Raw genomic sequence first — 230,686 nt, forward strand, 5'->3', positions numbered from 1 at the left:
ACTACCAAGGCCTGGAAGAATGCCTGAATCAAAATATCCAGCAATGACGATTAAAAGTAATGCATTGACGAAAATACTTACGATCCATCTAAGCATTTAGTTAGTGCCTTCTTCCGGAACAACAAAATACCAGATGAAGTAGATCAAGAATATCGGCATAAATGCTGTCATAAATCCGATGATCACCGTTAAAATACGAAGCAGGGATGCATCGACACTTAAGTATTCAGCAAGTCCACCGACAACACCCGCTATTTTTTTATCTGTCGCTGAACGATAAAGCTTCTTCATGTAGAATCACTCCTTGTCTGATTGGTGCTTTACTTGGATTGAGCCTGTTTTTGTTTCTGCAAAAATGGATATATTGTGCTCCGCCTGTTGATTGGCTTTGATCATTTTCTCTTTTTGCAGCGTTTCATTTTTCTCTTTAATCATATTTGCATCAAGCAGCTCATGAGAGATCGACCCGAGATTGCTTTTCAGCTCCGCAGTCACTGCACAAGCACGCGGAATCTGAACGTCCACACTGCCTGTTGTCGTTTTTGCATAGATCGAACGGCATTTCTCATCTGACAGCTGAACAGCAATGTTCCCATTGAAGCTCTGTGCATCAATTGATTCACTTTTCCCGCGCAGGTCAATGAGCCCATTAATGGTTTCTACTTCAATCATACCACACTCGTGATCAGCCAGTTTGATTTGTCCATTTGCTGTTTCAATTCCGACTTTTTCTGCTTGTAAAGAGGCAAAAGAGACGACGCCATTTGTTGTTTTTGCAGCCAGTTCTTTTGTCTTTAGCTTTTCCCCGCGAATCGGTCCATTAAACAGTTTGACTTTGATCTTATCGTATTGGATACGTGGTACATACAGGGTGACATTGACCTTCATGGTCTTCTTTTCAGTTCGGATAAAAAATTTGTCCCCTTCAAGCCCGCAATCCAGATGTTGAAGAAATTGCTGTCTGGCCTGCTCTCCATCCTCTGCACGGTAAATTTTCGCATGACACTCTGCCCGAACATCCCCATCATCCCAAGGCATCAAATTGAGACTGCCGTTTGCCAATTGAATATCTAAATGAGATAGTGCCGCGTCTTTGAATTGAAAAATGTGTTCAACGTCGACGGACTGTCCAAAGTTCAAATCAAGATCGACATCTTTGACCTTTTTCACCGCCGAATCTAACCATCCAAACAGCTTTGCACCGAGGTTTTCAGTACCAGTTCCTTTATTCTCTGTGCCAGCTTTTTCTTCATGAAAGGTATGATCAGCCGTTGATTTTTCTAGTGAAATGGACTGATTTTCTTCTAATTTTTCAAGTAGCGTAATTGCTTCTTTTGCAGATAATGTCCCGTCTTCTACTAATTTTAAAATGCGTTCTTTTTCATTCATACAAAGCCCTCCTACGATTTGATGGATTGAAGCACTTTAATACCTTGAATGATATTCCAAATGACAGAGATCAAAAAGCCAATGGCGACTAAAAAGGACAAGATAAGTACGGTGAACACTGGAACGAGTGAGTCGCTTGCCTGTGTCGTCAATAAAAAGGGGATAGCTCCAAAAACCAGCAGCACACACGCTGCGACTGGCAAAACATGTGACCACAATGCACGCAGCGAATGCCGTTTCGTTTCCTTTTGATCCACTACAAAATATGCCACGATCGGCACAATAAACGGCATGAAAAATACACTAAAATAACAAATAGATGCAATGATCGACTGATCTCTGTTCATATATATTCGCTCCTTCATGATGAAAATTCCTTTCTAACTCATACGTTTATGGCGTATAAAAAGTTTCAAACTCATTCGATTTACATATGACCTTAGACACAAATTATTTCTTTTTGCACCTAAGTGTAGATTCTTCATGGATTACCCTTTAAAATATGTTGAAAAGATGGTGATTATCATTATAGGGGGTAATTATTTTGACAGATCATCATAATGCTAACCACACGGCACAAACGCTTTTAGACCTTATACAGAAACAGAAAAGCATGAACAGCGATATGATCAAGGAGCTAGAGGCCATTCATCCGTCTCATCCGAAGTATGGTGATATCCGTTATTTAAAAGTACTGCTCGATAGTAGCAGCACTCATATTTTAAAGGATTTAACGCACCTCAGTAACTTAATGCCAAAGGAAGATGTGCAATAAAAGGAAAACCCCTCTTTCCGAGGGGTTTTTCTTTATGAGGATGTCACACTTTCTGTTTCTTTGACTAACTGTTTCATTCGCTCACGATCACGCTCTAAAATCGGTTTTAAGTATCGACCGGTGTAAGAAGCTTCTTCTTTAGCAATGTGTTCAGGTGTTCCTGAAGCAATAATCGTTCCTCCACCAGCACCGCCTTCTGGTCCTAGATCAACAAGGTAATCGGCAGCCTTAATAATATCAAGGTTGTGCTCAATGACCAATACCGTATCCCCGTTTTCGACCAAGCGCTGGAGCACTTTTAACAACCTAGCAATATCATCCACATGAAGACCGGTTGTCGGTTCGTCTAAAATATACAAAGATCTTCCGTTTGAACGGCGGTGAAGCTCAGATGCCAATTTCACACGCTGCGCCTCTCCACCAGACAATGTCGTGGCAGGCTGCCCAAGTGTAATGTATCCTAATCCAACATCAAAGATTGTTTGCAGCTTCCGCTTAATTTTCGGGATATTCTCGAAAAATTGAAGTGCGTCCTCTACCGTCATTTCAAGAACATCGGAAATATTTTTCCCTTTATACGTGACCTCTAACGTCTCGCGGTTATAACGTTTCCCGTGACACACTTCACAAGGCACATATACATCAGGTAAAAAGTGCATTTCAATTTTAATAATGCCATCTCCACGACACGCTTCGCAGCGTCCACCTTTCACGTTAAAGCTGAATCGCCCTTTTTTATAGCCTCGTACCTTCGCTTCATTGGTTTGCGCAAACACATCCCGCACGTCATCAAATACACCTGTATACGTAGCAGGATTGGATCTTGGTGTACGGCCAATTGGAGATTGATCAATATCAATGACTTTGTCTAAGTGATCCATTCCTTTGATTTCTTTGTGCTGTCCTGGCTTAGCTTTTGCTCTGTGCAGTTTTTGGGCAAGGGATTTCAATAAAATTTCATTCACAAGTGTACTTTTCCCTGATCCTGACACACCCGTCACAGCGGTAAAGACACCTAAAGGAAACTTCGCATTCACGTTTTTAAGGTTGTTTTCTTTTGCCCCTTTAATTTCAATGAAGCGGCCGTCAGGCTTTCGTCTCTCAATCGGAAGCGGGATGAATTTCTCACCAGATAAATATTGTCCAGTCAACGATTTTGGGTCTTTCATGACTTCTTCTGGCGTTCCAGCTGAAATCACTTCTCCTCCATGAACCCCTGCTCCTGGTCCAATATCAATGAGATAATCAGCGGCAAGCATCGTATCTTCATCATGTTCTACAACAATCAGTGTGTTTCCGATATCACGCATGTTTTTCAATGTTCCAATCAACCGGTCATTATCCCGTTGATGCAGACCAATCGATGGTTCATCTAAAATATAAAGAACGCCTGTCAGTCTTGATCCGATTTGTGTCGCCAAACGAATCCGCTGCGCCTCCCCGCCTGATAATGTGCCAGCAGACCGGCTTAATGTCAGATAATCTAATCCGACATTATTTAAGAAGGATAAGCGCTCTTTGATTTCACGTAAAATGAGCTGGGCAATCTGCAAATCTTTCTCAGACAACTCAATTTTCTCATAGAAATCAAGGGCATCAGATACAGACAAATCGGTCATTTCTCCGATATGTTTGCCATTGATGAGAACCGCAAGCGTTTCTTTTTTCAGGCGATATCCTTTACAGGTCGGGCATGGCTGATTGGCCATATATTTTTCCATTTGCTCCCGAATATAATCGGAGCTCGTTTCCTTGTAGCGTCGTTCAATGTTACGAAGCACACCTTCAAACTCGATTTCATTTTCACGGACCTGGCCAAAATCATTTTCATATTTAAAATAAATCAGCTCAGAGCCGCTACCATATAAAATTTTATCAAATAAATGCGGCGGGATATCTTTTACCGGAATATCCATGTCAATTCCATAATGTGTACATACCGCCTCAAGAAGCTGCGGGTAATATTGTGAGCTTTGAGGCTCCCATGGGGCAATGGCATGCTGACGTAAAGTCAAATCCTTATTCGGAATCACAAGCTCTGGATCTACTTCTAGTTTAGAACCAAGCCCATCACAGCTTGGACAGGCACCGAAAGGGCTATTAAACGAGAACATTCTTGGCTCAAGTTCCCCAATAGAGAATCCGCAGTGCGGACAAGCATGATGCTCACTAAATAACAGCTCCTCTTGTCCAATCACATCAATCATCACACGACCTTCACCAAGTCGGAGTGCCGTTTCAAGAGAATCAGACAACCGTGCAGCCACGCCTTCTTTCACGACAATTCGATCAATCACCACTTCAATGGAATGCTTTTTATTCTTTTCAAGCTCGATCTCTTCTGACAGGTCCTCCATCTCGCCATCAACTCTGACTCGAACGTAGCCCTGCTTCCGAATTTGATCAAGTACTTTCACGTGAGTTCCCTTACGTCCAGATACAACCGGAGCAAGCACTTGTAGTTTCGTTCGTTCTGGATACTCTAAAATGCGGTCTGTCATTTGCTCAATCGTCTGTGATGTAATTTCGATCCCATGAATAGGACAAATCGGTTTTCCGACTCGAGCATATAATAGACGCAAGTAATCATAAATTTCTGTAACAGTCCCAACGGTTGATCGAGGGTTCCTACTTGTCGTTTTCTGGTCAATACTAATCGCTGGAGAAAGCCCTTCAATCGCATCTACATCTGGTTTGTCCATTTGACCGAGAAATTGACGTGCATAGGCTGACAGTGATTCAACATACCTACGCTGACCCTCTGCATAAATGGTATCGAAGGCAAGCGACGATTTTCCCGAACCAGATAAACCCGTAATGACCACTAGCTGATCGCGCGGGATATTGACATCAATATTTTTAAGGTTGTGGGCTCTTGCCCCTTTCACCTCTATTCGTTCCATAGCCATCAGGCATTCATCCTTCCGCTTTTAGCTCTAGCAATAGATCTCTTAATTCTGCTGCTTTTTCAAAATCAAGCGCTTTTGCTGCATCTTTCATTTCCATCTCGACGTTTTCGATCACTTTTTCTCGTTCTTTTTTGCTCATTTTTGACAACTTTGGTGCTGCTTTTGTTTCGTATTCTTCTGAATCCTCATGTACTTTTGTTGCCTTGATCACATCTCGAATCTTCTTATGGATCGTTTGCGGAGTGATACCAAATTTCTCATTATACGCTTCTTGCTGCTCACGTCTCCGCTTTGTTTCTTGTATGGCAATGTCCATTGATTTCGTCATATTGTCTGCATACATAATAACCCGGCCTTCTGCATTTCTTGCAGCACGGCCAATCGTCTGGATGAGGGATCTTTCTGAACGTAAAAAGCCTTCTTTATCCGCATCTAAAATCGCCACGAGCGACACCTCTGGAATATCCAAACCTTCTCGAAGAAGGTTGATCCCAACAAGCACATCATATTTTCCGAGACGTAAATCACGAATAATCTCAATCCGCTCTAGTGTCTTAATTTCTGAGTGCAGATAATTGACCTTGATTCCGATTTCTTTCAGATAATCTGTCAGATCCTCAGACATTTTCTTCGTTAAAGTCGTCACAAGCACACGCTCATTTTTCTCAACTCTTGCATGAATTTCCCCAATTAAGTCATCGATTTGTCCTTCAATCGGACGAACTTCAATGATTGGATCAAGCAAACCGGTTGGACGAATAATTTGTTCCACGACCTCTGGCGTTTTATCAAGCTCGTATGGGCCCGGTGTTGCGGATACATGCACAATATGGTTAATGTGCTTTTCAAACTCATCAAATGTGAGTGGTCTATTATCAAGTGCTGACGGCAGACGGAATCCGTGATCAACAAGCACTTGTTTTCTTGCCTGGTCCCCATTGTACATGGCGCGAATTTGCGGGATGGTCACGTGTGACTCATCGACAACAATCATAAAATCATCCGGAAAATAATCAAGCAATGTATAAGGTGTTGAACCAGGCGGACGTAAGGTGAGATGTCTTGAGTAGTTCTCAATCCCTGAACAAAAGCCCATCTCTCTCATCATCTCAAGGTCATACCTTGTCCGCTGCTCAAGACGCTGTGCTTCAAGCAGTTTCCCGTTTTCACGAAGCTTTTCCAACTGTTCCTCAAGCTCTTTTTCAATATTAATAATCGCTTTTTCCATCTTTTCTTCTCTTGTGACGAAGTGAGATGCTGGGAAAATAGCAACGTGGTCACGATCACCGAGAATTTCTCCAGTGAGAGCATCTACTTCACGAATACGTTCAATTTCATCACCGAAAAACTCCACTCTGATACAATGCTCATCTCGTGAAGCAGGAAAAATTTCAACGACGTCTCCTCGAACTCTGAAGGTTCCGCGCTGAAAATCTATATCATTACGAGAATACTGAATATCCACAAGCTTACGCAGCAGCTGATTGCGTTCAATTTCCATTTCAGTTCGTAAAGACAGCACAAGCTCTCTGTATTCTTCAGGAGAACCTAAGCCATAAATACAGGACACACTGGCAATGATGATGACATCTCTCCGCTCAAATAATGAGGATGTGGCGGAGTGCCTTAGCTTATCGATCTCATCATTAATGCTGGCATCCTTTTCAATAAATGTATCAGTTTGAGGAACATACGCCTCAGGCTGGTAATAATCATAATAACTCACAAAATATTCAACAGCATTATTTGGAAAAAATTCCTTGAACTCGCTGTATAATTGTCCGGCAAGTGTCTTGTTATGCGCAATGACAAGTGTTGGTTTGTTCACTTCTTTGATCAGGTTGGATACAGTAAAGGTCTTTCCCGTACCTGTAGCACCTAACAGCGTTTGATGCTGTTTCCCCTGATGGATGCCCTCCACAAGCTTTTCAATGGCTTTTGGCTGATCTCCTTGGGGCTGATAGTTAGAAACTAATTCAAAGCGGTCACTCACATCAAAGCCTCCGTTTCGTTACGAAATCTATCTAATGAATATATTATCATAAAAGAACACAAAAATACGAACTAAAGTTCGTGTCTGACTTGATTTTTATTTCCAATACAACCATACCCTCTCTGCCGTGGCTCATAACCCTCTAAAGAAACCTTCCTTTCAGTATGGAACATTTTGGAGCGAGATATTCGATCAGCAGAAAAACCACAAAAAAGAAAGCTGCACTCACTAGAATCGTAAGCACAGCTCCTGCAATCAAAAACATTTTCTTTTCATCAAGAGGGATCACATCAATGATGTTTTTCAGCCTTCTCTCTTTTTTCGACTTCTTTCTTGGCCATAAACAATGCCCCGGCCACTAAAGAAATAATATCTAATCCTACGATAAAGTAGGTTTCTGTATAGCCTTTCATATACGAAGCAAATAAAAGCGCTGCTGTTAATGCAATGCCAACGTAATGATTATAAGTAACCTTTGAAAATAAAATAACGAGCAAGAAAGGAAAAACAAGTGCAAATATGGCTTTTGTAATCACAAAAACCCTCCCTCTACATGGTCTACTCCCTTGATTATAGTAAAGTTTGGCATAATGAACAATTCACAGTTTTCGATTTCTCCTTTTTTCTTCATGTTCGGAGACTTTTGTTTTAGAAATAGAAGAAAATTAGTGAGATTGTCCCCTTTATAAAGATAGGTCTTTCCGACTTTGACAATAACATCCAATCAATCCTATGATTAAAATGATAGTGCGCACTATCATTTTGAAAAATAGAGAAACATACAAACCATTGGCTATTTGGATAAGGGGGCATTCCCATGTATTCAGTATTATTTCATGCGGCTGAAGAATCCGCATCACTCGCAGGGGCAAAAGGCGTGAATTTAATTAAATTAAACAATCACGGACTGCCAGTTCCAGATGGATTTATTATTAAAACCAACAGCTTTGAAAGCTTTCTTTCATATCACAATTTCCATCCAACTGATCAAAACCTTGCCCGAAAAATCACAGAAGCTTCGTTTCCTTCACAAATGGAGACAGAATTACTTTCATCCTTTCAATCATTGTTGAAAACATATCCATCCGTTGCAGTGCGATCCTCTTCTGTTGCGGAAGATCTCGAAGGCGCCTCCTTTGCAGGTCAATACGAGACCTATTTAAATATCAAAACAAATGAAGAATTCTTGCAAGCCGTCAAAGAATGTTGGTCGTCTTACTTCGCAGCAAGAGTCACAGAATATAAGGAAGAGATGATTGAGAACGAGGAAGAGATGCCGCTCATGGCTGTTGTTGTACAAGGATTGATCCATTCTGACATCTCTGGTGTCATCTTTAGTGAGAATCCTGTATCAGGAAAAACAAACGAAGTCATGATGACTGCAAGCTATGGACTAGGAGAAGCCATCGTCTCCGGCCTTGTGACGCCAGATACATTTATTGTAAACAAAGAAACGTACTCTATTGAAAAATCACTAGGAACAAAAGAAGTGCAAATTGTTCCCTGTCAAGAGGGCGTCATTGAACAACCCGTAAGTGAGGAGATGGCTGGCCAATTTTGTCTTCGAGATGATCAATTGATCCAAATCACGAAAATGACAAAACAAGTAGAAGAACTTTATGGACATGGAGTAGATATCGAATTCGGCATGTCAAACGGTACTTTTTATTTACTTCAAGCAAGACCGATTACTGCTTCTTTTTCCAATACAGCAAATGGCTCCTCAGGTGCAGCCTTTCAAATGAAACCTGAAGAGCTGCAAGACTTCTGGATCTCAATGGACGATCATATGCCTGGACCCACAAGTCCTCTTTTTTCAAGTTTGATCATACCTGCTTTAAAAAACGGGATGAAGAAAAACGGAGAGAAGTATCAAGTGCCAGACCTTAATATTAAAGATATCAAGCTTTATAGAGGACATCTGTATTCTTCACCGTCTATGCCAGAAGCGTCAGCTGAACCAGTTTTTGACGAGAGTCTATTCGAATTGTTTCCTCGTTTAAGCGAAAGAATGTATCGCATTTTAGAGCAAAACTTGTTCCCATTATACGAAAAGCTTGATCGGCAAATCACTCAATCGCTGACAATTGATGAAGCCATTAATGGCTTTCAAGAATTAAAGGAGATTTATCTAAGAGCGTATGACGACCATTTTGACATTGTCATACCTCAAGTCATTCTATCAGCGATCATTGAAGACATGCTTGTCTCATATGCTGGCGATCAAACACAAGTCGTCCTGTTGCATGAAATGATGATAGGTGTGATGAACAAGTCTCTTGAAACAGATCAAAAGCTATTTCACTTGGCAAAAGACGTCCTTCAAGATTCGGAGCTTCTTCAGGCATTTACAGATCATTCAGCGAATGCTGAACTATTATATGCACTCAATCATACAGAAAAAGGGAAAAACTTCATTTCCAAAGTAGAAGATTTTCTCCAAGTCTATGGTTGGCGGTCTGTTAAAAGCCATGATTTCACAGAGGAAACATGGGTGGAAAATCCTGAATTTGTCTTGGACATCATTAGAAACAACATTCGGTACCAATCTGATTTTGATGAAGAATTTGCACAAGCCGTGATCAAAAGGCAAGAAACGTATGAACAGTTTATCAGTCAAGTGACAGATGAAGCGTTTAAAACAAAATTTGAAGAACTTTATCATTTTGCACTCCATGCAGCCAATATTCGAGATGATCATCACTTTTACATTGATGCCATGTTAGATGCAAAAGCGAGACTCTATCTCTTAAAAATTGGTGAACTTCTTGTTCAAAAAGGAGCGATCCCTCATCAAGAAGACCTTTGGTATCTTTACGATGATGAAGTACTCAATGCGCTCACAACTTTGACCACATACGATTCGATCATTCAGCAAAGAAAAATTGAAATGAAGGAAAATGAATCCATCCAACCACCAGCTTATACAGGAACGCCTTCTGAAGCTGAATTACAGCAAGTAGAAAGAATGCTCGGTTCGCTAAGGGAAAATGAAAACAACACAGACGATGCAATCTATGGAATTGGTGCATCTAGCGGCATTACTTCTGGAAGAGTCAGAGTCATTACATCTGCTGATGAATTTTCACAATTTGAAAAAGATGACATTTTAGTTTGTAAAACAACGACACCTTTATGGACCAGCTTATTTAGAGACGCAAAAGCAGTCATCACCGATTCTGGCGGCATTTTGTCCCATTCCGCTATTATCGCTAGAGAATATATGATACCGGCTGTCCTAGGTACACGGATCGCAACTGAAAAACTAAAATCCGGTGACCTCGTGACAGTAGATGGAGCCAATGGGCGTATCCAGTTATTAAATCAGCATTCACGGGCATAGTCGTCACTGTTTGAATCATATTGGCGGTCACAGATTTTATCGGTATACTTACTTTGTTGCAAACACATTCATAACCTGAGGTGAGTATGCTTGTTAAAATCAACAAATCAACGGATCATTCGCGCAACAATGGAATTATTGTCTGAAAAGGGCTATCAAAAAACAACGACAAAAGAAATTGCGACAAAAGCGAATGTAAGTGAAGCGACAATTTTTCGTAACTTTAAAAACAAACGCGGCGTGATTGCTGCCATTATGAAAATGAAATCAACACCGACCAAAACCCTTGAAGCAGAATTTAAAGACGATTTATACACCGATTTAAAATTTCTCGGTAGCTATTTCCTTGAAGATTTGACTTCAAAAAAAGAATTTATCTATATCAGCATGAGAGAACCCGCTATGTTTAAAGATTTAACAGACCATGAAAAAATTTATCCTCAAGAATTGAGAGACATGCTGATTCATTATTTCAAAAAAATGAGTGCTCAGCATCGTGTATTAGAAGGAAAAGAAGACATCTATGCAGATATATTTATTAGCACGTATTTTGGCTTTTTCATTCAACAGCTAGAGCAAGACATTCAGCTTGTTTTAACAAAAAAAGAAGACTTTATTGAGACATGCACACACATTTTCATGAGAGGAATTTCCCCCACTTAATTGGGTGAAATTCTTCTTTTTTACAAAGGTGGTAAACACATTGAATCTTAAAAAAGAGAACTTGATCATTTATTCTTTGCTGCTTGGAGCTATTTTAGTTCCAGTCAATTCAACCATGATCGCAGTCGCTCTATCATCTATATCAACTTATTACGATCAATCCATATCAAACATTACTTGGGTGGTCACGATTTATCTAATTGTCATGGCAGTCACTCAACCTATTGCGGGTAAGCTGGGAGATATATACGGCCACCGCAGCATGTATTTAGCTGGTGTGATACTCTTTTTGATTGGCTCCATTGGATGTGCTTTCGCACCTAATCTTGCTTTTCTTATTAGCTTCCGATCAATTCAAGCGGCAGGCGGAGCTATATTAACGCCGAACAGCATTGCTTTAATTCGTGCAACAGTATCACATGAAAAGCTTTCTAAAACTATGGGTTTTTTCGGTTTTGGAGCGGGAATTGGTGCCGCACTTGGACCTTTTATCGGCTCTATTCTCATTCAGAGCTTTGACTGGCATTCCATTTTCCTAGTGAATATACCATTTTTGATTCTCACACTTGTGACAGGCGTTTTTATGATTCCGAAGATGAAACATACACGTTTACAAGCCAATGTAGATATCATCGGTTCGTTATACTTAACAATCGGGATCGCCACACTCATTTTGTTTACTAAAAGCCAAGTATTAAACGAATACATGATCTATGGCGTTCTAGCGGTCATTTCCATTCCTTTATTTTTCAAACACGTACGGAAAGTTACAAATCCCATCATTGATTTGACACTATTTAAAAACAGTACTTTTACGAACGCTAACCTTTCTATCATGCTTAGTAATTTTGTGATGTACGCGATTCTTCTCATCATGCCGCTGTTTATGGAGCAAAAACTCGCGCTTTCTCATACACAAAGTGGGATTTTCCTTTCGATCTTTTCACTCTGTATGTCTATTAGTGGATTACTCGGAGCAAAGCTCCATCCAATAAAAGGTGCCAAAAAAATGATTCGATTTTCATTTCTATGCCTTACTTTATCCGGTGTTATGCTGATCACACTAAGCAGCTACCCAAATTTACCACTCCTTATCATCACATTAGTCGCTGGGGGGATCTCATCAGGTATTGGCATGACTAGCATGCAGATGGCTTCTTTAACATCTGTTGATCAGAGTTTATCCGGCTCTGCATCTGGGATTTTTTCTACCTTTCGTTATTTCGGAAGTATCATTTCATCTACTTTAATTGGTATATTAAGTGGTTTTCAATCTTTATTTATCGTATTAATGGGCGCAGGTATTCTTGGTTTCCTCCTCTCTCATCGTCTAAAAACGAAACCCACTTCTCATTCATCTGAACACTCTGCTTAATGACTTCCTTCGCTCTATTTAGGGCGGGGGAGCTATGATTATTTGTTACTGTAACCGATTATGGATACAATGATCAAACTGTGAAAACGAGCTTTTACTCATGAAAAAATGTCATATGAATAAACGAAAATGAAATTTCAGCTTTCATTTACCTCTACTTCCCCACCTAAAAACTTCTTTTCATATCTTCCAGCATTCATAACTTCGATTTTTTTTCACAATTTTTATGTTATGCTTTTTGAAAATAGAGCACCAAAGGAGCAGAAGGATGAAACGAGTGAAATATTTTTTAATATGCTTGTCAGCTCTACTATTTTTCCTAGCAGGCTGCGGAAAAGACCAGCAATTTACGCCACCTGGCAGCTCTCAATCAATTGCTGTCATTTCTCAACTAAAAAAAGCCTCCTTTTCAATCGTTGATTTACAAAAAAATAAAATTGTCTCTTCCGTTGATTTAAAACATCCTCTCACTGATCTTGTTCACATCAACAAAGATGTGATCATTGCATCAAGTAAGGAAGGACAATCTCTTATAGAAATCAATTTAAAAAAAGGAACAGCAGCGGACTATATGGATGTGAATAAAGGTCTGACTTCACTTGCGTATGATGCGGAGACCAACACTTTACTTGTGACCGATTCAGAGAAAAATGTCGTTTATTTTATCGATACAGTGCACAAGAAAATAAAAGCAACTGTGAAGACCGGGACATTACCCTCTTCTATGGCGTTGTCTTCTTCAGGAACGTTGTTTGTTTTAAATGCAAAAAGTCATTCTGTTTCAGTCATTGATATTGAAAAGAAAAAAAAGATACGAACGATTTCCGTCCTAGAACGGCCATCTGGCATTCATTTTGATGGGCATTCCATTTGGGTTGGAGGACACGGTAAACCGGGCACATTAAATAAGAGCATTTTTGCTTACGACCCTAAAACAGGTAAAAAACAGCGAGAAATCAAACTAGGTGTTATGCCAGTCGCATTTTTTCCAGAAAAAAACTCTTCTACTTTATATGTATTATGTCATGGAGACCATACACTATATAAAGTAAATACCGAGAAAAACAAACTGCTTTCCTCTGTTGAGACCGGTCAAAATCCGAATTATATCACTGCTGATTCCTCATCTATATATGTCAGTAACTTAGATGACAATTCAGTATCCGTCATCGACAAACATACATTCATGTTGAAGAACCGACTGAACATCCCAGCAGGACCTTATGCTATCATGTTGGAGGAAAAGAAATGAAAGAACAGATGAATATTTTAATAGTAGATGATGAATTAGATATGCTTGAGTTAATCAGATCCTTTTTGCAGAGACAAGGCTTTCACGTGATAACTGCAAATAATGGCACGGGCGCCTTACATCAGCTTGAAAAAGAGGCCATTGACCTTGTTGTATTGGATATTATGATGCCAGATATGGATGGATTCGAAGTCTGCCAGCGCATCAGGCAAACCTCTCAAATCCCCATTTTATTTTTAACAGCTAGAAGTTATGAAGAGGATCGCATTAAGGGGCTGGAAATTGGAGCAGACGACTACATCATGAAGCCTTTTAGTCTACGTGAGCTTGCAGCTAGAATTGAAACGACATTAAGACGAATTAGAGGTCTTTCTTTAAAGCGCAGTCGAATCATGATTGGTGACTTGGAGATCGATCAAGATGGCAGACAAGTCTATCTCAAGCAAGAGCCCATCAATTTAACAAGAAGAGAATTTGATTTACTTATGTTTCTTCTGCTCAATCAAGGCCAAGTCTTTTCCCGTGAACAGCTCTATCAAAAATTGTGGGAATCACACTCATCTAGTGGCTCTTTAAGAACAGTCGATACACATATTAAAACACTAAGACTGAAATTAAAGGAAGCGGAACGGTATATTAAAACCGTTTGGGGTGTCGGCTATAAGTTTGAGGAGGACAAATGAAGCCATTATCTATTAAAAGGAAAGTGCTTTTCTTAATCCTTTCCGTTATAGGCATCGTTGCTGCCTCAGCTCTTGCCCTGACTTATTACTTATACCAGCACTTATATATAGATAAACAGATTGACTCTTTAAGTTTACAAGGAAAGAAGCTGGCAGAAATCTATCACAAACACGGGAAAGACACGTATTTTACTGACAGAATGAAGTGGGCAAATGACTCAAGTCAGGCAAGTGTTATTTTTACTGATGATCCTATGGAGCTTTCAAGCGGTATTCCTTTCGATACGAATACAAACGATAACCTCATTACGTTTAAAGAACGCCAAAAGCTTCTTCAGGGGAAAACAGTTGTGTTAATTAGAGAACACCCCCAGTTTCATCAAGATATTCTCGGGATTGCCATCCCTGTGTTCTCAAACAAAAATGATTTATCAGGAACCATTTTCCTCTCTATGCCTTTATCTGATGTGTATGAACCGTTTGTTCAAATTCGATTAACGCTTGGCATCTCTATTTTAATTATCCTGCTTTTGATTTTCTTTATTGGATATAAAAGTTCTAATAAAGTCGTAAGGACGATCAATCAAATGAAAGAAATTGCAATGGAAATGGAATCTGGTGATTTTTCAAAACGCATGGCTGTAACCAAAAAAGGGGATGAGCTAAATCAGCTGAGCCGTTCCTTTAATAAACTGTCCTCTACGTTAGAAAAAATTGAACAGCATCGCAGAGAGTTCCTTGCTAATGTCTCTCACGAACTGAGAACGCCTTTAAGTTATATGAAAGGCTATGCCGAAGGAATTGAAGAAGGCATTATTGATCAAAAGAAAGGCATGCAGATTATTCAAGACGAATCCACACGATTAAGCAGGCTCGTACATGACCTTCTTGATCTCGCGCAATTAGAGGGGGAATCTTATCCACTAACGATGGAACCAATCGTCTTTGCGCAGCTTATTCATGATGTTCTTGATCAAATGACATTCATTACTAGTCAAAAGGGAATCTCGTTCAACCGAGAACTCGAAGAAGAATGTATTATTTATGGTGATAACGATCGACTTGAGCAAGTCGTTCGTAATTTATTGGACAATGCCATCCATTACACGCCATCAGGAAAATCGATTTCGATTGAATTATTCGTTCACCAACAAACTGCTGAATTGAGAATCACAGATGAAGGCAGCGGAATTCCAAAAGGAGATCTCCCTCATGTTTCTGAGCGTTTTTATCGAGTGAATAAAGCCCGCACAAGAAAAGATGGCGGCTCTGGTCTTGGACTAGCCATTGTTTATCAAATTATAAAAAAACATCGTGGCACGTTCGTTCTTCAATCTGAACAAGGCCTAGGTACGACCGCTATTATACAATTACCAAGTGCAGAGAGCACTGAAACTCCTCCTGTCTCCTCATAAAATAAGATGACATCTTAAACCAAACAGCTCTTTTCTAGAGCTGTTTTTATTCAACAGAAAAATAAAGAATTGGCCTTTTTTTATTAACAATTTATTCATATTTGCTTGTTACACTTTTTTCAAGTTAAGAAAAAGGAGTGACAAGCTTTTGATTAGACGCTTTCAGAAATTTGATCTTTATTTATTTTTCATATTGATTTTATCTGCCATTTTAAACATTTATAACATTTGGAACGACGATACGGTGAACGCTTATTATACAGCGGCGGTCACAAGTATGATGCAAAGCTGGCATAATTTCTTCTTTGCTTCGTTCGATCCCTCAGGTTATGTCACGGTGGATAAACCACCGCTCGCCTTCTGGCTGCAAACGATCAGTGCCAAAATTTTCGGCCTGCATGGCTGGAGTGTGATCTTACCCCAAGCTTTAGCTGGCATTGGATCTGTTTATTTAATCTACCGCCTAGTCAAACCTACATTTGGCCAGGCTGCAGCAAGACTGTCAGCACTCATTATGGCGTGTACACCAATCGCAGTTGCTGTATCTCGTACAAATAACATTGACAGCTTACTCGTCTTTATTCTTTTACTCGCAACAGCCATGATGTTCAAGGCTGTGAAACAGCAGAAAGTGCTTTGGGCGATTGCTTCTTTTGCAATGATCGGTGTCGGTTTTAATACAAAAATGCTACAAGCGTATATGATTGTACCGGCTCTCGTTCTGTTTTACATCATTGCCTATCGAACGACATGGAAGAAAAAGTTGTTATCGCTGATGATTTCAATGATTGTTCTTTTAGGTGTATCTGCTTCATGGTCTATAGCGGTTGATCTCACTTCCAAAGACAATCGTCCTTATATGGGATCAAGTCAATCGAACTCAGCACTAGAATTAGCCTTTGGTTACAATGGTCTGCAGCGGTTGACTGGTCAACAGTCTGGCGGAGGCGGCACAAATCAAGGTGAGGGACAGCCACCTTCACAGCAGGGTGATCAGCAAAATGACAATGATTCATCCACCATGCCTCAGCCGCCATCAAATGGAACTCAAAACAACTCAGACAATTCAAACCAATCATCCAGTCAGGAACAGCCTTCAATGCAAGGACCACCAAGCAATGCAAACGGCACAACACCACCTGATATGCCTTCAGGCGGTAATGGTGATGGACCGCCAAATGGCGGGGGCGGAAAAATGGGAAATGGTTCTGGCATGTTTGGAACAGGAACAAAAGGGCCATTACGTCTGTTCCAATCTGAACTGTCCGATCAAATCAGCTGGCTGCTTCCATTTGCGCTCTTCGGTGCGATTGGTATCTTCTTCTCGACAGCCTTTGAAAGAAGACGCCTCAATACAAAACAAAAAGAAACACTATTTTGGTTAGCTTGGCTTATACCTGTTGCTGCATTCTTCAGTGTAGCTGGATTTTTCCATCACTATTATTTAATCATGCTGGCACCGCCAATTGCTGTCTTAGCAGGAGCCGGATGGGTTTCTATGACTCAATTGTTTCAAACGGGAACTGGCTTTAAAAAATGGCTACTGCCAATTGCGATATTCGTCACAACCGCATTTGAAATCTTTATCCTATCCACTTTTACAAGCACGATCGGTCTTGGACTAAGCATTGCAGTCGGTATCATTGGTGTTGGAACCACCCTTTCTCTACTCTTGATAAAAGGGAAAGAAAAACTAAAACAATTCATGTCTCTCATTGCCATCCTTGGGATGCTGATCGCACCACTATACTGGGCAAGCACACCTCTTCTTTACGGAGGAAACAGTATGCTGCCAGAGGCTGGTCCTCAGCTTGCAACTTCAAGTGGCAGCATGAGTTCACAAGTCAATGAAAAGCTGATCAGCTATCTTGAGAAAAACAATACGGGAGAAGAATTCCTATTCGGGACAACAGATGCAACCACTGCTTCGCCTTACATTATTAAAACAGGAAAAGCTGTTATGGCATTAGGTGGATTTAGTGGATCTGATAACATTCTCACGCTTAATGAATTCAAACAGCTCGTTAAAGACGGCAAAATCAAATACTTCTATCTTTCTGGTATGAGAGGCGGCAGCTCTGACATTCTTACTTGGATTCAAAAAAATGGCAAAGAAGTAACTGCTTCTAAATGGCAGAATAGCTCTACATCCAAAACGAACCAGCAAACAGGCAGCCAACAATCCGAACAAAATGATCAGTCAAATGGACGAATGGGCGGAATGGAGAGCGGTACTCTTTATGAACTATCCGTTGATTAATTCATCTATTAAAAGGGAGGAACGATGACTGATGGAAAAGAACATACAATACTCTGTTGTAGTCCCAGTGTATAATGAAGAACTTGTGATCCATGAATCGTATCAGCGCCTCAAGACCGTCATGGATTCGACGGGAGAAGCATATGAGCTTCTCTTCGTCAATGACGGCAGTATGGATCGAACAGCTGAACTGATTAAAGGGTACTGCCAGACTGATCCGCATGTGAGACTTATTGATTTTTCTCGTAACTTTGGGCATCAAATTGCCATTACAGCGGGAATGGATTATGCAAAGGGAGAAGCTGTCGTAGTGATTGATGCGGATTTACAAGATCCACCTGAATTGATTTTAGACATGATTGAAAAATGGAAGGAAGGCTATGAGGTCGTATACGCGGTCCGCACGCAACGAAAAGGCGAAACAGCTTTCAAAAAGTACACGGCTTCCCTTTTCTACCGAGTGCTACGTCAAATCACCGAAGTAGATATTCCTATTGACACCGGCGACTTTAGATTGATGGATCGTAAAGTGTGTCATGAAATGAGAAAAATACGCGAGAAAAACCCATTTGTCCGCGGATTAGTGAGCTGGGTTGGCTTCAAACAGATTGCGGTAGAATATGTTCGGGATGAGCGGTTGGCAGGAGAAACAAAGTACCCTCTCAAAAAGATGCTCAAGCTCTCGATGGATGGGATCACATCTTTTTCTTACAAACCTTTAAAGCTAGCCAGCGTGGCAGGTATTACCCTTTCAGCTATTGGCTTCATTTCGATGTTTCTAGTTTTATATTTAAAGCTTTTTACAAACAGCACCATCACCGGCTGGAGTTCATTAATTGTCATTCAGCTATTCTTTAGCGGGATCACCCTCTTTATGTTAGGCATGATCGGAGAGTATATCGGCCGAATCTACGATGAAGCCAAGGACCGGCCGCTTTATATCGTCAGGGAGAGCTATGGCCTTCAGGCAAAGCCACATCCCGTTCAATCCCCTGTCCATTTCAAGCAATATAAACAGTATTAAAAAAAGCGTGCGAGACCCTTCAGAAGGTCCTGCACGCTTTTTAATAAATTAGACGGCTGTTTCAAACCGTTTTCTGTTAATAAAGAAAGAAAGTGTAATGATTAAATAAATGCCCATTGTGACCAGCGTTTGAACAATTGGTGTATTGAATACAACGCCGACAAAAATGGCCATGATCGCAATAACGGAAAACCACGTTGTGAAAGGATACAGCTTCACGCGATATCCGCCTGGCTGTGCGATGCTTCGAGATTTCAAATGACCGACGGCAATGATAAACCAGATGAATAGAACTGTGTAACTTAAAGAGCCCATCAAGTAATTAAACGTTTGACTTCCTACAAAAAGAGAAATCAATACAGCTGCATACAAAGTAGATGTACATACAAGGATGGCTCGAACAGGCACCTGCTGTTTTGACAGCTTGGAGAATCCTTTCCATACACGGCCATCCATTGCCTGTGTATAAAGCACCCGTGATGAAGCATACAAGCCAGAGTTCATAGAAGACAAAATCGCTAGTAAGATAATGCCGTTCATGATGTCACTGGCATACGGTACTCCGATCGTTGCAAACACTGTCACAAATGGACTTACTTGCTCATTGTTTACTTGATTCCAAGGGATTAAGCTGACAATGATAAAGAACGGCAGTACATAAAAACCGATGATGCGTACAAACGTACTTTGAATGGCCTTTGGGATGACTTTTTCAGGGTTTTTTGTTTCTGCTAAAGTGACCCCAATCATCTCCGTCCCACCATATGAATACACGACAACCAGCATTGCTGCAATTAATCCGCCAGTACCATTTGGGAAAAATCCACCGTGATCCGTTAAGTTAGACAATCCAGGTGCTGCATGCTGTCCGAATGAGACAAATAGCATGGTGAATCCAATGATAATAAATAAGATGATGACAGCAATTTTAATAGAAGCTAACCAATACTCTGTCTCAGCAAACATTTTGACTGAGCAAACATTAATGATTGTGACTACAAGTGAAATGATTAACACAAGCATCCAGATTGGCACTTGTGGGAACCAGTACTGAATAAAAATGGCCGACACAATCGCTTCTGCTGCAATGTTCAGCACCCACATCTTCCAATAGATCCAGTCTAAGAAATAGGCCGGATATTTTCCTAACACAGGTTCAATCAAGTCACGGAATGTTCTTGCTCCAGGTCGTGCAACGGTCATTTCGGCAAGTCCTTGCATAATAAATAATAAAATAAGACCACCAATCATGTATGCCAAAATGACAGCAGGACCCGCAATATCAATGGCAGAACTGCTTCCTTTAAACAGACCAGCACCGATGGCACCGCCAAGCGCAAGCATCATAATATGCCTTGATGTCATTGTTCGTTTTAACTGCACATGTTCCTTTTCCATTTTCTATAGCTCCTTTAAATTTGAATCTTCAGACAAATATGAGATAAAAGCATATAAAAAGGCCAGCCATCTCCTGGAAGAGACGACTGACCTTGCAACCGCGTTACCACTCTTATTGATTCAGCCATGGCTGAATCCAACTTAAAACCCGATAACGGAGGTCACACGTAAAGACTTACTATTCATTCAGTCTTACCGCTCTTTGAGCGAGTTCAATGATTCGTTTTACTACGTTGCACCGACCCGCAGCTCTCTTAAAAAACGGATGTTCATTTACTATTCTCAAGTCAAAGCGTTTATAGTCAAATTTGTATATTCGTCAAAGATTTTATTTTTTAAATATACTGACTAACCACGTAATTGTCAACAGCCTTTTTCAGACAAACAGCGATTAACGAATCCAAACAGCTACTTCATCCATCGGGCGACGTGTTTTGCCGCGTTTTGGCTCAATGACACGATAACCAAAGGCTGCCATGACAGAGATATCGTATTGACCATCCTCCAGTAACCCTTCTTCTTCTAAGATACGATGGATGTGATCGTAGCTAAATCCTTCAACTGGGCATGAATCAATGCCGATCTGTGCCGCAGCTGTCATCATGTTACCTAAGGCAATATACGTTTGTTTTGAAGCCCAATCAAATAATGTACGGTCATTTTCTAGCAGATGAAGATCGTTCTCTTGGAATTCTCTGTAGCGCCCCTTGACCATTTCAAACGTTTCGTCTGTCATTTCTTTGATTTGCTTGTTGATGTATTCTGCATATGCTGAATCATAGCGGGCATCTGTTCTTGCCAAGATGATTACAAAATGGCTGGCAGTTGGAAGCTGCTTTTGCGCCCCCCATGTATACTCTTTTAATTTTTCTCTAAATGCTTCATTTTGGACAACGAGGAACTTCCAAGGCTCAAATCCTACAGAGCTTGGAGAAAGTCTTCCTGTTTCTAAAATAAATGCAAAATCATCCTCTGGAATCTTTTTCGCTGGGTCAAACTCTTTTGTCGCATGACGGAATTCATACGCCTCAATGATTTCTTTTTTTAACTGCTCTTTGTCTAGCATGTTATTCATCCTTTCTAAATCTAATGAACAGGTGTGTTCCCACAATCCAATTTCTTTCCATTCCCTCATAGAAATTGTTATGATAGGAAAACAAACAACCCGAATGTGTGATGTCTATCTCTATGGTAAAAGAAAAGCTTCCATTGATTCAAGTACGCACATTTTTGTTCGTTAGGTACAAACATGTGCGTTTATGACCATTTTCGTTTAAGAAAGGAATGTTGAGATGAGTGCACCATCCAATCCAGTCAGTATTGTGAATCATGGCTGTCCCGTGTCTATCACTACAAATGTCATCGGAGGGAAATGGAAAGGCGTCATCCTTTATCATTTGACTTGCGGTCCAAAGCGTTACAACGAAATACGCCGGCTTCTGCCAAGAATTTCGCAGCGTGTCCTGACGTTGCAATTACGAGAACTTGAACAAGACGGGATTGTTCACCGTGAAGTCTATGAGGAAGTCCCTCCTCGTGTCGAGTATTCACTGACTTCTCTTGGAAATACGTTAAAGCCCATTATCTTTGCCATGCGTGAATGGGGCGAATCCTATGGGAGAGAAACGCGCCCAAAAGAAAAAAGCTGCCATCTTTAGCAGCTTTTTTTAAGATGAAATCGCCGTTGGCTCTTGCTGTGGATCGTCCTTCACAAACAGGATACCAAGCTGGTGATGCTCCCCTTCGTAAGAGGCGCGTTTCTCAAATCTTGTCTGACCATTGAGACCAATGATCTCAAGCTTTGTCAGAGCACGATTGGTTTGTAGTGCTTCATAAAATTCTGAAACGGTTTTGATCTCGATTCCATTGACCTTTGTAATCATTTCTCCGATCTCAAGCTTTAAATCAGCCGCAGGGGTATTCGGAATGATACCAAGCACCATAAGCCCTTGATTCCGCTTAGAGAAAAAGAATGGTGCAGCGTTGTCATTCACCCTCTGCTTCCATGATAAAAAGGCTCTTCCTGCAATCGCTAGAACAACAGCTCCCCACGCAATCGGCTCAAACCAAATACTTGCCGCACCTACTGCAGCAACAGCTAGACCGAGCATCATAATTCGGCGTGACGTAATTTGAATACTGACAATTGGCAGCGATCCTTGAATACGCTGGCCAAAGCCGATGATGTACGGGATCACAATAAATGAAAAGCTTTGATCGTGCACTTGAAGCACAGGCCACCATGGCAGAGAAGAAGTCCATTCACCTGCCGGCATCAGCAAAACAAGTGGTAGAAGCCACAGACGGTTTGCTCGCTGCTGGCCGATCAAAAGTCCTCTCGCACTCATCACCATTGCAGGCGATGTACGTAAATGCGCCGTTCGATAGGCTAACATGCCTTCAGTCATTAACAGTAGCCCTAACAGGATCACAACGGCTGATGCATTCATCATTGAAAGCTGCGGCAGCCAAGAATGGCTCACTTGAACAGACATCAATCCAAATGCCGCAATAAAACTGAAACCGAGTGTGTATGCAGACGAAAGCGCACTCGCCTTAAAGAATAAAGAGAAAACGATGGTCATCACTGCAATCAGCACAATGAATCCAGGCGGAAGGGAAATCCCTAAGCCTACAGATATGATCGATAGACAAATTCCTGGAACCCATCCCTTTGAATATGTAAATTTCAGTTCATCGTAAACATCTTCTATTCTTGTTTGAAACGCTTTTCTCTCCCGCTTTACGCGGATGTAGCCATATAATAGGCTGATTAATACCATAAAATAAAAAAGAGGATGGATTAAAAACAGACCGACCGCTTTTAATCCGGCTCCCATCCACTCCGAGCTCATTATCGTTCACCGCCCAAGTCAAGCATTTTCTCTTATTCTATCAAATAAATCGATGCTTGACATCAGGTTTATTTCTCCTGATTCATCCAAAGTGTGACATTCGACAGTGAAAAATCTTTTAAATAGTGATTCACATCTACATCTAGTATGCCGCCGAGAAGCTGCATGGACCTCTTGATGTCGGTTAAGTTTATACCAAGTCTCTTATGATTATCCATTAAATAATTGAAGTATATCTCAGCACAGTCTTCATCGATCTCGTCGACTGATTCTACCGTTGTGTAATTGACCAAGTACCTGCTTAACAGCATGAGTAGACTTAATGCCTTTGTAGCCGAAAACGTCACATCTTTCGTACGACTCTTAAGCTCCTCTACCAACTCGTAATATTTTTTCTCTCTCACAATACTTGCCCTTTTCAATTGTGTACCCCCATTTACTAGTTCTTTTAAGAAAAGCGCAAACCTCGGTACAGCTCAATGCTTAAGCTGAATATCCGCAAAAAATAAAATATTTAAAATGAGTGCTACTTTTTATTGTAAGAATTATTTATGTAACATACAACTTTCAAAAGTTTCATTTTCATGACATGTTTAAATCAACAGAAAGTCTCTTATATAAATATGTTATCGGGTAAATTCGAAGGAATGTTATGTTTTTTGTAAAATAAATGAATATATTTCTCGATATAATATATTTTTAAGAATAAATTATTACATGTTCGTAACACTTATGAACCAAAAAAAAGAGGCATTTATTCGCCTCTTTATTTTTTGAGATATAGTGCTTTTAGTGCAGTTTGCAGCTGAAGATCATTCTTTTCATAAGATTTCACTTCATCTACCATCTTGTTCATCATTTTCGCTGTCTTTAAATCAATCACACCTGATTTATCGAGATTGTATGTGCTTTGAAATGCGAGTACAGCTTTTTTCGTTTCTTCGTCAAAATATCCATCTACTCTGCCAGGGTCAAATGATAACCCTTTTAACAATGTCTGTGCTTGTCTGACTTCTTCATTGTTCATATCAAGCTGAAGCGGTTCTTTCAGCTGGAGCGGGCCAACGGTGAAGTAATCTGGTTGATGAATCGCAATGGTCGGCACAACGCCTTTTTTGTGAATCCAATTCCCTTTCGGTGTCAGCCACTTATACAGCGTTAATTTAATGTTACTTCCATCTCCCATTGGTACCGCCTGCTGCACAGTTCCTTTACCAAAGGAAACATCACCTACCACTTCATACTTCCCTGCTTCTTTCATGGCACCAGCCAGAATTTCAGAAGCGGATGCACTTCCTTTATCAATTAAGACATTGACCGGGTATGGTTTTTGTTCTTTTCGTTTTGAAAAATATCGTTTTCGATCGCCATTCCGTTCTGCAATTTGAATATATGGCTGATCCTTTGTGATAAAATGTTTCAAAATGTCTTCCACACTTTGTAGATAGCCGCCAGGATTTCCTCTCACGTCCAGCACAAGGCCTTCCATGCCCTTTTTCTCGAGCTTATTCAAGCTTGCCGTGAAATCCTTCGCCGTATCTTCAGAGAAGCTAGAGATCGCAATATAGCCTGTTTTATGACCATTGACCTCTTTCATTGAAGCCGTTACGGTTTCAAGCGGGATTTCTTCTCGTTTGATATGGAATGTTAGCTCTTTTTCAATTCCATTTCGTCTGATTTTCAAGGCGACAGACGTTCCTTTTTTTCCTCTTATTTTCAGTACAGCATCGTTTAGGCTTTTTTCTTTCATCGACTCACCGTCAATGCTGATGATTTCATCTTTCGGTTTCAGACCCGCCTTTGCCGCAGGGGATTTTTTAAAGGCAGAGACAATGATAATCTTTCCTTCATCCATTCCAACTTCTGCCCCAATTCCTTCAAATGAGGAATCAAGTGAATCCGAAAATTGCTTTGCGGTTTGCTTGTCCATGTATACTGAATACGGATCATTTAAGGTTGAAAGCATTCCTTGAATGGCACCTTCAAGCAGCTTTTGACGATCCACTTCCTCTACATATTCATTCGAAATGAGGTCATAGGCTTTCTCAATTTTCTCCATTCCGTTTTCCTTCGCTCGATCACTTGATTGAGCTTGTCCAGCCACTGCAGCAGCCGCTTTCGGTGACTCCGCTTGAGTCGCCTCTTTATGCGTCATAACCCCTGCACTGATAATGAGAATGACACTTGCCATGATGGATGCGATTTGTTTTTTCATATTTGGCCTCCTTCTTCAACTCTTCCTGATGACCTGAGTTATTATATGCCAGAAGAAGGGATTTCATGTAAAGACATTCTCCTAAGGAGGCTTGACTAATCATTTCATTAGGTGTAATTTTTATTTTGTTACGATCGAGAAGGAGTCTTCGCTATGTATATTATATTGACGATGCTTTTATTAGGAATTTTACTAGGGTTTGTAGGAGCTGGCGGGGCTGGTTTTGTCATCGCATTGCTGACGTTAATCTTTGATGTACCAATCCATACTGCACTTGGGACATCTTTAGCTGCTATGGCATTTACGACTTTATCTGGTGCATACAGCCACTACCGAGAAGGAAATATCCAGCTCAAATCAGGTTTGATTGTCGGTGCACTAGCTTGTATTGCTTCATTTGCCGGAGCAAAAGTGGCTCCTTTTATTCCAGAGGATAGCCTGCACTATTTAACAGCTGGTATGCTCTTTTTATCTGCTGTTTTTATGATGATCAAATTGTTTGTCCTAAAAGAAGATGCTGAACAGCAGCCGCTTTCTTCACGCCAATTGCTGATCAGGGGCATTATATTAGGCCTTGTATCAGGGATGCTTTCAGGGATGTTCGGTATCGGATCAGCACCATTTATTCAAGTGGGGCTTTTGATTTTGCTGAAGCTGTCTATTAGACAAGCTGTTGGCACAACGATGCTAGTGATTATTCCAATCTCTATTGGCGGTGGGATTGGTTATATTTCAGAAGGCTATGTTGACTTTATCCTGCTCGTTCAGATCTTAATCGGTACCGTATTAGGGGCTTTTATTGGGGCAAAATTTACACGCCTTGCGCCGAAACCTCTCTTAAAATCCGCTGTGCTTTTAACACCAATTATTGCCGGATTACTGCTGTTATTTTAATTTCATCTACATGAAAACAGCCGATAACATGCTGTTATCGGCTGTTTGTCAGCGGATATATTGCGCTGGATTGACTGCATTTGATTTCGCGCCATTCCATAATCCTTTATGAATTTCAAAATGAAGATGCTGGCCATCTGATTGACCTGTGTTCCCCATATATCCAAGGAATTGACCTTGCTCGACTCTTTGACCTGTTGACACACTTCTTGTTGAAAGATGGGCGTACACCGTTTGATACGTTTGGCCATTGATATTATGTGTAATGAACACCACATTCCCATAGCTCGTCGAATAGCTTGAGTTCGTGACTGTTCCAGATGCGGCTGCAACGACAGATACTGTGCCTCTAGCTGCAATATCTAATCCGTAATGCTGTCCGCCAGAACGTCCGCCAAAGCCTGATGAGAAACGGCCTGCAGCTGGCTTAATGAAACCTGAGCTACTTGCTGGTGTATCTGACACTTGATCAGATCCTCCACTTGGTGCAGGTGCACTTTTTTCAGCAGCTGCTTGTTCTGCTTTCTTCGCTTCTTCTTTTTGACGGCGTGCCTCTTCAGACTTTACCGCCGCTTTTTGATTTGCTAAAATTTCTTGTTCATTTTCGAGATTGCCCAGCTCATCATGTGCATGTTTCTTTTTATCTGTCACATCACCTAGGATTTTCTCTTTTTCCTTATACTTCTTAGATAGGTCCTTTTTCAACGTTTCAAGCTCTTTCAAAGATGTTTCAAGTCCACTTAGCTGTTTATTTAGCTCTGCTTCTTTTTGCTCTACTAGCTCCAAATCATTTTCGTGTTCTGTAATCATGTCTTTATCTGCTTCGACGATGGTTGTGACAGCTCCCACACGACTGACAAAATCACTAAAGCTACGAGCACCTAGCAGCACATCTAAATAGTTGATTGTACCGCCACTTTTTTGCATAGAACGAATTCGATCTTTGAAAATCGCTTTTCTCTTTTCAATTCGCTCGTTGATGACTTCAATCTCTTTTTTTAGTTTTTTGATCTCTTGTTTCGTCTGTTTGACCTCTTTTTCTTTTTCAGCGACTTTTTCAGTTGCGGCACTTACTTTTTGGTCAATTTTTTCAATTTCTTGCTTTAGCTTTGATTCTTTCTTTTCAAGCTTTGCCAGTTCTGATTTCTTTTTCTTCAAGGTTGATTCAGTCTTCGATGTTTTCTCTTCAATTTGTTGACGTTTTTGATCTAGGTCTTCGTATGCGAATGCACGATTTTCGTTCCCTGGAATGTATAGCCACGTTGTTCCAATAAACGCTGCCATTCCAGCCATCATCAGCTTTCTTTTCAAAACGATATTCCCCTCCCATGACAACTGCCTGCATGAAGAGTCGACCGGATGATTTGGATCAACCGGTCACATCTTCTATAGAATCCTCGAGTGCTGCCATCAATATAAATAGATTTATACTTTCAAGAATTTACGGATGGACGTTAAACTTCCCCACACACCGATAATGGCACCGATCAATAGAAGGACCAGTGATACTTGATAGACAAACGGATTGTATGGAAGCATTGAAATAAATGAACCTTGTACCCTTGGCGCCACCCAGCCGACAGCATATTGATACGTGCCAAGCAATACAGCGATTGGTATAATCGAGCCAAATACACCAAGTAGTAATCCTTCGATGAAGAACGGCCAGCGGATAAACCAGTTCGTTGCACCTACTAGTTTCATAATCTCAATTTCTTTACGTCTAGCAAAAATCGTAATTTTGATCGTATTGGAAATCAAGAACATCGCTGTAAATAAAAGCCCAATAATAAGTGCGATGCCGACATTACGTGCCACTCCGACAACATTAAAGAGTCGGCTGACCTCTTCTTTTCCATAAGTGACTTTATACGTCCCTTTTAGGTTTTCTAATTTCTTCGCTACTTTTGGTGTATCGTGGGGATCTGTTGTTTTCACAATAAACGCATCATTTAATGGGTTTTCTTGATCAACCAGTCCCATAGATTGTCCATTTTCACCAAAGCTTTTAATCAGTGCTTTTAGTTCATCATCCTTGGATGAATATTTCACATCACTGATTTCAGGAATCTTCTCAATTTCTGCTTTTAATTCATCCTGCTGCTTTTGATTCGCAGTTAAATCGATGAGAACTTTTACTTCTACTTCTTTCTCAGCGTTCGATGCCATGTTATTCAAGTTGAGCATAATAACAAGAAAAACCCCAACTAAAATCAATGTGACAGTGACCGCACTAATTGATGCAAATGTCATCCACGTGTTTCTTCCAAGTGAACGGAAGCTCTCACGTAAATGCCGCGAGAGAGTTTTAATCATAAATTCCGTACTCCCCTCTTGCTTCGTCACGCACAATCATTCCATCTTCGATTGCGATGACGCGTTTCTTCATGCTGTTTACAATCTCTTTGTTGTGTGTCGCCATGACGACTGTTGTTCCGCGGTTATTAATCTCTTCCAGTGTCTTCATGATTTCCCATGAAGTATCTGGATCAAGGTTTCCTGTCGGTTCGTCTGCAATGACAACCTCAGGATGATTGACGATCGAACGAGCGATCGATACACGCTGCTGTTCACCGCCGGAAAGCTGATCTGGAAATTGACGAGCTTTGTGCTTTAATTGCACCAAATCAAGTACTTCAAGCACTTTTTTCTTAATAATACTTGGCTGTTCACCAATGACTTCAAGAGCAAATGCCACGTTCTCAAAGACCGTAAGACTTGGAAGCAGTTTGAAATCTTGGAATACTACGCCAATTTCTCTTCTCACATAAGGAATTTCTTTTTCCTTCATCGAGCCTAAATCTTTGTTATTAATTAAGATTTTCCCTTTTGTTGGTTTCTCTTCACGATACATCATTTTAATGAACGTGGATTTACCAGCACCACTGGGACCAACAACATACACAAACTCTCCTGGATGGATAGAGACATTGATTCCATTGATCGCCTTTACACCATTAGGATAGATCTTATAGACTTCCTTCATTTCAATCATGTAATCACCTAATCTTTTCTTATTCGCTGTCAAACAGCTTATCATGATGTTCTGACACTTCTCGTCAAAAAACGTTATGTATGGTCACGCACATACCCTTCGATACGCACAAGCAATTTATGTCCTTTTCATCCAAAAAGATGAAAAAATTGAATCGTCTAAATTTCAACAACTCCAATTATACGTCATGAATCGACGCAATGGTATTACATTTATATTTCAAAACTTATAAATAAAAGGTAAATAGAGCAACCAAAACCGAAAAACATGTCTTTTTACCCTTATTTTTTAAATAAAATTTAATATAATACGTTTTCATACTATCCAAAAGTCTTTTTCTACAAATAGAAAATAAAAAAACCTTGTCGATTAGACAAAGGTTTTATTTTTTCTCTGCAAGCCATTTGGCGACTTCTTTTGCTTGTTTTTCATCTACCATTCCGCTTGGCATAGATCCTTTACCGTTCTGGGCAATATCTGCAATTTGGCTTTCATTATATTTCTTCCCGACTTCTTTCAGGCTTGGGCCGCCTCCGCCAGATAAGTCTTTTCCATGACAGCCAATACAGTTTTGCTGATAAATCTCTTCACCACTGCTCACACTTGAAGCACTTTTACTGCCTTCTTTGTCACTGCTACTTGAATTTCCTCCACAGGCCGCAAGTACAAAAAGCATAGCGACAAAAAGAAGCGTTAATCCGCTCTTTTTCATGTATTTCCCTCCCCTACAATCATTTGGTCAACGTTATTATATCCTTGTTTACGCCCTTTTAAAACCCTCACCAAGCACCTCTTTTGCATCCATGACGATGACAAACGCTGATGCATCGATCGCTTTTACCACTTGTTTCAACTTTGTGAATTGTGACTGCCCTACAACACACATTAAAATAGGCCGGTCATGGTCGGTGTACCCACCTACTGCTGAAATCTTCGTTACACCACGATCAATTTGATCAAACACCGCCTGTCTGACCTCATCCTCATGGCCCGTAATAATCATGGCCATCTTCGAGTGACTAAAGCCAGCCTGTACGACATCAATCGTCTTGCTAGAAATGAACACACCGATCACAGCGTACAGTCCTTCTTCAATCCCAAAAACAGTCATGGCCGCCAAAACAATCAAACCGTCCATCATCGCTAAACAAGTACCTAACGTCAGCCCTGTATATTTATTGATGATTTTGGCCGCAAGTGCCGTTCCTCCCGTTGAACCATTGCCGAGGAAAACGAGCCCAATTCCGATCCCAATCACTACACCGCCAAATATTGCGGCGAGCAGTGCTTCATGGGTGACAGGAGCAATGTGTCTTGTTAAGAACACCATTAAAGGTAAAAAGACAGAACCAACGAGCGTTTTTATCCCAAATGTTCCACCTAATAAATAAAAGCCTGCGATAAAGAGCGGAATATTGAGACCCCATTGTACATATGCAGCTTCAAAACCGAATGACTGCATAATGGTACTGATTCCACTCACACCGCCAGCAGCAATCTGATTTGGTAATAATAACGTATTAAAGCCAACCGCCACGATGGCTGATCCTATTAAAATAAGCACATAATTTTTCACTTCAATCCAAAGTTGAGAATGTTCCTGCTTCATGTCTTTCTTCCTCCGTTACTTCTGAATGCACACCTATTTTAAGCCCTCTCATTCAGATTGTAAATAACAGCCAAATGCAGTGCTAATGGATTAATACTTTATCACACAGCCGGATCAGCGTACTTGCCGTTTGGCAGAAGAGTAAATGATGGTATATTTAATATGTACATGAGAAAGAAGGGACATACGATGAAGAAAATACTGAAGATCACCGGTATTACATTACTTGCACTCATCATCTTAGCTTTTGGTGCTTTCTATACATGGAGCCGCTTTACATATGGACCATCGGAAGCGTTAAAAAAGCAGATGAAGATTGAGCAAGTCGATCATAAAAATGGGGTATATTCATTTGAAGCATCAAAAAGCGATACTGGCATCATTCTATATCCTGGGGCAAAAGTTGAACCTCTTGCTTATGCCTATCTAGGGAATGCGCTGATGAAGAAAGGCTATTCGGTCTTTATCCCAGACATGCCATTTTCCTTCGCGATTTTTAATACGAAGAAGGCAGAGGATATCCTCAAAAGTCATCCAGCCATCAAGCATTGGTACATTGGCGGACATTCGCTAGGCGGGACAGCTGCCGCTATGTATGCAGAGAAAAATCAAAGCAAGCTGGACGGCCTCTTTTTCCTTGCCTCCTATCCTGCATCAGATGATTTGAAACAGGCTTCCTTGCAAGTATTATCTATTTCAGGCGAAAAAGATGGGCTGGCGACACAAGAAAAAATCAAAAAATCGAAAAAGCAGCTACCTTCTCAAACGGTGTACCATGAGATAAAAGGCGGTAATCATGCTCAATTTGGCATGTATGGCAAACAAAAAGGGGATCAGCCTGCAGACATTCCAGTCCTCACGCAACAAAAAGACATCGTTCAGACGATGCTGGAATGGTTAAAACCAGCAAAAAAGCTCCCGTAATGGGAGCTGCAGGATTGTTGACAAAGGGCTAAAATGAACTTGATTTTAGCCCTTTGTCTTCTTTTCAGCGTGATAGAAAATCTTTGCAGCCCTAGGAAGGACGAGCATCGGTGCGGAGCGAATCTGACATTCGTGAGCACCGAAGCGCAGGACTGACACCGAATGCGAGGGTTTGTCTACACGCTGAAGCTCCCGTAATGGGAGCTTTTCATTTTTTATGCCTTCGTCGCTTCTAAAAACTCTTCAGCATCTGCCACAGCCAGTGAAATGGCCTCTTCCCAAAATGCTTTTTGAGTCAGGTCGACACCTAGGTGCTTATATGCCAAATCTTCTACAGTCATTGACGCTGTATCTTTTAATAGCGCAATATATTTCTCTTCAAATGATGCCCCAGCCTGCAATGCTTTCGCGTAAATACCTAGAGAGAACATGTACCCGAAGGTGTAAGGGAAGTTATAAAACGGGACCCCTGTAATATGGAAATGCAGTTTAGACGCCCAGAAATGCGGATGGTATTCATCTAAAGAGTCACCAAAGGCTTCCTTCTGTGCTTCTACCATCAACTCATTCAAGCGGTCAGCTGGCACTTCTCCTTGTTTGCGCTCTTCATAAAAGCGTTGTTCAAATAAGAAGCGTGATTGAATATTCATAAAGAATGCCACACTGCGCTGCAGCTTATCCTCTAGCAAACTGAGACGCTCTTCTTCATTGGCCGCCTCTTTTAATGAAGCATCTGCCACAATCATTTCTGCGAATGTAGACGCAGTTTCAGCTACATTCATCGCATATTTACGATTCAACATCCGAACATCCTGCATGACTTCCTGATGGAACGAATGACCAAGCTCATGTGCTAGTGTCGCTACATTGGATGGAGTCCCTGAGAAGGTCATAAAAATACGTGATTCTCCGCTATCAGGGAAATTCGTACAGAAACCGCCCACTCGTTTGTTTGGGCGATTCTCAGCTTCTACCCAGCGTTCATTAAAAGCTTTTTCAGTAAAAGCAGCAAGCTCTTTTCCAAACCCTGCGAAATGCTTGATAATAAAAGCGGCTGCGTCTTGATAAGAATAGGTTTTTGTCTCACTTCCAATAGGCGCTCCCACATCAAACCAGCTTAGTTTATCAACCCCAAGCATGTCAGCTTTACGTTGTAAATAATCAATGAATGGCTGCTTACGTTCATCAATGACAGACCACATTGTATCGAGCGTCTCTTGTTTCATCCGGCAAATATCAAGGGGCTCTTTTAATATATGATCCCATCCTCTTGCTTCATATACTTGTAGACGAAAACCAGCGAGATGATTGAGTGTGCTTGCAAACAAATGTTCATCCTGTGTCCATGCATGTTCTAAATTATGATAGACGGCTTTTCTCACTTCACGGTCTGAATCATCCATCGCATTTTCTGCTTGGCCTACAGAAATCATTTGTGTTTCACCATTTTGCTCAAATGGAATGGTAATTTTGTTCACCAAGCTAGAATAAAGTTCATCCCACGCATGATACCCATCTACTGCTAGTTTTTGAATGAGTGTTTCCTGTTCAACAGGCAGTTGATCTTTTACATGTTCTCTTCGTTCATTTAATATGTAACAAACATCTGAAAAAGCGGCTGAATCCATTAGTTCTTCCCACTGGCTAGTAGGAATCTCAGCAAGTGATTGATCAAACCCGGCTAGAATGGTTCCTAATTCAGCTTCCAGCTTGGCAATGGACCCCCGGAGGCTGCCCGCCTTCATATCCTTTGTATTTTGAGATTGTAGACAAGATACAAATGAACCTGCTTGTGCTAATTTTTTATATGTGATTTCATACGTTTCAAGGACAGCTGTTAACTTTTTTTCAATTTGTGTATCTTCTTTTGAAAAGGCATCTACCTTTTGTCGTAACTCATCTAATAGCTGCTGTATATGCTCTAAGTATGTGATAAATTCTGATGAAGAACTGCCTCCTTTAAAAAAGGCATCTAAATCCCACGTCTCTTGTAATGGTTTTAATCCCAAATTATTTCCCCCTTTAATTGCTAATTTCATCATACAAAGGATATAGAGTCAGTATGGTATATGTATTCCTTTATATTCATTATATTTTCTCACAATTAAAAAAACCCGGCAAGAAGCCGAGTTTTTATGATAATTTTGAACGTAAATACGCATCGATAAAGGAATCTAAATCTCCATCCATCACCGCTTGAACATTTCCCATCTCCGTGTTGGTACGATGGTCTTTCACAAGAGAATATGGGTGGAAAACATACGAGCGAATTTGGCTTCCCCAGCCAATTTCTTTCTGTTCTCCTCTGATTTCATCCAATTCCGCCTGTTGTTCTTCGATCCGTTTTTGATAAAGCTTAGACTTCAGCATTTTCATTGCACGTTCTCTGTTTTTGATTTGGGATCTTTCCGTTTGGCACGTCACGACGACATTTGTTGGGATGTGTGTGATACGAACCGCAGAGTCCGTCGTATTGACGTGCTGCCCCCCTGCACCACTTGCACGATACGTATCCACCTTAATATCCTCTGTACGAATATCGATATCAATTTCTTCATTAAATTCTGGCATGACATCACAGGAAACGAAAGATGTATGTCTACGGCCAGATGAATCAAATGGAGAAATACGGACTAAACGATGGACACCTTTTTCTGCTTTTAAGTAACCGTAAGCGTTATGTCCTTTAATCAGTAATGTCACAGACTTAATTCCTGCTTCATCACCAGGAAGATAATCAAGTGTTTCGACCTTAAAGCCTCTGCGCTCTGCCCAGCGGGTATACATTCTGAGGAGCATCGATCCCCAGTCCTGTGATTCCGTTCCACCTGCACCCGGGTGAAGCTCAAGAATGGCATTGTTTTTGTCATACGGTTCACTTAAAAGAAGCTGCAATTCAAACTCGTTAAATTGTTTTGTTAAGTTCTTCAGTTCTTTTTCAAGTTCTGCATGAAGATCCTCATCGTAGTCTTCTTTTAATAAATCATGCGTCATTTGCAGCTCATCATGAGATTCACTGAGCTCATGATATGTATTCACATAATCCTTCAGTGCATTGGCTTCATTAATGACACCTTGCGCTTTTTGCTGGTCATTCCAAAAGTCAGCCTCTGACATCGTGGCCTCAAGCTCTGCAATTTTCGCTTCTTTTGTATCGAGGTCAAAGAGACCCCCTAAAATCAGCTAGCCTGCTAGCCATATTTTCAAGCTCTTGTCTAATTTCTACTAATTCCATATCCTTCACCTCATAGATGTATGGGGGCTGACATGAATAGAAAGAGGTTTTCACCTCTTTCCATTACTTATTCTGTCTTCCCATGACAATTTTTATATTTCTTGCCGCTTCCGCAGTGACATGGTGAGTTTCTTCCGATATCCACTACTTTACGCACCGGCTTTTTCTTCACTGTTTTCTCCTCATCGCCTTCTTGAGGCTGATGAGCAGTTGTTTGTCCTTGAACGACTTCTTCACGTTCTAGGTTGTTTTGGATTTCTGATTTTAGCACATATTTAGCGACGTCATCTTCAATTGAAGCGACCATATGCTCAAACATCGCAAATCCTTCCATTTGATACTCACGAAGCGGATTGGTTTGTGCATATGCACGTAAATGGATTCCTTGACGCAGCTGATCCATTGCATCGATATGATCCATCCACTTCGAATCTACTGCACGAAGAACGATGACTTTTTCAAATTCACGCATTTGTTCATCGCCAAATGTCTCTTCTTTTGCATCATATTTCTCTTTAATCCGCTCCATGATGAATTCGGTGATCTCATCTGCTTCTTTACCGAAGATATCTTTGACCGAAATGGCACCTTCATCTAAATAGTTCGTGTTAATTAATTCAACAAGACCATCTAGTTTCCATTCTTCTGGAAGTTCTTCTTTCGGCGTGTAAGATCCAACAGCCCGCTCAATAGACGATTGAATCATATTGATCACAATCGATTTCAAGTTATCAGAATCGATGACTTCAAAACGCTGTTTGTAAATGACTTCACGCTGTTGACGAAGAACATCATCATATTGCAGAAGCTGCTTACGGGAATCAAAGTTATTCCCCTCAACACGTTTTTGAGAAGATTCAACAGCTTTTGAAACCATTTTACTTTGAATTGGAGTAGAGTCATCCATACCGAAGCGATCAAGCATCGCCATTGTCCGCTCTGCACCAAATCGGCGCATCAATTCATCTTCCATCGAGAGATAGAATTGAGTAATCCCTGGGTCTCCTTGACGACCAGAACGACCACGGAGCTGGTTATCAATACGGCGTGATTCATGACGCTCTGTCCCAATAACAGCAAGACCGCCTAGTTCTTTCACACCTTCGCCAAGCTTGATGTCTGTTCCACGTCCCGCCATGTTTGTCGCAATTGTGACGGCACCTTTTTGTCCAGCTTCCTCAATAATTTGTGCTTCACGCTCATGGTTTTTCGCGTTTAACACTTGATGTGGGATGCCTTTATTTTTAAGCAGTTTTGAAATTAATTCAGATGTCTCAACCGCAACAGTTCCGACAAGGACCGGCTGTCCTGTCATATAACGCTGTGCGACGTCTTCAGCTACTGCTTTAAATTTGCCATCCATCGTGCGGTAAATTAAATCAGGTCTGTCATCACGCACAACCGGTTTATTGGTTGGGATTGTGACAACCTGCATATTGTAAATGTTACGGAATTCCTCTTCTTCCGTTTTCGCTGTACCTGTCATACCAGATAGCTTTTCATACATACGGAAGTAGTTCTGGAACGTAATGGTTGCAAGTGTCATGCTTTCATTCTGCACTTCAAGACCTTCTTTTGCTTCAATGGCTTGGTGCAGACCTTCACTATAGCGACGTCCTTTCATTAAACGTCCTGTGAAGGAGTCAACGATGACGACTTGACCATCTTCCACAACATAATCAACGTCTTTTTGCATCGCAACATGTGCCTTAAGAGCCTGCGCGATATGGTGGTTAAGAGCGACATGTTTGACATCAAACAAGTTCTCAATGCCGAATGCTTTTTCCGCCTTCGTCATTCCGCTTTCAGTCAGCTGTACACTTTTTGTTTTAATATCATAAGTGAAATCGTCTTCTATTTTTAACGTACGAACAAAGGCATTTGCTTGTACGTAAAGTTTCGTCGATTTTGCAGCTTGTCCAGAAATAATAAGAGGTGTTCTCGCTTCATCAATTAAGATGGAGTCAACTTCATCGATGACGGCATAATGAAGTGGTCTTTGAACCATTTGCTCTTTATACAGCACCATGTTATCTCGTAAATAATCAAAGCCAAGCTCATTGTTTGTTGAATACGTGATATCAGCAGCGTACGCTTCTCTTTTTTCATCTTTGTCTAAACTGTTTAAGTTCAAGCCAACCGTTAATCCAAGAAATTCGAAAATCTTGCCCATTTCCTCTGCATCACGGCTTGCCAAATATTCGTTGACTGTCACAATGTGGACGCCTTTTCCAGAAAGAGCATTCAAATAAACAGGCATCGTTGATGTCAACGTTTTCCCTTCACCTGTTTTCATCTCAGAGATATTCCCTTCATGTAGGGCGATCCCCCCCATGAGCTGCACCTTAAATGGGAACATTCCTGTCACGCGGCGGGAAGCCTCACGAACCGTTGCAAATGCTTCAACCAAAAGGTCGTCTACAGATTGTCCTTTTTCAAGTTTTTCTTTAAATTCGATCGTTTTATTTCGTAAAGCCTCGTCAGATAATTTCTCGAAATCTTGAGCGAGAGCTTCGATTTCATTTGCCTTTTTTTCATATCGGCTGATCGTACGTTTCGTAGGATCAAACACTTTGTTTAAGATTCCAAGCATATAATAACGCTCCTCTATTTCATGCAATTTTTCGGCATGTCCAAAAGTTTGACAGGTCCATATTTACCTGCATTTATCATACCATACCTTCCTTGATTTCCAAAGAATTTGCAATGATTTAGCACAAAAAACCCGCCCCTTATGAAGGGAACGGGTTTACTTTTTTTTAGGTCATTTTCGGATCAAAAGGAACGAATGATTAAGCGTTCGGCTCAATGAGTCCGTATTTACCGTCATTTCGGCGGTATACCACATTGGTCAAATTTGTCTCAGCATTTGTGAAGACAAAGAAACTGTGACCTAACATGTTCATTTGGAGAATGGCCTCTTCGCTATCCATTGGTTTTAGATTGAAGCGTTTTTGTCTGACGATTTCTGTTTCATCAATTTCTTCGTCATCTTGAACTGCTACTTCGGAAGCACCGTTTCCTCCAGCAAATAAATGCTTTTTCGCACCTTGCTCACGGAATTTACGGTTCACTTTCGTTTTATGTTTTCTAATTTGACGTTCTAATTTACTGGTTGCTAGGTCTACTGCATTGTACATATCCTCATTATGCACCTCTGCTCGAAGTGCTAGATCAGTCATTGGAATGGTAACCTCAACTTTAGATTCTTGATCGTTGTAAAATTTCAAGTTCACGTTGACTGAAGCATCAACATCTGACTCAAAATAACGCTCCAACTTTCCAATTTTTTTCTCGACATGATCTCTTAGTGCAGGTGTTACTTCGATGTTTTCTCCTCGGACATTGTAATTCATGTAAAGAACGCCTCCTTTAAAATTAAGGATATGTAAACTTATTTCTACTTTTCCCTCCTTTTCTCCTGCTCAAACGTAAAAAAAATGTGAATTTTTATTGAAATTTGTCGAATCCTGCGGTGCTTCAGCTTTTACTTGATAGGTGATGAATATATATTCGATTGATTCTTGAAAAAGACCATGGCGCTGTTAAATCTTGAAAGATGAAATAGATGTTTTCAGTGATTGAGACAAAGATTTTAAATCTTCCGCAGCTGCTTTCATTTCCTCATTCGCCGCTAGTGATTCTTCAACAGCCGCCGACATGTACTCTGTTTCCTCAGAATTTCGCTTGGCTCCTTCTTCTATCACACCAACTGTTTGAGAAATTTCTTCTGTACTAGCTGAGATTTGCTCTGTCGTGGCAGAAAGCTCCTCTGCTTTCATCGAGATATCACGGATGGATTCCAGAATTTCTTGAAAGCTCTGTTCAGACAATTGCGATACTTTCACACCTTCTGCTACATCTCGTTCCACTTTCGTCATAGATTGAGACGATCTTTCAGTATCTTTGTTCACGTTGGCGAGTAACTGACTAATTTGATCAGTCAGCTGACTTGATTCTTCCGCCAGCTTTCTGACTTCATCTGCAACAACCGCAAAACCTCGTCCATGTTCCCCAGCCCTTGCTGCTTCAATGGCTGCGTTTAAAGCAAGTAAATTTGTCTGATCTGCAATGGCATGAATATTCCCCAGCAGGCCTTGAATACCGGTAAACTGTACTTGTACATTGGCCATTGTAGAATGATGTTCATTCACAGATTCCTTAATAGAACTCATTTGTTTCACAAATTGTTGAATGAGGGATGCGCCCTCTTCAGCCTTTTCAGTCACTGAAATTGAGTGACCCGAAACATCAGACGTATGTTCAGCCGCATTATGCATACCAGTCGAAACTTCTTGAATCGCCGAAGCTACTTTTCCTACTGCATCAGATTGTTCACGTGAAGCTTCACTGACCTGTTCAATCGAGCTAGACGTCTGTTCACTAGCCGAAATGGTTTGACTGATGGTTTCTTCAAATTGAGCAGCAGAATCAGCTAATTGCCTTGACCCGTTTTGCACCTGTAAGATGAGCTGACGCAAATGAGCTGTCATTTGGTTAAAAGCCGTACCGAGCTGGCCAATTTCATTTTTAGAGGTTACTTCAATCTCTTCAAGTGTGAGGTCACCATCTGCCATTCTTCTTGCTGCATGTGTGACAGAGACAATCGGTTTTGTCATACGATGAACAAACCTTGTGCCAATGACTAAAAAGCCGACTATAATCGCTGCGCTAACGAGAATGAGCGTCAGCAATAATTGGTTACTTTCTTCATTGAGCTGACTGATTTTTTGATCACGCTGTTTCAATTGTGTTTGAGCAAATTCTTTTGTAAAGGTATGTATTTCTTGTTCGATAGGTTGTAATTCTTGACTGAGGCGGGTGTTGAATTCTTTTTGATTGTTAGTATTCAATGAGATAAATAGCCTTTTCGTGGATTCATAATAAAGCTCATTCTTCTGAGAAATCTTTTCTAACAATTTTTTTGCTTGTTTGACTGTACTCAGTTTTAAAGCATCACCTGTTTTTTTATTAATATCAACATAGGTATCTTCAATATTTTGTGAGACTTTCCTATCCTGAACAACCACATACGTTTTAATTTGTGCTTCCTGCTTTTGCAGCAGTGCCTCTAATTCCAGTGAGGTCTGGTACAGCTTTACTTCTTTGGTGAGGAGTGCTTTATATGATTGATCTGTTTTGTAATAGATAAAGCTAGAAAATCCTAAAATACTGACAAACAATACACATATGACAATAAGCCCAAATAAAAATTGATTTTTTAGTCTCATAAATTCCTCCGAATGGTCTGAATTGAACAAAAATTAATGAATGACATACGGCCTCATACAGGCATGTATTTCATCCATCCACTTTCTATATTCAGGTATAAAATATGATGTAAGGAATGACTGGAAGTGATTTGAAGGGAATGTATAGAAAGCTAGTATATCGAAACTTAAAAAAATTTGGTCAAACGATCGAATCGTCTTGGCAAAGTGCTCACTTTCAATAATTGAAAGCAGAAGCGGGTGTGTTGTCTCTAAATGAAAGAAGGCATGGATCAGATCATTAAAGATCCGATCCCCTTCTGTTTTAGCGAAATCCTTCTCAATTTCATCTAAATATTTTAGACTCTCTTCTATCGTATATAGAAGGTCATAATATGTGGTTAATAAAATATAGTCATCTGAACGATACGCCACAGGTCTCACCTATTTATTTCCGTTTATCGTAGTATACGCCGTCACTTGTCATGGGCTGATACGGATTTTGATAATTCAGCTGTTTTGTTTTCTTACGTTGAATGGCTTGAATATCTGCCTTAATCCCATTTTGAATCTCCGTTAATTGCTTGGCCATCAGTTGATCTGTTTGAATGATTTCTTTGATTTTCTCTTTTTCTTGAACGGAAAGCTCATGTTGAATGTCTCTCATTAGTTCGTCTCTCTCAACTAAAAAAGCATCAAAGTCTTCAACGAGTGTTTCGCTTTGCGGATTGGTCTCTATTTCCGCTGCCATTTTTAACGTTTGGTCGTGCAGTTGGTCCACAATACTCATAGAGATCCCCCAATAGAGTGGTGACGCCCTTTTCGATCGGTTTGAATGACTTCCTTCCAAGCATCTCGGAAATCAGTCACATATTGCTCTACTTCATTCAGAATCTCTTCGTCATTTTGCAGATTGGCTTCAATCAGTCTTCGATAGATGTAGTCATACATACTTGCCATGCTCTTTGATACATCATACGTACGATTTAAGGTGACATTTAATTCTTGGATGATGTTTTGAGCCTTTTTCAGGTTCAAGTTTCTCATTTCAGCATCTTCTTTTTGAATGCCATGCTTTGCTAGTCTAATAAACTTTAAGCATCCTTCATAAAGCATAAGCGTTAACTCGGCCGGTGTTGCGGTCTCAATAGAATTTTTCTGATAGGCGGCATAAGGGTTCTGAATTGCCATATGTTATAAACCTCCAATTATTGTCCAAGCAGTTGAGAAAGATAGCCAGATTGGTTGTTTAGCTTTTGAATCGCACTATCCATGGCGTTAAACTTTTTGTAGTAACGAGCTTCCACCATTTTTAAACGATCTTGGAATGTACTCATTCGTTCGGTCAAAGAATCAAGGTCCTTACCAAGTCCGTATTCTTTTGATGCCATCGTTGTGCTACCAGCCTTTGTCTGAATGCTCTTCGAGAAGGCTGATAAGGAATTTTTGATACGATGAATGATTCCTTGTTCTTTATATTGCTGCTGCGCTTTATCTTTATCTTTTGAATCTACATTTAGCGAACCTGACATAAATATTTGACTAATCTTTTGTGGGTCTTCTTGAATAGCTTTTCTTAGCTTCGGTTCATCAATGACAAGCTTTCCGCCATCTTTATATTTATCTGAAGTGGCAATTCCGATTTGTGTCATGTGAATTTTATTCCCATCACTTGTCGTAATATCAACATAAAAATCACTTCTTAATTTAGATGCACCAGATCGTAAAATTGAATCACTTCTCAACAAGCCTGACTTCGCAGTCGTTTCCCATAGCTCGACTTCTTTGTCAGACATGGCTTTTTTCTCTTCAGCTGTTAATGGATAGTAGTCTCTATTTCTTTTTTCATTGACTTTACCATTGATCTCTTCAACAAGTTCATTGTATTTATCAACGAATTGTTTGATTTTATCAAAGATGGCATCGACATCTGTTGAAACGTTCAAACTGACAGGCTTATCTGTTGTTCCTTTAAGTTCATATGTGATACCAGCCTGCGTGAAGGTATTATTGTTATTTTCCATTTTGAGACCATTAATTTCGTATTGCGCTTTCTGCCCTTGAGTAGTCGCAACTAATTTATTATCTCCATCCACTTGGAATCCTAATTGCGTTAAAAATGAAGCAGAATTGCCATCTGCTGCCTTAATACTGACACCTTCACCAGTCGTACGCGAAGTCAGAGCGATCGTATCTACGTAGTTGGTTCCATCAAAGATCTGGCCTTTATAAGCCGTGACACCTAGTTGAGCGTTGTTCAATTTTGACACGATTGAATCAAGGGTATCTGTATCAGTTGTATTAATGGTAACTGTTTTAGGTGTTGTAGAATCTGGTGTCGTCACCTCAAACGTAAACGTACCGTTTGAAGCAGTAAATCCAGATGGACTAGAAGATTTGAATACGGATGCTGTCGCTAGTTGGGTCACATTAATCGAGCCAGAGGTAGCATTTGTTGAGCCAGTTGCTGTGACAGCAGATTCATTGGAGCTAGTGACCTTTTTTGCGCCATAAGTACTCGGATATGTTAAATTTAGTTTGGCAATGAGATCATCTAATTCTTTGACCTTTGAATTGACCTCGCGATAGCTGTCTCTTTGCCATTCAAGTGTTTGTTTCTGACGTGTCATTTTATCAAGAGGTGCTTGCTCAGTTTTCATTAACTTTGAGACGATTTCATCAATATCAAATACATTAGAAAATCCAGTAATTCGATTAACCATGGTTTATGTTCTCCCTTCAATTACATTCTTTTATCGACAAATAAACCGACAATCTCTGTCATTGCCGCATAGAAATCAAGCCATTCTTTGGAAGGAATCTCTCTAATGACTTCTTCGGTTTGGTTATCTACGACTTTGACATAATATTCATTGAGTTTTTCATGCAATTCAAATTGAAGATGAAATTGAGTAGGTTCAATCAGCTTATTTGCTCCTTGAAGCGTTTTCTCAATTTCTTCTTTTGAAACGACTTTTCCATTTGCTTGTAAATCAGTGTTTGCATTGTCATTTTGATGATTCGTAACACGGGTTTGAAATGCATCAATCAGTGGCTCTAGCGAAGTCAACTTACCAACAGACATAGTTATTCAGCTCCTGTGCTTTGATCTATCTTTTATATCGGCTTTGAATTATTAAATTAAATATAGATGGCCCGATTTGTTAAAGTTTCATATAGATGATGTACTTCTACGGTTTCACACGGAGGAGGATAGACAAATAGGATAAAAAAATCCTCACTTTTTTTGTGAGGATAATTGAGAAAGTAGATCAAAGGACAAGCTAGCAGCACGGCTGTTTTCTTCTTGAATAGACAGGTATACTTCCTTCCTGTGAATATCAATATGCTTAGGAGCCTCAATTCCGACTTTTACTTGGTCGCCTTCAATCGCAATAATTTTAACTTCAATATCGTCGCCTATTTGAATCGATTGATTTAATTTACGAGATAGAACTAACATGAGGAAGCCACCTCTAGCAAATGTTTTGTATGATAGGCTGAATCATGCAAAATGACCTGCTTGGCTTTCATGTTTTTCCGATTCACAATAATAGGCGCTCTTAAATTGGCTGTCGTTTTTTCAATAGAAGATCCCATTGTTAAAATAACCATGACTTCCACATCATTGGCATCTTCTACCCCAAGAATGTCTACAACCGATTCTTCTAAGTCAAATTCATATTGATTGAAGAACAAAAATGGGCTGCTGACAATAAAGCCTAGTTCTGTATTTTCCAAAGATTGGAGAACTAAAAATGGGGATTCTTCTGATAAAGGTAAAATGACAAATTGTTTTTGATCCAGAAATCCTGGTATCCCATTAGAGAAGTGAATGATTTGCTCCTCTTTAATCGTCACTTCGCCATGGTATTTTGTTTGAATGATCATAATTCACGACCTTTTTCATTTTTCTTAACTATACCTTATCACCATTTTGACCTGTTTCGTCAACTTCTATTTTTAATTCTGGGTATTGTAACATATCAATATGAACTTTACCTGGCTGGTAGTTAACAATTGGTTTATGAGGTGTTGCCTCTATAATAGCTTTTTGCGGCTCCACATCAATTTTAAGTTCAGATGGCTCATAATGAATTTTCACACTAAAAAATGAAGGAATCACACCGATGTTGAATTGTTTTGCTGGAGGACTGCCGTTGATTTTCGCAAACTCAGCAATCGCATTCCCACCATTCTCGATCTTGATGAGTTCACTTCCTTCTTCCGCTCTACGCCCCATTCCTTCTCCAATCGCACGTTTCCCCTCAGCCGCCCATTCCTCTGAACGCCTAAAAATCGACTTAATATCCATATCGGCAAATGCCTCGGTTTGATCTATGGTTAATTTCGACGGTGTCCTTGTGATATTCATGACAGCTCTTGGCTGCTGAATGTCAAGATCCGCTCTTGGCTGCTCTACTTCTTGCTTGGAAGGGGTTGTCGACATTTGCAGCTTTGCATAAGTTTGCTCCATTAACAATCTAGGGATTTGCATAGGTTCACCTCCATGATGCAAAAAAGCACCCAACGGATGCTCTTTCTTATCTTAAGAAATCGACAAGGGATGGCTGAATCACTTTAGCTGTCGTCGCTAAAGCAGCTCTATTCACAGTCTCTTGTTGAAGAAGATCAAGAATGGCTTTTTCACTTTCTACATCTTCGGCATCTGATTTAGCCTTTTTCAGCACTTCAAATTGCGAAGTCAAACGGCTCCCGACTAAGTCGATACGATTGGATCTAGCCCCAAGATCTGAACGCTCAGCACTCATCACTTCTTTAAACTGATCGATATTTCCTAATGCATCATCTGAATTTGTAAACGTTCCATTTTTTAATGAGTTTTCTAAATCAGTCAGCATTTCAATGACATTTTGACCACTGGCAGATTGCCCACCAAAAGCTGAAAGAGGATTTGAATTCACATTTAATGTGATTCCATCAGAAATGTTCGACTGAACCACGTTTGCATCTGTATAGTTTTCAAAGTTAAATGTAAACGTACCATCTGCATTCTCTACAACTGGTTTAACATTGGTATTCGTCCCATTAAAAACAAACTTACCTAACATCTGCGTGTTCATTGCATCAATGATTTGATTCTTCATCTGACCAATTTCCACTCCGATAGCAGCTAAATCTTCTGGCTGTTTTGTTCCATTGGCCGCATCGAGTACTTTATCTCGTATATTTGACATGATATCAATTATTTCAGTGACACTTGTTTCAGATGTATCAATCCAGTTTCGTGCCTCATTTAAATTAGTTTGGTATTGCTCATTTCGAAACATGGCTGTACTATATTGAAGACTTTTCACTGCTGCCACAGGATCATCAGACGTTTTTGTGAAACGTTTTCCAGATTGTGCCTGCTCATTAATTTTAGAGAGTTTTTCATAACTTTTACTAATATTTCGAAGTGAATTTTGAGAAATCATACTTTGCGTGACTCGCATCAGTTACCCTACCTTCCTACGACTCCCATGCCGTTTATTATTTTATCTAATACTTCGTCTTGCATCGTCATAATTCTTGCTGCTGCATTATACGCATGCTGGAATTGGATCATGTTCGTCATTTCTTCATCAATAGATACAGCACTAGTTGACATCCTGCGTTCATTGGCTGAATTCACAAGAGCTGCTGAACTGCTTTCAAGGGTCATGTTCTTTTTAGCTTGTATCCCCATTTCAGCAATGACATTCTGATAGTAATCCTGAATCGTTGTGGTATTGCCGCCGATTGCAAGCTTTAAATTTTGAATATTGGCTAATTTCGTAGCATTCGAACCATCACCTTGCGTTTGATTAAGAGATGCAGCAATGTTATCTGTCGATGCTAAAATCACGTCACTCACTTTGATACGGGCTGCCAAGCCTTTATTCAAATCATTGTTATTCTCAATATCGAAAAAGTCTTGTCCACTTGTGCCATTTAACGTGTACCCTTGCTTATGGACATCGTTAAAAGCATCCATAAATACTTTTGCTACTTCATCCAGCTCAGCAAGCATATCCGGGTACATGCCTTTTTCATCTCCATTAGACATGTAGCCATACGCCTCAACAAGTGCTTTTACTTTACCATTCACTTGTAATTGATCAGCTGCGATGGTTGTCGTTCCAAATTGGAGTGAGTTAACAAGTCCTGTCGTATTATCATAGGAAAGTTGCAATTCAGATTTTTCATTAGTAATGCCATTTAAAATCGTTCCAGCAGATTGTCCATTAGCACCGATAATGTCGATGTTAACGGTTCCTTCAGCAATTTCCAGAGCATTTCCTCCAGAAGGGTTGTAGCTCACTTTAATATCAACAAGTGAGGAAAGCTGATCTATAAGAGCGTCGCGCGTATCATAAAGATCATTGGGAAGATAACCATTTGGCTCAACGGTTGCAATCTGTTTATTCACTTCATCAATTTGAGTTAATAGGGTGTTCACATTTTTTGCCGTTGAATCGAGTTCAGTTTTTAAATTCTTTTGTATCGTTGTTAAAGAAGAATTTAGCAGGCGGAATTGATCTACTAAAGCCTGAGCACTTGTCTTAACAACTGTACGGGCTGAAGCAGTATCAGCATTTTTCGATTCTGATAAGACTTGTAATGATTTCCAGAGATTATCAAAGGCTCTATTCAAGCCTTCATCTGTTAAATCATTCATCACTCCTTCCATTTGTGAAAGAGCATCAGACTTCGTCGCATAATAAGACAAGTTATTGTTATGATCTCTATACTGAAGATCTAAAAAGCTGTCTCGAATTCTTTCAACAGTTCCAACTTGGACACCTGTCCCCATTTGGCCATATGTCTTGCCATCATAAACAGAAATCACTGGGTAAGGATTCTCTGCTTTAAAGGTAACTCTCTGTCTTGAATAGCCATCAGTATTTGCATTGGATACGTTGTTTGATGTGACATAAAGCCCTGCACGCTGGGCTGTGATTCCTCTTTTTGCCGTTTCTAGTCCCATGAATGTAGAACCCATAGATATCCTCCTTGTTTACGCCTTTGAATCAAACAAAGCCCTATGCTGTTTAGGCTTTGAACTCTCAAGACCATTTTGTCCGTAATTCATATTTTCTTTGTTAGGATTCACAAGATCGAATGTCAGTGAAATAAATTGAAGTGACTGCTGAATAAGCTGTTTGTTCAGTTCGTTTACATCTTTCAGTTCCACCATGATGTCATTCAGCTTCTCATATAACGAAATAAGCTCTTCTTGATCCGTTCCTGTAGCTTTTTCGATACATGCGGTGATTGTCGGCGATTGATCACTTTGTAAAAATTGAACTGCTGCTTCAATCCGCTTTTCTTCTAATTGTGAAATGGCCTGAATATATTTTTGCTCAAGGTTCAGAACCTCTGAAAGAGCATCGATCTCATTATTTTTCAGCATTTCTGTTTTATTCTTAGACAGCTTTAGAAGCTGTTCATGTAATCCGTAGAGACGGTGCAGTTCTTCAATCATTATTTTTACTGACATTCACGCTACTCCCTTTTGTTATTGTTGTTTATAAAAATTCAACATTTTATCTGCAATGCCTTTGGTATCTACTTGATATGTTCCGGCTTCAATGCTTTTTTTAATTTGGTCTATTTTATCTTGACGTTCTTTCATGATATTCGGCACCTTTTGCATTTCGATTGCCTTTTTAGAAATTTCGACTTTGTCAGTTGATTTTGCTTGATTCGATTGCAACGTTTGTTTCTCATATGTTTTCTTGTAAGGATTTACTGGTTGTGTTCCATATCGATTAATTTTCACGGGATTCCTCTCGCTTTCCGTTACAGTCTGTCTTGATTCTATCCATTTTATCGACCAAACTGCAACTTAGTTTAGGGAATCAGTCGTTTTTAGGATTAATGGCATAATAGGTGTCTTTTTTCCTAGATTCAATCTCCCTTTTACGCTCTTCTTCTTGGTCCATTTGGCTGATTTGCGTCTTTATATCCTTTTCACAATGGCTACACAGCTTGTTTTTCCTGATCGGTTGGCCGCATCTTTCACAAGGATAATTGATATTAGGGAATTGACTAATTTGAAGTCTTTTCAAACGGATAAATTTCAGGATTAATTCTTCATCAACTTCTGTTGCGTCTACTATTTCAGCAATGGTTGATTGTCTATTACTTTGCTTACGCAAGAATTTATAAACGATATCAAAAGAACGTTCTTCTTCTTCAAAGCATTTGTTACAAACCGTTTGGATGGTGGTTTTTAAAAATAACTGATTACATTGTGGACAGTTTGCCAATTGATTCATAACCAAAACCCCTTACGTTATTTTCTTTTCTTAATATCGGTTGATTGTCATGATTTTTAACTACGAATCAACGTAAAAGAGGAAACACTTTTGGCGCCTGCGTCTTTTAAAATTTTTGCTGCATGATAGACTGTCGCCCCAGTTGTATAAATATCATCGATTAATATGATATCCTTTAGAACGATCGGGTTTGCCTGCCTTAATTGGAACAAATTCTGTTGATGTAAACGTTCATTTTTTCTTTTCTTAGACTGCTTACTTTGATGTACTTTTATAAGTGGCTCCAATATAGGTCCGCCAATCATGGAAGCAAGCATCATTGACTGATTGAATCCTCTTTCCTTTAATCTCTCTTTACTCAAAGGAATTGGGACAAGGACCGGTTCTTTGATTGAAAAAGAACGTTTAAACGCTGACTGTACATCTTTTTTAAATAGATCAGCTAAAGCCGTATCACCTCGAAATTTAAATCGAGCTAGAATATCTTTCATAAAGTCGTTGTAAGCATAAACAGATCGATTCATCACAAGAATCTCAGCAAAATCCCGTCGTTTATTCCACCTTGAACAATCCTGACACAATTGATCATTTGATTGGGCTCTTCCGCATTTAGGACAAGTAGGACCTTGAATCTTCATCAGGTGGTTCTTACATGCTACACATAAACGATCTTCATTTAATAGTAGGAATGATTTCCATGTAAAAGTAGCCACAAAATGGCTCTCACAAATTAGACAAATCAACGATTTTCTTTGTTCAACGGCAAATGATTTTCGCACCTTGGATATGTAGTGACCGTTGAAGCAGCTTCTGTCAGAATGACGAGCATCGCCGTATTTTTCTGTTTATCCACCATCTCGGATTTACTGTAGGATATTTTATCGATATCTGTTATATATTGCGGTTTCACTTGATTTAGAGAAATGGCCAATACATCTTCTATACATTTTTCACAATGACAAATCATGTTTAATTGGTTGAGATATTGATAGAGAATTTCTTTAAGTAGTATTTCTTTTGCGTTGAGTAGCATATTTTGTCTCTCCTGCCATTTGTGTTTTGTGAATATAATGTACCATGATTTAGTTGAACCCACACTATTTTTCAGAAAACTCTTTTTCAGCTGTATTATTCATTTTTACGATATGTTTCTTTGCTTGTTTCATACTTCTCGTTAAACCAAAATGAAAAAAGTACACGTCTCCATTAAAAAAATCTGGATGTCTCCCTGCTCTACCAGAAATTTGGACAAGTGCACTTTCTGTAAAAATAGGAGATTCCGCACCTAATACGCCCACTTGAACATCTTGAATGGTAACGCCTCTTTCTAGAATAGTTGTTGTAACCAATACATCGTACCTATGATCTCTGAAATGCTGGACTTTTTGCTTCCTTTCTTGATCATCCGCAGAAACACCCTGTACATTAACATCTTGAACTTGAAGAATATGAGTTACCTTCTTCATAGTAGAAATAGAAGGAACAAAGAGTAACACTCTTTTTTTCTTTGTGATATGTTCATGCAGCCAGTTCATTGTAGATGCTGGAAGCCGATTTCTTTTTAATTTCTTTTTCCAATCTCCAACCCATTGAAATGTTGGGACAGGCAACGGTTTTTGGTGGAAGCGCAGAGGAATTTTGATCGCTTCTAATTGTCTACGAGCAACATCCTTTTGCATTTTTTTAGATGGTGTGGCACTTAAGTAAATTCTAACTCCTGTTTTTTTCATTGATTTTGAAACAGCAAACTGAAGCCGTTCATCCATTGAATAAGGAAATGCATCGACTTCGTCTACAATGAGGACATCAAAGGCGTTTTTATATCTCATTAGCTGATGGGTTGTAGCGATCATAAGCGGTGCCATTTGAAATCTTTGAGAACTCCCGCCATAAAGTGCAGCTATATTCAGTCCTTGAAATGCCTTTCTCATTCGAGGTTCAAGCTCAAGTACAACATCGGTTCTAGGCGTCGCAATACAAACACTCATTCCGTTATTTAGCGCATATTTTATTCCCTGAAAAAGCACCTCCGTTTTCCCCGCACCACAAACAGCCCAAACGAGCAGATCAAATTTGTTTTGGATTGCTTCTACTAGCCTATCGGACGCTCTCTTTTGCCCTTTAGAAAGCTCTCCCTGCCATGTTAATTCAACTTGTCTTGTTTCTTTCTTTTGTGGACCCGTCCATTCGTAGAGAAAGCCACATTCGCTTACTTTTCCCAGCATGATGCAGGATCTACAGTATACACAGTCTTTTTTACATGTTTCACACGGAGAGAGGGCAAAGTAGCGCTTGTTTGATACACCGCACCGGCAGCAGATCAAACCACTCGCCAACCTATCGACAGCAGGTGTTCTATGGATAAATCCTTGATTCTCCAGCCACTCCAATTCGGACTGTGTACATTGACATTCAACAGGAAGAAGGTGCCTTGATTGTAGCTTGTGACTGAGTTCCATTGCTTTTTCCAGATTCAATTTCACGCACTACCTTTCCATTCATGTTGACCCATTATGTACAAAGAGAAGGCCTTTCGTCTAATTGTAAAAATAGAAAAACAAATCCCCTTTTCCATGAGAAAAGGGGATTTTGATATCTATCTGATGATCCAGCCAAGTGCTAAAGAGCCTTCGCCTAGATGAGTGCCAATCACGGCACCAAAGTAGCTTTTATAAAATTCAACATGAGGATACTTTTCTAATAAGTGCGCAATTAATTCATCTGCTTCTTCTTCTCTATTACCATGTATCAGAGTTGCTCTCATTGGAACACCACGTGATGCATCTTCATCAAATAATTCAAAAATACGTGAAATGGCTTTTTTGCGTGTACGAATCTTCTCAAAAGGGACAATTAGCTTGTTGTCAAAATGCAAGATAGGCTTTACCTTTAAGAGGCTTCCAATAAAAGCCTGAGCACCATTTAATCTGCCGCCACGTTGTAAATGAGTTAAATCGTCTACCATAAAATAAGCTCTTTGATTTTCTTTCAGATAATTGAGATGGGAAATCACTTCTTCTGGAGAAGCACCATCTTGGATTTTTTCAGCAGCTTCTAACACATAAAAACCTTGCGCCATACAGCTAGTCTCTGTATCAAACGGATAAATGTCGATTCCGTCAACTAGTTCATTCGCTGAGGCCGCACTATTGTATGTTCCACTAATTCCGCTTGACAGATGTATACTAATCACAGCATCATATGTTTCGCTAAGTTTTTCATATAATTCTATAAGTTCACCGAAAGCAGGCTGAGAGGTTGTTGGAAGATCTTTATGTTTCTTGACTTCTTCATAATATGTCTTCCAATCCATTTCTACTTCTTCACGGTATGATTCAGTACCAAAGATGACATTCAGAGGGATCATATGAATATGATGTTTATCACGTAGTTCTTGTGGTATATAAGCAGTACTGTCTGTTACAACGGCTATTTTCATTCTTAAATACCTTCCTTATCCGTTAAGTTGCTTTTTAAAAAGAATGATCATTGTTTTTCACTAGATTTATAATACTAATCAAAAAAGCTTGCCTAATCAATAGGCAAGCCCGCTATATCCGAAAAAGACTCCTTACCTGCCTATCATTGCTCTCTAACTTGAATGTGAGAGAACTAAAAACAGGCGAAAAAGGAGTACTTGTCCGGAACATTATCTCATTTCTACCCAGCCGTTTTTAATTGCTACAACAACAGCTTGAGTACGGTCATTTACATTCATTTTTTGCAAAATGTTACTCACGTGGTTTTTGACTGTTTTCTCACTTATAAAGAGCGACTCACCAATACCTCTGTTGCTCTTTCCGTCAGCTAACATTTGAAGAACTTCACATTCACGTCTTGTTAAGATATGAAGTGGTCTGCGAATTTCAGGATATACCTCGTGCTGTGGATGTGCTGAAACGCCGCTTGTTGCTAAGCGTCGGAATTCATTTACTAAGTTATGAGTGACTTTCGGATGTAAATAAGAGCCTCCGTCAGCTACTACTTTTACTGCTTCAATGAGAGTATCTGCATCCATTTCTTTTAACAAGTAGCCTCTTGCTCCTGTTTTTAATGCATGTGTCACATAGTTTTCATCGTCATGAATAGATAGGATAATGACTTTTGATTCGGGATAAAGCTCTACTAGCTGTTTTGTAGCCTCCACACCATTTACATTCGGCATATTAATGTCCATAATGACAACATCCGGATGATAGTGTTCTACGATACGTGCAGCTTCGTCACCGTCGTCTCCTTCTGCAACTACTTCAAAAGTAGGTTCAAAATCTAAAATCCGTTTGACACCTTCACGGAATAATTGGTGGTCATCGATAATTACAATATTTACTTTAGTCACAAGCTACGCCTCCCCATGTTTATTGTTCTACACCTGAACTTTATGGTCAATATGTCTTTTGTCTCTATTTTACAATTTTATTTTGTAATGTTAACGGTACTCTAATCATGATGAATGTCCCTAGACCTATTTTTGAGTCTATGGTCATTTTACCTTCTAGTAAGTCTACGCGCTCTTTCATACCAAGTAACCCAAAGGATTTGTTTTTATTTGTTTTAACATCCTTCATATCAAAGCCTTTTCCATCGTCTTTGATAATTAAGGTGACAAAGTCTTTCGTCACTTCAACCTTCACAGAGATTTCTTCAGCTTCAGAATGCTTTAAAGAATTTGTGACAGCTTCTTGAGCTAGTCTAAATAGTGCCACTTCAAATTGAGAAGCAATTCTTTCGCTTTCAGTATCACCTAAGCACTGGAACGTAATTTTGGTTTTTCCATCATATTCTTCAATTGTGTTTAAGTATTTTCGCAGTGTCGGAATGAGACCCAAATCATCTAAAGCCATCGGTCTTAAATCATAAATGATTCTTCTCACTTCGTACAGTGCATTTCGCACATTCTGTCTTAGACTTCTAATTTCTTTAAATCCTTCTTCTGTTCCACGGTCTCTAAAAATTCGTTCAATTAGTTCTGAACGCATCATCACGTTTGCCAGCATCTGAGCAGGTCCATCATGGATTTCTCGTGATACCCTTTTGCGCTCTTCTTCCTGGGCTTCAATAATTCTTAGTCCAAAATCTTGTTTTGCCTGAGCATCTTCAAGTAAAACACCGACCTGACGTAAATCTTGGTTCAAGTAGTTGAGGACGACCGTGATCTGGCTCACAAGCGTTTCTGAACGTTCAATGACATCTTGTAAGCTTAACAATCGTCTTTCGAGATCATCTCTTCTTTCCCTCAGCTGTTTTTCGCGCTGCTGGATCATGGTCAATTCTACTTGCAGGTTATGTGCTTTTTCATAGGCTTCTCGTATTTCTTCTTCGCTGAATTTGTTGAAGTTTCTGCTGACCTCAGATAATCGATTTCTAGCATGTCTCGTATGTACTTCTAGTTTATCCCCAAAATCAATTACTTCGTTGACTTGCTGTTTAATTTGCTTAAGCTCTTCTACTAGGCTTTCATATTGTTGACGGGACTGTTCGCCGATTCTAAATACTTCGTCCTTACTGCCATCAACTGTACTTAGCATTTTCATGATGATTGAATCCAATAACTTCGGATCCATTTTAGGTGTTGTCATGGCTTTTCCCTCCCGTAACAGTGATGTCATCTTTTTTTATTATAAATGTCATTGATCTGCATTTTATGTCGAATTATAATGAAAGAATGCGTATAAATCATGAAATTTTTATGACGACCCTTTTTCCGCTCCTATCATCATAACAAAATACGCTGTAAAATTCTAAAACCAATGCAAATTTTCTCTAGCCTTACAATTTGCTTGTCAGGAGGGTATGTCTTTTGCTGAACCGCTATCTCACAGTAAAAAGCCGTGGCGAGCATGAGATCGTCATTGAAAAATCACGTTTTATTTGTCATATACAACGTGCTGTCTCAGAAGAAGAAGCACAAGCCTTTATACAATCCATAAAAAAACAACATTGGAACGCCACTCATAATTGTTCCGCCTATTTGATCGGTGAACATGATCTGATTCAAAAAGCAAATGATGATGGTGAACCAAGTGGTACGGCAGGGGTACCCATGCTTGAAGTGCTAAAAAAACGCAAGCTGAAAGATACAGTTGTTGTCGTCACTCGTTATTTCGGCGGTATTAAGCTAGGTGCCGGTGGATTAATTCGTGCGTACGGAAAATCTGTGTCTGAAGCAATCAATCATGTTGGTATGGTAGAACGCTGTTTAATGCGTACGATGCACACAACAATAGATTATACATGGCTTGGAAAGGTAGAGAATGAGCTTAGAGCCTCATCTTTTCAGCTAAAAGACATCCATTATGCAGAAGATGTGATTTTTGAAACGTATGTAGAAGAAACACAAACAGAGCAGTTCATTGAATGGATGACTGAGTTGACTAATGGAAAGAGTGTTACTAAAGAAGGCGAATTGATTTATTTAGAAAAGGACGTTGGTCCGATAAAGGAGACAGATGAATGGCACAACGAGTAAAAGTGCGTGTACGAAAGAAAAAGAGTAAGAAGAAAAAGATTTTCAAACGGATTCTGGTCTTATTTTTGCTTCTCTTCATCTGCATGGGCGGATTTGCAGTTTATAAGATTGTGAATACACTCCAAGCTGCTGACAAAACTTATGATGAATTAGAGCGCGGGGAGAAATCGAAACTCCGTGATGCTGTCATTGATATCAAGAAAAAACCTTTCTCTGTCCTATTTGTTGGCATAGAGGATTACGCCACAAATGGTGATCACGGCCGTTCAGATTCACTCATCGTCGCAACGATTAATCCTCAGGATAAAACGATGAAAATGGTCAGTATCCCCCGTGACACACGAGTACAGCTTGCTAGTGACACAACGGGAAATAAAGTAAAGATCAATGCGGCATTTGCTAAAGGCGGTAAAGACGAAACGATTGAAACTGTCGAACAATTCTTGCATATCCCAATTGACAAATATGCAACAGTGGACTTTGACGGTTTTAAGGATGTCATTGATGAAGTTGGGGGAATCGATATAGACGTTCCATTTGACTTCAATGAAAAAAGTGACGTCAAAAAATCGAAAAAGATTTACTTTAAAAAAGGGAATATGCATTTAAACGGGGAAGAGGCACTTGCTTACGCGCGAATGAGAAAACAAGATCCACGTGGTGATTTCGGGCGTAACGATCGTCAGAAACAAATCTTACGTGCCATGATTGATCAAATGGCGAAACCTCATAACATTGCAAACGTGGATAATATCGCAAAAGAAGTAAGTGATCATATAACAACCAACTTCCGCATCACAGAAGGACTTGCTCTACAGCAAATTTACAGTGGTTTCAAAGGAGACGATACTGAAACATTATCTATTAAAGGATCAGACCTTTATCTAGGACCAAATCGAACATACTTCTTTGAGCCAGATCAAACCAACTTGGCTGAGGTGCAAAATGAGTTAAGGACACATTTAAAGCTTCCTGCTGAGTCATCGTCCTCAACTGAAACAAATACACAAACCGATTCATCTTCTGATGCAACAGGGTCAGCCGATACCCAGGCCCCTTCGACCAGCACATCAGGACAATAATAGGAAAACAGCCCGTTCCTTGGAAGCGGGCTGTTTTTTATTGTCTTTTGACCATACGTTTGTAGAATTTCGTAAATGGTTTAAACTCTTCGTTCACCAAACCAGTGACTTCAGCGATAACTTGCATAAACATGACCAGTAAAAAGATGATGATCAATGACAGCCAAATGGTGGCACTTGTCAGCAAAATCGCGCTTAAGCTGAAGACTAAACCAATCATGTAAATCACAATCACTGCCATTCGATGTGATAAGCCAAAGGCCATCAGTCGATGATGGATGTGTGATTTGTCAGGTGCTGAGATAGGCTGTTTATTCAATATTCGTCTTATGATCGCAAAGGTCGTATCAAAAATAGGCACACCTAAAATAATTACAGGGACAACAACACTAAACAAAGTAACACTTTTGTACAATCCTAAAAGTGACAGGACCGAGATCATATAGCCTAAAAATAACGACCCTGTATCACCCATAAATATTTTTGCTGGATGGAAGTTATAAAAAAGAAAACCGATGGTACTGCCAATGACGACAAGAGATAACGAAAGAATCAGGATCTTGTCCGCAGAAAATGCCATGACGGCAATCGTGGTTAAACCGATAACCGAAATTCCGGCAGCCAGTCCATCTAATCCGTCAATTAAATTGATCGCATTTGTAATCCCAACAATCCATAGTACAGTCAGGGGATATGCCATCCATCCTAACTCCAGTCGATCTGTTAAGAAAGGAACAGAGAAAAAGTCCATTTTTAAGCCCGTGCTCACGATTAAGCAAGCAACGAGAACTTGCACAAGAAATTTAAATTTTGCACTTAAATTATATTTATCATCAAATATACCTAAAATGACGATGAGTACAGCGCCAACTGATATAGCTGTAATTTTATTATGTAGAAACAGCCCGCCTGCTAGTGCTCCAGCCGCTACCCCAATAAAAATCGCCAAACCGCCCATTCGAGGCATTACTCTATCATGAACTTTTCGTTTATTCGGCTGGTCCACTGCACCAATCTTAATTGCAAACTTTTTGACGATTGGTGTCACAATTAAAACTGTAGCCAGAGAGACAAAAAACGCTAATAAGGCGCGTTCGTAATCCATAGGTCAGTCTCCTTCTAAATTGAAATCTGTATTTTGTATATTGGCCGCTCTTTCCATTATACAATTGAATATAGGATGATCACAAGCTCCCCCTAAGAAGAAGAAACAAATAAAAACGCACAATCCTGAATGAATTATGCGTTTTCTTTAATATTCGTTAATTCCACCATGTTTGTGAACAGTGCGTGCCAATCTTTTTTCTTTGCCCGGCTTTGTCTTAGATGTCTGCATTTCATGTCATCTTTTTTACTGATCACTTTCTGGCAGGCTTCTACGAAGAGAGCTGGATCTTCGCCCTCTACATATTCATACACATCATTCTCTTTTAGCCTTTCCGTTGATGGAAGATTTAAACCAACAACAGGGATTCCGGCAGCTAAAAATTCATACAGCTTGAGCGGAAAAACCGCTTGATTGTAAGGAGACTGTTTGTATGGCATCATCCCTACATCAATTAATTTCATATAAGCAGGCACTTCTTCTGGTGCGACTGCTCCTGTCCATATGACATTGGGCAGTTTGAGTGCATGCTGAAAAGATGGATCTCCATTCGTTCCATCCGGACCGACAAATAAAAATGTCCAATCTGGCTGCATGCGAGCAGCTTGAGCGATCATGTCAAAATCGAGCTTCGGCTTGATCCCACCTATAAAGCCAAGAACCGTTCCCTCTCTTCCCTCTAGCACGTCTTCTCTGCTAGGGAGGTTGCTTTTTGCAAACACATCATACTCGACGCCATTTTCGACTGTAAAGACATCTTTCGGTTCACCCATGAGCCTTTTTTTGATTTGATCATGTAAGTATTGTGAAGAGCACGTAATGCTGTGTGCATATTTAATAATGCGGTTTTCAGCTTTTACAATGACTCGCTGTCTCATATAAGAGAGAATGTTGTTTTTTCCGCTGATGGGCTCTCCCCACAGGTCACTGCAATCATACACAATATGTTTCCATTCAAATAAAGAAGATAAGAGCGGAAATCCCGGAAACGTATACCATAAACAGACGGCTATGCCCTGCTTTTCTTCTTGACGCAAATGCTCAAGAAGAGGAGATAATTTATGAAAATAAAACATATCTTTATAACGGCCAAAGCGAAAAAACTTGCTCTTGAGAACATCAGGAATGGTCATTTGCTTCATTCGATCCGTTATAGGCTGAAAGGGAGCTGAATGACGAGTGGCAGATGGGCATATCCAGATGACCTCTTTCGTTTCTGGGTCAGATGCAAGAAATTCCGCCAGTCGATGCCGTCTGTACCTTAAGCCATCGTGGCCCCATTCTCCCGTTGCGACAATCACATGTATGATCGAGTCTGCTTTCACCTTTATCACCTTTTTTCCCTTCTGTTTATAAGCGCTTTTTGACAGCATTTGTGGCATAGTGCATAAAACACCAAGATGCTTTCACAAAATGAAGCTGCTCAATTTCTCTGTAGACAAACCATGTTTTTTTCGCTGCTTTCCACTTGTTACTAGAAATCGAGTTTCCCACGATGCGATATTCACTGAGCGGCTCATTCATTCCATAGGCAGTAAATCCTTTTTTTAAAATAGAAAGCCATGTGGCTAAGTCCTGCCTTGTTCGAATGTTTGGCATTTCAACGTGTCCTACTTGCTGAAGATCGAGCATCACCGTCAAACAGCCGATAATCGTATTTTTTAAAGCTTCATTGTAGTTCAACTGAGCCGGCGCTGTGACGGTTTTTTGTAACGGCTCTCCATTTTCTGAAATGATGTCATATGCCGTGAAAGTAAAGGCATGATCATTTTCTAACATAAACTTGACCTGCTTTTCGAGCTTTGTCTGTTTCCACATATCATCGCTATCTAAAAAAGCGATAAAGCGGCCTTTCGCCTGTTTGATGGCTGTGTTTCTAGCAATAGCGGCTCCCCCGTTTTCCTCTAAATAAATGACGTTGATTCTGTCGTCCGTCTGACTTAATTCCCCTAACAACTTCCTTGTGCCATCTGTTGAGCAATCATCTGCAATGATCAGCTCCCAGTTGGAATAGGTTTGGGCAAGGACGGAATGAACTGTATCCGTTAAATAACGTTCCGCATTATACGCCGGTGTAATAATTGATACTAACGGTTGTTTGTTCACCTAAGACTCATCTCCAGTTCATCATTAAGATTCTTTGAACACTTCAGGTAACACCACAAACATAAGCGAGATGCTAAGGCCAATGACAAGTCCAAGCAATGCCCGTTTTTTCGCTGACATACCTTTGTTCCCTTCATCAAGCACTTGGGCAGGATCGACAATCTTTGCCTGCTTCATACCCAGCTTTGTCGATTCCAATTCATATAAAAATCGTTCTTTATCGACCTTGGAGTCATTGCTGACAGATTCACCTTCAAGAGCGGATAGTCTTCTTTCAATGACTTGCTGTCTTTTCGTAAATAAGGCTTTGTCCTGCTTTAAAAATGTATCTGACACTTGTTTCACTACCGCCAAAGCTCGAGCTTGATCAGCATCTGTAAACGACAACTGCAATTGTGTATCGGACTGGTTCGTGAGAATCAAACGATTTTTCACATCCTGCCTTTCTTCTTCCTTTACATCACGGAGTGCTTGATTCAGAAATGCATCACTTTTTAATAGAGATGTCACTTCTTCCATATTGTTATACACACCGTCGTCATATTTCCCAAGCGTCAAGGTCACAGCAGCTGTGTAACTAGACTGTTCTACTGTCCCCTTGGCAAAAAAGAAACCAAAAGCAGCTAATGCGACAGGCAGCAGCACAAGCCAGACGATATATTTTTTCATTCGCTTCCCTATTCTTAACATAAAACCAGACATGCTCATTCTCCCAACATTGACGTATTTGCTTTTTCACTAGTGTAGCCATACAACTCAGCATCACACGTTTGCCCACGGCTTGAAGCGCTGTTTATTTTTCATGATATTGACCGCTGCGATCACTAGACCTAGAAACACCCAGTGGAAATATAAATTCGAGACCGAACTCGGACTGATACTTGAGACGAGAAAGCTCAGCATGGCAGCAAATAGACCTTCAATGATCATCTTGGCTGATCTCGTGTCAGCCAATTGGTATTGTTTGTACAGTGAGAACATGAGATAGGCATACACTGAGATATAACCTAGCATGACGGCAAACCCAAAATTCGTCATCACCTCTAGCAGCCAATTGTGAACTTCCACGACCTGATCTGTATCAAAGATAGAAAAGTGAGCTAAGTAATAAGACACATTGCCCGCTCCGACTCCGAAACCGTATGAATTCGTAAAGAAATGCCAGGCGTTTTTGATTAAATTCGCACGGGCAATGTTGGACGGAAGTGGTTCGCTAAAAGAATGAGCGACCTGAGAAGCGAGAAACAAGTCATAAAAGACAGAATAGATTTTGGCTGAAAAAATGGCGATACAGATGAATCCAAGCCCGCCTGCTGCCATGATAGACCACTTTTTTAAAAAGCGAGGCATCAGTAGCCATACATAGATTGCCGCTCCAGCTAATATGCCAAGCAAGCTGGCGCGCGATTCTGTTAACAAAATAAGATACAGCGCTAAGATGGCTCCTAGTAATCCGAACGCTTTGATATAACCATTTTTCATTTGGCGCATGCACGCCACATATAAGAAAAAGCTAATAGATAAAAACGTCGCAAAGTCATTTTGGTTAAAGAAGACAGCCGTAGGATAGTGCTGTTTGTACGCTGGTCCAAGATATAATGAGGTATTCGGTAAATGATTCAAGGTCAAGTGATTATAGAACCCGATTCCCATCACAAATACAGTCATGACTAGCCAAATACTATAAAAAGTCACGATCTGATCCATTCGCTGAATGTACATGACCACAAGAAAGACAAAACCCATTCCCATCGCAAGAAGAGACATATATTTCAGGCCGTCTGTGACCGAATGAGCCCAAAGCAGTGAGATGAGTCCGTAAAGAAACCATGCAGCGAAAAAACCAAGAATGCCTTTAACACGAATTTGCTGCCACTGGGATATGTACGTTCCTTTGTCTCTCATCCGCCATATGAATAAAGCAAAGACAGCCAAGAGCATGATGCGGTAGAGAAAGAGACTAAAGAACCCAACACTAATAGAGAAAAAAGCATTATTGAGAAATGTTAATGCAATTAAAAGGTAAATGGCTGACATGAATATGTGTTCACCATTCATGTAGAGCTTCATACATATAGCAGCCGCCATGAGCACCACAAGTAAAACCGGAATGACCACCATCTTCTTTAACCCGATAGGCTGTGCGGATGCCATTTGTACAAGCCCTATACCCGCTGCTAATAACATACATCCGATCATGATTTGCCATGCTGTTTGTTTCACACTCATACCTATTTTCCTCCTAAGCAACCCATCCGATTTGAGGGATTAAGCCTTTACTTCCTGTTCATAGTAGGAAATGGTACGAGCCAAACCTTCTTGTAAAGTCACAACAGGCTCCCATGCTAAGACTTGTTTCGTTTCCTCATTTGCCAATGTACTATGCACAATATCTCCTGCACGCTGCGGCTTATAAATCGGTTCAAGATCTGATCTCGTGACTCGCTTCATCGTTTGAAACAGCTCATTCACCGTGATGGAATGACCACATGAGATATTTAAACAAACGTTTGATTGAGCGGTTAAAGCTGCAACATTCGCTGCGGCTAGATCGCCTACATAGATGAAATCTCTTGTTTGTTCCCCGTTTCCGAAGATGAAAGGTGCCTCATGCTTTGCAAACTTATCAGAAAAAATTGAGACAACACCGCCTTCACCACGTGCGTCTTGGCGCGGACCATATACATTGCTGTACCGCATAATACAATAGTCCACATCATAGAGTGATTTTGCCATGTGTAAGTATCGTTCAACTGTCAGTTTTGACAAGCCATAAGGTGAACCAGGCTGCAGTGGATGAGCTGTGTCGACCGGCAGATAGACTGGGTCTCCATAAACTGCTGCCGATGAGGCAAACACCACTTTCTCCACCCCGGCTTCAGCCGCTGCTTTAATCACATGCAGCGAACCTTTAATATTGACCTCTTCGTCGTAGACGAAATGTTGAACCGAAACGGCTACACTCACTTGGGCTGCAAGATGAATGATATAATCTGGTGCAATGTGTTTGATCAAATCGACCGTTTCTGATTTTGTGACATCTGCTTCAATGCATTGTACGGAAAGATGAGCAATATTTTCCTTCGATCCAGTTGAAAAGTTATCAAGAACGATGGGCTCATAACCTTTCTCTAATAAAGCCTCTACCGTATGAGACCCTATAAATCCACTTCCCCCAGTTACCAATACTTTCTTCATCCAAGTTCCCCCTATTATTGTGCCTTCGATACCAATTCTGTTTCCCATACGCCTGGGCGGCCGATGGACTGGTAAATAAATCCTCTCTCTTTCATTTCTGCTGGATCAAACAAATTCCTTCCATCAATTAAAATGGGAGAACGAAGTAGCTGCTTGATCTGATCCTTATCCATCTTCTGTACGTCATCCCATTCCGTTAAGATGAGACAAGCATCTGTATCTTTCACTGTTTCATAGAGATCATTGCTGAAGACCGCCTGCGGGCCAAGCTCTCTTTCTGCTTCTACATAAGCAATTGGATCATAGGCTTTGACAAAAGCTCCGAGCTCTCTCAGCATTGGGATAATATCTAGTGCTGGCGCTGAACGCATATCGTTTGTATTTGGTTTAAATGCGAGCCCTAAAACGGAAATCGTTTTTCCTTTAATATCACCGAACACACTCATCAGTTTGTTGACAAGATGGGCTCTTTGGTGGTTGTTTGTTTCAATGACAGATTCGATCAGCTTGAACCGGTAGCCAGCTGTTTCGGCCATTTTGAGAAGAGCCATCGTATCTTTTGGGAAACAAGAACCACCAAATCCAATGCCTGCTTTTAAAAATTTATGCCCGATCCGGCTGTCTAACCCAACGCCTTCGCTGACTTTTTCCACATCAGCACCAACTCTCTCGCAAATGTTCGCAATGTCATTGATGAATGAGATTTTTGTGGCGAGCATGGCATTTGCCGCATACTTAATCATTTCTGCACTTTCTAGATTGGTCTCAACCACTTCTGTTTGAAACGGATCATGCAATTTTTTAATGATCGTGGATGCATGTGCACTTGTAGAGCCAATCACCGCTCTCTCCATATTCATCGTATCTTGAATAGCTGAACCTTCCCGCAGAAACTCTGGATTGGAGACGACGTCAAATGGATATTTACTGCGTGAAGCCTTTTGAACAATGGCTTGAACAAGACGTCCTGTTCCAACTGGCACTGTGCTCTTATTCACGATGATTTTGTAGCCATTCAGGTGTTCCCCAACCGTTTGAGCCACAGCTTTCACGAATGTTAAATCCGCTTCCCCCTGAGGTGTCATTGGTGTTCCTACCGCAATATAAATAATCTCTGATTCTCGAATTGCAGCGGGAATATTGGTTGTAAAACACAATCTTCCCTCTTCTGTATTCTTCTCAATCAATTCCTTTAAGCCCGGTTCATAAATTGGAACGAGACCGCTTTTTAAGCTGTTGATTTTTGATTCGTCGATGTCACAACAAATGACGCGATTTCCGATATCAGCAAAACAAGTACCCGATACTAACCCGACATATCCTGTTCCAATCACAGCAATTTTCTTCAACATGTTTCATCCTCTCAGTAAAAGCATATTGGTCGTTCCAAACTGTTTATCTATCAGTCTTTGCACATTTCATCCTGTTTAAACGGTGGATGTTGATTGATTCAGCACCTTTTCATATTGCTGAATCAGGAGCGTAGCATTATGTGATGATGAATAATCTGTATGGACGATGTGGTGAAGATCGTTCTTCACTTGCTCGTTCCATCTGTTTTCATAAAGATAAGCGTGAATCGCTTCTTTTAGCTGACTCGTTGAACGCGGTTCAATGAGCAGATGTTGATAGGTAGAAAATAGTGATGGGAGACCACCAACCCGTGTTGCGATGACAGGCAGTTTTAAAGCGAGCGACTCAAGAACGACAGTCGGCATTCCTTCACTGTAGGATGGAAGGGCAAACAGGTCAGCTGCCATTAAATAATGTTTGACTTGTTTATTCGGCACCTGCCCCGGGAGTATAATGGATTCTCCCGCCCGTTCGGCCAGCTCCTTTGCGAGGGGGCCTTTTCCGACAAAGACGGCTTTTACACCCTCCATCCCGCTGACAGCTTCCGCTAATTCAAGCAAACCTTTCTCTTTGACTAAACGGCCGACAAAAACGACGAGCTTGTCGTGAAGCGGTAAACCAATCTGCTTTCTGATGGCTGTTTGATCCTCTGGTGTTCTAGAAAATGACTTGAGCGGAATTCCAAGCGGAAGACATTGTGCATCCACCTCTGTCATGTCATGTGTTTTCTTTGCCAGCTCCTCACTCACTGTGAGAACAGCAGACGCCTGTTTTACTGCTGCTTCGAAGGCTGCAAGCGCCCCTTGGCTATAGGTTGGATAGACGTTCACATCACTGCCGTGTAAGGTCAGAAGATAAGGGATGTTTGCTTCCTTTTTGATCACAGCTGCTGCGCCGCCAGACGGCATGGCAAAGTGCGCATGGATGAAATCCGGTGACAGTTCATAACGCTCCATTGCGCGCAGGACAGAAGCTGCGATTCGTTTACTCGGCTGAGCCCATTTTAGCTGTCCAGGCAGCGCTGTATAGAGCGGTCTGTAAACCGGCACGCCGCACCTCACTTCCTGCTCGGGAAGATCTTTTCTCTGACGATAGGAAGCTTTAAGCATCCGTAAGATAGGCGGATTGACAGGAGTAGGACAAATCACGCTCACTTCTACGCCTTTTTTGACCAGCTCCTGCACTTGCGTTTCATGGAAGACGCCTTCACTTGGATGTTTTTCACTAGGATATACACTTGTCAGCCATAGCACCTTCATGACGAACGACCTCTTCTCCATAATTTCCCTGCCATCTGCGGATACATTTTGACAAGTAGCAAGCTATATAAAACCGCACTTAAACCAATCGTGAGTAGTAATTGAAGCAGTATATCCGCTGATGTCAGCTTCATCCCTTGATGAACAGTCACTGCGCAGGCGGCCATTAACAGCGTCATGACAGCAGGCTTTACGAGTGATTTTACATACACCTTCATATCTAGCTGAATGACATAAGCCATCAGCCACCTGCCGACAATGAAGTTCAGCAGGCTGACCCCTGAGTAGACCCAAGCTACAGTCAATAGACTGCCAGTATGGACTCCTGCATATAAGGCGCATCCATATACGATGAGCATGCCTGTATCCCAATAAAAAGCTAAGTCAGCTCTTCCTTTTGCAAGAAGGATGGAACCATTTGGATTCATCAGCACACGGAGTAGACCAACAATGCACAAAATATTCAAAACCGGGACCGCCACTAGCCATTTCTCTCCAAACACCACTTCTATAAAGCTTTCTGATACGGCAGCAAGACCGATGAGGAGTGGAAAACTAATGAGTGCAAGCATATTCGTCATGCTTAGGAAGCCCTCACGCAGCCTAGAATGATCACGCTGACTTTTTGCGAAAACTGGGAAAGCCACTCTCGTCACAATCGGGTTAATTTTCAGCACCGGGATTGTGACGATTTGATAAGCCAGGCTGTAAATCCCTAAAGCTTCTGCTCCAAGAAACCGTCCTATTAAAATCATGTCGATATTTGAGCCTGCCCGATTGACGAGTCTTGACGCAAGCTGGAAAGCCCCGAAGGAGAAAAACTCTTTCACTTCCCCTAATGCGAAAACGGGTGCTGGGCGCCACTTCTTCCAATAAGCCGCTGCATACATGAGACCTTTTCCTGATTGAAGCAGCACTTGAGAGACCACATAGGCCACAATTGGATTGATAAAAAAGGCTAGAATCAGTAGAACAATCAGCGAAATGATCGTCGCTATCGTCTCAATCGTACTTAAGGTTTTAAAGGCTAAATCTTTCTGCATCATATATTGGTATTGCTGACCCATTGGTGCAATGAGAAACATGATTGATAATAACTTGAGCAAGCCTTCCAGCTCAGGTCTGGCATAAAAGGCGGCAATCAAGGGACTTACGAGGATCAATACACAAAACAAGAGAATTCCCGTCAGCAAGTTGATCCAATATAATGTAGATAATTGACGTTCCGTCGTTTGTTCCTTTTGAATGATCGCAGCACCGATGCCTAGATCAAGTAAAATCTGTGTAAATATTGTGACCGTTGTGATCATGCCAACGAGTCCAAATTCTTTCAGTGACATTACGTTTCCTAAAAAGGCGAACTGTGCAATTTGGATGATGGTAATGATCAATGCGGACAAGCTTGTCCATTTTGCTCCGCCCAGCAGGCGATTTTTCATACTTGCCATTTCTCTTCCCTACTTTACTTATCTGGCTCCGTCACCAGTCACGATGACTTTTAACGTTTTTACCATAATCTTCGTGTCGAGAGAAAATGTCAAGTTTTGAATATACTGTAAGTCGTGTGATAATTTTTCACTTGGACTCATTTCATATCCCCCATTTACTTGAGCAAGACCTGTCAACCCTGGCTTCACTGTCAGTCTTTTTGTAAAGCCTGGAATCGTCCGATTAAATTCGGCAGTAAACATTGGTCTTTCAGGACGTGGACCTACAATACTCATTTCTCCTTTTAACACGTTGATAAATTGCGGCAGTTCATCAATTCTTGTTTTTCTGATGAATGCACCCACTTTGGTGATACGAGGGTCATTTTTTTGCGCCCATTTCGCTCCTCCGCTTTCTGCGTTGGTTCTCATCGATCTGAGCTTCCATAATTTAAAGTAGACACCGTCTTTTCCGACCCTTTCCTGCATATAAAAGGCTGGCCCTGGTGTTTCTAGCTTAATTAAAAGGGCAAACAGTAAAATGATTGGCGTACTCAACATCAATCCGATGAACGAGAACACGACATCTATGAAACGTTTTGCAAATAAATATCGAACCATATGTTCTGTTAAAGCAAAAGAGTGGTTTCGTCTCACTTCATATTCTCTGTAAAGGTTCATCGCTTTCTCTGCGCTCACTGACCTGCACCTCACCATTCAAAGTAGTTGTTGTGTAAAGAGATGTTCTATGAAAGTCAGTTTAGCAGAGCAACATTAAGCAAATGTAAATAGGCTGTTAAGTCTTGTAAAAGTGTGTTAAGAATGTGCCCTTATATCAAGTTATGCCCTTTTAAACGTAAAAAAGACCCGCATTTCTGCGGGTCTACGTGTCTTTTTTTATTTTGCCTTTACGGATTCGATCGTCTTCAGTCTAAGCGTTCCGTTTGCATCTTTTGTATACGTTACTTTCACTTTTGATTCTTCTTTTAGGCTGTTCACTTGTTTAGAAAATGTATTTCCGAATTGAATGGCTACTTCTTTTCCATCAATGTTGACAGCAATTGTATGTCCATCAGCCAAACCGACATATGTGCCTTCTTTGGTGACTTCATTTTTCTTCGTTGTAGATTCTTTTTTTGTTTTAGATTCAGCTTTTGACTGATCATTTGTCGTTTCTTCTTTTGTGATTTCCTTACTTGAACTTTCTTTTGCATCTTCATCAGATTGACCTGCTTGGTCTTCTGTTTGAGCAGCTGTTTCTTTGCTTTCATCATCTGCTTTTTCACTTGCAGACTTGTCTTCCGTCTTTTCGTCTGTTGCATTTTCTTTCTTTTGATCTGCTGCTTCAGTTGTTTCTTTTTTGCTGTTATCCGTATTGTTATCGTTTGACTGATTTGATGTGCCGCATGCTGTGAGCATTACTCCTAGAAGTAAGACTAAAAACGGCATTGTGATTAATTTTTTCAAGATCGTCACCTCTTCATGATTTGTCGATTTGCTGTCATTGGAAGGCAAATACGTGAAAAATCCACCCTCTATGTTTCAATTATAACAAAAATAACCTGAAATGAAATGTATTTTTAACTTGACATATCATTCATCCGATCTATTTTATTCAAAATATTGAGATACACCTGCTGCGATTCCTGAAGCCAGCCGCTCCTTGGCAGTCGTTGATTTTAATATACTGGCATCAATCGGACTAGTTACGAACCCCGTTTCAAGCAAGATGCTGGGCATTTTTGAATACTTGATCACGTAGAATCCTGCTGTCTTCACACCGCGATCTCTTGTGCCAAGGGCTTTCACCATCTGGGGCTGTACCTTTTGTGCCAGCCTTAAACTATTGGCCGAAGCATACGTCGCATCATAATACGTTTCTGTTCCATTTGCACCGCTATGATCATTTGCATTGGCATGGATGCTGATGAACACATCCGCACCAGCCTGTGATCCTTTGCTTACACGTGTTTGCAAGGAATCAAATGTATCAGATGTTCTAGACATGACCGTCAGCGCACCCGCTTGTTTGAGCCTTGCTTGCAGTTTTAACGCGACATCCAGATTAACGTTTTTTTCAAACAGCCCATTTCCTACCGCTCCAGCATCCTGTGCACCATGACCTGGATCAATAAAGATGGTTTCACCTAACACATGATTTTTCAGCTGTGTGATCACACTGGTTCGTATGGTTGATGTTCCGCCCAACACTGTAAATGTTGAAATCTTTTTAGACCCAATGACACGACGAATCGCATCTGGCACAGATTGAGCATCTGTAAGAAGAAGGGTTTGCCCTTGCTTGGCTGCCGTACTTGCCGCAGCTGCCGCATCGGCATATGCATAGCCGTTACTCATATACGTTTGGGTTGTCTTCATCGGGTATGTTTTCGCAATTCGGGCTGCCACTTCATACCGATTAGCTCCACTGATTCTCACGGGTGATGGCAGCTTTTGATAGGCTGCTTGATTGACACTTGTTTCCCCGCCAATCACAATCGTCCGTTTCACCGCTTTGCTTTTTAATAGATTGGCTGTTTCCTGCCGCAGCCCTTTTGCATCGGTTAATAAAATAGGAAAGCCCTGTTTTGCAGCATACGGAGCAATCGCCACAGCATCTGCATAAGCAGAACCATTCACAATCACAGCTGTATCAACACGCTTCATTTGTTTAGCAACGTTTGCCGCCAATTCATATCGATTCTTTCCTTGTATTCGCGATACGGATAGATTCATTGCTTTTAGCTGCGCTACGACTTTTTGCGAAATGCTTGCGGTTCCGCCAAGAATGATAACACGCTTCGTTTTCAACTGCTGAAGACCTGACTTAGTTGCACCTGAAAGACTGCTAGTATTCGTTAACAGCACTGGGGCTCCTTGCTGAAAGGCATACGGCACAGCACTTAGCGCATCTGCATAAGCCTCACCGCCTACTAAAACAACTGTAGGTGCTGTCGACCAGCCACGTTTTGCAGCGTTAACTGCCACTTCATATCGATTACTCCCCTCAATCTTTGATACATTGTGCTGCGCAAATGCTGATGGTGCATATAAACATAGTGAAACCACAATTAAAACAAAACATTTGATATAAGAATGCATGAAGTCAACCTCCTTGGTTTTGAACCCTTCATCCTGGAAACACTTCATGTACTTTTGAAAAAAGGCTGCCGAGAGTCGTTTCTCGAGCAGCCTAAGAGGTGTATCTTAGGCACCCCTCATCTGTATGTTTTCTTATCTAAAATAGCCTGAAACACCGCTTGAAATACCTGACGCTAATCGATCTTTATAAGTAGCAGATTTCAAAATATTTGAATCAACTGGACTGGAAACAAAACCAGTTTCTAAGAGAACACTTGGCATCTTAGAATATTTAATCACATAGAAACCAGCTGTCTTCACGCCACGGTCTCTTGTGCCTAATGCACTGACCATTTTAGGCTGAATATTTTGCGCGAGCTTCAAGCTGTTTGTTGCCGCATATGTTTTGTCATAATACGTTTCAGTTCCATTTGCACTGCTGTTATCATTTGAGTTCGCATGGACACTGATGAAGATATCTGCATTTGCTGACGCACCTTTGCTCACCCGTGTTTGAAGACTGTCGAATGTGTCTGATGTTCTTGACATCGTCACAAGTGCACCTGCGTTGTTTAACTTTGTATTTAGACGTTTGGCTACATCTAAGTTTAAGTTCTTCTCATATAATCCGTAGCCTACCGCTCCTGAATCATGAGCGCCATGACCTGGGTCAATGAATACTTTTTTGCCAACGACAGGATTTTTCAATTGATTCACGACAGTTGGTGTCACTGTATTTGTACTGCCAACGACAGTAAATTTGGTGATTTTTTTGCTGCTAATCGTCGCTCTTGTTACCTTTGGCAGCGTCTTTTCATTCGTTAGGAGCAATGCTTTGTTTTGCTTTGCTGCAATTCCTGCCGCAGAAGATGAAGTGGCATAGCCAAACCCTCTTCCTACATAGGTATTATTTGTGCTCATATTGTATTTTTTCACAATATTCGCAGCCACGTCATAACGAGTAGAGCCTTTGATTCGCGTTGGAGATTTTAATTGATTATAAGCTGCTTTTGTGACGTAATTCTCTCCGCCTACGACAATGGTTTGTTTCACATTGCTTGCTTTTGCAACAGAAGCGATTTCAGAACGAAGGCCCTTTTTATCTGTATATAGAATTGGGAACCCTTTTTGTGCCGCTACAGGTGCAATGGCAATTCCATGTGCATAGAATGACCCTTCAACCACAACGACGCCAGCTGGCGTTTTCATTTTTTTCGCGATATTTGCCGATAGCTCATATCGGTTTTTTCCTGAAATACGTTGTGTAGAGATGCCCATTTTCTTTACTTGATTGACCACGTTGTTTGACACACTTGATGTGCTGCCTAAAACAATAACTGTCTTCGTTTTTAAAGCCGTTAAGGCTTTTTTTGTATCTCCAGAAAGGCTTGTACTATTTGTGTAAAGAACTGGTCCATTTTTTTGATGTGCCAGTGGAATTCCTGCTGTTGCATCTGCATATGCAGTTTTCCCCACTAAAACAACTGTACTTGCTGTTCCCCATCCTTTTTTCGCTACGTTTGCTGCTACAGCATACCGGCTCCCACCATCAATTCGGGAGACCGAGTTATCTGCTGAAGCTGTTGGAACAATAACGAAAATGGCGATGAGGCTGAGGATGGCTGTTTTGATCATTGAGCGCATCTTCTAAGTCCTCCTTTTATTCTTAATAGTTTGTTAGTTTTGTACCTGGATAGTAGAACGAAAGTATGGAAGAATACGAGTTTCCAGATTCAGCTCTAGCTTTGGCGCCGTATTGACTCATACCAATGCCGTGACCATAGCCTTTTCCTGAAATCGTGAAATCATTTGTATTATTCTTTACTGACGCAAACGTACTTTTCACCTTTGTTGCGCCCATGACTGTTCTAAACTCTGTCATTTTCATACTTGCCGTTGTACTTTTGTTCACTGTATACGTACCTGTTTTGTTTTTCAGATGGTAATTCAGCTTGATTGAAACGGTCTTCGCACGCTGACCTTTTGTTTTTCCTGAGAATGTCAGGCTTGAAATAGATGCAATTCTCATGTCAGATGCAGCTGTTTCTTTATTTTTCAACAGCCATGATTTTAGACCAGCAAGGTCGGCAGCATTGGCTTCTTTTGCCTTAGACCACTCAGAAGCTGCTGTACTTGCAGTCAACGTAGTGCCTAATTGCTTTTTAGACAACTTCAGTGTCCACGCATTGACAGGATCTTTTGTGTCTTTTTTGGCGACTAAGTATGGCAGTGCATTCCCCCATACTTCTTCACTCGCCTCAGTGTATCCGCCATTACTAGAATAATAGGTGGCTGAAATAAGTTGATTGTTGTATTTCAGAACCTTGCCTTTTGTGGCATCCACAGCTTTTGTCGAATTTGTGTACCAGTTATATCCTCCATATACTTGGAAGGCTGTTGTATCAGGTACGACTTTTCCAATACTTTTCACTGAATACGTTCTAGCGGCAACAGCTTGTGCTTTTAATGCCTCAACATGCCAGCTCGCAGGCATTTCGTTTGGCACAACACCTTTTAGATAGTCTTCAAATGGAATATTTTCATTAGTCGGCCTGATATATCCTGATTCAATGGCAAAGTTGACGTTACCTAAGTAAGGCTTCCCTGCGATTTGAAGGACATTTTTGGTTGAATATTTCTCAGGAACAACTCTTAATGTGTTATACGTCTTAATGCCTTTTAATGAAATTTTTCCGTTAGAAATATTCAATTGGTAGTTTTGATTTTTTTTCAGATAGACTTGTTTGGCTAAAGAATTTTTTAAACTATCTGTAATCGCACTTGTGCTACCAGCAAGATGGTAAGCATATGTACCTTTTTCTTTCAGCAATGCTTTTAATGACGCTGTGACAGAATCCGGCTTCACATACACAACGGTACTGTTAGATTTTGCAGCCAATTGCGACAAAGGCATTGCATAAATATAGCTAGAGGCTTTTGCCAAGTACACTTTATCTGCATTAATGTTTAATTTTTTAATGATATTCACAGATAATTCATAGCGATTGGCACCGCTGATTCGTGTCACCTGTGAGGTTTTCTTGATTTGATTTTCTACTTTTTGTCCCGTACTTTTTGTACTGCCGATGATAATGACTTTACTTGGCATTTTATAAGACGGAATGGAATCTTTTTTTGTTAATAGGATTGGGTATCCTTTTCTCGATGCATAGGATGCAATTGCAATCCCATTCATGAATGAGTTCCCGCCGACAACAATTGCTTGCTTATAGTTACCCATTTCTTTGGCGATTTTTTGGGAAATTTCAAATTTGTCTTTCCCACTAATGCGTCTCACTTTTCCATACTTTTTGATTGATTTCTCAGCAGCTGTTGAAATACTTTTCGTATTCCCGACAATTAAGATGTTATCAGGATTCATCTTTTTCAACTGATTTTCGGTTGTCTTCGTTAGCTTTTCAATGTTCGTGTACAAAATTGGGGCGCCTAATTTGTATGCTAACGGCGATACAGAAATGGCATGATCAAAAGCATCTCGGCTCACAATCACAACGGTTGAAGGATTTTTCCATCCTGCAGAAGCAATACTATTGGCTACTTCGTAACGATTTTTGCCGTCGTATCTTTTCGTCACAGCGACATTTGATCCTGATAGTTTGTATTCCCCCGTTGTTGAGAAATCCATGCTGTTTTTGTTTCCGATATAGTTAGACAGTTTTACTGAAATTGTCGAGCTGGCCATGGCAGACTGAAAAGGTGCAATTAGTAGTGTCAGTGTCATGAGAACGATAAGTGTAATGCCTGTTTTCTTCAATTTTGTTCATCCCGCCCATCTTTTTTTACTTCTGTTTTTCAATCTTTTGAATTTCTTTTTGACCATTGTCATTGATAAAGTAAAAGATTTCTACTTTGTCACCTGGTTTAAATTCATTTAATACATCTTTAAAATTATCCGTAAATTCATAGCTTAAGGTCGTATTCACTTTTTTTACTTCGACTGTATGTGCATCAGCCATTCCAATAAATTCAGCTTTTTCTTCCAGCACCTGAGGAGTTGAACTGCTTGTCTTGTTTTCTCCTGAGGATTGCTCAGCCGTTCCACATGCTGTGAGCACGATACCTAGTAGTAGTATTAAGAACGGTAAAACGACGATTTTCTTCATTTTTTTCACCTCATGTCTTTGTATCGTCTTATAACTTAATATTTTAAGGTAAATTTAAGGTTTTTTGAAACCTTTTTTTTGTTACAACGTCTATATCTAGGTTCAGAGTAAAAAAATACTTGTTTATCAAGATTCGTAAACCTATAATCATGGAAGAATGATAGAAAAGGTGAGGGACATTATGAGAGCTGAGAGAAAAAGAAAGAAAAAGAAGGTTCTTTGGATTGTTTTATCGATTATTGGCTTATTCGTATTAGCCACTGGCGGATACGCGTATCATCTTTGGAATACAGCCGCATCCACTGTCGCAGGCATTCAAGAGAACTTAAAGAAGTCAGATAAGCGTGACAAAGATGTCGATTTAAGTAAAAAAGACCCGATCTCCATTTTAGTCATGGGTGTCGATGAAAGAAAGAATGACCGAGGCCGTGCAGATACATTAATATACATGACAGTGAATCCGAAAACGAAAACAACTGAAATGGTGAGTATCCCCCGTGATACGTATACAAAAATTGTCGGAAAAGGCACAATGGATAAAATCAACCACTCTTATGCTTTCGGTGGTACACAAATGGCTGCAGATACAGTAGAGGAACTGCTTGATGTACCTGTGGATTACTTTGTGAAAGTGAATATGGAAAGTTTCAAAGACATTGTCGATACACTTGGCGGCATTACAGTGAACAGCACGTTTGCTTTCAGCTATGATGGCCATTCATTTGGTACAGGAGAAATTAACCTGAACGGCGATCAAGCCCTTGCCTATACAAGAATGAGAAAGCAAGATCCTAAAGGTGATTTCGGCCGTCAGCAAAGACAGCGTCAAGTCATTGAAGGCATCATTGCAAAAGGCGCTAACATTTCATCTATTACGAAATTCGGCGATATGTTTAAAGTCGTTGAAAACAACATGAAAACGAATATGTCCTTTGACGACATGTGGACGATGATGAATGATTATCGTGATGCAAGACAAAATGTGAAACAGCACGAGCTGAAAGGTACAGGCGCACGAATCAATAATATTTATTACTATCAACTTGATGACAGCAGTTTAGTGAAAGTGAAGAAGGAATTGAAGGATAGTTTGGAAGCTTCGTAAATAAAAAACACCTTTCTTATAGAAAGGTGTTTTTTTCATTATAAAAGAAGTTATCCTTGTTTTTCATCGCCTTCTTTTTGTTCTAAGAAGATCGCATCCACTACTCTTTTACTCGATTGACCATCCAATTCATCGAAGAAATACTGTACAAATGAATCTAACTTTTCGAATTCATACTGATTGTTCTTAACAATTGAAACGAGTTCACGACAAGTTCTAGCTAGTGGGCCTGGGATAAATGAGAAGTACTCATAATAAAAATCACGTGTTCGAATATACTCGTCCACATCATAACTAAAAAAGATCATTGGCTTTTGTAGCAAAGCAAATTCAAAACAAACAGATGAATAGTCAGTTATCAGAACGTCTGCAATTAACAACAGTTCATTGATCTCTCTAAAATCTGAAAAATCATAGAAAAATTCACTATATTGATATGGAATATTAATTTGATTTTTAACAAATGGATGAATTTTAAACAAGAAAATATATTCGTTATTCAGCTCTTGATAAAGCTGATCATAATTTAATACTTCGAACGGATAATGAGCAGACTGCTGGCCATTTCCTCTAAAAGTCGGGGCAAATAAAATCACCTTTTTCCCTTTTAGAAAAGGATATTCTTCATATAAACTTGATCTAACTTCAGCTTTTTTCGCTTCATTGAAAAAGAAGTCTGTTCTAGGAATTCCTGTGGCAATGACATTTTCAATATCTACACCAAATCCCTCTGCATAATGCTTACGGATATGATCAGAACTGACAATGACCTTCGTATAGTTCCTATGATTTTTAGATGTCGGCGATGGGCCTCCTGGTAAACCTATACGACTATAACCAAATGTCTTAAATGCCCCCACAGCATGCCATAATTGAACAAGATCAGCATTTTTTCGGATCTTTAATGGATAGATGATTGGATAAAAATCATCTATTAAAATTTGTCGGCTTGTAGCAAAATGATAGGCCATTTGCACATATTCTGCGATACTTTTTTTCGTATTAATACTCTCTTTTAAGAAAAACTGAAAATCAAACGTTTCGTCTCTATTAAGAAGCTCTTGATAGACAAATTCAAAGTTTCCTGATAAATCAGTACGACTGTCTGATGCGAAAGTGATTTTATTCTGTTTTACTGGCAGGATACAAAATAGTTGATATAGAATTTGAAACATAACACGCTTCATTTTACGAATTATACGATTTTCATTTTTCATAGTCGTCTCTATTAACCCTTGGTCAATTTCTTGGAGTTTGTGTGATGATACATAAGCTGTTTTTTCCTCTTCATCGTATGTAACAATGAAATTATACTTCAATCTTTTCTTTCCTGAAAAATGTTCCATTTTGGTTGCATAGATATCCTGCTTCAGGAATTGATTTATATTTCCTAACGTATGAGTCTCATGGTATTTTATATTTTGTTCATCTAGTACTTCTAACTCTAAATATAAATGAAAATTCCCGTGCGGTAACGGCTTGCCTCCATTTACCTTTGAAAAGTTAATTTCTTGATAAAAACCAGCCCATTCGTACTCTTCAGAAAACCCCAGCCGCTGTCTTTCTGATTCGTCCAAACGTTGATTTTTCAGAGGAATGGATTGTACGACATCCCCTTTTTGAACGATTAACAACTTTTTTCTTACAGTGTCTTCTCTCAGCAAGGGAATACCATCAATATACATATACCCCTCAATTGTTAAGAATGATTCATACCAGTTAAATTTTGTTATCACTCTTATAGGTATATTCTTATTGGTGATGACATCTTCTGCTTTATCGAATAGTGAGAATAACTTTTCTTCACTTATTTCATCTACATGATTAAGATTTTTTTGAACACTCCTTTTCCTGAATAGTGTCCCTAGTTTAAATTTCAAAAACTCTCTCTCCTTCATTCAGTAAGCTTAGTATAAGTGAAACAACACGTTCTGTAGAATGTCCATCACAACGATTCATGAACCGCTTTGAAAATGAACGAAAGTCTGTTTGTGTTTTATCCAAACTTACATTTTTCAAATCCTCTATTAAAGGCTCCATTTTCGTTCTAATAGGTCCTGGTGCAAACTCATGAAATGGATAATAAAAGTCTCTCTCTTGCACATAGTTCTCTAGATCGGGACAATAGAAAAACATTGGCTTATTTAATAGACTATATTCAAATATAACTGATGAGTAATCTGTCACCAACACATCAGAAACAATCATCAACTCATATAAAGTAAACTTCTCAGATATATCTGCTTCTCCAAATGAACTTTTTCGCATATAAGGGTGCACATTAATGAGCAGTTCATAATGCTGTGGATCTAAATGTCTAAAAAGAGTTTCCTGATTCAAAAGAAGTTGCTCCCCATGCTGCTTATTAACTCCTCCTCTATAAGTTGGAGCATATAGCACTTTCACTTTATTCTTCAATTCTGGGTATTCCTCATGAAACCTCTTTTTCACTTCATGAATATGCTCTTCTGAATAAAAAAAGTCTGTTCTTGGAACTCCTGTCGCTAATATTTTTTGCTTAGGCATATTAAACGCTTCAGAAAACGGACCAATTGCTTCTTCTGAACTCACTATTGCAACATCATAATTTGAATGAACAGGCACAACTTTTAAATAAGCAGAAGAAGGTCCTCCCTGCTTATCCTTAATACTGTGACCAAATTTTTTAAAAGCACCACAAGCATGCCAAATTTGAACAACCTTTGTTTCTGAGCGCTTTTTAATTAAATAAAGTGGATAATAGTAATCATCTAATAAGAGCACCTTACAAGTAGCAATATGATACAACGTTCTTAATAAATAATTAATATAGAAAAACTTCCCTAGGAACCCGCTTTCTGACTTTCTGAATAATAGAACAATTTTTAAATGGGGTTGTTTTATCAATTCATCATATACGTTCTTGAAATTTTCATTTATATTATTATCTCTATAGGAAGCAATCACAATTTTTTGCTGATTTACCGGAATTAATTTAGAAAAGACTGTGTAGACTATTTGAAAAAAAACTTTCACAATTTTTGTCATATACATTGTGTTAGATTTCCCATTTCATGATAGTTTTCCCCCATGAAGAAGTCAAATCTTCTTCAAATGCCTTTCCAATATCCTCTATACTTCTCACAGTATGGACTGCTCCAATTAATGTCTCCAAATAATCTACAATCTCAGGAAATTCATTTAGTAGATTAACAGTATTAACAAAGTCTTTGCTGCCACTTCTACTGCTTCCAATGAAAATAACCCCTTTTTCGAGAATCATTCTTGTTGCTACCTTCACAGGGTATTCTGACACACCTAATAAAGCCACAGATGCCTCTGGCTGAGTATAATCAATGATTTGTTCTATTGCACTTTCACTGCCACGTCCACCGACACATTCAAATGCATGATCGACTCGAAGGTCTTTTGGTATATCATTAATTTGATAAACTTCATCGACAAAAGAGAAATGTTCTAATTTATATTGGTTCTTTCCAAAAACGTATACTTTACAAGAAGGATAACGTTTTTTGAGTATTAAGGAGGTGATAAATCCGAGATTCCCATCCCCCCAAACACCAAATGTATCTCGTTTTTGGTGAGCCACTCTTTCAAACCTACTCATTGCATGAACAGCAATTGTAATTAATTCAATAAAAGCGGCTACATGAAGGTTCATTTGCTCTGGAAGGGCAACAAGGCGATCCGGATTCATGAACATATAATCTTGCATGAACCCATCATATCCACTTGACCTGAAATAGCTTGAGCGCAGGTAGTTCTCCGCAATAAATTCATTTTCTTCATTTGGAATATTTGGGACCATCACCACATGTGTCCCTACTTTGAACGTTCCTGTAGGATCATACATCACTTTCCCTACACCCTCATGAATAAGCGCCATAGGAAGCTTTTTATCCATTGCTTCCTTACCTCTAGTACCTGTAAAGTAACGCTGATCAGCCGCACATATTGACAAGTGGGTTGGTCTAACAACGACTTGACCAGAAGTAAATTCCTTATCCTTATAAGTCACTTCAAATTGTCTAGCAGAAACCAATCGATATGTTTGATTAATCATTTTTTATGTTCTCCTGTAAAATAGCATTCGCAACTTTTAGATCGTATGGTGTCGTTACTTTTATATTAAATACCTCGCCTCGGACTAAATTCACTTTTTGTCCTGCTAAAATACAAATTTTACACGCATCTGACAACACCTTTTTCTGTTCTTCTGTTAGTTCGCCATAAAGTCTTTTTAAGAGAGAGATCTTAAAACTTTGAGGTGTTTGGCCTTGATACATGTTGTCACGTACAGGAATATCAGTAATATTTGCTCCATCTTCTGATGTCACAATTGTATCTATAGCAGGGATAACAGTATCGACAGCATCATGTTCTAAAACGGCATTAATATTTTCTTCAATAATTCTATGAGTTAAAAAAGGTCTTACTGAATCATGTGTAACAATGACATCATCATCATTTAGCCCATATTCTTTTTCAATAAAACGAACTCCACTCATGATCGATTCGTTCCGATCTGTTCCGCCCTCAATTACTACTAATCTATCATCAGCATGTATGTATTTTTCTAGTATATTCTTCGTATGGTTGATCCATTCTTTAGGAGTTACAATGATAATCTTCTCAAAACGATCATTTAATAGAAATTTTTCAACAGTGTGAATAATGATAGGGCGATTATTTAACGGTAAGAACTGTTTTGGCATATTAACATTACCCATTCTAGAACCTTTCCCACCAGCTAATATTTCTGCATAAATCATACTTAATACCCCTCTCAATCATATCAAATAAAAAATGGCAATATTTCAACACGAATAGATTGTAAAATATATTACAAAAAAACCATTCATATCTTAATATATGCCATTATAATACCACATTTTTATATTTTTTTAATTATTGATTTAGAATTTGTAACATGTATCGACAAATTTTTCTAACATATGAATGGTCATTTTCAAAATGACTGCGGCTTGACATCCGTTAATCCATAGTGATAAAGAAGCATTTCAACAATTCGTTTCGACGCTTGTCCATCACCATAAGGGTTAGAAGCCTTCGACATGTTATCGTACTCTTCCCGGTCTTCTAACAGCTCTTTTGCCATCTGATAAATGGTTTCTTCATCCGTTCCTGCAAGCTTAAGCGTACCAGCTTTCACGCCTTCAGGACGTTCTGTTGTATCACGCAGCACTAATACTGGCTTTCCTAAAGAGGGAGCTTCCTCCTGCACACCGCCTGAATCCGTTAAAATAAAGTGCGACGCAGCAGCAAAGTTATGGAAATCAACCACTTCAAGCGGCTCAATTAAGTGCACACGATCAAGATCACTGAATTCCGTCTGTGCCGCATCACGAACAGCAGGATTTAAATGGACAGGGTATACGACTTGAACATCTTTAAATTCTTCTACAACACGGCGAATCGCTCTAAACATGTTCTTCATCGGCTGACCAAGATTTTCTCTGCGATGAGCCGTTAACAAGATCATTTTATCTGTGCCTATTTTCTCTAAAATAGGGTGTTGATACTGCTCTGTAACCGTTGTTTGCAATGCATCAATTGCTGTATTTCCTGTTACAAAGATGGTCTCTTCTTTTTTATTTTCAACTAAAAGATTCTGCTTTGCCTCATGTGTCGGCGCAAAATGAATATCGGCTATATTTCCTGTCATTTGACGGTTCAATTCTTCTGGAAACGGTGAGTATTTATTATGTGTTCTTAACCCCGCTTCAACATGACCTACTGAAATTTGGTGATAAAACGCAGCCAAACTTCCTGCAAAGGTTGTTGTTGTGTCTCCATGCACAAGCACAATATCAGGTTTTTCCTGTTGGAATAATTGATCTAATTTCAACAGTGCATTTGATGTGATTTCAGATAATGTTTGACGTTCTTTCATAATATTTAAATCATGATTGGGCGTAATATCAAAAGCTTTCAGCACTTGATCAAGCATTTGTCGATGTTGAGCCGTCACAGTAACTGAAGATTTAATTTGTGGATGTTTTTTTAGCTCAAGGACAAGGGGTGCCATTTTAATCGCTTCAGGCCTCGTCCCGAATACAGTCATTACATGTAATGTTCTCAATAGTCGATGCCTCTTTTCTTCTCAATTATTGTATGTTGTTCATTATACAAAAGAATAAGAACGAATCCTAATCATTCTATTCTTAATCTTTACATCACCTTTACTCTTTTCAACATGAATATTTACACAAGTTCTTTACAATTGGTTTTAAATCTTACTCGTAAATCATTTGTCATTTCTATCATTTGTAAGTTACACTTTATGAAGGATGAAAAATGAAGGTCATGTCACATCATTTTTTCTATATGTAAGGAAGGTGCAAAGTTCATTGAAAAAAGTACGTAAAGCCATAATACCAGCAGCAGGTCTCGGAACACGTTTCCTCCCTGCCACAAAGGCTATGCCTAAAGAAATGCTACCAATCGTTGATAAACCAACCATTCAATATATTATTGAAGAAGCCGTTGAGTCAGGAATTGAAGACATTATTATTGTCACTGGAAAAGGGAAAAGAGCCATTGAGGATCATTTCGATTTTGCGCCAGAGCTTGAGCGCAATCTAGAGGAAAAAGGAAAGAGTGAGCTTTTAGAAAAGGTGAGAAAATCCTCTAATATTGCTGATATTCATTATATTCGCCAAAAGGAACCTAAAGGACTCGGACATGCCGTTTGGTGCGCACGCAACTTTATCGGTGATGAACCCTTTGCTGTTTTATTAGGTGATGATATCGTCCAAGCCGAAACACCTGGACTTCGCCAGCTGATGGATGAATATGAAAAAACCCTTTCGTCCGTGATCGGCGTTCAGCAGGTAGCGGACAGCGATACGCATCGCTACGGGATCATTGACCCTCTTACCCAAGAAGGGCGCCGCTACCAAGTGAAAAACTTTGTTGAAAAGCCGCCGCAAGGAACCGCACCATCCAATTTAGCCATTTTAGGGCGCTACATTTTCACGCCGGAGATCTTTATGTACCTTGATCAACAAGAAATTGGTGCAGGAGGAGAAATTCAGCTGACAGATGCCATTCAAAAGCTCAATGACATCCAGCGTGTATTTGCCTATGATTTTGAAGGAAAACGATATGATGTCGGAGAGAAGCAAGGTTTCATTGAAACGACGCTAGAGTTTGCCCTTCAAGATGAAGAGCTCAAGAAAAAACTCATTCCATTTATGAAACAACTTCTTGAAAAAGAAGAAGTGAATTAAAAAAAGCTGCCGGCATCGGCAGCTTTTTTATTTGGTCGCTGAAACGGTCAGCGTATGCTGTTCATTATCAATGACAAACAGGTTATGTTCGCCCTTTACTGCGAACTTCGTTTGTTTCTCATTCATCCAGACATTCTGTTCTGTCAGTCCAAGTGTTGAAGGAGAGATAGGCATGATCTCGCGGAACACCATCGTATTTGCCTGGCCATTTTGAATCACATAATCGGTTTTCTCAGTGGTCAGCCGCTCAACGGTATCACCTTGCTCACTTTTGACCGAGCTAAGTGTTTGCATTCTTTGCTTCAGCACAGACTCTTCTTTTCCAAGGAAAGAAAGTAAGTACTCATACGAACCTGCAGATGCGGGTGATACGTAGGAATTGAACTGTGCTGGTCCTATGGATAACGGCTTCAATTCATCTGCGTTTTGTAGCGCATCAGGTTTCACATAATACGTCTCTGATGCTGTTTCGATTTGAATGGCTTTTTTATTTTTAGCCACAGCCTTTACTTCTTGTCCAAACGATAATGTGACGTCTGCCTTTTTTTTCATGGCCCTGTCTGTATAAACCGTCATTGGATCTGCCTTAACTATGGCCTGTTGGTCAATCTTTTTCATATCATCAGGGGCACCTTTCGTCTCATAGTTCGTTGACTGGGGCGCCTCTGTTTTACCTGAAGGAATTGCACCAAATGTCGCAAGTGTACGAAGCGGACGATCCGAAAACATTGAAAGGGCAAGTAAGATGGTTAAAACAGCTATTATAGTGACTTGAAACGCCGGTCCGAAAAAGGAACGTCGTTTTCCAGTGTCATTATACCTCGTGACCTTCTCTGTCGTTTGTAGGCCTTTTCGACCTTCCTTCTGTTCTGATTGATATTTTTGTTTCTCTTTCTTGGAAAGCTTGTTAAACCAATCAACAAACTCCTTATACTCTTTCACAACCTTTTTCGTATCATCAAACATACGAAGTTCACCATAATGCATCCAAGCAACCCGATCACAGATTTTTTGGATTTGACTAATGGAGTGACTCACGAAAAAGATCGTCTTTCCTTGTTCTTTGAATTCGGTGATGCGATCCACACATTTTTGATAGAAGGTTTGGTCTCCTACAGACAGTGCCTCATCAATAATGAGGATATCTGGATCTATATGTGCTGAAATAGCAAAACCAAGACGGGATTTCATTCCGCTTGAATAGCTCTTTACAGGCTGGTCTATAAAGTCTCCAATATCCGCAAACTCTACGATTTTTTCATAAAGATCGTCAATTTCCTTATTTGTCAGACCCATCATTAAGCATTTTAAACGAATGTTGTCTTTACCGCTTAACTGATTGTTCAGCCCTGCCGCAATGGCAATTAACGATGGCTGGCCGTCCATATCAATCTCACCACTTGTCGGTGGAATGATTTTCGCTAGAAGGTTCGACATCGTGGATTTCCCAGAACCGTTGATCCCTACAAAACCAATCGTCTCTCCTTCATAGACATCAAACGACACATCACGAACGGCAAAGAAACCTTTTTCATTTTTATTAGGAAAAAACAGCCCTTTAATCTTGTCAGACTGCTTTTTATATAAGACGTATTGCTTGGATACGTTTCGAAACGAAACCTTTAGTTTCATCGTATAATCTCCTTACTTTTTAAAGAAAATCGACAAATTTATCCCTAAATTTCATATGAAGCAATGAACCGACTGTTAAAAGAAGAAGCGTAATCAGCCAGAAATAAAGCGTATATTTCACATCATGGAAGAACCATTCTCCCTTTAACAAGCTATTTCTGAAACCATCAATAATGTAGAAAAGAGGATTTAATCTTAAAATATCTCCTATCCATGCTTTGTCTCCAGTGAGCTTTTCTGAGATATTCCAAAAAATCGGCAGCAAAAAGAAAAGTAAACGTGTCACAGATTGTAAAAGAAATTGATAGTCTCTTACGAGTACACTAATTGTTGAATTAAATAAACTAAACGAAAACATAAACGCGATCATACATATAAGGTAGTAAATATATTGTAGCCAATGTGCGTCAGGATATATGCCATAAGAAATCAACACAATGAGATAGACACCCATCATGACAAAATAGCTGAATAAGTTGGACATAATGACCACAGACGGCAGCGCACTAATCGGAAAATTCATTTTCGATACCATATTAATGCGTTTAAACACACTGTTTGATCCATCAAGGATCGTCGGACTAATGAAGAACCACGGTATTAATCCGGCAAGCATCCAGATGATAAATGGAATCTCCATGCCTCCAATGACAATTGGCTGTCCTCCGCGAATGCCTAAACCAAAAACAAACCAGTAAGCCAGCATTTGAATCAATGGATTTAAAAACTGCCATAAAACACCTAAATAATTCATCTGATATTTTGATTTTGTTTCATAAACAGCAAGTCGCATAATCAGCGGAAATGAGCTGATTTGCTCCTTTAATATCGTCAACATTGCGTTCATTCTAATCTTCCTTAGATATAAGTTTTTGGAATTACTTTTTTTAAAAGCACCGCTCATAATTGTACCAGAAGTTGAGGAAGATTTCACTGATTAACAAACCCTTGAAACGTTTTTTCCTAAATGTATAAGTAATAAAGTTCCCTGATTTAAATCCTACAATACTAATGATCTGTTCTTTTATTCTAATTTGTTGTAATCTATTTATAGGATATTCATCACTTTTAAGATAATATCTACTCAAAATTCAATTAAATTGATTTGTCCATTTATTAATTCAAAAGTGAGGAAGAAAATGAACTTTAACTACGATATGACTATTATTATTCCTTTGTTTAATTCAGAGGATTATGTAGAAGATACCATTAAATCAATTATGAAACAGACACATGATTTCACAAAAATACAGGTCATTTTTGTGGATGATGGTTCAACTGACGGCAGCTTTGAAATTTGCAGCGAATATGTTAAACAATACAAGAACATGGAAATTTATTCACAAGAAAATCTTGGCGTTTCAGCAGCTAGAAACTTTGGATTAAAACAAGCAACAGGCAAATATATTCTTTTCTTAGATTCAGACGATTTAATTGGACGTAATACAATTCATGAATTATTTAACTACTTTAATCAAGTTGAAGGTGAAGTTTCCATTGTTGCATACCCTCTCTATTCTTTAGTCAACGGAAAAGTAAAAGATCATCCTAGGACCAAGAACTATTCAACAACCGGCGTTTATGATGTATCTGTTTATCCAAATATAAATCAAACAACAATCAACGTTTGTGTGAAGAATTTACCCGCTAATGAACGTATTTATTTTGACACAGATCTCGCGTATGCTGAAGATGCAACTTTTAATACAGCCTACATCATGAGAACAGGAAGAATTGGAATTTGTTCAAACGGAAAATATATATACCGAACTCACCAATCTTCAACAGTTATGAAGTATAGAAGTCCCGTACACTCATACAATATGCTTCTCTTGTACTTTGAAAAAATGATGGATTCATACTCTTATCATAATAATGTCCATCCCTATGTCCAAAGTATGATTTTATACGAATTGAATTGGAGATTTAAGTCAAAATCTTTAATACCATTTCATCTCGATCAAGATGAATTTTCAAGTTGGAAAAAACGCATGTTTAATATCATAGAAAAACTTGAGGATAAAATCATTTTAAATCACGATTTTATTGATATATATCATAAAGCATCTTTACTAAGTTTGAAACAACCTAAACCTACGATAAAATACGATTCACAAGGTATCTATATTTATCGCAATAATGAACTGCTGTTTAAACAGCAACGAATTGAAATAGTCATGACCCAATTTACTATTAAAGGTAATCAATTATTAGTAGCTGGTTTTATTAAAAGTCCACTTAATGAGTTCTTAGATTTAAATTTACAGATTGATGTTAACGGACAATCTTTTGCACCTAGACTCTCTTTGTCTAATCATAGCTATTACAAAACAAGAATGAAAACAAATAACTTTTATAGATTTAGTTGGAAAAAGGAACTTGATGAGCAAACATTACATTTGAAGTTCAATATCAATTATAAAAACTACGATTATCCCGTTTCTTTCTATTTTATCAATGATGTTGTATTTCAGAGCTTTATGAAACATAAGGCATTCAAAAATGGCTATGGTTTAAAATTTTTGCCTAAACAACAAAAAATCATTGTCGAAAAAGCTACTAAAGGTGAGGCAGATTCATATACAAAAGAATTTGATAAAATAGTCAGAAAGCATGACAAAAAGCTATTTTTAGCTAGAAAGCTAATAAACAAAAAAAGAAAAGACATTTGGCTATATAATGATAGAAAGAACATTATAGATAATGGATATTATCAGTTTAAACATGATTTCCACAAAAAAGACGGTGTAAAAAGATACTATATTTACGATGGTGATAGCATTGATCTAGAAAACATGTTTAATCAAGAAGAAAGGAAACATGTGATTAAATTCAGGTCTCGACAGCATAAATATCTATTTCTAAATGCTACTAAGATTTTGACCTCATTTAGAACTGTTCAAGAATATAGTGCATTTTCTGAAAAAAGAATGAAATTTATTAATGACCGTTTAGACTTTGAGTTAATTTACTTACAGCATGGGATCCTACATGCGCACACGCCTTGGATATACTCTAGTGAAAAGAATAAAATAGATAAATTTGTAGTCTCCAGTAATTTCGAAAAACAGAATTTAATTGAGAATTACAACTACAGACCAGAAAACATAATTGAAACTGGAATGGCACGCTTTGATTTTGTCAAAAGTCATACACCTACCAGCAATAAAATTATTTTTGCACCTTCTTGGAGAGTCTCACTAGTTAATTCCTCTAAAGGTGGAGAGTGGGCTATAAAAGAAGAAGCTTTTAAAAATTCTTCTTATTATAACGAAATAAACCATTTGATTTCTTCAAAAAAATTTACTGATTTACTTGAAAAAGAGGATTTATATTTTGAATTAAAGTTACATCCTATTTTTAATTCTGTTATAAATGAATTCAAAGCAGATCATCCAAGAATTAATTTTGTTACCAAAGATATAAATCTTAGTGATTATAAATTATTCATTACTGACTTCTCATCATTTGTATTTGATTTTGCATTTTTGAATAGAGCCGTTTTGTTCTTTATACCCGATTATGCAGAGTTTATTTGTGGAAACCACTTATATAACAAATTAGATATGGATCTAAAAGACAGCTTCGGTAAGCTTGTTACAAATAGCTCTTCAGTTATTAAAGAAATCTCTAACATAGTGAAAAACGATTTCCAAATGGAAGATACTCACAAAGAAAGAATGAATGATTTCTTCTACCAACATAAAAGCTATCGCGAAGCATTGTACCAAAAATTAACAAATGAAGAAAATTAAAAAAGCTGTCGAGCTATAGGAATGATCCTATAATCTCGACAGCTTTTCATGTTATTGCTCTTTCTTGATAAAGACTTCCACCACACGCTTCGATGACTCTCCGCTCTCTAGGTAGCAGAATTTTTCATAAAACGGCGTAAATGAAGGTGGTAATGTAAATGTCGGCTGTTCTGTTTCTCTTACCCATTCAATCACGCGTGATGTTTCTTTTACAAGTGGTCCTGGTGCTTCTTGTTCAAAGTCGAAGTAGAATCCTCTGAGCTTGTCACGATATGTTTCGATGTCTGGTACATAGAACAGCATCGGACGTTTAAGGTTTGCATAATCAAAGAACACGGAAGAGTAATCTGTAATGAGTAGGTCGGAAATCATATAAAGGTCTCGAATGTCTTCGTAATGAGAGAAGTCATAGGCAAAGCCTTCATATGGTCCGAGATCAAAGTTTTCCGCTACTAAATAGTGCATACGAAGGATGATGATATATTCTTCTCCGATAGATGCTCGTAGCTCATGCAGATCAAGGTCTAAATCAAATTTGTACTGCCCTTTTTTATAAAATTGATCGTCTCTCCATGTCGGTGCATATAAAATCAATTTTTTATCAAGCGGCAAGTTCATTTTTTGTTTGAGCGCTCTCATTGTTTCTTCATTGTTTTGATTGTGAAGGAAATCATTTCTCGGATATCCTGACTCAATCATGGTCTTTTGGAATTGGAACGCACGGGTAAAAATTTCGGTCGAGTATGCATTAGGAGAAATCAGATAATCCCAATTCGATGCTTCTTTCGTGAAATTCTTTTTGTACTTCTTCGTGTTTGTTCCAGGCATATGCACTTCGTCCATGTCCATCGCCAGTCGTTTTAATGGCGTGCCGTGCCATGTTTGTAAGTATTGGGTGTGTTCTGGTTTTGGAACCCATAGCGGCAAACGACTGTTTACGACCCAATACTCAGCTCTTGCCATTGCAAAAATCCATTTCAATGACAGACGATTGATATAGTAGATGCCTTTTTCTTTAAATGGTGCTTCATGACCTTTTTTAACACTCCAGATCAGCGTATATTCAGGGTGATTTTCTTTCATATATTCATAAATAGCACGCGGGTTACAGCTGAATTGTTTCCCATTAAAGCTTTCAAACACAACAGTTTTCTTTTTGACGGACAGCTTACTCGCCAGCTTAAAGGTTGTTTTAAAGGTTCTTGTTACAAGACGATTTCGAATTTTTTTGATTTTCCCAAATTGCTTTTTGAATTTCTTCCACTTGCTTTTCACGTAGTACTTAGCACGTGTCTTCATGGTGTAATCATTAATTCGAATACCAAGGGTTTGTCTTTTTTTCTTTCTGTACACTTCATAACGAATTGGTACGTCGTCTCTTTTATGAATTTGAACAAGCCCTTTGAGTTTGTTTGAACGATCTCCAAGTACCAAAGAAGCAGTTGTTAATGTTTCTTCCACTCCGTTAACATCGCAAATAAACTCAAAATAGAAGCGATAGACAAACCGTTTGTTTAAGGAATAGGTTAACTCCTCTAAAGGAACTTCTGCTGAAAATTGATACAGTTGTGGTGTTTGATGGTCGTCACGATATTGAATGACTTCATCTTTTTTATGTGTCATCTTGACAGGAAAACGATGCTCAACTGGTTCCTCACCATTTTTCTTCAATAGAAGCTTTACTTCTTTGATCTGATAAGGATGCTCTGCACTTAGAACGCCTGCATATCCAGATAAAGATAGCGTGCATTCTTTGTTGAGCTCGATGTGATGGAATTTCACAACTTTGAGCTCCCGTTTGATTTTCAATGAAGCATTGCCTTTGTCTGTACGATATGGAATAACATACAACAGCGCTGCTTTGTTTTCTAAAAATGTCAGCTCTGGCGTTTCAATTTCCATTTTCAAACGACGTTTATAATATGGTGTTTTTTCTTCTATTTCGGAAGTCGCGCTGGTATCCGCTTCTTTTGCGTCTTCATCCTCTTCTTCCGAATCAGAATCATAGGCTGAGTCTTCAAGCTCGTCTTCGTCCTCTTCTTTGTTTGTGCTCAGATAGTCCGTGACATACAAGTTGTATGTCTGGCCTTGCTCTAACGCAAGCGGAAGCGATGCTTCACTCAGTACCAATTTGAATAGATTCTCTTCTTGATGAACAAGCGGGAGGAATAGTTCTTGTTTTGAGACCCTTTCCCTCATAAACAGATAAAACTCTCTATCTGCTAATGGCATGTCATCGTAGATGCGAACGAGCATTTCCAATTTTTCATGATGATTTTTTAAACCTTCAACGACACTCTTCTTATGGATTCCCTCTTCAATCATTAATCGTTAATCTCCTCTGTTCAAAAATCTTACCGTTATTTGTATCATTATTTTACTTTCCAAGAATAGTTCCCCTGTTTCGTTTGATACGACCAACCATCAATTGAAGATGGTTTATTGGTAAGGAGCTCTCCCTCTACTTCTAGACGTTGCAAAACTTCTTGAAGTTCTTCTGTTTTAAAGCGGATGTAAAAATCCACAAATTTTGTTTGGTTGGTTTCGATGTTTTTCTTTGTTTGAAAATGACCAATTGGGAAACTGACTTGATCATTCTCATCAATTGTTTGAGAAATGATTTTAGCTCCATTCACTCGATCATATCCTGCAAAATCAATTTCCACATGATCCGCTTGGCTCATTTCGTCTGTCATCTTAAGCTGAAGATGAAGAACATGGTGTTCAGAGCTAAGATCATGCAGCACCCATTTCGTGCGATCCACGATCTTTCTCAGCTCATCTTTACGTATACGGTTTTCCAGCATCTGATGAAGTACTGTTTTCCAAGCTGACATTTCATCAGAAGGCACATGGTAGAAATAAGTTTGTTCTCCTAAAACCTTCTCAACATCTTCTTTATGCTTAGTATCGCCAAAGAAGACGGCATCCACTTGCTGTTTTCTTATTTGTTTAAATAATTCTCCATATTGAGAATAGATATGGTGCGGATTTTCCTCATAATGGGCTTCATGCACAAAGGCAGCATAATAAGTTGATTCCGGTTGATCTATTTTAAACAAGTGGCGGTCCTGGTCCCGGTCCTCTGTGACCATCAGTTTTAACCGGTCATTTTGTAATTGAATGCTGGATAGCCATTGTTGTTTTATATCCGTCTTCTTTGTAAATGTTTGAATTCCTGTTTTTTTATACCAATTAATGTGACGGACTGGATTCTTTTTTGTATCACCAGCATAGATGATCTCCATAAAAATGCTGCCATCATCCTTGATCAATTCTTCTAAATAGAGAGCACCTGTATGAGGAACAAAACTTTGAACTCTGCGTAAAGCTCCCTGCCAATTGTATTCTTCTCTCTTCACTAATTGCTGCTCTTCATTATATTGATCAATCATACAGATTGGGGAAGAAGGCAGTTCATATCTCGTCACCTGAATGGTCGATGTATCTGCCGGGATAACTGCTTCATTGATTGATTGAGGTACTTCACCCGCAATAAACTCCGAATAATACCTTTTACTTCCGCTCTCTGGCATAATGTAATGTTCAAATACATTCAGGATGTCAATTTGAGGATGAAAGGTCTCCTCCAAGCGGCGAATACGTTCCTTCACATTTACATCGAAATTCAAAGTTAACATCGCAGTACGTTTATGTTTCTCAGCCAATGGCTCTATTCTTGCTTTTAAAGACTTCGTTAAGCCGTCTTCCTCGTTTGGTACGTCACCTACAATAAAGTAGTAGTCCATGTCAGGAATTTCAACTAATGTCATCGTTTCATTTTGTTCAGGTTGATCCAATGAATCTTCAACTTTTTTCTTCATCCAATTTTGAAACAAAGGAAGCTCTCCTTAAAAATCATGATAACTTGCTCATTGTATTTTACATGAAAAAGCACTTCTCACCAAAAGATAAGAAGTACTTTTTTTCGATCTATTAAAGTCCCGCAATTTCTTCCTTAATTTGAGTTGTCGAGATACCTTCTGTTCTCTTCAAGTAAACGACTTCGCAATGCTCTTTCAAGAAATCGAATTTACCTTCCCAGTCATCTCCCATAACAAAGACATCAATGTCATGCTCTTGTACATCGCGGACTTTTTGATCCCAGCTGTTCTCTGGAATGACTTCATCTACATAACGAATGGTTTCTAAAATCAGCTTTCGATGCTCGTAGCTATGATAAGCCTTTTTTGATTTTTGTAAATTAAACTCATCTGTAGAGATGGCCACTACTAAGTAATCTCCAAGCTGTTTTGCACGCTCTAGCAGCTTGATGTGCCCCCAGTGTAATAAATCAAATGTACCGTAAGTAATAACTTTCTTCATTGCAAACATAAACTCCTTTCTTCATTCCTTATTCGACTGCTTCAAGCAGTAATGTTTATCCGTAATCCTATTATCTTCGATCGTGTTTTTCGCTCTTCGGAACCTCATTATATCACAGCGCCTAACAAACGTTAAGCAGATGTAAAGACAAACTATTTCCAATTTAATGGGCACGGAACGGAAAGTCCGAAAAATCAATGTTTTATGAAGCACCTTCCATATGAAGTTATCAAAATGTCACGAAATTTAAAGGATTGTAAAGTTATTGTTAATATTTCATGGAGCAACTGTGATAAAATGATGAGTAGGCGAAGAATGAATTTACAATGAACGTTTCATAGATAACAAAATGAAAAAGGAGGTCTGAACAATGCAAACAGAAGTGGTCTCTAACCTTTCTTATGTTAATGGTGACTTAGATGAATTTATTAACTATATCAACCAGCATCATATTTCCCAGAAAAGAGGCGCCATGATTGCGACAGTGAACCCAGAGATCGGCTATGCTGTCATGAAGGATGATGCATATCATCAAGTCGTTTCTTCCGCGGATTATGTACTGCCGGATGGTGTAGGTGTTGTGTTGATGTCACGCATGACGCAAAGTCCATTGAAATCAAGAATTGCAGGTTTTGATGTGTTTATGTCTATGCTCGATCTCGCAAACAAGCAATCTAAAAGTATTTTTTTATATGGCGCGAAAAAAGAAGTGCTTGAGGCTGTCAAACAGCGAATTGATACGGAATATCCGAATGTGGTGATTGCAGGCAGCTGTGATGGTTATCAAGCGGATAAACGGTTTGTCGCAAAACAAATTGCTCGTTCAAAAGCAGATATGGTATTTGTTGCTTTAGGTTATCCAAACCAAGAGAACTTTATTTATGAATACCGTCATTTGTTCCCGCAAGCTGTTTGCATCGGTTTAGGCGGAAGCTTTGATGTATTTAGCGGAACGGTGAAGCGTGCACCACGCTGGATGATTAAAACAAATACGGAATGGCTGTACAGACTCATTGTCAATCCGTGGAGATGGAAACGAATGCTGAATATCCCAAAGTACGCTTTTGCCGTATTAAAAGAAAACAAAGGGAAAAAGCGCTACTATCCTGAGCAAGTAAAAGATCAGACGAAGCAGCTGTGAGAGACTGATACATGATGAATATACGCTCAATGATCATCTCATGCTATGCAGCTTTTGTTTCTTTTGCTGGATGGCTCATGAGCGGCGTGAAACCTCGTGACAATCAGGTGACGCTGCTTGTTTCATTCCAAGAGAATGCAGCTGCTCTCATCGATACTTATCAACAACAGGCGAATATGACAATGAAGCTCACTGTCCTCTATACGAAGCATGCTTCCGTGATAGAAAAGGACGTGCCTCATGTGTCATTTCGCTATTTTCATGAAAAAAATCCCATCCATCTCATTCAATGTATCTATACAATTCTAAAAAGCAAAGTCGTCGTCACAGATAATTATTTTCTGATGACAAGTGTGCTAAGAAATAGACCTTCTACCACTTGTATTCAAGTGTGGCACGCCAATGGTGCTTTGAAAAAGTTCGGTCTTGAAGATGCTTCAAATCATTACCGTAGTTCTCGTGATCTGCAGCGTTTCAAGCGGGTCTATGCGTCTTTCGATTATATCGTTACTGGCTCAGATCACATGCGCGAGATTTTCAAAACTTCATTTGGCGTCAACGACGATCGTTTTTTGCCAACAGGTGTCCCCTTCACAGATGCATACTATGATGAGCGCCCTATTTCCTTTCAGACGGATATTTTTCCAAAAGGCAAAAAAGTGCTGCTGTATGCGCCGACCTACCGGGACTTTGCAATGGACGGTCTTGTCTTACCTTTTTCTAAAGAACAATTGCAGAGTGAGCTGAATGGCGACTATATTCTGCTCGTCAAACTTCATCCTGCGGTGAAACATTTAGCCAAAGCAGAAACAGATGGTGAGTGGATCTTTGATGTGTCCGATCAGCCGCTCTTTCCATTGCTCTCTGTATGCGATGTCCTGATTACAGATTATTCGTCCATTGTGTTTGAATATGCGCTGCTCCAAAAGCCTGTGTTGTTCTTCACTTACGATCTAGAGACTTATCGCACAAAACGCGGCTTAGTCGAACGTTATGAAGACATCATTCCAGGAAAGGCTTGCGTCACTCAAGATATGCTCTTAGAGGAGCTTAAGCAGCTAAACGAATCAGCCAATCAAGACTTATTGAAAACCTTTGCTGAGGAATGGAATCAATATTCAAAAGGGGAATCAAGTCAGCAACTTCTTTCCTTTATTGAACATCAGCTCTTACACAAAAAACGTCCGGCTTCTCATTAAGAAGCACGGACGTTTTTTTATTTGTTATACACGGGGATATCATAATACAGCGTATAGTTATCAAGTAAGTTATACAAACTATACATACGAGTGACCTGTTTAGAAGCCCAGCCAATATCTGTTGCATATTGGTGAGTGGCTGTCGCAGACCAGCGCATTTTATAAATGGTATCTTGTTTGTATGTGGCATTATTGATGTAGCTGTTGCCAATGAATTTTGCCCCGCCAATAATGGCTGCCTCTGGTGTGAACCATTGCTGTTCATACGCATACTTTGCACCGAGATAATTCGGGTTGCTGTCATATGCACCAATGCCATACATGTTGTACACGATTTTATCATTAAACTTCGTACCGTTCGCTAAAATGGAACTGCCGTTGCCTGTTTCAAGCAATGCATGTGAAATGAGATAGATTTCGTTAATATGATACGTTTTCGCTGCTGTGATAAAGGCTTGTCCTTTTCCGGCAAGAATGCCTTTCCCTGCTAAAATCTTCGTATTCACTTCAGTCGGGTTGAGATTTGCAGCTTCAGAGAGTTTGAGAAATTGAAAATAAGATTGAGTGCCCTCTGTGATATTCGCTGGGTCTACATATTTTAATACTTCTGCTGAACTCGCATTTCTCCAGCCGAGGCTGATTTTGATCCAGTTGCCTTCTTTTCCAAGCTGCTTCACTTTTGTCCCTTTGTTCAGCTGTGCAACGATGTTGCTTGCCGAACTTGAATCAGGCGTAGAACGGACATTTAGCCCGTCTGTATTCACTGTGGACGTCGCTGGGTCTACATATGTCGCATAGACATAGGCTGCACCATCTGTCTGCGGCGACACCTTCATTTGTTTGTTTACCATCTCATTGACTGTGAGGTTATAATTCGTCTGCATCACCATTGGACCGTTTTTGATTTTGGTCGCTGTGGCTGTCCAGCCGTATTGGCTTTTCACAAAAGCAATGGCCGCATTCGCATTTGGTAACCCTGTAAACTGCTGTGTGATGTTGATTTTATATGCCGGTTTTGTCGTTGTTGTATAAGCAGCTGGTTCATTTCGCTTTTTGAAGAATGTCATGCCTTGATCTCTTAACGTAGCAGTCGAAATGACCCCTGTTTTGATCTGATATTGACCATAATCAGTTGCTCCCGTTTTTTGAGCGGCTGCTTTCATTTTTTGTTTGGTTAAATAACTTAAGGCTTGATTCAGTTTTGTCTGATTCACAGTCGCCTCTGTCGTAATACGGTATTGCTTAACAGCTTCTGTTAATGTTTTTGTACTGCTGGCAACTCCATTTTTCTTGATGATCTCTTGCGCTTGCTTTACTTTGCTTTGATCATATACAGGGGTTGTCATTAGGCTGTATGCTTTACTGACGGCTTGTCCCTTACCTGTTGTGATGCTGCTTGTCACCTTTTGTGCCTTTAAGTATGCAGCACCTTTATTTACTTTTGTCTGATCCGTTGCTTGATTCACAACAAGTCGATACGTGCTGTCAGATGCTTTGCCTGTTTTTTTCGTTGTGGCGGATACTTTTTTCTTTTGGAAAAATGCCGTTGCTTTTTTCGCTTGATCATCGCCCAAAAGATTCCCAGTCACTACTTGATATGGCTGTGTAGAGGAGATCTTTTTAGACGTATAGCGCCATTTCTTTTTCTTGAAAAAGGCAACTGTTTTTGCGTAAGTTGTGTCATTTAATTGATTGAGCTTTACGATATAATTTTTCGTTTTTCCTACTCGCTGCACAGTACCTGACGCACCAGCTTGTTTCTTAATCTGAGCCGCCGCTGAGGCTGCTTGCTTACTGTCTTTGAAATAGCCTGATTCCATGCTATATACATTTTTAACAGCTCCAGCCTTCTGAATCTTTCCGCTAATTTTCGCTTCTTTTTGCAGCTGGGTCAGAAGGGTTTGCGCTTTAGACTGATTCGTTTGTGCAGCAGATGTGACGATGTAATACGGTTTGCCTGCTGCTACCGTTTGGAGTACTGCTTTTAAACCAGATTCCTTTTGAAAACCTTGCAGGATGGTATTTGCCTTACTCTGTCCAACCAAATTGCCTGAGATCAGCTGATACACAGTGCCCGCTTTGTTTTCGGTTTGATATGTACTCGTGACTCCGGCCTGTTTTTGTAGTTCGGTTTGAATATTTTTGACTTTCGTTTCAGAATCAATGGCTCCTGAAATGACCTGATAAGATGGTCTGCTTTGATTGATAGCTTCATACGTGCTATTGAGTCCTGATGTTTTCGTCAGCTCGAGCGTCAGTTTTTTCGCCTGACTTTCATCGTTGATTGGATCAGATACGATTTTCTGTAAAGGAAGGCGGTCACCTACTGGAGACACCGTACCGCTCATGCCTAACTCTTTTTTTAATGCAGCGGCACTTGCATTAGCTGCTACTTGTGAGTCATATCCTGAGGCAGTTAGCTGATAGGTCGATGTATTTCCTGACGTTTGATAAGTGGCTGTCCATTTCTTATCCTTTTTCAACGTGTCAACTGCTTTTTTCACTTCTGCTTCTGTTGTAAATACTTTTGAGGTGCTAATCGTATAAATGGATTGATCGACATAGGAGGCTGCTTGCACTTCTTTGCCTGTGTGTAATGTCATACCAAAGGCAGCTGCGAGTAACATAATCTTGATGGTTTTTTTCACGGTCCCTGTCCCTCTCTTAACTTTGCATAATAGTCTACTAATCTCTTTATCGACAAAAACAAGTCTCTTTCAAGTCCTTTATGCAATAGAAAAAAAGAGGACTCCCTCGAAGTCCTCTTTACCTTTATATATGTGACACAATCAGTTCACAAGATCCTTCAATGGTGAAGTTCCCTGTTTCAGCCGGCAGGATAAAATGGGCTCCTTTTGGCAGCGGATATGTATGTCCATTATGCTCTAAGGACCCTTCCCCATTAATAACGCTGCACAGCAAAAACGGATAATCTTGCGACAGCTCTACTTTTTGATCAATTTCCCATTTATACACAGAGAAATATTCTGCTTCTACGAATGTTCTAATGGTCACCCCTGGACGAGTTTCTACTGATTCATCTGCATAACCGTCTACATGAGGAACCGTTGTGACATCAATGGCCTGCGTGAAGTGAAGTTCACGTTCATGGCCATTTTGGTCTTTTCGTTCATAATCATACACCCGATAGGTCGTATCTGAACTTTGCTGCGTTTCGAGAACCAGTGTGCCTTCACATAGTGCATGAATGGTACCGCTAGGCACATAATAAAAATCGCCCGGCTTAATTTTCACTCGCCGCAAAAGGCCTTCCCAATCTCCGCTGTTCATCATGGTCACAAGCTCAGTTCTCGTCCGTGCATTATGACCGTAGATCATTTCTGCGCCTTCTTTGCAGTCAATGATATACCAGCACTCTGTTTTCCCAAGCTCGCCATTTTCATGTCTTTCCGCATAATCATCATCTGGATGAACTTGAACGGATAAATCTTGGTTTGCATCTAAAATTTTGGTTAAGAGCGGGAAGCGATCGCCTTCTATTCCCCCAAACAATTCTCTGTGATTGTCCCATAGTTCGATCAGCGTTTTCCCTTTATATGGACCGTCTTGCACGACACTTGGTCCGTTTGGATGAGCAGAAATTGCCCAGCATTCTCCCGTTTGATCAGAAGGAATATCATAGCCAAATTGATCCCTTAAGGCTGTACCTCCCCATATTCTCTCCTTCAATTCAGGCAGTAAAAAAATTGGTGACTGCTTCATTCAGGATGACTCCTCCCTTTGCTACCCTTTGATAATCCTTGCCTAGCATGATGAAAACTAGCAAGTCTCAACTTTTATTATGACGCTATCTAAAGAGAAGTCAATCCTTTCAGTACACCGAATGAAAACGATAACAAGAAAATCAATTTACCCTTTGACAGAGCCTGCAAGAAGCCCTTTCACAAAGTATTTTCCGAGTAGAATATAGACCAAAAGTGTTGGCAGCGCAGCCAAGATGGCCCCTGCCATTTGAACATTCCATTGCACAATTTGACTGCCTGATAAATTGTGCAACGCAACCATGACCGGCTGATTCTCTGCCGTGGTCATAGTAACCGCAAATAGAAACTCATTCCACACATTTGTGAACTGCCAAATGGCAACCACGACAAACCCTGTGATGGAAAGCGGCAGAATCATATGTCTGAAGATCCCGATAAATCCGGCCCCATCCATCTTCGCTGATTCAATCATTTCATCAGGAATGCTTACATAAAAGTTGCGGAACATGAGTGTTGTGATTGGCAGGCCATATACGACATGAACAAGCACAAGTCCCGGAATGGAGTTATACAAGCCGATTTCACGTAAAAATTGAATAAGTGGAATGAGGATACTTTGATATGGAATAAACATACCAAACAACATGAAGGTAAACACCACTTCTGATCCTTTAAAGCGCCATTTAGACAGCACATAGCCATTCATCGCACCTAATACAGCTGACAATAAGGTAGCAGGAATGACTAGATAAAGAGAGTTCATTAAATTGGGTGATAACTTTTCAAAAGCGATTTTGTAGCTTGAGAAATCTAGTGTAGATGGAAGCGACCACATTCGCTCAAGGGTCACTTCACCTAATGGCTTTAAGCTTGTGACGAGCATGACATAAACAGGCATGAGAAAAAACAAACTGCACAGTATTAATAAAGCATAAAGAACTGGACGGACAAACCCTCTTGCGGTCATGATGAAGCCCCCTTCCGGCTAGACAGGAGATACGGCACGATAAAGATCGCAACAGAAATCAGCATAACGATCGCAATGGCGGCACCACCTGCATAATGGTTTCCTCTAAAGGTCATTTCAAACATATAAACACCTGGCACATCGGTGACAAAGTTTGCACCTGGTCCTGTCATCGAGTAAATCAAATCGAAGATCTTTAAAGAAATATGTGCCATGATAATGACGACACTCGCTGTGATTGGTTTTAACAGCGGGAAAATGATTTTCCAGTAGATTTGCCACTCGGTTGCGCCATCCATTCTAGCAGCCTCTCTCACTTCCTCTGGAATACCTCTAAGACCAGCCAAATACATCGCAAGTGAGAACCCTGTCATCTGCCACACAGCAGCGATGACAACTGCAATCATTGCTGCCGGTACACCAAACTCAATTTTCCCCCAGACAAATCCAGCTAAAATGTTCGTATCCGTGTACCACTTGGGCTGGATGCCGAGAGTTTTTAAAAACAGATTCACCCCAGTTGATGGATTTAGGATCCATTGCCACACAACACCTGTGACCACAAAGGAAAGGGCCATCGGAAAGAAGAAGAGATTCCGAAAAAGTGATTCCCCCTTGATCTTCTGATCTAGTAAAATGGCCAGTACAAGCCCAGAAGCAATGACTGCTCCAATAAAGAATAAAGTAAAAAAGACCGTGTTTCGAAGATCTGACTGAAAGCGAAAATCTTGAAACAGCATGACATAATTTTTCATACCTGCGAAAGAAAAATCAGGAACAAGCGAGGTCCAGTTCGATAATGAAACATATCCTGTCCAGCCAATAAATCCGTAAACAAAAATGAATAATAAAACAGCTGACGGTGCTAAAAATAGCAGGGCAAGCAGCTGGTCTCCATTCCATTTTTTCCGAACACGTTTCACTTTTGCTGCTGGTGTTTTTGTGATCGGCGATGTGTCCATGCGCATGAAGCTACACTCCTTTTTTTAAAAAAGAGGCGGTGCCTAACGGCCGCCTCTTTCATCTTTATTTCATTGAATCTTTTAAAGAAGAAACGAACTGACTGCTGTCTTTTTGTGTCACGAAAATATTGACGGCTTGGTTCGCCTTCGTGACAAAACCTTCTTCAGCAGCTGAGCCATGCGCAAGAGACGGTGCCAGCTTTGACTCTTTAAACGCCTTCATTGCCGATTTTCCGTATTCATCATATTTTGATACATCTGCATCCACACGAGCCGGTATGGACCCTTTCAGCGGATTAAACGCATCCTGTCCTTCCACAGATCCTAAGACAGATAAGAATTTTTTCACGTTTTCTGGTTGTTTGACACCCTTCGGCAGTCCGAATGTATCCGTGATGACCATAAAGCTGCCCTCCGTACCAGGAGTTGCCACGTATCCAAAGTCTTTATTCACCTTCAAATCTAGATCATTCACAAAATATCCTTTTGCCCAATCGCCCATGACATTCATTGCAGCTTCCCCTTTTGCCACGAGTTGTGAGGCATCCTGCCAGTTACGCGAGCTATGATCGTCGTTGACGTATTCGAGCATACGTCCAAAGATGTCTGCCGCTTCCTTCACTTTTGCATCATCCATTTTTAAGTCGCCCGCCCAAAGTTTTTGATAGTCATCTGCACCTAGTACTCCTAGAAGAACGCTCTCAAACAAATGAGTCGCTGCCCAAGGTTCTTTATCCCCAAGCGCAAGTGGTGTAATCCCTTTTTTCTTTAAGGCATCGGCTGTTTTGAAAAATTCATCAAACGTCGTTGGTGGCTGTAAGCCCTGTTCTTCAAATACTTTTTTGTTATACCAAAGCACATTGCCTCTATGAATATTCACTGGAACGGAATAGATTTTCCCGTCTTTGCTCACAAGGTCAATCAGTGATTCTGGAAATTTATCCTTCCAGCCTTCTTTCTCATAAAGGTCATCCAGCGGCTCCATTTTACCTGCGGCTACCCAGCTCTCATTCAGCTCTGCTCCCCCGTGTACTTGGAAAGTAGCTGGCGGATCATCTCCTTGCATCCGGCTTGTTAGAACAGCCTTTGCATTCGTACCAGCGCCACCAGCGACAGCTGCATTTTCAATTGGAATGTCTTTATTTTTCTCTTCAAACAATTGAATGAGTGCCTTCAGCCCGTCTTCCTCACCTGCACCAGTCCACCAAGAGAAAATTTCTAGTTTCTCCGCTCCGCCCTCTTTTTTTGCATCTGAGTTCGTCGATGAACTGCAAGCAGAGACGACCAGCATACTGAGTGCCAATAAAGTAAAGCCTAATTTAAACTTCATCATGGATCCCCCATCCCTATTTTGTAAGCGTTATCAAAATAAGTATACTGGCAGATCCTTGCCTTTTTTCAGGCAAACTTCTTCACTTTTTTATGAAATTCTTCATTTTTTTACGACCTGTTTTCGATATTCCTTCGGCGAACAGCCAACCATTTTTTTAAACACACGACTGACGTAATTCGGATCAGTATATCCTGCTTGATAGGTGATTTCTTTTAAACTAAGCGAACTCTCTTTCAGTAGCTTCTTCATTTTATCCATCCTACAGGTCGTCACATATTCTTTAAACGTCAGACCTGTCTCATCCTTAAAGCGTTTGGTGAAATACGTCGGGCTTAAATCAACATAGGCGGCCGTTTGCTCCAGCGTAATATGTTCGCAAAAATGTGTTTGAATGTATCGTTTCGCCCGTTCTATATCATTCACCGTCTGGGTTCTTGCTTCATACAGATCAAATAAATGTTCACAGCATTGGCGGCATCCTGTTTCTGTGGTAATAGCTAGAATCGGCACATCTGCACGAAGTCGTGATTTGAGTAAAATGAGCAGCTCTTTCACATGAGAAATGGTTGCCCCTTCTAATTGGAAGGCATCATAGTAAGCAAGAGCATCATCTCTTCTCCCTTCTTCTAGTGCCAGCATCATGTCATCGGCAAGCTCAGGCAAGTTGATCAATACGTAAGATTGTCTATCTGTATAGTAAAAGCCATAACGAACCGCACCGTCATCTTTTTTTCGCTGATAATAGGAAAGCTTCGCTTCTGCCGCACTTTTCTGAAGTTGAAGTGGATTTGAGACAGGATGACCCATGCCAACAATGACAGGGGAATGCTGCTCGCTTGTCATGGCAGCGCGAATGGCTTGCAGTACATTCGCCTTTAGATGACCAGGTGATTGACGGCAGTAAATCAAGCATGTGAACAGCTCACCGCTCACTTTGATAGGCACTGCTTGAAAAAGAGCAGACTCCTGCAAATGATTCAGGAGTTGATCCCCGCCTGTCCGCTGAACAGCGATCACTAGACCTGCTTGAAAATCCTGAAACAGCCGCTCAAACGCTGTGGAGGAATAAGATTGACCGTTCAACACATGAGCTTCCAGCCATTTTGACTGCTGATTGACTTTCTCCGCCTGCCGCAGGGAGACCTCCTGCTGAATTTCTGCCGCAACAGAACGAATCGCTGTAATGGTTTCGTCTTTATCAGCTGGTTTGACAAGGTATTGTTTGACCCCTTCCTGCATGGCTTGCTTGGCATAATCAAACGTATCGTAGGCTGTCAGCATAATAAATTTAGTATGAGGACAGCTTGCTTTGATCTGTTTGATCGCTGTGAGTCCATCCATGCCTGGCATCTGAATATCCATGAGCACAAGGTCAATTGGCTTAGACCGCGCCAATTCCACCGCCTTTTTTCCATTCGCAGCTTCCCCTGCAATATGACAGTCTGGCAGCCATTCGGTCATGAACTTACGCATCGCCATTCGTTCAATTTTTTCATCATCCACAATCAGCACGTTCAGCATGCTCGTTCCTCCTTGATTGGTATTGTCAATTGAATGGTGGTCCCTTCGTTTGGCTTTGAATCAATTTGAAGGGCATCCTGCACTCCATAAAACAAACACAGCCTCGACATCACATTTCGAAGACCAATTCCTGTCGAGTGACCTTTACTATGTGTGTCTTGATGATCTTCTTCCTCTTGCGATAGCAATCTCTTTTTCTCTTGATCACTGATGCCAAGTCCATTATCCCGAATCCGAATCATGACAAAGCCATCATCTCGATCAATAGAGAGCTCTACAAGCCCCCCCTCCTCTTTTGGTTCTACCCCATGAATAAAGGCATTTTCGACAAGCGGCTGCAATGTGAGGCTCGGAATGTGAACAGATAGACACGACTCATCTATGGTCGTTTTGCATGTAATACGATCAGAAAATCTTGTTTCTTGTATATGAAAATATTCTTTTACCACTTTCACTTCTTGTTCTAACGTAACAGATGCGCTGAGAGGAGATAGCGAATACCGCATCAGCGTAGAAACGGATTGTATCAATCTCGATGTCGCATCAGCTGATTCTAAGTACGCCATACGTGAAACGATGTTTAATGTATTAAATAAAAAATGTGGATTCATTTGATTTTGCAGTGTTTTCAGCTTCATGTCTTTAATTTTCTGATCTAAAGCGGCCTTTTGTTTCATCTCTTCAATCATGACCTTCATCTCTCGCCGCATTCGCTCAAAGGCATGATTTAACACAGAGATTTCGTCCTTAGATGACACATGCAAATTCGGACCGTCAAAATTTCCTTCTGATACTTCTTTGGCACTTCGAGACAGATGAACGATCGGTCTTGAAATTCCACCCGCAATGATATAGGCCATCCATAAAGCGATGCCTATCGATAATGTAAACAGACATAGAGTAAAAAGCGCATACGTTTGATGTCTTTTTTGAAGGGATTGGTAGAGTACTTGATACTCAGATAATTCATCATCCAAAAGAGTCATTGTCTGCTCTTGGATATAAGAGGACACGGTTCTTACTTCTTTCACACTTGCAGCATATTCTTTGATTTTCCCTTCTTTGACATGATTCATTGTGGCATCACTTTCGTTTATGAGCGTCCGCATCATATATTGATATTTTTCAATGGAGGGGATGGCGGCATGAAGCCCTGCATTTTTGAGTAATGCTTGGTCATATGATGTCATTTTCTGTTTTGATTTTGCATACCCCTTGGCAAACGCCTGATCCTTTTCGATGGCAAAGGCGTTGACCTTTTCATACATCGTTTTTGCCTCTGTCGAAATATCATTCAGCAGGAGAAAGGAACGAAAGCTCTTGCTATATTCTGATGTGATTTTTGAACTGCTCCAATACACAAAAAAAGCGGCCACATTACCAAGGAGCACCAGAATTAAAAATGCCAATAATAATTTACTTCGTATTTTTCTCATGGCTGAACCCCCTGTGGTCTTTCCATTTGATGAAGGGGCAGGTCTCCTCGCCGAATCACACTCGTCCCTGTGTACTGAAGCGGTTCTTGTTTATCCCCTTGCTGCAAACGAACAAGAGATTCAACCGCTTGATAGCCCATTTCATAAGGGTGCTGTACAACCACTGCATCAATTTTCCCATCATCCAGCGCTTGAATCGTGTCAGGCAGAGTATCAAATGCGAGCACATAAACATCTTTAGACGAATGATATTGCTCTGTTGCTTGAATAATGCCGACACCATCTAATGCACTTGTTCCATAAAATGCGGTGAGCTGCGTATGATCATTTAACAATTTATACGCAGCACCGGAAGCACCTGATTTCGTAATCGCCGACTCTTCTATTCCAGCAATATGAATGCGTTTCTCACCAGAAACGGCATCTCGAAACCCCTTCACGCGAAGCTTCTGGTGAATCGCATCAAGCCGTCCCGTCACAATGCCCACATACTGCTCGCCTTTTGTATCGGCGATGAGTGCCTGTCCGGCGATAAAGCCAGAATAATAGTTATCTGTTCCGACATACACTTGACGCTTGCTCCCCTCTGCATCGGTATCGACTGTGACGACATCTATACCTTTCTCTCTTGCTTTTTGAAAGAGCGGTTTATATTTCTTTGCATCAAGACCTTGCGTCATAATGCCATCCACATGACCAGCAATCGCCATATCAATGGTTTTCAGGTGATCATCCAAATCAGCCTGCTTTGGACCTAGGTATTCAAGATACACCCGATGAACTTCTGCCGCATCAGCAGCTCCCTTTTGCACCAATTGCCAATATTCATTATCAAGTTCCTCCGGTACAAGAACAAAGTGATATTGGTAAGTTGATACTGTCTCATCGAAAGCGCTTTCAATTTTAACTAAATCTTGACCTAATACAGATAAAAAAAGAACAGATACGACACAAAATGTGAGAAATGCGCCCATTCCGAACAACTTCGACCATTTCATTCACATTCCCCTCCTTCCATTGTTGCCGCATAAAAAAAGAGCTGCTTATAAAAGCATACTCTCTCGACCGCTATAATTCCTTTGTCATAAATAAACTGTTTGGATCTTCTTGGTATGAACCAAAAGGCGGACAATATTGAAAGCCAAAGCTCTCATATAATCTTCTTGCCGGTTCAAAGAAAGCAATCGCACCTGTTTCAAGGCTGACTCTTTTATAACCCCGCCGCTTCGCCTCTTGGAGAAGGTGAGTCAACAGATACTTCGCCACGCCTTTTCGCATATGGGCTGCTGCCGTCCTCATCGATTTGAGTTCACCATGTTCACTTGATAGCTCCTTGATGGCTCCGCAGCCAAGAAGCGCCTCTCCATCCCTTGCACTCCATACTGTGACATCTTGTTTTTTCAGATCGTCTAACGGAAGGGCATGAATGCTTTCTGGCGGTGAATGTTTTTTCATCTCTTCTAAATGAGCTTGAATCAATTGTTCTATTTGACCATCTTTTAGTTCATCTTGTTGAATGTACATATCGACCTCTCCTTTATGCTCATTTTACGTGAAAAGATGCGTCTTCTGAGCTTTTTTGTCAGATAAACGAACAAACAACCAGCAGTCATCCGCCGGTTGTTTATGTGAACTACATGATGGTGGAAGAAAGAACAGCTTGTAATTCTTCTGCTGTACTGCTTTCAAGCTGGCTGCCGACACCTACTGCCACGGCTCCTGCTTCAAGCCACTTTGGCACATCGACTGGATGAATGCCTCCTGTTGGGATGAACTCAATCTCTGGAAACGGACCTTGCAAATTTTTCATATAGGACAAACCGAAGGAGCCGCTCGGAAAAAGCTTTAACACGCTGTATCCATTTGCTTTTGCCTGCATAATTTCACTCGGGGTCAAAACACCTGGAACGTAAAGTGTATCGTGAAAAGATAGGTGCTCTCCGATGACAGGAAGATATCCCGGGCTGACGATAAATTGAGAGCCGGCTTCAATGGCTGATTGTGCCTGCTCAAGCGTTGTAATCGTTCCGGCTCCGACAATCAAGTCGTGGTCATGCTGGTAAGATGCAATGATCCGCTCTGCATTGGGCGTGGTATATGTCACTTCGATGGCCCGCACCCCTTTTTTCTTTAAACGAGCAATCATCTCTATCCCCTCTGCTTCACTACCTGCTCTGACCACCGCAATGAGTTTACAAGCTGCGAGCTTCTCTTTAACGCTCATACTTGCTGACTTTCCCATACCTCTCATCTCCCTTCATATCGTGTCGCCTTTGATATCGTTTGGCTTCTTTTATAAATGCCTGAAGCTCTTTTCGAGTCGGCAGTCCCTCGTGATCTCCTGGGGACATGACTGCAAGTGCTCCAATGGCATTGCCTCTTGCTACCGATTTTTCATATGATAAACCGTCCAGCAGACCGCTCATCACTCCCACTGCAAATCCATCACCAGCTCCGACTGTATCCACGACATGAGACACATGGAAACCATCCACTACACCTTGGCCGGATGCACTTTTGAAATAGGCTCCTTCCGCTCCCAGTTTAATGACCACAAACTTGACGCCTTTTTGTAAATAAACATCCGCAATCGCTTCCGGCTCATGACACCCCGTGAGTCTTTGACCTTCTGCAAGCCCAGGGAAAAACCAATCTACTTGAGCAGCCATCTGATTCACCGTATGAATCATGTCTTCTTCCTCTTCCCATAGTTGAAGTCTCAGGTTCGGGTCAAAGGAAATGGTTTTTCCTGCTTCTTTCATTTCTTTAAGGGCATGAAAAGAAAACGCTCTCATTTCACTAGACACAGCAGGCGGGATTCCGGTCATATGAAGATGTCCTGCCTGCTGAAAATAAGTGGACGGGAAATCGCTTGGGTTCAATGTACTCGCAGCAGAGCCTTTTCGGTAGTACGTCACATCAGGGTCTCCATCGATGACTTTTGATTTAAGCAATATCCCTGTTTTGGCTCCATCATTTGAACGGAGTACTGCCTTCGTATCGACCCCTTCTTTTTGAAGCTCTTCTAAAATAAATGTACCAAGTGAGTCCGCCCCGACCTTGCTCATCCAGCCAACGCTAAAGCCTAATCTTGCCAAGCCGACCGCAACATTACTCTCTGCACCAGCAAGTGCTTTTTGAAACGTATGCACTTGGTGAAGCTCGCCAATTTCTTTTGCATAAAACATCGCCATTGATTCCCCAAAAGTGATCACATCCAATGCTTTCACTGATTTCTCCCCTTTCTTGGTACCGGTTTCAAAACAGTTGAAAAAGAGAGAGCATGCACGTATGTATACTCTTCTCTGCCTGACGTTTATAAAGATTTTCTCACAATGATTTCTCCATCAAGTTGAATGGTCTGGGGTGCACTCTTATCTCCTTCAAGACGCGTCTTGATTTTTTGCATCGCCGCTTTCCCCATCTCATGAGATGGCTGCGCCACCGTAGTGATGCCTGGCCCGATCAGCTTATACCATTCTGTATCATCAAATCCGGCAATGCCTATCTCTTCAGGAATCTTCACCCCAAGATCGACGAGTTCACTGATGAGTTTCAGCATGAGTAATCCATTGCCTGCTAAAATCGCTTTTTTCTGATGGTTTGATTGTAAAAAACGACAAATCTCATCTCGCATTTGTTCCTTTTGCTTCAAATTGATTTCTGCAATCATAGGTGTCTTATGTTGACTCATGGCCGTCTGTTCATAGGCTTCTTTTCGTTCTTCACGAGGACTAATCCCATCGACAGGCTCAGTAAAGAAAGCGATATGTTCGTAGCCTTTTTCATACATCTGATGAAGTAGACGAGCCGTGATGTCACGGTTATTCGTTGTGACGGTATCGACCTTGAGTTCAGGTAACTTACGGTCAACAAGAACAATCGGTACACCATTTTGCTTAAAGTCTTGCAAAATGTCATTGTTTTGACCGGTCGTATTGATGATCAGCCCTTCAATATAATGAGCATGCAGCTTCAGAAGCATTTCTCGTTCTTTTTCTGGACGATTATCTGTGTTGCACACCATGATGCTGTATCCATATTCATCACAAATCTCTTCCACACCACGAAGTGTCGCAACAGAGAACGGGTTCGTAATATCAGCCACAATAAAACCAATGACCTTGCTCTTTCTTACTTTCAATCCTTGGGCAAGCTGACTCGGACGGTAATGGAGCTCCTCAATGGCTTTTTTTATCTTTTTTACCTTTTCAGGAGAAATTTCATTTGTTCTGCCATTGATGTATCTGGATACCGTTGATTTTGAGACACCTGCATATGCTGCAACTTCGTTAATGGTGACTTTCGTTTGCTTTTTCTCTTTCATACAAAAAACTCCCAAGATCGATCTTCTCATTTGTTTCGAAACCGATTTCAAATAAACTTAAAAAAAGCATACCACAAGTTGAGCTGTATCAGAAGATTTTTTTCATGAACATGAAGAAAAAAAGCTTTTATACAAATAAAGAAAGCGATTACAAATTAACGGTTGACGCCGCTCTCTTTTTCCTCTAGAATTTTCCTTGAAACCGATACCAAATAAAATAATCATATGTTTCAGATGGAAAGGGAGGCTTATCTCAAATGGAAAATCGTTATGCTGTACATCCTGAGCAGGTCAAGCGTTTTACAACAGAGGAACTTCGTCGTCATTTTCATATTCCGATACTTTTTGTCAGTGGTGAATTGAAGCTGTATTATTCGCATGAGGACCGTGTGGTGATTGGCGGTGTTATGCCGACATCAGAACCGATCAAGCTAGATGCCGGCGACTTTTTACGTACAGAATATTTCCTTGAAAGACGGGAAATTGGCATTGTGAATGTCGGCGGCCAAGGTACGGTTACAGTCGATGGTGAGTCATTTATGCTGGAGCATAAAGATTTCTTATATATTGGACTTGGACACGAACATGTACAGTTTGCTAGTTCATCAGGTGAGCAGGCCAAATTTTATCTTGTGTCAGCCACCGCTCATAGAGCGTATCCGACACAAAAGGCTGCGATCGCTGAATTAACACCGAATCATTTAGGGGAAGCATCCGCCTCGAACGTACGGAATCTGTATCAGGTCATTCATGCAGACGGCATCCAAAGCTGCCAGCTTATGATGGGCATCACTCAGCTTGAAACCAATAACACATGGAACACGATGCCTGCTCATATACATGACCGGCGGATGGAAGTGTACTTATATCTTGATATAGAGGAAGACGCACGTGTCTTTCATTTTATGGGGGAGCCATCTGAAACGAGACATCTCGTTGTGGCAAATGAAGAAGCCGTCATCTCACCTGCCTGGTCCATTCATTCAGGCTCAGGTACAGCAAATTATTCATTTATTTGGGCAATGGCGGGAGAAAACTATACGTTTAAAGATATGGACTTTGTCCCGATGGACCAGCTGAGGTAATGAGATGACGTCGACATCATATGTAGCGTCCCTCTTTTCCCTCGAAGGCAAAACAGCTCTTGTCACAGGTCCTGGAACTGGAATTGGGCAAGGGATTGCCGTAGCGCTTGCCCGTTCAGGTGCAGATATCATCGGCACCTACCACCATACGCCGCTTGATGAAACAAAAGAACTTGTCGAACAGACCGGCAGATCATTTCATGCGATTCAAGTAGACTTTTCAGATCCTAAGTCCGCAAAGCGGGATGTTGATGCCCTTTTAAAGCAGCATTCAATTGATATTTTGATTAATAATGCTGGGACCATTAAAAGAGAAGAGGCCGCTCAATATTCAGAGGAAAACTGGCATACTGTGATGGATGTGAATATCAACAGTCTCTTTTTCCTCACGCAAAAGGTCGGACAGCAGATGCTGCAAAAAGGGCAAGGGAAAATTGTCAATATCGCTTCCCTTCTATCATTTCAAGGTGGTGTCTTTGTTCCCGCTTATACAGCAAGTAAGCATGCTGTCGCAGGTTTGACGAAAGCTTTTGCAAATGAATGGGCAAGTCAGCATATTCAGGTCAATGCGATCGCGCCTGGTTATATTGCAACCAATAACACGCAAGCCATTCGTGACGATGCGAACCGGAATGAAGAGATTCTGAAACGAATCCCCGCTGGACGCTGGGGACGACCTGAAGATCTAGCAGGTGCCGCCGTCTTTCTCAGCTCCCCTGCCTCTGATTATATGAACGGTCATATTTTAGCCGTAGATGGCGGCTGGCTGGCGAGATAAACATGTGAAGAGAATTCCTATTTTAGGGGATTCTCTTTTTTCTATTTGCATAATTCTTCTCCTTCCGAGTCACTCTATAAAAAAAGACATGAGGGTGAGGTATTATGAAAAGTCGTATTGAACAAGATATAGAGTCCGTCATTCAGCGTGTCAAAAGCTTTGCCGGCAAAAGTGATGATATCGTGTTCCACTCTTTTTCATTTGGTCCTTCCGCTGTCTCTGCATGTCTCGTGTACGTTGAAGGACTCACAGAATTTGAGATGCTTTCCAAACAAATCATTTCACCTATGCAAAAGGAACTGACCATCACTGAGGTCGACCACACCACACTTTCTTCCCTTTCTAAAACGTTCTTTGGCATTCAAAATGATGTGCTGGAAGATATGAACCTTGCCATCGAGCAGTTATACAGCGGCAGGGCTATTTTATTTGTGGATAGGGCCACTCAAGCGCTTGCGCTCCATACGAATCTTTTTCAATTTAGAGAAGTAGAGGAGCCGCAATCAGAAGTCCTTGTTAGAGGACCCCGGATTGGATTTATTGAAAATCTTGAAAAAAACACGGCATTGCTTCGTGAAAGAGCAAACGATCCGAACCTTGTCATTCAAAAGGTAAACATAGGTACTCGTAACAAGAAATCTGCTGCTCTTGTGTATGTTCGTGATATCGCAGACCCCAAACTAGTAGATGATGTATTCTCTCGTATGAAGCAAATCAAAATGGATGATATTCCTGAGTCCGGCTATATTGAACAGTTGATTGAAGACAGTCATGTCTCTATTTTTCCACAGATTCAAAATACAGAACGTCCTGATCGGGTGATTGCCTCTGTGCTCGAAGGAAAGGTGTCTATTTTGCTCGATGGGACGCCCTTTGCCCTCATTATGCCGATGACTCTCACTGCCTTGATGCAATCACCGGAGGATTATTATCAAAGATGGACAAGTGCGACTCTTTTGCGTTTGCTCCGTTATATTGCCGTGCTTTTGACGATCTTTTTACCGGGACTCTATATCGCCCTTGTTTCCTATCATCCTGGTTTATTACCAACACGAATGGCACTGACCATCGCAGGCAGCCGGCAAAATGTGCCCTTTCCTCCTGTAGTGGAAGCCATTTTGATGTCGTTTACGATTGAACTGCTGCGGGAAGCTGGACTTCGTCTTCCTAGGGCGATTGGGCAGACGATTGGACTGATTGGCGGCGTCATTATTGGACAGGCGGCTGTCCAAGCCAATATTGTCAGTGCTTTAATGGTGATTATTGTGTCTCTGACGGCACTAGCCGATTTTACTGCTCCATCATATGATTTCAGCTTTCCCTTACGCATCCTGCGGTTTATGGCGATCTTCAGTTCAGCCATGTTTGGATTATACGGCCTCATCATGTGTTATTTATTTGTACTTTGTCACTTGATGCAGCTAAAGACCTTTGGTTTTGACTATTTCACACCTGTTTTGTCTTCACCGTTTTCAGATTTAAAAGATACGTACGTTCGTTTACCAATAGGGCTATTTAAATCGAGACCGAAAACAGCCAAGACAAAAAATCTCAAAAGACAAGGAGAGTAAACGATGTACAGAGCTGAGAAGCTATCATTGTTACAAGTCACCATTCTGTGCAGTTCTACAATGATAGGCGCTGGAATTTTAACCATTCCTCGCAGTTCTGCCAATTCAGGATTCCCTGATGGCTGGATCATTGTATTAATACAGGGAGTCATCTTTGCTTTCGTTGCTTTTTTGCTAGGTTGGATTGCGGAGAAGAATGCACCGGATACCATTTTTGAATCGAATACAAAAGGAGCCGGTGCCTTCTTTGGTACGATCTTTAACCTAATGCTGATCGGTTATTTACTAGCCATTGTTGGCTTTGAGGCGCGTGTACTGGGGGAAGTGGTTCAATTTTTCCTGTTGCAATCGACCCCGATGACAGTGATTGTGATGATTTTTTTACTGGTGGCGATCTATCATTTAAAAAGCGGCATTTTTCCGGTAGTGAAAATGGTGACATATATTTATCCGATGACCATGATCATTTACATTGGGCTCATGCTGTTTAGTTTGAAAATATTTGATTTTGATTACTTACGCCCGGTAATGGCTCACGGGTTTAAAGATTTTAGTAATTTGTTCTCTCAAACATTTATTCAATTTACAGGCTTTGAAGTCATTTTGTTTGTCGTACCGCTTATCTATAAAGACAAATGGTCAAAAGCGAAATGGGCCGCAGCGATCGGTGTAGGGATCACCACACTTATTTACTCCCTCACGCTCTTTATTGTGATTGGTTCCATGACGGTTGGAGAAACGAAATCACTCACCTGGCCCACTGTCTCACTCATTCAAGCGCTAGAACTAGAAGGGGTCTTCATTGAACGCTTTGATATTTTCTTACTGACGATCTGGACGTGCCAGCAGTTTATTTGTATGCTTGGCTTTTTCCAATTTGCGATTAAAGGATGTCAAACGGTGTTTAAGACAACCAATTTAACGAGACTGCTATGGTTGCTGTTTTTGCTGACCTCAGCTCTCTCTCTTTTTCCGAGAAATATCAATGAAGTCTTTTACTACTCGACTTTACTCGGCTATGCATTATTCGCTGTTTTGGCGATTCCTTTTATAACAGCTATTCTGCTCATGATACGTAAAAAATGGGGAGGTCGATCTGCATGAAAGGGCGGCGTTTATGGCTCACCTTTCTGTCTTGCTGTCTTTTGCTTTTATCGACAGGTTGCTGGGACTTAAAAGATATTGAGAAATTATCGTTTGTGCGCGGTGTTGGCATTGACGAGGAAGATGATAACGGAGTCAAACTCACCTATCAAAACCTTGTCCCTAAAATGGGCGGAACACAAGAAGCAGATTCCCCTGGCTATGTGAATGTCGTCTCAAAGGGGAAAAATGTACTGGAAGCAGTCAGCAATGTCGCTTTGAAGGACCCGCCGATTTACAGTGATCACCTCAAAATCTTTTTGTTTGGCAAAAATCAAGCCGAGCATCATGATATTCAAGGAACACTCAACCACTTTATACGAGATGATGAGGTTCGAAGAAGCAGCTACCTCTTAGTGTCACGCCATGAGGCATCAAAAGTCATCAATCAAAAATTAAAATCACAACAAAGGGTTCCAGTCGAGCATATTTTTGAAACATCAAAAAACCGGAGCTTTAACGGGAAGATTTTACTGCCAACACGTATTGGCCGAGCGTCGGATTACTTTCAGATGGGTACAAGCTTTCTTGTCCAAAGTGTGGATGTCGTAAACGGAGAACTCACCTATGATGGTGCAGGCATTATCCATGGGAAAACGCGAAAGCTGATAGGATTCATACCAGCAAAAGATGTCCAATCTTTAAACTGGGTCATGAATCGCATCTCAGGCGGAGTCGTACCTGCCACCTACAAAGGCTTTCCGATTACGTATGAAATCAAGAAAGCAAAGTCCAAGATTGAACCCTATCTGAAGAACGGAAAGATCTCCTTTAAAATTAGTGTACAAACAAACGGGAAACTATCAGAAGATCAATATCCCCCTGAAAACTCATACGATGAGCAATACATCAAACGATTTGAGCGCATTTTTGAACGCAAAATCAAAGAGCGCATTCAAAAAGCTGTCAATCACATGCAAAAAGATGTGGGTGTTGACCCGATTTTTTTAAACCGGCAGGTGCGCATCAAGTATCCAGACTTTTGGGATCAGCACCGCAACGAATGGGATACACTATTTCAAGAAGTAGACATTGCATATGACGTAAAAGTGAGCATTTTGAACTTTGGTGCAGAAGGCGCAACGAAAAACTTTAAATGGTAGCACAAAAGGCGGATGACCGCCTTAGATGGTTGACAAAGGGCTAAAATGAACTTTGCTTTAGCCCTTTGTCTTCTTTTCAGCGTGATAGAAAACCTTTGCAGTCTAGGAAGGACGAGTACCGGAGCAGAGCGAATGAAGGATTCGCGAGCACTGGCGCAGAGGACTGACAAAGAATGCGAGGGTTTGCCTACACGCTGAGGCGGATTACCCGGAGGGGGAACCGCCTTTTTTACGTGCAACGATCAAAAGCTGATAGAGCGTCACTTGATCAGATAATGCTTTTGTTTGAAAGCCAAGTGACTCTCCTACTCTCGCCACTTCGTCAAAAAACAATTGAACGTTTTGATCAATTGGCACATTGATGGGCTGTTCAATCACGCGATGAAACAAATGGTCTGGAAAGAGCGCCCGCATTGTATTTGGTGTGAAAAATCTCATATGTGTTCGATCTAAAATCCCCACATCTTGATACGTAAAATCACCTGCCATTAAAGGCAGCAGTACTTCCGCATGCATCATATTAGGTAAGCAGCAAATGATCACGCCACCTGGTTTTAAAGACGCATGCGCTTGAGCAATCATCTGCCATGGATCTGACACATGCTCTAACACATCAGAAAAGATCACAGCATCAAAAAAAGCTTCTTTCTCTGACCAAGGATACGCCTCCGCTTTTGTCTCAATCACTTCTTTGTAATACGCCTTTGCCATCTCTGCTTTTAATGCATCCGCCTCTACTCCGTACATGTCAACGGACTGCCGGTTGATCAGTTCAAGCCCTGTCGCCCCAGCACCGCAGCCAACATCCAGCACACATACGGCATCCTCAGGGAGCAGTGCTGCAAAATATGGATGGGGGGAGATCAGGTTTAAATCAATACCCCATTTATCTAAAAATCGAAGCCTGTTCTCCGCAAACAATGTAGAGATATTCGTTTCTTCATTGGCATTGAATGTGGCATGACCGTGATGATGTACAAATGAATCATGGACGATTTGCAGCTGGTATCCCTTTAGCAAAGAACGCAGACAAAGGTCATCATCCTCAAATGATCCATATACAAACCGCTCATCAAATAACCCTACATCCTCGATCAGCTCTCTTTTGACCAGCAAACAAAAACCAACAAGTCTATGCACATATGTTCTTTGACCTTTTCTCGAAGCCGTATATGCCTTTGCAAAGGCAGGAAGCTCCTTCACATCTGTGTAAGATGGCTGAACGAGCTGAGGACCACTTACATAATTGGAGACAGGCCCTACCATGCCAATACGCTCTGATGCAAAAAGGGCTTCTCTTAAAGGCAAAAGCCAGTTTTCGGTCACAATCGTGTCGTTATTTAAAAAAAGAATACTATCTCCTGTTGCCTTTTTCGCCCCTTGGTTACAGCCCTTGGCAAAGCCTTGATTCTTCTCGTTGTCAATCAACACGACATCTTCCAGTTGTCTCACATATTCCTTTGTTCCGTCTGATGAAGCATTATCCACGATAATGAGTTCATATTCATCACGCCGAGTATGCTTCTTGATACTGTCGATACATTTTTTCGTTAGGTGCAGTTCATTGTACGTCAGCATCACAATGCTCGTTTTTCCTTTCATCTCATTTCCACCTTTCGCCCGCCTGTTCCATATGTATGTCATAGGCAGCACGTTCAGAAGATGAGTGATTGTCCTTTCTTGATTAAACGTTTGTTTAACAAAGGAAGACCAGCGGCCTCATGCAGCTGGTCTTTTTTCATACCGTTTCCCCTTCGTCATTCACGACGGCACGGTTTCTCTTTTTTAAATCTTCTTCAATCTCTTCAAGACTTTTCCCTTTCGTTTCTGTGACTAAATATTTCACAAATAAGAAGGCACCTATGCCGATGGCTGCATAAATAAGGAAAAGGTTACTGATGCCAATTGCACTTAACAAGGCTGGGAATGTGAGCGAGATGATCAAATTCCCTGTATGCAGTAGGAAGGTCGATACCCCCGTACCGATTCCCCGGACATGTACTGGGAACAGCTCCGGCAGCATCACCCATACGACCGGGCCCCAGCTGACAGCAAAAATGACGATGAAAAGTCCTAAACATATAATTGTCGTCCACCCTGCAGCTGTTGATCCCTCGAAAAAACGATTGACCACTGCTAGAACAATCAAACTAAGAACCATCCCTACATTTCCAAATAGGAGTAACGCTTTCCGCCCGACACGATCAATGATTTTAATCGCAACAAACGTCATGACAACATTGACTGCACCAATTCCTACAGTTCCTAAAATGGCTGCTGAATCGCCAAAGCCGACACTTGTAAATGTTTTTGGTGCATAATAAATGATCGTATTTGTCCCAATAAACTGCTGTAAAAAGGCTAAACCGACACCAGCAATTAAAGCGGGGCGCACCCATGGTTCGAGTAATTCCTTAAGACCGCCTTTTTCTTCACTTTCTGCTTTTTGAATATCCGCAATTTCGTCTTCAACTTCTTGCTTACTTTGTCTAAGTTTGGACAATATTTCTTTCGCCCGGTCCGCCTGTCCTTGGACAAACAGCCAGCGAGGACTTTCTGGCATAAACAAAATACCACATAACAAGAGAACAGAAGGAACAACGGCAATTCCAAGCATCAGACGCCATGCCTCTGCATCTGCTAAAACGTAGTTCACAATATAGGCAAGAAGAATACCAAATGTGATCATGAGTTGGTTTAATGAGGAAAGTGCCCCTCTTGATTCCTTTGGCGCAAGTTCAGATAAATATAATGGAACAATCGTCGTCGAGCATCCGACAGCAAGTCCTAGCACGATTCGGAATAAGACCATGACCTCCGTATTCGGTGCAAGGGCTGTTCCAAATCCGCCGATAATAAATAAAATGGCTGCGGCAATAATCGCTTTTTTCCGTCCGAATTGATCTGTCAGTTTTCCAGAAAGAGAAGACCCGAGCATCGCCCCAATTAAAATCGAGCTGACCACAAGTCCCTCTGTAAATGCATTTAAACCTAAATCCTCTTTCATAAATAAGATTGCGCCAGAAATGACACCTGTATCGTAACCATATAAGGCGCCGCCAAGTGCGCCGAAGAAATAAAGCCACCCATTCCGATTTTTCATGATCATAACCCCTCTTTTATCTATGTAATGACTGGATGTTTCTCTATGAAAAATCATTTTCCTCACTTCCTGTCATTTCAAACATTTCGATGTTTTATGACAAATATATTTCATTTGCGTATCATTGAAACTTTTTTAGATAAGGAAACGTCAATTAAGCGTTAGTGAAAAAAATGTCGCACTATATCCCGTTTTAAGGTATATTTGTTTTAGTTTGTAAGCATGAAGAAGGACATCTTTACTATAAAATCATAGCGAGGGTTTAAATATATGGATCAAACAAGAAGTAAACGCAAAGGCAAAAAGCGTTTAAAACCATGGGTGAAAGTCACTCTTTTTATTTTTGGTATTCTTTTACTGACAACCGCTTCTGTCACCGGCTATGCCTACTATAAAGTGACATCGGCTGCGAAAAAAGCACAAGTCTCTCTAGACCGCGGTGCACAATCTGTCAAACGGATTGAAGCATTTGATCCTGGGAAAGACAGCTTTTCTGTCTTGCTGCTTGGCATTGACAGCAGACCAGGCGAAACCGTCAAACAAGCACGAAGCGATGCAATGGTATTAGCGACAGTAAATCGTACGAATAAAACCGTGAAATTATTAAGTATTCCAAGGGACTCATATGTTAATATTCCAGGTCATGGTTATGACAAAATTACACATGCACACGCATTTGGTGATGCAGACCTCACGGTGAGTACAGTTGAGAATTTACTAGATATCCCTGTCGACTTTGTGATTGAAAGTAATTTCAAAGCATTTAAGGAAATTGTGAATGAATTGAATGGTGTTTCCGTTAACATTAAAGATGAATATGTTGTGAAACAAATTCTTAAAGATACAAAGGGCAAAGTTCAGCTGCAAACGGGTACTCACACACTAGATGGTAATCAAGCTCTCGCTTATGTGAGAACAAGAAAAGCAGACAGTGATCTCATGCGCGGACAGCGTCAAATGGAAGTTTTAAAAGCCATTTTCGATAAATCAAAATCAGTAACGTCCATTCCGTCTTATGACAATATCATAGATACTCTAGGTGATAACGTCTCAACTAACCTGTCAATGAAAGAACTAGTCGGTCTTTTCCCACTACTCACTTCATTGAAATCTGTTGATACGATTCAACTAAAAGGATCTGATTACCAGCCAAATGGCGTTTATTATTACCAATTGGATCAAAACCAACTGAACGAAGTCAAAACAGAATTGAAGAAACAGCTTGAATTATCATAAACACAGAAAGCGTCCTTTTGGGCGCTTTTTATGTGTTGAAAAAGGTGTTTGCCCTTTTTCTTCTTTTCAGCGTGATAGAAAACCTTTGCAGTCTAGGAAGAACGAGCACCGGAGCAGAGCGAATTTGATATTCGTGAGCACCGGAGCGCAGGACTGACAAAGAATGCGAGGGTTTGTCTACACGCTGAAAGCGTCCTTTGGGCGCTTTTTCTTATATCCTTGATCAATTGACCATTTTTGTTTAGCCTTAAAGAGAGGAATCCACGATCCGACTCTTTCATGAGAATGAAGGAAATCGTACATACTTTGAAGAGGCTATTGCATGAATGAAGGAGGATATAACAGCAATGAAAAAAATGATTGCGATTGATTTAGACGGTACACTCTTAAATACAAAAAGTGAAATATCCGCTCAAAACCGGCAAGCATTGATTCGTGCGAAGGAAGCTGGATATATTGTGACCATTTGTACAGGGCGCGCGACTTTTGATGTAAAAGAGCTTCTTGGGGATTTGGACATTCCCATTATTGCGGCAAACGGAGGAACTGTCCATACAGAAGGGTACAAGCTCTTCAGCAGAATCACCCTTGATCAAGAAGCTGGAAGACGTGCTGCAAAGGAATTGGTGGAACGAAACATTTATTTCGAGGTCTATACAGACGATGCCCTCCTTTCCCCATTTGATGGAAAAGAAAAGCTCAAAGCTGAATTTGATATGATCAAAAGCGCCAATCCTAACGAGGATGTAGCTGATTTATGGGAAGGGGCGATGACTCAATTTAAACAGTTTGGCATCAAACCTGTCGATGACATCCGTCAAATTTTTGAGTCGAATGAACCAACCTATAAATTACTATGCTTCTCATTTGATATGAATAAGCTGCAAGAAGCACGAGATCTTCTTTCTAAGATGCCTGAGCTCTCACTGACCTCATCTGGAGAACATATCATTGAGGTATTGCCAAAAGAGTCAGGCAAAGGACATGCCCTCAAGAAACTTGCAGCCCATTATGGCGTAGACCGATCCAATATTTATGCGATCGGTGACAGCCCTAATGATCTATCCATGTTCGATGAAGCAGGACACAGGATAGCGATGGGGAATGCGGTGGATGTCATTAAAGAAAAAAGCACCTATATCACAAAAGGCAACCATGAAGATGGCGTCGCCTATTTTATTGATCTGCTTTTGCAGAATCAATTTCAAGAAAAAAAGACGCTTGTCTGATCAGCGCCTAGTGAGAAGTCGAGAAGTCCGATCTGAGCATTGATCGGGCTTTTTCTTTATTTTTTAATTCTAACAGCCGTCTCATATTTATCCTTCCAATACGTACTTGTTTTCATATTGGTAATGACAACGCCATTTGAAACCGTCACATGAATGACTTGATTTGAACCAGCATAAATGGCTGGCATCAACGAAGTCCCTTTAAAAAAGACAAGATCTCCTGGCTTTAGTTCCGATCGTTTCACAGGTGTACCTGCTTTAACTTGTCCCGGCGCATAGCGAGGCATCTCCATTCCAAGCACTTCTTGATAGATATACTGCGTGAATCCTGCTGTATCAAAGCCTTGCTTTGGGCTCGCACCACCTTTTACATAGGGTACTTCTCCAATATACGTGGCAGCTTTTGATACGATTGGGTCTTCTTTCGCTAGTTTCAGCTCAGTGAATCGTTTCGCACCTGTCCATTTCTCACGCCAATACGATTCAGACAAATAAGAAATCGTCACACTTTCCGAACGGCTCGCATGAATAAAGCGGTCTCCTCCGATGTACATGCCTACATGTGAAATTCCTTTTTTATACGTGTTGCTAAAAAAAACAAAGTCTCCAGGGCGAATATCGTCTCGTGCTACTTTCTCTCCAACCATCCATTGCTGCTCAGCACTTCTTGGTAAATAAATCCCAAGTGATTTTTCAAATAAATATTGTAAAAAACCTGAACAATCGAATCCTACTTTTGGATCTGATGCCCCGAATACATAAGGGGTTCCTAAATATTTCATCGCATCTTTCACCAGTTGATCATCCGACATCTCTTGGGAGACAGGCAGCCGTTTGACCGCATAGAACCCATCGGTCCAATATTTACTTTTGCTGACATCTGTTTTCACCACCCCTTGACTGAGTGTGATGTGGATCACTTGATCATTTCCAGCGTACAAAGCAACGTGTGTCGGGATGTCTTTTGTTTCTTCAAGACTGCGAAAATAGACAAGGTCTCCGGGCTTTGCTTTTTCCCATGATACATTTTCACCGATTTGGTATTGATCGATCACCTTTCGCGGCAAATCAAATGCACCTGTTGTTTTGTATACATATTGTATAAAACCAGACGCATCAAAGCCCGTTTTCGGATCGATTCCTCCTTTATGATAAGGCGTGCCTATCAGCGTTTCCGCTTGTTTTAAAGGAGATGTTGTTTGAGCAGACACCTCTGTTTGGGACATAAACATGAGTCCTACAATGGCACATCCTCCAAGCAGTATTCCTTTCCATTTCATCCTCTATTCCCCCTTTCTTTTATAGTTTCGACATGACCCCTTTCATTTTACACCTTTTTCCGTCAAAAAAGAGCACGCCTCGCGTGCTCTTTTCATCATCATTTCTTTATTTACTCGCTTCCGCTTTTGACTGCTTTTGCTGTTCGATTTTCTGCATTTCAACCGAGATCTTTTGTTTCTCATGATCTGTGAGGCTGTCACTAAATTTAAAAGCAGACATAAAGACAAAGACTAAAATTAACGCAACAAACGGCCAGCTTGCTTTAAGGAATTTCATTTTTTATCCTTCCCCTCGTTTTCTTTTAATGTTTGAACTTTATCAGAATGATCGACTTCAAAGAAAATATGTCCGTCTTTTTCTTTCCAATCCGCATTCGTGCCATTTGTCAGCATACGGATAATCGATTTTGATTCAAGAGATCCTGCTTTGACTGGAGCAGGTGTCGCTTCTTTGATGTACATTGGAACCACTTCAAATGTCGCTTTTCCATCTTCATTCAGATGATACTGAACAATGGCAGAATCACGTGTTCTTGACCAGCCTTGGTCAAAAATAAAGTTCCCCAAGCTATAGAAGATCGCTGTTCCGTTATAGACTTCCATCGGCTCAAGAACGTGCGGGTGTGCACCGATAATGATATCAGCACCAGCCTTTGACATCGCTCTTGCCAGCTCTCTTTGTCTGTCGTTTACTTCATTGTTATATTCCTGTCCCCAGTGCGCATGAACAACAACGATATCTGCCTTTTCAGCAGCTTGTGAAATCATCGGAATAAAGATAGATGGATCAGCTGGTAGAATACCTGCCTTGCGATTTGTTGCTTTAAAATCTTTTCCATATACATCTGTAAAACCAAGGGTAGCGATTTTAACGCCATTCACTTCTTTGTATGAAATGTTCTGCTTCGCATCATTGACGTTGCGCCCTGCCCCTGTATAATCCATGTCAGCTTTTTCAAAGGCATCAATCGTGTTATTTAAGCCTTTTTCACCGTAGTCTGCTGCATGGTTATTCGCAAAGTTTAGTACAGAGAAATTCAAATCCTTTAACGCTTGTACAGAATCTTCATCTGTTTTCAAATGAATATTCTTTTGTGCTGCCTGTTCCTTATCTGAAGCCACTGGATGCTCAAAATTCCCAGTTACATAATCTGATACATCAAAATACGGCTTCGCATAGCGGAACAGATGCTGCTTTCCATAGCGGTCTGTTACTTTCTCTACATTTCTTCCAAACATAATATCTCCGACAAACGAAGCGGTCAGGATGTTTTCTGGATTCTTTTCTACAGTTGGTACTTGTGCTTTCCCGATAAATGTAAATAGAAATGTACAAGCAATGACAATCGGTAAAGCAATCAGTACGTGTTTATTCGTCTTTTTCTTTTGGTTCTTTGTGATTTTCAGCAGCTTTTCCTGAAAGCTCAATTTTTTATTCATCATTGGACACACCTTATCTTAAAATAGATAGTAAACATACATGATGGCAAATGTTGCACCACTTAGAAGTAATGTGCTTCCAAGGGTAATCGTAAGACCTTGCTTTTGAATCGTATTCGCAATCAATCCAGGCACGATGATTCCGATTCCGCGGAATTCTGCTATTTCAAACGGAACCACTGGATAGAAGAAATCAAATATGAGCTTTAAGGCAATCCCTGTAATCAGCATCGCCGCAAACTTTCTACGTCCGTACAAAATCATAAATTTCGATAGACCAAAACGAACGATCACATATGTCAGCAAGCTGACAGATAAAACAACTAAAATGAAGACTGGCTGGTTAAAGACGAGCGCCAGATAACCTGGAACAACCAACCCAGCTGGTACGATTCCTGTTTTTTCTGCAAAGATTAAACTGAGTAGAACACCTAAAATTAACGAGATATAAAGATCTGATCCGAACATTTTCTATATTTCCTCCTAGCTGACAAGCTGCTTAATTTTGTATTCTTGAATTTTTTCGATTAAAGGTTCAGCGGCGCCGTGAATATTGCCGACTCCATAAACCACTCGATTATGAAGCTTTTTCTCAAGCATGTTCATAATTTGTTCTGTAGATTGATATTCAAGGTTGTGTAAGTGGTCAGCCGGAATTTTTCCATCCTCAAATGCCTTCACAATTGGATCTGTCGTTTCACCAATTAAGACAAGATCACTTGCTTCAATATAAGGAAGTACATCCTCCGCAAACTGGATCGTTCTATCTACACGATCCGCACGACAGTTCATGATAATAATCGGTTCATCTGTTGGATACCCAATTTCCTTTACACGCTTCCAAATGTTCAATGTAGATGCTGCGTCATTAGCCGCAAATCCATTTACAAAATGTCCAGGTGTTTTTGCGTCCATTAATGGAAGAATTCTCATCGCTCCTGGATCAGGCGGCGCATTTAACATGCCTCTGAATGCCGTATCTTCATCAATTCCCAATGCTTGTGCGACACCAAGTGCAAGTGAAGCATTATCCGGGAACACCATATACTCAAATTTCCGTAAATACTCATCGGTAATCTTGGAATTATCTGCAACAATCACTTCAGTATTGCGTTTTTTCGCAATCTCTTTAAAGAAATCTGTATATTCACTATCCGTAATAACCAAGTGCCCATTGTAAGGAATTGTCGCTGTAAAGGCTTCAGCTATTTCATCAAGAGTTGGCCCCATCACATCCATATGATCTTCAAGAACGTTTACGATCACGCCAATATTCGCTTGAAGCAGCTCTTCCTGAAAGATAATTTGGTAATCTGGATTCACCGCCATACATTCACTGACGATGGCATTTGCTCCTCTTTCAACGGTTTCTCTCATAACTTCTTTCTGCTCTCCGATATTTGGTCCTTGCGGTTTCCTTTTAATCGGTTTCTCTTCTGGCGTATCCCAATAAATCATTCTTGCATCCGTTCCTGTTGTTTTGCCGACAGTTTTATAACCTGCCTCCATTAAGATACCGGTTGTCAATCTTGTAACGGTAGACTTTCCGCGTATACCATTAATATTGACGCGTACCGGCAGGGCATCGATATTTTTCTGATGACGCTTCTTTTCAATAAAGCCAATCCCTAACATGATGACACAGGCTATAACGATTAACCACATCGCTTATCTACATCTCCTTTTTTTATGAGTGTGATATGTAAATTCAATCAACAGTATATAGGTTCAGCATAAAATCACAATCGGTATTATGTAACATAATCTTTCACTTCCTCGTATGCCAAATTCCTCTAATCAGAAGGCGTATTTGCCTACCTCACGCTCAAATGAAAAGGCCAAAAGACGGACAAAATGACGGCTGAATTTCTGCTTCAAACAAGAGAAAGCGTTACCATCAAACAGTGAAAAATCTTTTGTCCTTTTCTCCCTAAATTTTTCGACAATTATTAAGATGTATTTTGAATCAATGTTTTAAAGTCCTTTCATCTCTACGAAATCAGTCATATCAGTGCTTTAAATGAATAGTGCGTGTTTTAGAATATTTTATATTTTTAAATGAACAGGTTAGAAAGTCATCCTCATTGGTCAGAACGCTATGTGTTGACCTATGACAAAGGTCACCTGTCAAAAAATCAAGTCATCTGCTTATTTCCAGGTCACAAAAAATTGGGATAAGATGTCAAATATTAATCATTTTGTTATAGCCTCTCTTTACGATATTCACTCCTTATGACCTAAACAATGAAACATTATTCATTTCTTTTTATCAAGATTCATCATTTCTTAACATTTTTAATGTGATTTTAGTTGAAAGTTGTCGGTGCATGTCATGCTTTCCCCAAAGATGACGCATAAAATCATCTTCTCGGCTTACACTATGGTTAAAAAATCTGTGAGAGGAGGCTAAAGATGCCAAATACGAATGAGCAAACACGCTTACACTTTTTATCAGGCGGTTTTGAGGAAAAGATTCGGATTCTGAAAAAAGCATTTCAACAAAGCGCTGATTTTGAATACCGGGAATTGATGGTGAATGAAACGAAATCAGTGCTGTTTTTTATTAAAACAAGAGTGGATGAAAGTAAATTAAACAACTTCATTATTGGCAACTTGCTTGGCCCTCCTGGAAAACAGGACTATGCAAAATCTCTTAGTTCACTCGAAACAGGTGACTTGACGCTGATTGTCGACAGCATTATTGCCGGAAGTATTGCCTTCCTTGATGAAAAATCCGCACAGATCAAAATATTTGCTGTTGGGCAGCCGCCTCTGCGTTCCATTTCTGAACCTTCTTCTGAAAGTATTATTGCAGGCGCACATGATGGGTTTGTTGAGAGCTTAGATACCAATTTATATTTGCTGCGTTCACACTTAAATGATCGAAAACTTGCAATCCAGTATCATAAGGTCGGTACAAAATCTGAAACAAAGGTTGCGACGGTTTATATTTCTGATATTGCCAATCAAGAAAAGATAGATGAGGTTAACAAACGAATTTCTTCTATTAAAGTAGACACGCTGCTTAGCCCAGGTTCTATTGTAGAGGCGATTGAGGATGATTCGTATTCCATCTTCCCGCAGCTTATTGACACAGAACGACCTGACAAAGTGAGATCCGCCATTCTTGAAGGAAGAATTGTCGTCTTAATGGACGGCAGCCCAATGGCTATCATTCTGCCTATTACGTTCTTTAGTTTCTTTCAATCACCAGATGACTATAATAGCCGCTGGATTCCGGCTACATTTATTCGTATTCTTCGCTATGTTGCCTGTATCATCGCAGTGATTTTGCCTTCTTTTTATATTGCGGTCATTGGTTTTCATTATGAGGTGGTCCCGGATGAATTAGCGATTACGATGAAAAATTCCATCATCGGCATTCCTTTCCCGCCGTTAATTGAAGCAATGCTGATGGAAATTACGATTGAGCTCATACGAGAAGCAGGGGTGCGACTGCCAAAGCCAATTGGTCAGACGATTGGGATTGTAGGCGGTTTGGTGATTGGAGACGCTGTGGTAAAAGCTGGACTCATTTCGAATGTCCTTGTCATTGTTGTTGCCGTGACAGCTGTTGCATCCTTTGTCCTCCCATCCTTTGAAATGACGTCCACCATTCGTATGCTTCGTTTCCCTCTCATGTTTATGGCATCGATGTTTGGGTTTATTGGCATTTCATTCGGCCTGTCGATCGTATTGATGAATTTATGCCGCCTCGAATCACTAGGTGTCCCGTACTTATCACCAGTGGCTCCATTTAACTGGCAGGACTTAAAAGATACTGTGATCCGATTACCGATGTGGATGTACAAAAAGCGCCCTGTTTACTTAAATCCAAAAAAGAAAGAGCAAATTGAAAATTTGAGAGGATGGAAAAATAAAGATGAAAAATAAAATATCTCCACCTCAAGCTGTCTTTTTTATCATTCAATCTCAAATTGGTGTCGGTATTTTAGCTCTCCCCCATTTGCTGATGAAAGACATGGGACACGATGGGTGGATGGCGATTATCTTAGCCTGTTTTTTCATTCAAATCATTAACACCATTTTTATTTACATCATTCAGAAGTATCCTGATACATCATTTTTCCAAGCCTTAATTGAAGTGTTCGGAAAATGGATCGGCCGGACATTGGTGGCACTATATACGTTATACTTCGCCTCCGTCTGCATTGTTGTTTTATCCATTTTCACAAGAATTCTTGGCATTTGGGTGCTGCCGCTCACACCAAATTGGGTCATTAATCTATTACTGATGATCTCCATCATTTACATTGCAAAGGAGCAAATTACGGCGATTGTCAGGTTTAACTTCATTTTGACGCCCTTTTTGCTCATGCTGTCTCTCTTAATGCTCTATTCATTAAAAGGAACCAATATCGACTACCTCATGCCCTTTTTCCAAGTGGACGTTTCTCAAGTTTCACTCGGATTAAAGGACGTCGTTCTATCTATGAATGGGTTCGAGATGATCCTCATTATCTCTCCATTGATGAAAGGAACCATTAAGGAACGATATAAAGTCATGACCATTGCCAATATATGCACGACGCTTTACTACCTATTTATTACATTGATTTGTTTTATGTTCTTCAGTCCGATTGAGCTCAATATCATTCCCAACCCTGTTCTTTATTTGTTAAAAACCATTTCGTTCGGTGTGATTGAGCGAACAGACTTGATCTTTCTCAGTTTCTGGGTATTTATCATTCTTGCCACACTCAGCAATTACCTTTACTTTTGTGCGAATGGCGTGGCAAGTATTCTTAAGAAAAAAGAACACAAAAAATATGTCTTTTATTTTGCCATTTTGATCTATGCGGCTAGCTGTTACCTTGCAACCGATAATTTTAGAATTCAGCGTTTTAATGATTTTACCACCATCGCTCAATATTCATTTATTTACACACTCCCAATCTTTATGGCCATTATCATCTTTATCAAACATCGCAAAGGGAAGGTGAAATCACATGCGTCATAAGTACATACTGACGTTGCTCATGTGTGTTTCTCTCATATTCATGCCTGGCTGCTGGGATCAAAATTTATTAAAGAACATCTCTCTTGTGTTAACCTCCGCTGTTGATCAAGGAGAGGATGACAATGCGAAGTACTCGATTACTTATCGAAAGGTGCAGCAGTCTCAAAGTATGGAGCAAGGAAATACAGGTAGCTTTTTAACCACTCTTCTCACAACTGAAGCCCCTACTTTAAGAAAAGCGAGAACCAACTTCAGCCGGATTGTGGATCAAAAAATAGACATGTCGAAAATGCGGGTGATGCTGATCGGTGATGAATTTGCCCAAAATCGTCTTCTGCCCTACTTAGATATGTTTTATCGTGATCCAAAAAGTCCCCTCCTCGCAAATCTTGCCGTTGTTCAAGGGGGGACCTGTGAAGAAGTGATTAACTCGCTGCTGAAGGAAAAACTCATCGTGAGTGACTATTTAAATAACTTGATCACAACCGCATCACGCTCCTCCCAAGTAGCACCTAAAAACATTCAAAGTATTCGATCTAAAATGCTCCAAACTGGAGAGGACTTCACACTGCCGTTAATCTATTTTGATCAATCGAAGAAATTAATCAGTGTAAAAGGGGTTGCTCTATTTGACAATGAGAAGAAGAAAGGCGAGTTGTACGGTCAAGATGCGATCCTACTCACCGTCATGGACGGAAAAATGGGCAAGTATGCCAACTTCACAAAAAAAGTGAGAAGCGACATGAAGTCAAAAGAAAACAATTACATCACCATCCAAGTCACTGATGTGAAGAGAGACATCGAGATTCTGAATCCCGATCATCGAAACTTAACATACTCACTCAAATTTGAATTTAATACTTCTGTCCTTGAGTACCCAAAAGATAATCTAGATACAGACAAAAAAATTGAAATGCTGAACAAAAGACTTTCAACCATCTTGACAAAAGAAGCAGAAAAAATTGTTGCTACATTACAAGAAGCAAATTCTGACGTCTTAAGCCTTGGCAGAAAATACAGAGTCAGACATTATGATGAGTATATGAAAATGAATTGGGTCACTGATTATCCAAAAGTGAAGATCATCCCAAAAATCAAAGTGAACATTACCCAAACGGGCATTATTAGTTAAGAAAAGGAAGACGTCCTCTTTCTTTTCTTTTTTTATTTTTTTAAGATTGTCTTTTTAATGCTTTCGTGATAATCTATCTGTGTAAACGGTTACACATCAAAGAAGGGAGGCACTCCATTGGCTACAATTAAAGATGTTGCAAAAGCTGCTCAAGTGTCTGTTGCGACTGTTTCACGCGTGCTCAACGATACTGGATACGTCCATATTGATACGAAAACCCGTGTGACACAAGCGATGCAGGAGCTAAATTACTTCCCCAATGAAGTGGCACGATCCCTTTTTAAAAGAGAATCAAGATTAGTTGGTCTCATCTTACCTGATATCACAAACCCCTTCTTCCCTCAGCTGGCTAGAGGCGTTGAGGATGAGATTCATGCACACGGTTTTCGCTTATTATTCGGAAACAGTGATGAAGATCGGGAGAAGGAAATGGCCTATTTACAAACCTTTAAGCAAAACCAGGTGGTCGGTGTCATCGCTGTCACAAACGAACCTGAATCGGATTTGTACAATGATGATGAACTGCCTGTTGTCTTCTTAGATCGTACCGTTCCAAATGCGCCTTCTGTGTTTGCAGATGCTACGGCTGGCGGGAAAATGGCTGCAATGGAATTAATCAAACGCGGCAGTCAGCAGATTACATTGCTAAAAGGGCCCGCTCATCTTCAAACGGCGCGGCAAAGATTCAAAGGCGCACTTGATGTTCTGACTGAAGAAGGTGCTAACTTTCATGTGATGTCTAACGCTTCTTTTTCTTTTCAGGAAGCCCGAAAAAGCGCCAAGGCTCTTTTCAAGCTGTACCCTGAAACAGATGGCATCATTGCCAGCAATGACATCGTCGCAGCAGCCGTCGTACACGAAGCGCTTCGTATTGGAAAAGCCATTCCAGAAGACGTCCAAATCATTGGATTTGATGATATTCCGCAAAGTGAACTGCTCTTCCCTTCTCTATCAACGATCCGGCAGCCTGCCTATGATATGGGGAAAGAAGCCGCAAAGCTGATCATTAAAGCCATTCAAAAACAGCCTATAGATCAAGCAGTTATTCAAATGCCCGTCTCTTTTATTGAACGAGAGACCACAAGAAAGGTGGATTCACAATGAGTCAAATAGTTGTCGTAGGAAGTTGTTCCATGGATCTAGTTGTCACATCGAATAAACGTCCTAGTGCCGGAGAAACCGTCCTAGGCGAATCATTTAAAACGGTTCCTGGGGGAAAAGGAGCCAATCAAGCAGTAGCAAGCGCAAGGCTCGGTGCAGATGTATATATGATCGGCCGAGTTGGTGATGACACGTATGGTCAGGACATTATGAGCAATTTGCAAGCACAAGGTGTTCGCACCACCTATATGAAACCGGTTACCGAAATGGAAAGCGGAACAGCTCATATCATTTTAGCTGAAGGAGATAACAGCATTGTTGTCGTCAAAGGAGCAAACAATGAGGTAAAACCTCATTATGTAAAAGATGCTCTTTCTTCTATTGAAAATATCGGAATCGTCCTCATCCAGCAGGAAATTCCTGAAGAAACAGTCGAAGCCGTCTGCGCCATTTGCAGCGAAAAAGGGATTCCAGTCATCTTAAATCCCGCACCAGCTCGCAAAGTCTCTCAGCAAATATTAGATCAAGCTGCCTATATCACGCCAAACGAACACGAAGCAGCTCTTATGTTTGATGGACTCACCATAGCAGAAGCTTTGCGCCAATATCCAAACAAATTACTCATTACAGAAGGAAAAAATGGTGTTCGTTACTTTGATGGATCAAAAGAAGTGTTGGTACCGGGCTATCCTGTGAAAGCCGTCGACACTACAGGCGCTGGTGATACTTTTAACGGCGCTCTAGCTGTAGCACTGACAGAAGGAAAATCCCTATTCGACGCACTTGCCTTTGCCAACTTAGCCGCATCTATCTCAGTCACAAAATTTGGTGCCCAAGGCGGCATGCCAGCAAGAGAAGAATTGGAGAATAAGAAATGAAGAAAAATGGTATTTTAAATAGTCATATCGCCAAGGTGCTTGCTGACCTTGGTCATACAGATACGATTGTCATCGCAGACTGCGGCCTGCCCATTCCAGAAGGCCCGGTCAAGATCGACCTTGCATTATCCATCGGCACACCATCCTTTCAGGAGGTTACTTCCCTCCTTCTTGAGGAAATGGCCGTTGAACACATCACAATCGCCAGTGAAATCAAAGAAGCCAATGAGAGAGATCATTTATTTCTAAAGAAAGCGTTCTCACATCCGTTAAATGAAGTCGATCACGAGACGTTCAAAGACATGACCAAACAGGCAAAAGCAGTGATTCGCACGGGTGAAGCCACCCCATACGCAAACTGCATTCTTCATGCCGGTGTCATCTTTTAAAAGGAGGAGCCACTTATGAACATTGAAATGCATAACATCCATAAGGCCTTTGGAAAAAACACCGTTCTCGCCGGGGTCTCCTTTGACCTCGTCACAGGTGAAGTCCATGCACTTATGGGTGAAAACGGGGCAGGAAAATCAACGTTAATGAATCTGCTGACAGGACTCTATTCCCTGGATCAAGGAACGATTCAAATCGACGGAAAAGAAACCGCTTTCAATAATCCGAAAGAAGCCGAGCAGAACGGGATTGCCTTCATTCATCAGGAGCTGAATATATGGCCTGATATGACGGTACTCGAGAATTTATTTATCGGGAAAGAAATCTATACAAAACTTGGTCTCCTAGACACCAAGAAAATGAAAACCCTCGCCCAAGCGCAGCTCGACCGATTGTCTGTCAACCTCTCGCTCGATCAAGAGGCAGTAAGCTGTTCTGTCGGACAAAAGCAGATGATTGAGATTGCGAAAGCGTTAATGACCGATGCGAAGGTCATCATTATGGATGAACCAACGGCCGCTCTCACAGACCGTGAGATTGAAAAGCTATTTCAGGTCATTGAATCACTCAAAAAAGAAGGCGTTTCCATCGTCTACATTTCTCACCGGATGGAAGAAATCTTTGCCATCTGTGACCGGATTACCATCATGCGTGACGGAAAAACGGTCGATACGAAAGCGATACCAGACACGAATTTCCATGAAGTCGTCAAAAAAATGGTCGGCCGCGAATTAACCGATCGTTACCCTGAGCGCACACCTTCTACTGGTGATATCGTCCTAGAGGTGAAACAAGCAACAAGGAAAGGCCGCTTTCAAGATGTCAGTTTTTCCGTCAAAGCTGGGGAAATTGTCGGTGTTGCAGGCTTAATGGGCGCTGGCCGGACGGAAATGATGCGGTCGCTCTTTGGACTTGATCCCCTGGATCAAGGAGAAATTTGGGTTCATGGGAAAAAGGCTGTCATTAAAAAACCAAGTGATGCGGTCAAGCTTGGCATCGGTTTTATTACGGAGGATCGCAAAGATGAAGGACTGATGCTGGATGCATCCATTCGGGAAAACATCGGCTTGCCTAACTTAGACAGCTTCTCACCAAAGGGGCTGATCGATAAGAAAAACGAGCAGGACTTTGTTGACCTTCTCATCAAACGACTCACGATCAAAACCGCTTCATCTGAAATCTCTGCACGCAGCCTGTCCGGTGGAAATCAGCAAAAGGTCGTCATCGCCAAATGGATCGGCATTCAGCCGAAGGTACTCATTCTAGATGAACCGACAAGAGGTGTCGACGTCGGGGCGAAACGAGAAATTTATCAGCTTATGAACGAGCTGACGGATCGAGGCGTTGCGATTTTGATGGTTTCCTCTGAACTCCCAGAAGTTCTTGGGATGAGCGATCGAGTGCTTGTCATCCATGAAGGAACCATCAGCGGCGAATTAAGTAAAACAGAAGCTACACAAGAACGAATTATGACATTAGCTACAGGAGGGAAGTAACATGAAACCACTTACTTCAAATGGACGATTTGACAACATCATGCAAAAGCTTGGGCCATTCTTAGGACTCATCATCCTTGTTGCCATTGTTTCTATTTTAAATCCGGCCTTTTTAGAACCATTAAACATTTTAAACTTACTCAGACAAATCTCCATTAACGCCCTCATTGCCTTTGGCATGACGTTTGTTATTTTAACCGGAGGAATTGATTTGTCTGTCGGTGCCATTCTAGCGCTGTCTAGTGCTCTGACTGCCGGCTTTATTGTATCTGGTTTGGACCCGATTCTTGCCATCATCGTTGGATGTATCATCGGTGCCATCCTTGGAATGATCAACGGTCTTTTAATCACAAAAGGAAAAATGGCTCCTTTTATCGCAACACTTGCGACGATGACGATTTTCAGAGGATTGACGCTTGTTTATACAGACGGAAACCCAATTACAGGGCTTGGCTCTAACTATGCATTTCAGCTATTTGGCCGTGGATATTTCTTAGGCATTCCTGTTCCAGCGATCACCATGCTTCTCACCTTTATCGTACTTTGGGTCTTGCTTCATAAAACACCTTTTGGCAGAAGAACGTATGCCATTGGCGGAAATGAAAAAGCAGCCCTCATCTCAGGCATTAAAGTACCACGCGTCAAAATCATGATTTACTCATTAGCAGGCTTTATGTCTGCTTTAGCAGGTGCGATCTTAACATCTCGTCTCAACTCAGCCCAGCCAACAGCTGGTACGTCGTATGAACTTGATGCAATTGCTGCCGTTGTACTTGGCGGGACAAGCCTATCCGGCGGAAGAGGACGAATTGTCGGCACACTCATCGGGGTACTCATTATCGGGGTCTTGAACAATGGTATGAACTTACTTGGTGTTTCATCATTCTATCAGTCTGTTGTGAAAGGGATTGTCATCTTGATTGCAGTCCTACTCGACAGAAAGAAATCTGCTTAAGGAGGCAGCTGCTATGAAAAAATATGTAATCCTGATCGTGACTCTCTCATTATTCATGCTCTCTGCCTGCTCGCTTGAACCGCCAGAGTGGGCCAAATCAACAAAGGATGGCAAGAAAAAAGACATTAAAATCGGACTGTCGATCTCGACTTTAAATAACCCATTCTTCGTTTCTCTTAAAAACGGCGTGACAAAAGAAGCGAAAAAGCTTGGCATCGAAGTTGTCATTGCCGATGCACAAAATGATTCAGCGAAACAAACGAGTGATGTAGAAGATTTAATTCAACAAGGGGTTGATGCATTACTCATTAACCCAGCCGATTCCTCTGCCATATCAACGGCTGTCGAATCTGCGAATGCTTCAGACATACCGGTCATCACATTAGACCGCTCCGCAGAAAGCGGAAAGGTTGAAGCGCTCGTTGCTTCCGATAACATCAAAGGCGGCGAAATGGCCGCTAACTTTATCATCGACAAGGTTGGTAAAGGCGCAAAAGTGGCTGAACTAGAAGGTGTACCAGGTGCTTCTGCGACACGTGAACGAGGAAAAGGTTTCCATCAAATTGCAGACAAAAAGTTAGATGTCACAGCAAAACAAGCCGCTGACTTCGACCGGACAAAAGGGCTCAACGTGATGGAAAACCTTCTTCAAGGAAACCCTGACATCAAAGCCGTTTTTGCCCACAATGATGAAATGGCGCTTGGCGCACTAGAGGCCATCCAAAGCTCTGGAAAAGACATTCTTGTCGTCGGTTTCGACGGTAACGAAGATGCACTCAACTCGATCAAAGCAGGAAAACTATCTGCAACAGTCGCGCAGCAGCCAGAGCTGATCGGTCAACTGGCAGTCGGCGCTGCTGACGATGTATTAAAAGGCAAAAAGGTAGAAAAAAATATCGCCGCACCATTGAAACTAGAACAAAAGAAATAAACACTAAACCCCCGATAGCCTCGGGGGTTTTAGATGTTATTCCGGTCTCTTCAGTACAAATGGCGTGCCTAAATGGGCATAATCATTCCCTGCTAGGCGCGCAACTGGCTTTAATTCATTCGTAAAAATATATCCTTTTTCCGCATCATAGACGGATTCATCTAAATGCGCACACACCACCCGGCCAATGATATGATCGACTGTGATCTCCCCTTCATCATTTTGAAAGGTCAGATGTTTTTCCAGCTGACATTCAAAGCGAATGCGTGCTTCCTTGATTCCTGGCACTGACACCACGCTGCTCTTCACTTGATGAAGACCGGTACGAGTCAGCTCACTCTCTTCCTCTGGCAAAGTAGCAGCTGTTTCATTAATATCTTCAATCATCGCTTCATCACTCACATGGACAACAAATTCTTCCCTGTCGATGATATGTTTTGCTGTATCTTTCATCTCTCCTTGACGACGTCCAATAGAAACAGCGATCAGCGGAGGATGGCCGCTGATGACATTAAAGAAACTAAATGGTGCAGCATTGACGACTTCTTCTTTAGAAAGGCTTGTAATAAATGCAATGGGTCTTGGAACGACGGAACCAGATAATACTTTATATGCTTCTTTTCGTGACAACTGATCCATTTGTAATGTAATCACTTCAGACATGCCTCCTCTTGTATGTAACGACATCATACCATACCCCGTTCTCTCTTCCCTGATTCCGGCTCAGCACGATGGAGAATATGATGGACAAGATGAAACAATGCCGGATTATGATTTTCTCGTCTATAAGAAATGGTCCATTCCGCGAGTAGCTGCTCACCTTCAATTGACCGATACACCACATCTAAATTAAATAAACGCCGGGCCGATGTTGGAATGATAGCAATTCCGATTCCCGCTGTGACAAGCCCAATGACCATTTGATATTCTGCTGCTTCCTGCACGATATTAGGTGAAAATCCATACTTTTCACAAAGTAGGACAAAATGCTGATAAAGGGACGGCCATGATTCCTTTGATAAAGAAATAATCGGCTCATCACGAATATCTTCAATCGTGACCGCTTCTTTTTCCGCCAGCGGATGGTTTTTCGGAATCGCAAAAATACATTCACTTTGCTTCATTAAACGACTGACCAATTCTTCTTGCGGTGATGTAGGATGCAAAAAACCAATATCAATCTCACCATTCAAAAGCGCCTCAAGCTGCTGCGGGACAGAGAGCTGTTGCAGCTCAATACTGACAGAGGGGTACAGCTCTCTGAATTCACGGACAACTGGCGGCAGAATATCATATGTCGCTGTACCAACGAAACCGATGATAATCTTCCCAAGCTCCCCTCTTGCCGTATGCCGGGCATGATCAACGGCTTTATCAAGCTGATGCAGCACCCCCCGGACCTCATGTAAAAAAACCTTTCCAGCAGCTGTTAACTCCACCACCCGTTTAGACCGGTGAAACAAAGGAAATCCCAATTCTTCCTCAAACTGCTTAATTTGCTGACTAAGTGGAGGCTGTGTCATGTTCAATCGTGCGGCCGCTCTACCGAAATGCAGCTCCTCCGCGACTGTGACAAAATACTGCAAATGTCTCAGTTCCATCCTTTCACTCCTCAAACACTTATTCGTGAAACATATTAAAACTACGTTAAACATATATTGGAAAATTTATTTTGTGAAATGTATAGTAAATCATATCATGAAAATATATTTTCATAAAAAATTTTACTTGCCGAAAGGAGTGCGGGGTAAATGAATTCTCAAACACAACCCCTAACAAAACGAGGAGCAGAGTTGATTGTCGATACGCTCATTGCCCAAGGTGTGACCCATGTTTTTGCGATTCCAGGTGCAAAAATTGATGCAGTATTTGATGTATTAAAAGACAGAGGTCCAGAGCTTGTGCTATGCAGACACGAACAAAATGCGGCATTCATGGCAGCAGCTGTCGGTCGTTTAACTGGCAAACCAGGCGTTTGTCTCGTCACATCAGGTCCTGGCGCATCCAATTTAGCGACAGGTCTATTAACAGCCAATACAGAAGGTGACCCTGTTGTTGCAATTGCTGGAAACGTCATCCGTGCGGATCGACTCAAACGAACACATCAATCACTCGACAATGCGGCATTATTCAAACCAGTGACAAAATATAGCGTTGAAGTACAAGACGTAAACAATATACCAGAAGCATTAACAAATGCTTTTCGCGCGGCACAAAGAGGTCAAGCTGGAGCAGCATTTATCAGCTTTCCACAAGATGTCGTGACCGAACACACCACACAAACACCAGTGTCTGCTCACCCTTCTCCAGAACTAGGTCCTGCACCGGATGCTCTCATCAGTTCGGCCATCGCCAAAATTCAAAATGCGCACTTACCTGTTGCAATTGTGGGAATGAAAGCTAGCCGTCCAGCTGCGGCAAATGCGACAAGAACATTATTAAAAACACTTGGTATCCCATTTGTCGAAACGTACCAAGGAGCCGGCGTTCTCTCAAGAGAGCTTGAGCCTCAATATGTGGGCAGAATCGGCTTATTCCGTAATCAGCCAGGGGACCTTCTCATTGAGAAAGCGGATGTGATTTTAACTATTGGCTTTGATCCAATCGAATACGATCCGAAGCATTGGAATTTGAAACCGCAGCAGCGTCACATCATCCATGTAGATGACATGCAGGCAGATATTGACCATTTCTATGAACCGACGCTTGAGCTTGTGGGCAATATATCTGAAACGGTGCAACATCTAGCCCACGACAGCGTTCCACTTTCATTATGCAAAAAGAACGTAGATCTCGTCACAGAATTACAAGAGCTGTTAAGTGATATCGAAAAAGCACCAGAAAGAGAAAGTCATTTATCACACCCGTTGGATGTCATTCATACGTTGAGACGTATCATCCCAGATGACACGAAAGTGACATGTGATATCGGATCGCACGCCATTTGGATGTCCCGCCACTTCCGTGTTTATGAACCGAACACGTTCCTAGTGAGTAACGGAATGCAAACACTTGGCGTGGCATTACCATGGGCGATTGCAGCCTCCATATTGAATCCAGATGAAAAGATCATTTCAGTCTCAGGTGATGGCGGTTTTCTCTTCTCCGCCATGGAATTAGAAACAGCCGTGCGCATGAAAACAAATCTCGTTCATCTCGTTTGGAACGACAGCACATACGATATGGTGGCATTCCAGCAGGAAATGAAGTATGACCGTACGTCTTGTGTTGAGTTCGGTCAGATCGACTTAGTGAAATATGCAGAAAGCTTTGGAGCAACTGGATTACGTGTCAACTCACCTGAAGAGCTTTCAACTGTCCTTCAAAAGGGTATAAACATAGAAGGACCCGTTATTATTGATATTCCGATAGACTATCAAGACAACCCAGACCTCGCCAGTCAAAAATGGCCAGAAGTCTTTCGTGAAAAACACACAACGAACGTCAGATAAGACTTCGATACATTACGTTAAAGGAGTGAGCGGATATGGGTATGATGCACCCAATGAATCAACAAAATAACACAATACCGCAGGACAAAAAGCAAGAGGTCTATCAAGTATCAACCATGACCTCCTTGCTGGAAGCCGTATACGATGGAGATTTCTCCCTATCACATATTCCCGAGCACGGTGATTTTGGCATTGGCACATTCAATCAATTAGATGGGGAACTAATCGGCTTTGATGGCGCTTTTTATCGACTGCGCTCTGATGGAACAGCCACACCAGTAACCGATCAAGATTATTCACCATTCTGCTCTCTAGCATTCTTTGAAACGGACATCGTTCATCGAATTGATGCACCGATGACGTCCAAAGAGCTAGAGGAAGAAATCGATCGAATCTTACCGAGCAAAAATGTCTTTTATGCGATCCGCATCGATGGGTCATTCAAAAAGGTTCAAACCCGTACGGTTGAAAAACAGGAAAAACCTTACGTTCCGATGGTGGAAGCAGTCAAGTCACAGCCTATTTTCGATTTTGAAAATATTCGCGGGACGATCGCAGGCTTTCGTACACCACAGTACGCACATGGCATTGCGGTAAGCGGATATCACCTCCACTTTATTGATGATGATCGCAGCGTAGGCGGGCATGTATTTGATTACACTGTGGATCAAGTGACCATCCGAATTTCCCAAAAACGTCACATGAACTTACACCTTCCAAATACGCAGGAGTTCTTCCAAGCAGACATTGATCGTGCTGACCTTGCACAGCAAATTGCCAGTGCGGAAAGCAGCCCAGAAAAATAAAATGAACACACCCCGGTGATGTCGGGGTGTTTTTTTATGCAAAAAGATATGTTATCTTCTTTTATTATTTCATTTCGTCGCTCAATTAAAAATCAAACATTCTATTCGTAATAAAATATGATAGAATATCAACAGAAGAAAGGTGGTTATACGGTGGCACATGAATATCGCATTCCAAACTTAACATTAGATGAAAGAGATAAACAAATTCTTTCCTTATTACACGAGGACGGGCGTATGTCCTACACGGATCTAGGGAAACAAGTCGGCCTTTCCCGTGTTGCTGTACAAGCCCGTATTCAGCAGCTCATTGAAGCAGGTGTCATTGAACGATTCACCGCTGTCATTAATCCAGCAAAGATCGGCATTCATGTCTCTGTCTTTTTTAACGTAGAGGTTGAGCCGAAATGTTTAGAAACAGTCGCCCTTCAGCTTGAGCAGGAAACAGCCGTCACAAGCCTTTATCATATGACAGGACCAAGCAAGCTGCATATGCATGGCATTTTTCAAAATGAACAGGAAATGGAGACGTTCCTGACAAAGAAGCTGTACCCGCTTGAAGGCGTCGTCAGTGTTGACTGTCAAATGCTCATTAAACGATACAAAAGCCGAATGGGCATGAAATTGTAGATAGGAGTTGAACCACTTGCAATCATATCTTGAACTCATGATCGCCATGGTGCGAACCGGTATTCTGGGATTTGGCGGAGGACCTTCTGTGATCCCGCTCATTCGCCATGAAGCGGTCGTCAAATACAAATGGATCAATGATGACGAATTTGGAGAAACACTCGCCATCGCCAACGCATTACCTGGACCAATTGCTACGAAAATGTCGGCATACCTCGGCTATCGATTAAAAGGTGTATCTGGCGCCATTGTTGCAACAGCTGCACATATTTTACCGACATGTCTCGCTATGGTGGCACTTGTTACACTTGTCAGCGTCTTAAGCTCTTCAGTCATCATTCAAAATATGATCGGTGCTGTGACACCAGTGATTGCCGTTCTGTTAGGAATGATGGCATATGAATTTGGACAAAAAGCGTTGAAGGGCTTCGGCATGATCTTCGGAATCGCCCTATTCCTTTTGGCATTTGTCGGTCTTCAAGTACTCTCGATTCATCCAGGAATCATTGTCATCATCTTTTTATGTTATGGTGCCTTTCATTTCAAACTGAAAGATCGCTGGACTCGAACAAATAAAGAGAAAGGAGTGTCTTCGTGATGCTAATTCTCTTTTTATTCTGGGCATTCTTCTTATCCAATCTGTTGGGGTATGGCGGAGGACCTGCCTCCATTCCGCTCAATTATGAAGAAATCGTCAATCATTTTCATTGGATGACGAACGAAGGGTTCTCCAATATGCTCGCATTAGCCAACGCACTTCCAGGTCCAATCGCTACAAAAATCGCGGCTTATGTAGGCTATGATGTCATGGGATGGCCAGGCTTTATCGTTGCACTACTTGCGACGGTCCTGCCGTCTGCTATTGGATTGATTTTATTGCTAAAACTCATTGATCGTTTTCGCCAATCTTCTGTCGTCAGAGGTATGACTCTATCTGTGCAGCCTGTCATTGCGATGATGATGCTTTTATTAACATGGGAAATTGGCGGAGATGCCGTGAAAGCCATTGGCTGGACGCAATCACTTGCCATTGCCGCCATTTCATTTTTCTTTATGACCAAATTCAAATTGCACCCTGCTTTTCTAATAGTGGCTGCATTTTTATATGGCGGATTCATTCTTCCGCATTAACGCAAAAACCGATAACACGTGAAGTTATCGGTTTTTCTCATTACATATAAATAGGAGAGACAGGCCTGCGCCCAATAGAATGATACTCGACACCAGCTGCTTCTGCCGCTTCAAGCGTATGACAATTCCGGCCATCAAAAATGATCGGCTGCCTCATGAAATCTTTATAAGCTGAAAGTGGAAAGGACTGAATATCCGCCCACTCTGTTAGTATACAGACAGCATCAGCATCCTTTATCGCCTCTTCAATCGTTTGAGCAAAAAAGACTTGATCAGGCAGTTCTTGAGCCGCATTGCGGGCGGCAGCAGGATCATAGGCCACGATCTCCGCTCCTAATTGATGGAGCTGATGAGCGATTGGGATCGACGGCGCCTCTCTTATGTCATCAGTATTCGGCTTAAATGAAAGGCCAAGAAGGGCCATTCTCTTCCCTTCCAAGTTTTCTCCCATTCGCTCCTTCACACTTCGAATATAAGTAGCCCGCTGCTCATTGTTGACTTTGATGACAGCCTTCAATAGCTCAAAATCATGGAACACATGCCCTGCAATTTGAACAAGGGCATTTGTATCCTTCGGAAAACAGGAACCTCCGTAACCAATGCCTGCCCTAAGAAACGAAGCACCAATCCGCTGATCGAGTCCCATCCCCTCTGCAACTCTCTCAACATCAGCTCCCGTTTTTCCACAAATCGAAGCAATTTCATTCATAAAGCTGATTTTTGTGGCAAGAAATGCATTTGATGCGTATTTGATCATCTCTGCGCTTTTCCGATCTGTTCTCACGAATGGAATGTGGAAATCCGCATACATAGACTCTAGCTGATCTAATCCGTTCTTTGTTTCGGCTCCAATCACCAGCCGATCCGCTCGCAGCGTATCTGAGATAGCAGACCCTTCTCGTAAAAATTCTGGATTAGATGCGATAGATAATGGCTCCTTACGACCTAACACGTGATGAATCAAATGATCAATTTGATCGCCCGTTCCGACAGGCACTGTACTTTTCACGACAAGCACTGCGCCTGGCTTTGCTTGTAAGCCCATCTCCTTTGCCGCTTGAAAGACATACTGCAAATCAGCTTGACCGTCTGCCTGTTGCGGGGTACCGACAGCAATCATTAACACGTCAGCCTGCGAATAGGCTGACGCTCCATTAATTTGAAAACGAATGCGTCCTTGCTCCATATTCCGTTTGAGCAGTTCTTTTAATCCCGGCTCGTACATCGGAGGATTCCCTTGCTTCAGCTGCATGACCTTCCGCCGGTCAATATCCATACATGTCACGTCGTGACCCGCCTCTGCTAAACACACCCCTGTGACAAGCCCTACATACCCACAGCCTGCAATCGCAACCTTCATGACACATCAGCTCCCCATACTCCTTATGCTTGTAATGTCATCGTATGCCGGGGATTTTCGTTCCATTCATAAAAGCATACAAAAACCCCCTGCTGAGAGAGCAGGGGGCTACTTTTATGAAACAAGGCCATTTCGAATATGAGCAATCAGATTTTCAAGCATTTCTTTTGTTGTGACATCATTGGAATTTTCACCAATATCATGAGCGTACATCAAAATCTTTAAAAACTCTTCTTGATTTAAACCCTTATTATCCATGTCTGTATCCTTTCGATTCCACTAATTTCATTATTATATGCTGTATGGTTGGTTTATGCAATACTCTAATACATCATTCGACAGCTTTTGAAATTTATGACCATTTTCATGAAAAACTTTTTTATAAATCATCATTGAGCTATAATAAAAGAATTGGAATCTTTTACTTGGTTAGGAGCGGGTCAAATGCTTCAGCACAACATCAACGAAGAAGAAATCAAACAAACAGCCGAACAGATCAAAGAACTTCTTCCTTCAACAGATGAAAACAAGCAACTCATCAAAAAAGCATTGATTACTTATAGACAGGACAGCGTATATCGGCTCAAGCAAGAGTCTGATACCGAATGGTCAGCTTATGTACATGATGTCGTGGCAGCAAGAGTCCACCTTCATGTGCTGTTTCCAGTGAGAAGCAGCTGCTCATGTCCAGCTGATGGACTATGTAAACACATCCTCGCTGTCTTCTTTTCGCTATACGCTCAAGTAGAGAGTGTGACCGGCTTTACAGAAAATTGGTCAGAGAAGGATGAATTACAGCGCAGCAAAGAACTCATTCGTCAGCACTTCCAAGTGAAGCGCCCAGATGAACAATCACTTCAGAGCTGGCTGAATTTTTTCCAGGAGGAATTTCACCTCTGGCTGAAACGGACACCGAAGCACCAGCAAACGCCACAGCATTTGTATTACGGCTATTTATCGATCCTGAAAAAACACGCACCCACTTCACCTGAATTCAAGAGTTTGTATGCGATTCATACGTCCATCGATGTGTGGTTAAGGCTCCATGAGCTAATCGATCTCGGCCGTCTTGATGCCGAAAAAGACTTTTATTCAATGAATCCATATGTAGAACAGCTCATGAACACCATTTTTGATTCAGTGGATCATTTGAGGACATACGCCCTTTCCTTTTCCCTCGATCCGTTTCTTGAAAACACACCAACTACCGTTCGGACACTTCTTCAAATCAGCGGACCTTTCCAGCATGAACGAGTTGCGGTCTTTATGGAAATGTGGGGAACTATATTAAATAGAGGGAAATGGGTCAAAAAAGAAACAGAATTACTCAAGAGCGCCCAACAGCAGGAACAAACGGTTGAGCGAACCATTGGGCTGATGCATATGGATTATTTGCTAAAAGAAGACGAAAGACTCTTCCAGCAATTAAAATTGCTCAATGCAGATATGCTGCCGAATGTGCTCAATTGGCTAAAGGATCTCACAAATCGCAAGGACTGGAAGCGTCTCAAACTTTGGTATCAAGAGATCACATATGTATTAGAAGAATATTGCCAGCTTGACCTATCTTATAGAGAACTGCGTGGAGCCGTCAGCGATTTCTTCTTTTATTTAGACGCGTACTTTAAACAGACGAAAGATCATTTCTTGTATGAACGCTATCTCCAAATCTGTATGCCTTATGCATTTACTGAATATAGTCAGCTCTTATATGCACAAGAACGCTATGCAGAATGGATTGAAATACACAGCCTCGTTGGTTTCTCCATCAGTGAATTGGAGAAAGAACTGATCAAACAGATTGCAAAGGAAGAGCCTGAAGCACTCATTCCTTCATACCACCGGGAAATCTCACTGCTTCTCGATCAAAAGAATCGAAGTGCTTACCGGGAATCTGTGAAAATGCTCAAAAAACTGCGTACGCTTTATCATAAAACGAAAAAAAACGCGGTGTGGGAAAGATATGTACAGCAGCTGCAAGATTCAACAAAACGGCTGCGTGCGTTCCAAGAGGAAATGAAGAAAGGAAAATTAATTGATGACACGCCATAAACAAATTGTCATTCATGCAGAACAAACCGAAGATTTCTCTTTCACCATTTCAGCGCAAGCAGAGGACGGACAGCCTGTACCGCTAAATGAAATGAAGAGGCAGCTTTTCCAATGGCACGAATCATCTTTTTACGGAACATTCTTAGAAGATGTGAGCTTTATTGGCACACCTGCCTTCCTGTTAAGTCCTTGGATGACCGTTGAATTGCTAGGGAAAAATTCATTCAATACTTTCAGCCATGTGACGTTAACGGATGAAACAGAGCCGCTTATGAAAACAGCCTCAACCATTTACGAATTCATCGAGGATGAAGATTTTGTCCCAGATTTCGAGGCATGGACAAAAGGCATGCTTCGCTTTAAAGACAAAGAAGGCCTGTTAGATGGTTACACAGCTGATTGGTTCTCCTTTGCCGTACAGGATTACATTCAATATGATGATGCCTTGCAGCACAAATGGAACCGAATGACTGCTCAATCGCCTGCTCTTTCCTCCTTCCAGGGACATTTTTTAGATGAACAGGATTTCTTGGAAACGATCGGCTGGATCGATGATGAGACGCCTTTCACTGTCGGCTTGCGTTTAAATGAGCCTGATTTCGACGGGGATGATTGGAAAATTGAATTGTTTTTGCGTGATAAGAAAAACAGTGATCTGCATTTCTTTGAAGGCATCCGTTCTTTAAAAAAATCATGGCGTCCGTTTCAAGAAAAAATCACCAGAGAGCTGGAGCGGTTCGGTCAGATTGTCCCTTGGCTCTCATTTACATCTGGTACCACCCTCATGTCAGAAGAAGAAGCGTGGCTCTTCCTATCTGAAGCGAGTGAAACACTTGTGAACATGGGGATTGAGATCCTGCTTCCATCATGGTGGCAGATCGTCAAAGAAAGCACCATGATGCTAAAAGCACGGATTTCCTCCACACCACGAGGCGAATCGCATGTTGGAATGGATGCCCTTATGGACTTTAATTGGCGCTTTGCCACAAACGGTATTGAGCTGACAGAAGATGAGTTCAACGAGCTTGTTCAAAGTAAACGTCGTCTTGTCAACATTCGTGGACAATGGATTAAAATCGACCCGACCTTTATCCAGCAAATGAAGAAATGGATGGAGCGCGCTGAGAACGAAGGACTTCATATGTCGGATATTTTATCACGTGAACTCGCAGACCAAGAGGCCTCCTCTGAGTCGATTCCTGAGCTGCTAGACAGTTCGGCCTTTGCCCATATTCAATTTGAACTTTCGTCTCAATTACGAGGGCTTGTTCATCAGTTAAATGATACACAAGAGTTGCCATCCTATGAGATGAGTGAGTCCTTTAAGGGCACACTGCGCCCGTATCAGCAGCACGGTGTCAACTGGCTTCTGTTCTTAAGGTCTCATGGATTCGGGGCTTGTTTAGCAGATGATATGGGACTTGGAAAAACGATTCAAATGATCGCTTATTTCACCTATTTGAAGGAGCATCAACAAGACGCCGCTCCATCTCTCATCATTGCACCGACATCCGTATTAGGGAACTGGCAAAGAGAGCTTGAAACATTCGCACCACATTTGAATGTCGCTCTGCATTATGGACCGTCACGTCCACAAGGTGAGAACTTTACAAAAGCGTACGAATCAACAGATATCGTCCTCACTTCGTATGGTCTCTCACATTCTGACCGTGATGAATTAACAGCAGCCAAATGGAATACCATTTGCTTAGACGAAGCCCAGAACATTAAAAATGCCCATACGAAACAATCGAGAGCCATTAGGCAATTAAAAGGACAGCACCACATTGCCCTCAGCGGGACACCGATGGAGAACCGCTTGACAGAGCTTTGGTCTATTTTCGACTTCGTGAACAAAGGATATCTCGGCAGCCTGACCAGTTTTCATAAAAAGTTCGTCCTTCCGATTGAAAAAGACCGTGAAGAAAAAAGAATCCAACAGCTGCAGCAGCTGATCAAGCCATTCTTATTAAGACGAACAAAACAAGATGAAGAAGTTGCACTCAATCTGCCAGAGAAACTAGAAGAAAAAGAATTCATCCCGCTATCTGCAGAGCAGGCATCTTTATATGAACAGCTGGTCAAAGATACATTCGAACATATGGCCTCATTAACAGGGATGCAGCGGAAAGCCATCATTTTAAGTATGCTTGGCAGACTCAAACAAATTTGCGATCACCCTGCTCTTTATTTAAAAGAGAGCGGAACAGATGTGAAATTGTTGAAGCGTTCATTAAAAATGGATAAATTAGCAGAGCTGTTAAAAGCCATACACGAACAAGGAGAAAGCTGTCTCATTTTTACGCAGTATATTGAAATGGGCAACATGATCAAACAGCTCGCCGAAAAGATGTTTGGAGAACCAGTTCAATTTTTAAATGGGAGCTTATCAAAACATGATCGGGACAAAATGGTGGAACGTTTCCAGAAAAAAGAGTTCAACATCTTAATTCTTTCTTTAAAAGCAGGAGGAACCGGACTAAACTTAACCGCCGCCAATCATGTCATTCACTACGATAGATGGTGGAATCCTGCTGTAGAAAACCAAGCAACAGACCGTGCTTACCGCATCGGGCAAAAGCGGTTTGTTCACGTCCATAAGATGATCACAACCGGCACGATAGAGGAAAAAATTGATCAAATGCTCGAAACAAAACAAACATTAAATGATCAAATTATCCAAAGTGAAAGCTGGATTACAGAGCTGTCAACGAACGAACTAGAAGATTTATTCACGTTAAGTGCAGCCGCTCAATCATCTTAATGACAGCAAAAAGAGGACTTTTCTCAGGGCGTGATGAAAAGTCCTCTTTTTTTAATCTCATATAAAGGAATGCTTAAATTTGCAGCTTTTTCAATGCAGATTTCACATTCATATACGTATTCAACTCACGGAAGTCCTCTCTCATTTCTCCCATTTTCATCGCAAGATTGGGTTTAATACCTGTCACGATCAGTTCTGTGCCAGTCATTAAAATCAAATCGTTCAGCTTAAAGATCGCATCCGCCACAAATGAATCCACCTCTAATAAACCAGACAGATCCACAATGAAGTAATCGTCTTTGGATTGAGAGATATAAGTGGAGACTGTTGAGATGATTTTATCAAATCTTGGTGCTGTTAACGTACCAATGATCGGCAGTACAGAAATTCCATCCTTCACCGGAACAATCGGGACAGAAATATTCAATACTTCATCAATAGATTGCTCAAGAAGCTCTTGCTGTTCCTTCTCTTTCGTAACATCCTTTTGCAGACCGACGAAATAAAGGCGTTTCCCTTCATTTTCATCAATCCATAGAGGCGCCACACTTAACTCGTTCCAAAACATTTGACCAGATTTTTTATAGTTTTTCAACTGTACAGTAACAGCCTCTTTGTTTTCAATGGCTGCCCTAATTTGTTTGAGAGCAATCTGTTCAGTTTCATCTCCTTGAAGGAAACGACAGTTCTTTCCTATTACTTCGTTTTCTTGATAGCCTGTCATATCTAAAAAGCCCTTGTTCACATATATTAAAGGATTATCAGGTAAAGACGGGTCCGTCACCGTCAGGCCAACCTGAGTATAGTCTAAGGCTTCCTTGATTAAATGCAGATTGTCGGACTTATAAGATTCCAGCGCCATTCGTTTACTCTCCTTAACTTCCTTACAAGCGGGTTATATTCATAATTAAATTATATGATGTTCCATAGCGGGTGTAAATAGAAGTAGTTCTGAATTCCTCTTTTGTAGAATGCGCTTCACCCTATGTCATTTATACAAATACATACGATTCAATTATTTCAAAAGATGTTGAATCATATGTGCCACACCATGTTCATCATTTGTTAACGTGACGTGATCAGCTAATTCTTTTATATCCTTTCTCGCATTCCCCATGGCAATTCCAACCCCAGCTGCTCGAATCATCGATTCATCATTTAAACTGTCTCCTACAGCCGCTGTTTGGCTTAATGGAATACCGAGCTTTTCCGCCAGCCTGGTTAACGCCTGCCCTTTCGACGCTTCCTTTGCACCAATTTCAAAGTTATGATCAGCCGAACTGACCAATGTTAATTCAGAATCATGTCCAAACGCATCCCATCCGGCTTTCAATCTGTCTTGAAAAAATGAGAAACCTAAGATGTTATAAAATGAAAGCTTCTGATCCTCACGAAACAATTCTTGATATGTATCAATATAAGCAAAACCTGACTGGCTGTATTGAACTTCAGCCGCTTGCTCAAGAACACGCTGATCCGTTTCTGGATTTGCACTCTTTAAGCGGTCCATTTCTATCGCCAGAAGCTCTCTGCCGCGGTTTGGTGTGTAAATGGCTTCATTCGTAAACACTTCATAATAATAATCACGCTCCTCAATCCATGATAAGATGTGTTTTGCTTTTTCTTCTTCTAGAACAGCCGAATGATATACCTGACCTTCTGGATCATGAATCACAGCTCCATTTGCACTGATGACCCACGTATTCATCCCAAGCTGATCAAAAATAGATTTCACATCAAAATACGCTCTTCCTGTTGAAACGACAACCTCAATCCCACTCGCCGCTGCTTCCTTTAACGCCTGCTCGTTTTCCTGACTCACTTTGTGCTCACTGTTCAATAAAGTTCCGTCTAAATCCGTTGCGATTAATTGAATGTTTGTCATCGGTCTCTCCTTTTTTGCCTGCATTTTCAGTTGACCTTCCGTTTATCAAATCCATCATCATTATGAAATGAGTATCCACTATTTGCAAGGGATGATCGGCTTATCAATGAATATAAGAGTACCCGGTCACTCTACATGACCGGATACGCATAAGGGGATTCACAGGGGACACATGACTGATACAAATAAACCTTGGTTCTACTATTACGCAGTGAATATGTGTACAAGGCAAAGTCTATCAGCTATAGCTAGAGGGGGGCCGCGAGATGCTAGACCTTTGCCTTTTGCCTCCTTTCCTTTCAGCTAACCCTAGTCTACTGAGAAATAGCACAAGAGACAAAAAACGAAAATGACAAAATCGTTCTTCAAATTCTTTATTTCCTCAATCATTTTTACTTTTTACCGCTTGCGTATAAAACATCATCTTATTTTGTTTGACGAAATACTTATTTTTCATAAATTGATAAAAAACATCTGAATGAATCCAATTACTAGAAGGCATGTGAATATAGTCAGACCCGTCCCACGCGAACCAATAAAAACAAAGCCTTCCATCATGAATTGACAATTGAAATTCAAAACAGTCCATTTGATCGTCTGTCACGTATTGAAAAGTGAGGGACTCCCCTTCTTCCATATACACATCACAAAATGAGAGAATATCTCCCCATGTATAGACCCTCACATTGCTTTCCTTTTCCTCACCAATATGTATGTTTCGAAGTTGATAGGACTCCATAAAACATCTCCTTTCACTTATATGCAGCTAGTTCTGAGTAGGCAGCGGTTTCATTTATACAGATGTTGTATGCTATAATGATACTTACGAATAATGAACGCTTGTGAGGTGATAAATATGAAAACCTTTAGGCTGATTGATTTAAAAATCGAACTTGATCCAAAGCAAGATAAAATGTCCAGCATTCCCCTTCGTGACGGCTTAATCATTAATAAAGAAGATGGCGAAAACCACTGGATGATCGAGGCACTGATTCCAAAGAAGCATAGACAAGTGTTTGAGGTGCTCTTCCAGCAGCATACAGAAGTAAAGATTCTCGTGACGATTACAAAAGAAAACAACCGCCCTGTTCATCTATCGGTCCAAGTCAAAAACATCGTTGCCTTAGAAGAAAACATATCTGTATTACTCGACGGTAAAATGATCACAAATCGTTACAGAACAGAAACCGAAGAAGTATTAAAAGACCTCGTCAAAGAGGGGCTGTCAGGAGAAAAACTGCTGGATGCTTTTAAACAGAACACATAAAAAAAGAGCGGGATGAGCCGCTCTTAGATGGTTGACAAAGGGCTAAAATGAACTTTATTTTAGCCCTTTGTCTTCCTTTTCAGCTTGATAGAAAACCTTTGAAGTCAAGGAAGGGCGAGCACCGGAGCAGAGCGAATTTAATATTCGTGAGCACCGGAGCACAGCCCTGACAAAGAATGCGAGGGTTTGTCTACACGCTCAGAGCGGGATGAGCCGCTCTTTTTCTATTGCACATCTTTCGATTGGCTTTGATTTTTCAATAAATCTCTAATTTCGGTTAACAACACTTCCGTTTGATCTGGCGTTTCAACCACTTCTTCTTCCTCTACCTTTTTCCGTTTTAATTTATTTAAATAACGAATAAAGATAAAAATGGAAAAGGAGATAATCAAGAAGTCGACCACTGTTTGAATGAAACTTCCATACAAAATTTGAGCAGAACCGATTTTAATAGACAATCCACTAAAATCATGCCCCCCCACAATAATACCAACAAGCGGCATAATTAAATCATTCACAAGAGAAGTGACAATTTTGCCAAATGCTCCCCCGATGATGACACCGACAGCAAGGTCAATCACATTCCCCTTGACGGCAAACTCTCTAAATTCTTTCAGCATTGTTTATCACCTTCATCTTTTTTGTCTAATATGACGTTTTTTTGTCAAAAAAGCAAGTCCTCATCCGCTTTGGCTGAATGTTTCCATATAAAAAACGGTTCATACAAGATGAACCGTCAGACACATTACGATACTTTCGGACCGATAGAAAATGTCAGTTCTGCTTCACATGCCACTTCGCCATCTACTGTTGCAACTGCTTTTCCTTTGGCAACTGGACCGCGAAGACGTGTGACTTCAACCTCTAAACGTAGCTGATCGCCTGGCTTGACCTGTCTTTTGAATCGGCAGCTGTCAATCCCTGCAAACAAACCAATTTTCCCTTTGTTCTCTTCTTTACCTAACATGATGACCCCAAAAACTTGAGCAAGCGCTTCTACAATAAGCACACCCGGCATGACGGGGTATCCTGGGAAATGGCCATTAAAAAATTCTTCATTTACTGTGACATTTTTGATTCCAACCGCTCTTTTCTCACCATCAACTTCTAGAATACGGTCAACCAATAAAAATGGATAACGGTGTGGAATAATGTCTTGAATTTGCTGAGCATCAAGCATATCTTGATCTCTCCTTCTTTTCTATATCGCTGATCTTCATTTGATTCCTATTGAAGTATATTATGAATGCAATCATTTTTCAACGTTCAGCCAACATTTATGGTAAAAAATAGAATCTATCATTACCTATTGTCATGAAATATAATCCACTCTACACTCATCGTTTTTTCACAAATATGGTAATATATATTACATCATTGATTGAATAAGAGGGTAAAAATGAATTTTATAAGCGATAAATCCATTAAAAAACTTCTCCATTCGTGGTATACAATGCTAAAACATCGACACTTTTCGAAGGCTGAAGAGATCAAAACGTCCTTAACCAAATATAAACGTAGATTGTCAAAGAAACAGGAGCTTCATTTACATTATCAGCTTATGCTTTTTCGCCATCAGCTCTGGATGAACCAAACAGAAGACTTAGAAAAACTGAAGCATGAACTCATGCTCCACAAAGATCGAATGAACGATCAACTACAATATTATTTTTACTTTTTTCTCGGTTTATACGAATCTTTGAAGAGCGATCAAAATGATGCCATTCATTATCTTGAAAAAGCAGAAGAGAAACTGCCCCTGCTAGACGATGAGCTAGAGGAAGCAGAGTTTCATTTCCGTACAAGTGGTGTTTATTATAACAACCGCTATTCACTGTTATCCATTCGACATGTTGAAAAAGCCATGAATATCTTTGCAAAGCACGGGGATATCCACAGCATTTATCGGTGCAAAATTGTGCTCGCACTTAACTTTAGTGACCAAAAAAAATATGAAGAAGCAGAAGCTATTTTTATTGAAATTATCGAATACGTGAAAATGATTGATGACCAAGAACTGCTTGGTATCGTGTATTATGACGCTGGTTTTATCAAGTCAAGACAAAACCGTCATAAGGAAGCACTAGAATACTTTAAAAAAGCGCTTCGGCTCCCAGCATACCGGAAATCTGCCCACTCCTATGTATCGTGTCTCTATGAAACTGTGCGTTCCTGCTTTAAAGAGAATTTAACTGATGAAGGAATGAAATATATTCAAAAAGGGCTAAAAGAAGCCGTTGATGCCCAATTTGATCTATTAAGAATCAAGTTCCAAATTTTATTCCTTCTCTACAGCCAAACGCCCAAGGCAGATGAACAGATTGCTACACTCGTCACATGTCTTGAACGAAAAGAAGCCTGGATTGATCTTGAAGATCTGCTTGCAGATGTCTCAGATTTTTATAAAAAAAAGGGCGACTTTGAGCGAGCCGCCTTTTTTATCATGAGAGGCTGACATCCGCCTGCTCATTATCGAATGGTATTAATGAGTCCAAGCATCTGATCGCCCATCGTAATGGTTCTTGAGTTCATCTGATACGAACGCTGTGTTGTCATGAGGTCTGTTAATTCTTTAGACATGTCCACATTCGACGTTTCAAGTGCACCTTGCTGAAGTTGAATGGCCTGACGGTTTGCCCCATTCAGTGCCGTTAAAGCGCCTTGATAGTTGCCGTCGACTGAGAACAAATTTTCTCCTTCAGAGATGAGTGCTGAAGAATTATTCACTTGAACAACCCCAAGATTCACCTGCTGATTCGGTTGATTGCCTCGAGAAATAGCTGTAAGCCGGCCATTTTTATCGATAGAAATATCACGGAAATTCGCATTTAAGACAATCTCATTCCCGTTTTCGTCAAGAATCGGATGGCCTTCGCTTGTCACCAGCTGGACTTGATTCCGATTATTTCCTGGCTGTAAATAAAGAGAGCCATCTCTTGTATACCGGATGTTACCGCCAGCAATGACCTGCAAATACTGAGATGGCGCACCAAATGCAACATCAAGGTCACGGCCTGTTTCTTTAATAGAACCTTGCAATGAGTTAATGGATGCATTGACCATCGTTCCAGTTCCAAGCCTTAAACCAGCAGGTGTCAGACGACTGTTTGCCACCTGCTCATTTTTTTCATCTACCTGATTAAACTGTTGTCTGACCAGCTCTGAAAAACGGGTGTTTTTCGCACGATACCCTGTTGTTTCACTGTTTGCGATGTTATTACTAATGATATCAAGCTGCTTTTGCACCTCGTTCATCGACACAGCTGCATTGATCATCGTTCTAAGCATGAGAATCCTCCTCTCTCTTTCATTTCTTCATTAATACACTCTTCCGATTTCATTCACTGCTTTTTCTAAACTTTTATCATATGCCTGAACCACTTTTTGGTTGGTTTCAAACGCGCGGTAGGCTGTTGTCATTTCTGTATATGATTTCGTCACATCAACGTTCGACAGCTCTGATACACCTTGGCTTAATGTATAGGACATTTGACCGTTATTGACCGCACTTGGAAGAGGCTGGTTATCAGCTGTACGGTATAAATCATTTCCTTCACGCGCAAGGTTTCTTGTATCCATTGCAACACGTACATCAATTTGTCCAAGGTTTTGTCCGTTTTCACTCACGGTTCCATCTGCGTTCACTTTGAAATTCTCACTTTGAACGGTAATCGGCTGGCCCGTCACGGAAAGAAGGGCACGTCCATTGATCGTCAGCTGATTTTGATCATTCAATGTAATGGAACTGCTTTTCGTATAACGAACGCCTTCTGGTGTATTCACAGCATAAAAAAGCGCTGACTTTTGATTTGTCTCCGGGTTGATGGGTACATTATTTTCTACTAATGCGATATCCGTTGTTTGATCCGTTGTTTTTAATGTTCCTTGTGTAAATTGGGGAATCAATTCCTGCATGTATGTTCCCGTATTAATTCCGCCGATCGCCGTTTGCTGCGGGATACTAAAGCCTTTGCCTGAAGATGTTTGGAAACGTCCTGATTCCATTCGGCTTAGCAGCATTTCTGGAAATGCGCGCATGGCCCCTTCATCTGCTTTATAGCCTGGTGTATTCGCATTTGCGATATTATTTGAAAGCATTTCTGTCCGCCGCTCTTGAGCGATCATGGCAGATGTTGCGGTGTATAGTCCTTTTAACACGTGCTCACCTCATTCAAATTCTTTCACATGACCTAAAATCATCAGTACACAATCTTCTATGAAATATATCGGCATATTGGCAGGCTTCTTTAATAAAAATCCCCCATTCTTTCTAAAAAGAATGAGGGAAATCATTAGCTGAGTTTACGCTTTGGCAGCTTGTCCATGTTATCAAGCATCACGCCAGTACCAACTGCTACACAATCCATTGGATTTTCTGCAACGAAAACCGGTACTTTCAGCTCTTCTGCAAGCAATTGATCAAGCCCGTTTAGAAGCGCTCCGCCACCAGTAATGATGACGCCGCGGTCAATGATATCAGCTGATAATTCAGGTGGTGTTCTTTCAAGAACTTGTTTCGCAGCCTGAACAATGGCAGATACAGATTCACGTAATGCTTCTTCTACTTCTTTGCTTGTGACGGTAATCGTTCTTGGTAATCCTGTCACCATGTCTCGTCCACGAATCGAGATCTCTTCGTGACGTGCGTCTGGGAATACCGTTGCAACTTGGATCTTAATGTCCTCTGCAGTTCGCTCACCGATCAACAGCTTGTACTCTTTTTTAATGTAGTTTAGAATTTCCAGGTCAAATTTGTCTCCAGCCATTTTAATAGAAGAGGCGGTTACAATGTCACCCATCGAGATGACAGCGATATCTGTCGTTCCGCCTCCAATATCTACGACCATGTTTCCACTTGGCTGAAAAATATCCATACCAGCACCAATTGCTGCTACTTTTGGCTCTTCTTCAAGAAATACATGCTTCCCGCCGCTTTTTTCAGCAGCTTCTTTGATTGCCTTCTGCTCAACAGATGTAATGTTTGTCGGGCAGCAGATGAGCATACGCGGCTTAGAGAACAGCCCTTTCACATTCAATTTGTTAATAAAATGCTTGAGCATCGCTTCAGTTACTTCAAAATCAGCAATTACGCCATCTTTTAATGGACGAATCGCAACAATATTCCCAGGCGTACGTCCAACCATACGTCTCGCTTCTTCTCCAACAGCTAATACTTTCCCGCTGTTTTTATCAAGAGCGACAACAGATGGTTCATTTAACACAATTCCTTTTCCTTTGACATGAATCAGTACATTTGCAGTACCAAGATCAATTCCAATATCCCTAGCAAACATCTATATATATCCTCCTTGAAAATCTGTTTCCATAGCAAATACCACATTCTGCCCTAATTATATATTCTATCATAATTTGCAGAAAAAAAGATATTTCTTTACAAAAGTCTTTACAAAATTTGTGGTTAGAAACTACCGATAAGAGGAAGATATATATATCATGTTTATGAACAAAGAACTAAAGCTTACTGTTTTACAGGCTCACCTTCTAAAATTTCTTCTTTTTTATACTTTAACTTTGTGGCTTCTCCCCCTCGCAGGTGACGGATTGATTTATGATAATCCAGTATCTCCTTCACTTCGTTAGCCAGATCTGGATTAATTTCTGGCAGTCTTTCTGTTAGATCCTTGTGTACAGTACTTTTAGAGACTCCAAATTCTTTCGCAATTACACGAACGGTTTTCTTTGTCTCCACGATATACTTTCCTATCTTGATTGTTCGCTCTTTGATGTAATCGTGCACACCACTCGACCTCCCTAAAATGGATGTGAGAAGTGTGAAATGAGATCCGTATCAATATTATCCATTTTCAGCGGCGCTTGTTCGTCTTAATTTCTCATCCATTAGGTAGTAAATGCCAAACACGATCCCTCACCTCAAACACTCTCTTTGTCAGGTTTGTAACAGTGTATTAGCATTGCATAGGGAATATGCTAAAAATGAAGATGGGACAAGGGATTTATCAGAAAAGACAAAACAAAAAATCATTTCGAGTGCCGAAAATTTTCACTTTACAAGCATCGGTGTAACACGTAAAATAGGAAAGGTGATTTTATTTACCTAGATAAATAATGAATAAAGGTGAGCCTATGGATACGTTAAACAGAGAGTGTTTACATCAAATACATCAAAGCGCGCGGCTGCTGTCTAAAAAAGCGAACGAAGCGCTTGCTGCTTATGACTTGTACATGTCCCAGTGGACTGTACTTTTTTGTTTGGATACATTCGGCCCTAAAACGCAAAAAGACATTTGGACCTATTTGAACGTCGAAGCACCGACGATTACAAGAACCGTGACACGTCTAGAAGCAAACGGCTGGGTGAAACGAGTCCAAGGAAAAGACAAACGTGAGAATCTCATCGTCATGACAGACGATGCAAAAACAAAGTTTAAAGAAATCAAACAGACGATGGAACAATTTGAAGAAGAATGTCTTTCAGATTTTACCTACGAAGAAAAACAGCTCCTCCATAAACTACTACACAAATTATCAACTGAATAGGAAGTGACATACACCATGAACGAACGCATTTGGACAAAAGACTTTATCATGATTGTCCTGGTGAATTTATTTACATTCACCTCTTTTTATGCCCTTTTGACCTTACTCCCCATTTACACAATGGATGAATTAAATGGAACAGAATCACAGGGCGGCCTCCTTGTGACGGTCTTCTTATTATCAGCAATTGTGACAAGACCATTTTCAGGGGCCATTATTGAGAAATTCGGCAAGAAACGCATGGCGATTTTTTCTTCAACGGCTTTTGCCCTGCTCACTTATTTATACATTCCAATTGATCAATTCCAAACACTTCTCATGCTGCGTTTCGTGCAAGGAATCTTCTTCAGCATTTTGACAACCGTAGCAAGTGCCATTGCAGCTGATATGATTCCGAAACATAAACGAGGAGAGGGCCTTGGATACTTTGTGATGTCGATGAACCTCGCCGTGGTCATCGGTCCGTTTATCGCACTGAATCAAGTAGGAAAAATCGGATTCCATTCTTTATTTCTGCTCTTTTCCATCATCGTCTCCATCGGTGCAGCTTTCACGATGCTGATTAGACAGCCAGAGCCTGAAAATGGCGGAAGTGTCGTCTTTCGATTCACTTTTTCTCATCTGTTTGAAAAAGGCGCTTTAAAAACGGCAGCAGTTGGAATCATTATCTCCTTCTGTTACTCGCCGATCATTTCATTTATTTCAATCTATGCCAATTCACTTCATCTGATGGGTGCAAGCAGTTATTTCTTCATTGTTTTTGCAGCTGCAATGCTTGGATCACGTCCATTTACAGGCAGACTGTTTGACCGAGTCGGGCCTCATATTGTGATCTACCCATCTATTGCTCTCTTTGCGATTGGTTTATGGATGCTGACCGCTACACAAACAGCCACCATGCTTCTTTTATCCGGCGCTGTCATCGGCCTTGGCTACGGCTCTTTGGTGCCATGTCTACAAACACTTGCGATACAGCACTCACCAGCACACCGTACAGGCTACGCCACAGCAACTTTCTTTACCTTGTATGATACGGGGATTGCCGCTGGATCCTTTGTCTTCGGACTGCTTGTCAGCTTCACAGATTTTTCAAATGTATATCTCATTGCTGGCGTTGTCGTGTTACTCAGCATGGGCGTTTTTTATTGGAGCGAACGAAAACCGCAAGAAGCAAAAGCACAAAAGGTTTCCCTATCAGAATAGGATACTGTTTTAAACTTCACTGAAAACATGCTAAAATATAGGATATTTCAAATGAACAGATAGGTCTTTTGAAAAATAGTTGGCGTTAAGCGAAAGTATAGGTGATGTTTTGAATTACGAATTGTTTAAAGTCATACACGGGATGGCTCATCATTCTGAGTTTTTAGATCAGGCCATGATTTTCATTACGAAAAAGGCCATTCTCGTATATGCCCTCGTCTTATTGATTTGCTGGTTTTTAGGTAATCACAAATTTAAGAAGCATGTCTTCTTTTCTGGTGTAACAGGCATCGTGGCACTCATCGTCAATTTTGCCATTACGCTGTTTTATTATGAAGAGCGGCCGTTTGTGGCGCACAAAGTCGACACACTCATCCCGCACTCAGCAGACGCTTCCTTCCCAAGTGACCACACAACAGGCGCACTGGCTCTTTCACTAGCCATTCGATCCCGTAATAAAAAACTCGGCAATATTTTGCTTGTTTTTGGATTACTGACAGGGTTCTCCCGCATCTGGGTCGGTCATCATTATCCATTTGATGTATTAGGCAGCTTGATCGTATCGATTGTGGTTGTCTTTATCATGAATAAATTATGGAAGTTCTTTGACTCTCCTATTGATCGTATCGTGACATTTTACGAGAACATTGTGGGTAAAATTTTCAGAAGGAAGCAAAAGGACCAAGGATCAGACCTGTCCAACTCTTAAGCGGCTTGCGATAAAGTATGGAAGACCTCTTCTACTTTATCCCAGCCGCTCTTTTCATTGTTTGTTTTCCTCTGACCATACTCGAAAAATAAAGGCTGACGCTAATGCCGACAAGAGAAATCATGATCAATGTCCAGCCTAATTGTTCAAAATGAGAACCTGCAATTTCCTCACCAAACAGCATGCCAAGCACGGCAGATGACAGAATGGAGCCAAGGTACCTGCATGTTTGAAAAAGCCCAGAGGTCGTGCCAATCATTTGTTGAGGACTGGCTTTTAACATCGCAGCTTGAAGCGCAACATTTCCAATCCCGTAACTGAGTCCAAGCAAAGCAAGAACCAGTCCTTTCCCCCAGAATGGCGCAGGAATAAAAAAGAAAGTCATGGCGGAAGCGCCGGCCAGCATGAGCACAGCACTTGCCAAAACAGGATGCCGTTCATCGCCACGATCTACCCACTTGCCAGTCAGCGGCGATACCATAATGCTCACGCCAGACATGCAAAGCATAAAGAGACCCGTCATCTCCACACGCCAGCCCAATTCATCCTGAAAATAACTTGGCAAGCCAAAAAAGAGACAATAGAAGAAAATATTTAAAATGATAAATTGCACATACACAAGTGAAAGCCGTTTCTCCTGCCTGAACATCCGAATTTGGATAAATGGCTCATCCACCTGATGCTCCCACCATATAAAAGCACCCGCACTCAAAAGACAGAGAATGCCCTGTACATACTGAATACCATCAGATAGTGATAATAAAAAAGAAAGCAAAAGGACAATACAAACTGTAAATAGCAACATCCCTGGCAAATCAAGCTTTCGGACAGTGTCTCCTATACGCAATTTTTTCTTCTTCTCCTTAGGAAATAAGGAAAAGCCTAGAAAAAAACTGATCAATATGAATGGCAGATTTACTAAAAAGATCGCCGGCCAGCTGCCGATCGTCATCAAAAACCCGCCAAGTGTCGGCCCGAGTGCTGTCATCGCTGAAGCAAAGATGGACAATACCGCTAAAGCAGAAGCTTGTCGTTCCTTCACATGATCCCGAATCAGTCCAACACCTGAAGGATAGATCGCACTGCTTCCAATCGCCTGAAGAAGCCGGATCACAATCAGCACCGCAAAAGTCGGGGCAAACGGCGCACAAATGGCTGAGACTGCCACTAGAACTAGTCCAAATAAAAATAAGGTTCTCCGGCTCATCACATGATCTCCAATTCGTCCACTCACCGGCTGCGTGACCGCGCTGGCCAAATAAAAGGTTGAAATGAGCCAAGATACCGTCGTAAACGACAAACCGAACTCATGCTGAATTTGATGCAAGGCTAAAGAAATCATCGAGGAATTCAGTGGATTTAACATCGTGCCAAAAGCAATCGCCGTTAAAAAAACATTCCGGTTGTCTTTCCATTTGATCATACACCCGCCCCCTTCTTTTGACATACACGTTCTTTGTCTATCTCCTCGTTATTATGAGATTCATTTCCCTTTTTTACCCTTAGCAATTCAAGTTCTCTCTCCGAAAAGCAAGACATACATTCTAAAAAGGGCAAGTGTTGGAAAAGCGCATATAAAATTGAGAATATGAGGAACAAATGGTAAGATGCTACACATATTTAAAAGCCTACTTTCTCCTTATACGGAGAACGGCTGAAAAGGAGGAGAAGCTTATTATTAAAAAAAGACGGTTTTGGGTCCCAGCCCTTTTCTCGGTTGCAGTATTACTTCTGTCTTCGTGCGGTTCAAATGAAACAAATGGGAACGGAGATAAACGTAATTCTACAGCGAAAGGGTCGCCGATTTTGGAAGATGGGAAATTTATTTTTGCAGCATCAGGTGAATTCCACCCATTCAGTTACATGGATGGAAACCAGATGTCCGGCTTTGATATTGATGTCGGCAATGCGATTAGCGACAAGATGGGCCTCGAGCCTGTACAGAAAAAATATAAATTCGCAGGCATCGTCGAAGGCGTCAAAGCAGGCAAATTTGATGCGGCCGTTGCAAGTCATACCATCAACGAGGAACGAAAAAAACACGTCCTTTTTTCTCAACCGTATTACTACTCCGGTCCGCAAATCTTCACAAGACCCGGCGCAGACATTCACAGTGCAAATGACTTAAAAAACAAAGAAATCGCTGTCTCTAAAGGTTCGTCCTATGCGGATATTGCCAAAGAACATAGCGGGCAGGAACCAAAATATTACGACAGTGATGTTGTCGCTTTAGAAGCACTAGCCAACGGCAAACACGATGCGGTCGTCACTGATTTTGCCACAGGTGCAGAAGCCATGAAGAAAAAACTTAAAATTGAAGCACAAGAAAGACTCGGGCAAAGTGAGCAAGCAATCGCTGTCTCTAAAGACAATAAAGAGCTCATGAAAGAGATCAATGATGCGATTGATGCACTCAAAAAAGACGGAACATTAAGACAAATTAGCGAAAAGTATTTTGACGAAGATATTACCGTCAAACAGGATTAAAACCACGATTGTGCGCCTTTCTCTAGGCGCACTTTCTTCAAATGGAGATGATTGTTTTGCCTACCTTATCACATTTTTTTCAAACGCTGATTGATTCTAGAGGCGTTTTCTTAGAAGGAATGTTGCTCACCTTACAACTCACTGTCATCAGTATTTTCATCGGCATGTTCATCGGGCTTTTCTTTGCCTTACTAAAAATATCCCGCGTGGCCGTTTTCGGATATATCGCAAATGCCTATATCTTCCTTGTACGCGGGACACCACTCATTGTGCAGATTTTTATCCTGTATTTTGGGCTGACAGAATTAAATATACCCGACTTTTGGGCAGCCTCTATTGCGCTTGCCTTCCATAACGGTGCCTATATAGCAGAAATATTTAGAGGTGCGATTCAATCAATCGATCAAGGTCAAAAAGAAGCAGGACGTTCTCTTGGCATGGGGCGATTTCTAACCATGAGACGTATCATTCTCCCGCAAGCGATGCGGCGTGCCCTTCCCCCGCTCGGCAATCAGTTTATTATCGGCTTAAAAGATTCATCACTTGCCGCCTTCATCAGCGTCAATGAACTCTTTAACATCGCCACCACTCAAGGTTCCAACAGTTTTGACAACATGACGTACTTACTTGTCGTGGCTGTCTATTACTTAGTTCTTGTCCTGCTGTTAACATTCGCTGTGCAAACCGTTGAGAAGAAACTTTCAGTCAGTGATCATTAGGAGGAGAAGCATGACAGAATCAAAAGAAATCATTCGTGTTGAAAAACTGAATAAATACTATGGAGAGCTGCATGTCTTAAAAGATATCGATCTCACTGTATATGAAAATGATGTCGTCGTCTTAATTGGTGCAAGCGGCTCTGGGAAAAGCACCTTGCTCCGTTGTATGAATTTTTTAGAAATAAAAAGTGACGGTCAGATCATCATTGATGGCAGTCCCGTTCATCCAAAACGAGATCAATTAAACGAAATGAGGCAGAAAATAGGCATGGTGTTTCAGCATTTTAATCTCTTCCCGCACAAAACCGTGCTTGAAAACATCATCGAAGCACCGGTCATGGTGAAAAAAACAAAGAAAGCACAAGCGATAACTGAAGCCAATATCTTATTAGAGAAAGTCGGACTAGCGGATAAAGCAAAAGTGTACCCTTCAAAGCTATCAGGCGGTCAAAAACAGCGCGTTGCCATCGCACGAGCTCTCGCCATGAAGCCCGATGTCATGTTATTTGACGAGCCCACTTCTGCGCTGGACCCAGAGCTTGTAGGCGAAGTGCTGCAAACCATGAAAAGTCTTGCCAAAGAAGGCATGACAATGGTCATCGTCACTCATGAAATGGGCTTCGCAAAAGAAGTAGCTGACCGAGTTGTTTATATGCATGAAGGACGAATCGTCGAACAAGGTACCCCATCAGAATTATTTGATTCTCCTCAAGAGGAGCGAACCAAATTGTTTCTCAGTTCGATTTTATAGGTCAAACGCCCTTTATTTTTCGTCGTTCATACACGTTTATTCTCATTTTTTACGAACTTTTCATCCATTTATATTGATAATGACCAAAAAACCATGTTAGATAAACTTACATGAATATGTTATATATGACTTTTCTCTCTATAATGAAGAATTAAGAAATCTATTAATTCTGAATGATTCGGGGGAATGCAGCATGCAAATGGGTGATACAGTATTTATGTTCTTCTGCACACTACTCGTGTGGTTAATGACACCGGGTTTAGCCTTATTCTACGGAGGACTTGTGAGAAGTAAAAACGTGTTAAGTACGACAATGCACAGCTTAACCTCACTAGCCATTGTCTCTATCGTCTGGATCGTATTTGGCTATTCACTGGCCTTTGCGCCAGGCAATGCATGGATCGGAGGCTTTGACTGGGTTGGACTAAAAGGCGTTGGCTTTGAACCTGGTTCATATAGTGATACGATTCCACATTCATTGTTCATGATGTTCCAAATGACCTTTGCTGTCCTCACAACAGCCATTATCTCTGGTGCCTTCGCTGAACGTATTCGTTACTCAGCGGTGGTCGTGTTTACACTCCTTTGGGTCACATTTGTATACGCTCCAGTCGCACACTGGGTATGGGGTGGCGGCTGGATTGGCGAAATGGGAGCACTTGACTTCGCCGGTGGAAACGTCGTCCACATATCATCCGGTGTGGCTGGTCTAGTCGTAGCCATTGTTCTCGGGAAGCGAAAAGAAGCGGCAAGTTCTTCTCCGCATAACTTGATCTACACACTTCTTGGCGGAGCTGTGATTTGGTTTGGCTGGTTTGGGTTTAACGTAGGAAGTGCCCTCACATTAGACAGTGTCGCCATGTATGCCTTCATTAACACCAATACAGCAGCTGCTGCAGGAATCATCGGCTGGCTGTTAGTCGAATGGATGATCAACAAAAAACCAACGATGCTAGGTGCAATCTCTGGAGCCATTGCAGGCCTAGTAGCGATTACACCTGCCGCAGGTTTTGTCACACCATTTGCTTCGATTATCATCGGAATCATCGGCGGAATCGTTTGTTTCTGGGGCGTCTATTCACTTAAAGCCAAGTTCGGCTATGATGATGCACTGGATGCATTCGGTCTGCACGGAATCGGCGGTACGTGGGGAGGCATTGCTACAGGCCTTTTCGCCACTACATCTGTCAATGATGGCGGAGCCAACGGCTTATTTTACGGCGATCCAAGCTTACTTTGGAAACAAGTTGTCGCCATCGTGGCCACATACGTCTTTGTTGCAGTTGTCACATACGTGATCATCAAAGTCGTCAACATCTTCTTCAAGATTCGCGCAACTGAAGAAGAAGAATCAGTCGGTCTTGATTTAACGATGCACGGCGAAAAAGCATATCAAGATTAAAGAAAAAGGGGTGTCTCTATGAGCAAAATGTATAAAGTGGAGATTGTCACACGTCCAGCTAATTTTGAAACATTAAAGGTGGAGCTTGGAAAGATTGGTGTCACCTCGATTACCTTTTCCAATGTGCACGGCTGCGGATTACAAAAGGGACATACGGAACTATACCGTGGCGTCAAAAAGGAAAGCAATGTGTACGAACGTTTAAAGATCGAAATCGTCTTAAGCAAAGTACCTGTTGAACAGGTCGTGGAAACGGCTCAAAAGGTACTTCGTACAGGAGAACCAGGGGATGGGAAGATTTTTATATATGAGATAGAAAATACAATCAACATTCGGACAGGTGAAGAAGGACCTGCCGCCTTATAATCCATCCTCCGCCGAGTGCGGGGGATTTTTTAAGACAGAAAAAAACCTCTGCATATTCATATACACAGAGGCTGCAAGGTATTAAGATTGTTTTGTTTCTTCTGACTGACTGCGGTCTTTAGAGGAATCTGAAGACTTTTCTTGATCAGAGGATTTCCCCTTCTCATCAGACTTATCTTCAGATTTTTCTTCAGCCGGTTCTTTTGCCTTATCGTCAGCAGCAGGTTCCTTCGTTTTTTCATCAACTTTTGGCTGAGCAGGTTCTTTTGCTTCTTCTGTCACTTCTTGCGCTGCTTTTTCAATGGAAGAAACAGGCTTATCAATGAAGCTAAGTGGATTAAGCGCTAAACCTTCCATACGAATTTCAAAGTGAACATGGTTGCCGCTTTCAGCACCATATAGATTCTTACCAGAAGCACCGATGACATCATTCTGCTTTACTTCATCGCCTTCTTTTACACTCACTTGAGACAACGATTGATAAACAGTAGACAATCCATCTTCATGTTCAATTTCAACAACGTGACCGAGAACTGGATCTTTTTTCGCCTGAACGACTGTTCCACTAAGAGCAGCTGTGACATCAAACACTTTGCCATCTTTATCTGCAAGATCAATACCTTTGCTTAAGGTATAGGTGTTATTATAGTTTACAAGTGCTGCTTCTTTTTCTTTTTGATCAGCATCTGCTTCATAGAACTTTTTCACGACAGAAACATTCTCAGAATTCTGGACCGGCATAGCGACATTTTCAATTGGCTTTCCAACTTCAACGGCATCATCACGCTGTTCTTGTCCTGTTTGATTTCCATCAGATAGTTGGTCTTTCACATCTTTCGATACAGCTTGATACCAAAGAACGGCTGTTAACACGACCGCTGCGCTGACCAAGTAAATAGCAGGGAATACCCAGCGCTTACGGAAAAATTGCTGAACTTTTGTGATTTTGGAAGTACGTTTCTTTTCTTCCTCTCTCATTTTTCATCACCTCAGCAACATTCTGAACACTTTTCAAAAAATATATACACACGAAATCATTTTTCTTTTTATTTTGCGCAATCGCATCAATAATATGTATGATGAATGAAAAAAGATGGGGGTACATATGGTGAAAACTTTCAACCGCATGGCAACAGAAGATGACCTCAAAGAAATCGTCGATATCTACAATTCAACGATTGCTTCAAGAGAAGTAACGGCCGATACAGAACCTGTTACAGTAGAAGACCGCCGTCAGTGGTTTTTGAATCATTCAGAGAAACGTCCTCTCTATGTGAAAACAGATGAGGAAGGAAATATCTACGGCTGGCTCAGTTTTGAAACGTTTTACGGCAGACCTGCATACAACGGTACGGTTGAAATGAGTATTTACTTGAACCAAAACTATCGAGGAAAAGGTTTAGGGTCACTGTTCTTACAAGAGGCGCTCGAATTGGCACCCTCATTAGGCATCCGAACGTTACTTGCCTTTATTTTCGGCCACAACGAAGCCAGCATCAAATTATTTAAGAAGCACGGATTTGAGACTTGGGGACATTTGCCACGCATCGCAGAAATGGACGGCAATCGGTACGACTTAGATATTTTAGGAAAAGAGTTATAAACGGAGCGTCTCTTGAAGAAAGAGACGCTTTAGATTGTTGACAAAGGGCTAAAATGAACTTGATTTTAGCCCTTTGTCTTCTTTTCATCGTGATAGAAAACCTTTGCAGTCTAGGAAGGACGAGTACTGGTGCGGAGCGAATTTCACATTCGTGAGCACCAGCACGCAGGACTGACAAAGAATGCGAGGGTTTGTCTACACGCTGGAGCGTCTCTTGAAGAAAGAGACGCTTTTTTATGAAGCATGCACCAACTGCTCAAATTGCTTCGCATTTTGAAGCGATTTTCTTTTCAGAATGATACCATGTTCATCAATCAGAAGCGCTTGCGGAACAACTGTTACTCCATACAACTCCATAATTTGTGATGAGCGCATATAAACAGCTTGCTCCGGCAGCAATTGAAGAAGCGAGGCATCATCGGCTTGTTCATCTCCATTTATAACAATCACATGAGCATCATCATGTGAAGTTTGAGGCTGCAAATCAGACAAAATACTTTTACAAGTCATACAAGTAGAATTCACAAATAACAGCATCACAGCTCGCCCATTTTGCAAATACTCCTTCAAGATCACCTTTTCACCTACATGCGAATAACTGCGAAATAACGGAGCCGGGTCACCAATATCCGCTTCCTTCAATTCAATTCCATCAAGGGACTTTATTTTATTCATAAATCTCCCGATAAAACGGGCAAGCAAAAACACGACAGCCAGCTGGGCAATGACAATTAATAACACAATGATTAATAAAATATCTGTCATTTCATTTTATCTCCTTCTATAATTGATCCATCTGCAATCTGGAATGAGTCGATCCACTTTCGCTTCAATAGCACAATTTCTTGGCTGACCGCTATGATCAAACAGACAGCCGCTGCAATGAGAAAACAAATCATTTTCAACCGCAATGAAATCATTTCAACACTAGGATGTACATAAAATAACCCTGCCACAAGAGTAAGCATCAGCAGATTACGAATCACAATCCCCCAATGCAGGCGATCGTTTTCCAGTAACCCTCCACAACCGCACGAAATATCACGATGCCCCCTAATTAAATTGAACGTAACCGCTCCAGTATAAATACATAACAGGGCTGTAAGGCCAATTGCAGGCAGGATAGACATGTTCCATATAAACAAATGAATCGTACAAACCAACTCAATCGACAAAAACACATAAAACATGGGTGCCGCGAAAGAAGGCGGCAGCAGCCGATAAGCATTGATCTGCTGAACATGTGCCTTCTGTTTCCTTGCTTTATCCAGCCATGCACCTGCAAAAATGATTCCTAGTAAATAGACGCCTATGAAATAAAAGACACTCACCTTACACCATCTCCTTTTGTTGAAATAGTTGAGATTGTGCCTCGTAAAGCCTTCTGTACTCTCCGTGCAACGCCATCAGTTCATCATGGTTGCCCTCTTCAATAAAAGCACCATCTTTCATGACGATGATACGGTCTGCTAAGCGGGCCGCTCCCATACGATGTGTAATAAACAAAACCCCTTGATCCTGCGTATGATCGAATAACTTTCGAATGAGCGAGATCTCCGACAGCGGATCGAGAGCAGAGGTCGGTTCATCTAAAATAATAAAATCACTTTCTCTAAAGAAGGTTCTCGCCATCGCAAGCTTTTGCCATTGTCCGCCAGACAATTCATGTCCCTCTTCAAAAAAGCGACCTAGCTGCGCATCATATGTGTCTTCCATTTGATTAATTCTTTTCTCTATACCTGCTTGGCGGGCGGCTGAAATCAACCGCTCTTCCTCTTCTATATCATCAATACGGCCAAACCCTATGTTTTCTCTCACAGTGAATTCGTACTTCATAAAATCTTGAAAAAGAACAGCCATTCTCGCATGATAGGTCTTTTTATGGATGGTGGAAATATCCTCTCCATTGACTTTGTGCATATTCTGTTGATCTGGATCGTATAAGCCGGTTAAACATTTGATTAAAGTGGTTTTACCGGATCCATTATCTCCTACTAATGCAATTCGCTCACCTTTATTCATATGAAAATGAATATGCTCAATCGCTGGTTTTTTCATATTCGGATAAGTAAAAGAGAGATTGTCTAATGTAATGGACTGGATATGCTCAATTCCCTCAAGCGACGCTGCCTCTTCCGTCTGTTCATGCATTTCCTCTTCTCTCTTTTGAAAAGCTCTCATTTCATCAACATATAGGCTTGTTTCATATAAACTAGAACATTCCCTTGTTAAATCTTGAAACCCACTTTGAATGTTTTGTACAGCTTGTAGCACTGCAACAAACGTACCCGCTGCTAATTTTTTTTGAAAAATAAGAAAGACAATCAATAAACCACAGCACACATAGGCCAATGTCATGAGCAACCCGCCTGCCATCTCCCAGCGCACTTGGCGTTTCAGCAAATTATATTTTTCATCTGCACTTTTAATGTAGTGTCCTCTCCACTTTTGAAGAAGATAATTCCCTATTCCATATAAACGAACTTCCTTTAAAGAATCTCGCTGTGCGACGAGATCAGACACATACATTTCTCTTCGATCATTAGCCGTTAACAAACGATTTAATCGATAACGTGCGCCTCCAAAGAAAAGTTCAATCCATAATACAGGCAAGGTAAACAAGAACAATATGACCGCTAAGCCCCAATGAATACCGATCATATAGATAAGAAGTGATACAACAGTAATCAACGCGCTCATCATTGTAAAAATACTTCTCACCATACTGAGAACATGCTGATGACTGTTCATCACACGTTGACTTTCATTGTAAAAGGACGGGTGCTCAAACGTAATAAACGGTAGTCTTATCGCTTTTTGAAGCAATTCACCTTTCAAATGCAGACCAATCAGATTTGTCGCTTTCTGTTGACTAAGCTGAAGAATGAATTGAAGTCCATATCCTAAAATCACAATGACCATTTGCAGTCCAAATAACCACAAAACCTTTTGGATGTCACCTGAAGACGTCATAAATAAAATAATTTCATTAATCAAAGTTTGAATAATCCAGACACTAGCCAAAGGCATAAAACCAACGATCACTTGAATGAACAAAGTTAAAAGAAGATAAGAACGACTTTTTTTCCAAGTATAGGAGATTGCATATAAACAATGGTTCACTGTACTCATGAGATGCTCCACCTTACACCATTTAGTATAATTGACATATTTTTGATATTTGTAATATGATAGCTTTGCGTAACTTCACTTTGAGAGGACGATATACGATGAATTCAATTTTTCTTATACAGCTCGCTCTTATGATTTGCAGTCTTCTATTAACGGCTGGAATTATCATCTATTTAAAACAACAGATGCAGCTTATCATTTTACCTATAGAACACGTGGGGCAGAAACTTGCGCATCCACTTCTCGAACAGCCATCACCCATTCACATGAATGATCTGCTGCAAACAAATCGTACACAACAATTACTGATCTTCACTGACACAGCATGTCCGCACTGCATTCCATCACTCGAACAATTCCTAGAAACAAAAAAGCAGCGTAAACTAAACGTTTCATTGAGTATTTTGTTGAAAAACGGGCAAAAAAAGGACCAAGAATTATATCGTGATAACGAAACAAACTTGCGAATTATTCCGGTAGACGAACAATTGATAAACGCATTCCAAATTCAGGAGTTTCCGTTCTACATCATGGTAGAAGACAATGATACCATCTCATATGCAGCACCTTTTCCAGACGGTCTTTATTCAAGACTAGCTGCAAACTAAAGATAAATGAGGCATGTGAAGAGCATCAAACACATGCCTCATTTTTTATTACTGTGAATTTGGCTGAACATCCTTCCCTTTTTCCTCTGCAGCGATTTCATTAGCTTCGCTTGAAGCGGATGTTTGTTCCTCAGCTTGTTCAAACTCACTGCGAGCTTCATTTGAAATGTCAACTTGATCACCGTGCTGATTCACAGTAACGGAAGAAGACCCCTCTTTTTGAACCTCTTTCTCTAGTTCCTTTAATTTAGAAACATGAAGCTCTAAATCTTTTCCTTGCTGAACTAAAGTCAGTTGTTGAAATAACGCCTTTCTCTCTTCTGGAGAATGGTCGCCTTGAACAATTTGCGCTGCTTGGGTCAAAAAAGAATTTGATGTATGGCCTGCTTGACGCTTATTTGACGTCTGCATAGCATTTGTTACTAATGAAATTGGAGTTATGCTCATGCGTTCACACCCTAATAAATAAGATACTTAAATTTAGCAGCCACATTTAACGCGTTCTTGGCTAGTACAAATCTCACCTGTGTCACGATCCACATAGTAACGGAAAGTTCCAACGCCTTGAAGGAAACAAGTTGGTGCTGATTGGCAAGAAGTTACCAATCTTTGCAAAATACATCTAGCAGCTGCAGGTTGAACATTGGTCATTTTGTTTAAAATTCGATCTAACATATGAATTCCACCTTCCAATTTTTATGGTAATACAATACAATAATAACCAATTGATAGACAACTAACAACATATTTTGATAAATTTTCTAATTACTTCAAACTACTTTTCTTATTTACGACAAAATTTTTCGATTATAATTGTAGTAATTGTTACTTTTTTCGTATTCGAAAATAATTTATTTATCCATAAAAAGTAAATAAAAGATAGAAATAAGGTCAATTCACTCTTCCTAAAGTACTACTTGCTCAAGTATGATATAGAGTGAATACATAAAGGAGTGAACACAATTGCAACAAACTGAGAAAATCATTCAATCTCTTCATTCAATAACAAAGTGGGGAAAGGTTGGGAGCATCTTTCTCTATATTTCAGGTGGTCTATCCATCCTCAGTGGGTTTTGGCTTGTTCTTCCTGCTGCCATTGGCGTTTTTCTGATTATGATGGGAATTCATGTCCAAAAATCCGTGAAAGCAGCTGAACAATTGATTCAAGCGCCTGATACTTCTTACGAAGAATTATTGGAACAATATGCTAAGATGATGAAAATGCAAACACTGTTTGCGATTTCAAGTATTGCCGCCGTTATTCTCTCATTCATCGCGATCGTTTTGATGTTTATACTAGGCGGGCTAGCCTTTCTCCAAGAGCTTCCTACCGATGTCCAACAGTACGAAGATTATTACGAAGAAGAACTTGGTGACTTTTATTAATAGAAAGGGGTATCAATAAAATGCGATACCCCTTTTTTATTTGAGTTGGCATAGCCTTGATACTAAACTTGACAATCAGCCTTTATCATTTTAAAATACAAATCGTAATCATTACGGAATAAAGGAGGGTTATAGCACTTATGCGCGTGAAAATCACCTTAGCCTGTACAGAAACAGGTGACAGAAACTATATCACTACAAAAAATAAACGAACGAACCCAGACAGATTGGAGTTAAAAAAATATTCTCCACGATTAAAGAAATACACCCTTCATCGGGAAACAAAATAATTTTCGGGATTCAAATCGTAACGATTACTATTTAAGCGAGGCGGCATACAAAATGATTATGTTCAAAAGGACTAAACCAAATGGATAAGAGAATACCTGTCACAGTTCTAAGCGGCTTTTTAGGAGCTGGAAAAACCACGATATTAAATCATGTTCTTCAGAATCGTAAAGGTCTAAAAGTAGCTGTTATTGTCAATGACATGAGCGAAATAAATATTGATGCAGAATTAGTTAAGCAAGGCGGAGAACTCTCTCGATCAGATGAGAAACTGGTTGAACTATCTAATGGTTGTATTTGTTGCACATTGAGAGAAGATTTATTAATTGAAGTAGAACGCCTTTGTAAGGCTGGGAATATCGATTATATTGTCATTGAATCTACAGGTATTAGTGAACCAATTCCTGTCGCTCAAACTTTCTCTTACATTGATGAAGAAATGGGCATAGATTTGACACGTTTTTGCAGATTAGACACGATGGTAACGGTGGTAGATGCAAACCGTTTCTGGACAGATTTCCAGTCAGGAGAAAGTTTATTGGATCGTAAAGAAGCAGTTTCAGATGATGATGAACGAGAGATTTCCGATTTACTTATTGATCAAATTGAATTTTGTGATGTGCTCATTATCAATAAATGTGATCTTGTATCGGCATCAGAACTAGATCGGCTTGAGCACGTGCTAACCAAACTTCAACCAGAAGCAACCATTATTAGAACCTCTAAAGGTAACGTACAGCCTAGTGATATTTTGAATACTGGTTTATTCGATTTTGAAAAATCTAGTGCTTCTGCGGGCTGGATCAAAGAAATCAATGCTGGACACTCTCAGCATACGCCTGAAACAGAAGAATACCAAATCTCATCTTTTGTTTATGAAAGAAGGCTTCCTTTTCATACTGGCAGACTGAATGCATGGTTAGATCAAATGCCAGAGCAAATCGTTCGAGCGAAAGGATTTACATGGCTAGCGACACATCATGATTTAACCATTTTAATTTCACAAGCCGGAAAATCTGTGGCAATTGAACCAATCGCATACTGGATTGCTGCCTTGCCTGAGCAAGAACGATCACGGATCTTAAATCAGGAACCAGACATTCTAGATGAGTGGGATGCAGAGTTTGGTGATCGACATACAAAACTTGTCTTTATCGGTGTAGATTTACCTAAAGCAGATATTATTCGTACACTAGATCAATGCTTACTCACACCTGAAGAATTTGATCAAGATTGGACAACGTTTGAAGACCCCTTTCAATGGAACATACACACTTAAACCAGGAGGGTTTTAAATGGCAAAGAAATCAAAAATTGCAAAAGAAAAAAAGCGGCAGCAGCTCGTTTTGAAATATGCACAATTAAGGAAAGAGCTAAAAGAAAAAGGTGACTATGAAGCTTTGCAGAAACTACCTAGAGACTCTTCACCCACTCGCTTAAAAAACCGCTGTGAATTAACTGGCCGTCCTAGAGGTTACTTGAGAAAATTTAAAATGTCTCGAATTGCTTTTCGTGAGCTTGCCTATAAAGGACAGATTCCAGGAGTGAAAAAATCGAGTTGGTAAAGATTGATTTGATCTTAGCATAGTTCCTGTCAATGTAAAGCAGGACAAAATGAATAAAAATCTTTTTTTCATCCTTACTCCGTCAATTTTGAGGTACAAAATAGCATTTTAAAAAAACAGCAGAATCTCTGCTGTTTTTTTATGGGGATGAGCTTATAGGAAAGATTGTCCTGATGTTAAAAGAAGATTTTCAACAGTGATTATAGCATTTTCTCTTCTTTTCAAAAATCGATGATCATGATACTTTGTTGTCATTACCCGCCGATGTAGGACATCTCAACTTTTTTCTGATCTTTCTTTTGCTCTCTCTCAGCTGAATATTGATCCTGTCTGTTTGACCAAAGTTCCTTCAATATGTTCACTAGATATTCATCATTTTCTGAATTACGGATGAATCGTCTCAGATCAAAGCCCGATGATGCAAAAAGACAGGTGAATAATTCGCCACGTGCAGATAGTCTAGCTCTATTACACGATCCACAAAAAGCATCTGAAACGGAAGAAATAATGCCAATCTCTCCTGACCCATCCTCATAAAAATAACGCTTGGCTACTTCCCCTTGATATCGAGGAGGTTCTGGTTTGATAGGGTATTTTGAATGAATTAGCTCCATAATCTCTTTTTTCGTCAATACATGCTTGAGATTCCATTTGTTCGTATTGCCAACATCCATGAATTCAATAAATCGTAGAATGTGTCCTTCTTTTTTAAAATAGGCTGCCATTGGTAAGATATCTTGATCATTCACACCTTTTTGGACAACCATATTGATCTTAATAGCAAGTCCAGCTTTTTTTGCAGCCTCTATCCCATCAAATACTTTTTGGATAGAAATTTGTCTTCCATTCATCTGCTTAAAACGATCTGGATTTAAAGAATCTAAACTAATGGTGACTCTATTCAGACCTGCTTTCTTTAGCTTATCTGCGTACAAAGGTAACAGCGTTCCATTGGTTGTCATCGCGATGTCTTCAATACCTGGAATTTTTGCGAGTTTTTCTATCAAAACGGGCAAATCTTTACGCATTAAAGGTTCACCGCCCGTAATACGTAATTTCACCACACCTAATTCCTTTGCAAAAAGCGCAGCAAGTCGTTCAATTTCCTCGAAGCTAAGCAGCTCTTCTTTATCTAAAAAAGGATAATCTGGTCCAAAGATTTCAGCAGGCATACAGTACGTACATCTAAAATTACAGCGATCTGTTACGGATATTCTTAAATCGCGCAATGGTCGATGTCTTTTATCCATAATACTGACCATACTTAGCCTCCTATTCTGTAATACGCTGATGATGAGTATAGATATTAAAAGATTCTCCTCTTACGAATCCAACTGTTGTTATATTTAATTCTTCTGCCATTTTAAGTGCTAACTCAGTAGGAGCTGATTTTGATATGACGATTGATACTCCTAATTTTGCTGCCTTCAACAGAACTTCAGATGATATCCGGCCGCTAAATACAAGAATTTTATCTCTCAGTGGGATTTTATGAAGTAAACAATATCCATAGATTTTATCCAACGCATTATGCCGTCCGATATCCGTCCTAGTGATGAATAGCTTTTCTGTATCACACAGTCCAGCATTATGGACACCACCAGTATGTTGAAATAACTGACTTTCCTCCTGTAAACATTTCATTAAATAAATACAAGTTTCAGCAGAAATACTGATTCGGTCAATGGCTGTTTTTGCCGTCTTCACATCTTGGAGAAAATAAAAATGTCTTCCTTTCCCACAGCAAGATCCGATCACTCGTTTTGTAAAATCTGAGGATTGGAACTGAGTTGAGTGATGTAAGTCAACATATGCAAAACCCATACTTTCATCTATTGTAAACCTTTTAATCTCTTTTTCAAATCGAATGACTCCTTCTGAAGCTAAAAAACCGATCACCAATTCTTTCAAATGATCCGGTGAACAAACGAGTGTGACAAACTCTTCACCATTCACCAGCACGGTTAAAGGGAATTCTTCTACAACTTCATCTGTTTTACATGTCATTTGACCACTGCGATATTGGTGTATGCGTCGTTTCGTTTTAACAGAAGGATTCATGATCTGATCTTCCTTTCAACACAAATTTAGTTATATGAACCAGACGAATTGTGATATTATTTTAAAAAGTCATAAAAATGTAACATATTTCTATCTTATCAAACTTTTTGTTTGCTTTATATGGAGGGAACACAATGAACAAAACAAAAAACCGTTGGCTTATCGCTACAAGTGCTGTGGGGATTCATTTATCTATCGGATCTGTTTATGCATGGAGTGTTTTTACGAATCCTTTACATCAAACCTTTCAATGGTCATTAACAGAAATAAGCCTGACATTTAGCATCGCTATTTTATTTTTAGGTTTATCGGCTGCCTTTATGGGGCATTTCGTTGAAAAGTATGGGCCGAGGGCATCAGGGCTCTTCTCAGCTATTTTCTTCGGCATTGGGATGACTGGATCAGGGTTTGCTGTTCACATGTCTTCATTATCTCTCCTCTATTTATTTTATGGTGTACTCGCTGGAATCGGATTAGGTGTAGGCTATATTGCACCAGTTTCAACATTAGTCAAATGGTTTCCAGATCGAAGAGGACTCGCAACGGGTTTAGCCATTATGGGTTTTGGATTTGCTTCTCTTATTTGCAGTCCCATTATTCAATTTCTCATTGAAAAAGTTGATATTACAAATACCTTCTATATTCTCGGAATCTCTTATTTTATCATCATGGTCGTTTCATCTCTTTATTTATCACCACCAACACCTGATGATGTCAAACAATTTAACGTGCTAAAAACAAGCCAAAGGAAAATTCCTCAAGATTTATCACAGCTCACAGCAAATGAAGCCATTAAAACACGGCGTTTTTATTATTTGTGGGTCATGCTCTTTATTAATATCACATGCGGAATTGCCATTATTTCTGTAGCATCACCGCTTGCTCAAGAAAGTGTTGGTTTCACGGCCGGTGCAGCAGCTACTCTTGTTGGAATTTTAGGTGCCTTTAATGGGCTAGGACGGATCGGATGGGCATCTTTCTCTGATTATATTGGAAGGCCAAATACGTATACGATTTTCTTTACTATACAGCTCATTGCTTTTCCCTTACTTCCCTACTTAAAAGATCCGCTCATCTTTTCAATCGTGATGGCGATCATTTATACGTGCTACGGAGGAGGGTTTGCTTCAATTCCAGCCTATATAGGAGATTTATTTGGTACGAAGCAGCTAGGTGCCATACACGGTTATATTCTCACCGCTTGGGCCGCTGCTGGTTTAGCAGGACCTTTATTTTCCTCCTTTATTCGTGACATTACAGGCAATTACACACAAAGTCTCATGGTCTTCTCTGGCCTATTTTTCATTGCGTTTATCATATCTCTTCTCATTCGGAAGGATATTAAACAACTTCGTGAATCAAATCTTACTGCTCCTTCTTCTGTCACGGTCCGCTCTTAATATGAATTTGACAGAATGACAATCTACAGGTAATTTTTAGATATGAAAACGCTTTACAAAGTAATAGGAGGGTGACGATATCATGGGAAAAACAAAACACAAGGGGCCTATTAAACTCAACAAAAAACCCTCACCAAAGCTATGGGCCTCTTTTGCTCCTATGGGGCTTGGAAAAGTAAAACCGAAACACATTCGAGACACAATGAAAGTGGCATGGGAGAACAAAGATAACCTCCCCTATGCGTACCGTATATTGACTCAGGGCGTTTGTGACGGCTGTGCTCTTGGTGTATCAGGTTTATACGATCAAACACTAGCAGGACCCCATATATGCACAACAAGACTGAATGTGCTACGGCTTAACACAATGCCAGCTATTGATCCAAAATGGTTCGAAGATATTGAGCGGCTCAAACAAATGGATAGCACGTCCCTTCGAAAACTTGGGCGTATCCCTTATCCCCTGATTCGAAAAAAAGGTGAGAATGCCTTTACACGCATTTCTTGGGATGGTGCATTAGATCAAATCGCCGCTAAAATCAAATCGATTGATAAACGTCAGCTTGCTTTCTATTTAACAGCTAGAGGGATTACGAATGAAGTGTACTATACTGCGGCGAAAGCTGCGCGATATATTGGAACAAATCATATCGATAATGCTTCTCGTATTTGCCATTCACCAAGCAAAACCGCTCTTAAACGCTCCCTTGGTATAGGTGCATCCAGCTGTAATTACAGTGATTGGATTGGAACAGATGTATTGATTTTTTGGGGCTCTGTTGCAGCAAACAACCAGCCGGTTTCCACTAAATATATGTACGCCGCTAAAAAGAAAGGAACCAAGATCATTGTCATCAATCCATATAAAGAGCCTGCAATGGAAAAATATTGGGTCCCTTCTATCCCAGAAAGTGCTTTATTCGGCACAAAAATAGCGGATGATTTTTATCAAGTCAATATAGGCGGCGATATTGCGTTTATGAATGGTGTCATCAAACATTGGTTTGAAATGGAAGAGCAAGCGCCTCATTCCGCTCTTGACCATGAATTTATCCAAGCGCATACAACCGGCATAAAAGATGTAAAGCAGCATGTCGCTCAGTTAAAATGGGCGGATCTCGAAGCATCGTCAGGCTTATCTAAAGAAAGAATGAAGGAATTCGCTGTACTGCTTGCCAATGCCAATTCAGGCGTGTTTATTTGGAGTATGGGTCTCACTCAGCATCGTTTTGCAACTGATAATATATCACAAGTCGCAAACCTTGCCATGTTACGCGGGTTTATTGGCAGAAAACATTGTGGCGTTATGCCTATTCGTGGCCATAGCGGTGTCCAAGGTTCAGGCGAAATGGGTGCTGATCCATTCGTATTGCCCGGCAGTGATTTTGATGAAGAGAATATTAAAAGAATCGAGAAGATATGGGGATTTGATATTCCAAAATGGCATGGTGACACGATTGGGCAATCATTTGAAAAAATGGCTCTTCCAAAAGAACACCCGCAAAAGCTGAAGATGCTGTTTACTAGCGGTGGAAACTTTTTAGAAACGATGCCAAATCCTGAAGCGATTGAAAAAGCACTATCCGAGCTTGAACTTCGTGTCCATCAAGATATTATTTTGAACACCTCTACACTGGTAGAAGCAGAAGAGACTGTGATTGTTCTGCCTGCAATGACAAGATATGAACAGCCAGGCGGCGGTACATCAACCAGTACGGAACGCATGGTGTATTTCAGTCCGGAAATTGAAGGGCCACGCATTGAAGAAGCCAGAGCTGAATGGGACATTTATATTGACCTAGCAAAAAGGGTTCGTCCAGAAGATGCGAAGCTGATTCATTTTGACCATGCTGAAGACATTCGTCGTGAGATTGCCATCGCAAATCGGAACTATGATGGGATCCAGCATTTGCGTCATAAAGGGGATGTCTTTCAATGGGGTGGCGCATGGCTTTGCGAAGATGGGGTGTGTCCAACACCGGATGGAAAAGGACACCTGCTCCCAGCACAGCTGCCCCAATATCGAAAAACTGAGGGGCATTTCAATATCACGACAAGACGAGGCAAGCAATTCAACTCTATGATTTACAGTGAAAAGGATGCCTTTAATGGTGGAAAGCGGCATTCTATCTTGATGAATGAAGAAGATGCGAAAGAGCTTTACGTCCAAGAAGGCGATCCTGTTGTCCTTTTCAATCAATATGGATCCTACCAAGGAGTTGCTCAATTCGGAGAGCTGAAACGTGGAAATATTGCAGTTTATTGGCCTGAAGGAAACGTGTTAATACCAAAAGGAGTTTACGAAAGCTATTCCCAGATTCCAGAATACAATACCACCGCGATATTAGAAAAAGCCGAAACCTTTCATGCAAGAAAAGATCAGCACTACGTGGAGAAACGGATTGATGAATTAGAAACGACTTTAAATTGATCCTTTATGAAAAAACAGCTGGGGGTTTCTCCCCAGCTGTCTATTCACATCTTATTGACCAAAAGAGTTCGCTTCTTTTTGAAGAATATGATTCAATTCTTCTGCATTTGCTGCTGGTTGATATTGTCCACCACCAGCTTTGGCAACAGATTTTAAACTTTTTGCTTCTTTTTCATTTACATCGAAGCCAATGATATTGACGATTGTGTCAATACCTTCTTCATGTAATTGCTTCGCTGCTTGTGATGGGCTTCCGCCACATGTTTCCTCACCATCGCTGACAACATATACAATATTTTTTCCTTCAGCTTGGTGATCTTCAAAATCTTGTTTCGTATCAGTTAATGCTTTGGCAAGTGGTGTCCAGCCTGTTGGACCATACACATTTAGCGCTTGTTGAAAGGCTGCTTGCTCATATGTTCCAAATCCATAAACTGCTTCGGAACTTGCACAAGAAACGGCTTTTCCTGCATTTTTATTCGTTCCTTCATGACCAAAAACACGAAGCAAGACTTTTGTATCTTCTGATAAAATACTTGCGAAACTTTGGATCGAGCGTTTTGCGATATCGATTTTCTTTTCGCCTTCAACCGATTGTGCCATGCTTCCGCTTAAATCAAGTAAAATCACCACATGAGCAGGCTCCTTTTTCGTTACAGCATGAGCTGGTGAAGAAAGAAGCAGAACAAGACTCGCTAAAATGGTTAATATAATATTTCTTTTCATTAAAAAATCTCCCTTTTTTTCATTTGTACAGAAAAAGAGAAACGAAAGCATCAATCAATCGTTTCCCTTTTCTTCAGCAAGTTATTCGTGTAGTTTTAATGATTCTGCTGTAAGGATAGAACCCATTTCTTTCCCAGTGCTTGCTTGGTAGTAATGACCTTTACCAGCTTTAGCTACTTGCATCAATTGACCTTCATAGCCATCGTTAAAGTCTAATCCAATCACATTGACTACAGTAGATCCCTTTGAGTTATGAAGCTCTTTCGCTACTTTCACTGGATCTCCACCACAAGTTTCTTCACCATCAGTAATTAAGTACACAATGTGTTTTGTTCCTTTATGAAGCTGCTTATCTGCTTGCTTTGCACTTTCAAGAGCACGTGCAATCGGTGTCCAGCCATTTGGTCCAAGACCGTTTAGAGAGTTTTCGAAACTATCCTTTTCATAAGGCTGAACGCCATAAACGCCTCTAATGACTTCACATGATTGAGCTTTACCTGAGTTTTTGTTGTTTCCTTCAGACCCAAACAAGCTCATACGGATTTTAGCATCTTTCGGAAGAGACTGAGCAAATTTAAATACCTCTTGTTTTGCTAAATCGAATTTGCGCTCTCCATCCACTTTTCTTGCCATACTTCCACTTGCATCAAGTAAGATGGTCACTCTTACATCTTTCTTATGTTTTTTGGCTGATGCTGCTTCTGCAAATACTGGTGAAGAGATTGACATTGATAATGTCAATACAGCTAAGGTTACGAGTGTAAATACTTTTTTCAACATGCTTTTCCTTCCTCCTTATGTATTTGATTGAAACATCTTAATCGTAAAATATTCTGTCTTGGAATGGTATAGGACTCGATCCCTTTTTCTCTTTCATCAAAATCACTAAAATTCTGTCAGATGTCTAGATATTTTCACCTAAAGACTCTTTTGTCACCCTCGTTTTCTCATTCTTTCGAGGGGCTTTGTATCGGCCATCGGTTCTTGTCGGGATGTAAATGTTTAAGATTTCCTGAGGTGCGTCTTAAGTCGCAATTTGTCACATTCTGTTCAAACCTCTTCACACATAAAAAAAGATGCCCCCATTTTGAGGCACCTTTGCTTTTATTTCTTAGCCATATATGTGTTCAGAAAGCGATCAGCTGATTCAATTTTTATCCCTTGATAATAATGTTTCACGATCGCCTCTACTTTTTTACCTGACTGTGCCATATAATGTGCACCATACTGACTCATGCCCACACCATGGCCATACCCTTTTGTTGTAATCACGATTTGCTGACCCTTTCGTTCCCATGTAAAGTCCGCAGAGTGCAATCCTAGTGATTCGCGAATGTCTCTACCCGACAATGTTTTTCCGTTAATGACGGCTTTGGCTACTTGATTGCCTGGTGTACGTTCTACAATTTCTCCCACCTGCTGCTGGCCAAGGGTCACACCCAGTTTTTGCTGAAATTCGCTCACTGTGATGGTTTTCTTGTTTTGGAATTTGGGTGATTTTTCGTCCCATTTGCTTGAGACGCTTTTCAAATAAGGGATTTCATTTTTCCAATAAGCTTCTGCATTTTCGGTTTTCCCATTACTTGTTGAAAAGAAGGAAGCATCAATTGGTTTTTCGTCATACGTCAGTACTTTCCCTTGTGTACTGGCGACAGCTTCTGTGACCTTTTTTAATTTCCAATTGTACGCTTTTCCCCAAATTTTCTTCAGTTCCTGTTTATTTTTGTACACTTGGAACATTTGAGTGTCATCTACAAGAGAACCTTGTGGAGATTTGACGGTTTTATCAATGATCATTTGTCTGACGATATACGTTCTAGCGGCGAGTGCCTGTGCCTTGAGCGCCTCAATTTCAAAATCGGCTGGCATTTCAGAAGCGACGACACCGATCACATACTCTTCTAAGGGGATGTTTTCTACCTGCTGATGCGCTGAACGGTAGACGGGAATGGAGACGGGTGATTGTTTCAATTTGACTGAACCTTTCACTTCTTTTTTAACTGATGGTTCTGCTGCTACGTGTTGGCTGGCCGCTGGTTTTCCTTGGAACGTCGGCAACACGAGTAAGGTTGGAATCATTAAAATGATGATGCAAATTCCTGCGATTGTCCATATCATTGGTTTCATATTGGCTGCCCCCATTTGTCATTGAATCTCTTTTATCCTATGGGCAAGGACAAGCTAATATGACAGCTTCTTTCATTCATTGGACAAGTCTTTTGGTGATATGTTTGTGCTCTTCATCATTTGATTTACTGTTCGTCTTTATGAATAAAATTTAAAATGATTGGATACACTAATGATAAGCTTTTGAAAATGCAACCAGTCTATGATTCTAAAAAAAATCAGCATGCCCAAATGGACACACTGATTTCTTTTATCATTACGCGTTCAGATCTGATACAACTTGTTCTTGTGTCACATCTGCTGATTCATCATTTACTCTTTCAATGTCTGCACCGATTGCTGCTAGTTTTTGGTGGAAGTTCACATATCCACGGTCAATATGCTTCAATTCAGTGACACGTGTATGACCTTCTGCCACTAATCCAGCAAGTACAAGTGCTGCTCCTGCTCTTAAATCAGTCGCTGCCACTTCAGCACCTTGAAGTTGAACAGGTCCATTGATTATCACAGAGCGACCCTCAATTTTAATATCGCCATTCATGCGGCGGAATTCTTCAGCATGCATAAAACGATTTTCAAACACAGTTTCTGTGATCATGCTTGTTCCGTTCGCACGAAGCAATAGCGCCATCATCTGAGATTGCATATCCGTTGGGAACCCAGGATGCGGCATTGTTTTTAGATCGATTGGCTTGAGCTCAGATGGTCCAATGACTCTTAAACCTTCTTCTTCTTCAATGATCTGAATACCCATTTCTTCCATTTTTGCCACAAGTGAAGTCATGTGCTCAGGCACAGCGCCTTTTACAAGAACATTTCCTTCAGTAATAGCTGCTGCCACCATAAACGTACCAGCTTCAATTCGGTCAGGGATGATGTTGTGTTTTGCACCGTGAAGTGTTTCTACACCTTCGATTTTGATTGTACCAGTTCCAGCCCCGCGAACCTTACCGCCCATGGCATTGATGTAGTTTGCCAAATCAACAATTTCAGGTTCTTTTGCTACGTTTTCTAAAATCGTCGTTCCTTCAGCCAATGCTGCTGCCATGATGATGTTTTCAGTTGCCCCTACACTTGGGAAATCCAAATAGATTTTTGCACCTTTTAAACGGCCATTTACTTCAGCCTCGATGAAACCATTACCTACTTGAATTTTAGCTCCCATTGCTTCAAAGCCTTTTAAATGCTGATCAATTGGTCTTGAACCAATCGCACAACCACCAGGTAATGCAACTCTTGCATGACCTGTTCTAGCTAAAAGTGGTCCCATGACGAGCACAGATGCTCTCATTTTACGGACGTACTCAAACGGAGCCTCAGTTTCTAGTGCATGAGATGCATCTACTGATACTTCGTTATTTTCAAAATGTACTTCTGCTCCTAAATGACGTAACACTTCATTGATTGTATATACATCGGAGAGCGTAGGTACATCACAAATTACGCTTTTTTCTGTACTTGCTAACAAAGATGCAGCGATAACTGGTAAAACGGCATTTTTTGCGCCTTCTACTTTAACTGTGCCGTTTAACTTTTGACCGCCGCGGACGATGATTTTTTCCAAGGTCTTCCCCTCCGCGTCCCAAATTCTCTATATTAATATTCAGTCATTACGATTGGTGTGCCAACCGTAATCGTATGATTTTCGTTCATTTCCGAACTTCTGATGGCAATTTGAACATTCATTTTATCATTTGAAGTCATAATGAACTGTTCCCACTTCTCTGTGTAAGCGGAAAGCGACACAAAATTAGACTCAACGAGATACTCAACTGGTTTTGCTTGAAATTCATTTGCTATCATTTCAGCTTTTTTTTGCAAAACAACATCCATCATACCATTTACATGACCATCGAGACAAGTAAAAATCACAAATTTTTCTTGTAATATGCTTTTTGCATGACGTACGAACTGATCATATGTATGCTCCCAGGTATTCAGTGGGCGAGCACCTTTTTGCTCATATAATAAATACGACTTTTGGTTTGATTTTGTGTCGGTCTTCACGAGTAAAATTTTCGATAATGTATCATTTTTTTCATCTTTGTAAATTCCTGTGACTTTGGTGACATGTTTCTCTTTTTTTTCGGTCCACTCATACTGTCGTAGTTCGTCTTTCAAACGTTTCACTTTTTTTGAAAATTGTTCGGATGAAATGTCTATATTTGTTTTGGCATGAAGCGTCCATCCACTTACTTCGATTTGCTGGTTTTTCATACCTTCTGCTATTTGGGCGAGCGTGGATGTTTCTTCCGCCCGAACACCTTGAATCATCAGAACAAAAAAAAGAATAAATGCAAATAATGGCCAACCTTTTAAATATTTTCTCACTTGTCATTCCCCCTTGCTACAAGTGTTGCCGCAAGGAGATCAATGCATACGTGGAAAAGTCATCAAAGGCCATATTTTTGACACTTCTTTTTACGTTCCCGCAGAAGGCAGTGACCAAACCTTTTATGTTAAAACATATAAGGGATTTGTCTGGAGAAATTTAAATAATCAAGGAAGAAATTGCTGACTGCCGATGCAATAGCAATCGTGAGCAGCATCATGAGCAATCTAGCTTGAATAATTTTTCCTTTTTTAATCAGTGGATCAATATTCACCGCAAGCAATGCCCACCATGTAATGGCGATAAAAAATAGGTGGATCACAATACTGACAATTGCTTGTTGTCCTACGTCTTCCATACACTTGAATCCTCCTTTTATTGATTTCTGTAAAGGAAAACTCCCTTTCATTATATCCTCCAAAATCGGAAAGATGAATCATTTGGAAAAAAGAGCTACATTTAGAGTGAATCCCCTCTTATTCTGATGCGAAGGAGATGATATACTGCGGTGGAAGGAGCTGATCATATTTGAAAGATTCTTTTCCTGACTTTGTTGATTTGTACGGAGAACTGGTTCCCTCATTTGAACATGAATGGGAAGCCATTGCTTTCTACTTTGATTATAGACAGACACAGCTAGAAGAATTAGCACAATTGTGTCATTTTCATAACATTTCTTTGGATTACTCAGAGGAAAGCCTTTATCAGTTAGAGTCATTATACTTCGATGCCTTCCGTCAGCAGCTTTTTGCTGAGTGGAAAATGCCTATTGATGCATTGGAAGCGATGTTGAGTGTGTACATGGGAGAGGTTGTCATCAAGCATCATTCAGATGCTGATTGGGTCGTGCGGCCTTATATGGACTCTTCGCATCAATATACCCTTGGCTTGCGCCGAAACAATAAAACGTGGCATAGTACGCATTTTTGCGAGCATTTATATCTTGAAAAGCAAGCATCTCATCCGTATGTGTCGATGTATCAGTCTCTCATGTAATCCTTAAAAAAATCCTTCTTATCGCAATGATAAGAAGGATTTTCTGTTTTATTTCCCTGCTACATTTAAACGGTTTAATGCCCGTTTTAATGCGAGTTCCGCCCTGCGTACATCACTTTCATTCGGGTGGTTCAAATGCTCTTCAGCACGCTGTTTCGCTGACTTTGCACGATCGACATCAACTTTGTCTGATGTTTCAGCAGCCTGAGCAAGAATGGTTACTTTTTCGGGGCGAACTTCAACAAATCCACCGCTTACTGCAACCAATTCAGTTGATCCACTATGTTTTAAGCGAACTGCACCGATTTTTAGCGGAGCAACCATTGGAACGTGGCCAGCTAAAATTCCAAGCTCACCGCTTTCTGCTCTTACACTGACCATTTCCACATCCGCTTCATACACTGGGCCGTCGGGAGTAACGATATTGACTTGAACGGTCTTCATGCTTTTACCCTCCTAAGGACCAGATTAGGCCTCTACACCCATCTCTTTGGCTTTTTCAACCACTTCTTCAATGCGACCGACTAAGCGGAATGCATCTTCTGGAAGGTGATCGTATTTACCAGATAAGATTTCCTTGAAGCCTTTAACAGTTTCTTGCAATGGCACATAAGAACCTTTTTGGCCAGTGAACTGTTCTGCTACGTGGAAGTTTTGAGATAGGAAGAATTGAACACGACGTGCTCTGTGTACCACAAGCTTATCGTCCTCAGATAATTCATCCATACCTAAAATGGCAATGATATCTTGCAATTCTTTATAACGTTGCAATGTTTGCTGAACTTCACGCGCGATCGCATAATGCTCTTCGCCAACAATCTCAGGTGCAAGGGCACGAGATGTTGAAGCAAGTGGATCTACCGCTGGGTAAATCCCCATCTCTGTCAACTTACGCTCAAGGTTTGTCGTTGCATCAAGGTGAGCGAACGTTGTAGCTGGAGCTGGATCTGTATAGTCATCCGCAGGTACATAGATCGCTTGAATCGATGTAACCGATCCTACGTTTGTAGACGTGATACGCTCTTGAAGCTGACCCATTTCTGTTGCAAGAGTTGGCTGATAACCTACCGCTGAAGGCATACGTCCAAGAAGGGCTGATACTTCAGAACCTGCTTGTGTAAAACGATAGATGTTATCGATGAAGAACAATACGTCTTGACCTTGTTCATCACGGAAATGCTCTGCCATTGTCAAACCAGTTAGAGCTACACGCATACGTGCACCTGGTGGCTCGTTCATTTGGCCGAAGACCATCGCTGTTTTTTCGATAACGCCAGAATCTTTCATTTCGTAGTAAAGGTCATTTCCTTCACGTGTACGCTCTCCAACACCAGCGAATACAGAAATACCGCCGTGTTCTTGTGCGATGTTGTTGATCAATTCTTGAATCAGAACGGTTTTACCAACACCGGCTCCACCGAATAGACCGATCTTTCCACCTTTGATGTAAGGAGCAAGAAGGTCAACAACTTTGATACCTGTTTCAAGAATTTCAACTTCTGTAGAAAGTTGATCAAAAGAAGGCGCTTGTCTGTGGATTGGGTCTCTTTGCGCTTCCACACCAAGTGGCTCATCTAAGTCAATGTTATCTCCCAGTACGTTGAATACACGTCCAAGTGTTACGTTACCAACTGGTACTGAAATTGGTTTTCCAAGGTCTACAGCTTCCATACCGCGCTTCACACCGTCTGTTGATGCCATTGCGATGGTTCTCACTGTATCATCACCTAAATGTAGTGCTACTTCTAAAGTTAAGTCGATATCAACTTCACTTTCGCTTTCCGCTTTATGCGAAACTTTGATCGCATTATAAATCTCAGGCAAGTGACCGTCTTCAAAACGAACGTCTACGACTGGTCCCATGATCTGACTGATGCGTCCTGTTTTCATTGCATTCCCTCCTGACAATTATTTCTATTCTAAGGCAGCTGCTCCGCCGACAATTTCTGTAATCTCTTGTGTAATCGCTGCTTGACGAGCACGGTTGTAAGAGAGTGTCAGGCTGTCGATCAATTCTTTTGCGTTGTCTGTTGCACTCTTCATTGCTGTCATCCTTGCAGCATGTTCACTTGCTTTGCTGTCAAGAAGCGCACCGAAAATCAAACTCTCTGCATATTGAGGAAGGAGAACTTCAAGAATTTCTTCTTCAGAAGGCTCAAACTCATAAGATGCGGAACGTTTATTTGGTGTCGCTGCGGCCGAAAGGTCCGTTAGCGGCAATAATTTTTTCTCTGTTACTTCTTGTGAAATGGCACTGACGAAATGGTTATAGAACATGTGAAGCTCATCAAACGCTTCATCAGAGAACATTTGCACTGTACTGCTTGCTAATTCTTTAATATCAGCAAACGCTACTTCGTCTCCAAGCCCTGTTACTTCAGAAATAACTGGAATACCACGCTTTTTGAAGAAGTCGCGTCCGATTTTACCAATCACAATCACCGCATATTCATCAGCAGATTGATGACGAGATTGAATGGCTTGGTAAGCGGCACGTAAAATCGAGCTGTTAAAAGGTCCTGCAAGTCCTCGATCAGATGTAATGACGAGATACCCTGTTTTCTTAACAGGTCTTGAAAGAAGCATTGGGTGCTTAGCACTTGTTCCAGTTGCGATTGCCGCAACGACTTCTTGGATTTTCTCCATGTATGGAACAAAGGACTTCGCATTATTTTCAGCACGATTCAGTTTCGCAGCTGATACCATTTGCATCGCTTTTGTGATCTGACTCGATTTTTTTGTTGACGTGATCCTTGACTTAATATCGCGTAATGAGGCCAAAGATTTCACCACCTTTTTTCAGGAATCCGTGTTCATTTACGTGAAAAGAGAGAAAAAGAGAATCTTTTTCTCTCGGAAAGATTACTAATTAGTTGCTTGGTGCAAACGTACGTTTAAAGCCTTCGATCGCTGCTTTCCACTCTTCATCAGCAGGCATGTTTCCTGTTTGAGAGATTGTGTCAAACAAGTCTTTATGGTTTTCTTCAATGTACATGAATAACTCAGCTTCAAAGCGTTTGACATCAGCAATCGCTACATCATCTAAGTATCCTCTTGTCAGTGCATAAAGAATCGCTACTTGTTTTTCAACTTTCAGCGGTTTGTTCAAGTCTTGTTTTAAGACTTCAACTGTTCTAGCACCACGGTTTAATTTGGCTTGAGTCGCTTGGTCTAGATCAGATCCAAACTGAGCGAATGCTTCAAGCTCACGATAAGAAGCAAGATCCAAACGAAGTGTACCTGCTACCTTTTTCATCGCTTTGATTTGTGCAGAACCACCTACACGAGATACAGACAATCCTGCGTTTACCGCTGGACGTACGCCTGAGAAGAAGAGGTCAGATTGTAAGAAGATCTGTCCATCTGTGATTGAGATAACGTTTGTTGGGATATATGCAGAGATATCACCAGCTTGCGTTTCTACGAAAGGCAATGCTGTGATAGAACCGCCACCCTTTTCATCACTAAGCTTCGCTGCACGCTCTAATAAACGAGAGTGAAGATAGAAAACATCACCAGGGAATGCTTCACGGCCTGGAGGACGACGAAGCAATAATGAAAGCTCACGGTAAGCTGCCGCTTGTTTAGAAAGGTCATCATACACAACAAGCACATGCTTGCCGTTATACATGAATTCCTCACCCATCGTTACACCTGCATAAGGAGCAAGGTAAAGAAGTGGAGCTGGCTGTGATGCAGAAGCTGTGACAACGATTGTGTAGTCAAGCGCACCATGCTTACGAAGTGTTTCAACAACACCACGAACAGTTGATTCTTTTTGTCCGATCGCTACATAGATACAGATCATGTCTTGATCTTTTTGGTTCAGGATCGTATCAATTGCAACAGATGTTTTACCTGTTTGACGGTCCCCAATGATCAATTCACGCTGTCCGCGTCCGATTGGAATCAAGGCATCAATTGCTTTAATTCCCGTTTGAAGCGGCTCATGTACCGATTTACGATCCATAACGCCTGGTGCTTCACTTTCGATTGGACGTGTTTTGCTTGTTAAAATTGGACCTAGTCCATCAACAGGCTGACCAAGTGGGTTCACAATACGTCCGATTAACTCTTCTCCTACTGGAACCTCCATGATACGACCTGTACGTTTTACGTCGTCACCTTCACGGATATCTTTGTAAGGTCCTAAGATTACGATACCTACGTTAGACTCCTCAAGGTTTTGAGCCATACCCATTACACCGTTAGAGAACTCAACAAGCTCTCCTGCCATAATGTTGTCAAGGCCATGTACACGCGCGATACCGTCCCCTACTTGAATGACTGTACCGACATCTTTTACTTCAATTTCAGATTGATAGTTTTGGATTTGCTGCTTTATCAGCGCGCTAATCTCTTCAGCTTTGATACTCACTAAGGTTTCACCCCTTCTAACGATTTTCGCCTGCAAGCTGACGTTCAATGCGGGAAAGCTTTCCGCTGACACTGCCGTCATAAATGCGGTTTCCGATACGGATTTTCACTCCGCCTATTAGATCCTTGTCAATCACGTTTTCAACACGTAGTGATGTGACTCCGGCTTTTTTGGCAAATACTTCAGATAAAGATTGAATTTCAGCTCCGCTGAGCGGTTTAACTGAATACACGATCGCATCGTCTATTTGTTTCGTACGGTTTGCAAGTTTCACAAACTCAGACGCCATTTCAGGAAAAATATTCGTGCGTCCGCGGTCAATCAGTAAATACATTGTGTGCAAAACATATGTCGAAACACCTTTGAAAGCTTCTGCAATCAGATGTTTCTTTTTGTCTGCCGTAATCTTCGGATGAACAAGAAAGTCATTTAATTCTTGGTCAGCCTTGAGAACTTTTTTGATCTCATTCAGCTCTTTTTCAGTTTCGTCTACTGCCGAAGAAGCAAGAACGATGTCAAAAAGAGCAGAAGCGTAACGCTTAGAGACAATAGTCACGCTCATCGGCTTTCGCCTGCCTCTTTAAGATACTCTTGGATCAATTTCTCTTGTGCTTGCTCATCAAGTTCTTTTTCAATCACTTTAGAAGCAATTAATACAGATAGTGATGCAACTTGCTCGCGCAGTGCAGCCACAGCTTGTTCTTTTTCTTTCACGATTTCAGTTCTAGCAGACTCTTTCAAGCGTTCTGATTCTTGACGTGCTGCTTGAATGATGTCTTCTTTTTGTTTCTCACCAATCTTTTTCGCATTTTCGATGAGTGTATGTGATTCTTCGCGTGCTTCTTTCAATAAGACACGTTGTTCTTCAAGAAGCTTTTCAGCTTGAACGTGCTTTTCTTCAGCACTTGAAATTTCATTTCCTATATAATCTTCACGCTGTTTCATAATCCCTAATAAAGGCTTAAGCGCAAATTTCTTTAAAAGTGCAAGCAGGATGAGCATAGCGATCAACTGGAATATGATATCTCCGGTATTTAGACCTGCTCCTAAAACTACTGGTAACTGAGACATTTAGTACGGCAACTCCCTTCTTTAAATAATATGTTAAGAAACAAAACATAAAGGAATGGCGAAGTTTCGAACTAATCTGATCTTCGCCATTAAAATTCATATTAGAACGCTTCTCACATATTAACCAAAGAATGCCAAGAATGCGATAACGACAGCGATAATTGGAAGTGCCTCAACTAAAGCTACCCCGATGAACATAAGAGTTCTTAGTTCTCTACCAGCTTCTGGCTGACGAGCGATTCCTTCAACTGTTTTAGATACGATTAGACCGTTACCAATACCTGCTCCTAGTGCTCCTAAACCGATTGCAATTGCTGCTGCTATTAAATTCATTAAAAAGCTCCTCCTTTAAAATAACGTCCTTTTTGGACTCTCAATTTTTTAGTGTTCGTCGCTGACTTTATGGGAGATATACACCATTGTCAGCATGGTGAAAATAAATGCCTGGATAGTTCCGACAAACAAACTGAATGCCTGCCATACAATCATCGGCACGATGGCACCTAATGTACCAATGATACCTAGTGCAAGGTTTTGCGAATAGAAATTAGTCGCAAGTCCTGCAAGTAAACCAAGAAGAATCTCTCCAGCGAAAATATTTCCATAAAGACGCAAACCAAGTGTTAATGTGTTTGCAAATTCTTCAATAATTTTCAGCGGTACTAAGAGTGGGATTGGTCTAAAGTAGTCTTTTGTATATTCCTTGACTCCTTTTGCTTTAACACCATAGTAGTGTGTCAATCCCATGACCATAACCGCTAGTGTCATTGTGATTGCAGGATCAGCAGTTGGTGATTTCCACCATAAGTTGTGATCGACCGTAATCGAGAATGGCAGTCCAAGCATGTTTGAAACAAATATGTACATGAGTAATGTAACGCCAAGCGCTAGAAATGGGGCTCCTGTTTTCATGTCCATCGAACTACCTATGATATTTCGAACAAAATCAACAATCCATTCCATGAAGTTCTGCGCCTTTGTCGGACGAATAGCCAGAACACGAGTAGTCAGCACCGCTATGAGAAGAACGATGATACTAGCAATCGTAATCATGAGAACATTGGATAAGTTGAACGTTAACCCTAAAAATTCTGTAGTTTTTGAACTGTGACCCAAAGAGTATTCACCTCTCTTCCATAGTAGAACGTTTAAGTTGAATGAAGGAATCTATCATAATGACAGGATATATTGTCATTAATCCTATAACAACACCTGCCAGATGAACTTCGTTAGGGTAACGCCAAGCAATCGCTACTGCGAGAATTGCGTTGGCCCACCTGGCTGTACTTCCCATTGAACGAATAGATTTTCCTTTTTTAACTGCTCGATCAAAAGCATGCATTCTCCGAATAAGCAGGAATAAATTAAAGAAAGCAAAAATTGTGCCGATAATGAAACCAAGAAACAGTGGTTTAAAACCAGGCATGGCATAGCCAAACACAAAAATTGCCAATAAATAGAACATATATTTACTCTGTCTGCGGAAAATGACGTTTGGATCGTTCATTCATCTGACTCCCGATGAAAAATATTGTAAAAAAGGGTGATAAATGGTGATGAAAACTGCGTAGAAGACGCTTATGATAAGCCGTCCTGTTTGAAAAAAATCAATCACCCATCGGTCTAATTGTGCAATCAGACTTGAAATCTTTAGATCTATGGGATTCTGCTTCATTCGCTGATACAAACCCTGATTATTAAAGGGTTCACAATGAGGATTAGTAGAGTGCTATAGGCTATGAAAACCTTACCATAATACCCTCGTTTAGCATACAATAGCGTCTATGATGTGTCAATCCGTTGAAAGTTAAAAAACTTTTCTATAATGAGAGAGCACACAAAATGTTCACAATTTCATCAAACTTTAGGAGAGTTGTGACATTCATTCAAAAAAACTGCTAATGTTCAGTATACATTGATTTTTCTAAGAACGATATCAACCGTTTGTCATATTTTTCAAAAAAGCCCACATGCACGTTTGCATGTGGGCTTTTCGTGAATCATTCTTATTTTGTTCCATACATACGGTCACCAGCATCACCAAGACCTGGGATGATGTAACCTTTTTCGTTTAACTTCTCATCTAATGCCGCAATGTAGATATCAACATCTGGATGATGTTTTTGCATTTCTTCTACACCTTCTGGCGCAGCAATCAGACACATGAAGCGGATGTTTTTCGCACCGCGTTTTTTCAAGCTGTTTAATGCTTCTACTGCTGATCCGCCCGTTGCAAGCATTGGGTCTACTACGATAAATTCACGCTCTTCCACATCAGATGGAAGCTTCACATAATATTCAACAGGCTTTAATGTCTTCGGATCACGGTATAAACCGACATGTCCCACTTTGGCAGCTGGAATGAGTTTCAAAATCCCGTCTACCATTCCAAGACCTGCTCTTAAAATCGGCACAACTCCGAGTTTTTTACCTGAGATCACGTTTGATTTAGCGACTTGTACAGGTGTTTCTACATCTACCTCTTCAAGCGGTAAATCTCTTGTGATTTCAAATGCCATTAATGTTGCGACTTCATCCACTAGCTCTCTAAATTCTTTTGTTCCTGTATGAACGTCACGAATATATGTAAGTTTGTGCTGAATAAGCGGGTGATCAAATACATAAACCTTTGCCATTGCTTGCTACAACTCCTTTTCTGTCATCTTCCGGTGAACTTTGCACACTTCCTACAATTCTACATAAAAAGACATCATCTTTCAATATGATTCGCAAATCCTACAAAAAAAACCCACATGCCAAAAATAGGCAAATGGGTCTACATCTTAATAATCTAATTCTTGATATAGAGGGAAACGAGCTGTCAGATCAGATACACGCTTTTTCGCCTCTTCTAATTTCGCTTCATCTTCATGATGTTTTAGAGCAAGCGCAATGATGGAACCGACTTCTTTCATCGCTTCTTGATCGAAGCCACGGCTTGTCACTGCTGCTGTACCTACACGTACACCACTTGTAACAAATGGTTTCTCTGGATCATATGGAATTGCATTTTTATTCACCGTGATACCAATTTCATCAAGAACGTTTTCTGCAATTTTTCCTGTAATACCAAGAGAGCGCAAGTCGATGAGAACAAGATGGTTATCTGTTCCACCAGATACAAGCTGAATATCCTCAGATAAAAGTGTTTCAGCTAGTTGTTTTGCGTTATCAATCACGTTTTGTGCATATGTTTTGAAATCTCCGTTCAATACTTCACCGAAAGAAACAGCTTTTGCAGAGATCACATGCATGAGTGGTCCACCTTGAATACCAGGGAAGATCGATTTGTCGATCTTTTTACCAAACTCTTCACGGCATAGAATCATTCCGCCGCGAGGTCCGCGCAATGTTTTGTGAGTTGTCGTTGTCACAAAATCAGCGTAAGGAACAGGATTTGGATGAAGACCTGCTGCAACAAGACCCGCGATGTGAGCCATGTCCACCATAAAGTAAGCACCGACTTCATCGGCAATTTCACGGAACTTTTTGAAATCAATTTGACGTGGGTAAGCACTTGCACCCGCTACGATTAGTTTCGGCTTATGCTCACGTGCTTTTTCAAGTACATCTTGGTAGTCGATATGTTGTGTTTCTTTATCTACACCGTATTCTACAAAGTTGTACTGTACGCCGCTAAAGTTTACAGGGCTTCCATGTGTTAAATGCCCGCCATGTGATAAGTTCATGCCTAGCACTGTATCGCCATGCTCAAGGATTGTAAAGTATACGGCCATATTCGCTTGAGCTCCTGAGTGAGGCTGTACGTTCACATACTCAGCGCCAAAAATTTCTTTTGCGCGGTCACGTGCGATATCTTCTACAACGTCTACATGTTCACAGCCGCCATAGTAGCGTTTACCAGGGTAACCTTCTGCATATTTGTTTGTTAAGACAGAGCCCTGCGCTTCCATGACTGCTTCGCTTACGAAGTTTTCTGATGCAATTAATTCGATTTTGTCCTGCTGGCGTTTCCGCTCTAGTTGAATTGCTTTGAATACTTGTGCGTCTTGCTCAGGTAAATGTTTCATCAGCGAAATCCTCTCCAATCTATTTCCATTCGATGTTTTCACCATCTCATTGTACACGGTTTTTGAGTAAAATGTAAAAGTTTTTTTTGGAAAATCGACTTCTTTTTTATGAAAACCCGAATATTCAAAGGGTGAAGCGTCTTCATCATTCAACATTATATTAGAAATATATCCGAACTATGATCTTGTATAAACGGCTCGTTCTCCGCCAATCAGCTTTGGACGAGTTTTTGCAAACGTCACATGTGCTTGTCCTAATTGATGACGGCTGAGACGGACAGGTACGGCTACCCGCTTTAAGTGCATGCCGATGAATGTATCACCGATATCAATCCCTGCATGTGCTGAAATGGATTCAACCAGCACAGGGTGTTCCATTTGCTGATACGCATGAGCCGCCATAGAACCACCCGCCTGACGGACAGGTACAGCCGCTACAATCTCTAAGTTAAGCCGGTAAGCCACCTCTTCTTCCACAACGAGGGCACGATTCAAATGCTCGCAGCATTGGAAGGCCAATTCAATTCCTGTCTCGCGTCTCAGTTGATCGAGCTCTTGATAAATAGCTTCAGCAATTTGCTCACTTCCCGCTGTCCCAATGTGCTCGCCAGCCACTTCTGACGTACTGCAGCCAATCACTAAAATGTGGCCAGCTCGCAGTTCAACTGTTTGATGAAACTCTTTTAACATCTCAAGCCAATCTTGACCAATGTTCATGTTAAGCGCTCCTTACAGGTGCTTTTCTTCGTAATCAGCGATTTTACCAATCCGCACAGCATGACGTCCTGCAGTAAATTCTGTTGTCAGCCAAATGTGAGCAATCTCTCTTGCCAATCCTGGTCCAATGACTCGTTCTCCCATCGCAAGAACATTTGTATCGTTATGTTCTCTCGTCGCCTTTGCACTGAATGTATCATGCGCCAGTGCACAGCGGATGCCTTTCACTTTGTTTGCTGAAATGCTCATACCGATACCTGTCCCGCAAATCAAAATGCCGCGATCGACTTCTCCGTTTGCCACCATATTGGCTACAGGAAAAGCATAGTCAGGGTAGTCTACAGAACCTGATCCACATTCACAACCCATATCAATGTATTCAATCTTTAATTCATCCATTAGTTGTTTGATTTCTTCACGAATATTCGTTCCGCCGTGATCGGATGCAATGGCTACTTTCATCGGGCAATTCCTCCTAAGGGTGAGTTAATCTGTCATGTCTTACATTCATTTTTTATTTACAGTTATATTTTAACCTCTGCCTAGTCATTTGCAAACAAAAGCAGAAAAACCGTTTGCGCAACGGTTTTACAGGTTGTCCATTTATGAGGATTGGTGATCCTGTTTAAGTTTTTTAGCAAGTTGATACAATAGCGTTTCTAGTTCATCTCGTGTCTCCTGATAAATGGAGAGACTCCCTCCAAATGGATCCGACACGTCACCTTCTGATCCTGTCGCAAATTCTTTTAGAGTGAAGACCTTGTCTTTCACATGAGCATATTGCTCCACAATCAACTGTTTATGCTGAATCGTCATGGTGAAGACATAATCTGCTTCATGAAGAAGTTCTTCTGTTAGTTTAGACGACGAGTGATTGAGTGGAATGCTTTTCTCAAATAATGCTTCGACTGCTTGAGGAGAAGCCTTCCCTGCATCAGAGGCGAAGATGCCCGCTGATTTTACAGTGACCTGTAAGCCTTTTTCATCTGCAATGGAGGAAAAAAGGGCTTGAGCCATCGGACTTCTGCAAGTATTTCCCGTACAAACAAATAAGATATTCATCTTTCGACCTCCTTTTCTTCTATTATATAGCATTTCATTCTACATGTTATGTAAGGAGACTGGCTAGAGCGGAAATAATAATTTGATTCCAAAGGCTAGTAAAATCAATCCGCCAAGCGCCCCGCTGTATGAACCTACCCATGACCGAACCTGTTTACCGAGTAATAATCCAAGCCATGTGAGCATCATACTAAAAAAACCAAACAATAAAATGGTCATCAACACCCGAGAACCGTAAATCCCCAGGCTTAAGCCAACGGAAAAACTATCTAAACTCACACTTGTTGCAAAAAGAACGAGACCGGCCCCAACAGGTGCGATAAATGGCTTATCTTCTTTTCGGATAGAAGCGATGATCATTTGCAGACCCAGCACCAAAAGCAGCGCCCCGCCAATATAGGTTGCTAGGAGCCCAAGCCAGCCAGATAAAAGCTGACCTGTCAGCATGCCAAAAAGAGGCATAAACATATGAAATATCCCAATGACAAGTCCAATATAAAGGATCTGGCGGAGTCTCAGCTGAATCATCCCCATGCCGAGTCCAACCGAAAAGGCATCCATTCCAAGTGCAAAAGCCATGATACTGAGTGTCAGCAATTCGCCAGCTAGTTCATTCATGTAAATCCCCCTTGGACACGCATTCTCCTTTAACCTATGTTTGTCCAAGAGAGGTTAGAACTATTTGAATGAAGAGAGGGTACGCCCTCCTGCCGCTTTTTGCAGACGGTTCATGATCGCAGAACCAACTCCCTGCTCTGAGAAGGCTTCTGAAATGATCAAGTCTACATCCGTTTCGTCAAATTGTCTTAGCACACGATATAAGTTTGCCGCAACCGTTTCAGGCTTTTCTCTCCATCCACAGCTAAAGATAACATCTGCCGCAAACCATTCCTTCTTTTCTTCTGTCGTCAGCACACCTACTTTTAGCCCTTCAGCTCGGTACTTCTGAATGTGCAGCTGCATGTCTTCATCACTTCCATGAAATATATACATTTGTGCTTCAGGTGCATAATGTGTGTATTTCATTCCCGGCGATACTGGCGCCTCATCCTTTTTCGTCAGCCCTGGATCCATGTTGACCGTTCCTACGACCTCTTCTAACGCTTCTTTTGTAATACCGCCCGGCCTTAAGATCACTGGAATCTCGTCTATACAGGATACAACCGTTGACTCCACGCCAATACCTGTTGAACCACCATCGACAATGCCAGCAATTTTCCCATCAAGATCACTCGCGACATGATCCGCAAGTGTCGGCGACGGTTTTCCCGAACGGTTGGCACTAGGCGCGGCAATTGGCAGACCAGCTGCTCGGATGAGTTCAAGCGCAACAGGATGATCAGGCATTCTTACGCCTACTGTCGTTAAACCTGCCGTCACCTGCTTTGATAATGTGCCCGGCTTACAAGGTAGAACAATGGTGAGAGCGCCTGGCCAAAAGGCATCCATCAGCGCTGTTACTTTTTCATTTTCTATTTGCGCAAATTCATGAAGCTGTTGAACGTCCGCAATGTGAACAATCAACGGATTATCACTTGGGCGTCCTTTCGCTTCATAAATTTTCTTCACAGCCTCTGTCTCTTTTGCATTTGCCCCTAGTCCATAAACCGTTTCTGTCGGAAAAGCGACCACTTCATTCTGTCGCAACAACAGAGCTGCTTGTTCAATTTGTGGATAGTATGTGGATAAATCCTTTTTAAAATCCACAGACCACCTTTTTGTATTTAACATCATACAAACTCCTTTTAAAAAAGATAAAACTGTTGATATATCTCAATTATCCTTTTGAAAGTATAAAAGATGATGCTAAATAAAACAAGCGTTGTCCACAATTTGTGGATAACGCTTGTTTTACAGTGGATAAGTATGTGAATAAGTCCGGTGTTTTGTGATTAACTCGCTGTTTTTTGCAGCACAACCGCCTGCTCTTTTCCCAATGACTCTTTTGCATGCGCAGATACCCACACACTTTCTGGGATTTCCTCTATAGGCGTAAAGCCCATCAGCGCTAAAAAATCATGCGAAGAGGAGTGATTGGCTACAACATAAAAGGTGTCCACACCTTGTTTTTCCCCTAGCGTTTGAACACTTTGGAACAGAGAAACGATATGCCCCTGGCCGAGTTTATCTGATATCACAAGTGATCTTAGCAATCCTTCTTGTTCATTTAGTCGTTCAAGACCTAAACAGCCTGCAAGCTCACCGTCTGCATCTTCCATGACCACAAATGACGTACGCTCTGCAATCGTCACCCCGCCTTTTGCTTGGCCTTTTTCAAGAAAAGCATTAATAGCCGGGGCATCTTCTTCTGTCGCTATTCTTAATTGATAATACATGCTTTCACCTCTTTTTGTTCTCTTACTTCAACTCTATGAGGCAAAAACAGATTTAGACCTTTTTTAAGAGAAAAGACTAGAGACCCATTCGAACAGAAAGAATTTCACTTCACCCGTCTCTTCTTCTTTTACCACTTCATTGACAGATTCATTTGATTGCTCTGCGGCTACCTGCTCTTTATCATCTCCTTCTGGTGAGGCGATCGCTTCTCCGTTTGAAAAATCGATAAAGCAGAGAGGTGGGAATAACACACACCACCAATTGGCTCCGTCTCCTTCCCCTAACGTAATCAAAATGGCTTCATATTTCCCAGCAGGATAAACAAAGTTGCCATAAAGCTTTGTTGGAAATGAGGCTTTTTGAAAGCTGACCGATACGGATTGATCAATGTGTTGTTCCTTTAATTTTGCTTTGGCGATACGATTGATGTCTGGAAGCTTTGAACGAATCACACGTCTAGCTTCTTCAATGGATGTGAGGTCTTTCACCCACTCCGTTATATTGGCATTGACCTCATCTCGAATACTTCGTTTCACATCTTGATCTGCCGACCGGTCACTGTTGGCTAAAATGCGTAAACGAATGGCTTCATCTGGAATCACAATAGGCTGATTGGCAGATGCAGCTGCCGTCTCCTCTTTTCCAAGGTTTGCAAAAGCACCACATAATAATAGAAACATATAAAGACAAATCATCATTTTACTTTTGAACATGATGTGTTCCCCCCACTTTTTCTCTTCGCTAAAAACATTGTGTCCAGGAAACGCATCTCGTAAACAGCAAAAATGATTTTTTTAATAGATTATGAGGTCAGCCTCTTTATGAGGGGAGCGAATCAACATTTCTCCTGCACGCAAAAAGCCGTTCAACTTATGAACGGCTTTTTAGTGAGGATTGGTAATCGGAAGGGTACAATCTCCCATCCCAATCTCGGCTGATTCTTAAACCCGAATCTGTTTTGATGACTGTCATTGCGCCTTTTTTCTCGATTTCCTTTTTGACCTTTCCTTTATGGTCAATAAATTGAATGATCATTTCATAGTCAAATTCAATACTGTCATCGCTTTCATCTGAAGGTGTAAACGTAATTTTTTTCAGTTTAATTTGACAATCTTGATCTTTTGCTGCTTCTAATACACTTGGAAACATGCTGTCTTGTGTATATTCTTGATATTCATGCTCGGTTAAATAATCCTTCAACTTCTCCTTCATGTCAGATAGGTCATCCGTTCGATTCACTGTGTATTGTGCTTTTTTATAGTTTTCCCCAAATGCTGCTGCTTCTTTTTTAAAGCTCGGTTTACCGCAAGCACTCACAATCAATAGTACACTGACGATGACCAACACCATCGCATACCTTCTGTTCACACCATTCGCTCCTTCAAAACAAATTTATGTAAAAAATCATGATCAGAATGTTCATTCTTCTATATATACGTTTCCCTTTTACCATAAGTTTCATCTTTACATAATAAAATAGTCCGACTTTATTCAGCCGGACTTCCGTTTTGAATGTGTGCGCAAACTGCTCGATCCTTTCCGTTGATGTCCTTGATGATATGAACATCAGCTGAAGGGAACGCCTGCAAAAGAAGCGCTTTTACATCTTGTGCTTGTGTATGTCCTATTTCAAAGACAACCACTGCTTGCTGATGAAGTACCTTGTGGAGATCACAGGCGATACGCTCATAAAACCACAGGCCATCACGCCCATCTGTCAGCGCATTAACAGGTTCATGCTTTGTGACAACCTCTGATAATCCATCCATTTCTTCTGCCGCAATATAAGGCGGATTGGAAATAAACACATCGACTTTGATGCCTTGAGCCATAATCGGTTCAAGTAAATCCCCTTGGACAAAATGAACGTCTGCACCAAGCGCTTCTTGATTTCGCTTTGCGACTTCAAGTGCGTCACGTGAAATATCCGTCGCTGTCACAGTGAGAGATTCTTTTTCAAGAGCTAACGTAATCGCAATTGCACCGCTACCTGTTCCTACATCAACTGCTTTGAGCGGTTGATCATCAGGAAACACACGATTCATCATATTCAATGCCGCCAGCACCACTTCCTCCGTTTCAGGACGAGGAATCAGAACGTGTTTGTTTACCTCAAAAGGACGCCCATAAAAAAATTCAACACCCGTTAAATGCTGCACAGGCACTCCACGCTTGTGCTGTGCTACGAACTCGCTGAATTGTGAATCTTGCTCCTCTGGCAGTGGATCATGAAAACGGGCAAGAAGTTCACTTCTGCTCCATCCAAGCACATGCATCAACATTAACTCTGCTGCGTTTTGGTCTCTGCCCGCTTCCGTTAACAAAGAAGAAGCCCATTTAAGGGCTTCAAAGATCGTTCGCTCTTTATTTTGCATTTTGAAGTTTTCTTGCTTGGTCTTCCATAATTAATGCATCAATGACCTCGTCAAGTTTTCCTTCTAAAATTTGATCAAGCTTTTGAATCGTCAATCCGATACGGTGGTCCGTCACGCGGTTTTGCGGGAAATTGTACGTACGGATACGCTCTGAACGATCCCCTGTTCCAACAGCAGATTTACGGGTTTGATCATATTCAGCTTGTGCTTCACGCTGGAATTTATCATAAATTCTCGCACGCAAAACTTTCATCGCTTTTTCTTTGTTTTTGATTTGTGATTTCTCATCCTGACAGGAAACCACTACACCGGTTGGAAGGTGAGTCAAACGAACAGCAGACATTGTGGTATTAACACTTTGTCCCCCTGGTCCGCTTGATGCGAATGTATCCACACGAATATCTTTTTCGTGGATATCAATTTCAACTTCCTCAGCCTCTGGTAATACAGCAACTGTCGCTGTTGATGTATGAATACGGCCGCCTGACTCAGTTTCAGGAACACGCTGCACGCGGTGTGCACCGTTTTCAAACTTTAGTTTAGAATATGCACCTTTACCGCTAATCATAAAGATGATCTCCTTATAACCGCCAGTTCCAGTGACACTCGCTTCCATGACTTCCGTTTTCCAGCCTTGCATTTCAGCATAACGGCTGTACATACGGTACAGGTTTCCTGCAAACAGCGCAGCCTCTTCTCCGCCCGCTGCACCACGAACCTCCACAATAACGTTCTTATCGTCATTCGGATCTTTCGGGATGAGTAAGATTTTCAGCTCGTCTTCTAAACGTTCTGTTTCCTCTGTGAGCTCTGAAATTTCTTCTTTGACCATGTCGCGCATATCGGCATCGAGCTTATCTTCCAGCATGGCTTTCGCATCACTTAGCTGATCATATGCCGCACGATATTGTCTATATACCTCAACAGTTTCTTGAATATCAGATTGTTCCTTCGAATATTCACGAAGCTTCTTAGGGTCGTTCACCACTTCAGGGTCACTTAAATATTCATTTAGCTTTTCATAGCGTTCTTCAATTGATTTTAAACGGTCTAACATGGTCTTCACCTCTGTTTTGTGCGTAACAGTCTAATTATAGTATAGCGGGGTATGACAGTCAAAAAAATTTCCAAAACAATTGATTTTCTGCAATTTTTCACTAGAAAACACGATCTTTGGCGATTGGTTACTTGTTTTGTCTAACGTGAAGGAACGGATGCTCACGAAAGAGAATGGTACTTGTAATTGAAAAAAGGGAGGGCATTTGGTTTGAATACAAATGAGGTTGCAAAGGAAATTGGTGTATCTTCAAAAACCATTCAGCGCTGGGTCAAACAGCTCAACATCCCTGTCGCCCGGAATGAACTAGGACATTATGAATTTCATGATGACATTGTCCAGCTGCTCAAAGAGGTCCAACACCAAATGAACGAAGGTGTGATTCTCCATGACATTAGACTGCCGATCCATGAAGAAACCGCCCAGCAATTATCACCTACTGTAGAAACTTCTGACTCATCAAAACGGATAGAAGCCTTAGAAAAACAAATGAAACAGCTCCTTCAAGAGCAATCACACGTCAGTCATATTGAAGCGCGTTTTCAAGAAATGGAACGGAAACTCGCTAAGAAAGCAGATGAAGGCGTTTCCTACCAGCTCCTCCAGCACAGAAGAGAAATTGAAGAATTAACTGCAAAATTAGAACGCCTCACAGCCACATTGACAAAACCAAAACCATCAAAAGAAGAAGAAAAGGAAAAGGCACACCCCGAAATGAAAAAAAAGCGTGCACTCTTCCCTCTGTTTCATTCATTTCGCTAAGAAAGGCTGCCTAACGAGGCAGCCTTTCTACTATATTATACGGTAAGTGCAATAATGATTGGTAATGTAATGAGTGACATGATCGCACTGATCACAAATGCGGATGCTGTTTCTGCTTCCTGTTTCTCAAATCGAGTGGCGATCATGGCCGCAACAGCTGAACCTGGGAAGGCAACAAGTAATACAGCTTTTGTAATTTCATCCGCCGAAAGACCCATAAGAATGGCGATGAAATACATAAGTAACGGTTGTACAGCTACTTTGAGCAATGCGATACTGAAAGCTGGTAAGCTCAGTTTAATCTTGCGGATACCGACTGTGACACCGACTGCAAAGAGCGCAACCCCTGATGTCACACTTCCAATTTCCTCTAGCATTTCATGTCCGATTTCAGGAAGTTTAAATCCTAAAAGAACAAGAATGATACTTGCTAACGGTGCAAGCGCAAGCGGCTCTGATAAGCCGTGTAAAATCGCTTTCGTCGTCATTTTTAGGAAACTTTCGCCGTCTTTGGCTTTTCCTTTTGTTTTTTCACCGACAGTTGACACAATAATAGCAATTGGATCAAGCAATGCATTTACAACTATTCCGGTAATAGCAATCGGAATTGCAACTTCTTGAGCCCCAAATAAACTGCCCAAGACCGGAATCCCCATAAATGCAAAGGTCGGTTGTGCTGAGTTTAATGAGAAAACAGATGAATCTGTTAAATCATATTTAAAAGCAAATTTCGTAACTAAAAGGATAATGATATAAAAGCCTACGATTCCGAGAATCAATGCAACGAAAAATGGAATTTGACTATAGAATTTATCTTTTGGTGTTGACAGAATGCTGGCGATAAAGTGCGCTGGCAAAGCATACTTTGTAACAAGTGTACTTACACCTTTTGCAGATTTAGCGTCATAGCTGCCGAAGTTCCCTGCGAACCAACCCAGCGCGATAACGAAAAAAATCGGTGCTAGGAGGATCAAAATATTTAAAAAGTCCATCTTACTATTCCTCCTTGAATCCTTTACATGTTTCTTATTTTATAGCGGCATTGCTTACATTACCCGAAACAATGCCGCGTTACACATTTTATTATGCTCTTACAATTTTTTTATATTCAGGAATCCACATAGCATCTTTCACAGCTTGTTCGATGTTGTCAGGTGTTCTTCTTGCGACACCATCTTTAATTGCTGCTTTTGCTACTTCAACAGCTACCTTAATTGATACTTCTTGCAATTTATCAATGCTTGGAAGCAGTCCAGCGCCTGGTTTTTCATGATCAACCATTTCAGCGATCGCATTTGCAGAAGCAACGAACATGCCTTTTGTGATAATTTTTGATTCCGTTACGATTGAACCAAGACCAAGTCCAGGGAAAACGAACGCATTGTTTGATTGTCCGATTTCATGTTCAATTCCGTTATACTCGACATTTTCGAATGGGCTTCCAGTTGCAACAAGCGCACGACCGTCTGTCCATTTGAATAGATCTTCCGGTACTGCTTCAGCAAGTGGTGTTGGGTTAGACATCGGCATGATCACTGGACGCTCTGTATGAGCTGCGATTTCTTTAATAATTTCTTCAGTGAATGCGCCGCCTTGACCTGATGTACCAATAAGAATAGTTGGCTTCACCTTGCGAACAGCTTCAGCAAATGAGATTTGTCCTTTTTCATCACGAGCCCAGCCTTCTACTTCATCAGAAGAACGAAGGTATGGTTTTTGGAAATCAAGCACTTCATCTTCAAACTGATCTGTTAGCAATCCTCTGTAGTCTAACGTCCAGAATGCATTGTTTGCTTCTTCTTCACTTAGACCTTCAAGAACCATTGTGTCACGCATTTGATCGGCGATTCCGATTCCAGCAGATCCAGCTCCGAAAATCATCACACGGTGATCTTTCAATTGAGTACCAGTTTTCTTGACAGCTGCAAGAACACCCGCTAAAGTAATGGCACCAGTACCTTGGATATCATCATTAAAAGTTAAGATGTTGTCGTTGTATTTTTTCATGATGTTACGCGCATTTTTGTTTCCAAGGTCTTCCCAGTGAAGCAATGCTTTCGGGAAGAATTTAAGTGCTGCTTTTACATACGCATCAATGAATTCTTCGTATTTTTCACCTTGTACACGTTTGTGGTGGTTCCCGATGTACAATGGATCATTCAATAATTTCTCATTGTTAGTTCCAACATCTAATACAACTGGAATGACGCGGCTTGGATCAATCCCTGCTGCAGCCGTGTAAACAGCTAATTTACCAATTGCGATGTTGATACCACCAACACCCCAGTCACCAATTCCAAGAATACTCTCAGAGTCAGTTGCTACGATGAGGTCGATGTCGCCTGCTGTTGCATGTAAGTTTTCAAATGCTTTCTCAATGCCGTCAATGTTGTCGATTGAAAGGTAGACACCATGAGGTCTTCTGTATTCATGGCTGTATTCTTGAATCGCTTCACCAACAGTTGGTGTGTAAACAACAGGAAGCATTTCACGAAGCTTGTCCGTTAGAAGCTTATAGAATAATACTTCGTTACGGTTTTGCAAATCACTTAAGTATACGTTTTGACGAAGACGATCTGGCTGAGCTAGAAATTGCTTGTATGCTCTCTCTGCTTGCTGTTCTAAAGTCAGAACAGTTGGAGGAAGTAATCCTTCTAGTCCAAGCTCTTGTCTTTCTTCTTCAGAGAAAGCAACGCCTTTGTTCAACGTTGGAATCGATAATACATCTTTACCTGTCAAAGTGGTTTCGAGGTACCCTTCTTTTGTTTTCTTCACGTTGTTCATCAAAAACTACCCTCTTTCTAAAATATAAATAAAGTGAACTATTAATACAAAGAACGATCAAGGAGAAAAATCCTTAATCAAAAAAATTATGACAAGAAATCGAACTTTTCGTTTAAATGCTTTACACTACAGTTAGTCATTTTATGCCTGCTTATACCAAAACGCAAGCGTTGAAAATTAGATAATTTTTTCGTAGCGTTATTTAATTTATTTAAGTACAAATGATGGGTGTTCAGCCAAAATCTCGAAAAACGAAACACAGCGGCATTTGCTATTTTTTTAATTGTCAAGTGTTGTACCAACATCTAATTTTGGTACTTCATGGTGATGTCTGCATCGTGCTTCGTATGATTCCTGCGCACCTACTAAAATAATGGGATCATCATAGGATGCGGGTTTACCGTCGATCAAGCGTTGTGTTCTACTCGCTGGGGAGCCGCATACCGAACAAACTGCTTGAAGTTTTGTTACAAGCTCTGCACATGCCATTAAATGCGGAACAACACCAAATGGCTCTCCTCTGAAGTCTTGATCAAGGCCTGCAACAATGACTCGGTAGCCTTTATCAGCCAATTGAGTGACAATATCAATGATTGTCTCATCAAAAAATTGCACCTCATCAATGCCAATGACATCGGTTCGTTCTGATATGTGCGTTATTATGTCTTTTGGTGAGGTTACTGCAATCCCATCGACCGATGAACCGTTATGTGACACAACTGAGCTTGTGCTATACCGGTTATCAATCGCTGGTTTGAATATTTTTACTTCTTGTTTGGCAAAGGTGGCTCTTTTGGCTCTCCGAATCAATTCTTCCGACTTTCCAGAAAACATACTTCCGCAGATGACTTCAAGCCAACCGCTTTGTTTCATCACATACATAAGGTCTTCTCCCCCGTTTTAAAGTTCCATCAATCCACGTAAAAAAACAGGCAAGAACGGATTCCTGCCTGTTTATTGTATCTATTATTACTTAAGACCGTATTTTTTGTTAAAGCGGTCAACACGTCCATCAGCAGAAGCGAATTTTTGACGGCCTGTATAGAAAGGATGGCACTCAGAGCAAATCTCGATGCGTACCTCTTCTTTTACTGATCCAGTTTCAAACTCATTTCCACAAGCGCATTTGACTGTAGCTTTTTTGTAGTTAGGATGAATTCCTGTTTTCATCTACTGTCATCTCCTTCCGCCCTGAATCCAATTCGGAAACAGAGTTAATATCTCAGAATAAATTCTGAAACGCACATGATAAAATTATAACAGTGTAAGTCTATGATTGCAAATGTATTTTTTCAGGAAGCTATCTTCTTGATGCAGACATATTTGCTTGTTTCCACTCTTGCGTTAAAATATCGAAAAATTCTTGGTTTGTCTTTGTTTTTCTCATTTTGCGCATGAATTTCTCAGCGAAATCAGGTGTATCTGACATTGATTTTCTCATCGCCCATAGACGATCAAGATGCTCTTTAGGCACAAGCAGTTCTTCTTTTCTTGTACCGGAACGACGAATGTCGATGGCTGGGAAAATTCTTCTTTCTGCAAGAGAACGATCTAAATGGAGCTCCATGTTTCCTGTTCCTTTAAACTCTTCATAAATCACATCGTCCATACGTGATCCCGTATCAACAAGTGCAGTAGCTAAAATGGTCAAGCTTCCACCTTCTTCGATGTTACGCGCAGCACCAAAGAAGCGTTTTGGACGGTGGAAAGCCGCTGGATCAATACCACCAGAAAGCGTTCGGCCGCTTGGCGGGATGACCAGGTTGTATGCACGAGCAAGCCTTGTGATGCTGTCCATTAAGATGATGACATCTTTTTTATGTTCAACTAGACGCATCGCACGCTCTAATACAAGCTCTGCTACTTTAATGTGGTTTTCCGGTACTTCGTCAAAGGTTGAACTAACGACATCACCTGCAACAGAACGTTCGATATCTGTTACTTCCTCTGGACGTTCGTCAATAAGAAGAACAATCAGTTCTGCCTCTGGATGATTTTCAGAGATACTGTTGGCAATTTCTTTGAGCAAAATGGTTTTCCCAGCCTTAGGCGGTGCAACAATTAAACCACGCTGTCCAAAACCAACTGGTGCCATCATATCCATAATTCTAGTAGACAGGTGATTAGGCTGTGTTTCAAGAATCATTTGACGATCAGGGAATAGCGGCGTGAGTGCAGGAAAGTGAACACGTTCCTTAGCTGATTCTGGGTCGTCCCCATTTACCGCTTCGACATGAAGGAGGCCATAGTAGCGTTCATTCTCTTTTGGAGGTCGTACCTTTCCAGACACCTTATCACCATTTCTTAAATCAAAGCGTCTGATTTGTGAAGCTGAAATATAAATGTCTTCAGAACTTGGGGAGTAGTTAATTGGTCTTAAGAAACCAAATCCCTCTGACTGAATAATTTCTAGAACCCCTTCCATAAATAAGAGATCCTCTTGCTCAGCGTTTGCCTTTAAGATGGCAAAAATTAATTCTTTTTTTGTTAGTTTGCTGTAATAAGAGATTTTGTACTTTTTTGCTAACTCATACAGCTCTTTTAATTTCATATTTTCCAAAGATGAAATCGAAACATCTTTCAATATGGACACCACACTTTTCTAGTCAATGTATTTCATTACGAATGCATGACTATTGTATTTGATTAGCTTTTAATTCCGTTTTTGTTGGAATGACCTCGCTCTCATGGTAACGCTCACACTCGTTTTATCGTAAAGATAGGAACAATGTGAAATTGAGCTTTGTCAACATAGAGAAGGATAATGAGTATATCGTCATGATGCGGCAGTATTTAAACTTGTTGAAGCTTAAAAGAAGTAAATTCGCAGAAAATTTCGCAGCACTCTTTAGTTTTACCTCATTTGCAGGGAATATTCAACTTTAAAAAGAAAATGATATATATTTGACACCTATATGAAAAGCGGGTAAAGAATACCCGCTTTCAGATTACGGACGAATGACAAGATTCGGTTTTTTCTTTAAACTGTGTCTGCCATCGACGAATCGAACAGTACCTGATTTCGCACGCATGACAACACTATGTGTTGTTCCAACAGAGCCTTTAAATTGAACACCTTTTAATAACTCGCCATCTGTTACACCTGTCGCTGCAAAAATGGCGTCATCGCCTTTCACGAGGTCTTCCATTCTGAGGACTTTTCCAACATCCAGTCCCATTTTCTCACAGCGTCTCAGCTCTTCTTCACTTTGTGGAAGAAGCTTACCGTGGATTTCTCCACCAAGTGCTTTAAGCGCAACAGCAGAAAGGACACCTTCAGGCGCTCCACCTGAACCAAATAGAATATCAACACCTGTGTGATCAAATGCTGTATTAATGGCTCCTGCAACGTCACCATCATCGATCAACTTGATTCTTGCTCCAGCTTCTCTCAGCTCAGCAATGATCTTTTCATGTCGCTCTCTGTTTAAAATTGTCGCAACAACATCTTCAATATCTTTGTTTTTCGCTTTTGCAACAGCACGAAGATTGTCAATGACAGGCGCTTCAATGTCGATGCAGCCTACCGCTTCTGGACCTACTGCGATCTTATCCATGTACATATCAGGTGCATTCAGCAAGTTGCCATGATCAGCAACAGCGATAACAGCTAATGCATTCCAGCCGCCACTTGCCACAATATTTGTTCCTTCCAATGGATCAACAGCGACATCCACGCGAGGTCCATATCCGTTTCCAAGCTTTTCCCCAATATAAAGCATTGGTGCTTCGTCCATTTCTCCCTCGCCGATGACCACAGTTCCCTTCATCGGAATCGTATCAAATACATCACGCATGGCACTTGTTGCAGCATCATCCGCTTCGTCTTTTAAACCTCTACCCATCCAACGAGCAGATTTTAATGCAGCTGCTTCTGTCACCCGTACTAGTTCCATCGATAAACTTCTTTCCATTTTTGTCCAAATCTCCTCTCACAGTCAAAGCCTTATGAATTTTGAAGTTCTTCTATTTCTTGGTCATTCAGCTTTTCACGCCAGATGGTTGCACCCAAGCCTTCAAGCTTCTCCTCAAGCATACTATATCCTCTGTCTATATGTTCAAGCCCTGTGATTTCGGTCACACCGTCTGCCATTAACCCTGCAACAACGAGACAAGCACCTGCTCGCAGATCACTTGCTTTGACCTTTGCACCTTGAAGCTGCGTTTGACCTGTAATAATGGCAGATCTTCCTTCCACCTTCATGTTAGCACCCATTCGACGCAATTCGTCAATGTGTTTAAAGCGGGCAGAGTAAATGGTATCTGTCACGACACTCGTGCCTTTCGCTTTTGTTAACAAAGCCGTCATCGGCTGTTGAAGATCGGTCGGAAAGCCCGGATACACAAGGGTTTTGATATCGACAGGCTTGAGTCCTTCATTTCTGCCAACGATCAGCATTTGATCGTTGCTTGTTTCAATTGTGAATCCCATCTCTCTAAGTTTCGCCGTAATTGATTCTAAATGAGTTGGGATCACATTATCAAGCACAACTTCATCCCCCATCGCTGCACCTGCAATTAAAAATGTACCTGCTTCTATGCGGTCAGGGATGATGGAATGCCTGCAGCCATGAAGAGATTCCACACCTTCAATCCGAATCACATCCGTCCCCGCACCTTTGATTTTAGCTCCCATGCTTGCAAGCAGTGTCGCTACATCAATAATTTCGGGTTCTTTTGCGGCATTTTCAATCACTGTTTTCCCTTCAGCAAGCACGGCTGCCAGCATGATGTTGATGGTCGCACCTACACTGACAACATCAAGATAAATACGGGCTCCGACTAATTTTTCAGCGCGCAAATAAATCGCACCCTGTTCGTTTGTCACCTCGGCTCCAAGTGCTTCAAAGCCTTTGATATGCTGATCGATCGGTCTAGGTCCTAAGTGACATCCTCCTGGTAATCCAATGACAGCCTGCTTGAATCTACCGAGCATGGCGCCCATTAAATAATAGGATGCTCGTAGTTTCTTCACTTTCCCATTAGGAAGCGGCATACTGATCATGGAGGCAGGATTGACAACCATCTCACCTTTTTCAAATGTGACCTTTCCGCCAATCTCTTCTAACAGATCTCGTAATGTGTCAATATCTGAAATATGCGGAAGGCCTTCAATGGTTACTGGAGAATCAGCGAGAATCGTGGCAGGAATCAGTGCCACAGCACTATTTTTCGCACCACTAATATGTACGGTCCCGCGCAAGGGGTCACCGCCGGCAATGTTTAACTTTTCCATATTTGTCTCCCTTCTTAAAGAAGATCACTGTTGGAGTTATACTGTTTGTGGATGTCGCGCTTTAAAAGGTCTTGTCCAAAATTTAGCCAATATCAAGAGAAAGAATACAGGTTAAACGAAATTTGTCGGAAGAAAAATAATCGAAGCTTTGCGAGGCTGTGATGTTCTCTTCTTTGCACAAAACATTTCTTAGCGTATTTAAGGAAAACTGCGGCAAACGGATGCGTATCCGTCTGCCACAATCACTTATTTATTCCAGTCTGCTAAAAATTGCTCAATGCCTGCATCCGTTAATGGGTGTTTTGTCAGCTGCTTGATGACTTTCAGCGGCATTGTGCCGATATGAGCACCTCTAAGCGCAGCTTCTGTCACATGCTGCGGGTGACGAATGGATGCAGCAATGATTTGTGTATCTAATCCATGAACATCAAAAATGGTTTTCACTTCACTAATGAGATCAAGACCATTTTGGCCAATGTCATCTAAGCGGCCGAGGAATGGAGAGACATACGTCGCACCAGCTCTAGCTGCAAGAAGTGCCTGGTTTGCACTAAAAATCAACGTGACGTTTGTTTTAATCCCAAGGTCTGTTAACGCTTTGACTGCTTTAAGACCGTCTGTTGTCATTGGGATTTTCACTGTGATATTTGGTGCAATAGCAGCCAGCTCTTTTCCTTCTTCGATCATTTCTTCTGCTTTGAGAGAAATGACTTCCGCACTAACTGAACCTGATACCACGTCAGTGATTTCACGAAGGCGGTCGTGGAACGATACGTCCTTTTCTTTCGCTACTAAACTAGGGTTTGTTGTCACGCCTGCTAAAATGCCAAGCTCGTGTGCCTCTTTGATGTCTGCGATATTCGCTGTGTCTACGAAAAATAACATAACTGTGCCACTCTCCTATCAATAAATTGTCTGAAATGTAAATTTGATTGCGCTTTCTCATGATATGGAGAAAACCGCCTGTGACTCAGGCGGCTTTCGGTTCTCATCAAATTATGCTTGGTTAGAAGAACCAAATTCACGCATTTTGCCGATAACAGTCGCTTTAATTGCGTCACGAGCTGGTCCAAGATATTTACGTGGATCATACTCTTCTGTTTTTGCAGCAAGTGTTTCGCGAACTGCTTTCGCAGAAGCAATTTGGTTTTCAGTGTTTACATTGATTTTTGCTGTACCAAGTGAAATCGCACGCTTGATGTCAGCAGTTGGGATACCTGTTCCGCCGTGAAGAACAAGTGGAAGTCCAGTTGTTTTACCGATTTCTTCCATTTCAGCGAAACCAAGGTTTGGTTCACCTTTGTATGGACCATGAACTGAACCTAGTGCAGGCGCAAGGCAGTCAATACCAGTACGTTCTACAAGCTCTTGGCACTCTTTTGGATCAGCATAAATAACGCCCTCAGCGATGACGTCGTCTTCTTGTCCACCAACAGTTCCAAGCTCAGCTTCTACAGATACACCGTGGAAATGTGCAAGCTCAACCACTTTTGCAGTTGTCGCTACGTTCTCATCAAATGGATGGTGAGAAGCATCAATCATCACAGAAGTAAATCCTGCATGAATCGCTTTTGCACAAGATTCAAAGCTTGAACCGTGATCTAAATGAATCGCAACAGGAACTGTTACATTATATTCTTCGATTAACGCTTTTACCATAGCGACAACTGTTTTGAAGCCGCCCATGTAGCGTCCTGCTCCTTCAGATACTCCTAAGATAACTGGAGATTTCTCTTCTTCAGCAGCTTGTAAAATCGCTTGCGTGAATTCTAAGTTATTTAAGTTAAACTGTCCAACAGCGTAACCTTTTTCCTTTGCGTCTTTCAACATTTCTGTCATTGAAACTAAAGGCATGATGAAAAATCCTCCCTATGTAGCTAATTTGCTTACTAAAAAAAGCTCTCCACCCTAGCATGACCAGAATTTCTCGCCATATGTAAACTTTCAAAGTCAGATCGCTTTCTTCTTCTTATCTAGAATACCAATTATTCGACAAATCGGCAACAGAATGACTTGATTCAATCATTTCCATCTAGCCATTTGTTTCGAGCGGCAAGTATTCTTTGACTGCATCACGGATTTCATCAATATCAAATGGTTTAGCAAAATGCGTTAATGCACCGAGCTCTTTAGACTCTTGAATCATATCTAGTTCGCCATAAGCTGTCATAATGATCACGCGGATGTCTTCATCAATTAATTTCATGCGTTTTAAAATCTCAATGCCATCCATTCCGGGAATCTTCATATCAAGCAGGACGAGGTTTGGTCTATGGTTTTTCACAATATCTAATGCCTGTAGTCCATTAGCGGCTTGAAAGGTTTGATAGCCTTCTTTATGAAACACTTCATTCAGCAATATTCTAATACCGTACTGATCATCGACAATTAAAATTTTCTCATTCATCTGTTACACCCCATTGCTTTCATTTTTCGCCATAAAAAGAGCTGTTGTTAAATAATTCTGTTTGATTTTCACATTTCCTTTAATTATAATAGTTTACTTTACGACATTTTCTGAGCATTTTTCCTAATATTCTCTTTATATTCTATTATAAAATGATCTGACAGAAGGAGGAAATGAGTCTTGTTAAAAATTTTCACTACCCAATTATCAGGTATTTTTTCACGTATTGGAGATAAGCAGGCCGAAGCGATCGAAGACGGTGCACGCCTTCTTGCTCAGGCCGTTGTCAGTGGACATGCCGTGTATTTCCATGGCAAGAATGAACTGGCGGCTGTAGCCTTAGAGGCATCTGAGAGCAAGGAGCCTTTTCCGGGTGCGAAGGTTCTGCCGCTGGATCAAAAGGAGCGCAGCTTACTTCATCCAAGTGACAGGGTGCTTTTATTTTATTCAGATCCAGAAAATCAAGAGATTCAATCCCTTGTTAAAGAGCTGCACGAACAAGGTACACCTATTGTCGGGGTCGGCCCTGCACAAAAGGAGACATCATTTATTGAAGAGCATTGTGATGTCCACATTGATTTTCAGCTCAAAAAACCACTTGTGCCTGCTGAAGATGGAACAAGGTTCGGCTATCCTGCACTGATGACCTGCTTATATGTCTACCATGCTCTATCGTTTACTGTGAAAGAAATCGTTGAGGAATATGAATAAAAAAACTGCCGAGAAGATGATATTCTCGGCAGTTTTTTGTTTTATTTTGATTCAGATGCCTGTAGTGAAGCACCAACGAAATCTCTAAATAACGGCTGTGGTCTTGTCGGTCTTGAAATGAATTCTGGGTGGAACTGAGAAGCAAGGAACCATGGGTGATCCTTCAGTTCAATGATTTCAACAAGGCGTCCGTCTGGGCTTGTACCAGAGAAGACAAAACCTGCTGCTTCCATTTGCTGTCTGAATTCGTTATTGAACTCATAGCGATGACGGTGGCGTTCGTACACGACTTCGTCATTGTATGCAGCAAATGCTTTTGAGTCTTCGTTTAATTTACAAGGGTATAGGCCGAGGCGAAGTGTTCCACCTAAGTCATCAACATCCTTCTGTTCTGGAAGAAGGTCGATGATTGGGAATGCTGTTTCTGGATCAATTTCAGCGGAATGTGCTCCCTCTAAACCTAGTACGTTTCTCGCATATTCGATAGATGCGACTTGCATACCTAAGCAGATTCCAAAGAATGGCACTTTGTTTTCGCGCGCATATTGTGTTGCAATGATTTTCCCTTCTACTCCGCGGTCTCCGAAGCCTCCAGGAACAATAATGCCGTCTACATCTTGAGCGAAATCAGCCATATTTTCTGCTGTGACTTCTTCTGCGTTGATCCATTTGATTTGAACATCCGCATCAAATGCATAGCCCGCATGACGAAGTGATTCAACGACAGAAATGTATGCATCTTGCAGCTCAACATATTTCCCTACAAGACCAATTGTGACTTGTTTTGAAAGGTTTTGCACTTTATCAACAAGCGCCGTCCACTCCGTCATGTCCGCATCTTGACAGTCAAGCTTCATGTGCTCACATACAAGCTTGTCTAATCCTTGTTTTTGTAAATCAAGCGGAATCGAATAAAGGGTATCTGCATCCTGACATTCGATGACTGCTTTCGTATCAATATCACAGAATAGCGCAATTTTGTCCTTCATGTCTTGTGCCAATGGCATTTCAGTTCTGACCACAATGACGTTTGGCTGAATACCAAGACTGCGAAGTTCTTTTACACTATGCTGTGTTGGTTTTGTTTTCAGTTCGCCTGCAGCACGGATGTAAGGAACAAGGGTACAATGAATGTACATCACGTTTTCACGGCCGATGTCACTCTTCATTTGACGAATCGCTTCTAGGAATGGAAGGGATTCGATATCTCCTACTGTTCCACCGATTTCTGTAATGACCACATCTGCACCCGTTTCTTTTCCGGCACGGTACACACGGTCTTTGATTTCATTTGTAATGTGGGGAATAACCTGTACTGTTCCACCTAAGTAGTCACCGCGGCGCTCTTTCTTCAGAACAGTAGAGTAGATTTTACCTGTTGTAACGTTGCTGTACTTATTTAAGTTAATGTCAATGAAACGCTCGTAGTGACCTAAGTCAAGGTCTGTTTCAGCACCGTCATCTGTGACAAATACCTCACCGTGCTGGTATGGACTCATTGTCCCTGGGTCTACGTTGATATATGGATCAAATTTTTGAATGGTGACATCCATCCCTCTATTTTTCAGAAGGCGGCCTAACGATGCAGCCGTGATCCCTTTTCCAAGTGAGGAAACAACTCCTCCTGTTACAAAAATATACTTTGTCATTTCGTATGCTCCTCTCTTTTTTACCCTTGCATGACTAGACATGCACAGCTTCATCCTTTTAGAGTGTATCCCTAAATCTCTTGAAAAATAAGAAAGCTCCCTTTCAAATAAATGAAAGGGAGCGTAAATGAACGTATCTTTACGTACTCTTTTTTAGAGAGCCCAAAATACATACTACATAGTTCGCTCTGGAAAGTCAAGACGGTTTTGTCCTGTTTTCAGGACCGGTTTGTGAGGGTTATTTGTCTTCCTCATCATCGTCTAAATCGTCTTCATCAATTTCCGTTAAGCCGTCATCATCTTCATCATCATCTTCGTCGAACTCTTCTATCTCTTCATCGATTTCTTCATCGTCTAGGTCAAGGTCCTCGTCGTCTTCAACAAGATCAAGATCTTCTTCAAGCTCGTCGATTTCTTCTTCCTCTTCAATATCATCGAAGTCTTCTTCAACGACAGCAGCTTTTGTTTTTTTCTTTTTCGCTTTTGTTTTCACAGCTGGCTGAACTTCTTCTTCGATTTGATCAACTGGATACCAGCTGCGAAGTCCCCATCTCTGATCACCTAACGAAATAAAGCGGCCATCTATATTTAAGTCTGTATAAAATTGAGCAAGTCGATCATCAAGATCAGATTTTTGTATCCCTTGCAAACGGACAATTTCATCTATTAACTCGGAAAACGTAATCGGTGTTTTGCTGTCTCTGAAAATTTCATAAGCAAGTTCAACTAAAGACATTTGTTTGAGCTGTTCCTGTGAGTATTCTTTCAAACTCAAGGTCAGACACTCCCTTTCTATTACATGTATGTATCCATTTATCAGTGAAATAATAAGTATTTATACCTTATTCTTACGACAAACCATACCTCTCATTATAAACAAATTAGGGGAGTTTATGCCACCTTTATTGATGTTAATTTTTGATTTTTTCACAAGAGGAGCCTCTAGCGGTCAATCATTTGTACCGAATTGACACAATTCATGTGTGAAGCACACGTTTTGCATGCTTTTTTGTCTTCTCTTTTGATGAATACAAAGCCATTTACTCTTCTTAAAAAAGGGGATTTATTCCTTCACAAAATGTTCACTTACGACGAATTGATACAGAAATCTATAATAAATAGACTAATTTTGAGAGGTTGATCGAATTGCCAATGACAAAAAAAGAAGATATACAATTTGGTGTCTTGATGTGTTTTTGTATGTTTTCAGTGATGTTCTTTTATAACCTATTTTTAAATGGACGGCTTGGACATATGACATGGTTAGAAGGTGTACTCACCTATGTGATCGGTTTTGCCATCACGTTGTTGATTGAGATGTGTATTGTTGGGCCTTCAGCAAAAAAAGCAGCCAACCGTTTTGCCCCAAAAGGCAAGAAAATCTATTTTATTCTTACTCTTTCTATCTTTATCGTGTTTGGGATGGTGTGTCTCATGTCTTTATGCGGATATGTTGTTCAAAGCATCGGCACAGGATTTCAAACACAATCGATTCTATCTGATTACTTAACGATTTTCGGCCATAATGTCATGTTGGCGTTCCCTTTGCAGATGTTGATTATGGGACCACTCGTCCGTTTTGTTTTCTTCAAATGGATGAAATTAAAACAGACAGCAGCGGTTTAGTCGAAGGGATAGGTTACAGCTGGATATTCTGAATGAGTGAAAAAACCAAAGGTACGGTGAATAAAGTGCCCGCAGACATGAGTACAATGAGTTTTCTGCGGCTGTTTTCTTTTTCTTCCTTCTTTTTTGGAGAATTTGAAAGCTCTGTGGAGACCATAATCCATATGATCATTGTGACGATTCCTAAAATGCCAATCAATGTTGTGTTCATCATGATAACCTCCATTTTGATTTTTTTCCAATTTTACCATAACGATCAAGTGATATGAGATCACATTGGAGAGGATTTCACATTTGAGACAAAAACAGACCACCTCACATCAGGTGGTCTTTACTTGGTTTCTACATATCTAGCAGTTTCCGTGAGATGACCAGCCGCTGGATTTCTTGTGTACCTTCATAGATTTGAGTGATTTTCGCATCACGCATGTATCGTTCGACTGGGTAATCCTTTGTATAGCCGTATCCACCGAAGATTTGTACAGCTTCTGTCGTCACCTTCATGGCTGTATCACCGGCAAAGAGCTTGGACATAGCTGATTCTTTCCCATACGGAAGCCCTTTCGTTTCAAGCCATGCTGCCTGATAGGTGAGCAGTCTTGAGGCCTCAATTGCCGTTGCCATATCCGCTAACTTAAAAGCAATGCCTTGCTGCTGAATGATTGGTTTACCGAATTGTTTGCGCTCCTTTGCATATTTGACTGCTGCATCCAGAGCACCTTGAGCAATACCAACAGCTTGTGCGGCAATACCGTTTCTGCCGCCGTCAAGTGTCATCATCGCTATCTTAAAACCTTCGCCTTCTTGACCAAGCCGGTTCCTTTCGGGTATACGACAGTCTTCAAAGATGATTTCTGTCGTTGGCGATGAGCGGATGCCCAGTTTGCTTTCTTTTTTGCCTATTGAAAAGCCTTGCGTCTCTTTTTCTACAATAAAAGCGGTTGTATTGCGCGATGAAGCATCCTTGTCAGTAACAGCAAACACAATATAATAATCCGCAATGCCACCATTGGTAATAAAAATCTTTGCCCCGTTCAAGACGTATTCATTCCCTGCTTTTACTGCTGTTGTTTTCATTCCGCCAGCATCTGAACCCGAGCCGCTCTCGGTCAGTGCGTATGCGCCGATCTTCTGTCCCTCTGCAAGCGGCTTTAAATACGTCTCCTTTTGCTCATCTGTTCCGAATGTATAGATTGGCCATGAGGCGAGTGATGTGTGAGCAGATAGGGTGACGCCTGTTGAGGCGCACACTCGTGAGAGCTCTTCAACAGCTATGACATAGGCCAAATAATCACTACCAATCCCTCCATTTTCTTCTGGCCAAGGGATTCCCGTTAAACCAAGCTCCGCCATTTGACGAAAAATAGCCGGATCATACGATTCTGTTTCATCTCGCTCTGCTGCTGTTGGCTCCACTTCATTTTTCGCAAAATCTCTCACCATTTTTTGTATCATTTCGTGTTCGTCACTTAATTGGAACTGCATCATGAGCCACCTCACTTCATATTAGCTGTTTACAAATAACCAGCCTTTGTATTTCACTTGTTCCTTCATAAATCTCACAAATTTTCGCATCACGAAAGTACCGCTCTGCTCGGTATTGCTTCGTGTAACCGGCTAGACCAAGCAAATGGATGACTTCTGTACTAATATCAACCGCTGTTTTAGATGCAAATAACTTCGCCATCGACGCTTCCTTCGTGACAGGGCGATTGGCCTCTTTATAAGAGGCGGCTTGATAGACAAGAAGTTTTGCCGCTTCCAGCTTGGTGCCCAGATCGCCCAACCGAATGGTCGTTTCAAGGCCAGCTGGGTGCTGCTTTAAATACGTCACCGCCTCATCTAATGCGGCTTCTGCAATGCCAAGGCTTTGAGCCGCAATGCCAATTCTCCCCGCATTTAAGCTAGACATGGCAATCCGAAAGCCTTCTCCTTCTGCACCGAGCAGCTGTTTTTTTGGAATTCGAACACCGTCAAAATGAAGTGTGACTGTTTTTGATCCATGCAGGCCCATCTTCTTCTCATCTTTTCCGATCGTAAATCCTGGTGTCCCCTTCTCCACAATGAACGCTGATATATTTTTCTTAGCAGAAGCAGGGTCTGTCACGGCAAATACAAGATAGACTTCCGCTTCACCGCCGCTTGTGATAAAAATTTTCGTTCCATTTAATACATAGTGATCGTCTGCGCGCTCTGCTTTCAACTGAATACTAGAGGCATCTGATCCTGCCTTCGGTTCAGTTAGACAAAAGGCGCCCAGCTTCTGCCCGGACGCAAGCTTGGGAACGTAGGATTCTTTTTGTTCAGTTGTTCCAAACGCCAAAATAGGCATCGTCACAACAGATGTATGAACGGATACAATGACACCGATGGTTGCACTTACTTTGGATAATTCATGAATCGCCATGATATAGGTTGTAAAATCTGCCCCTAATCCGTGATACTTATCTGGGATCGGAATGCCTAAAAAGCCTTGCCGACCCATTTCAGCTAAAAGCGTTTTCGGGAACACGCCCTGTTCCATCGCTTCTATTTCAGGGAATACATGCTGGCGTGCAAATTCTGCTACTCGTTTTCTCCAAAGACGTTGTTTTTCTGTCAGCAACACATCCATCTTGACTCCCCCTATGAGTGGTCGTGGTAAGTGTAAAAACCTCTCTTTGTCTTTTTGCCCAACCAGCCTGCGTTCACGTATTTTTTCAAAAGAGGACAAGGTCGATATTTGCTATCTCCAAGACCCTCGTGAAGGGTATTCATAATAAATAAACAAGTATCGAGCCCGATGAGGTCGGCGAGACGAAGAGGGCCCATTGGATGGTTCATTCCAAGCGTCATGATGCCGTCAATACTTTCTACATCTGCCACGCCTTCATAAAGGGTATAAATGGCTTCATTGATCATTGGCATCAAAATGCGATTTGACACAAACCCAGGGAAGTCTTCCACTTCAATTGGGGTTTTGTCTAATGTCTTTGCGGTGTCAAAAACAAATTGGTACGTGGCATCATCCGTTTGTAGCGCACGGATTACTTCCACAAGTTTCATCACGGGAACTGGATTCATAAAATGCATGCCAATCACTTTCTCAGGCCGTTTCGTCACGGCTGCTAATTCTGTGATCGACAAGGAAGACGTATTTGTCGCAAATATCGTGTCATCAGGTGCAAATTGATCGAGGGTTTCAAAGATTTGTTTTTTGATCTTCATTTGTTCAGATGCGGCTTCAATCACTAAATGCGTCTGCTGTACATCCTTTAAATCTGTTGAAACAGCCAGTCGCTGTGTAATATCACGGACTGCCTGATGTGCCAGCTTTCCTTTTTCTGCTCGTTTCGTCAGTTGTTTGGTCATAGAGGAAATGGCTCGATGAATCTGCTCCTCTTCCGTATCATGGAGCAGGACGGTATAACCTGACTGTGCAAATACTTGGGCAATACCCGAGCCCATTTGACCAGCCCCAACGACCATGACGGTCTCTTCTATACTCATGACAATGAACGCCTCCCTTTTAATCCACCTTGATCATGATCGCATCACCTTGACCCCCGCCGCTGCAAATCGCCGCAATGCCGATCCCGCCGCCTCTTTGTCTGAGTGCATGGATCAAGGTCAATATAATACGTGTTCCGCTTGCTCCAATCGGGTGACCAATCGCGACTGCCCCTCCGTTCACATTCATTTTCCGCCGATCCAGCCCAAGCATTTTTTCGCATGCCAATGCCACCGCTGAAAAAGCCTCATTGATTTCAAACAAATCGATATCCTCTACTCGCTTCCCTGTTTTCTTTAACACTTTTTCGATGGCATAGGCTGGTGTTTTCGGAAAGTCCTTTGCCTCTACTGCTACTTGCGCATGCCCAAGCACAACTGCCAGAGGTTTTTCACCTTGCTGCATGGCGTATGTGTCTTTCATTAATAGAAGCGCACTTGCACCATCATTGACACCCGGTGCATTGCCAGCGGTGATCGTACCTGCCTGATCGAAAACGGGCATCAGTTTTGACAAACGTTCATATGACGTATCACGCCTCGGGGCTTCATCTTCTGAAATCAGCTGATCTCCTTTTTTATTCTTGACGGTAACGGGAATGATCTCATTTTTAAAAAAGCCATTTTTTTGCGCCTCAATGGCTCGTTCATGACTTCTTAACGCCCAAAGGTCCTGTTCTTCTCGTGTGATGCCAAGCTCTTTCGCCGCCATGCTTCCATACTCACCCATATGAACACCTGTAAACGAACAGGTTAATCCATCTAAAATCATGGCATCTTGTACAGCACCATCTCCCATTTTGTAACCCCATCGTGCTTTTTTCAGAAGATAAGGAGCATGAGACATGGATTCCATGCCGCCTGCCACGATCACATTGGCATCTCCCGCTCGAATGATTTGATCGGCTGTCGTGACACTGCGCATTCCTGAAGCACAGACTTTGTTGATGGTTTGCGTCGGAACCGACCAAGGAAGATCTGCATGTCTAGCTGCCTGTCTTGAAGGAATTTGACCTTGTCCTCCTTGAAGCACACTGCCCATGATGACTTCATCCACTTCATGGACATTTGAGGCTCTTTCCAGCGCAGCTTTTATCGTCATCCCGCCTAATTCTGCAGCAGTCAAACGACTTAAAGTTCCACCTAGTTTCCCAAATGGTGTTCTCGCTCCAGATACAATGACCGTCGTGCTCATTTCTTTCCCCTCCTGTTTGTTACCGCTTACATAAATGCTAGACAGCTTTTAAATATCGGTGTCCACTGGCCGATGAACAGTCGATCCATCGGCCTGACACCTTTATGAAGCCTGCGTTCTCGTTTCGCCAAACACTGATTTTTCAAGAAGTTCTGCAACATCAAATGTGCCGACCTGTTCTTCTACTTCCTTCGCTTTCGTCCCATCCCCAAGCATGGTTAAACAATATGGGCACCCTGAGCTGATGATGGACGGCTGTACCTGTAAGGCCTGCTCCGTTCTCGCTGTGTTAATCCGAGTACCTGTCTCTTCTTCCATCCACATTAAACCGCCGCCGGCACCGCAGCACATCCCGGATTCACGATTCCGTTCCATTTCTTTCAGTGTCACACCCGGAATGGATTTTAAAATATCTCTTGGCGGATCATAGACCTCGTTATATCTGCCTAGGTAGCAAGAATCGTGGAAAGTAATGACCTCGTTCACTTCATGAATAGGCGTTAATTTCCCCTCTTTTACTAGCTCTGCCAGTAATTCTGTATGATGGTACACCTCTGCCTCGAGCCCGAAGTCTGGGTATTCATTTTTAAATAAATTGTAAGCATGCGGATCGATCGTGACAATTTTGGTTACGTCATTTTTTTGGAATTCTTCGATGTTCTTTGCAGCAAGCTCTTGGAACAAAAATTCATTCCCAAGTCTTCTCGGTGTATCGCCTGAATTTTTCTCTTTATTGCCTAGGATGGCAAAAGAAACCCCTGCTTCATTGAGCAGTTTTGCGAAGGCAAGAGCAATCTTTTGGCTTCTATTGTCATATGCACCCATCGATCCAACCCAGAATAAATAGTCGAAGGTCTGATCTGCTTTTTTCAGTTCTTTCACCGTCGGTACGTGCACATCTTCTCTTAGTTCACGCCAGTTTTCTCTTTCTTTTCGGTTCAATCCCCATGGGTTCCCTTGTCGCTCGATGCTTGTCATCGCACGCTGTGCATCTGCATCCATTTTTCCTTCTGTCAGCACTAAGTATCTGCGCATATCAATGATTTTGTCGACGTGTTCGTTCATGACAGGACACTGATCTTCACAGTTTCGGCATGTCGTGCATGCCCAGATTTCTTCTTCTGTAATGACCTCACCAATGAGAGAAGGATGATACATTGCGCTCGCCGCAGATTCTTCCGCTCCAGCTCCTCTTGCCTGCATCGCCAGCTGATTTCCTGTCGTCTGCTTGAAAGCAAGCTGCGGAACCCACGGTGTCTTTGAAGTAATGGCAGCCCCTTTATTTGTTAAATGATCTCTTAATCGTAAAATCAAATCCATTGGAGACAGCATTTTCCCCGTCCCTGTCGCCGGGCACATATTCGTACAGCGCCCGCACTCCACACAAGCGTAAAGATCGATCAGCTGAGATTGACGGAAATCTTCAATTTTCCCAACGCCGAACGTTTCTTGTGTCTCATCTTCAAAATCAATTTTTTGCAGTTTGCCTGGCGGGTCCAATCTGCTGACAAATACGTTGACCGGGCCAGCGATGAGATGGGCGTGCTTAGACTGCGGGACGTACACTAAGAACGTCAGTAAAATAAGAAGATGCACCCACCATGCGACATAGAACACAATTGTTGCTGCAAGTGGTGACAGCCAGCCCAGCAAGAAAGCAATGCCGGAAGCAATTGGCTCAGTTGCTGATAGTGAGTGCCCATGCCAAATGATGTTCATTCCGTTTCCCAGTAATACGGTCAGCATCAATCCGCCAATAAACAAAAGGACAAGCCCTGATTTAAAGCCCCTTTTTAAACGGACTAACTTCTCGACATATCTTCTATGGAACGCCCAAACCACCGCCACTAAAATGAGAAGTGTGACTACCTCTTGGAAGAACGTAAAGACACCGTAAAGCGGACCTAATGGTAGCCCGCTGTCTGGAACAAGTCCCTTCATAATAAAATCAAGGGCTCCGAACTGCACTAAAATAAATCCATAGAAAAACAGCACATGAATGATGCCGCTCTTCTTGTCCTTCAGCAGTTTCTTTTGCCCAAACACATTCACCCAAACACGTTCTAAGCGTTTTTTCATGTCTTTTTGAAATTCTTCTTTTTTGCCAAGACGAATATACGCGGCTCGTGTTCGAATGAGATAAATAAACAAATACACAGCGTAAGCGGTCACTGCCGCAAATGCAATCAAGTTAACAATTAAAAGGCTATTCATCTTGCTCCCCCTTTCATTCCCCAAGACCCACTTTGTTCCGTTTCCATGTTGTACCTCTATCATAAATAATGAATGAGTATTCAGTCAATATTTTTTGCCCATTTGGGTACACTATCGTCATATGTAAAAAAGGAGGAACCTTCATGATCGCATGGATCATTCTACTCGTCGTCTTCGTCATTGTTCTACTCGTCAGGCTAGATCTTTATATAGGGAGAAAATATTTTTCTACCCATGCTTTTGAACGGTCTTTTGACCAAACAAGCGGCGATGCAGCCTTTTATCATGATGGCGAACCACTGTTTGATCAGCTTCTTACGGATATACAGCAAGCCTCTTCTTCTATTCATATGATGTTCTTTATTGTAAAGAACGACAAGATTGGGCAAAGGATTCTGCAAGCACTTAAAGCGAAAGCAGAGCAAGGTGTTTCGGTTTTTTTGCTCACTGATCGGTTAGGCTCCTATTCATTTGATCAAACATCCATTCAGATGCTAGAAAAAAGCGGCATTCAATTTTACTTTTTAAATAAACCACGTTTTCCTTTTTTCATTTATCGCTTGAACATGAGAAATCACCGGAAGATCACGGTGATCGATGGGAAGATCGGCTACATTGGCGGGTTTAATATTGGCGATGAATATGTAGGGAAAAACGGTAGGTTTGGCATTTGGAAGGACTATCACCTGCGCATGACAGGACAGGTTGTCGCAGACCTCCAGCATGTGTTTCTGAATGATTTGTACCGGTCATCTGGTATTCAACAGCTGCAATACGAGGTTTTTCCTACACTGGAACCGGGAACATTACAGTGCACTACACGTGCGACGGCAGGTTTTTCTTTAGAGGCCTTATTTCTTCACGATATTCAACAGGCGAAAAAGCAAATCACCATCTGCACGCCCTATTTTATTCCATCTGCTCCTCTTCTAAGCGCCCTTCTTGACGCACGGAAGCGAGGCGTGACTGTCGACATCATCATCCCAATGAAGGCAGATCACCCGCTTGTGAAAGAAGCTGGATTTCATTATTTGAAAGATCTGATCGCTGCCGGATGTCTTGTGTATCGTTTTTATAAAGGGTTTTATCATGCGAAAGCCATTCTCATCGATCATAGCCGTTGTATGATCAGTACGGCGAACTTTGATAAACGAAGTTTGTTTTTCAACGAAGAAGTGGATGTGGCCATTGATGATCCCGCCTTCACCGCACATGTAGAGGAAAAGATTCGTGAACACATGGAAGTTTCAGAACTGATGACTGAAGAAAAATACAAACAACGCCCACTTCTCACGCGTCCAATTGAGTGGATAGGCGCCCTGTTCTCGTATTTTTTATAAAGGAGTTGACCTATGCGTTATCGATTTGGTTATGTATCCAACGCCGTCACTTTATGGGAAGCTTCACCTGCCAAGTCGCTGACCTTTGCAAGATACAGTAAGCTCTCAAAGGAAGAGAGGACAGAGGCTCTATTACGAACGACGAAAGCCAACCTCGTCAATACATTAAGAACGCTTTATTTTGCGATTGCCCATGATATTCCGCTTTACCGTTTTTCAAGCTCGATTGTCCCGCTCGCCACCCACCCTGAGGTGCGGTGGGACTTTGTGACACCCTTTCGCAAAGAATTTCTAGAGATTGGTCAACTCGTAAAGCGACACGGATTACGAGTGAGCTTTCACCCCAATCAATTTACTTTGTTCACAAGTCCAAAGCCATCTATTACAGAAAACGCCGTCATTGATATGACCTATCATTATGAAATGCTTGAGGCCATGAAGCTTGAAAAGGAAGGCTATATGAACATTCATGTCGGAGGTGCATATGGTGACAAGGCATCTGCTTTACAGCGTTTTGATGAAAATATAAAGCAGCTTCCTGCACATATCAAGGCGAGAATGACGCTTGAAAATGATGACAAAACCTACACGTCATTAGAAACGCTTGATGTTTGTGAAAAGCATAGCATCCCGTTTGTATTTGATTACCACCATCATATGGCAAACAAAGATGATGATGCGGCACTTGATGACATTCTGCCAAGAGTGTTTGACACGTGGGCAAACACTGGCATACCGCCTAAAATCCACTTATCCTCACCAAAATCAGAAAAGGCGATACGAAGCCATGCGGATGGAGTGGAGATGTCCTTTGTATTGCCACTTTTTCAAGCTTTAAAGCCGTATGGTCGTGATGTGGATTTTATGATTGAGGCAAAGAAAAAGGATCAGGCCTTACTCCATCTTGTTGAGGAGCTGTCAGCGATCAGAGGCAATCGGCGGACGGGCGGAGGCACCATTGAGTGGAAATCGTAGAGAAAGGTTTACCTCTATCACAACGGGGGTAACAAAGCTATTGTGAGAAAGTATTTAACAGGAGGATATGAAGATGTCACAAATCTATTCAATCCGAATTGCTGCGAAAGCATTGAATTTACATAAGCTTATTTCTCTATACGAAAAGTGCCAGCACGCTCAGCATCGTTTATATGTATATTCTAAAAAAACAATGTGCAACATTAAGAACATCGTAGAGCTAGAAACCTTTAGGCTCACTCATTTAGAATCAGACTATTTAATCGTGGTAGAAGGAAAAGAGGCACAAGACCTTCTACAGCCATTTGAAAAAGAACATGCTTCGTAAAGAAGAGCAGTATTAGAGCTGCTCTTTTTTCTATATCCACGCTTCTGTCAGCCAAACCTCGCGTGACGTTGCATTCATTTTTACTTGTGTACCGATTGGCATCGTGAGCATCGGATGCGTATGGGCACTGTCAAATTCTGCGATGAGCGGCCTCTTTGTATCTCCCAGTACTTCAAGTAAGAGATCGTGCGGCCTTTTGCCCGTTCCTTCATCATCAAACAGCTCATGTTTCCCTAAGAGGATACCAGATACCCGTTCAAACACACCATTTATCTTTAACAGAGAGAAGTTCTTTTCGACGATGGAGGCGGTTTTCATACAATCTTCAATGAGAAGGATATCGCCCTTTTGGATTTGAGGCATGAATTCACTTCCCCATATGCCATACATGGCATTTAGGTTCCCGCCGATCAGTCTGCCTTCTGCCTGCCCTTCAATGACGCACATCCAATCGTTTGGACGTTTTTCTTTTTCTCGTATTTTCTCTTCCCAGTTGATCCGTTCGTCCGTCCAGAAGGGCGGTTTTTTCACCTGATACGGGATGGGCTGCGGATGAATGAGAATGTCCTCGAAAGATTGATATGTATGATTGACAAATGGTTCAAACTCTCCAAAAGACGGCACAAGTGCAGGCCCGTAAAAAACAGGCAGGCCCGTTTTTTCATAAGCCGCTAAAAGAATTGCCGTCGCATCTGAATAACCAATCATGATTTTCGGATGCTTTATCAGCAACTCAAAGTCGAGATAAGGCAGCAAACTATTCGAGTTCGTCCCCCCAATCATCGACATGATACAGGACAAATCTTCTCTCGCCATCAGCTCATTCAGCTCAGCTGCTCGTTCTTGAATCGTTCCCGAACGATAGTGATCCTCTTTCCCTGTTAATGATCCTGGTACCACAATGAATCCTTTTTGTTCAAGCCATTCCTTCGCCCGCTCATACCTAAGAGGCGAGGTGGCAGATGCCGGACTTGAGGGAGAATAAATACCAATTTTATCGCCCTTCTGTAAATGCCGAAGCCCCTTCATTCCATCAGATCCTTCCTACACGAGTTTTTACTATCCTAGCAAAAAAAGCCCTTTTTCAAAAGGGCACAGATTTAATATAAGAGCTTAAACAGCCCAAACAATATGAGAGCAAAACTGATGGCCAGCGTCGCAAATATCTTTTTTTGCTCAGAGAACTACCTATGATGTTCACTCCAGTATTGATGCCAAACAAAATCATTCCCACATAAAAAAAGACTGGATTGAGTCCAGCGGGAATGATTAAGATAAATAAGCCAACGAGCGTCACATAGTGAATGCTTTTGATCATGACTGTTTTTGCCGTTTCACTCAAGCCATCCTCTCCTTTTGAATCCAATTGCCTTATAGTATATCAACATTCCATTTAAATGGAAAAGAAGATTTTATCCTATCAAAAAGAGCCCAGCTTAATAACTGGACTCATTCAATCACTTCTCTTCAATGACCAAACTGCGCTTCGTGCAGTCTGCTGTATACACCGCCCATTTGAATTAAATCTTGGTGACGGCCTTGTTCTTCAATGCCTTCCTCTGTCACGACGATGATTCGGTCTGCATGTTTAATTGTCGCAAGGCGGTGAGCAATGACGAGTGTCGTCCGGCCGACTGCCAGTTCGCTTAGTGCGTCTTGGATCGCTTTTTCTGTTTCTGTATCAAGTGCTGACGTCGCTTCATCCAAAATAAGAATAGACGGGTTTTTCAAAAACATCCGTGCAATTGACAGGCGTTGCTTTTGACCGCCGGATAGCTTAACGCCGCGTTCACCAATGACCGTATTCAACCCTTCTGGGAACCGCTGAACGAGCTCCTCTAAATGGGCACGTCGCACCGCCTCCCAAATGTCTGCATCACTCGCTTCTAGGTTGCCGTACGCAATATTCTCACGAATGGTGCCTGAGAATAAAAAGACATCCTGCTGCACAATGCCAATCTGCTGTCTTAAAGAGGACAAGGTCATCGATTTTGTGCTCACACCATCAATGGTGATGTCTCCTTCGTCCACATCATAAAAACGAGGCAGCAGACTGCAAATGGTCGATTTCCCCGCTCCTGATGGCCCGACAAACGCAACAGTTTCCCCTTGTTTGATCTTTAAGTTGATATCCTTTAATACATGACTGTGCTCATCGTAGCCAAATGTCACGTTTCGATACTCAATTTCACCTTTCAAGCCGTAAAGATCACGTGCTCCTTCTGTATCCTTCACATCTGGCTCTGTTTCCAGTAAATCGACATAGCTTTTAAAACCGGCAATGCCTTTTGGATACATTTCAATCACCGTGTTGATCTTATCAATTGGTCTGAATAACACATTTGTGATCAAGACAAAGGCGATAAATCCGCCTGCTGTTAATTGACCTTGAAGGACAAACCATGTACCTGCCAGAAGAACGAACAGCGTCACAAGCCTTGTGAGAATATAGCTGATTGATCCGTTAACCGACATAATTTTATAGGAAAGAAGTTTCGCTTTTCGAAAGCGGTTGTTATTTTCAGCAAAGCGCTTTTTCTCAAAATGTTCATTTGCAAAGGCTTGAACAAGACGAATACCGCCAATATTGTTTTCAACCCTTGCATGAAAATCTCCAATGTCATTGTTGAGTTGTGTAATCGCCTGTGTCATTTTTTTATTAAAATGAAGGGCTAACCAGATGATGACTGGCATAATTAAGAAGGTTAAAATGGCAAGCTGCCAATTAATCATGAGCATGACGGCAAAGGAGCCAAGAATGGTCATAATGGCAATAAACAAATCTTCCGGCCCATGATGCGCCACCTCTCCAATGTACATGAGGTCATTTGTCATCCGTGACATGAGTTTGCCTGTTTTGTTGTTATCGAAAAATTTGAAGGACAGACGCTGAAAATGATCAAACAGCTTTTTTCTCATATCTGTCTCAATATTAATGCCAAGCATGTGCCCCCAATATGACACGATAAATTGCATCACTGAACTGAGCGCATAAATGACAAACAACGCAAGTGCGGTCCAGGCAATGACCGTCCAGTTCCCTGTCGGCAGTAATGTATCAATGAAGTAGTTCACGATGAGCGGGAAACCTAGTTCCATGAGTCCGACGGCCACAGCGCAAAAGAAATCTAAAAAGAACAGACCACGATAGGGCCTGTAATAGGCAAAAAAGCGTTTTAGCATATGTAAAAGAACCTCACTTCCTCTATAATTGATAATCATTTTCAATTATAGAGGAATCATTATAGAAATACTAGATCAGGAAATGATTTCTTCCCCTGGATTCCCTCACAATACACCTGAAAACAACCGAGCAAACGATTCCTTTAAACGTTCCTTTAAGCCCCTTTTATAAAAATGAACCGGCCCCATTTGCTCACATTCCTTCATATCTTCCTCATAATGAGCCATCAATTGCTCGATCGGTTTCTTTGCCGCTGTAAAAACATTGACCTCAAAATTGAGTTGGAAGCTTCTCATATCAACATTGGCCGTTCCGACAGAGGCAAGCTCTCCGTCTGCAATCATGACCTTTTGATGCATGAATCCTTTTTGATAGTGATACACCTTGATGCCCTCTTTCAAAAGCTCAGAAAAATAAGATCGTGTGGCGTATTGCGTGAGAAATCCATCATTAATCTCAGGCACCATCACACGCACATCCACCCCTCTTGTCGCCGCAATTTTTAATGCTGTGCGGATGGATTCATTTGGGACAAAATAAGGCGTCGCAATCCAAACAAATTGCTGTGCATTCGAAATGAGCGCATCGTATAAATCACTCATACTTTCCTTCATATCAGGTCCAGTCGGCACGACCTGAATGACATCTTCTCCTGTCACAGGATGCGGAGTGTGATACTTCGGATCATCAATTAACACTTCATCTGATACATACTCCCAGTCCAGCATAAAAATGGAGTGAAGTGTCTGAACGGCTTCACCCTTTAACATCGTATGCGTGTCACGCCAAAAGCCGATGTTTTCATCGCGTCCTACATATTCCTTCCCGACATTGAGCCCGCCAACAAATCCTGTTTCACCATCAATAATCACGATTTTTCGGTGATTTCGGAAATTGAATTTTTGATTAAAGAATCCGTATTTTAATGGCAGAAAAGGAGCGACCTTTATCCCCGCCTGCTTCAATCGTTTAATATCTTTTCGTGAGAAGCGAATACTACCAGCCGCATCATAGATGAATCGAACCTCTACTCCTTCTTTCACTTTTTCAATCAAGATCTCCATCATCCGGTGACCGAGGAAATCAGATTTGAACATGTAATATTCTATATGGATGAACGTTTTTGCCTTTTTTAATTCTTCAAAAATACGTGGAAAGGTTTCCTCTCCATTCTTTAAAATCTCCATATCACTATTTGTATT

At 41.0% G+C, this 230,686-nt stretch carries 221 protein-coding genes and 1 other annotated feature (2 of these 222 running past the window's edge); of the genes, 67 read left to right on the forward strand and 154 right to left on the reverse strand.

Going from position 1 to position 230,686, the window contains the following annotated elements; translation table 11 throughout:
• The 4 genes in view from LCD34_RS07470 to LCD34_RS07485 are tightly spaced (at most 11 nt apart) and all read right to left on the reverse strand, a layout consistent with a single transcriptional unit that may run on beyond the window.
• Nucleotides 1-96 carry the start of a phage holin family protein gene (locus LCD34_RS07470; protein WP_007500042.1) on the reverse strand. Its footprint begins 291 nt before the window's first position, so 96 of the gene's 387 nt are visible here — the first part of the coding sequence; the start codon lies at nt 94-96; its stop codon lies off the left edge, out of view.
• Nucleotides 97-291 (reverse strand): PspC domain-containing protein, encoded by a 195-nt coding sequence (locus LCD34_RS07475; RefSeq protein ID WP_008348183.1) that lies wholly within the window; start codon nt 289-291, stop codon nt 97-99.
• A 6-nt stretch (nt 292-297) separates the two neighbouring features.
• A complete protein-coding gene (locus LCD34_RS07480; RefSeq protein WP_007500040.1) occupies nt 298-1,389 on the reverse strand; it encodes a DUF4097 family beta strand repeat-containing protein in 1,092 nt (363 codons plus the stop codon).
• 11 nt (nt 1,390-1,400) lie between these two features.
• Nucleotides 1,401-1,736 (reverse strand): hypothetical protein, encoded by a 336-nt coding sequence (locus LCD34_RS07485; protein WP_008348186.1) that lies wholly within the window; start codon nt 1,734-1,736, stop codon nt 1,401-1,403.
• 197 nt (nt 1,737-1,933) lie between these two features.
• On the opposite strand from LCD34_RS07485, the gene LCD34_RS07490 reads away from it, so the two are divergent.
• Complete coding sequence (locus LCD34_RS07490; protein WP_008348188.1) at nt 1,934-2,164, forward strand: hypothetical protein; 231 nt, start codon at nt 1,934-1,936, stop codon at nt 2,162-2,164.
• 32 nt (nt 2,165-2,196) lie between these two features.
• Here LCD34_RS07490 and uvrA read toward each other — a convergent pair whose 3' ends face one another.
• From uvrA to LCD34_RS07505, 3 genes are all read right to left on the reverse strand, one after another.
• Nucleotides 2,197-5,073: an excinuclease ABC subunit UvrA gene (gene uvrA, locus LCD34_RS07495; RefSeq protein WP_146270625.1), complete on the reverse strand. Its 2,877-nt coding sequence runs from the start codon at nt 5,071-5,073 to the stop codon at nt 2,197-2,199.
• A 7-nt stretch (nt 5,074-5,080) separates the two neighbouring features.
• Nucleotides 5,081-7,066, reverse strand: coding sequence for an excinuclease ABC subunit UvrB (gene uvrB, locus LCD34_RS07500; RefSeq protein ID WP_017368122.1), 1,986 nt, complete (start codon nt 7,064-7,066; stop codon nt 5,081-5,083).
• A gap of 290 nt (nt 7,067-7,356) precedes the next feature.
• Nucleotides 7,357-7,602, reverse strand: a complete 246-nt coding sequence (locus LCD34_RS07505; RefSeq protein WP_008348197.1) for a CsbA family protein — start codon at nt 7,600-7,602, stop codon at nt 7,357-7,359.
• A 281-nt stretch (nt 7,603-7,883) separates the two neighbouring features.
• Here LCD34_RS07505 and LCD34_RS07510 point away from each other — a divergent pair, with 281 nt between their 5' ends.
• From LCD34_RS07510 to LCD34_RS07550, 8 genes are all read left to right on the forward strand, one after another.
• Complete coding sequence (locus tag LCD34_RS07510; RefSeq protein WP_056702897.1) at nt 7,884-10,409, forward strand: PEP/pyruvate-binding domain-containing protein; 2,526 nt, start codon at nt 7,884-7,886, stop codon at nt 10,407-10,409.
• Between the two features lie 90 nt (nt 10,410-10,499).
• The gene (locus tag LCD34_RS07515; protein ID WP_019743410.1) at nt 10,500-11,072 is read left to right on the forward strand and encodes a TetR/AcrR family transcriptional regulator; all 573 of its coding nucleotides are present in this window, start codon (nt 10,500-10,502) and stop codon (nt 11,070-11,072) included.
• A 40-nt stretch (nt 11,073-11,112) separates the two neighbouring features.
• Nucleotides 11,113-12,447 carry an MFS transporter gene (locus LCD34_RS07520; protein ID WP_019743411.1) on the forward strand — a complete coding sequence of 445 codons (1,335 nt, stop codon included), beginning with the start codon at nt 11,113-11,115 and terminating at the stop codon, nt 12,445-12,447.
• Nucleotides 12,448-12,715: 268 nt separating this feature from the next.
• Nucleotides 12,716-13,699, forward strand: coding sequence for a YncE family protein (locus tag LCD34_RS07525; RefSeq protein WP_019743412.1), 984 nt, complete (start codon nt 12,716-12,718; stop codon nt 13,697-13,699).
• Nucleotides 13,696-14,382, forward strand: a complete 687-nt coding sequence (locus LCD34_RS07530; RefSeq protein ID WP_046344564.1) for a response regulator transcription factor — start codon at nt 13,696-13,698, stop codon at nt 14,380-14,382. The genes LCD34_RS07525 and LCD34_RS07530 overlap by 4 nt, the downstream gene beginning before the upstream one ends.
• Entirely contained in the window at nt 14,379-15,797 is a 1,419-nt protein-coding gene (locus tag LCD34_RS07535; RefSeq protein ID WP_046344565.1) for an ATP-binding protein, read from the forward strand. Before LCD34_RS07530 ends, LCD34_RS07535 begins: the two co-directional genes overlap by 4 nt.
• 148 nt (nt 15,798-15,945) lie before the next feature.
• Nucleotides 15,946-18,057: an ArnT family glycosyltransferase gene (locus LCD34_RS19555; RefSeq protein ID WP_017357879.1), complete on the forward strand. Its 2,112-nt coding sequence runs from the start codon at nt 15,946-15,948 to the stop codon at nt 18,055-18,057.
• Nucleotides 18,058-18,088: 31 nt separating this feature from the next.
• Nucleotides 18,089-19,081, forward strand: coding sequence for a glycosyltransferase family 2 protein (locus tag LCD34_RS07550; protein WP_048001939.1), 993 nt, complete (start codon nt 18,089-18,091; stop codon nt 19,079-19,081).
• Between the two features lie 48 nt (nt 19,082-19,129).
• Here the strand turns inward: LCD34_RS07550 and LCD34_RS07555 are convergent, their stop codons facing one another.
• Complete coding sequence (locus LCD34_RS07555; RefSeq protein WP_007500022.1) at nt 19,130-20,479, reverse strand: amino acid permease; 1,350 nt, start codon at nt 20,477-20,479, stop codon at nt 19,130-19,132.
• Nucleotides 20,480-20,554: 75 nt separating this feature from the next.
• Nucleotides 20,555-20,779: a binding site (T-box leader), on the reverse strand.
• A gap of 91 nt (nt 20,780-20,870) precedes the next feature.
• Nucleotides 20,871-21,545, reverse strand: a complete 675-nt coding sequence (locus tag LCD34_RS07560) for an NAD(P)H-dependent oxidoreductase (RefSeq protein WP_224558737.1) — start codon at nt 21,543-21,545, stop codon at nt 20,871-20,873.
• A 226-nt stretch (nt 21,546-21,771) separates the two neighbouring features.
• On the opposite strand from LCD34_RS07560, the gene LCD34_RS07565 reads away from it, so the two are divergent.
• On the forward strand, nt 21,772-22,137 hold the full coding sequence (locus tag LCD34_RS07565) for a winged helix-turn-helix transcriptional regulator (protein WP_017357877.1): 366 nt from the start codon (nt 21,772-21,774) through the stop codon (nt 22,135-22,137).
• Nucleotides 22,138-22,146: 9 nt separating this feature from the next.
• Here LCD34_RS07565 and LCD34_RS07570 read toward each other — a convergent pair whose 3' ends face one another.
• The 3 genes from LCD34_RS07570 to LCD34_RS07580 all read right to left on the reverse strand — a co-directional run bounded on the left by LCD34_RS07570 (nt 22,147) and on the right by LCD34_RS07580 (nt 25,549).
• Nucleotides 22,147-23,334 carry a PDZ domain-containing protein gene (locus tag LCD34_RS07570; RefSeq protein ID WP_224558738.1) on the reverse strand — a complete coding sequence of 396 codons (1,188 nt, stop codon included), beginning with the start codon at nt 23,332-23,334 and terminating at the stop codon, nt 22,147-22,149.
• Between the two features lie 68 nt (nt 23,335-23,402).
• On the reverse strand, nt 23,403-23,756 hold the full coding sequence (locus tag LCD34_RS07575; RefSeq protein ID WP_007500014.1) for a swarming motility protein SwrAA: 354 nt from the start codon (nt 23,754-23,756) through the stop codon (nt 23,403-23,405).
• A 344-nt stretch (nt 23,757-24,100) separates the two neighbouring features.
• Complete coding sequence (locus LCD34_RS07580; protein WP_056702908.1) at nt 24,101-25,549, reverse strand: S41 family peptidase; 1,449 nt, start codon at nt 25,547-25,549, stop codon at nt 24,101-24,103.
• Between the two features lie 153 nt (nt 25,550-25,702).
• Between LCD34_RS07580 and LCD34_RS07585 the strand changes: the two genes are divergently transcribed.
• Nucleotides 25,703-26,443, forward strand: a complete 741-nt coding sequence (locus LCD34_RS07585) for a sulfite exporter TauE/SafE family protein (RefSeq protein ID WP_017368130.1) — start codon at nt 25,703-25,705, stop codon at nt 26,441-26,443.
• Nucleotides 26,444-26,491: 48 nt separating this feature from the next.
• Here LCD34_RS07585 and LCD34_RS07590 read toward each other — a convergent pair whose 3' ends face one another.
• The 5 genes from LCD34_RS07590 to LCD34_RS07610 all read right to left on the reverse strand — a co-directional run bounded on the left by LCD34_RS07590 (nt 26,492) and on the right by LCD34_RS07610 (nt 31,047).
• Nucleotides 26,492-27,754 (reverse strand): murein hydrolase activator EnvC family protein, encoded by a 1,263-nt coding sequence (locus LCD34_RS07590; protein WP_113746933.1) that lies wholly within the window; start codon nt 27,752-27,754, stop codon nt 26,492-26,494.
• Nucleotides 27,755-27,868: 114 nt separating this feature from the next.
• On the reverse strand, nt 27,869-28,759 hold the full coding sequence (gene ftsX, locus LCD34_RS07595) for a permease-like cell division protein FtsX (protein ID WP_017368131.1): 891 nt from the start codon (nt 28,757-28,759) through the stop codon (nt 27,869-27,871).
• Entirely contained in the window at nt 28,752-29,438 is a 687-nt protein-coding gene (gene ftsE, locus LCD34_RS07600) for a cell division ATP-binding protein FtsE (RefSeq protein WP_008348229.1), read from the reverse strand. The genes ftsX and ftsE overlap by 8 nt, the downstream gene beginning before the upstream one ends.
• Nucleotides 29,439-29,820: 382 nt before the next feature.
• Complete coding sequence (cccB, locus tag LCD34_RS07605; protein ID WP_008348231.1) at nt 29,821-30,150, reverse strand: cytochrome c551; 330 nt, start codon at nt 30,148-30,150, stop codon at nt 29,821-29,823.
• A gap of 48 nt (nt 30,151-30,198) precedes the next feature.
• A complete protein-coding gene (locus LCD34_RS07610; protein ID WP_060781471.1) occupies nt 30,199-31,047 on the reverse strand; it encodes a YitT family protein in 849 nt (282 codons plus the stop codon).
• A 189-nt stretch (nt 31,048-31,236) separates the two neighbouring features.
• On the opposite strand from LCD34_RS07610, the gene LCD34_RS07615 reads away from it, so the two are divergent.
• Nucleotides 31,237-31,971, forward strand: coding sequence for an alpha/beta family hydrolase (locus LCD34_RS07615; RefSeq protein ID WP_039169771.1), 735 nt, complete (start codon nt 31,237-31,239; stop codon nt 31,969-31,971).
• Nucleotides 31,972-32,186: 215 nt separating this feature from the next.
• On the opposite strand, the gene LCD34_RS07620 is transcribed toward LCD34_RS07615, so the two are convergent.
• The 24 genes from LCD34_RS07620 to LCD34_RS07735 all read right to left on the reverse strand — a co-directional run bounded on the left by LCD34_RS07620 (nt 32,187) and on the right by LCD34_RS07735 (nt 54,259).
• On the reverse strand, nt 32,187-33,980 hold the full coding sequence (locus LCD34_RS07620) for a M3 family oligoendopeptidase (RefSeq protein ID WP_144625655.1): 1,794 nt from the start codon (nt 33,978-33,980) through the stop codon (nt 32,187-32,189).
• Between the two features lie 124 nt (nt 33,981-34,104).
• Nucleotides 34,105-35,206, reverse strand: a protein-coding gene (gene prfB / locus LCD34_RS07625) for a peptide chain release factor 2 (RefSeq protein WP_098680723.1) whose coding sequence is annotated in 2 segments (ribosomal slippage) — nt 34,105-35,133 and nt 35,135-35,206 — 1,101 coding nt in all. Because the reading frame shifts where the segments join, the coding sequence is not laid out codon by codon here.
• A gap of 67 nt (nt 35,207-35,273) precedes the next feature.
• Nucleotides 35,274-37,799, reverse strand: a complete 2,526-nt coding sequence (secA, locus tag LCD34_RS07630) for a preprotein translocase subunit SecA (RefSeq protein ID WP_035701569.1) — start codon at nt 37,797-37,799, stop codon at nt 35,274-35,276.
• 199 nt (nt 37,800-37,998) lie between these two features.
• A complete protein-coding gene (gene hpf / locus LCD34_RS07635; RefSeq protein ID WP_007499992.1) occupies nt 37,999-38,562 on the reverse strand; it encodes a ribosome hibernation-promoting factor, HPF/YfiA family in 564 nt (187 codons plus the stop codon).
• A 189-nt stretch (nt 38,563-38,751) separates the two neighbouring features.
• Complete coding sequence (locus LCD34_RS07640) at nt 38,752-40,437, reverse strand: methyl-accepting chemotaxis protein (RefSeq protein ID WP_224558739.1); 1,686 nt, start codon at nt 40,435-40,437, stop codon at nt 38,752-38,754.
• Nucleotides 40,438-40,470: 33 nt separating this feature from the next.
• A complete protein-coding gene (locus tag LCD34_RS07645; protein WP_142156118.1) occupies nt 40,471-40,851 on the reverse strand; it encodes a hypothetical protein in 381 nt (126 codons plus the stop codon).
• A 13-nt stretch (nt 40,852-40,864) separates the two neighbouring features.
• On the reverse strand, nt 40,865-41,206 hold the full coding sequence (locus LCD34_RS07650; RefSeq protein ID WP_224558740.1) for a flagellar protein FliT: 342 nt from the start codon (nt 41,204-41,206) through the stop codon (nt 40,865-40,867).
• Nucleotides 41,203-41,607 (reverse strand): flagellar export chaperone FliS, encoded by a 405-nt coding sequence (gene fliS / locus LCD34_RS07655; RefSeq protein WP_008348247.1) that lies wholly within the window; start codon nt 41,605-41,607, stop codon nt 41,203-41,205. The genes LCD34_RS07650 and fliS overlap by 4 nt, the downstream gene beginning before the upstream one ends.
• A 17-nt stretch (nt 41,608-41,624) precedes the next feature.
• Nucleotides 41,625-43,139 (reverse strand): flagellar hook-associated protein 2, encoded by a 1,515-nt coding sequence (locus LCD34_RS07660; RefSeq protein ID WP_148779770.1) that lies wholly within the window; start codon nt 43,137-43,139, stop codon nt 41,625-41,627.
• Between the two features lie 20 nt (nt 43,140-43,159).
• Entirely contained in the window at nt 43,160-43,501 is a 342-nt protein-coding gene (flaG, locus tag LCD34_RS07665) for a flagellar protein FlaG (RefSeq protein WP_007499987.1), read from the reverse strand.
• A gap of 153 nt (nt 43,502-43,654) precedes the next feature.
• A complete protein-coding gene (gene csrA / locus LCD34_RS07670) occupies nt 43,655-43,879 on the reverse strand; it encodes a carbon storage regulator CsrA (RefSeq protein ID WP_008348252.1) in 225 nt (74 codons plus the stop codon).
• A complete protein-coding gene (fliW, locus tag LCD34_RS07675) occupies nt 43,873-44,307 on the reverse strand; it encodes a flagellar assembly protein FliW (RefSeq protein WP_148779771.1) in 435 nt (144 codons plus the stop codon). Before fliW ends, csrA begins: the two co-directional genes overlap by 7 nt.
• 28 nt (nt 44,308-44,335) lie before the next feature.
• The gene (locus tag LCD34_RS07680; protein WP_047945621.1) at nt 44,336-44,914 is read right to left on the reverse strand and encodes a DUF6470 family protein; all 579 of its coding nucleotides are present in this window, start codon (nt 44,912-44,914) and stop codon (nt 44,336-44,338) included.
• 46 nt (nt 44,915-44,960) lie between these two features.
• A complete protein-coding gene (flgL, locus tag LCD34_RS07685) occupies nt 44,961-45,872 on the reverse strand; it encodes a flagellar hook-associated protein FlgL (protein WP_008348257.1) in 912 nt (303 codons plus the stop codon).
• Between the two features lie 8 nt (nt 45,873-45,880).
• Nucleotides 45,881-47,401, reverse strand: coding sequence for a flagellar hook-associated protein FlgK (gene flgK / locus LCD34_RS07690; RefSeq protein WP_224558741.1), 1,521 nt, complete (start codon nt 47,399-47,401; stop codon nt 45,881-45,883).
• A gap of 15 nt (nt 47,402-47,416) precedes the next feature.
• A complete protein-coding gene (locus LCD34_RS07695) occupies nt 47,417-47,899 on the reverse strand; it encodes a flagellar protein FlgN (protein ID WP_007499977.1) in 483 nt (160 codons plus the stop codon).
• 18 nt (nt 47,900-47,917) lie between these two features.
• Nucleotides 47,918-48,181 carry a flagellar biosynthesis anti-sigma factor FlgM gene (gene flgM / locus LCD34_RS07700; protein WP_003213252.1) on the reverse strand — a complete coding sequence of 88 codons (264 nt, stop codon included), beginning with the start codon at nt 48,179-48,181 and terminating at the stop codon, nt 47,918-47,920.
• 79 nt (nt 48,182-48,260) lie between these two features.
• Nucleotides 48,261-48,680 carry a TIGR03826 family flagellar region protein gene (locus tag LCD34_RS07705; protein WP_017357864.1) on the reverse strand — a complete coding sequence of 140 codons (420 nt, stop codon included), beginning with the start codon at nt 48,678-48,680 and terminating at the stop codon, nt 48,261-48,263.
• A gap of 56 nt (nt 48,681-48,736) precedes the next feature.
• A complete protein-coding gene (locus tag LCD34_RS07710; RefSeq protein ID WP_196297689.1) occupies nt 48,737-49,423 on the reverse strand; it encodes a ComF family protein in 687 nt (228 codons plus the stop codon).
• Nucleotides 49,420-49,713, reverse strand: a complete 294-nt coding sequence (locus tag LCD34_RS07715; protein WP_035701582.1) for a late competence development ComFB family protein — start codon at nt 49,711-49,713, stop codon at nt 49,420-49,422. Before LCD34_RS07715 ends, LCD34_RS07710 begins: the two co-directional genes overlap by 4 nt.
• A 64-nt stretch (nt 49,714-49,777) precedes the next feature.
• Nucleotides 49,778-51,157, reverse strand: coding sequence for a DEAD/DEAH box helicase (locus LCD34_RS07720; RefSeq protein WP_155403678.1), 1,380 nt, complete (start codon nt 51,155-51,157; stop codon nt 49,778-49,780).
• Between the two features lie 119 nt (nt 51,158-51,276).
• Entirely contained in the window at nt 51,277-52,119 is an 843-nt protein-coding gene (locus LCD34_RS07725) for a DegV family protein (RefSeq protein WP_007499966.1), read from the reverse strand.
• A 210-nt stretch (nt 52,120-52,329) separates the two neighbouring features.
• On the reverse strand, nt 52,330-53,019 hold the full coding sequence (degU, locus tag LCD34_RS07730) for a two-component system response regulator DegU (RefSeq protein WP_008348273.1): 690 nt from the start codon (nt 53,017-53,019) through the stop codon (nt 52,330-52,332).
• Nucleotides 53,020-53,083: 64 nt separating this feature from the next.
• Entirely contained in the window at nt 53,084-54,259 is a 1,176-nt protein-coding gene (locus tag LCD34_RS07735; RefSeq protein WP_003213166.1) for a sensor histidine kinase, read from the reverse strand.
• Between the two features lie 221 nt (nt 54,260-54,480).
• Between LCD34_RS07735 and LCD34_RS07740 the strand changes: the two genes are divergently transcribed.
• On the forward strand, nt 54,481-55,149 hold the full coding sequence (locus LCD34_RS07740) for a YigZ family protein (RefSeq protein WP_017357860.1): 669 nt from the start codon (nt 54,481-54,483) through the stop codon (nt 55,147-55,149).
• Nucleotides 55,134-56,231: an LCP family protein gene (locus tag LCD34_RS07745; protein ID WP_007499958.1), complete on the forward strand. Its 1,098-nt coding sequence runs from the start codon at nt 55,134-55,136 to the stop codon at nt 56,229-56,231. The genes LCD34_RS07740 and LCD34_RS07745 overlap by 16 nt, the downstream gene beginning before the upstream one ends.
• 37 nt (nt 56,232-56,268) lie before the next feature.
• Here the strand turns inward: LCD34_RS07745 and LCD34_RS07750 are convergent, their stop codons facing one another.
• The 15 genes from LCD34_RS07750 to LCD34_RS07820 form a co-directional block, all read right to left on the reverse strand.
• Nucleotides 56,269-57,336: a glycosyltransferase family 4 protein gene (locus tag LCD34_RS07750; protein ID WP_007499956.1), complete on the reverse strand. Its 1,068-nt coding sequence runs from the start codon at nt 57,334-57,336 to the stop codon at nt 56,269-56,271.
• Between the two features lie 134 nt (nt 57,337-57,470).
• Nucleotides 57,471-58,718 carry a teichuronic acid biosynthesis protein TuaH gene (gene tuaH / locus LCD34_RS07755; RefSeq protein ID WP_224558742.1) on the reverse strand — a complete coding sequence of 416 codons (1,248 nt, stop codon included), beginning with the start codon at nt 58,716-58,718 and terminating at the stop codon, nt 57,471-57,473.
• Nucleotides 58,687-59,442 carry a teichuronic acid biosynthesis protein TuaG gene (tuaG, locus tag LCD34_RS07760; protein WP_224558743.1) on the reverse strand — a complete coding sequence of 252 codons (756 nt, stop codon included), beginning with the start codon at nt 59,440-59,442 and terminating at the stop codon, nt 58,687-58,689. The genes tuaH and tuaG overlap by 32 nt, the downstream gene beginning before the upstream one ends.
• 24 nt (nt 59,443-59,466) lie before the next feature.
• Nucleotides 59,467-60,144 (reverse strand): teichuronic acid biosynthesis protein TuaF, encoded by a 678-nt coding sequence (tuaF, locus tag LCD34_RS07765; RefSeq protein WP_072367397.1) that lies wholly within the window; start codon nt 60,142-60,144, stop codon nt 59,467-59,469.
• A gap of 60 nt (nt 60,145-60,204) precedes the next feature.
• Nucleotides 60,205-61,671: a teichuronic acid biosynthesis protein TuaE gene (gene tuaE, locus LCD34_RS07770; RefSeq protein WP_224558744.1), complete on the reverse strand. Its 1,467-nt coding sequence runs from the start codon at nt 61,669-61,671 to the stop codon at nt 60,205-60,207.
• 39 nt (nt 61,672-61,710) lie between these two features.
• Entirely contained in the window at nt 61,711-62,640 is a 930-nt protein-coding gene (locus LCD34_RS07775; RefSeq protein ID WP_224558745.1) for an NAD-dependent epimerase/dehydratase family protein, read from the reverse strand.
• 14 nt (nt 62,641-62,654) lie between these two features.
• Nucleotides 62,655-63,992, reverse strand: a complete 1,338-nt coding sequence (gene tuaD / locus LCD34_RS07780) for a UDP-glucose 6-dehydrogenase TuaD (RefSeq protein WP_048002907.1) — start codon at nt 63,990-63,992, stop codon at nt 62,655-62,657.
• Nucleotides 63,993-64,067: 75 nt separating this feature from the next.
• Nucleotides 64,068-65,252, reverse strand: a complete 1,185-nt coding sequence (gene tuaC / locus LCD34_RS07785; RefSeq protein WP_224558746.1) for a teichuronic acid biosynthesis protein TuaC — start codon at nt 65,250-65,252, stop codon at nt 64,068-64,070.
• The gene (gene tuaB, locus LCD34_RS07790; protein ID WP_224558747.1) at nt 65,249-66,700 is read right to left on the reverse strand and encodes a teichuronic acid biosynthesis protein TuaB; all 1,452 of its coding nucleotides are present in this window, start codon (nt 66,698-66,700) and stop codon (nt 65,249-65,251) included. Before tuaB ends, tuaC begins: the two co-directional genes overlap by 4 nt.
• 18 nt (nt 66,701-66,718) lie before the next feature.
• Nucleotides 66,719-67,378 (reverse strand): sugar transferase, encoded by a 660-nt coding sequence (locus LCD34_RS07795; RefSeq protein ID WP_008348294.1) that lies wholly within the window; start codon nt 67,376-67,378, stop codon nt 66,719-66,721.
• A gap of 198 nt (nt 67,379-67,576) precedes the next feature.
• Nucleotides 67,577-68,146: a hypothetical protein gene (locus LCD34_RS07800; RefSeq protein ID WP_019743577.1), complete on the reverse strand. Its 570-nt coding sequence runs from the start codon at nt 68,144-68,146 to the stop codon at nt 67,577-67,579.
• Nucleotides 68,147-68,290: 144 nt separating this feature from the next.
• Nucleotides 68,291-69,781 carry an N-acetylmuramoyl-L-alanine amidase gene (locus tag LCD34_RS07805; RefSeq protein ID WP_224558748.1) on the reverse strand — a complete coding sequence of 497 codons (1,491 nt, stop codon included), beginning with the start codon at nt 69,779-69,781 and terminating at the stop codon, nt 68,291-68,293.
• A gap of 132 nt (nt 69,782-69,913) precedes the next feature.
• Nucleotides 69,914-71,404 carry an N-acetylmuramoyl-L-alanine amidase gene (locus LCD34_RS07810; RefSeq protein ID WP_008348299.1) on the reverse strand — a complete coding sequence of 497 codons (1,491 nt, stop codon included), beginning with the start codon at nt 71,402-71,404 and terminating at the stop codon, nt 69,914-69,916.
• Between the two features lie 22 nt (nt 71,405-71,426).
• Nucleotides 71,427-73,535: a SpoIID/LytB domain-containing protein gene (locus LCD34_RS07815; protein ID WP_008348301.1), complete on the reverse strand. Its 2,109-nt coding sequence runs from the start codon at nt 73,533-73,535 to the stop codon at nt 71,427-71,429.
• Nucleotides 73,536-73,560: 25 nt separating this feature from the next.
• Nucleotides 73,561-73,884, reverse strand: a complete 324-nt coding sequence (locus LCD34_RS07820; protein WP_224558749.1) for a LytA — start codon at nt 73,882-73,884, stop codon at nt 73,561-73,563.
• 181 nt (nt 73,885-74,065) lie between these two features.
• On the opposite strand from LCD34_RS07820, the gene LCD34_RS07825 reads away from it, so the two are divergent.
• Complete coding sequence (locus tag LCD34_RS07825; RefSeq protein ID WP_224558750.1) at nt 74,066-74,989, forward strand: LytR family transcriptional regulator; 924 nt, start codon at nt 74,066-74,068, stop codon at nt 74,987-74,989.
• A gap of 50 nt (nt 74,990-75,039) precedes the next feature.
• On the opposite strand, the gene LCD34_RS07830 is transcribed toward LCD34_RS07825, so the two are convergent.
• From LCD34_RS07830 to wecB, 5 genes are all read right to left on the reverse strand, one after another.
• The gene (locus LCD34_RS07830) at nt 75,040-76,869 is read right to left on the reverse strand and encodes a CDP-glycerol glycerophosphotransferase family protein (protein WP_224558751.1); all 1,830 of its coding nucleotides are present in this window, start codon (nt 76,867-76,869) and stop codon (nt 75,040-75,042) included.
• Nucleotides 76,859-78,022, reverse strand: coding sequence for a CDP-glycerol glycerophosphotransferase family protein (locus tag LCD34_RS07835; protein ID WP_224558752.1), 1,164 nt, complete (start codon nt 78,020-78,022; stop codon nt 76,859-76,861). Before LCD34_RS07835 ends, LCD34_RS07830 begins: the two co-directional genes overlap by 11 nt.
• Before the next feature lie 4 nt (nt 78,023-78,026).
• On the reverse strand, nt 78,027-79,052 hold the full coding sequence (locus tag LCD34_RS07840) for a ribitol-5-phosphate dehydrogenase (protein WP_224558753.1): 1,026 nt from the start codon (nt 79,050-79,052) through the stop codon (nt 78,027-78,029).
• Nucleotides 79,045-79,761 (reverse strand): 2-C-methyl-D-erythritol 4-phosphate cytidylyltransferase, encoded by a 717-nt coding sequence (locus LCD34_RS07845; RefSeq protein WP_135009623.1) that lies wholly within the window; start codon nt 79,759-79,761, stop codon nt 79,045-79,047. Before LCD34_RS07845 ends, LCD34_RS07840 begins: the two co-directional genes overlap by 8 nt.
• A gap of 197 nt (nt 79,762-79,958) precedes the next feature.
• The gene (gene wecB, locus LCD34_RS07850; RefSeq protein WP_224558754.1) at nt 79,959-81,092 is read right to left on the reverse strand and encodes a non-hydrolyzing UDP-N-acetylglucosamine 2-epimerase; all 1,134 of its coding nucleotides are present in this window, start codon (nt 81,090-81,092) and stop codon (nt 79,959-79,961) included.
• Between the two features lie 268 nt (nt 81,093-81,360).
• Here wecB and galU point away from each other — a divergent pair, with 268 nt between their 5' ends.
• Entirely contained in the window at nt 81,361-82,242 is an 882-nt protein-coding gene (gene galU / locus LCD34_RS07855; RefSeq protein ID WP_008343198.1) for a UTP--glucose-1-phosphate uridylyltransferase GalU, read from the forward strand.
• A 27-nt stretch (nt 82,243-82,269) separates the two neighbouring features.
• Here galU and tagH read toward each other — a convergent pair whose 3' ends face one another.
• Together tagH and LCD34_RS07865 are read right to left on the reverse strand one after the other, a co-directional pair.
• Nucleotides 82,270-83,874, reverse strand: coding sequence for a teichoic acids export ABC transporter ATP-binding subunit TagH (gene tagH / locus LCD34_RS07860; RefSeq protein WP_224558755.1), 1,605 nt, complete (start codon nt 83,872-83,874; stop codon nt 82,270-82,272).
• Nucleotides 83,875-83,893: 19 nt separating this feature from the next.
• Nucleotides 83,894-84,721 carry an ABC transporter permease gene (locus LCD34_RS07865; protein ID WP_058336999.1) on the reverse strand — a complete coding sequence of 276 codons (828 nt, stop codon included), beginning with the start codon at nt 84,719-84,721 and terminating at the stop codon, nt 83,894-83,896.
• Between the two features lie 292 nt (nt 84,722-85,013).
• Here LCD34_RS07865 and LCD34_RS07870 point away from each other — a divergent pair, with 292 nt between their 5' ends.
• Entirely contained in the window at nt 85,014-87,629 is a 2,616-nt protein-coding gene (locus LCD34_RS07870; RefSeq protein WP_224558756.1) for a glycosyltransferase, read from the forward strand.
• A gap of 51 nt (nt 87,630-87,680) precedes the next feature.
• Here LCD34_RS07870 and LCD34_RS07875 read toward each other — a convergent pair whose 3' ends face one another.
• The 3 genes from LCD34_RS07875 to tagD form a co-directional block, all read right to left on the reverse strand.
• Nucleotides 87,681-89,954 carry a CDP-glycerol glycerophosphotransferase family protein gene (locus LCD34_RS07875; RefSeq protein WP_224558757.1) on the reverse strand — a complete coding sequence of 758 codons (2,274 nt, stop codon included), beginning with the start codon at nt 89,952-89,954 and terminating at the stop codon, nt 87,681-87,683.
• A gap of 47 nt (nt 89,955-90,001) precedes the next feature.
• The gene (locus LCD34_RS07880; RefSeq protein ID WP_224558758.1) at nt 90,002-91,468 is read right to left on the reverse strand and encodes an alpha-glucosyltransferase N-terminal domain-containing protein; all 1,467 of its coding nucleotides are present in this window, start codon (nt 91,466-91,468) and stop codon (nt 90,002-90,004) included.
• Between the two features lie 97 nt (nt 91,469-91,565).
• Nucleotides 91,566-91,955 (reverse strand): glycerol-3-phosphate cytidylyltransferase, encoded by a 390-nt coding sequence (gene tagD / locus LCD34_RS07885; protein WP_008343212.1) that lies wholly within the window; start codon nt 91,953-91,955, stop codon nt 91,566-91,568.
• A 370-nt stretch (nt 91,956-92,325) separates the two neighbouring features.
• Between tagD and LCD34_RS07890 the strand changes: the two genes are divergently transcribed.
• Together LCD34_RS07890 and LCD34_RS07895 are read left to right on the forward strand one after the other, a co-directional pair.
• Nucleotides 92,326-93,096 (forward strand): WecB/TagA/CpsF family glycosyltransferase, encoded by a 771-nt coding sequence (locus tag LCD34_RS07890; RefSeq protein WP_224558759.1) that lies wholly within the window; start codon nt 92,326-92,328, stop codon nt 93,094-93,096.
• A gap of 11 nt (nt 93,097-93,107) precedes the next feature.
• On the forward strand, nt 93,108-94,295 hold the full coding sequence (locus LCD34_RS07895) for a CDP-glycerol glycerophosphotransferase family protein (RefSeq protein WP_224558760.1): 1,188 nt from the start codon (nt 93,108-93,110) through the stop codon (nt 94,293-94,295).
• Nucleotides 94,296-94,312: 17 nt separating this feature from the next.
• On the opposite strand, the gene LCD34_RS07900 is transcribed toward LCD34_RS07895, so the two are convergent.
• The 12 genes from LCD34_RS07900 to LCD34_RS07955 form a co-directional block, all read right to left on the reverse strand.
• Nucleotides 94,313-96,943, reverse strand: coding sequence for an N-acetylglucosaminidase (locus tag LCD34_RS07900; protein WP_052320925.1), 2,631 nt, complete (start codon nt 96,941-96,943; stop codon nt 94,313-94,315).
• Between the two features lie 124 nt (nt 96,944-97,067).
• On the reverse strand, nt 97,068-98,018 hold the full coding sequence (gene manA / locus LCD34_RS07905; RefSeq protein ID WP_007499909.1) for a mannose-6-phosphate isomerase, class I: 951 nt from the start codon (nt 98,016-98,018) through the stop codon (nt 97,068-97,070).
• 147 nt (nt 98,019-98,165) lie between these two features.
• Nucleotides 98,166-98,987, reverse strand: a complete 822-nt coding sequence (locus LCD34_RS07910; protein ID WP_224558761.1) for a carbohydrate ABC transporter permease — start codon at nt 98,985-98,987, stop codon at nt 98,166-98,168.
• Nucleotides 98,984-99,955 (reverse strand): carbohydrate ABC transporter permease, encoded by a 972-nt coding sequence (locus LCD34_RS07915; protein ID WP_171971361.1) that lies wholly within the window; start codon nt 99,953-99,955, stop codon nt 98,984-98,986. The genes LCD34_RS07910 and LCD34_RS07915 overlap by 4 nt, the downstream gene beginning before the upstream one ends.
• Nucleotides 99,956-100,013: 58 nt before the next feature.
• Nucleotides 100,014-101,282: an ABC transporter substrate-binding protein gene (locus tag LCD34_RS07920; RefSeq protein ID WP_052320924.1), complete on the reverse strand. Its 1,269-nt coding sequence runs from the start codon at nt 101,280-101,282 to the stop codon at nt 100,014-100,016.
• 99 nt (nt 101,283-101,381) lie between these two features.
• Nucleotides 101,382-102,803: a response regulator gene (locus LCD34_RS07925; RefSeq protein WP_224558762.1), complete on the reverse strand. Its 1,422-nt coding sequence runs from the start codon at nt 102,801-102,803 to the stop codon at nt 101,382-101,384.
• The gene (locus tag LCD34_RS07930; protein WP_224558763.1) at nt 102,797-104,239 is read right to left on the reverse strand and encodes a sensor histidine kinase; all 1,443 of its coding nucleotides are present in this window, start codon (nt 104,237-104,239) and stop codon (nt 102,797-102,799) included. Before LCD34_RS07930 ends, LCD34_RS07925 begins: the two co-directional genes overlap by 7 nt.
• A complete protein-coding gene (locus tag LCD34_RS07935; protein WP_224558764.1) occupies nt 104,236-105,237 on the reverse strand; it encodes a sugar-binding protein in 1,002 nt (333 codons plus the stop codon). The genes LCD34_RS07930 and LCD34_RS07935 overlap by 4 nt, the downstream gene beginning before the upstream one ends.
• A 70-nt stretch (nt 105,238-105,307) precedes the next feature.
• Nucleotides 105,308-105,763 carry a GNAT family N-acetyltransferase gene (locus LCD34_RS07940; RefSeq protein ID WP_224558765.1) on the reverse strand — a complete coding sequence of 152 codons (456 nt, stop codon included), beginning with the start codon at nt 105,761-105,763 and terminating at the stop codon, nt 105,308-105,310.
• A gap of 109 nt (nt 105,764-105,872) precedes the next feature.
• Nucleotides 105,873-106,481: a bifunctional 4-hydroxy-2-oxoglutarate aldolase/2-dehydro-3-deoxy-phosphogluconate aldolase gene (locus LCD34_RS07945; protein WP_052320919.1), complete on the reverse strand. Its 609-nt coding sequence runs from the start codon at nt 106,479-106,481 to the stop codon at nt 105,873-105,875.
• Nucleotides 106,453-107,469: a sugar kinase gene (locus LCD34_RS07950; RefSeq protein ID WP_224558766.1), complete on the reverse strand. Its 1,017-nt coding sequence runs from the start codon at nt 107,467-107,469 to the stop codon at nt 106,453-106,455. Before LCD34_RS07950 ends, LCD34_RS07945 begins: the two co-directional genes overlap by 29 nt.
• Before the next feature lie 86 nt (nt 107,470-107,555).
• On the reverse strand, nt 107,556-108,566 hold the full coding sequence (locus tag LCD34_RS07955; protein ID WP_125589459.1) for a LacI family DNA-binding transcriptional regulator: 1,011 nt from the start codon (nt 108,564-108,566) through the stop codon (nt 107,556-107,558).
• Between the two features lie 257 nt (nt 108,567-108,823).
• On the opposite strand from LCD34_RS07955, the gene kduI reads away from it, so the two are divergent.
• From kduI to LCD34_RS07980, 5 genes are all read left to right on the forward strand, one after another.
• Nucleotides 108,824-109,651, forward strand: a complete 828-nt coding sequence (gene kduI, locus LCD34_RS07960; protein ID WP_224558767.1) for a 5-dehydro-4-deoxy-D-glucuronate isomerase — start codon at nt 108,824-108,826, stop codon at nt 109,649-109,651.
• Between the two features lie 4 nt (nt 109,652-109,655).
• Nucleotides 109,656-110,429 (forward strand): 2-dehydro-3-deoxy-D-gluconate 5-dehydrogenase KduD, encoded by a 774-nt coding sequence (gene kduD, locus LCD34_RS07965; RefSeq protein ID WP_212046933.1) that lies wholly within the window; start codon nt 109,656-109,658, stop codon nt 110,427-110,429.
• A 104-nt stretch (nt 110,430-110,533) separates the two neighbouring features.
• Nucleotides 110,534-112,000: a spore germination protein gene (locus LCD34_RS07970; protein ID WP_035389723.1), complete on the forward strand. Its 1,467-nt coding sequence runs from the start codon at nt 110,534-110,536 to the stop codon at nt 111,998-112,000.
• Nucleotides 112,001-112,003: 3 nt separating this feature from the next.
• A complete protein-coding gene (locus LCD34_RS07975) occupies nt 112,004-113,104 on the forward strand; it encodes a GerAB/ArcD/ProY family transporter (protein ID WP_007499883.1) in 1,101 nt (366 codons plus the stop codon).
• Nucleotides 113,101-114,246, forward strand: a complete 1,146-nt coding sequence (locus tag LCD34_RS07980) for a Ger(x)C family spore germination protein (RefSeq protein WP_224558768.1) — start codon at nt 113,101-113,103, stop codon at nt 114,244-114,246. The genes LCD34_RS07975 and LCD34_RS07980 overlap by 4 nt, the downstream gene beginning before the upstream one ends.
• A 204-nt stretch (nt 114,247-114,450) precedes the next feature.
• Here LCD34_RS07980 and LCD34_RS07985 read toward each other — a convergent pair whose 3' ends face one another.
• Together LCD34_RS07985 and LCD34_RS07990 are read right to left on the reverse strand one after the other, a co-directional pair.
• A complete protein-coding gene (locus tag LCD34_RS07985) occupies nt 114,451-115,848 on the reverse strand; it encodes a bifunctional glycosyltransferase family 2 protein/class I SAM-dependent methyltransferase (protein WP_048003427.1) in 1,398 nt (465 codons plus the stop codon).
• A gap of 136 nt (nt 115,849-115,984) precedes the next feature.
• Nucleotides 115,985-117,349 carry a sugar porter family MFS transporter gene (locus LCD34_RS07990; RefSeq protein WP_100218329.1) on the reverse strand — a complete coding sequence of 455 codons (1,365 nt, stop codon included), beginning with the start codon at nt 117,347-117,349 and terminating at the stop codon, nt 115,985-115,987.
• A gap of 270 nt (nt 117,350-117,619) precedes the next feature.
• On the opposite strand from LCD34_RS07990, the gene LCD34_RS07995 reads away from it, so the two are divergent.
• Both LCD34_RS07995 and LCD34_RS08000 read left to right on the forward strand, forming a co-directional pair.
• Entirely contained in the window at nt 117,620-118,585 is a 966-nt protein-coding gene (locus LCD34_RS07995) for an LCP family protein (RefSeq protein ID WP_017360001.1), read from the forward strand.
• Between the two features lie 347 nt (nt 118,586-118,932).
• Complete coding sequence (locus tag LCD34_RS08000; protein ID WP_172673031.1) at nt 118,933-119,814, forward strand: Cof-type HAD-IIB family hydrolase; 882 nt, start codon at nt 118,933-118,935, stop codon at nt 119,812-119,814.
• Between the two features lie 56 nt (nt 119,815-119,870).
• Here the strand turns inward: LCD34_RS08000 and LCD34_RS08005 are convergent, their stop codons facing one another.
• The 5 genes from LCD34_RS08005 to pgsB form a co-directional block, all read right to left on the reverse strand.
• Complete coding sequence (locus tag LCD34_RS08005) at nt 119,871-121,094, reverse strand: C40 family peptidase (RefSeq protein WP_224558769.1); 1,224 nt, start codon at nt 121,092-121,094, stop codon at nt 119,871-119,873.
• Between the two features lie 106 nt (nt 121,095-121,200).
• Entirely contained in the window at nt 121,201-121,371 is a 171-nt protein-coding gene (locus LCD34_RS08010; RefSeq protein WP_008343253.1) for a hypothetical protein, read from the reverse strand.
• Nucleotides 121,368-122,534 carry a CapA family protein gene (locus tag LCD34_RS08015; RefSeq protein ID WP_017360004.1) on the reverse strand — a complete coding sequence of 389 codons (1,167 nt, stop codon included), beginning with the start codon at nt 122,532-122,534 and terminating at the stop codon, nt 121,368-121,370. The genes LCD34_RS08010 and LCD34_RS08015 overlap by 4 nt, the downstream gene beginning before the upstream one ends.
• An 18-nt stretch (nt 122,535-122,552) precedes the next feature.
• Nucleotides 122,553-123,002, reverse strand: coding sequence for a poly-gamma-glutamate biosynthesis protein PgsC (gene pgsC / locus LCD34_RS08020; RefSeq protein WP_007497520.1), 450 nt, complete (start codon nt 123,000-123,002; stop codon nt 122,553-122,555).
• Nucleotides 123,003-123,017: 15 nt separating this feature from the next.
• Entirely contained in the window at nt 123,018-124,199 is a 1,182-nt protein-coding gene (gene pgsB, locus LCD34_RS08025; protein WP_007497522.1) for a poly-gamma-glutamate synthase PgsB, read from the reverse strand.
• A gap of 747 nt (nt 124,200-124,946) precedes the next feature.
• Here pgsB and LCD34_RS08030 point away from each other — a divergent pair.
• From LCD34_RS08030 to rbsB, 9 genes are all read left to right on the forward strand, one after another.
• Nucleotides 124,947-126,428, forward strand: a complete 1,482-nt coding sequence (locus LCD34_RS08030; protein ID WP_008343262.1) for a spore germination protein — start codon at nt 124,947-124,949, stop codon at nt 126,426-126,428.
• Entirely contained in the window at nt 126,418-127,515 is a 1,098-nt protein-coding gene (locus tag LCD34_RS08035) for an endospore germination permease (RefSeq protein WP_035702259.1), read from the forward strand. Before LCD34_RS08030 ends, LCD34_RS08035 begins: the two co-directional genes overlap by 11 nt.
• A complete protein-coding gene (locus LCD34_RS08040; protein ID WP_035389743.1) occupies nt 127,505-128,647 on the forward strand; it encodes a Ger(x)C family spore germination protein in 1,143 nt (380 codons plus the stop codon). The genes LCD34_RS08035 and LCD34_RS08040 overlap by 11 nt, the downstream gene beginning before the upstream one ends.
• 117 nt (nt 128,648-128,764) lie before the next feature.
• Nucleotides 128,765-129,751, forward strand: coding sequence for a LacI family DNA-binding transcriptional regulator (locus tag LCD34_RS08045; RefSeq protein WP_007497527.1), 987 nt, complete (start codon nt 128,765-128,767; stop codon nt 129,749-129,751).
• Nucleotides 129,748-130,626: a ribokinase gene (gene rbsK, locus LCD34_RS08050; RefSeq protein WP_224558770.1), complete on the forward strand. Its 879-nt coding sequence runs from the start codon at nt 129,748-129,750 to the stop codon at nt 130,624-130,626. The genes LCD34_RS08045 and rbsK overlap by 4 nt, the downstream gene beginning before the upstream one ends.
• Complete coding sequence (gene rbsD, locus LCD34_RS08055; RefSeq protein ID WP_025208106.1) at nt 130,623-131,015, forward strand: D-ribose pyranase; 393 nt, start codon at nt 130,623-130,625, stop codon at nt 131,013-131,015. The genes rbsK and rbsD overlap by 4 nt, the downstream gene beginning before the upstream one ends.
• Before the next feature lie 15 nt (nt 131,016-131,030).
• Nucleotides 131,031-132,512, forward strand: coding sequence for a sugar ABC transporter ATP-binding protein (locus LCD34_RS08060; protein WP_224558771.1), 1,482 nt, complete (start codon nt 131,031-131,033; stop codon nt 132,510-132,512).
• A gap of 1 nt (nt 132,513) precedes the next feature.
• Entirely contained in the window at nt 132,514-133,467 is a 954-nt protein-coding gene (gene rbsC / locus LCD34_RS08065) for a ribose ABC transporter permease RbsC (RefSeq protein ID WP_007497532.1), read from the forward strand.
• A gap of 13 nt (nt 133,468-133,480) precedes the next feature.
• Nucleotides 133,481-134,398 carry a ribose ABC transporter substrate-binding protein RbsB gene (gene rbsB / locus LCD34_RS08070; protein WP_017368181.1) on the forward strand — a complete coding sequence of 306 codons (918 nt, stop codon included), beginning with the start codon at nt 133,481-133,483 and terminating at the stop codon, nt 134,396-134,398.
• A gap of 36 nt (nt 134,399-134,434) precedes the next feature.
• Here the strand turns inward: rbsB and LCD34_RS08075 are convergent, their stop codons facing one another.
• Together LCD34_RS08075 and alsR are read right to left on the reverse strand one after the other, a co-directional pair.
• Nucleotides 134,435-135,052 (reverse strand): flavin reductase family protein, encoded by a 618-nt coding sequence (locus LCD34_RS08075; protein ID WP_024718717.1) that lies wholly within the window; start codon nt 135,050-135,052, stop codon nt 134,435-134,437.
• Between the two features lie 32 nt (nt 135,053-135,084).
• A complete protein-coding gene (alsR, locus tag LCD34_RS08080) occupies nt 135,085-135,999 on the reverse strand; it encodes an acetoin biosynthesis transcriptional regulator AlsR (protein ID WP_224558772.1) in 915 nt (304 codons plus the stop codon).
• A gap of 150 nt (nt 136,000-136,149) precedes the next feature.
• On the opposite strand from alsR, the gene alsS reads away from it, so the two are divergent.
• The 5 genes from alsS to LCD34_RS08105 all read left to right on the forward strand — a co-directional run bounded on the left by alsS (nt 136,150) and on the right by LCD34_RS08105 (nt 140,417).
• Complete coding sequence (gene alsS / locus LCD34_RS08085) at nt 136,150-137,850, forward strand: acetolactate synthase AlsS (protein WP_017368183.1); 1,701 nt, start codon at nt 136,150-136,152, stop codon at nt 137,848-137,850.
• Nucleotides 137,851-137,894: 44 nt separating this feature from the next.
• Complete coding sequence (gene budA, locus LCD34_RS08090) at nt 137,895-138,656, forward strand: acetolactate decarboxylase (protein WP_370529243.1); 762 nt, start codon at nt 137,895-137,897, stop codon at nt 138,654-138,656.
• A 153-nt stretch (nt 138,657-138,809) separates the two neighbouring features.
• Nucleotides 138,810-139,286, forward strand: coding sequence for an Lrp/AsnC family transcriptional regulator (locus LCD34_RS08095; RefSeq protein ID WP_017360010.1), 477 nt, complete (start codon nt 138,810-138,812; stop codon nt 139,284-139,286).
• A 37-nt stretch (nt 139,287-139,323) separates the two neighbouring features.
• A complete protein-coding gene (locus LCD34_RS08100) occupies nt 139,324-139,884 on the forward strand; it encodes a chromate transporter (RefSeq protein ID WP_039963093.1) in 561 nt (186 codons plus the stop codon).
• A complete protein-coding gene (locus tag LCD34_RS08105) occupies nt 139,884-140,417 on the forward strand; it encodes a chromate transporter (protein WP_035702275.1) in 534 nt (177 codons plus the stop codon). The genes LCD34_RS08100 and LCD34_RS08105 overlap by 1 nt, the downstream gene beginning before the upstream one ends.
• A 40-nt stretch (nt 140,418-140,457) precedes the next feature.
• On the opposite strand, the gene LCD34_RS08110 is transcribed toward LCD34_RS08105, so the two are convergent.
• Nucleotides 140,458-141,777 (reverse strand): UDP-glucose dehydrogenase family protein, encoded by a 1,320-nt coding sequence (locus LCD34_RS08110; RefSeq protein WP_041091431.1) that lies wholly within the window; start codon nt 141,775-141,777, stop codon nt 140,458-140,460.
• A 114-nt stretch (nt 141,778-141,891) separates the two neighbouring features.
• Entirely contained in the window at nt 141,892-142,035 is a 144-nt protein-coding gene (locus LCD34_RS08115) for a hypothetical protein (RefSeq protein ID WP_003214884.1), read from the reverse strand.
• Between the two features lie 186 nt (nt 142,036-142,221).
• Here LCD34_RS08115 and LCD34_RS08120 point away from each other — a divergent pair, with 186 nt between their 5' ends.
• Nucleotides 142,222-143,829 (forward strand): SWIM zinc finger domain-containing protein, encoded by a 1,608-nt coding sequence (locus LCD34_RS08120; protein ID WP_224558773.1) that lies wholly within the window; start codon nt 142,222-142,224, stop codon nt 143,827-143,829.
• Nucleotides 143,816-146,593 (forward strand): DEAD/DEAH box helicase, encoded by a 2,778-nt coding sequence (locus LCD34_RS08125; RefSeq protein ID WP_017360014.1) that lies wholly within the window; start codon nt 143,816-143,818, stop codon nt 146,591-146,593. Before LCD34_RS08120 ends, LCD34_RS08125 begins: the two co-directional genes overlap by 14 nt.
• A 73-nt stretch (nt 146,594-146,666) precedes the next feature.
• Here the strand turns inward: LCD34_RS08125 and LCD34_RS08130 are convergent, their stop codons facing one another.
• The 3 genes from LCD34_RS08130 to LCD34_RS08140 form a co-directional block, all read right to left on the reverse strand.
• A complete protein-coding gene (locus LCD34_RS08130) occupies nt 146,667-147,455 on the reverse strand; it encodes an STAS domain-containing protein (RefSeq protein WP_224558774.1) in 789 nt (262 codons plus the stop codon).
• 153 nt (nt 147,456-147,608) lie between these two features.
• On the reverse strand, nt 147,609-148,469 hold the full coding sequence (locus LCD34_RS08135) for a Cof-type HAD-IIB family hydrolase (protein ID WP_224559422.1): 861 nt from the start codon (nt 148,467-148,469) through the stop codon (nt 147,609-147,611).
• A gap of 391 nt (nt 148,470-148,860) precedes the next feature.
• Entirely contained in the window at nt 148,861-149,217 is a 357-nt protein-coding gene (locus tag LCD34_RS08140; protein WP_008343305.1) for a hypothetical protein, read from the reverse strand.
• 117 nt (nt 149,218-149,334) lie between these two features.
• Here LCD34_RS08140 and LCD34_RS08145 point away from each other — a divergent pair, with 117 nt between their 5' ends.
• Nucleotides 149,335-149,745, forward strand: a complete 411-nt coding sequence (locus LCD34_RS08145; RefSeq protein WP_003215215.1) for a YwpF-like family protein — start codon at nt 149,335-149,337, stop codon at nt 149,743-149,745.
• Between the two features lie 224 nt (nt 149,746-149,969).
• Here LCD34_RS08145 and mscL read toward each other — a convergent pair whose 3' ends face one another.
• The gene (gene mscL, locus LCD34_RS08150) at nt 149,970-150,365 is read right to left on the reverse strand and encodes a large conductance mechanosensitive channel protein MscL (RefSeq protein WP_007497563.1); all 396 of its coding nucleotides are present in this window, start codon (nt 150,363-150,365) and stop codon (nt 149,970-149,972) included.
• A 125-nt stretch (nt 150,366-150,490) separates the two neighbouring features.
• A complete protein-coding gene (gene fabZ / locus LCD34_RS08155) occupies nt 150,491-150,925 on the reverse strand; it encodes a 3-hydroxyacyl-ACP dehydratase FabZ (RefSeq protein WP_007497564.1) in 435 nt (144 codons plus the stop codon).
• A gap of 219 nt (nt 150,926-151,144) precedes the next feature.
• On the opposite strand from fabZ, the gene LCD34_RS08160 reads away from it, so the two are divergent.
• On the forward strand, nt 151,145-152,200 hold the full coding sequence (locus LCD34_RS08160) for a tetratricopeptide repeat protein (RefSeq protein WP_035389769.1): 1,056 nt from the start codon (nt 151,145-151,147) through the stop codon (nt 152,198-152,200).
• 14 nt (nt 152,201-152,214) lie between these two features.
• On the opposite strand, the gene LCD34_RS08165 is transcribed toward LCD34_RS08160, so the two are convergent.
• The 4 genes from LCD34_RS08165 to spoIIID form a co-directional block, all read right to left on the reverse strand.
• Nucleotides 152,215-153,033, reverse strand: a complete 819-nt coding sequence (locus tag LCD34_RS08165) for a flagellar hook-basal body protein (protein WP_224558775.1) — start codon at nt 153,031-153,033, stop codon at nt 152,215-152,217.
• Nucleotides 153,034-153,063: 30 nt separating this feature from the next.
• Nucleotides 153,064-153,903 (reverse strand): flagellar hook-basal body protein, encoded by an 840-nt coding sequence (locus LCD34_RS08170; protein WP_017360018.1) that lies wholly within the window; start codon nt 153,901-153,903, stop codon nt 153,064-153,066.
• A gap of 134 nt (nt 153,904-154,037) precedes the next feature.
• Nucleotides 154,038-155,039 carry a cell shape-determining protein Mbl gene (mbl, locus tag LCD34_RS08175; RefSeq protein WP_007497573.1) on the reverse strand — a complete coding sequence of 334 codons (1,002 nt, stop codon included), beginning with the start codon at nt 155,037-155,039 and terminating at the stop codon, nt 154,038-154,040.
• A 185-nt stretch (nt 155,040-155,224) separates the two neighbouring features.
• Entirely contained in the window at nt 155,225-155,503 is a 279-nt protein-coding gene (gene spoIIID, locus LCD34_RS08180) for a sporulation transcriptional regulator SpoIIID (protein ID WP_008343327.1), read from the reverse strand.
• A 347-nt stretch (nt 155,504-155,850) separates the two neighbouring features.
• Here spoIIID and LCD34_RS08185 point away from each other — a divergent pair, with 347 nt between their 5' ends.
• The 3 genes from LCD34_RS08185 to LCD34_RS08195 all read left to right on the forward strand — a co-directional run bounded on the left by LCD34_RS08185 (nt 155,851) and on the right by LCD34_RS08195 (nt 158,176).
• On the forward strand, nt 155,851-156,264 hold the full coding sequence (locus tag LCD34_RS08185) for a MarR family winged helix-turn-helix transcriptional regulator (RefSeq protein WP_224558776.1): 414 nt from the start codon (nt 155,851-155,853) through the stop codon (nt 156,262-156,264).
• Between the two features lie 15 nt (nt 156,265-156,279).
• Nucleotides 156,280-157,467, forward strand: a complete 1,188-nt coding sequence (locus LCD34_RS08190; RefSeq protein ID WP_224558777.1) for an MFS transporter — start codon at nt 156,280-156,282, stop codon at nt 157,465-157,467.
• Nucleotides 157,468-157,576: 109 nt separating this feature from the next.
• Nucleotides 157,577-158,176 (forward strand): undecaprenyl-diphosphatase, encoded by a 600-nt coding sequence (locus LCD34_RS08195; RefSeq protein ID WP_008343330.1) that lies wholly within the window; start codon nt 157,577-157,579, stop codon nt 158,174-158,176.
• Between the two features lie 31 nt (nt 158,177-158,207).
• On the opposite strand, the gene LCD34_RS08200 is transcribed toward LCD34_RS08195, so the two are convergent.
• The gene (locus tag LCD34_RS08200) at nt 158,208-159,599 is read right to left on the reverse strand and encodes an MFS transporter (RefSeq protein WP_136944604.1); all 1,392 of its coding nucleotides are present in this window, start codon (nt 159,597-159,599) and stop codon (nt 158,208-158,210) included.
• A 176-nt stretch (nt 159,600-159,775) separates the two neighbouring features.
• Here LCD34_RS08200 and LCD34_RS08205 point away from each other — a divergent pair, with 176 nt between their 5' ends.
• From LCD34_RS08205 to LCD34_RS08225, 5 genes are all read left to right on the forward strand, one after another.
• Nucleotides 159,776-160,663 (forward strand): transporter substrate-binding domain-containing protein, encoded by an 888-nt coding sequence (locus LCD34_RS08205; protein ID WP_076821251.1) that lies wholly within the window; start codon nt 159,776-159,778, stop codon nt 160,661-160,663.
• 41 nt (nt 160,664-160,704) lie between these two features.
• Nucleotides 160,705-161,382: an amino acid ABC transporter permease gene (locus LCD34_RS08210; RefSeq protein ID WP_007497584.1), complete on the forward strand. Its 678-nt coding sequence runs from the start codon at nt 160,705-160,707 to the stop codon at nt 161,380-161,382.
• 10 nt (nt 161,383-161,392) lie between these two features.
• Nucleotides 161,393-162,133 (forward strand): amino acid ABC transporter ATP-binding protein, encoded by a 741-nt coding sequence (locus tag LCD34_RS08215; protein ID WP_263490660.1) that lies wholly within the window; start codon nt 161,393-161,395, stop codon nt 162,131-162,133.
• Between the two features lie 193 nt (nt 162,134-162,326).
• Nucleotides 162,327-163,535, forward strand: a complete 1,209-nt coding sequence (locus LCD34_RS08220) for an ammonium transporter (protein WP_041091425.1) — start codon at nt 162,327-162,329, stop codon at nt 163,533-163,535.
• Nucleotides 163,536-163,553: 18 nt separating this feature from the next.
• Nucleotides 163,554-163,901 carry a P-II family nitrogen regulator gene (locus tag LCD34_RS08225; protein WP_007497589.1) on the forward strand — a complete coding sequence of 116 codons (348 nt, stop codon included), beginning with the start codon at nt 163,554-163,556 and terminating at the stop codon, nt 163,899-163,901.
• Nucleotides 163,902-163,982: 81 nt separating this feature from the next.
• Here LCD34_RS08225 and LCD34_RS08230 read toward each other — a convergent pair whose 3' ends face one another.
• A complete protein-coding gene (locus LCD34_RS08230) occupies nt 163,983-164,879 on the reverse strand; it encodes a peptidoglycan DD-metalloendopeptidase family protein (protein ID WP_039165313.1) in 897 nt (298 codons plus the stop codon).
• A 127-nt stretch (nt 164,880-165,006) separates the two neighbouring features.
• Between LCD34_RS08230 and LCD34_RS08235 the strand changes: the two genes are divergently transcribed.
• The gene (locus LCD34_RS08235; RefSeq protein ID WP_008343345.1) at nt 165,007-165,504 is read left to right on the forward strand and encodes a GNAT family N-acetyltransferase; all 498 of its coding nucleotides are present in this window, start codon (nt 165,007-165,009) and stop codon (nt 165,502-165,504) included.
• Nucleotides 165,505-165,738: 234 nt separating this feature from the next.
• Here LCD34_RS08235 and LCD34_RS08240 read toward each other — a convergent pair whose 3' ends face one another.
• The 3 genes from LCD34_RS08240 to LCD34_RS08250 are packed head-to-tail and all read right to left on the reverse strand — an operon-like array spanning nt 165,739 to nt 168,636.
• Nucleotides 165,739-166,269 (reverse strand): TlpA family protein disulfide reductase, encoded by a 531-nt coding sequence (locus LCD34_RS08240; RefSeq protein WP_039165310.1) that lies wholly within the window; start codon nt 166,267-166,269, stop codon nt 165,739-165,741.
• Nucleotides 166,266-166,835 (reverse strand): MauE/DoxX family redox-associated membrane protein, encoded by a 570-nt coding sequence (locus LCD34_RS08245; RefSeq protein ID WP_224558778.1) that lies wholly within the window; start codon nt 166,833-166,835, stop codon nt 166,266-166,268. Before LCD34_RS08245 ends, LCD34_RS08240 begins: the two co-directional genes overlap by 4 nt.
• A gap of 1 nt (nt 166,836) precedes the next feature.
• Nucleotides 166,837-168,636: an ABC transporter ATP-binding protein gene (locus LCD34_RS08250; RefSeq protein ID WP_146270878.1), complete on the reverse strand. Its 1,800-nt coding sequence runs from the start codon at nt 168,634-168,636 to the stop codon at nt 166,837-166,839.
• Between the two features lie 98 nt (nt 168,637-168,734).
• On the opposite strand from LCD34_RS08250, the gene LCD34_RS08255 reads away from it, so the two are divergent.
• Entirely contained in the window at nt 168,735-169,244 is a 510-nt protein-coding gene (locus LCD34_RS08255) for a hypothetical protein (protein ID WP_017360027.1), read from the forward strand.
• Nucleotides 169,245-169,292: 48 nt separating this feature from the next.
• On the opposite strand, the gene LCD34_RS08260 is transcribed toward LCD34_RS08255, so the two are convergent.
• Nucleotides 169,293-169,691 (reverse strand): hypothetical protein, encoded by a 399-nt coding sequence (locus LCD34_RS08260; protein ID WP_007497596.1) that lies wholly within the window; start codon nt 169,689-169,691, stop codon nt 169,293-169,295.
• A gap of 516 nt (nt 169,692-170,207) precedes the next feature.
• Between LCD34_RS08260 and LCD34_RS08265 the strand changes: the two genes are divergently transcribed.
• The 4 genes from LCD34_RS08265 to rpsN all read left to right on the forward strand — a co-directional run bounded on the left by LCD34_RS08265 (nt 170,208) and on the right by rpsN (nt 172,483).
• Complete coding sequence (locus tag LCD34_RS08265) at nt 170,208-170,630, forward strand: DUF5362 family protein (protein WP_007497598.1); 423 nt, start codon at nt 170,208-170,210, stop codon at nt 170,628-170,630.
• A gap of 140 nt (nt 170,631-170,770) precedes the next feature.
• Nucleotides 170,771-170,920 (forward strand): 50S ribosomal protein L33, encoded by a 150-nt coding sequence (rpmG, locus tag LCD34_RS08270; RefSeq protein ID WP_003214771.1) that lies wholly within the window; start codon nt 170,771-170,773, stop codon nt 170,918-170,920.
• Nucleotides 170,921-171,000: 80 nt separating this feature from the next.
• Nucleotides 171,001-172,197, forward strand: coding sequence for a GTP-binding protein (locus LCD34_RS08275; protein ID WP_041507895.1), 1,197 nt, complete (start codon nt 171,001-171,003; stop codon nt 172,195-172,197).
• A 16-nt stretch (nt 172,198-172,213) separates the two neighbouring features.
• On the forward strand, nt 172,214-172,483 hold the full coding sequence (gene rpsN, locus LCD34_RS08280) for a 30S ribosomal protein S14 (RefSeq protein ID WP_008343369.1): 270 nt from the start codon (nt 172,214-172,216) through the stop codon (nt 172,481-172,483).
• A gap of 254 nt (nt 172,484-172,737) precedes the next feature.
• Here rpsN and moaA read toward each other — a convergent pair whose 3' ends face one another.
• Together moaA and fdhD are read right to left on the reverse strand one after the other, a co-directional pair.
• Nucleotides 172,738-173,745, reverse strand: coding sequence for a GTP 3',8-cyclase MoaA (gene moaA / locus LCD34_RS08285; RefSeq protein ID WP_041091416.1), 1,008 nt, complete (start codon nt 173,743-173,745; stop codon nt 172,738-172,740).
• Nucleotides 173,746-173,755: 10 nt separating this feature from the next.
• Entirely contained in the window at nt 173,756-174,544 is a 789-nt protein-coding gene (gene fdhD, locus LCD34_RS08290; protein ID WP_224558779.1) for a formate dehydrogenase accessory sulfurtransferase FdhD, read from the reverse strand.
• A 134-nt stretch (nt 174,545-174,678) separates the two neighbouring features.
• Between fdhD and LCD34_RS08295 the strand changes: the two genes are divergently transcribed.
• A complete protein-coding gene (locus tag LCD34_RS08295) occupies nt 174,679-175,944 on the forward strand; it encodes an OFA family MFS transporter (protein ID WP_224558780.1) in 1,266 nt (421 codons plus the stop codon).
• An 82-nt stretch (nt 175,945-176,026) separates the two neighbouring features.
• Nucleotides 176,027-178,375 (forward strand): FdhF/YdeP family oxidoreductase, encoded by a 2,349-nt coding sequence (locus LCD34_RS08300; protein WP_019743252.1) that lies wholly within the window; start codon nt 176,027-176,029, stop codon nt 178,373-178,375.
• 51 nt (nt 178,376-178,426) lie between these two features.
• On the opposite strand, the gene LCD34_RS08305 is transcribed toward LCD34_RS08300, so the two are convergent.
• The 6 genes from LCD34_RS08305 to LCD34_RS08330 form a co-directional block, all read right to left on the reverse strand.
• Nucleotides 178,427-179,101, reverse strand: a complete 675-nt coding sequence (locus LCD34_RS08305) for a VWA domain-containing protein (protein ID WP_224558781.1) — start codon at nt 179,099-179,101, stop codon at nt 178,427-178,429.
• A gap of 81 nt (nt 179,102-179,182) precedes the next feature.
• Entirely contained in the window at nt 179,183-179,881 is a 699-nt protein-coding gene (locus LCD34_RS08310; protein WP_080934067.1) for a VWA domain-containing protein, read from the reverse strand.
• A gap of 324 nt (nt 179,882-180,205) precedes the next feature.
• Nucleotides 180,206-181,228, reverse strand: coding sequence for a stage II sporulation protein D (gene spoIID, locus LCD34_RS08315; RefSeq protein ID WP_008343381.1), 1,023 nt, complete (start codon nt 181,226-181,228; stop codon nt 180,206-180,208).
• Between the two features lie 256 nt (nt 181,229-181,484).
• Nucleotides 181,485-182,792, reverse strand: coding sequence for a UDP-N-acetylglucosamine 1-carboxyvinyltransferase (gene murA / locus LCD34_RS08320; RefSeq protein ID WP_007497616.1), 1,308 nt, complete (start codon nt 182,790-182,792; stop codon nt 181,485-181,487).
• Nucleotides 182,793-182,824: 32 nt separating this feature from the next.
• Nucleotides 182,825-183,559, reverse strand: coding sequence for a YwmB family TATA-box binding protein (locus LCD34_RS08325; RefSeq protein WP_224558782.1), 735 nt, complete (start codon nt 183,557-183,559; stop codon nt 182,825-182,827).
• A 128-nt stretch (nt 183,560-183,687) separates the two neighbouring features.
• The gene (locus LCD34_RS08330) at nt 183,688-183,918 is read right to left on the reverse strand and encodes a DUF1146 family protein (RefSeq protein ID WP_008343389.1); all 231 of its coding nucleotides are present in this window, start codon (nt 183,916-183,918) and stop codon (nt 183,688-183,690) included.
• A 170-nt stretch (nt 183,919-184,088) separates the two neighbouring features.
• Between LCD34_RS08330 and LCD34_RS08335 the strand changes: the two genes are divergently transcribed.
• Nucleotides 184,089-184,556, forward strand: a complete 468-nt coding sequence (locus LCD34_RS08335) for a hypothetical protein (protein ID WP_008343391.1) — start codon at nt 184,089-184,091, stop codon at nt 184,554-184,556.
• A 48-nt stretch (nt 184,557-184,604) separates the two neighbouring features.
• Here LCD34_RS08335 and LCD34_RS08340 read toward each other — a convergent pair whose 3' ends face one another.
• From LCD34_RS08340 to prfA, 21 genes are all read right to left on the reverse strand, one after another.
• On the reverse strand, nt 184,605-185,000 hold the full coding sequence (locus tag LCD34_RS08340; protein WP_008343393.1) for a F0F1 ATP synthase subunit epsilon: 396 nt from the start codon (nt 184,998-185,000) through the stop codon (nt 184,605-184,607).
• Nucleotides 185,001-185,024: 24 nt separating this feature from the next.
• Nucleotides 185,025-186,446 carry a F0F1 ATP synthase subunit beta gene (atpD, locus tag LCD34_RS08345; RefSeq protein ID WP_008343395.1) on the reverse strand — a complete coding sequence of 474 codons (1,422 nt, stop codon included), beginning with the start codon at nt 186,444-186,446 and terminating at the stop codon, nt 185,025-185,027.
• A gap of 24 nt (nt 186,447-186,470) precedes the next feature.
• Nucleotides 186,471-187,337, reverse strand: a complete 867-nt coding sequence (locus tag LCD34_RS08350; RefSeq protein WP_224558783.1) for a F0F1 ATP synthase subunit gamma — start codon at nt 187,335-187,337, stop codon at nt 186,471-186,473.
• 88 nt (nt 187,338-187,425) lie between these two features.
• Complete coding sequence (atpA, locus tag LCD34_RS08355) at nt 187,426-188,934, reverse strand: F0F1 ATP synthase subunit alpha (protein WP_008343398.1); 1,509 nt, start codon at nt 188,932-188,934, stop codon at nt 187,426-187,428.
• A 16-nt stretch (nt 188,935-188,950) separates the two neighbouring features.
• On the reverse strand, nt 188,951-189,496 hold the full coding sequence (locus LCD34_RS08360; RefSeq protein ID WP_007497632.1) for a F0F1 ATP synthase subunit delta: 546 nt from the start codon (nt 189,494-189,496) through the stop codon (nt 188,951-188,953).
• Complete coding sequence (atpF, locus tag LCD34_RS08365) at nt 189,493-190,005, reverse strand: F0F1 ATP synthase subunit B (protein ID WP_007497634.1); 513 nt, start codon at nt 190,003-190,005, stop codon at nt 189,493-189,495. Before atpF ends, LCD34_RS08360 begins: the two co-directional genes overlap by 4 nt.
• Before the next feature lie 120 nt (nt 190,006-190,125).
• Nucleotides 190,126-190,338 carry a F0F1 ATP synthase subunit C gene (gene atpE / locus LCD34_RS08370; protein ID WP_003214968.1) on the reverse strand — a complete coding sequence of 71 codons (213 nt, stop codon included), beginning with the start codon at nt 190,336-190,338 and terminating at the stop codon, nt 190,126-190,128.
• 48 nt (nt 190,339-190,386) lie between these two features.
• Nucleotides 190,387-191,121 carry a F0F1 ATP synthase subunit A gene (gene atpB / locus LCD34_RS08375; RefSeq protein WP_007497637.1) on the reverse strand — a complete coding sequence of 245 codons (735 nt, stop codon included), beginning with the start codon at nt 191,119-191,121 and terminating at the stop codon, nt 190,387-190,389.
• Nucleotides 191,122-191,128: 7 nt separating this feature from the next.
• Nucleotides 191,129-191,512 carry an ATP synthase subunit I gene (locus tag LCD34_RS08380; RefSeq protein WP_007497639.1) on the reverse strand — a complete coding sequence of 128 codons (384 nt, stop codon included), beginning with the start codon at nt 191,510-191,512 and terminating at the stop codon, nt 191,129-191,131.
• A gap of 499 nt (nt 191,513-192,011) precedes the next feature.
• Nucleotides 192,012-192,641: a uracil phosphoribosyltransferase gene (gene upp, locus LCD34_RS08385; RefSeq protein WP_003214553.1), complete on the reverse strand. Its 630-nt coding sequence runs from the start codon at nt 192,639-192,641 to the stop codon at nt 192,012-192,014.
• 147 nt (nt 192,642-192,788) lie between these two features.
• Nucleotides 192,789-194,036, reverse strand: coding sequence for a serine hydroxymethyltransferase (gene glyA, locus LCD34_RS08390; RefSeq protein WP_024718755.1), 1,248 nt, complete (start codon nt 194,034-194,036; stop codon nt 192,789-192,791).
• A gap of 177 nt (nt 194,037-194,213) precedes the next feature.
• Complete coding sequence (locus LCD34_RS08395) at nt 194,214-194,753, reverse strand: TIGR01440 family protein (protein ID WP_041091410.1); 540 nt, start codon at nt 194,751-194,753, stop codon at nt 194,214-194,216.
• A gap of 12 nt (nt 194,754-194,765) precedes the next feature.
• On the reverse strand, nt 194,766-195,215 hold the full coding sequence (gene rpiB, locus LCD34_RS08400) for a ribose 5-phosphate isomerase B (protein WP_003214714.1): 450 nt from the start codon (nt 195,213-195,215) through the stop codon (nt 194,766-194,768).
• Nucleotides 195,216-195,356: 141 nt separating this feature from the next.
• On the reverse strand, nt 195,357-195,815 hold the full coding sequence (locus tag LCD34_RS08405; protein ID WP_046526722.1) for a low molecular weight protein arginine phosphatase: 459 nt from the start codon (nt 195,813-195,815) through the stop codon (nt 195,357-195,359).
• A gap of 63 nt (nt 195,816-195,878) precedes the next feature.
• Nucleotides 195,879-196,433 (reverse strand): manganese efflux pump MntP family protein, encoded by a 555-nt coding sequence (locus LCD34_RS08410; RefSeq protein ID WP_076821259.1) that lies wholly within the window; start codon nt 196,431-196,433, stop codon nt 195,879-195,881.
• Nucleotides 196,434-196,493: 60 nt separating this feature from the next.
• The gene (locus LCD34_RS08415; protein WP_144609999.1) at nt 196,494-197,546 is read right to left on the reverse strand and encodes an L-threonylcarbamoyladenylate synthase; all 1,053 of its coding nucleotides are present in this window, start codon (nt 197,544-197,546) and stop codon (nt 196,494-196,496) included.
• 161 nt (nt 197,547-197,707) lie between these two features.
• The gene (locus LCD34_RS08420; RefSeq protein ID WP_007497650.1) at nt 197,708-198,151 is read right to left on the reverse strand and encodes a GNAT family N-acetyltransferase; all 444 of its coding nucleotides are present in this window, start codon (nt 198,149-198,151) and stop codon (nt 197,708-197,710) included.
• Nucleotides 198,152-198,214: 63 nt separating this feature from the next.
• The gene (gene spoIIR, locus LCD34_RS08425; protein ID WP_224558784.1) at nt 198,215-198,865 is read right to left on the reverse strand and encodes a stage II sporulation protein R; all 651 of its coding nucleotides are present in this window, start codon (nt 198,863-198,865) and stop codon (nt 198,215-198,217) included.
• A gap of 157 nt (nt 198,866-199,022) precedes the next feature.
• Complete coding sequence (locus tag LCD34_RS08430; RefSeq protein WP_263490767.1) at nt 199,023-199,502, reverse strand: hypothetical protein; 480 nt, start codon at nt 199,500-199,502, stop codon at nt 199,023-199,025.
• A 137-nt stretch (nt 199,503-199,639) separates the two neighbouring features.
• The gene (gene prmC / locus LCD34_RS08435) at nt 199,640-200,527 is read right to left on the reverse strand and encodes a peptide chain release factor N(5)-glutamine methyltransferase (protein ID WP_224558786.1); all 888 of its coding nucleotides are present in this window, start codon (nt 200,525-200,527) and stop codon (nt 199,640-199,642) included.
• On the reverse strand, nt 200,517-201,584 hold the full coding sequence (gene prfA / locus LCD34_RS08440; protein WP_008343422.1) for a peptide chain release factor 1: 1,068 nt from the start codon (nt 201,582-201,584) through the stop codon (nt 200,517-200,519). The genes prmC and prfA overlap by 11 nt, the downstream gene beginning before the upstream one ends.
• A gap of 210 nt (nt 201,585-201,794) precedes the next feature.
• Here prfA and racA point away from each other — a divergent pair, with 210 nt between their 5' ends.
• The gene (gene racA / locus LCD34_RS08445) at nt 201,795-202,346 is read left to right on the forward strand and encodes a chromosome-anchoring protein RacA (protein WP_048001108.1); all 552 of its coding nucleotides are present in this window, start codon (nt 201,795-201,797) and stop codon (nt 202,344-202,346) included.
• A 35-nt stretch (nt 202,347-202,381) separates the two neighbouring features.
• Here racA and LCD34_RS08450 read toward each other — a convergent pair whose 3' ends face one another.
• From LCD34_RS08450 to LCD34_RS08495, 10 genes are all read right to left on the reverse strand, one after another.
• Nucleotides 202,382-203,338 carry an AEC family transporter gene (locus LCD34_RS08450; RefSeq protein WP_007497662.1) on the reverse strand — a complete coding sequence of 319 codons (957 nt, stop codon included), beginning with the start codon at nt 203,336-203,338 and terminating at the stop codon, nt 202,382-202,384.
• Nucleotides 203,339-203,429: 91 nt separating this feature from the next.
• Nucleotides 203,430-205,130, reverse strand: coding sequence for an oxaloacetate-decarboxylating malate dehydrogenase (gene malS, locus LCD34_RS08455; protein ID WP_024718762.1), 1,701 nt, complete (start codon nt 205,128-205,130; stop codon nt 203,430-203,432).
• 279 nt (nt 205,131-205,409) lie between these two features.
• Nucleotides 205,410-206,012, reverse strand: coding sequence for a thymidine kinase (locus LCD34_RS08460; RefSeq protein ID WP_007497666.1), 603 nt, complete (start codon nt 206,010-206,012; stop codon nt 205,410-205,412).
• Nucleotides 206,013-206,099: 87 nt separating this feature from the next.
• The gene (rpmE, locus tag LCD34_RS08465) at nt 206,100-206,300 is read right to left on the reverse strand and encodes a 50S ribosomal protein L31 (RefSeq protein WP_003215407.1); all 201 of its coding nucleotides are present in this window, start codon (nt 206,298-206,300) and stop codon (nt 206,100-206,102) included.
• A gap of 130 nt (nt 206,301-206,430) precedes the next feature.
• Nucleotides 206,431-207,714, reverse strand: coding sequence for a transcription termination factor Rho (gene rho / locus LCD34_RS08470; RefSeq protein WP_007497667.1), 1,284 nt, complete (start codon nt 207,712-207,714; stop codon nt 206,431-206,433).
• A gap of 364 nt (nt 207,715-208,078) precedes the next feature.
• Nucleotides 208,079-209,044: a class II fructose-bisphosphatase gene (gene glpX, locus LCD34_RS08475; protein ID WP_007497670.1), complete on the reverse strand. Its 966-nt coding sequence runs from the start codon at nt 209,042-209,044 to the stop codon at nt 208,079-208,081.
• Between the two features lie 32 nt (nt 209,045-209,076).
• A complete protein-coding gene (locus LCD34_RS08480) occupies nt 209,077-210,366 on the reverse strand; it encodes a UDP-N-acetylglucosamine 1-carboxyvinyltransferase (protein WP_007497673.1) in 1,290 nt (429 codons plus the stop codon).
• A 246-nt stretch (nt 210,367-210,612) separates the two neighbouring features.
• The gene (gene fsa / locus LCD34_RS08485; protein WP_003215343.1) at nt 210,613-211,251 is read right to left on the reverse strand and encodes a fructose-6-phosphate aldolase; all 639 of its coding nucleotides are present in this window, start codon (nt 211,249-211,251) and stop codon (nt 210,613-210,615) included.
• Between the two features lie 111 nt (nt 211,252-211,362).
• On the reverse strand, nt 211,363-212,220 hold the full coding sequence (locus LCD34_RS08490; RefSeq protein WP_007497678.1) for a class II fructose-bisphosphate aldolase: 858 nt from the start codon (nt 212,218-212,220) through the stop codon (nt 211,363-211,365).
• Nucleotides 212,221-212,398: 178 nt separating this feature from the next.
• Nucleotides 212,399-212,773, reverse strand: a complete 375-nt coding sequence (locus tag LCD34_RS08495) for a response regulator (protein WP_003214681.1) — start codon at nt 212,771-212,773, stop codon at nt 212,399-212,401.
• 180 nt (nt 212,774-212,953) lie between these two features.
• On the opposite strand from LCD34_RS08495, the gene LCD34_RS08500 reads away from it, so the two are divergent.
• Nucleotides 212,954-213,484: a DUF2529 domain-containing protein gene (locus LCD34_RS08500; RefSeq protein ID WP_072367349.1), complete on the forward strand. Its 531-nt coding sequence runs from the start codon at nt 212,954-212,956 to the stop codon at nt 213,482-213,484.
• 41 nt (nt 213,485-213,525) lie between these two features.
• On the opposite strand, the gene pyrG is transcribed toward LCD34_RS08500, so the two are convergent.
• Together pyrG and rpoE are read right to left on the reverse strand one after the other, a co-directional pair.
• A complete protein-coding gene (gene pyrG / locus LCD34_RS08505) occupies nt 213,526-215,133 on the reverse strand; it encodes a glutamine hydrolyzing CTP synthase (RefSeq protein ID WP_017360053.1) in 1,608 nt (535 codons plus the stop codon).
• 238 nt (nt 215,134-215,371) lie between these two features.
• The gene (rpoE, locus tag LCD34_RS08510) at nt 215,372-215,908 is read right to left on the reverse strand and encodes a DNA-directed RNA polymerase subunit delta (protein WP_224558787.1); all 537 of its coding nucleotides are present in this window, start codon (nt 215,906-215,908) and stop codon (nt 215,372-215,374) included.
• Between the two features lie 377 nt (nt 215,909-216,285).
• Between rpoE and LCD34_RS08515 the strand changes: the two genes are divergently transcribed.
• Nucleotides 216,286-216,759, forward strand: coding sequence for a DUF2798 domain-containing protein (locus LCD34_RS08515; protein WP_224559426.1), 474 nt, complete (start codon nt 216,286-216,288; stop codon nt 216,757-216,759).
• A 13-nt stretch (nt 216,760-216,772) separates the two neighbouring features.
• Here the strand turns inward: LCD34_RS08515 and LCD34_RS08520 are convergent, their stop codons facing one another.
• The 6 genes from LCD34_RS08520 to LCD34_RS08545 form a co-directional block, all read right to left on the reverse strand.
• Complete coding sequence (locus tag LCD34_RS08520) at nt 216,773-216,973, reverse strand: hypothetical protein (RefSeq protein WP_224558788.1); 201 nt, start codon at nt 216,971-216,973, stop codon at nt 216,773-216,775.
• A gap of 128 nt (nt 216,974-217,101) precedes the next feature.
• On the reverse strand, nt 217,102-218,244 hold the full coding sequence (locus tag LCD34_RS08525) for an acyl-CoA dehydrogenase (RefSeq protein ID WP_224558789.1): 1,143 nt from the start codon (nt 218,242-218,244) through the stop codon (nt 217,102-217,104).
• A 16-nt stretch (nt 218,245-218,260) separates the two neighbouring features.
• Nucleotides 218,261-219,373, reverse strand: coding sequence for an acyl-CoA dehydrogenase family protein (locus LCD34_RS08530; RefSeq protein WP_081114223.1), 1,113 nt, complete (start codon nt 219,371-219,373; stop codon nt 218,261-218,263).
• A gap of 11 nt (nt 219,374-219,384) precedes the next feature.
• Nucleotides 219,385-220,248: a 3-hydroxybutyryl-CoA dehydrogenase gene (locus LCD34_RS08535; protein WP_007497692.1), complete on the reverse strand. Its 864-nt coding sequence runs from the start codon at nt 220,246-220,248 to the stop codon at nt 219,385-219,387.
• Between the two features lie 19 nt (nt 220,249-220,267).
• On the reverse strand, nt 220,268-221,443 hold the full coding sequence (locus LCD34_RS08540; protein ID WP_135226408.1) for an acetyl-CoA C-acetyltransferase: 1,176 nt from the start codon (nt 221,441-221,443) through the stop codon (nt 220,268-220,270).
• A 102-nt stretch (nt 221,444-221,545) separates the two neighbouring features.
• Nucleotides 221,546-223,657, reverse strand: coding sequence for a (Fe-S)-binding protein (locus tag LCD34_RS08545; protein WP_035702354.1), 2,112 nt, complete (start codon nt 223,655-223,657; stop codon nt 221,546-221,548).
• 143 nt (nt 223,658-223,800) lie between these two features.
• On the opposite strand from LCD34_RS08545, the gene cls (LCD34_RS08550) reads away from it, so the two are divergent.
• The 3 genes from cls (LCD34_RS08550) (at nt 223,801) to LCD34_RS08560 (ending at nt 226,300) form a co-directional block, all read left to right on the forward strand.
• Nucleotides 223,801-224,997 (forward strand): cardiolipin synthase, encoded by a 1,197-nt coding sequence (gene cls, locus LCD34_RS08550; RefSeq protein WP_046526733.1) that lies wholly within the window; start codon nt 223,801-223,803, stop codon nt 224,995-224,997.
• Between the two features lie 12 nt (nt 224,998-225,009).
• Nucleotides 225,010-225,972, forward strand: a complete 963-nt coding sequence (gene uvsE, locus LCD34_RS08555; protein ID WP_224558790.1) for a UV DNA damage repair endonuclease UvsE — start codon at nt 225,010-225,012, stop codon at nt 225,970-225,972.
• A gap of 73 nt (nt 225,973-226,045) precedes the next feature.
• On the forward strand, nt 226,046-226,300 hold the full coding sequence (locus LCD34_RS08560) for a hypothetical protein (protein ID WP_017360064.1): 255 nt from the start codon (nt 226,046-226,048) through the stop codon (nt 226,298-226,300).
• Between the two features lie 30 nt (nt 226,301-226,330).
• On the opposite strand, the gene LCD34_RS08565 is transcribed toward LCD34_RS08560, so the two are convergent.
• The 3 genes from LCD34_RS08565 to cls (LCD34_RS08575) form a co-directional block, all read right to left on the reverse strand.
• On the reverse strand, nt 226,331-227,329 hold the full coding sequence (locus LCD34_RS08565) for a S66 peptidase family protein (protein ID WP_224558791.1): 999 nt from the start codon (nt 227,327-227,329) through the stop codon (nt 226,331-226,333).
• 438 nt (nt 227,330-227,767) lie between these two features.
• The gene (locus LCD34_RS08570; protein ID WP_224558792.1) at nt 227,768-229,483 is read right to left on the reverse strand and encodes an ABC transporter ATP-binding protein; all 1,716 of its coding nucleotides are present in this window, start codon (nt 229,481-229,483) and stop codon (nt 227,768-227,770) included.
• 105 nt (nt 229,484-229,588) lie between these two features.
• A protein-coding gene (gene cls, locus LCD34_RS08575; RefSeq protein ID WP_025208143.1) for a cardiolipin synthase crosses the window boundary here: on the reverse strand, nt 229,589-230,686 show its 3' portion. Its footprint extends 405 nt past the window's final position; the window shows 1,098 of its 1,503 coding nt (coding positions 406-1,503); its start codon lies beyond the right edge, outside the window — the gene reads right to left on this strand; the stop codon is at nt 229,589-229,591.

Source organism: Bacillus sp. RAR_M1_44 (assembly GCF_020165935.1).
Classification (GTDB): Bacteria; Bacillota; Bacilli; order Bacillales; family Bacillaceae; genus Bacillus; species Bacillus altitudinis.

Bases quoted from the DNA above. Each gene is read 5' to 3' on its own strand.
- LCD34_RS07475 (WP_008348183.1), bottom strand. From the start codon at position 291: ATGAAGAAGCTTTATCGTTCAGCGACAGATAAAAAAATAGCGGGTGTT.
- LCD34_RS07480 (WP_007500040.1), bottom strand. From the start codon at position 1,389: ATGAATGAAAAAGAACGCATTTTAAAATTAGTAGAAGACGGGACATTA.
- LCD34_RS07485 (WP_008348186.1), bottom strand. From the start codon at position 1,736: ATGAACAGAGATCAGTCGATCATTGCATCTATTTGTTATTTTAGTGTA.
- uvrA (WP_146270625.1), bottom strand. From the start codon at position 5,073: ATGGCTATGGAACGAATAGAGGTGAAAGGGGCAAGAGCCCACAACCTT.
- LCD34_RS07510 (WP_056702897.1), top strand. From the start codon at position 7,884: ATGTATTCAGTATTATTTCATGCGGCTGAAGAATCCGCATCACTCGCA.
- LCD34_RS07525 (WP_019743412.1), top strand. From the start codon at position 12,716: ATGAAACGAGTGAAATATTTTTTAATATGCTTGTCAGCTCTACTATTT.
- LCD34_RS07530 (WP_046344564.1), top strand. From the start codon at position 13,696: ATGAAAGAACAGATGAATATTTTAATAGTAGATGATGAATTAGATATG.
- LCD34_RS07535 (WP_046344565.1), top strand. From the start codon at position 14,379: ATGAAGCCATTATCTATTAAAAGGAAAGTGCTTTTCTTAATCCTTTCC.
- LCD34_RS07550 (WP_048001939.1), top strand. From the start codon at position 18,089: ATGGAAAAGAACATACAATACTCTGTTGTAGTCCCAGTGTATAATGAA.
- LCD34_RS07555 (WP_007500022.1), bottom strand. From the start codon at position 20,479: ATGGAAAAGGAACATGTGCAGTTAAAACGAACAATGACATCAAGGCAT.
- LCD34_RS07560 (WP_224558737.1), bottom strand. From the start codon at position 21,545: ATGCTAGACAAAGAGCAGTTAAAAAAAGAAATCATTGAGGCGTATGAA.
- LCD34_RS07565 (WP_017357877.1), top strand. From the start codon at position 21,772: ATGAGTGCACCATCCAATCCAGTCAGTATTGTGAATCATGGCTGTCCC.
- LCD34_RS07570 (WP_224558738.1), bottom strand. From the start codon at position 23,334: ATGAGCTCGGAGTGGATGGGAGCCGGATTAAAAGCGGTCGGTCTGTTT.
- LCD34_RS07580 (WP_056702908.1), bottom strand. From the start codon at position 25,549: ATGAAAAAACAAATCGCATCCATCATGGCAAGTGTCATTCTCATTATC.
- LCD34_RS07585 (WP_017368130.1), top strand. From the start codon at position 25,703: ATGTATATTATATTGACGATGCTTTTATTAGGAATTTTACTAGGGTTT.
- ftsX (WP_017368131.1), bottom strand. From the start codon at position 28,759: ATGATTAAAACTCTCTCGCGGCATTTACGTGAGAGCTTCCGTTCACTT.
- ftsE (WP_008348229.1), bottom strand. From the start codon at position 29,438: ATGATTGAAATGAAGGAAGTCTATAAGATCTATCCTAATGGTGTAAAG.
- cccB (WP_008348231.1), bottom strand. From the start codon at position 30,150: ATGAAAAAGAGCGGATTAACGCTTCTTTTTGTCGCTATGCTTTTTGTA.
- LCD34_RS07610 (WP_060781471.1), bottom strand. From the start codon at position 31,047: ATGAAGCAGGAACATTCTCAACTTTGGATTGAAGTGAAAAATTATGTG.
- LCD34_RS07615 (WP_039169771.1), top strand. From the start codon at position 31,237: ATGAAGAAAATACTGAAGATCACCGGTATTACATTACTTGCACTCATC.
- secA (WP_035701569.1), bottom strand. From the start codon at position 37,799: ATGCTTGGAATCTTAAACAAAGTGTTTGATCCTACGAAACGTACGATC.
- hpf (WP_007499992.1), bottom strand. From the start codon at position 38,562: ATGAATTACAATGTCCGAGGAGAAAACATCGAAGTAACACCTGCACTA.
- LCD34_RS07640 (WP_224558739.1), bottom strand. From the start codon at position 40,437: ATGAGACTAAAAAATCAATTTTTATTTGGGCTTATTGTCATATGTGTA.
- LCD34_RS07650 (WP_224558740.1), bottom strand. From the start codon at position 41,206: ATGAGTATTGTGGACCAACTGCACGACCAAACGTTAAAAATGGCAGCG.
- fliS (WP_008348247.1), bottom strand. From the start codon at position 41,607: ATGGCAATTCAGAACCCTTATGCCGCCTATCAGAAAAATTCTATTGAG.
- LCD34_RS07660 (WP_148779770.1), bottom strand. From the start codon at position 43,139: ATGGTTAATCGAATTACTGGATTTTCTAATGTATTTGATATTGATGAA.
- flaG (WP_007499987.1), bottom strand. From the start codon at position 43,501: ATGTCTGTTGGTAAGTTGACTTCGCTAGAGCCACTGATTGATGCATTT.
- csrA (WP_008348252.1), bottom strand. From the start codon at position 43,879: ATGTTAGTTCTATCTCGTAAATTAAATCAATCGATTCAAATAGGCGAC.
- fliW (WP_148779771.1), bottom strand. From the start codon at position 44,307: ATGATCATTCAAACAAAATACCATGGCGAAGTGACGATTAAAGAGGAG.
- LCD34_RS07680 (WP_047945621.1), bottom strand. From the start codon at position 44,914: ATGCAAATCCCTAGATTGTTAATGGAGCAAACTTATGCAAAGCTGCAA.
- flgL (WP_008348257.1), bottom strand. From the start codon at position 45,872: ATGCGAGTCACGCAAAGTATGATTTCTCAAAATTCACTTCGAAATATT.
- flgK (WP_224558741.1), bottom strand. From the start codon at position 47,401: ATGGGTTCTACATTCATGGGACTAGAAACGGCAAAAAGAGGAATCACA.
- LCD34_RS07695 (WP_007499977.1), bottom strand. From the start codon at position 47,899: ATGTCAGTAAAAATAATGATTGAAGAACTGCACCGTCTCTACGGATTA.
- LCD34_RS07705 (WP_017357864.1), bottom strand. From the start codon at position 48,680: ATGAATCAATTGGCAAACTGTCCACAATGTAATCAGTTATTTTTAAAA.
- LCD34_RS07715 (WP_035701582.1), bottom strand. From the start codon at position 49,713: ATGCTACTCAACGCAAAAGAAATACTACTTAAAGAAATTCTCTATCAA.
- LCD34_RS07725 (WP_007499966.1), bottom strand. From the start codon at position 52,119: ATGAAAATAGCCGTTGTAACAGACAGTACTGCTTATATACCACAAGAA.
- LCD34_RS07735 (WP_003213166.1), bottom strand. From the start codon at position 54,259: ATGACAACACCTAAAATGGATCCGAAGTTATTGGATTCAATCATCATG.
- LCD34_RS07745 (WP_007499958.1), top strand. From the start codon at position 55,134: ATGGCACAACGAGTAAAAGTGCGTGTACGAAAGAAAAAGAGTAAGAAG.
- LCD34_RS07750 (WP_007499956.1), bottom strand. From the start codon at position 57,336: ATGGATTACGAACGCGCCTTATTAGCGTTTTTTGTCTCTCTGGCTACA.
- tuaH (WP_224558742.1), bottom strand. From the start codon at position 58,718: ATGCCACAAATGCTGTCAAAAAGCGCTTATAAACAGAAGGGAAAAAAG.
- tuaF (WP_072367397.1), bottom strand. From the start codon at position 60,144: ATGTCTGGTTTTATGTTAAGAATAGGGAAGCGAATGAAAAAATATATC.
- tuaE (WP_224558744.1), bottom strand. From the start codon at position 61,671: ATGAGTGTGAAACAAACAGCATGGCAAATCATGATCGGATGTATGTTA.
- LCD34_RS07775 (WP_224558745.1), bottom strand. From the start codon at position 62,640: ATGAAGAAAGTATTGGTAACTGGGGGAAGTGGATTTATAGGGTCTCAT.
- tuaD (WP_048002907.1), bottom strand. From the start codon at position 63,992: ATGTTGAAGAAAATTGCTGTGATTGGAACAGGATATGTCGGGTTAGTA.
- tuaC (WP_224558746.1), bottom strand. From the start codon at position 65,252: ATGAAGGTGCTATGGCTGACAAGTGTATATCCTAGTGAAAAACATCCA.
- tuaB (WP_224558747.1), bottom strand. From the start codon at position 66,700: ATGGCAAGTATGAAAAATCGCCTGCTGGGCGGAGCAAAATGGACAAGC.
- LCD34_RS07805 (WP_224558748.1), bottom strand. From the start codon at position 69,781: ATGCATTCTTATATCAAATGTTTTGTTTTAATTGTGGTTTCACTATGT.
- LCD34_RS07810 (WP_008348299.1), bottom strand. From the start codon at position 71,404: ATGCGCTCAATGATCAAAACAGCCATCCTCAGCCTCATCGCCATTTTC.
- LCD34_RS07820 (WP_224558749.1), bottom strand. From the start codon at position 73,884: ATGAAGAAAATCGTCGTTTTACCGTTCTTAATACTACTACTAGGTATC.
- LCD34_RS07825 (WP_224558750.1), top strand. From the start codon at position 74,066: ATGAGAGCTGAGAGAAAAAGAAAGAAAAAGAAGGTTCTTTGGATTGTT.
- LCD34_RS07835 (WP_224558752.1), bottom strand. From the start codon at position 78,022: ATGTATATGACAAAAATTGTGAAAGTTTTTTTTCAAATAGTCTACACA.
- LCD34_RS07840 (WP_224558753.1), bottom strand. From the start codon at position 79,052: ATGATTAATCAAACATATCGATTGGTTTCTGCTAGACAATTTGAAGTG.
- LCD34_RS07845 (WP_135009623.1), bottom strand. From the start codon at position 79,761: ATGATTTATGCAGAAATATTAGCTGGTGGGAAAGGTTCTAGAATGGGT.
- tagH (WP_224558755.1), bottom strand. From the start codon at position 83,874: ATGAAACTAAAGGTTTCGTTTCGAAACGTATCCAAGCAATACGTCTTA.
- LCD34_RS07865 (WP_058336999.1), bottom strand. From the start codon at position 84,721: ATGAACGCAATGTTGACGATATTAAAGGAGCAAATCAGCTCATTTCCG.
- LCD34_RS07870 (WP_224558756.1), top strand. From the start codon at position 85,014: ATGAACTTTAACTACGATATGACTATTATTATTCCTTTGTTTAATTCA.
- LCD34_RS07875 (WP_224558757.1), bottom strand. From the start codon at position 89,954: ATGATTGAAGAGGGAATCCATAAGAAGAGTGTCGTTGAAGGTTTAAAA.
- tagD (WP_008343212.1), bottom strand. From the start codon at position 91,955: ATGAAGAAAGTTATTACTTACGGTACATTTGATTTATTACACTGGGGG.
- LCD34_RS07890 (WP_224558759.1), top strand. From the start codon at position 92,326: ATGCAAACAGAAGTGGTCTCTAACCTTTCTTATGTTAATGGTGACTTA.
- LCD34_RS07895 (WP_224558760.1), top strand. From the start codon at position 93,108: ATGATGAATATACGCTCAATGATCATCTCATGCTATGCAGCTTTTGTT.
- manA (WP_007499909.1), bottom strand. From the start codon at position 98,018: ATGAAGCAGTCACCAATTTTTTTACTGCCTGAATTGAAGGAGAGAATA.
- LCD34_RS07910 (WP_224558761.1), bottom strand. From the start codon at position 98,987: ATGACCGCAAGAGGGTTTGTCCGTCCAGTTCTTTATGCTTTATTAATA.
- LCD34_RS07915 (WP_171971361.1), bottom strand. From the start codon at position 99,955: ATGCGCATGGACACATCGCCGATCACAAAAACACCAGCAGCAAAAGTG.
- LCD34_RS07920 (WP_052320924.1), bottom strand. From the start codon at position 101,282: ATGATGAAGTTTAAATTAGGCTTTACTTTATTGGCACTCAGTATGCTG.
- LCD34_RS07925 (WP_224558762.1), bottom strand. From the start codon at position 102,803: ATGCTGAACGTGCTGATTGTGGATGATGAAAAAATTGAACGAATGGCG.
- LCD34_RS07930 (WP_224558763.1), bottom strand. From the start codon at position 104,239: ATGAGAAAAATACGAAGTAAATTATTATTGGCATTTTTAATTCTGGTG.
- LCD34_RS07935 (WP_224558764.1), bottom strand. From the start codon at position 105,237: ATGAAATGGTCGAAGTTGTTCGGAATGGGCGCATTTCTCACATTTTGT.
- LCD34_RS07940 (WP_224558765.1), bottom strand. From the start codon at position 105,763: ATGTACATTCAACAAGATGAACTAAAAGATGGTCAAATAGAACAATTG.
- LCD34_RS07945 (WP_052320919.1), bottom strand. From the start codon at position 106,481: ATGGGAAAGTCAGCAAGTATGAGCGTTAAAGAGAAGCTCGCAGCTTGT.
- LCD34_RS07955 (WP_125589459.1), bottom strand. From the start codon at position 108,566: ATGAAAGAGAAAAAGCAAACGAAAGTCACCATTAACGAAGTTGCAGCA.
- kduI (WP_224558767.1), top strand. From the start codon at position 108,824: ATGGAAAATCGTTATGCTGTACATCCTGAGCAGGTCAAGCGTTTTACA.
- kduD (WP_212046933.1), top strand. From the start codon at position 109,656: ATGACGTCGACATCATATGTAGCGTCCCTCTTTTCCCTCGAAGGCAAA.
- LCD34_RS07970 (WP_035389723.1), top strand. From the start codon at position 110,534: ATGAAAAGTCGTATTGAACAAGATATAGAGTCCGTCATTCAGCGTGTC.
- LCD34_RS07975 (WP_007499883.1), top strand. From the start codon at position 112,004: ATGTACAGAGCTGAGAAGCTATCATTGTTACAAGTCACCATTCTGTGC.
- LCD34_RS07980 (WP_224558768.1), top strand. From the start codon at position 113,101: ATGAAAGGGCGGCGTTTATGGCTCACCTTTCTGTCTTGCTGTCTTTTG.
- LCD34_RS07985 (WP_048003427.1), bottom strand. From the start codon at position 115,848: ATGAAAGGAAAAACGAGCATTGTGATGCTGACGTACAATGAACTGCAC.
- LCD34_RS07990 (WP_100218329.1), bottom strand. From the start codon at position 117,349: ATGAAAAATCGGAATGGGTGGCTTTATTTCTTCGGCGCACTTGGCGGC.
- LCD34_RS07995 (WP_017360001.1), top strand. From the start codon at position 117,620: ATGGATCAAACAAGAAGTAAACGCAAAGGCAAAAAGCGTTTAAAACCA.
- LCD34_RS08000 (WP_172673031.1), top strand. From the start codon at position 118,933: ATGAAAAAAATGATTGCGATTGATTTAGACGGTACACTCTTAAATACA.
- LCD34_RS08005 (WP_224558769.1), bottom strand. From the start codon at position 121,094: ATGAAATGGAAAGGAATACTGCTTGGAGGATGTGCCATTGTAGGACTC.
- LCD34_RS08010 (WP_008343253.1), bottom strand. From the start codon at position 121,371: ATGAAATTCCTTAAAGCAAGCTGGCCGTTTGTTGCGTTAATTTTAGTC.
- LCD34_RS08015 (WP_017360004.1), bottom strand. From the start codon at position 122,534: ATGAATAAAAAATTGAGCTTTCAGGAAAAGCTGCTGAAAATCACAAAG.
- pgsC (WP_007497520.1), bottom strand. From the start codon at position 123,002: ATGTTCGGATCAGATCTTTATATCTCGTTAATTTTAGGTGTTCTACTC.
- pgsB (WP_007497522.1), bottom strand. From the start codon at position 124,199: ATGTGGTTAATCGTTATAGCCTGTGTCATCATGTTAGGGATTGGCTTT.
- LCD34_RS08030 (WP_008343262.1), top strand. From the start codon at position 124,947: ATGCCAAATACGAATGAGCAAACACGCTTACACTTTTTATCAGGCGGT.
- LCD34_RS08035 (WP_035702259.1), top strand. From the start codon at position 126,418: ATGAAAAATAAAATATCTCCACCTCAAGCTGTCTTTTTTATCATTCAA.
- LCD34_RS08040 (WP_035389743.1), top strand. From the start codon at position 127,505: ATGCGTCATAAGTACATACTGACGTTGCTCATGTGTGTTTCTCTCATA.
- rbsK (WP_224558770.1), top strand. From the start codon at position 129,748: ATGAGTCAAATAGTTGTCGTAGGAAGTTGTTCCATGGATCTAGTTGTC.
- rbsD (WP_025208106.1), top strand. From the start codon at position 130,623: ATGAAGAAAAATGGTATTTTAAATAGTCATATCGCCAAGGTGCTTGCT.
- LCD34_RS08060 (WP_224558771.1), top strand. From the start codon at position 131,031: ATGAACATTGAAATGCATAACATCCATAAGGCCTTTGGAAAAAACACC.
- rbsC (WP_007497532.1), top strand. From the start codon at position 132,514: ATGAAACCACTTACTTCAAATGGACGATTTGACAACATCATGCAAAAG.
- rbsB (WP_017368181.1), top strand. From the start codon at position 133,481: ATGAAAAAATATGTAATCCTGATCGTGACTCTCTCATTATTCATGCTC.
- alsR (WP_224558772.1), bottom strand. From the start codon at position 135,999: ATGGAACTGAGACATTTGCAGTATTTTGTCACAGTCGCGGAGGAGCTG.
- alsS (WP_017368183.1), top strand. From the start codon at position 136,150: ATGAATTCTCAAACACAACCCCTAACAAAACGAGGAGCAGAGTTGATT.
- budA (WP_370529243.1), top strand. From the start codon at position 137,895: ATGCACCCAATGAATCAACAAAATAACACAATACCGCAGGACAAAAAG.
- LCD34_RS08100 (WP_039963093.1), top strand. From the start codon at position 139,324: ATGATCGCCATGGTGCGAACCGGTATTCTGGGATTTGGCGGAGGACCT.
- LCD34_RS08105 (WP_035702275.1), top strand. From the start codon at position 139,884: ATGCTAATTCTCTTTTTATTCTGGGCATTCTTCTTATCCAATCTGTTG.
- LCD34_RS08110 (WP_041091431.1), bottom strand. From the start codon at position 141,777: ATGAAGGTTGCGATTGCAGGCTGTGGGTATGTAGGGCTTGTCACAGGG.
- LCD34_RS08115 (WP_003214884.1), bottom strand. From the start codon at position 142,035: ATGGATAATAAGGGTTTAAATCAAGAAGAGTTTTTAAAGATTTTGATG.
- LCD34_RS08120 (WP_224558773.1), top strand. From the start codon at position 142,222: ATGCTTCAGCACAACATCAACGAAGAAGAAATCAAACAAACAGCCGAA.
- LCD34_RS08125 (WP_017360014.1), top strand. From the start codon at position 143,816: ATGACACGCCATAAACAAATTGTCATTCATGCAGAACAAACCGAAGAT.
- LCD34_RS08130 (WP_224558774.1), bottom strand. From the start codon at position 147,455: ATGGCGCTGGAATCTTATAAGTCCGACAATCTGCATTTAATCAAGGAA.
- LCD34_RS08140 (WP_008343305.1), bottom strand. From the start codon at position 149,217: ATGGAGTCCTATCAACTTCGAAACATACATATTGGTGAGGAAAAGGAA.
- LCD34_RS08145 (WP_003215215.1), top strand. From the start codon at position 149,335: ATGAAAACCTTTAGGCTGATTGATTTAAAAATCGAACTTGATCCAAAG.
- mscL (WP_007497563.1), bottom strand. From the start codon at position 150,365: ATGCTGAAAGAATTTAGAGAGTTTGCCGTCAAGGGGAATGTGATTGAC.
- fabZ (WP_007497564.1), bottom strand. From the start codon at position 150,925: ATGCTTGATGCTCAGCAAATTCAAGACATTATTCCACACCGTTATCCA.
- LCD34_RS08160 (WP_035389769.1), top strand. From the start codon at position 151,145: ATGAATTTTATAAGCGATAAATCCATTAAAAAACTTCTCCATTCGTGG.
- LCD34_RS08165 (WP_224558775.1), bottom strand. From the start codon at position 153,033: ATGCTTAGAACGATGATCAATGCAGCTGTGTCGATGAACGAGGTGCAA.
- mbl (WP_007497573.1), bottom strand. From the start codon at position 155,039: ATGTTTGCTAGGGATATTGGAATTGATCTTGGTACTGCAAATGTACTG.
- LCD34_RS08185 (WP_224558776.1), top strand. From the start codon at position 155,851: ATGGATACGTTAAACAGAGAGTGTTTACATCAAATACATCAAAGCGCG.
- LCD34_RS08190 (WP_224558777.1), top strand. From the start codon at position 156,280: ATGAACGAACGCATTTGGACAAAAGACTTTATCATGATTGTCCTGGTG.
- LCD34_RS08200 (WP_136944604.1), bottom strand. From the start codon at position 159,599: ATGATCAAATGGAAAGACAACCGGAATGTTTTTTTAACGGCGATTGCT.
- LCD34_RS08205 (WP_076821251.1), top strand. From the start codon at position 159,776: ATGGTAAGATGCTACACATATTTAAAAGCCTACTTTCTCCTTATACGG.
- LCD34_RS08210 (WP_007497584.1), top strand. From the start codon at position 160,705: ATGGAGATGATTGTTTTGCCTACCTTATCACATTTTTTTCAAACGCTG.
- LCD34_RS08215 (WP_263490660.1), top strand. From the start codon at position 161,393: ATGACAGAATCAAAAGAAATCATTCGTGTTGAAAAACTGAATAAATAC.
- LCD34_RS08220 (WP_041091425.1), top strand. From the start codon at position 162,327: ATGCAAATGGGTGATACAGTATTTATGTTCTTCTGCACACTACTCGTG.
- LCD34_RS08225 (WP_007497589.1), top strand. From the start codon at position 163,554: ATGAGCAAAATGTATAAAGTGGAGATTGTCACACGTCCAGCTAATTTT.
- LCD34_RS08230 (WP_039165313.1), bottom strand. From the start codon at position 164,879: ATGAGAGAGGAAGAAAAGAAACGTACTTCCAAAATCACAAAAGTTCAG.
- LCD34_RS08235 (WP_008343345.1), top strand. From the start codon at position 165,007: ATGGTGAAAACTTTCAACCGCATGGCAACAGAAGATGACCTCAAAGAA.
- LCD34_RS08240 (WP_039165310.1), bottom strand. From the start codon at position 166,269: ATGACAGATATTTTATTAATCATTGTGTTATTAATTGTCATTGCCCAG.
- LCD34_RS08250 (WP_146270878.1), bottom strand. From the start codon at position 168,636: ATGAGTACAGTGAACCATTGTTTATATGCAATCTCCTATACTTGGAAA.
- LCD34_RS08255 (WP_017360027.1), top strand. From the start codon at position 168,735: ATGAATTCAATTTTTCTTATACAGCTCGCTCTTATGATTTGCAGTCTT.
- LCD34_RS08260 (WP_007497596.1), bottom strand. From the start codon at position 169,691: ATGAGCATAACTCCAATTTCATTAGTAACAAATGCTATGCAGACGTCA.
- rpmG (WP_003214771.1), top strand. From the start codon at position 170,771: ATGCGCGTGAAAATCACCTTAGCCTGTACAGAAACAGGTGACAGAAAC.
- LCD34_RS08275 (WP_041507895.1), top strand. From the start codon at position 171,001: ATGGATAAGAGAATACCTGTCACAGTTCTAAGCGGCTTTTTAGGAGCT.
- rpsN (WP_008343369.1), top strand. From the start codon at position 172,214: ATGGCAAAGAAATCAAAAATTGCAAAAGAAAAAAAGCGGCAGCAGCTC.
- moaA (WP_041091416.1), bottom strand. From the start codon at position 173,745: ATGGTCAGTATTATGGATAAAAGACATCGACCATTGCGCGATTTAAGA.
- fdhD (WP_224558779.1), bottom strand. From the start codon at position 174,544: ATGAATCCTTCTGTTAAAACGAAACGACGCATACACCAATATCGCAGT.
- LCD34_RS08295 (WP_224558780.1), top strand. From the start codon at position 174,679: ATGAACAAAACAAAAAACCGTTGGCTTATCGCTACAAGTGCTGTGGGG.
- LCD34_RS08300 (WP_019743252.1), top strand. From the start codon at position 176,027: ATGGGAAAAACAAAACACAAGGGGCCTATTAAACTCAACAAAAAACCC.
- LCD34_RS08305 (WP_224558781.1), bottom strand. From the start codon at position 179,101: ATGAAAAGAAATATTATATTAACCATTTTAGCGAGTCTTGTTCTGCTT.
- LCD34_RS08310 (WP_080934067.1), bottom strand. From the start codon at position 179,881: ATGTTGAAAAAAGTATTTACACTCGTAACCTTAGCTGTATTGACATTA.
- spoIID (WP_008343381.1), bottom strand. From the start codon at position 181,228: ATGAAACCAATGATATGGACAATCGCAGGAATTTGCATCATCATTTTA.
- LCD34_RS08330 (WP_008343389.1), bottom strand. From the start codon at position 183,918: ATGGAAGACGTAGGACAACAAGCAATTGTCAGTATTGTGATCCACCTA.
- LCD34_RS08340 (WP_008343393.1), bottom strand. From the start codon at position 185,000: ATGAAGACCGTTCAAGTCAATATCGTTACTCCCGACGGCCCAGTGTAT.
- atpD (WP_008343395.1), bottom strand. From the start codon at position 186,446: ATGAAAACAGGACGCATCAGTCAGATCATGGGACCAGTCGTAGACGTT.
- LCD34_RS08360 (WP_007497632.1), bottom strand. From the start codon at position 189,496: ATGAGCGTGACTATTGTCTCTAAGCGTTACGCTTCTGCTCTTTTTGAC.
- atpF (WP_007497634.1), bottom strand. From the start codon at position 190,005: ATGTCTCAGTTACCAGTAGTTTTAGGAGCAGGTCTAAATACCGGAGAT.
- atpE (WP_003214968.1), bottom strand. From the start codon at position 190,338: ATGAATTTAATAGCAGCAGCAATTGCAATCGGTTTAGGAGCACTAGGA.
- LCD34_RS08380 (WP_007497639.1), bottom strand. From the start codon at position 191,512: ATGAACGATCCAAACGTCATTTTCCGCAGACAGAGTAAATATATGTTC.
- upp (WP_003214553.1), bottom strand. From the start codon at position 192,641: ATGGCAAAGGTTTATGTATTTGATCACCCGCTTATTCAGCACAAACTT.
- glyA (WP_024718755.1), bottom strand. From the start codon at position 194,036: ATGAAACATTTACCTGAGCAAGACGCACAAGTATTCAAAGCAATTCAA.
- LCD34_RS08395 (WP_041091410.1), bottom strand. From the start codon at position 194,753: ATGAACATTGGTCAAGATTGGCTTGAGATGTTAAAAGAGTTTCATCAA.
- rpiB (WP_003214714.1), bottom strand. From the start codon at position 195,215: ATGAAAGTAGCCATTGCATCCGATCACGGCGGAACGAATATTCGTGAA.
- LCD34_RS08405 (WP_046526722.1), bottom strand. From the start codon at position 195,815: ATGAATATCTTATTTGTTTGTACGGGAAATACTTGCAGAAGTCCGATG.
- LCD34_RS08410 (WP_076821259.1), bottom strand. From the start codon at position 196,433: ATGAATGAACTAGCTGGCGAATTGCTGACACTCAGTATCATGGCTTTT.
- LCD34_RS08415 (WP_144609999.1), bottom strand. From the start codon at position 197,546: ATGTTAAATACAAAAAGGTGGTCTGTGGATTTTAAAAAGGATTTATCC.
- LCD34_RS08420 (WP_007497650.1), bottom strand. From the start codon at position 198,151: ATGTATTATCAATTAAGAATAGCGACAGAAGAAGATGCCCCGGCTATT.
- spoIIR (WP_224558784.1), bottom strand. From the start codon at position 198,865: ATGTTCAAAAGTAAAATGATGATTTGTCTTTATATGTTTCTATTATTA.
- LCD34_RS08430 (WP_263490767.1), bottom strand. From the start codon at position 199,502: ATGGTGTTGGTCATCGTCAGTGTACTATTGATTGTGAGTGCTTGCGGT.
- prmC (WP_224558786.1), bottom strand. From the start codon at position 200,527: ATGCAAAATAAAGAGCGAACGATCTTTGAAGCCCTTAAATGGGCTTCT.
- prfA (WP_008343422.1), bottom strand. From the start codon at position 201,584: ATGTTAGACCGTTTAAAATCAATTGAAGAACGCTATGAAAAGCTAAAT.
- LCD34_RS08450 (WP_007497662.1), bottom strand. From the start codon at position 203,338: ATGGACTTTTTAAATATTTTGATCCTCCTAGCACCGATTTTTTTCGTT.
- malS (WP_024718762.1), bottom strand. From the start codon at position 205,130: ATGAACAACGTGAAGAAAACAAAAGAAGGGTACCTCGAAACCACTTTG.
- LCD34_RS08460 (WP_007497666.1), bottom strand. From the start codon at position 206,012: ATGTATGTGATGAAACAAAGCGGTTGGCTTGAAGTCATCTGCGGAAGT.
- rpmE (WP_003215407.1), bottom strand. From the start codon at position 206,300: ATGAAAACAGGAATTCATCCTAACTACAAAAAAGCTACAGTCAAATGC.
- glpX (WP_007497670.1), bottom strand. From the start codon at position 209,044: ATGGAAAGAAGTTTATCGATGGAACTAGTACGGGTGACAGAAGCAGCT.
- LCD34_RS08480 (WP_007497673.1), bottom strand. From the start codon at position 210,366: ATGGAAAAGTTAAACATTGCCGGCGGTGACCCCTTGCGCGGGACCGTA.
- fsa (WP_003215343.1), bottom strand. From the start codon at position 211,251: ATGTTATTTTTCGTAGACACAGCGAATATCGCAGACATCAAAGAGGCA.
- LCD34_RS08490 (WP_007497678.1), bottom strand. From the start codon at position 212,220: ATGCCTTTAGTTTCAATGACAGAAATGTTGAAAGACGCAAAGGAAAAA.
- LCD34_RS08495 (WP_003214681.1), bottom strand. From the start codon at position 212,773: ATGAATGAGAAAATTTTAATTGTCGATGATCAGTACGGTATTAGAATA.
- pyrG (WP_017360053.1), bottom strand. From the start codon at position 215,133: ATGACAAAGTATATTTTTGTAACAGGAGGAGTTGTTTCCTCACTTGGA.
- LCD34_RS08515 (WP_224559426.1), top strand. From the start codon at position 216,286: ATGACAAAAAAAGAAGATATACAATTTGGTGTCTTGATGTGTTTTTGT.
- LCD34_RS08520 (WP_224558788.1), bottom strand. From the start codon at position 216,973: ATGATGAACACAACATTGATTGGCATTTTAGGAATCGTCACAATGATC.
- LCD34_RS08525 (WP_224558789.1), bottom strand. From the start codon at position 218,244: ATGCAGTTCCAATTAAGTGACGAACACGAAATGATACAAAAAATGGTG.
- LCD34_RS08530 (WP_081114223.1), bottom strand. From the start codon at position 219,373: ATGGATGTGTTGCTGACAGAAAAACAACGTCTTTGGAGAAAACGAGTA.
- LCD34_RS08535 (WP_007497692.1), bottom strand. From the start codon at position 220,248: ATGAGTATAGAAGAGACCGTCATGGTCGTTGGGGCTGGTCAAATGGGC.
- LCD34_RS08540 (WP_135226408.1), bottom strand. From the start codon at position 221,443: ATGAGCACGACGGTCATTGTATCTGGAGCGAGAACACCATTTGGGAAA.
- LCD34_RS08545 (WP_035702354.1), bottom strand. From the start codon at position 223,657: ATGAATAGCCTTTTAATTGTTAACTTGATTGCATTTGCGGCAGTGACC.
- cls (WP_046526733.1), top strand. From the start codon at position 223,801: ATGATCGCATGGATCATTCTACTCGTCGTCTTCGTCATTGTTCTACTC.
- uvsE (WP_224558790.1), top strand. From the start codon at position 225,010: ATGCGTTATCGATTTGGTTATGTATCCAACGCCGTCACTTTATGGGAA.
- LCD34_RS08560 (WP_017360064.1), top strand. From the start codon at position 226,046: ATGTCACAAATCTATTCAATCCGAATTGCTGCGAAAGCATTGAATTTA.
- LCD34_RS08565 (WP_224558791.1), bottom strand. From the start codon at position 227,329: ATGAAGGGGCTTCGGCATTTACAGAAGGGCGATAAAATTGGTATTTAT.
- LCD34_RS08570 (WP_224558792.1), bottom strand. From the start codon at position 229,483: ATGCTAAAACGCTTTTTTGCCTATTACAGGCCCTATCGTGGTCTGTTC.